Origin of the sequence: Arthrobacter sp. NicSoilB8, assembly GCF_019977355.1 — a bacterium.
Taxonomy (GTDB): Bacteria; Actinomycetota; Actinomycetes; order Actinomycetales; family Micrococcaceae; genus Arthrobacter.
The window spans coordinates 2575199-2805414 of sequence record NZ_AP024655.1 but is presented as its reverse complement, the minus strand read 5'-3'; the positions used below and the strand labels follow the sequence as shown (position 1 = coordinate 2805414).

The 230216-nt window shown below is 67.0% G+C and carries 215 protein-coding genes and 3 pseudogenes (2 of these 218 running past the window's edge); 129 read left to right on the top strand and 89 right to left on the bottom strand.

Going from position 1 to position 230216, the window contains the following annotated elements:
- A protein-coding gene (locus tag LDO15_RS12630; RefSeq protein ID WP_223979224.1) for a cation:proton antiporter crosses the window boundary here: on the top strand, positions 1 to 943 show its 3' portion. 335 nt of this gene lie to the left of the window's left edge; only the last 943 of its 1278 coding nucleotides appear in the window; the start codon falls outside the window, past its left edge; the stop codon is at positions 941 to 943.
- 178 nt (positions 944 to 1121) lie between these two features.
- Here LDO15_RS12630 and LDO15_RS12625 read toward each other — a convergent pair.
- The 7 genes and pseudogenes from LDO15_RS12625 to LDO15_RS12595 all read right to left on the bottom strand — a co-directional run.
- Positions 1122 to 1286, bottom strand: a pseudogene (locus LDO15_RS12625) (helix-turn-helix domain-containing protein); the annotation flags it as partial.
- A 250-nt stretch (positions 1287 to 1536) separates the two neighbouring features.
- Positions 1537 to 3012 carry an ATP-binding protein gene (locus LDO15_RS12620; RefSeq protein ID WP_223979223.1) on the bottom strand — a complete coding sequence of 492 codons (1476 nt, stop codon included), beginning with the start codon at positions 3010 to 3012 and terminating at the stop codon, positions 1537 to 1539.
- 154 nt (positions 3013 to 3166) lie between these two features.
- Entirely contained in the window at positions 3167 to 4054 is an 888-nt protein-coding gene (locus LDO15_RS12615) for a response regulator transcription factor (RefSeq protein ID WP_223979222.1), read from the bottom strand.
- 266 nt (positions 4055 to 4320) lie between these two features.
- Positions 4321 to 4527, bottom strand: a complete 207-nt coding sequence (locus LDO15_RS12610; RefSeq protein ID WP_223979221.1) for a hypothetical protein — start codon at positions 4525 to 4527, stop codon at positions 4321 to 4323.
- 280 nt (positions 4528 to 4807) lie between these two features.
- Complete coding sequence (locus tag LDO15_RS12605) at positions 4808 to 5110, bottom strand: hypothetical protein (protein WP_223979219.1); 303 nt, start codon at positions 5108 to 5110, stop codon at positions 4808 to 4810.
- A gap of 15 nt (positions 5111 to 5125) precedes the next feature.
- Entirely contained in the window at positions 5126 to 5848 is a 723-nt protein-coding gene (locus tag LDO15_RS12600) for a GAF and ANTAR domain-containing protein (protein ID WP_223979218.1), read from the bottom strand.
- Between the two features lie 100 nt (positions 5849 to 5948).
- Complete coding sequence (locus tag LDO15_RS12595) at positions 5949 to 7199, bottom strand: transposase family protein (protein ID WP_223979217.1); 1251 nt, start codon at positions 7197 to 7199, stop codon at positions 5949 to 5951.
- 306 nt (positions 7200 to 7505) lie between these two features.
- On the opposite strand from LDO15_RS12595, the gene LDO15_RS12590 reads away from it, so the two are divergent.
- Entirely contained in the window at positions 7506 to 8201 is a 696-nt protein-coding gene (locus LDO15_RS12590; RefSeq protein WP_223979216.1) for a GAF and ANTAR domain-containing protein, read from the top strand.
- A 149-nt stretch (positions 8202 to 8350) separates the two neighbouring features.
- Positions 8351 to 9118 (top strand): GAF and ANTAR domain-containing protein, encoded by a 768-nt coding sequence (locus LDO15_RS12585; protein ID WP_223979215.1) that lies wholly within the window; start codon positions 8351 to 8353, stop codon positions 9116 to 9118.
- Positions 9119 to 9155: 37 nt separating this feature from the next.
- Here the strand turns inward: LDO15_RS12585 and LDO15_RS12580 are convergent, their stop codons facing one another.
- The 4 genes from LDO15_RS12580 to LDO15_RS12565 all read right to left on the bottom strand — a co-directional run bounded on the left by LDO15_RS12580 (position 9156) and on the right by LDO15_RS12565 (position 11879).
- A complete protein-coding gene (locus LDO15_RS12580; protein WP_223979214.1) occupies positions 9156 to 9656 on the bottom strand; it encodes a DinB family protein in 501 nt (166 codons plus the stop codon).
- 85 nt (positions 9657 to 9741) lie between these two features.
- Positions 9742 to 10401, bottom strand: a complete 660-nt coding sequence (locus tag LDO15_RS12575) for an MBL fold metallo-hydrolase (protein ID WP_223979213.1) — start codon at positions 10399 to 10401, stop codon at positions 9742 to 9744.
- The gene (locus LDO15_RS12570; RefSeq protein ID WP_223979212.1) at positions 10398 to 11483 is read right to left on the bottom strand and encodes an S-(hydroxymethyl)mycothiol dehydrogenase; all 1086 of its coding nucleotides are present in this window, start codon (positions 11481 to 11483) and stop codon (positions 10398 to 10400) included. Before LDO15_RS12570 ends, LDO15_RS12575 begins: the two co-directional genes overlap by 4 nt.
- A gap of 138 nt (positions 11484 to 11621) precedes the next feature.
- On the bottom strand, positions 11622 to 11879 hold the full coding sequence (locus tag LDO15_RS12565; RefSeq protein WP_223987332.1) for a mycoredoxin: 258 nt from the start codon (positions 11877 to 11879) through the stop codon (positions 11622 to 11624).
- A gap of 184 nt (positions 11880 to 12063) precedes the next feature.
- Between LDO15_RS12565 and LDO15_RS12560 the strand changes: the two genes are divergently transcribed.
- Positions 12064 to 12792: an SOS response-associated peptidase gene (locus tag LDO15_RS12560; RefSeq protein WP_263428395.1), complete on the top strand. Its 729-nt coding sequence runs from the start codon at positions 12064 to 12066 to the stop codon at positions 12790 to 12792.
- A 245-nt stretch (positions 12793 to 13037) separates the two neighbouring features.
- Positions 13038 to 13745, top strand: a complete 708-nt coding sequence (locus LDO15_RS12555) for a CocE/NonD family hydrolase (protein ID WP_223979210.1) — start codon at positions 13038 to 13040, stop codon at positions 13743 to 13745.
- Here the strand turns inward: LDO15_RS12555 and LDO15_RS12550 are convergent.
- The 9 genes from LDO15_RS12550 to LDO15_RS12510 form a co-directional block, all read right to left on the bottom strand.
- Positions 13727 to 14401, bottom strand: a complete 675-nt coding sequence (locus LDO15_RS12550) for a response regulator (RefSeq protein ID WP_223979209.1) — start codon at positions 14399 to 14401, stop codon at positions 13727 to 13729. The two genes, LDO15_RS12555 and LDO15_RS12550, sit on opposite strands and share 19 nt — an antisense overlap.
- Positions 14398 to 17046 (bottom strand): DUF4118 domain-containing protein, encoded by a 2649-nt coding sequence (locus LDO15_RS12545; RefSeq protein ID WP_223979208.1) that lies wholly within the window; start codon positions 17044 to 17046, stop codon positions 14398 to 14400. Before LDO15_RS12545 ends, LDO15_RS12550 begins: the two co-directional genes overlap by 4 nt.
- Positions 17047 to 17071: 25 nt before the next feature.
- The gene (gene kdpC, locus LDO15_RS12540) at positions 17072 to 17683 is read right to left on the bottom strand and encodes a potassium-transporting ATPase subunit KdpC (RefSeq protein ID WP_223979207.1); all 612 of its coding nucleotides are present in this window, start codon (positions 17681 to 17683) and stop codon (positions 17072 to 17074) included.
- Positions 17684 to 17693: 10 nt separating this feature from the next.
- On the bottom strand, positions 17694 to 19820 hold the full coding sequence (kdpB, locus tag LDO15_RS12535) for a potassium-transporting ATPase subunit KdpB (protein ID WP_223979206.1): 2127 nt from the start codon (positions 19818 to 19820) through the stop codon (positions 17694 to 17696).
- Entirely contained in the window at positions 19817 to 21484 is a 1668-nt protein-coding gene (kdpA, locus tag LDO15_RS12530) for a potassium-transporting ATPase subunit KdpA (RefSeq protein WP_223979205.1), read from the bottom strand. The genes kdpB and kdpA overlap by 4 nt, the downstream gene beginning before the upstream one ends.
- A 7-nt stretch (positions 21485 to 21491) precedes the next feature.
- Positions 21492 to 21590 (bottom strand): potassium-transporting ATPase subunit F, encoded by a 99-nt coding sequence (locus tag LDO15_RS12525; RefSeq protein WP_223979204.1) that lies wholly within the window; start codon positions 21588 to 21590, stop codon positions 21492 to 21494.
- A 440-nt stretch (positions 21591 to 22030) separates the two neighbouring features.
- A complete protein-coding gene (locus LDO15_RS12520) occupies positions 22031 to 24007 on the bottom strand; it encodes an amino acid transporter (protein WP_223979202.1) in 1977 nt (658 codons plus the stop codon).
- A gap of 153 nt (positions 24008 to 24160) precedes the next feature.
- Positions 24161 to 24784 (bottom strand): hypothetical protein, encoded by a 624-nt coding sequence (locus tag LDO15_RS12515; RefSeq protein ID WP_223979200.1) that lies wholly within the window; start codon positions 24782 to 24784, stop codon positions 24161 to 24163.
- A gap of 474 nt (positions 24785 to 25258) precedes the next feature.
- Complete coding sequence (locus tag LDO15_RS12510; protein WP_223979198.1) at positions 25259 to 25681, bottom strand: VOC family protein; 423 nt, start codon at positions 25679 to 25681, stop codon at positions 25259 to 25261.
- A 14-nt stretch (positions 25682 to 25695) separates the two neighbouring features.
- Here LDO15_RS12510 and LDO15_RS12505 point away from each other — a divergent pair, with 14 nt between their 5' ends.
- Positions 25696 to 26022 (top strand): chorismate mutase, encoded by a 327-nt coding sequence (locus tag LDO15_RS12505; protein ID WP_223987328.1) that lies wholly within the window; start codon positions 25696 to 25698, stop codon positions 26020 to 26022.
- A gap of 18 nt (positions 26023 to 26040) precedes the next feature.
- Here LDO15_RS12505 and LDO15_RS12500 read toward each other — a convergent pair whose 3' ends face one another.
- On the bottom strand, positions 26041 to 26427 hold the full coding sequence (locus tag LDO15_RS12500; RefSeq protein ID WP_223979196.1) for a hypothetical protein: 387 nt from the start codon (positions 26425 to 26427) through the stop codon (positions 26041 to 26043).
- A gap of 232 nt (positions 26428 to 26659) precedes the next feature.
- Between LDO15_RS12500 and LDO15_RS12495 the strand changes: the two genes are divergently transcribed.
- The 6 genes from LDO15_RS12495 to pdxS all read left to right on the top strand — a co-directional run bounded on the left by LDO15_RS12495 (position 26660) and on the right by pdxS (position 35099).
- Entirely contained in the window at positions 26660 to 26995 is a 336-nt protein-coding gene (locus LDO15_RS12495; protein ID WP_223979194.1) for a DUF6504 family protein, read from the top strand.
- Complete coding sequence (gene dnaE / locus LDO15_RS12490) at positions 26992 to 30516, top strand: DNA polymerase III subunit alpha (RefSeq protein ID WP_223979192.1); 3525 nt, start codon at positions 26992 to 26994, stop codon at positions 30514 to 30516. The genes LDO15_RS12495 and dnaE overlap by 4 nt, the downstream gene beginning before the upstream one ends.
- Before the next feature lie 167 nt (positions 30517 to 30683).
- Entirely contained in the window at positions 30684 to 32693 is a 2010-nt protein-coding gene (gene thrS, locus LDO15_RS12485; RefSeq protein WP_223979190.1) for a threonine--tRNA ligase, read from the top strand.
- Positions 32694 to 32712: 19 nt separating this feature from the next.
- Positions 32713 to 33333: an HIT domain-containing protein gene (locus tag LDO15_RS12480; protein ID WP_223979188.1), complete on the top strand. Its 621-nt coding sequence runs from the start codon at positions 32713 to 32715 to the stop codon at positions 33331 to 33333.
- On the top strand, positions 33326 to 33964 hold the full coding sequence (gene pgsA, locus LDO15_RS12475) for a phosphatidylinositol phosphate synthase (protein WP_223979186.1): 639 nt from the start codon (positions 33326 to 33328) through the stop codon (positions 33962 to 33964). The genes LDO15_RS12480 and pgsA overlap by 8 nt, the downstream gene beginning before the upstream one ends.
- Positions 33965 to 34172: 208 nt before the next feature.
- Entirely contained in the window at positions 34173 to 35099 is a 927-nt protein-coding gene (gene pdxS / locus LDO15_RS12470; protein ID WP_223979184.1) for a pyridoxal 5'-phosphate synthase lyase subunit PdxS, read from the top strand.
- 186 nt (positions 35100 to 35285) lie between these two features.
- Here pdxS and LDO15_RS12465 read toward each other — a convergent pair whose 3' ends face one another.
- Positions 35286 to 37298 (bottom strand): M3 family metallopeptidase, encoded by a 2013-nt coding sequence (locus tag LDO15_RS12465; protein ID WP_223979182.1) that lies wholly within the window; start codon positions 37296 to 37298, stop codon positions 35286 to 35288.
- A 242-nt stretch (positions 37299 to 37540) separates the two neighbouring features.
- Between LDO15_RS12465 and LDO15_RS12460 the strand changes: the two genes are divergently transcribed.
- Genes LDO15_RS12460 through LDO15_RS12450 form a run of 3 tightly spaced genes read left to right on the top strand, consistent with a single transcriptional unit; the run spans position 37541 to position 39424 of the window.
- Complete coding sequence (locus LDO15_RS12460; RefSeq protein WP_223979181.1) at positions 37541 to 38392, top strand: alpha/beta fold hydrolase; 852 nt, start codon at positions 37541 to 37543, stop codon at positions 38390 to 38392.
- A 12-nt stretch (positions 38393 to 38404) separates the two neighbouring features.
- Positions 38405 to 39250, top strand: a complete 846-nt coding sequence (locus LDO15_RS12455; protein ID WP_223979179.1) for an alpha/beta fold hydrolase — start codon at positions 38405 to 38407, stop codon at positions 39248 to 39250.
- Positions 39251 to 39265: 15 nt separating this feature from the next.
- Positions 39266 to 39424, top strand: coding sequence for an ATP-binding protein (locus LDO15_RS12450; RefSeq protein WP_223979178.1), 159 nt, complete (start codon positions 39266 to 39268; stop codon positions 39422 to 39424).
- 6 nt (positions 39425 to 39430) lie between these two features.
- On the opposite strand, the gene LDO15_RS12445 is transcribed toward LDO15_RS12450, so the two are convergent.
- From LDO15_RS12445 to LDO15_RS12435, 3 genes are read right to left on the bottom strand one after another with little or no spacing between them, the layout of a single operon-like run.
- The gene (locus LDO15_RS12445) at positions 39431 to 39898 is read right to left on the bottom strand and encodes a GNAT family N-acetyltransferase (protein WP_223987325.1); all 468 of its coding nucleotides are present in this window, start codon (positions 39896 to 39898) and stop codon (positions 39431 to 39433) included.
- Positions 39899 to 39924: 26 nt separating this feature from the next.
- A complete protein-coding gene (locus tag LDO15_RS12440) occupies positions 39925 to 40722 on the bottom strand; it encodes a glutamine amidotransferase (protein WP_223979177.1) in 798 nt (265 codons plus the stop codon).
- The gene (locus LDO15_RS12435) at positions 40719 to 42008 is read right to left on the bottom strand and encodes a Mur ligase family protein (protein ID WP_223979176.1); all 1290 of its coding nucleotides are present in this window, start codon (positions 42006 to 42008) and stop codon (positions 40719 to 40721) included. The genes LDO15_RS12440 and LDO15_RS12435 overlap by 4 nt, the downstream gene beginning before the upstream one ends.
- A gap of 79 nt (positions 42009 to 42087) precedes the next feature.
- Between LDO15_RS12435 and pdxT the strand changes: the two genes are divergently transcribed.
- The 9 genes from pdxT to LDO15_RS12390 all read left to right on the top strand — a co-directional run bounded on the left by pdxT (position 42088) and on the right by LDO15_RS12390 (position 52216).
- A complete protein-coding gene (gene pdxT, locus LDO15_RS12430) occupies positions 42088 to 42798 on the top strand; it encodes a pyridoxal 5'-phosphate synthase glutaminase subunit PdxT (RefSeq protein WP_223979175.1) in 711 nt (236 codons plus the stop codon).
- Positions 42799 to 42801: 3 nt separating this feature from the next.
- Positions 42802 to 43557 (top strand): YebC/PmpR family DNA-binding transcriptional regulator, encoded by a 756-nt coding sequence (locus tag LDO15_RS12425; protein ID WP_018773179.1) that lies wholly within the window; start codon positions 42802 to 42804, stop codon positions 43555 to 43557.
- A 48-nt stretch (positions 43558 to 43605) separates the two neighbouring features.
- A complete protein-coding gene (gene ruvC, locus LDO15_RS12420; protein ID WP_223979174.1) occupies positions 43606 to 44184 on the top strand; it encodes a crossover junction endodeoxyribonuclease RuvC in 579 nt (192 codons plus the stop codon).
- Positions 44185 to 44326: 142 nt separating this feature from the next.
- A complete protein-coding gene (gene ruvA, locus LDO15_RS12415; RefSeq protein WP_223979173.1) occupies positions 44327 to 44980 on the top strand; it encodes a Holliday junction branch migration protein RuvA in 654 nt (217 codons plus the stop codon).
- A complete protein-coding gene (ruvB, locus tag LDO15_RS12410; RefSeq protein WP_223979171.1) occupies positions 44973 to 46109 on the top strand; it encodes a Holliday junction branch migration DNA helicase RuvB in 1137 nt (378 codons plus the stop codon). Before ruvA ends, ruvB begins: the two co-directional genes overlap by 8 nt.
- 261 nt (positions 46110 to 46370) lie before the next feature.
- The gene (gene yajC, locus LDO15_RS12405; protein ID WP_223987322.1) at positions 46371 to 46793 is read left to right on the top strand and encodes a preprotein translocase subunit YajC; all 423 of its coding nucleotides are present in this window, start codon (positions 46371 to 46373) and stop codon (positions 46791 to 46793) included.
- Between the two features lie 105 nt (positions 46794 to 46898).
- The gene (gene secD / locus LDO15_RS12400) at positions 46899 to 48674 is read left to right on the top strand and encodes a protein translocase subunit SecD (RefSeq protein ID WP_223979170.1); all 1776 of its coding nucleotides are present in this window, start codon (positions 46899 to 46901) and stop codon (positions 48672 to 48674) included.
- The gene (gene secF / locus LDO15_RS12395; protein ID WP_223979169.1) at positions 48675 to 49691 is read left to right on the top strand and encodes a protein translocase subunit SecF; all 1017 of its coding nucleotides are present in this window, start codon (positions 48675 to 48677) and stop codon (positions 49689 to 49691) included.
- A gap of 206 nt (positions 49692 to 49897) precedes the next feature.
- Positions 49898 to 52216 carry a bifunctional (p)ppGpp synthetase/guanosine-3',5'-bis(diphosphate) 3'-pyrophosphohydrolase gene (locus LDO15_RS12390; RefSeq protein ID WP_276572920.1) on the top strand — a complete coding sequence of 773 codons (2319 nt, stop codon included), beginning with the start codon at positions 49898 to 49900 and terminating at the stop codon, positions 52214 to 52216.
- 9 nt (positions 52217 to 52225) lie between these two features.
- Here LDO15_RS12390 and LDO15_RS12385 read toward each other — a convergent pair whose 3' ends face one another.
- The 3 genes from LDO15_RS12385 to LDO15_RS12375 form a co-directional block, all read right to left on the bottom strand.
- The gene (locus LDO15_RS12385) at positions 52226 to 52768 is read right to left on the bottom strand and encodes a type IV toxin-antitoxin system AbiEi family antitoxin (RefSeq protein ID WP_223979168.1); all 543 of its coding nucleotides are present in this window, start codon (positions 52766 to 52768) and stop codon (positions 52226 to 52228) included.
- A 231-nt stretch (positions 52769 to 52999) separates the two neighbouring features.
- Positions 53000 to 54481 (bottom strand): DUF349 domain-containing protein, encoded by a 1482-nt coding sequence (locus tag LDO15_RS12380; RefSeq protein WP_223987318.1) that lies wholly within the window; start codon positions 54479 to 54481, stop codon positions 53000 to 53002.
- Between the two features lie 403 nt (positions 54482 to 54884).
- Positions 54885 to 55691, bottom strand: coding sequence for a peptidylprolyl isomerase (locus LDO15_RS12375; RefSeq protein ID WP_223979167.1), 807 nt, complete (start codon positions 55689 to 55691; stop codon positions 54885 to 54887).
- Between the two features lie 275 nt (positions 55692 to 55966).
- Here LDO15_RS12375 and hisS point away from each other — a divergent pair, with 275 nt between their 5' ends.
- Positions 55967 to 57310: a histidine--tRNA ligase gene (gene hisS / locus LDO15_RS12370; protein WP_223979166.1), complete on the top strand. Its 1344-nt coding sequence runs from the start codon at positions 55967 to 55969 to the stop codon at positions 57308 to 57310.
- A gap of 108 nt (positions 57311 to 57418) precedes the next feature.
- Here the strand turns inward: hisS and LDO15_RS12365 are convergent, their stop codons facing one another.
- Positions 57419 to 58753: an APC family permease gene (locus LDO15_RS12365; protein ID WP_223979165.1), complete on the bottom strand. Its 1335-nt coding sequence runs from the start codon at positions 58751 to 58753 to the stop codon at positions 57419 to 57421.
- A 123-nt stretch (positions 58754 to 58876) separates the two neighbouring features.
- Here LDO15_RS12365 and aspS point away from each other — a divergent pair, with 123 nt between their 5' ends.
- A complete protein-coding gene (gene aspS, locus LDO15_RS12360) occupies positions 58877 to 60643 on the top strand; it encodes an aspartate--tRNA ligase (protein WP_223979164.1) in 1767 nt (588 codons plus the stop codon).
- A 93-nt stretch (positions 60644 to 60736) separates the two neighbouring features.
- A complete protein-coding gene (locus LDO15_RS12355; RefSeq protein ID WP_223979163.1) occupies positions 60737 to 61606 on the top strand; it encodes a GNAT family N-acetyltransferase in 870 nt (289 codons plus the stop codon).
- Between the two features lie 25 nt (positions 61607 to 61631).
- On the opposite strand, the gene LDO15_RS12350 is transcribed toward LDO15_RS12355, so the two are convergent.
- The 6 genes from LDO15_RS12350 to LDO15_RS12325 all read right to left on the bottom strand — a co-directional run bounded on the left by LDO15_RS12350 (position 61632) and on the right by LDO15_RS12325 (position 67124).
- Positions 61632 to 61937, bottom strand: coding sequence for a hypothetical protein (locus tag LDO15_RS12350; RefSeq protein WP_223979161.1), 306 nt, complete (start codon positions 61935 to 61937; stop codon positions 61632 to 61634).
- 25 nt (positions 61938 to 61962) lie between these two features.
- Positions 61963 to 63375, bottom strand: a complete 1413-nt coding sequence (locus LDO15_RS12345) for an MFS transporter (RefSeq protein WP_223979159.1) — start codon at positions 63373 to 63375, stop codon at positions 61963 to 61965.
- Between the two features lie 10 nt (positions 63376 to 63385).
- Positions 63386 to 63715, bottom strand: a complete 330-nt coding sequence (locus LDO15_RS12340) for a Dabb family protein (RefSeq protein ID WP_223979158.1) — start codon at positions 63713 to 63715, stop codon at positions 63386 to 63388.
- A 1-nt stretch (position 63716) separates the two neighbouring features.
- Positions 63717 to 65423 carry an FAD-dependent oxidoreductase gene (locus tag LDO15_RS12335; protein ID WP_223979156.1) on the bottom strand — a complete coding sequence of 569 codons (1707 nt, stop codon included), beginning with the start codon at positions 65421 to 65423 and terminating at the stop codon, positions 63717 to 63719.
- 45 nt (positions 65424 to 65468) lie between these two features.
- On the bottom strand, positions 65469 to 66230 hold the full coding sequence (locus LDO15_RS12330) for an SDR family oxidoreductase (protein ID WP_223979154.1): 762 nt from the start codon (positions 66228 to 66230) through the stop codon (positions 65469 to 65471).
- Between the two features lie 108 nt (positions 66231 to 66338).
- A complete protein-coding gene (locus tag LDO15_RS12325) occupies positions 66339 to 67124 on the bottom strand; it encodes an IclR family transcriptional regulator (protein WP_223979152.1) in 786 nt (261 codons plus the stop codon).
- A gap of 132 nt (positions 67125 to 67256) precedes the next feature.
- On the opposite strand from LDO15_RS12325, the gene LDO15_RS12320 reads away from it, so the two are divergent.
- From LDO15_RS12320 to LDO15_RS12295, 6 genes are all read left to right on the top strand, one after another.
- Entirely contained in the window at positions 67257 to 68969 is a 1713-nt protein-coding gene (locus LDO15_RS12320; protein ID WP_223979150.1) for an FAD-dependent oxidoreductase, read from the top strand.
- A 21-nt stretch (positions 68970 to 68990) separates the two neighbouring features.
- The gene (locus tag LDO15_RS12315; RefSeq protein WP_223979148.1) at positions 68991 to 69764 is read left to right on the top strand and encodes an IclR family transcriptional regulator; all 774 of its coding nucleotides are present in this window, start codon (positions 68991 to 68993) and stop codon (positions 69762 to 69764) included.
- Positions 69765 to 69945: 181 nt separating this feature from the next.
- Positions 69946 to 70191, top strand: a complete 246-nt coding sequence (locus LDO15_RS12310; RefSeq protein ID WP_223979146.1) for a hypothetical protein — start codon at positions 69946 to 69948, stop codon at positions 70189 to 70191.
- Between the two features lie 141 nt (positions 70192 to 70332).
- Positions 70333 to 71610: a cytochrome P450 gene (locus LDO15_RS12305; RefSeq protein ID WP_223979144.1), complete on the top strand. Its 1278-nt coding sequence runs from the start codon at positions 70333 to 70335 to the stop codon at positions 71608 to 71610.
- A complete protein-coding gene (locus tag LDO15_RS12300; protein ID WP_223979142.1) occupies positions 71603 to 72856 on the top strand; it encodes an FAD-dependent oxidoreductase in 1254 nt (417 codons plus the stop codon). Before LDO15_RS12305 ends, LDO15_RS12300 begins: the two co-directional genes overlap by 8 nt.
- A 50-nt stretch (positions 72857 to 72906) precedes the next feature.
- The gene (locus LDO15_RS12295; RefSeq protein ID WP_223979140.1) at positions 72907 to 73230 is read left to right on the top strand and encodes a 2Fe-2S iron-sulfur cluster-binding protein; all 324 of its coding nucleotides are present in this window, start codon (positions 72907 to 72909) and stop codon (positions 73228 to 73230) included.
- A 76-nt stretch (positions 73231 to 73306) separates the two neighbouring features.
- Here the strand turns inward: LDO15_RS12295 and LDO15_RS12290 are convergent, their stop codons facing one another.
- Positions 73307 to 73954, bottom strand: coding sequence for an acVLRF1 family peptidyl-tRNA hydrolase (locus LDO15_RS12290; protein ID WP_223979138.1), 648 nt, complete (start codon positions 73952 to 73954; stop codon positions 73307 to 73309).
- Positions 73955 to 74027: 73 nt separating this feature from the next.
- Between LDO15_RS12290 and LDO15_RS12285 the strand changes: the two genes are divergently transcribed.
- The 15 genes from LDO15_RS12285 (at position 74028) to nusB (ending at position 88919) form a co-directional block, all read left to right on the top strand.
- The gene (locus LDO15_RS12285; protein WP_223979137.1) at positions 74028 to 75587 is read left to right on the top strand and encodes a replication-associated recombination protein A; all 1560 of its coding nucleotides are present in this window, start codon (positions 74028 to 74030) and stop codon (positions 75585 to 75587) included.
- A 311-nt stretch (positions 75588 to 75898) separates the two neighbouring features.
- Positions 75899 to 76297, top strand: coding sequence for a cupin (locus tag LDO15_RS12280; protein WP_223979136.1), 399 nt, complete (start codon positions 75899 to 75901; stop codon positions 76295 to 76297).
- A gap of 212 nt (positions 76298 to 76509) precedes the next feature.
- Positions 76510 to 77136: a 30S ribosomal protein S4 gene (gene rpsD / locus LDO15_RS12275; protein ID WP_091251848.1), complete on the top strand. Its 627-nt coding sequence runs from the start codon at positions 76510 to 76512 to the stop codon at positions 77134 to 77136.
- 192 nt (positions 77137 to 77328) lie between these two features.
- Complete coding sequence (locus LDO15_RS12270) at positions 77329 to 77703, top strand: DUF948 domain-containing protein (RefSeq protein ID WP_223979135.1); 375 nt, start codon at positions 77329 to 77331, stop codon at positions 77701 to 77703.
- Positions 77704 to 77724: 21 nt separating this feature from the next.
- Positions 77725 to 77991 carry a DUF6167 family protein gene (locus LDO15_RS12265; RefSeq protein WP_223979134.1) on the top strand — a complete coding sequence of 89 codons (267 nt, stop codon included), beginning with the start codon at positions 77725 to 77727 and terminating at the stop codon, positions 77989 to 77991.
- A gap of 190 nt (positions 77992 to 78181) precedes the next feature.
- Positions 78182 to 80860 (top strand): alanine--tRNA ligase, encoded by a 2679-nt coding sequence (gene alaS / locus LDO15_RS12260; protein ID WP_223979133.1) that lies wholly within the window; start codon positions 78182 to 78184, stop codon positions 80858 to 80860.
- Positions 80861 to 80872: 12 nt separating this feature from the next.
- Positions 80873 to 81457 carry a Holliday junction resolvase RuvX gene (ruvX, locus tag LDO15_RS12255; protein ID WP_223979132.1) on the top strand — a complete coding sequence of 195 codons (585 nt, stop codon included), beginning with the start codon at positions 80873 to 80875 and terminating at the stop codon, positions 81455 to 81457.
- On the top strand, positions 81454 to 83373 hold the full coding sequence (gene mltG / locus LDO15_RS12250) for an endolytic transglycosylase MltG (protein ID WP_223979130.1): 1920 nt from the start codon (positions 81454 to 81456) through the stop codon (positions 83371 to 83373). The genes ruvX and mltG overlap by 4 nt, the downstream gene beginning before the upstream one ends.
- Positions 83370 to 84311, top strand: a complete 942-nt coding sequence (locus LDO15_RS12245) for a shikimate dehydrogenase (RefSeq protein WP_223979129.1) — start codon at positions 83370 to 83372, stop codon at positions 84309 to 84311. Before mltG ends, LDO15_RS12245 begins: the two co-directional genes overlap by 4 nt.
- A gap of 26 nt (positions 84312 to 84337) precedes the next feature.
- A complete protein-coding gene (gene aroC, locus LDO15_RS12240) occupies positions 84338 to 85537 on the top strand; it encodes a chorismate synthase (protein WP_223979128.1) in 1200 nt (399 codons plus the stop codon).
- Between the two features lie 107 nt (positions 85538 to 85644).
- Positions 85645 to 86181 (top strand): shikimate kinase, encoded by a 537-nt coding sequence (locus LDO15_RS12235; protein WP_263428135.1) that lies wholly within the window; start codon positions 85645 to 85647, stop codon positions 86179 to 86181.
- Positions 86181 to 87272 carry a 3-dehydroquinate synthase gene (gene aroB / locus LDO15_RS12230; protein ID WP_223979126.1) on the top strand — a complete coding sequence of 364 codons (1092 nt, stop codon included), beginning with the start codon at positions 86181 to 86183 and terminating at the stop codon, positions 87270 to 87272. The genes LDO15_RS12235 and aroB overlap by 1 nt, the downstream gene beginning before the upstream one ends.
- The gene (locus LDO15_RS12225) at positions 87272 to 87790 is read left to right on the top strand and encodes a tetratricopeptide repeat protein (protein ID WP_223979125.1); all 519 of its coding nucleotides are present in this window, start codon (positions 87272 to 87274) and stop codon (positions 87788 to 87790) included. The genes aroB and LDO15_RS12225 overlap by 1 nt, the downstream gene beginning before the upstream one ends.
- 155 nt (positions 87791 to 87945) lie before the next feature.
- Complete coding sequence (gene efp, locus LDO15_RS12220) at positions 87946 to 88509, top strand: elongation factor P (protein WP_018773146.1); 564 nt, start codon at positions 87946 to 87948, stop codon at positions 88507 to 88509.
- Entirely contained in the window at positions 88509 to 88919 is a 411-nt protein-coding gene (gene nusB / locus LDO15_RS12215; protein ID WP_091251831.1) for a transcription antitermination factor NusB, read from the top strand. Before efp ends, nusB begins: the two co-directional genes overlap by 1 nt.
- A gap of 69 nt (positions 88920 to 88988) precedes the next feature.
- Here nusB and LDO15_RS12210 read toward each other — a convergent pair whose 3' ends face one another.
- Positions 88989 to 90257, bottom strand: coding sequence for a PrsW family intramembrane metalloprotease (locus tag LDO15_RS12210; protein WP_223979124.1), 1269 nt, complete (start codon positions 90255 to 90257; stop codon positions 88989 to 88991).
- A 135-nt stretch (positions 90258 to 90392) separates the two neighbouring features.
- Between LDO15_RS12210 and pyrR the strand changes: the two genes are divergently transcribed.
- The 13 genes from pyrR to LDO15_RS12140 all read left to right on the top strand — a co-directional run bounded on the left by pyrR (position 90393) and on the right by LDO15_RS12140 (position 106129).
- Positions 90393 to 91016, top strand: coding sequence for a bifunctional pyr operon transcriptional regulator/uracil phosphoribosyltransferase PyrR (pyrR, locus tag LDO15_RS12205; RefSeq protein ID WP_223979123.1), 624 nt, complete (start codon positions 90393 to 90395; stop codon positions 91014 to 91016).
- The gene (locus LDO15_RS12200; protein ID WP_223979121.1) at positions 91013 to 92092 is read left to right on the top strand and encodes an aspartate carbamoyltransferase catalytic subunit; all 1080 of its coding nucleotides are present in this window, start codon (positions 91013 to 91015) and stop codon (positions 92090 to 92092) included. The genes pyrR and LDO15_RS12200 overlap by 4 nt, the downstream gene beginning before the upstream one ends.
- Positions 92092 to 93465 carry a dihydroorotase gene (locus LDO15_RS12195; RefSeq protein WP_223979119.1) on the top strand — a complete coding sequence of 458 codons (1374 nt, stop codon included), beginning with the start codon at positions 92092 to 92094 and terminating at the stop codon, positions 93463 to 93465. Before LDO15_RS12200 ends, LDO15_RS12195 begins: the two co-directional genes overlap by 1 nt.
- Positions 93465 to 93983, top strand: a complete 519-nt coding sequence (locus LDO15_RS12190; protein ID WP_223979118.1) for a hypothetical protein — start codon at positions 93465 to 93467, stop codon at positions 93981 to 93983. The genes LDO15_RS12195 and LDO15_RS12190 overlap by 1 nt, the downstream gene beginning before the upstream one ends.
- 34 nt (positions 93984 to 94017) lie before the next feature.
- Complete coding sequence (gene carA, locus LDO15_RS12185) at positions 94018 to 95289, top strand: glutamine-hydrolyzing carbamoyl-phosphate synthase small subunit (RefSeq protein WP_223987316.1); 1272 nt, start codon at positions 94018 to 94020, stop codon at positions 95287 to 95289.
- Complete coding sequence (gene carB / locus LDO15_RS12180; protein ID WP_223979117.1) at positions 95289 to 98588, top strand: carbamoyl-phosphate synthase large subunit; 3300 nt, start codon at positions 95289 to 95291, stop codon at positions 98586 to 98588. Before carA ends, carB begins: the two co-directional genes overlap by 1 nt.
- Complete coding sequence (pyrF, locus tag LDO15_RS12175) at positions 98581 to 99447, top strand: orotidine-5'-phosphate decarboxylase (RefSeq protein ID WP_223979116.1); 867 nt, start codon at positions 98581 to 98583, stop codon at positions 99445 to 99447. The genes carB and pyrF overlap by 8 nt, the downstream gene beginning before the upstream one ends.
- A gap of 203 nt (positions 99448 to 99650) precedes the next feature.
- Positions 99651 to 99968, top strand: a complete 318-nt coding sequence (gene mihF / locus LDO15_RS12170) for an integration host factor, actinobacterial type (RefSeq protein ID WP_223979115.1) — start codon at positions 99651 to 99653, stop codon at positions 99966 to 99968.
- 39 nt (positions 99969 to 100007) lie between these two features.
- Complete coding sequence (gmk, locus tag LDO15_RS12165) at positions 100008 to 100580, top strand: guanylate kinase (protein WP_223979114.1); 573 nt, start codon at positions 100008 to 100010, stop codon at positions 100578 to 100580.
- Positions 100581 to 100619: 39 nt separating this feature from the next.
- The gene (gene rpoZ, locus LDO15_RS12160) at positions 100620 to 100880 is read left to right on the top strand and encodes a DNA-directed RNA polymerase subunit omega (RefSeq protein WP_090581074.1); all 261 of its coding nucleotides are present in this window, start codon (positions 100620 to 100622) and stop codon (positions 100878 to 100880) included.
- A 52-nt stretch (positions 100881 to 100932) separates the two neighbouring features.
- Positions 100933 to 102246: a bifunctional phosphopantothenoylcysteine decarboxylase/phosphopantothenate synthase gene (locus LDO15_RS12155; protein WP_223979113.1), complete on the top strand. Its 1314-nt coding sequence runs from the start codon at positions 100933 to 100935 to the stop codon at positions 102244 to 102246.
- Positions 102247 to 102324: 78 nt separating this feature from the next.
- Positions 102325 to 103560, top strand: coding sequence for a methionine adenosyltransferase (gene metK, locus LDO15_RS12150; protein ID WP_223979111.1), 1236 nt, complete (start codon positions 102325 to 102327; stop codon positions 103558 to 103560).
- A gap of 379 nt (positions 103561 to 103939) precedes the next feature.
- Entirely contained in the window at positions 103940 to 106129 is a 2190-nt protein-coding gene (locus LDO15_RS12140) for a primosomal protein N' (protein WP_223979109.1), read from the top strand.
- Positions 106130 to 106280: 151 nt separating this feature from the next.
- On the opposite strand, the gene LDO15_RS12135 is transcribed toward LDO15_RS12140, so the two are convergent.
- From LDO15_RS12135 to LDO15_RS12120, 4 genes are all read right to left on the bottom strand, one after another.
- Positions 106281 to 107366, bottom strand: coding sequence for a glycosyltransferase family 1 protein (locus tag LDO15_RS12135; RefSeq protein WP_223979108.1), 1086 nt, complete (start codon positions 107364 to 107366; stop codon positions 106281 to 106283).
- On the bottom strand, positions 107363 to 108289 hold the full coding sequence (locus LDO15_RS12130) for an alpha/beta hydrolase (RefSeq protein WP_223979106.1): 927 nt from the start codon (positions 108287 to 108289) through the stop codon (positions 107363 to 107365). Before LDO15_RS12130 ends, LDO15_RS12135 begins: the two co-directional genes overlap by 4 nt.
- 11 nt (positions 108290 to 108300) lie before the next feature.
- Complete coding sequence (locus LDO15_RS12125) at positions 108301 to 109170, bottom strand: aldo/keto reductase (protein WP_223979104.1); 870 nt, start codon at positions 109168 to 109170, stop codon at positions 108301 to 108303.
- Positions 109171 to 109261: 91 nt separating this feature from the next.
- The gene (locus tag LDO15_RS12120) at positions 109262 to 110224 is read right to left on the bottom strand and encodes a sugar-binding domain-containing protein (RefSeq protein WP_223979102.1); all 963 of its coding nucleotides are present in this window, start codon (positions 110222 to 110224) and stop codon (positions 109262 to 109264) included.
- A gap of 84 nt (positions 110225 to 110308) precedes the next feature.
- Here LDO15_RS12120 and LDO15_RS12115 point away from each other — a divergent pair, with 84 nt between their 5' ends.
- From LDO15_RS12115 to glpK, 3 genes are all read left to right on the top strand, one after another.
- Positions 110309 to 112144, top strand: coding sequence for a glycerol-3-phosphate dehydrogenase/oxidase (locus tag LDO15_RS12115; RefSeq protein ID WP_223979100.1), 1836 nt, complete (start codon positions 110309 to 110311; stop codon positions 112142 to 112144).
- A gap of 158 nt (positions 112145 to 112302) precedes the next feature.
- Complete coding sequence (locus LDO15_RS12110; protein WP_223979099.1) at positions 112303 to 113055, top strand: MIP/aquaporin family protein; 753 nt, start codon at positions 112303 to 112305, stop codon at positions 113053 to 113055.
- A 42-nt stretch (positions 113056 to 113097) separates the two neighbouring features.
- Positions 113098 to 114612 carry a glycerol kinase GlpK gene (gene glpK / locus LDO15_RS12105; protein ID WP_223979097.1) on the top strand — a complete coding sequence of 505 codons (1515 nt, stop codon included), beginning with the start codon at positions 113098 to 113100 and terminating at the stop codon, positions 114610 to 114612.
- Positions 114613 to 114760: 148 nt separating this feature from the next.
- Here glpK and LDO15_RS12100 read toward each other — a convergent pair whose 3' ends face one another.
- The 4 genes from LDO15_RS12100 to LDO15_RS12085 are packed head-to-tail and all read right to left on the bottom strand — an operon-like array spanning position 114761 to position 122483.
- On the bottom strand, positions 114761 to 115675 hold the full coding sequence (locus LDO15_RS12100; protein ID WP_223979096.1) for a hypothetical protein: 915 nt from the start codon (positions 115673 to 115675) through the stop codon (positions 114761 to 114763).
- 31 nt (positions 115676 to 115706) lie between these two features.
- Positions 115707 to 118850: an efflux RND transporter permease subunit gene (locus LDO15_RS12095; protein ID WP_223979094.1), complete on the bottom strand. Its 3144-nt coding sequence runs from the start codon at positions 118848 to 118850 to the stop codon at positions 115707 to 115709.
- A 1-nt stretch (position 118851) separates the two neighbouring features.
- Positions 118852 to 119310 (bottom strand): hypothetical protein, encoded by a 459-nt coding sequence (locus LDO15_RS12090; protein WP_223979092.1) that lies wholly within the window; start codon positions 119308 to 119310, stop codon positions 118852 to 118854.
- Positions 119307 to 122483, bottom strand: a complete 3177-nt coding sequence (locus tag LDO15_RS12085; protein ID WP_223979090.1) for an efflux RND transporter permease subunit — start codon at positions 122481 to 122483, stop codon at positions 119307 to 119309. The genes LDO15_RS12090 and LDO15_RS12085 overlap by 4 nt, the downstream gene beginning before the upstream one ends.
- 866 nt (positions 122484 to 123349) lie before the next feature.
- Between LDO15_RS12085 and leuS the strand changes: the two genes are divergently transcribed.
- From leuS to LDO15_RS12070, 3 genes are all read left to right on the top strand, one after another.
- Complete coding sequence (gene leuS / locus LDO15_RS12080; RefSeq protein WP_223979088.1) at positions 123350 to 125881, top strand: leucine--tRNA ligase; 2532 nt, start codon at positions 123350 to 123352, stop codon at positions 125879 to 125881.
- Between the two features lie 122 nt (positions 125882 to 126003).
- The gene (locus LDO15_RS12075) at positions 126004 to 127098 is read left to right on the top strand and encodes a DegV family protein (protein ID WP_223979086.1); all 1095 of its coding nucleotides are present in this window, start codon (positions 126004 to 126006) and stop codon (positions 127096 to 127098) included.
- A 100-nt stretch (positions 127099 to 127198) separates the two neighbouring features.
- Positions 127199 to 127378 carry a hypothetical protein gene (locus tag LDO15_RS12070; protein ID WP_223987315.1) on the top strand — a complete coding sequence of 60 codons (180 nt, stop codon included), beginning with the start codon at positions 127199 to 127201 and terminating at the stop codon, positions 127376 to 127378.
- A gap of 10 nt (positions 127379 to 127388) precedes the next feature.
- On the opposite strand, the gene LDO15_RS12065 is transcribed toward LDO15_RS12070, so the two are convergent.
- A complete protein-coding gene (locus tag LDO15_RS12065) occupies positions 127389 to 127889 on the bottom strand; it encodes a hypothetical protein (RefSeq protein ID WP_223979084.1) in 501 nt (166 codons plus the stop codon).
- A 1017-nt stretch (positions 127890 to 128906) separates the two neighbouring features.
- Here LDO15_RS12065 and LDO15_RS12060 point away from each other — a divergent pair.
- The 4 genes from LDO15_RS12060 to holA are packed head-to-tail and all read left to right on the top strand — an operon-like array spanning position 128907 to position 132922.
- A complete protein-coding gene (locus LDO15_RS12060; protein WP_223979082.1) occupies positions 128907 to 129575 on the top strand; it encodes a helix-hairpin-helix domain-containing protein in 669 nt (222 codons plus the stop codon).
- Between the two features lies 1 nt (position 129576).
- Complete coding sequence (locus LDO15_RS12055) at positions 129577 to 130620, top strand: hypothetical protein (protein WP_223979080.1); 1044 nt, start codon at positions 129577 to 129579, stop codon at positions 130618 to 130620.
- A gap of 11 nt (positions 130621 to 130631) precedes the next feature.
- Complete coding sequence (locus LDO15_RS12050) at positions 130632 to 131972, top strand: ComEC/Rec2 family competence protein (protein ID WP_223979078.1); 1341 nt, start codon at positions 130632 to 130634, stop codon at positions 131970 to 131972.
- Positions 131906 to 132922, top strand: a complete 1017-nt coding sequence (gene holA, locus LDO15_RS12045) for a DNA polymerase III subunit delta (RefSeq protein ID WP_223979077.1) — start codon at positions 131906 to 131908, stop codon at positions 132920 to 132922. Before LDO15_RS12050 ends, holA begins: the two co-directional genes overlap by 67 nt.
- A gap of 278 nt (positions 132923 to 133200) precedes the next feature.
- Here the strand turns inward: holA and rpsT are convergent, their stop codons facing one another.
- Both rpsT and LDO15_RS12035 read right to left on the bottom strand, forming a co-directional pair.
- Positions 133201 to 133461, bottom strand: a complete 261-nt coding sequence (gene rpsT, locus LDO15_RS12040) for a 30S ribosomal protein S20 (RefSeq protein ID WP_120950174.1) — start codon at positions 133459 to 133461, stop codon at positions 133201 to 133203.
- 202 nt (positions 133462 to 133663) lie between these two features.
- Complete coding sequence (locus LDO15_RS12035) at positions 133664 to 134269, bottom strand: type II toxin-antitoxin system PemK/MazF family toxin (RefSeq protein WP_223979076.1); 606 nt, start codon at positions 134267 to 134269, stop codon at positions 133664 to 133666.
- A 345-nt stretch (positions 134270 to 134614) separates the two neighbouring features.
- On the opposite strand from LDO15_RS12035, the gene lepA reads away from it, so the two are divergent.
- Positions 134615 to 136468: a translation elongation factor 4 gene (gene lepA, locus LDO15_RS12030; RefSeq protein ID WP_223979075.1), complete on the top strand. Its 1854-nt coding sequence runs from the start codon at positions 134615 to 134617 to the stop codon at positions 136466 to 136468.
- Between the two features lie 45 nt (positions 136469 to 136513).
- Positions 136514 to 137752, top strand: a complete 1239-nt coding sequence (hemW, locus tag LDO15_RS12025) for a radical SAM family heme chaperone HemW (RefSeq protein ID WP_223979074.1) — start codon at positions 136514 to 136516, stop codon at positions 137750 to 137752.
- A gap of 153 nt (positions 137753 to 137905) precedes the next feature.
- Here the strand turns inward: hemW and LDO15_RS12020 are convergent, their stop codons facing one another.
- Together LDO15_RS12020 and LDO15_RS12015 are read right to left on the bottom strand one after the other, a co-directional pair.
- Positions 137906 to 138325 (bottom strand): DUF4870 domain-containing protein, encoded by a 420-nt coding sequence (locus LDO15_RS12020; protein WP_223979073.1) that lies wholly within the window; start codon positions 138323 to 138325, stop codon positions 137906 to 137908.
- Between the two features lie 143 nt (positions 138326 to 138468).
- Positions 138469 to 139320, bottom strand: coding sequence for a DUF3097 domain-containing protein (locus tag LDO15_RS12015; protein WP_223979072.1), 852 nt, complete (start codon positions 139318 to 139320; stop codon positions 138469 to 138471).
- 318 nt (positions 139321 to 139638) lie between these two features.
- Between LDO15_RS12015 and hrcA the strand changes: the two genes are divergently transcribed.
- The 3 genes from hrcA to LDO15_RS12000 all read left to right on the top strand — a co-directional run bounded on the left by hrcA (position 139639) and on the right by LDO15_RS12000 (position 142638).
- A complete protein-coding gene (hrcA, locus tag LDO15_RS12010; RefSeq protein ID WP_223979070.1) occupies positions 139639 to 140652 on the top strand; it encodes a heat-inducible transcriptional repressor HrcA in 1014 nt (337 codons plus the stop codon).
- A gap of 79 nt (positions 140653 to 140731) precedes the next feature.
- Entirely contained in the window at positions 140732 to 141862 is a 1131-nt protein-coding gene (gene dnaJ, locus LDO15_RS12005) for a molecular chaperone DnaJ (protein WP_223979069.1), read from the top strand.
- 2 nt (positions 141863 to 141864) lie between these two features.
- Positions 141865 to 142638 carry a 16S rRNA (uracil(1498)-N(3))-methyltransferase gene (locus LDO15_RS12000; RefSeq protein ID WP_223979068.1) on the top strand — a complete coding sequence of 258 codons (774 nt, stop codon included), beginning with the start codon at positions 141865 to 141867 and terminating at the stop codon, positions 142636 to 142638.
- Between the two features lie 60 nt (positions 142639 to 142698).
- On the opposite strand, the gene LDO15_RS11995 is transcribed toward LDO15_RS12000, so the two are convergent.
- The 9 genes from LDO15_RS11995 to arsB all read right to left on the bottom strand — a co-directional run bounded on the left by LDO15_RS11995 (position 142699) and on the right by arsB (position 150147).
- Complete coding sequence (locus tag LDO15_RS11995) at positions 142699 to 143622, bottom strand: Gmad2 immunoglobulin-like domain-containing protein (RefSeq protein WP_223979067.1); 924 nt, start codon at positions 143620 to 143622, stop codon at positions 142699 to 142701.
- A gap of 254 nt (positions 143623 to 143876) precedes the next feature.
- Positions 143877 to 144377, bottom strand: coding sequence for an META domain-containing protein (locus tag LDO15_RS11990; protein ID WP_223979066.1), 501 nt, complete (start codon positions 144375 to 144377; stop codon positions 143877 to 143879).
- A 23-nt stretch (positions 144378 to 144400) separates the two neighbouring features.
- A complete protein-coding gene (locus LDO15_RS11985) occupies positions 144401 to 145018 on the bottom strand; it encodes a DinB family protein (RefSeq protein WP_346655955.1) in 618 nt (205 codons plus the stop codon).
- Positions 145015 to 145341 (bottom strand): hypothetical protein, encoded by a 327-nt coding sequence (locus LDO15_RS11980; protein WP_223979065.1) that lies wholly within the window; start codon positions 145339 to 145341, stop codon positions 145015 to 145017. The genes LDO15_RS11985 and LDO15_RS11980 overlap by 4 nt, the downstream gene beginning before the upstream one ends.
- A 44-nt stretch (positions 145342 to 145385) precedes the next feature.
- Positions 145386 to 146603: an MFS transporter gene (locus LDO15_RS11975; protein ID WP_223979064.1), complete on the bottom strand. Its 1218-nt coding sequence runs from the start codon at positions 146601 to 146603 to the stop codon at positions 145386 to 145388.
- A gap of 3 nt (positions 146604 to 146606) precedes the next feature.
- Positions 146607 to 147029, bottom strand: a complete 423-nt coding sequence (locus LDO15_RS11970) for a low molecular weight phosphatase family protein (RefSeq protein ID WP_223979062.1) — start codon at positions 147027 to 147029, stop codon at positions 146607 to 146609.
- 83 nt (positions 147030 to 147112) lie between these two features.
- Entirely contained in the window at positions 147113 to 148486 is a 1374-nt protein-coding gene (locus tag LDO15_RS11965; protein ID WP_223979061.1) for an FAD-dependent oxidoreductase, read from the bottom strand.
- Positions 148487 to 148597: 111 nt separating this feature from the next.
- Positions 148598 to 149020 carry an arsenate reductase ArsC gene (locus LDO15_RS11960; protein ID WP_223979059.1) on the bottom strand — a complete coding sequence of 141 codons (423 nt, stop codon included), beginning with the start codon at positions 149018 to 149020 and terminating at the stop codon, positions 148598 to 148600.
- Positions 149021 to 149049: 29 nt separating this feature from the next.
- The gene (arsB, locus tag LDO15_RS11955; protein ID WP_276572919.1) at positions 149050 to 150147 is read right to left on the bottom strand and encodes an ACR3 family arsenite efflux transporter; all 1098 of its coding nucleotides are present in this window, start codon (positions 150145 to 150147) and stop codon (positions 149050 to 149052) included.
- Positions 150148 to 150243: 96 nt separating this feature from the next.
- On the opposite strand from arsB, the gene LDO15_RS11950 reads away from it, so the two are divergent.
- The 10 genes from LDO15_RS11950 to LDO15_RS11900 all read left to right on the top strand — a co-directional run bounded on the left by LDO15_RS11950 (position 150244) and on the right by LDO15_RS11900 (position 159347).
- Positions 150244 to 150594, top strand: coding sequence for a metalloregulator ArsR/SmtB family transcription factor (locus LDO15_RS11950; RefSeq protein ID WP_223979057.1), 351 nt, complete (start codon positions 150244 to 150246; stop codon positions 150592 to 150594).
- 29 nt (positions 150595 to 150623) lie between these two features.
- Complete coding sequence (locus tag LDO15_RS11945) at positions 150624 to 151109, top strand: GNAT family N-acetyltransferase (protein WP_223987307.1); 486 nt, start codon at positions 150624 to 150626, stop codon at positions 151107 to 151109.
- A 41-nt stretch (positions 151110 to 151150) separates the two neighbouring features.
- On the top strand, positions 151151 to 151600 hold the full coding sequence (locus LDO15_RS11940; protein ID WP_223979056.1) for a VOC family protein: 450 nt from the start codon (positions 151151 to 151153) through the stop codon (positions 151598 to 151600).
- Between the two features lie 627 nt (positions 151601 to 152227).
- The gene (locus LDO15_RS11930) at positions 152228 to 152743 is read left to right on the top strand and encodes a flavin reductase family protein (RefSeq protein ID WP_223979054.1); all 516 of its coding nucleotides are present in this window, start codon (positions 152228 to 152230) and stop codon (positions 152741 to 152743) included.
- A 274-nt stretch (positions 152744 to 153017) separates the two neighbouring features.
- Positions 153018 to 153233 (top strand): hypothetical protein, encoded by a 216-nt coding sequence (locus LDO15_RS11925; RefSeq protein ID WP_223979053.1) that lies wholly within the window; start codon positions 153018 to 153020, stop codon positions 153231 to 153233.
- 560 nt (positions 153234 to 153793) lie between these two features.
- Entirely contained in the window at positions 153794 to 154882 is a 1089-nt protein-coding gene (locus LDO15_RS11920) for a PhoH family protein (protein ID WP_223979052.1), read from the top strand.
- Positions 154879 to 155352, top strand: a complete 474-nt coding sequence (gene ybeY / locus LDO15_RS11915) for an rRNA maturation RNase YbeY (RefSeq protein ID WP_223979051.1) — start codon at positions 154879 to 154881, stop codon at positions 155350 to 155352. The genes LDO15_RS11920 and ybeY overlap by 4 nt, the downstream gene beginning before the upstream one ends.
- Positions 155349 to 156680 (top strand): hemolysin family protein, encoded by a 1332-nt coding sequence (locus LDO15_RS11910; protein ID WP_223979050.1) that lies wholly within the window; start codon positions 155349 to 155351, stop codon positions 156678 to 156680. Before ybeY ends, LDO15_RS11910 begins: the two co-directional genes overlap by 4 nt.
- Entirely contained in the window at positions 156664 to 157623 is a 960-nt protein-coding gene (gene era / locus LDO15_RS11905; protein WP_223979048.1) for a GTPase Era, read from the top strand. Before LDO15_RS11910 ends, era begins: the two co-directional genes overlap by 17 nt.
- A 155-nt stretch (positions 157624 to 157778) precedes the next feature.
- Complete coding sequence (locus tag LDO15_RS11900) at positions 157779 to 159347, top strand: LCP family protein (protein ID WP_223979046.1); 1569 nt, start codon at positions 157779 to 157781, stop codon at positions 159345 to 159347.
- On the opposite strand, the gene LDO15_RS11895 is transcribed toward LDO15_RS11900, so the two are convergent.
- From LDO15_RS11895 to LDO15_RS11885, 3 genes are all read right to left on the bottom strand, one after another.
- Positions 159344 to 160123 carry an SDR family NAD(P)-dependent oxidoreductase gene (locus LDO15_RS11895; RefSeq protein WP_346655997.1) on the bottom strand — a complete coding sequence of 260 codons (780 nt, stop codon included), beginning with the start codon at positions 160121 to 160123 and terminating at the stop codon, positions 159344 to 159346. The two genes, LDO15_RS11900 and LDO15_RS11895, sit on opposite strands and share 4 nt — an antisense overlap.
- A gap of 83 nt (positions 160124 to 160206) precedes the next feature.
- A complete protein-coding gene (locus tag LDO15_RS11890; protein ID WP_223979044.1) occupies positions 160207 to 160908 on the bottom strand; it encodes a TetR/AcrR family transcriptional regulator in 702 nt (233 codons plus the stop codon).
- Between the two features lie 166 nt (positions 160909 to 161074).
- Positions 161075 to 163027: a M13-type metalloendopeptidase gene (locus LDO15_RS11885; protein WP_276572918.1), complete on the bottom strand. Its 1953-nt coding sequence runs from the start codon at positions 163025 to 163027 to the stop codon at positions 161075 to 161077.
- Positions 163028 to 163279: 252 nt separating this feature from the next.
- Here LDO15_RS11885 and leuA point away from each other — a divergent pair, with 252 nt between their 5' ends.
- From leuA to LDO15_RS11870, 3 genes are all read left to right on the top strand, one after another.
- On the top strand, positions 163280 to 165019 hold the full coding sequence (leuA, locus tag LDO15_RS11880) for a 2-isopropylmalate synthase (protein WP_223979042.1): 1740 nt from the start codon (positions 163280 to 163282) through the stop codon (positions 165017 to 165019).
- A 196-nt stretch (positions 165020 to 165215) separates the two neighbouring features.
- Positions 165216 to 165968, top strand: coding sequence for a DNA repair protein RecO (gene recO / locus LDO15_RS11875; RefSeq protein ID WP_223979041.1), 753 nt, complete (start codon positions 165216 to 165218; stop codon positions 165966 to 165968).
- A gap of 20 nt (positions 165969 to 165988) precedes the next feature.
- Positions 165989 to 166840 carry an isoprenyl transferase gene (locus tag LDO15_RS11870; RefSeq protein ID WP_223979040.1) on the top strand — a complete coding sequence of 284 codons (852 nt, stop codon included), beginning with the start codon at positions 165989 to 165991 and terminating at the stop codon, positions 166838 to 166840.
- A gap of 74 nt (positions 166841 to 166914) precedes the next feature.
- Here LDO15_RS11870 and LDO15_RS11865 read toward each other — a convergent pair whose 3' ends face one another.
- Both LDO15_RS11865 and LDO15_RS11860 read right to left on the bottom strand, forming a co-directional pair.
- Positions 166915 to 168030 (bottom strand): alpha/beta hydrolase, encoded by a 1116-nt coding sequence (locus tag LDO15_RS11865; RefSeq protein ID WP_223979039.1) that lies wholly within the window; start codon positions 168028 to 168030, stop codon positions 166915 to 166917.
- A gap of 58 nt (positions 168031 to 168088) precedes the next feature.
- Positions 168089 to 169783 carry an FAD-binding dehydrogenase gene (locus tag LDO15_RS11860; RefSeq protein ID WP_223979038.1) on the bottom strand — a complete coding sequence of 565 codons (1695 nt, stop codon included), beginning with the start codon at positions 169781 to 169783 and terminating at the stop codon, positions 168089 to 168091.
- Between the two features lie 150 nt (positions 169784 to 169933).
- On the opposite strand from LDO15_RS11860, the gene LDO15_RS11855 reads away from it, so the two are divergent.
- The gene (locus LDO15_RS11855; protein WP_223979036.1) at positions 169934 to 171007 is read left to right on the top strand and encodes a quinone-dependent dihydroorotate dehydrogenase; all 1074 of its coding nucleotides are present in this window, start codon (positions 169934 to 169936) and stop codon (positions 171005 to 171007) included.
- Positions 171008 to 171185: 178 nt separating this feature from the next.
- Here LDO15_RS11855 and LDO15_RS11850 read toward each other — a convergent pair whose 3' ends face one another.
- Positions 171186 to 171785 (bottom strand): DUF3043 domain-containing protein, encoded by a 600-nt coding sequence (locus LDO15_RS11850; protein WP_223979035.1) that lies wholly within the window; start codon positions 171783 to 171785, stop codon positions 171186 to 171188.
- A 106-nt stretch (positions 171786 to 171891) separates the two neighbouring features.
- Between LDO15_RS11850 and LDO15_RS11845 the strand changes: the two genes are divergently transcribed.
- The 5 genes from LDO15_RS11845 to LDO15_RS11825 all read left to right on the top strand — a co-directional run bounded on the left by LDO15_RS11845 (position 171892) and on the right by LDO15_RS11825 (position 177095).
- Positions 171892 to 173322, top strand: coding sequence for a dipeptidase (locus LDO15_RS11845; protein WP_223979034.1), 1431 nt, complete (start codon positions 171892 to 171894; stop codon positions 173320 to 173322).
- 173 nt (positions 173323 to 173495) lie between these two features.
- Positions 173496 to 173885, top strand: a complete 390-nt coding sequence (locus LDO15_RS11840; RefSeq protein WP_091251656.1) for an iron-sulfur cluster assembly accessory protein — start codon at positions 173496 to 173498, stop codon at positions 173883 to 173885.
- Between the two features lie 207 nt (positions 173886 to 174092).
- The gene (coxB, locus tag LDO15_RS11835; RefSeq protein WP_223979033.1) at positions 174093 to 174965 is read left to right on the top strand and encodes a cytochrome c oxidase subunit II; all 873 of its coding nucleotides are present in this window, start codon (positions 174093 to 174095) and stop codon (positions 174963 to 174965) included.
- A gap of 10 nt (positions 174966 to 174975) precedes the next feature.
- On the top strand, positions 174976 to 176697 hold the full coding sequence (ctaD, locus tag LDO15_RS11830) for a cytochrome c oxidase subunit I (RefSeq protein ID WP_223979032.1): 1722 nt from the start codon (positions 174976 to 174978) through the stop codon (positions 176695 to 176697).
- On the top strand, positions 176694 to 177095 hold the full coding sequence (locus LDO15_RS11825) for a cytochrome c oxidase subunit 4 (protein WP_223979031.1): 402 nt from the start codon (positions 176694 to 176696) through the stop codon (positions 177093 to 177095). The genes ctaD and LDO15_RS11825 overlap by 4 nt, the downstream gene beginning before the upstream one ends.
- Before the next feature lie 141 nt (positions 177096 to 177236).
- On the opposite strand, the gene LDO15_RS11820 is transcribed toward LDO15_RS11825, so the two are convergent.
- The gene (locus LDO15_RS11820; RefSeq protein ID WP_223979030.1) at positions 177237 to 177530 is read right to left on the bottom strand and encodes an HPr family phosphocarrier protein; all 294 of its coding nucleotides are present in this window, start codon (positions 177528 to 177530) and stop codon (positions 177237 to 177239) included.
- 167 nt (positions 177531 to 177697) lie between these two features.
- On the opposite strand from LDO15_RS11820, the gene LDO15_RS11815 reads away from it, so the two are divergent.
- Positions 177698 to 178489: a GntR family transcriptional regulator gene (locus LDO15_RS11815; protein WP_223979028.1), complete on the top strand. Its 792-nt coding sequence runs from the start codon at positions 177698 to 177700 to the stop codon at positions 178487 to 178489.
- Between the two features lie 134 nt (positions 178490 to 178623).
- Here the strand turns inward: LDO15_RS11815 and LDO15_RS11810 are convergent, their stop codons facing one another.
- From LDO15_RS11810 to LDO15_RS11795, 4 genes are all read right to left on the bottom strand, one after another.
- The gene (locus tag LDO15_RS11810) at positions 178624 to 180303 is read right to left on the bottom strand and encodes a ubiquinol-cytochrome c reductase cytochrome b subunit (protein ID WP_223979026.1); all 1680 of its coding nucleotides are present in this window, start codon (positions 180301 to 180303) and stop codon (positions 178624 to 178626) included.
- Positions 180281 to 181354, bottom strand: a complete 1074-nt coding sequence (locus LDO15_RS11805) for a Rieske 2Fe-2S domain-containing protein (RefSeq protein WP_223979025.1) — start codon at positions 181352 to 181354, stop codon at positions 180281 to 180283. The genes LDO15_RS11810 and LDO15_RS11805 overlap by 23 nt, the downstream gene beginning before the upstream one ends.
- 100 nt (positions 181355 to 181454) lie before the next feature.
- Entirely contained in the window at positions 181455 to 182243 is a 789-nt protein-coding gene (locus tag LDO15_RS11800) for a c-type cytochrome (RefSeq protein ID WP_223979024.1), read from the bottom strand.
- Between the two features lie 86 nt (positions 182244 to 182329).
- A complete protein-coding gene (locus tag LDO15_RS11795; RefSeq protein WP_263428392.1) occupies positions 182330 to 182887 on the bottom strand; it encodes a heme-copper oxidase subunit III in 558 nt (185 codons plus the stop codon).
- 229 nt (positions 182888 to 183116) lie between these two features.
- Between LDO15_RS11795 and trpD the strand changes: the two genes are divergently transcribed.
- Positions 183117 to 184178 carry an anthranilate phosphoribosyltransferase gene (trpD, locus tag LDO15_RS11790; protein ID WP_223979022.1) on the top strand — a complete coding sequence of 354 codons (1062 nt, stop codon included), beginning with the start codon at positions 183117 to 183119 and terminating at the stop codon, positions 184176 to 184178.
- A gap of 131 nt (positions 184179 to 184309) precedes the next feature.
- Here the strand turns inward: trpD and LDO15_RS11785 are convergent, their stop codons facing one another.
- Positions 184310 to 184591, bottom strand: a complete 282-nt coding sequence (locus LDO15_RS11785; protein WP_223979021.1) for an Lrp/AsnC ligand binding domain-containing protein — start codon at positions 184589 to 184591, stop codon at positions 184310 to 184312.
- 88 nt (positions 184592 to 184679) lie between these two features.
- Positions 184680 to 185123 (bottom strand): DUF3054 domain-containing protein, encoded by a 444-nt coding sequence (locus LDO15_RS11780; protein ID WP_223979020.1) that lies wholly within the window; start codon positions 185121 to 185123, stop codon positions 184680 to 184682.
- Between the two features lie 150 nt (positions 185124 to 185273).
- On the opposite strand from LDO15_RS11780, the gene LDO15_RS11775 reads away from it, so the two are divergent.
- The 4 genes from LDO15_RS11775 to LDO15_RS11760 all read left to right on the top strand — a co-directional run bounded on the left by LDO15_RS11775 (position 185274) and on the right by LDO15_RS11760 (position 188197).
- Entirely contained in the window at positions 185274 to 185429 is a 156-nt protein-coding gene (locus LDO15_RS11775; RefSeq protein ID WP_223979019.1) for a hypothetical protein, read from the top strand.
- Positions 185430 to 185597: 168 nt separating this feature from the next.
- Positions 185598 to 185972, top strand: a complete 375-nt coding sequence (locus LDO15_RS11770; protein ID WP_223979017.1) for a PLDc N-terminal domain-containing protein — start codon at positions 185598 to 185600, stop codon at positions 185970 to 185972.
- A 157-nt stretch (positions 185973 to 186129) separates the two neighbouring features.
- Complete coding sequence (locus LDO15_RS11765; RefSeq protein ID WP_223979015.1) at positions 186130 to 186522, top strand: SHOCT domain-containing protein; 393 nt, start codon at positions 186130 to 186132, stop codon at positions 186520 to 186522.
- Between the two features lie 37 nt (positions 186523 to 186559).
- The gene (locus tag LDO15_RS11760; protein ID WP_223979014.1) at positions 186560 to 188197 is read left to right on the top strand and encodes an MFS transporter; all 1638 of its coding nucleotides are present in this window, start codon (positions 186560 to 186562) and stop codon (positions 188195 to 188197) included.
- 149 nt (positions 188198 to 188346) lie between these two features.
- Here LDO15_RS11760 and LDO15_RS11755 read toward each other — a convergent pair whose 3' ends face one another.
- Entirely contained in the window at positions 188347 to 188637 is a 291-nt protein-coding gene (locus LDO15_RS11755) for a hypothetical protein (protein ID WP_223979012.1), read from the bottom strand.
- Positions 188638 to 188813: 176 nt separating this feature from the next.
- On the opposite strand from LDO15_RS11755, the gene LDO15_RS11750 reads away from it, so the two are divergent.
- Together LDO15_RS11750 and LDO15_RS11745 are read left to right on the top strand one after the other, a co-directional pair.
- Positions 188814 to 190013, top strand: coding sequence for a Fic family protein (locus tag LDO15_RS11750; RefSeq protein WP_223979010.1), 1200 nt, complete (start codon positions 188814 to 188816; stop codon positions 190011 to 190013).
- An 18-nt stretch (positions 190014 to 190031) separates the two neighbouring features.
- Positions 190032 to 190793: a MerR family transcriptional regulator gene (locus tag LDO15_RS11745; protein ID WP_223987302.1), complete on the top strand. Its 762-nt coding sequence runs from the start codon at positions 190032 to 190034 to the stop codon at positions 190791 to 190793.
- 49 nt (positions 190794 to 190842) lie between these two features.
- On the opposite strand, the gene LDO15_RS11740 is transcribed toward LDO15_RS11745, so the two are convergent.
- A complete protein-coding gene (locus LDO15_RS11740) occupies positions 190843 to 191208 on the bottom strand; it encodes a metalloregulator ArsR/SmtB family transcription factor (protein WP_223979008.1) in 366 nt (121 codons plus the stop codon).
- Between the two features lie 445 nt (positions 191209 to 191653).
- On the opposite strand from LDO15_RS11740, the gene LDO15_RS11735 reads away from it, so the two are divergent.
- From LDO15_RS11735 to LDO15_RS11700, 8 genes are all read left to right on the top strand, one after another.
- Positions 191654 to 192331 carry a PAS and ANTAR domain-containing protein gene (locus tag LDO15_RS11735; RefSeq protein WP_223979006.1) on the top strand — a complete coding sequence of 226 codons (678 nt, stop codon included), beginning with the start codon at positions 191654 to 191656 and terminating at the stop codon, positions 192329 to 192331.
- Between the two features lie 135 nt (positions 192332 to 192466).
- Positions 192467 to 193084, top strand: coding sequence for a TetR/AcrR family transcriptional regulator (locus tag LDO15_RS11730; RefSeq protein ID WP_223979004.1), 618 nt, complete (start codon positions 192467 to 192469; stop codon positions 193082 to 193084).
- Positions 193085 to 193201: 117 nt separating this feature from the next.
- Complete coding sequence (locus tag LDO15_RS11725) at positions 193202 to 193399, top strand: hypothetical protein (RefSeq protein ID WP_223987700.1); 198 nt, start codon at positions 193202 to 193204, stop codon at positions 193397 to 193399.
- Between the two features lie 484 nt (positions 193400 to 193883).
- On the top strand, positions 193884 to 194093 hold the full coding sequence (locus tag LDO15_RS23530) for a hypothetical protein (protein ID WP_346655954.1): 210 nt from the start codon (positions 193884 to 193886) through the stop codon (positions 194091 to 194093).
- Positions 194094 to 194460: 367 nt separating this feature from the next.
- The gene (locus tag LDO15_RS11715) at positions 194461 to 195840 is read left to right on the top strand and encodes a chloride channel protein (RefSeq protein ID WP_223979003.1); all 1380 of its coding nucleotides are present in this window, start codon (positions 194461 to 194463) and stop codon (positions 195838 to 195840) included.
- A 49-nt stretch (positions 195841 to 195889) separates the two neighbouring features.
- Positions 195890 to 196534, top strand: a complete 645-nt coding sequence (locus tag LDO15_RS11710; protein ID WP_223979002.1) for a hypothetical protein — start codon at positions 195890 to 195892, stop codon at positions 196532 to 196534.
- 31 nt (positions 196535 to 196565) lie between these two features.
- Positions 196566 to 197945, top strand: coding sequence for a glutamate decarboxylase (locus tag LDO15_RS11705; RefSeq protein ID WP_223979001.1), 1380 nt, complete (start codon positions 196566 to 196568; stop codon positions 197943 to 197945).
- Positions 197946 to 198467: 522 nt separating this feature from the next.
- A complete protein-coding gene (locus tag LDO15_RS11700; RefSeq protein WP_223979000.1) occupies positions 198468 to 198716 on the top strand; it encodes a hypothetical protein in 249 nt (82 codons plus the stop codon).
- A gap of 33 nt (positions 198717 to 198749) precedes the next feature.
- Here LDO15_RS11700 and LDO15_RS11695 read toward each other — a convergent pair whose 3' ends face one another.
- A complete protein-coding gene (locus tag LDO15_RS11695; protein WP_223978999.1) occupies positions 198750 to 199337 on the bottom strand; it encodes an XRE family transcriptional regulator in 588 nt (195 codons plus the stop codon).
- Between the two features lie 77 nt (positions 199338 to 199414).
- On the opposite strand from LDO15_RS11695, the gene LDO15_RS11690 reads away from it, so the two are divergent.
- From LDO15_RS11690 to LDO15_RS11650, 9 genes and pseudogenes are all read left to right on the top strand, one after another.
- Positions 199415 to 200344, top strand: a complete 930-nt coding sequence (locus LDO15_RS11690) for an NAD(P)/FAD-dependent oxidoreductase (RefSeq protein WP_223978998.1) — start codon at positions 199415 to 199417, stop codon at positions 200342 to 200344.
- Between the two features lie 62 nt (positions 200345 to 200406).
- Entirely contained in the window at positions 200407 to 200667 is a 261-nt protein-coding gene (locus LDO15_RS11685; RefSeq protein ID WP_223978997.1) for a hypothetical protein, read from the top strand.
- A gap of 400 nt (positions 200668 to 201067) precedes the next feature.
- The gene (locus tag LDO15_RS11680) at positions 201068 to 202123 is read left to right on the top strand and encodes an ABC transporter substrate-binding protein (protein WP_223978996.1); all 1056 of its coding nucleotides are present in this window, start codon (positions 201068 to 201070) and stop codon (positions 202121 to 202123) included.
- Positions 202120 to 203043, top strand: coding sequence for an ABC transporter ATP-binding protein (locus tag LDO15_RS11675; RefSeq protein ID WP_223978995.1), 924 nt, complete (start codon positions 202120 to 202122; stop codon positions 203041 to 203043). The genes LDO15_RS11680 and LDO15_RS11675 overlap by 4 nt, the downstream gene beginning before the upstream one ends.
- Positions 203043 to 203948, top strand: a complete 906-nt coding sequence (locus tag LDO15_RS11670; protein WP_223978994.1) for an ABC transporter permease — start codon at positions 203043 to 203045, stop codon at positions 203946 to 203948. The genes LDO15_RS11675 and LDO15_RS11670 overlap by 1 nt, the downstream gene beginning before the upstream one ends.
- 54 nt (positions 203949 to 204002) lie before the next feature.
- The gene (locus LDO15_RS11665; RefSeq protein ID WP_223978993.1) at positions 204003 to 204950 is read left to right on the top strand and encodes a TauD/TfdA family dioxygenase; all 948 of its coding nucleotides are present in this window, start codon (positions 204003 to 204005) and stop codon (positions 204948 to 204950) included.
- Between the two features lie 35 nt (positions 204951 to 204985).
- Positions 204986 to 206338: pseudogene (locus LDO15_RS11660) on the top strand (LLM class flavin-dependent oxidoreductase).
- 261 nt (positions 206339 to 206599) lie between these two features.
- A complete protein-coding gene (locus LDO15_RS11655) occupies positions 206600 to 206902 on the top strand; it encodes a DUF4193 domain-containing protein (RefSeq protein ID WP_223987300.1) in 303 nt (100 codons plus the stop codon).
- Positions 206903 to 206996: 94 nt separating this feature from the next.
- Positions 206997 to 207749 carry a lytic transglycosylase domain-containing protein gene (locus LDO15_RS11650; RefSeq protein ID WP_223978992.1) on the top strand — a complete coding sequence of 251 codons (753 nt, stop codon included), beginning with the start codon at positions 206997 to 206999 and terminating at the stop codon, positions 207747 to 207749.
- Between the two features lie 60 nt (positions 207750 to 207809).
- On the opposite strand, the gene LDO15_RS11645 is transcribed toward LDO15_RS11650, so the two are convergent.
- From LDO15_RS11645 to LDO15_RS11630, 4 genes and pseudogenes are all read right to left on the bottom strand, one after another.
- Positions 207810 to 208304, bottom strand: coding sequence for a PRC-barrel domain-containing protein (locus tag LDO15_RS11645; RefSeq protein WP_223978990.1), 495 nt, complete (start codon positions 208302 to 208304; stop codon positions 207810 to 207812).
- A 110-nt stretch (positions 208305 to 208414) separates the two neighbouring features.
- A pseudogene (locus LDO15_RS11640) lies at positions 208415 to 208624 on the bottom strand (histidine phosphatase family protein); the annotation flags it as partial.
- 64 nt (positions 208625 to 208688) lie between these two features.
- Complete coding sequence (locus LDO15_RS11635) at positions 208689 to 208955, bottom strand: GlsB/YeaQ/YmgE family stress response membrane protein (protein ID WP_223978988.1); 267 nt, start codon at positions 208953 to 208955, stop codon at positions 208689 to 208691.
- A gap of 1238 nt (positions 208956 to 210193) precedes the next feature.
- Entirely contained in the window at positions 210194 to 210541 is a 348-nt protein-coding gene (locus LDO15_RS11630; RefSeq protein ID WP_223978986.1) for a hypothetical protein, read from the bottom strand.
- Positions 210542 to 210792: 251 nt separating this feature from the next.
- Here LDO15_RS11630 and LDO15_RS11625 point away from each other — a divergent pair, with 251 nt between their 5' ends.
- The 4 genes from LDO15_RS11625 (at position 210793) to LDO15_RS11610 (ending at position 213428) form a co-directional block, all read left to right on the top strand.
- Complete coding sequence (locus LDO15_RS11625; protein WP_223978983.1) at positions 210793 to 211386, top strand: histidine phosphatase family protein; 594 nt, start codon at positions 210793 to 210795, stop codon at positions 211384 to 211386.
- A 192-nt stretch (positions 211387 to 211578) separates the two neighbouring features.
- The gene (locus LDO15_RS11620; RefSeq protein ID WP_223978981.1) at positions 211579 to 212181 is read left to right on the top strand and encodes a hypothetical protein; all 603 of its coding nucleotides are present in this window, start codon (positions 211579 to 211581) and stop codon (positions 212179 to 212181) included.
- 120 nt (positions 212182 to 212301) lie between these two features.
- Positions 212302 to 212811: a TspO/MBR family protein gene (locus LDO15_RS11615; protein ID WP_223978979.1), complete on the top strand. Its 510-nt coding sequence runs from the start codon at positions 212302 to 212304 to the stop codon at positions 212809 to 212811.
- 209 nt (positions 212812 to 213020) lie between these two features.
- A complete protein-coding gene (locus LDO15_RS11610) occupies positions 213021 to 213428 on the top strand; it encodes a hypothetical protein (protein WP_223978977.1) in 408 nt (135 codons plus the stop codon).
- A 711-nt stretch (positions 213429 to 214139) separates the two neighbouring features.
- Here the strand turns inward: LDO15_RS11610 and LDO15_RS11605 are convergent.
- The 7 genes from LDO15_RS11605 to LDO15_RS11575 form a co-directional block, all read right to left on the bottom strand.
- Positions 214140 to 215639: a glycoside hydrolase family 32 protein gene (locus LDO15_RS11605; protein WP_223978975.1), complete on the bottom strand. Its 1500-nt coding sequence runs from the start codon at positions 215637 to 215639 to the stop codon at positions 214140 to 214142.
- 42 nt (positions 215640 to 215681) lie between these two features.
- Complete coding sequence (locus LDO15_RS11600; protein ID WP_223978973.1) at positions 215682 to 216560, bottom strand: carbohydrate ABC transporter permease; 879 nt, start codon at positions 216558 to 216560, stop codon at positions 215682 to 215684.
- 1 nt (position 216561) lies between these two features.
- The gene (locus LDO15_RS11595; protein ID WP_223978971.1) at positions 216562 to 217524 is read right to left on the bottom strand and encodes a sugar ABC transporter permease; all 963 of its coding nucleotides are present in this window, start codon (positions 217522 to 217524) and stop codon (positions 216562 to 216564) included.
- An 81-nt stretch (positions 217525 to 217605) separates the two neighbouring features.
- The gene (locus LDO15_RS11590) at positions 217606 to 218901 is read right to left on the bottom strand and encodes an extracellular solute-binding protein (protein ID WP_223978969.1); all 1296 of its coding nucleotides are present in this window, start codon (positions 218899 to 218901) and stop codon (positions 217606 to 217608) included.
- A 164-nt stretch (positions 218902 to 219065) separates the two neighbouring features.
- On the bottom strand, positions 219066 to 220088 hold the full coding sequence (locus LDO15_RS11585; protein ID WP_223978967.1) for a LacI family DNA-binding transcriptional regulator: 1023 nt from the start codon (positions 220086 to 220088) through the stop codon (positions 219066 to 219068).
- Positions 220089 to 220341: 253 nt separating this feature from the next.
- Positions 220342 to 221598: an FAD-dependent oxidoreductase gene (locus tag LDO15_RS11580; RefSeq protein ID WP_223978966.1), complete on the bottom strand. Its 1257-nt coding sequence runs from the start codon at positions 221596 to 221598 to the stop codon at positions 220342 to 220344.
- Positions 221591 to 222955, bottom strand: coding sequence for an aromatic acid/H+ symport family MFS transporter (locus LDO15_RS11575; RefSeq protein ID WP_223978965.1), 1365 nt, complete (start codon positions 222953 to 222955; stop codon positions 221591 to 221593). Before LDO15_RS11575 ends, LDO15_RS11580 begins: the two co-directional genes overlap by 8 nt.
- Positions 222956 to 223003: 48 nt before the next feature.
- On the opposite strand from LDO15_RS11575, the gene LDO15_RS11570 reads away from it, so the two are divergent.
- The 4 genes from LDO15_RS11570 (at position 223004) to LDO15_RS11555 (ending at position 226794) form a co-directional block, all read left to right on the top strand.
- Positions 223004 to 223825: an IclR family transcriptional regulator gene (locus tag LDO15_RS11570; RefSeq protein WP_223978964.1), complete on the top strand. Its 822-nt coding sequence runs from the start codon at positions 223004 to 223006 to the stop codon at positions 223823 to 223825.
- Positions 223826 to 224060: 235 nt separating this feature from the next.
- Positions 224061 to 225191: a cupin domain-containing protein gene (locus LDO15_RS11565; RefSeq protein WP_223978963.1), complete on the top strand. Its 1131-nt coding sequence runs from the start codon at positions 224061 to 224063 to the stop codon at positions 225189 to 225191.
- Entirely contained in the window at positions 225191 to 226018 is an 828-nt protein-coding gene (locus LDO15_RS11560) for a fumarylacetoacetate hydrolase family protein (RefSeq protein ID WP_223978962.1), read from the top strand. Before LDO15_RS11565 ends, LDO15_RS11560 begins: the two co-directional genes overlap by 1 nt.
- Complete coding sequence (locus LDO15_RS11555) at positions 226018 to 226794, top strand: maleylpyruvate isomerase family mycothiol-dependent enzyme (protein ID WP_223978961.1); 777 nt, start codon at positions 226018 to 226020, stop codon at positions 226792 to 226794. The genes LDO15_RS11560 and LDO15_RS11555 overlap by 1 nt, the downstream gene beginning before the upstream one ends.
- Before the next feature lie 131 nt (positions 226795 to 226925).
- On the opposite strand, the gene LDO15_RS11550 is transcribed toward LDO15_RS11555, so the two are convergent.
- Positions 226926 to 227126, bottom strand: a complete 201-nt coding sequence (locus tag LDO15_RS11550) for a hypothetical protein (RefSeq protein WP_223978960.1) — start codon at positions 227124 to 227126, stop codon at positions 226926 to 226928.
- Between LDO15_RS11550 and LDO15_RS11545 the strand changes: the two genes are divergently transcribed.
- Complete coding sequence (locus tag LDO15_RS11545) at positions 227068 to 227538, top strand: CocE/NonD family hydrolase C-terminal non-catalytic domain-containing protein (RefSeq protein WP_223987297.1); 471 nt, start codon at positions 227068 to 227070, stop codon at positions 227536 to 227538. The genes LDO15_RS11550 and LDO15_RS11545 overlap by 59 nt on opposite strands.
- Before the next feature lie 66 nt (positions 227539 to 227604).
- On the opposite strand, the gene LDO15_RS11540 is transcribed toward LDO15_RS11545, so the two are convergent.
- The gene (locus LDO15_RS11540; protein ID WP_223978959.1) at positions 227605 to 229998 is read right to left on the bottom strand and encodes an excinuclease ABC subunit UvrA; all 2394 of its coding nucleotides are present in this window, start codon (positions 229996 to 229998) and stop codon (positions 227605 to 227607) included.
- A gap of 182 nt (positions 229999 to 230180) precedes the next feature.
- Positions 230181 to 230216 carry the final stretch of a VOC family protein gene (locus LDO15_RS11535; RefSeq protein WP_223978958.1) on the bottom strand. 396 nt of this gene lie beyond the right edge of the window, so the window shows 36 of its 432 coding nt (coding positions 397-432); the start codon falls outside the window, past its right edge — the gene reads right to left on this strand; its stop codon occupies positions 230181 to 230183.

Here is a 230216-nt window from a genome sequence, read left to right as displayed (position 1 = left end):
CGGGGTGTGGCTCGCCCTTCTGGTGGGCGCCGCGCTGGCGCCCACGGACGCCGCGCTCGGCATCCCGGTCGTGACGAACCCGGTAGTACCGGCGCGCATCCGGCGTCTCATCACGGTAGAGAGCGGACTCAACGACGGCATCTCCACACCGGTGGTCATGCTCGCCATCGCCGGCGCCGCGGCCGCCGCCGGTCATGAAGGCGCCACCGGCGCCGGAGGAGCCCTGCTCGAGCTCGCCGTGGGCGTGGCAGTCGGGGCAGGCATAGGGGCATCCGGTGGCGCCCTGCTGCGCATCGCCCGGCGGGACAAGTGGGCCGCCGAGGACTTCACGGGCATCGCGGTGCTGGCCCTGGCCGTCCTCGCGTACGGCGCCTCCATAGTGGCCCACGGGAACGGCTTCGTCGCAGCATTCTGCGGAGGCCTGGCCTTCGGCGCCGCGGCCGGCCCGCGCGGGCCGGCGGAAGTCCAGTTCCTGGAGCAGGCCAGCGGTTTGATGTCCCTGCTGGTGTGGCTCGCCTTCGGCGTTATCGCCGTGCCCATCATGGTCGAGCGCATCAACCCCGCCATGATCCTCTACGCGGTCCTCAGCCTCACCATCATCCGGATGGTCCCCGTGGCCCTGGCCCTCATCGGCGCAGGCCTCGACCGGAACACCATCCTTTTCGTCGGCTGGTTCGGCCCCCGCGGGCTGGCCTCCCTGGTCTTCGCCCTGCTGGCTCTCGAAGAACTCGGCAGCGCAGCAGACGAGGCCGTCGCCGTGGTCGCCGTCACCGTGCTCCTCAGCGTTATCGCCCATGGCCTCAGCGCAACACCCCTGGCAAGCAAATACGGCCGGTCCACCGCCCCGCAAAAACACCGTGATGCGGCCCCGCACCCTGGAATAGCGCTTCGAGGACTGCCCCGCCAACGCGGTGATGCCACAGCGCCCGATCAGCTCCACTAGACCCAAGCAAGCCCGTGGGCAACGCGGCTTGATGATCAGGTTCAGACAGGGCCCTCTCGCGGTCAGACATACAGGCCAAGGAGAATTTCCCCAGCCCGGCCCGCAGGCGGCTATGCCCGATTCAGTCCCGAGGCCCCGACCCCGGATGTTGCCGGTACTGCCGCAAGTTCTCCATGACTTATCCCAACCGGAACATGAGTTTTTCGCCGTCCGGTCGCTCCTCCGTGGGCGAAACGTGCCGGTAGAGGGTCTGGCGCGTTACGCCGAGTTCGGTGCAGAGTTCGCTGACTTTGGTTCCATGCTTTCTCATCGAAGCCAGAGCAAGCCGGAGCTTGGCGGGGGTCGCCATCTGCCCGGACCATGCCGAGACATCCGTGAAGCTGCTCAGCGGCAAGGGTGTCCCGCCGGCCGAGGCACCGTGGGTGCAGATGACTGATGCTGCCCTGCTGGCGCACTTGCCGGAAATCGCCGCCGTCGCCTCCTAGGTCACGAGCGGCTGAAGGCCTGGGTGGGGCCCCGCGTCAAAGACTCATCAGTTGGTCGCGCATTGGCGAGGTTCTTGGCATGACCAGGCAGTCAGCCTGGGAGCGCTTTCAGCCCCCCGCGCCAGGCATGACGATCCATCTCCGGCGTTGACTCGTGGGGTTGGCCGGCGGCCCGGGGAACGGTGCACCACCGCCGGCGCGGTCGCCGCCGGTGCCGCTGCCGAGGAAGCTTCGGGTGAGGGCAGCGCCGTCGGCCATCAGGTCATCCACAGCCTTCGCCAAATGATTGTCGGCAACGGGCACGTCTTCCAATGCCGCAGCCACGACGGCCCGGCGGACGAGCTCGCGCGCAAACGAGGCAGTGGTGCCTTCGGTGCGGGCCGCAGCGTCGGCAATCGCGTTCGCGCTGAAGGGGATACCGCGGGCATAGAGTCTGATCAGCGAGACACGCTCCGGCTGGGCCGGGAGGGGTATTTCCACGGCCAGATCCACCCGTCCGGGACGCTGGGCAAGGGCACGTTCGAGCATGTCCACCCGGTTGGTGGTGAGGACGAACGCCACATCGGCGTCGCTGGCCATGCCGTCCATGGCGTCGAGCACCTCGAACAGCAGCGGCTGGGGTCCGTGACCGAAGCTCCGGTCCTCGGCGATGAGATCGCAGTCCTCAAGAACGACGATGGAGGGCTGGAGGGCCCTGGCCATGGTGGCGGCCTCCGAGATCCTGGCGAGCGATCCTCCCGACAGGAGGATTGCCGTCACACCGTCGCTCCGGCCCAGCAAATAGCGCACCGTGTGGGTCTTGCCGGTCCCCGGCTTGCCATGGAGCAGGATCCCCCGTTTGAGGTGCTGTCCGTGCTTGTTGAGGGAGTCCCGGTGCTCGGCGATGCCTATGGCGTGGTCCGAAACTTTCGCCAGCAGCCCAGGCGGCAGGATGACATCAGATGCGGCAAGGGCCGGCCGGGCGTGAAACGTCACACCGGTCGCGCTAGGTCCGTACTCGCCCATCGTCAGGGAAATAACCTGCCCCTTGAGCACGCTGCGGTGCTGCATCTGGCGGCGGAACCCCGAGAGGAAGCGTGCGGCGTTGTCTGTAGTGCCGGCCAAAACTTCAAGGGAAGCTGACTGCCGGCCATACCTGGGGTTGGCGTCCCGCTGCAGCACGGCGATTGGACTGCCGTCGTGGCTGAAGAGCCACAGCCCCAGTGCCACGGCCTGCCGTTGTTCGTCCGGGCCGACCGCGAGGTTGGTATAGTCCGGCTGGGACAGGGGGTATTGGGGAAACGACTGCGATTGCTGCAACATATCGCTCAGCGACTGATGGTGGCGCTGGTCCCCGCCGCCAATGCCCACGAGCCGGAACCCGGGGTCCCCGGCGGCAATCTCTGCTATGAGGATGTCAGCATCCACGAACCGGTGCGGCGGAATTTCCTCCACCACCACGGACACAGCTTCCGCCTGGACGTCCAAATGGTCGGTAAGCGTTGTCAGCAGCTGGGTTCCACGCTTCACCCGGTGTTGTCCGGACTGTGCAAGCTCCACCAGCCGCGCAAAACTGTCGATGAACTTCCCCAAATATTCATCCATGGGCAGACCCTACCAGCGCCGCCCCCCGACCAGCCGATGGAAATGTCAGGCGGCGGTTGCGCCGATCGGGATGTGGCGCCCTGGGGATCCCTGATCACGGCGCTGTGAAATCCCGGCGTGTCCATGGGCGCCATCACGATGCCACGCCCAGCCCCTAAGCGCTGCCTGGTTGAGGGTGGCTGACCGTCAGTCCGGTCCGCGTCGCGGTAAGGGCGTCGGCAAGCCGGACGGCGTCCCTGGCCCGCGCTTCGTCTGTGAGCGGCACGGTGCGGGCCTCACTGGTGCAGTTCAGCAGGGCTGCGGTGACCTCCAGGATCAGAGCCGGGAACCGGCTGAACCGGTAGCCGCCATCGGCGGGGTCTTGCGAGTGATTCAGCGCCCTGGTGATGAGTACGGCTGCCTGCGTCCTGCGCGCCATGCCCAGTTTCATCAGGATGGTCGACACCATGTTCTTCACGGTCTTTTCTGACAGAAACATCTCCTGGCTGATCTGGCGGTTGCTCATCCCTTTCGCCAGGCCGATGGCGGCATTCATTTCCTGCCTTGAGAGTCGTCGGAGTCTCTCATCCGTGCCTGCGGGCCCGGGCCGCAAGGGCGGGGCAACGAGCGCGGGATGGAAGCGGCCGCTGTGCGCGGTGTGCCCGGCCAAGGCCCGTCGGATGAGCCTGAGCTGTTCGCCGCTGTCATCCTCTTTGGACAGGCACCCCCACGCACCGGCCAGAATGGAGTCGATCAGCACGGCTTCGTCGCCGTCCCCGGTCATCAACACGCACCGGATGCCCGGGGCCGCCGCGGCAATGGCGCGGCACACGTCGGCACCGGACACGCCCGGAAAATCATCACCAATAATGACCAGTTCCGGGCGAAGGGCAGGAATCCGCCGGACCGCTTCGCCCGCGGATCCTGACTCTCCGGCAATGCTGAGACCATCGGACTCCAACAGTTGGCGCAGGCCTCGCCTCACGACTTCGTGGTCGTCCAGCAGATACACCCCCCGGCCGGCAAGAGTTGCGCTTGGGTAAATTCTCGGGTCAGCCATCATTGGAGGTCCGTTCCTTGGCCTTTGACTGGAAGGCGCTGTTAGTGGGTCCCCGGCGCCGGCCTCACGGATGTGAAAGAACCCGGATCACTGTCCGGTCCCCCTTCCGGCGTGCATTCATGTGCACAGGATCTCTACTTCTCACGCTAGACCTAATAGTCACCCAGCCCTAGTGGCTCCGGGTAACAGTCTTCCAAGCCCGGGACCGGACTATCTTCCGGTGCGCAGCGCCTATCGTGAGGGGCCGGGGATTGATAGTCTGAAATTGGTCAGGAAGGGGCCCTCCACTCCATTGCGGGGAGATTCTGCCTCATGACTACCGGATCCGATGTCACCGTCAGTGCCGCCGACTCTTTGACGGCCGACTCGTTGACGACCGTCTCGTTGACGACCGACGCGAGGCCGTTCGGATCCCTGGCGGCGCCCACTGCGGGCGCCCCGATTCCGCTGCAGCGCAGTAGTAGCTCAGAGGTCATACCCGGTTGCTCCGCCGCCGTCGGCCGCTGCCAGACACGGACCGCAGCAAACCCTCCCACACTCCGCCTGCATCCGCACCCACGCCCTCGCTCCGGCCCACTGCCCGGACACTGCGACCAGCAGCCTGATTCCGGGGTCCCTTAGACCAGCGCGGATGCGACCCTGTGAAACATCACGAGTCGGGGGTGGGCCGCATCCGCGCTCGCATTAACCGTGGGCGCTACCGTGTAAAGCATGTTCGTGCCTGCGACGTGAGGTGCCGCCCGCGAACCGATCATTTCACGGCGCCTGATCCGGTTCGGTGCCCTCGTCTACTGGACCCGAATCCGGGGTGCTGTAAGGAGCCCGGGGCGCGGGGGAGTCCAGAGCGTCCAGCCGTTCGTTGACGGCGTGGGCGAGGATGTCCCGTTGGAGGTCCGGCAGTGACATCGCGCCGTGCAAATAAGCCTCCACCTCGAATTCGCCGGCCTGCCCACCCAAGGTGAAGTACTTCAGCCACAGTTCATCGAGGCTGAGTCCGGTGTAAGGCAGTGAAGCAGCAATTCCGCGACGTTGCTCGCTTTCTTCATTGCTCAAGGCCATGGATCCGCCTTGTGATTACGTGCCGGACGACGCAGAGAAACGGATCAACGCCGCTGCGGTCTCATGCAAAGTTTCCCCCGACCGGCGTGACATGGCAATGAGGGTTCGGAAGGCGTCGTCCTCCCCGGTGTTATCCCGTGCCATCAGCAGGCCCTTGGCCACGCTGATCGTGTCGCGCTGAAACAGGGCGTCTTGGAGCTGATCGCTCAGGGCTGCGGCGGCTTCACGGGCCTGGGCATGCAGGACGAACAGCGATGCTTGTTCCGCAAACAAGGCCAGCAGCCGGACGGCGTGGTCCGCGAAATGGTCAAGATCGCGGGCGTAGACCTTGACGGCCCCGACCGCCGTGGTACCGGTCAAAAGAGGGCTGCTGGCCACGGACCCGAAACCCAGGGACGCTACCGCGGCACTCCAGGCGGGCCAGCGCTGATCGCTGGCAACATCGCTGACGAGGACGGGCTGACCGGAAGCCCACGCCGCGAGGCACGGACCTTCGCCCAGCTCAAACTGCGCTGAGTCCGCCTGTGAGACGATCGTGCCCGATGCAGCAGCCGTGAGCCGCTGTCCCGAGGGCTTCATCAGGCTGACACCGGCTCCCATCGCACCCGGAATCGCCGCGACGGCGGCGTCCGTGATCAGGTGCAGGGCGTGCGCAACGGTCTCCTCGGTAAGCAGCATTCGCGACGCACGGGCGAAGACCGCGGTAAGCTCCTCCGCCAAAGGCAGATCGGTAGTCATGTTCCACCTCGACAGGTTTCACTGTGCCGTGGCGGGGCGCTCCGGCTGCGTATTCAAGCATAACTGGCCGCGGGCCGCCGGGCACCCCTGTTGCCTCACGTCAATAGGTCCGGGAGGGTTGATTCGTTGCCTCACGTGAAAAGGTCCGGTTCAGGGGCGGGTTGAACGAGGTGTTGACTTTGTAGTTGCGGGGTGCGGCTTTGGCTTGGGCGAGGGTTTCGAGTTCACCTGTCAGTCCCAGGATCTGCCGGGACAACACCGCGGGTTTTAGGCGTTTGAACTGGGCGTTCATGGTGATGACGGGGCGTTTGCGGGTGTCCGGGTGGCGGGCGGCGCGCTGGTGCGGGGTGAGCGCGGCATCATGTTTCTTGATGACTTTCGCGCCGTGGCGTTCCTTGGACACCAGCTTCTGCTGCGGGAGCAGATAGTTCGTGAACAGCCCGTCAAGCTCCCAGATCTCGTTGAGCTTCTCCAGTTCCGCGGCGGTGTCATAGCGGTAGTAGCCGACCAGCTCCCGGACCCTGGCCCAGTTCTTTTGTTCCACGTGGGCGCCATCGTTCTTGTTCCCCGGACGGGACCGGGTAAAGGTGATCCGGTGCTCCTGGCAGTAGGCGAAGAGGTAGTCGTTGATGAATTCGGTGCCGTTGTCCGAGTCGATCCCCACGATCGGGAACGGGAACCGTGCCAGCGCGTACTTCAGGGCCGCGAACACCCATTTCTGCGCCTTGTTCGGCACGGACCGGTTCACGGTCCATCCCGTGGCGATATCCGTGACCGTCAGCGTGAAGCAGAACTGCCCGGAGGCCACCCCGCCCTCGTGCCCCACCAGGTCGATCTCCACGAACCCGGGCACCGCATCGTCCCAGTCCGCCCAGGTCCGGACCGGGATCTGGGACTTCAGCAGCGATCCGGGCTTGGTGTGGGAACGGCCCCGCAGCACCAGCTTCTTCCGTTCCGGGGCCAGTCGGCGGTCAATCGTTGCCGCGCTCATCCGCATCAGCAGCTCCGCCTCCTCATCCGAGAGCATCAGTTCCCCGTCCCGGCGCAGCAACGGCACCAGCACCGGCAGCATCGGGGCCAGACGTTTGCCGGCCGGAGCGCGCAGCACCGCCCAGCACACCACCAGAGCCTCGACGACCCGCGGACCATACACCGGCGGCCTCGGCTCCCGGGCCCGCACCGGCCGCAGCTGAAGCGCCTGCCGCAGGGCCCGGCGCGCATAGTCCCGGTTCCAGCCCGTGAGCTCCACCAGCTCATCGAGGATCCGGACCTTCTCCGGCCGGCCGGCCCGGGCATACGCCCTGGCCTTGATCACCGTGACAGCCTTCCGCTGGCTCATCGTCAGTCCCATCCCTCAAGGATGTCCACGGCCCCGTCGTTCCCGGACCTTTTCAGATGAGGCAACGTACCCGGCTCCACGGACCTTTTCCATGAGTCAACGCGGCACCTGTTCACCTCGGTGCGGCACGCGTAGTCTGAGAAGAGGAGATACCCCCGGAGAGTCCGACCGGCCGTCGTTCTTCACAGCAAGGCTGCGTACGAACTAGAGCGCGCAACCGTAAGACAGGGCTCCTGCAGAGGCGACCCAAAGGAAGAGGACGCCGTCACTTCACAACCAGGGGCTGCACCCACCGCGGAACAGCTCCAAGACCTGCTGTTGGAGAGCCCGGGCTTCACCGATTTCCTCCTCAGCCTTTCCACCTTGGCCGCCGCCGCTTTTGGCGGTCCGCACCCCCTGATGTGCGCCATCACTGTTGAACGCGACGGGAGCCCGGCCACCGTCGCCAGCAGCGGGCCCGAAGCGCAGCGGCTGGATGAAATCCAGTACAGCCTTCACGACGGTCCATGCCTGACCGCGCTGCGGACCACGCAGACGATCCTGGTGACTGATGTGGGAACGGATCCGCGCTGGGAAGTCTACGCCCGCGACATGTCCGAGGAGAATGTCCGGTCGGTACTGGCCGTGCCGATCCCCACCGATACCGGATCCGCGGCGGCCCTGAACTGCTACTCGTCCGAATCCGGAGTGTTTGAACCCGGCACTGTCGAGCGGGTGCAGGAATACGCGGCGTCCATCTCCACCATTCTTCGCCTTGCCCTCAGGGTCCATCCGGCTCCGCCGTATCCGGAACACCTGCGTTCGGCCCTGCAATCGCGTGCAGTGATCGACGCCGCCGTCGCACTGGTGATGGCCCAGAACCGGTGCAGCCATGACCAGGCACTGGCCCTGATCAGCCGTGCCGCCACAGTCCAGGGCACCCGGATGCATGACATTGCCGCCGACATCATCGCCGGTGCCGGACCGGCGGCCGGTACGACTGATCGACGCGGTACGGACCCAACGGGCAGCTAGGCCGCCACTATCGTCCGGACGCGTGGTCCTGCGGCCGCAGGACAACTGACCGGCCCTGAACCGGTGCTGATTCAGGGCACTAAGACCTGCCCCGTCCTGCCGCCCGCTATGTAATATGATTTGGGGGCGTGCGGCCGGAAGGGGTTGGGGTGAAGCTCGGGGAGCAGCGGTTGGGCGGCAGGGCCGCCGACGAACTCCAGGACCTTGTGCTGGCAAGCTCGGACCTGGAGGAGTTCCTGGGCGGACTGGCCCTGCAGGCAGCCATCTGGCTCGCCCGGGCAGACCGGCACGTGATTTGCGCCGTTGCCGTAACGAGGCCCAGGAAACCCGCCACGATCGGCGCCGGCAGCCCGGATGTCCTGGAACTGGAGCAGCTGCAGAGCCAGGGTGGAGAGGGCCCCGGCATCACCGCGATGGCCGAGAAACGCACGGTATACGTCAGGGATCTGACGCGCGAGACCCGGTGGCCGGAATTCTGTCAAACGGCCGCCAGCGGGGGCCATTTCGCCGTCCTAGACATCCCCATCGAACTGGACGGCGAACTCGACGGTGAAGGCGACGGCGAACGTCGGGCCGTCCTCAGCGCCTACGCGAGACGCCGTTCCGGATTCACGGCCGGCGATATCGTCACCGCGGAAAACGTGGCCCGGCAGGTCTCCCGGCCATTGCGTCTGGCCTTGCGGATCGGCCGTCTCCAGGGCGCCCGCGACGATCTCGCGTCCGCCATGCAGTCACGGACGGTCATCGACATGGCAATCGGCGTGGTCATGGCACAGAACCGGTGCGGCCCGGACGAGGCGTTCACGTTGCTCCGCAAAGCCTCCAATGCCCGCAACACCAAACTGCGCGATGTTGCGACGTCGATCGTCGCCTCGATCGCCGGCATAACCGATATTCAGTCACGCTTCGAACTGTAGGCCCTGCAGGCCTTTTGGGGTCGGACGGCCGGCGCCGTCAGGGGCGGGCCGCGAGGATCTGCTCGCGCAGGATGTCCGCGTGGCCGCAGTGCTGGGCGAGTTCCCTGAGCATGTGCAGGTAGACCCACCGCAGGGGCAGCGGGCCGCGCCGGTTACCCTTGACGAGGTCGTCAAGATCGAGGGAAGCGGCCCGCCGCCGTGATTCCTCGCAGGCCCGTCGGTAGGCGGCCTGCAGGTCCGCGATAGTATCGGCCGCTTCGAGGATGAACGACTCATCGGGGGTTGCCGGGATTCCGATCTGCTGCCGGCTCCTGCACGTGATGGCCTCGTCGAACCAGACCTTCTCCACGAAGGTTGCGTGCTTGACCAGACCCAGGAGTGTGGTCCGGGACGGTACCAGCGATGCCCGGGCCTCCTGCTCGCTTAGCCCGTCCAGGCAGTCGTGCAGTGCCGCCCGGTGCTCATCGAGGAACGCATCGAACTGGGTGCGCAGGTCCGCGGTGAGAGTTGCAGGATCCAGGCTGGGGAATGGGCTCATGGCCCCACATCCTATTGGGGGGGAGGTCCGGTGCGGAAACCCGGACCGGACCTCCACGGGGCCAATGGCAAGAACCGGGACGGGGTCAGTGCCCCCGCGCGATCCATTCCTCGAGGTGCGGGGCTTCCTCGCCGATCGTCGTCGGATCCCCGTGGCCGGTGCGTACCACCGTGTCCGCGGGGAGCGGCAGGACCCGGTTCCGGATGGAGTCGATGATGGTCGGGAAATCGCTGAAGGACCGGCCGGTCGCTCCCGGGCCGCCCTGGAACAGCGTGTCGCCGCTAAACACCGTGTTTTCAACCCCGGCGCCGTCCACCCCAGCGCCTTGGCGCTCAAGGACGAAGCAGACGGATCCCGGTGAGTGGCCGGGGGTGTGGAGTGCCACGAGCCTGGCCCCGGCGACGTCGAACGTGTCGCCGTCGGCAATCGCGTGGTCCGGCTCGGTGCCGGGGAAGACCCGCTCCCAAAGCATCCAGTCGTCCCGGTTCAGGTACACAGGCGCGTTCACGAGCGTCCGGACCTCGCCGACGGCGCGGATGTGGTCATCATGGCCGTGCGTGAGCAGGATCGCCGTGACCGTCCGGCCCGCGACGGCGGCGGCTACAGCAGCGGGATCGTGCGCGGGGTCGATGATCACGCATTCGGCGTCATCCCCGATGATCCACACGTTGTTCTCAACGTCCCAGGTCCCGCCGTCGAGCGAAAACGTCCCGGAGGTGACCAGACGGTCGATCCGGGTGCTCACAGCTCCACCACCGAGCGCAGCACCGAGCCGGCGTGCATCTTGCCGAAGGCCTCTTCGATCTGGTCGATCGTGATGCGCTCCGTCACGAAGGCGTCCAGGTCCAGCTTGCCCTGCCGGTAGAGGCTGATCAATGCGGGGAAGTCGCGCGAGGGCAGGCAGTCGCCATACCAGGAGGACTTGAGCGAGCCGCCGCGGCCGAACACGTCCAGCAGCGGCAGTTCCAGGGTCATTTCGGGGCTCGGCACGCCCACCAGGACAACGGTGCCGGCAAGGTCGCGGGCGTAGAAGGCCTGTTTGTACGTTTCCGGACGGCCGACGGCGTCGATCACCACGTCGGCGCCGAAACCGCCCGTCAGTTCGCGGATCGCCTCGACCGGGTCGACGGCGGAGGAGTCCACCGTGTGGGTGGCGCCGAGATCCTTGGCACGCTGGAGCTTCTTGGCGTCGATGTCGACGGCGATCACGGTGGTGGCGCCGGCGAGCGCCGCACCGGCGACGGCCGCCACGCCCACTCCGCCGCAGCCGATCACGGCGACCGAATCGCCGCGCTGGACGTTTCCGGTATTGATCGCGGCGCCGATGCCTGCCATGACGCCGCAGCCGAGCAGGCCGACGGCGGCGGGGTCGGCCTCGGGGTCGACCTTGGTGCACTGGCCGGCGGCCACGAGGGTCTTTTCGGCGAAGGCGCCGATGCCAAGCGCGGCGGTCAGTTCCGTGCCGTCCTCCAGCGTCATCTTCTGGGTGGCGTTGTGGGTGTTGAAACAGTACTGGGGCTCACCGCGCCGGCAGGCACGGCACTCGCCGCAGACGGCTCGCCAGTTCAGGACCACGCGGTCACCGGGGGCAATTTCGGTGACGCCAGGCCCCACGGCGCTGACCACACCGGTGGCCTCGTGGCCGAGCAGGAACGGGAAATCATCGTTGATGGCGCCCTGCTTGTAGTGCAGATCGGTGTGGCAGACGCCGCAGGTGAGGACGTCGACGAGGGCCTCGCCGGGGCCCGGGTCCGGCACCAGAATCGTCTCGAGAGTGACGTCGGCATTCTTGGAACGGACTACTGCGGCTTTGACTTTGTGGACCATGGAAAAGCTCCTCTGCTCTGATCACGGGGTACCCGCACAACGTACTGGCACAACGGGCGGCGGCGCGGCCCTTGGGAGGCCGCGCCGTCGTGGTTCTGCGCCGTTCGGGGACAGGTCGTCTGGGGATAAAGGGAAGGGCTAGGCGGCGAGCCTGCTCTTGACCTCTGCTGCGGAGGGGTTCGTGGCGGCGGTGCCGTCCGGGAACAGCACGGTGGGGACGGTGCGGTTGCCGCCATTGAGCTGCTCGACGAGATCGGCGGTGCCTTCGACTTCCTCGATGTTGATCTCCGTGTACCCGATGCCCTGCGCGTCCAGCTGCTTCTTCAGCCGGGTGCAGTAGCCGCACCACGTGGTTGAAAACATGGTGATGGTGCCGATTTCGGGGGTGAAGTCCACGAAGTTCTCCTCAAGCTGGTGGTTGGGGCCGGCATGCAGGGCCGGGAGCCCACGGAAGTCGTACGTCACTTTCAATAACCGTACCGCGCGGCCCGCTATTCCCGCACGTACGTTGCGGAGCCGGGGACGGATGACACGTAAATGGGTGCGGTGGCATGCTGGGGACATGTGTGGACGCTACGTGATGGCCCGGGCCGTCGGAGACCTGCTGGCCGAGTTCGACGCCCAACTCGAAGAAGAGATCGTGATCCCGCCGTCGTGGAACGTCGCCCCGACGGCGGACGTGCCCATCTTGCTCGAACGGCTGGTTGACGGAGACCCGGTGCGGCAGCTGCACATTGCACGCTGGGGGCTGGTGCCGTCCTGGGCTAAGGACCCGGGCATAGGCTCGAAGATGATCAACGCCCGCAGTGAGAGCGTGCTGGAGAAGCCCGCCTTCCGGAAGGCGACCCGGTCCCGCCGCTGTGCCGTCCCCGCGGATGGCTATTACGAGTGGAAAGGCGAGGGCCGCGGCAAGCAGCCCTACTACGTGCATCCGAGCGACGGCGGCCCGATCGTGTTCGCCGGACTGTACGAATGGTGGAAAGACCCCTCAAAGGCCGACGGCGACCCGCACCGCTGGATGCTCTCGACGTCGATCCTCACCACCGACTCGCCGCCCGAAGGCTACGCCGGCGGGATGCTCGCGGAACTCACGGCCCTGCATGACCGGGTGCCGCTGCCGATGAACCGCGAGACCATGCAGGCGTGGCTGGACCCGCACGCCGAAGACGCTGCCGCATTGGTGGACCTGGTCCGCTCGGGGGCGCACGATGTGGCCGAGGGCTGGACGATCGACGCCGTCGGCACCGCCGTCGGGAACGTCAAGAACGACTCGCCGGAACTCATCCAGCCGGTGGGAAGCCTGTTCTAGCGGCGCGGCCGGGGCTGGGGGCGTTGGTCCCCAGGCTCAGTGCGTCGCTAATCCACTGCGGTGGTTGTTTACTGCGGTGGTTGTTTACTGTGGTGGTTATCCGAAATACGTCGATCGTGACTCCTCTGGTGCCTATGCCGCAATCAACGCAATTCATGTGGGGAGCGCAAGTGCAGTCCTACTTGCAAAGGTTCTAGGAGGCTCGCACGCTAAGAAGGTTCCCCAGGACAATTCGAGGCGAGCCGATGAGTACGTCAGGCCGGCTTCTGGGCTGGCTGCTTGGTCTTCCGCCGGTTCGGTCGCCGTCCCTGCGGGGACAACGTGATTCGGCGATCCCGGAACGGGACGGGGTGGCGCTGATGGCGGACCGGTATTTTCCCGCGGCCGATCCCAAGGCGCCGGTGGGGTTGATCCGTACACCGTACGGGAGGCGGTCAGCCAACATCCTCGTGTCGCGGCTCATCGCCGAACGCGGCTATCAGGTTCTTATCCAGAGCCTGCGCGGCACCGGCGGATCCGGCGGAACATTCAATGGATTCGCAATGAACCACGACGACGGCCCGGCGACCATCAAATGGATGCGGGGGCAGGACTGGTTTCCCGGTGTGTTTGCCACGTGGGGCGCCAGCTACCTCGGGTACGCCCAATGGGACCTCGCTTCCCAGTCGATACCCGAATGGAAGGTAGCCATCATTGACGGCAGGCCCTCCCAAGAGGCTTGGACAGTAGGCGAGACCCGAGTGATCCCAACCCGTGCGCGTCCCGAAACGCGCCGCGAATCGCTGTTCGGCCTTCTGGCTTTCTCCCCGGCACTGCAAGGCCTCACCTGGGGTACGGTGACACGCCTGGTCGAATCCGATTCGACGTCAGGCCGTCACCGTCCACGGTGCAGGAGTGGTTCGCCCACCACTATTGAGTGGGACCGGCAGCCGGGTCATGGCTGGAACCTGTAGCCGATGCCTGCCTCGGTGAGGAGGTGGCGGGGGTTGCCGGGTTCGGGTTCGAGTTTGCGGCGAAGCTGTGCCATGTAGACGCGCAGGTAGTTGGCTTCCTTGGTGTAGGCGGGACCCCAGATTTCGGTGAGGAGTTGCTGCTGGGTGATGAGTTTTTCGGGATTGCGGACCAGGAGTTCCAGGATGCCCCATTCGGTGGGTGTGAGGCGCACGTCCTGACCGTTGCGGGTGACGCGTCTCATGGCCAGGTCGACGGTGAAGGAGGCTGTGGTCACGATGGGGGCTTCGTCGGCCTGGATGCTCCGGCGTTGAACGGCCCGAAGCCGGGCCAGGAGTTCGTCCAGTCCGAAGGGTTTGGTGACGTAGTCGTCGGCTCCGGCGTCAAGTGCTTTGACCTTGTCATCGGAGCCGTGCCGGGCGGAGAGAACCAGGATAGGGACGCGGCTCCATTGCCGGAGCCGGGTGATGACCGTGGTGCCGTCGATGTCGGGCAGGCCCAGGTCCAGGACGATGACGCCGAAGGGGTGCCGGGCCGCTGACCGGAGGGCGGATTCGCCGTCGGGGGCCGTCGTGACGTTGTATCCGTGAGCGTGCAGGGTGATGTTGAGGGCTTTGAGGATATGGGGGTCGTCGTCGACCACGAGCACATCGTTCACAGCGTGCCTTCCTTGCTGGACAGGGGCCGGGTGTGGTGCCGGCGCAGGAGGGCTGACTGCGCCTGAATCGGGGCCTGGGCAGCATTTTGGTCGTAGGCGGTGCCGGAGGAGAGCGGCAGCCGGATCACCATGGTCAGTCCGCCCGCTGGTGTCGCTTCCGCGGTGAGGGTTCCTCCCATGGCCTCGGTGAAGCCTTTGGCGACGGCCAGGCCGAGCCCGACGCCGGTGGCCTGCGGGACGTCGTCGAGGCGCTGGAAGGGCTGGAACATCCGGAGGACGCTCTCTGCGGGGACGCCCTGGCCGTGGTCGATGATGCGCAGTTCTCCCGCGGGGTGGCCGTGCAGAGTTGCGTGGCTGAGGCCGCCGGCTGCTCCGACGAGGACGATGTCGGAGTCGGGGGCGTATTTGACGGCGTTTTCGACGATGTTCGCGATGACGCGTTCGAGCATTCCGGCGTCGGCGTCGACTTCTGGCATGTTTCCCGGCAGCTCCACCCGTACCCTGCCGGCGGGGGTTCCGTGGAGGGCAGCCGGGATCACTTCGTACCAGCGCACCGGTTTGATGAGCGGGTTGACGGATTCGGAGGTGATCCGGGACATGTCCAGCAGGTTGCCGACCAGCGCGTCCAGCCGGTCGGAGCATTCGTCGATGGTGGCGAGCAGTTCCTGTTGTTCCTCGGGGGTGTAGTGGACGTCAGGCTGTCTGAGGCCCCCGACGGCCAGTTTGATGCCAGCCAGGGGTGTGCGGAGGTCGTGGGAGACCGCGCGGAGGATGGAGGTGCGCATGGTGTTGCTTTCGGCTAGCCGCACGACTTCGCTGCGGCTGGCCGCCAGTTGTTGGCGTTCCAGTTGTGCGGCCAGGTGCACGCCAAAGGCTCCGAGCAGCCGTCTGTCACTGGCCGGCAGCGTCCGGCCGGAGAGCACGAGCCGGGTCGTGGGGTCGATCTGTTCGATGTTTTCTGCCCCCTCCGGCGCGGCGGGGGCTACGTCGCCGGCCCGCGCAACGAGCCGCCAGCCGCTGCTCCCATTGGTTCCGGTCCCGGTGTGTCCGGTGGAGGTATAGAGGGCGGCGCCGCTGACCTGGAATACGTCCAGGGCCTGTTCCAGGAGTCCTTTCAAGTTGTCCTCGGCGCCGGCGGCCCCGCGGGTAAGGTCGCCCAACGTGGTAGCTTCCGCGCGGGCCCGGGCGGCCTCTTTGGACCGGCGGGCGGAGAGGTCAACGACGACGGCGACGGCGCCGGAGACACCGACGAAGACCAGAAGGGCGAGGAGATTCTGCGGGTCGCTGATGGTCAGAGTGCCCACCGGAGGGGTGGAGAAGAAATTGACCAGCAGGCTGCTCCAAAGGGCGGCGAGGATGGCGGGCCAGAGGCCGCCGACGAGGGCGACGGCAACGGACCCGGCGAGCTGGATAAGCGCCGCGGTGGCGACGTTTTGATCCGGGTTCAGTAATAGGAGCATCTGCAGCAGTACGGGGACCACCCCTGCCAGGATGAAGCCTGCCGCGACCCGGATACGGCCAAGGTCCCGTTGTTGCCGCGGGCCGGCGCCGCGGCCGCCCAGGGGGTGGGAGACCATATGGACGTCGATGTCTCCCGAATCCCGGACCACCCTGGTCCCGACTCCGCCGCCGAGCAGGCTTTCCAGCAGGCCCGCGAGCTTTTTGTGCCGGGAGATGCCGACGACGATCTGGGTGGCGTTGACGCTGCGGGCGAAATCCAAGAGGGCGTCGGCCGGATCCTCGCCGGTCACCACGTGGTAGCTGCCGCCCAGGTCCAGGATCAGGCGGCGCTGGGCCTCCAGCGCCTGTGGCGACTCCTCGGCGATACCGTCGGCGGCTCGGACGTGGACCGCCAGGAGGTCCCCGCCGTTGACCCGGTTGAGGATCCTGGCGCCGCGGCGGATGAGGACTTCGCCCTCCGGGCCGCCGGTCAGCCCGATAACGATGCGTTCCCGGGCCGGCCAGCTGGCTTCGATGCCCTGTTCGGCCCGGTACCTGGCCAGGCCTTCGTCCACCCGGTCTGCCAGCCACAGCAGCGCAAGTTCGCGCAGGGCGGCGAGATTTCCGAGACGGAAGTAGTTCGCCAGGGCGGCGTCGATCTTGTCCGCGGCGTAGATCTTCCCGTCGCCCAGGCGCTGGCGGAGCAGCTCCGGGGAAATGTCGACCAGATCGATCTGGTCGGCGCGGCGCACGACGTCGTCCGGCACCGTCTCGGCCTGCCGGACGTCGGTGATGGCGCTGACGACGTCGCCGAGGGACGCCAGATGCTGGATATTCACCGTGGACAGGACATTGATGCCGGCATTGAGGAGTTCATCGACGTCCTCCCAGCGTTTGGTGTGGCGGCTGCCGGGGATGTTGGAGTGGGCGTATTCGTCCACGACCGCGGTTCCCGGTGCCCGGGCCAGCACGGCGTCGAGGTCCATTTCCTCGAACTCGGTGCCCCGGTAGGGCAGGCGTCGGGGCGGGATGATCTCAAGGCCCGCCATGAGGGCCCTTGTGTCGGCCCGTCCGTGGTCCAGGGCGAACGCGACGACGACGTCCTCGCCGCGCTTGCCGAGCCGGTGCGCCTCTTCGAGCATCTCGTAGGTTTTGCCGACCCCGGGTGCGGCCCCCAGGAAGATCCGCAGCGTTCCACGTGCCATGGGGGCTATCCTCCCGCTTGGACTTTCACTTGGACGGGGCCGCGGCGGCCAGGTCAACGTTAAGGGCCGTCACGTTGACGGACGGCTGGCCCAGGAAGGCCGTCAGGCCGCTGTTGGTGTGCTTGTCGACCAGGGACATCACGGTGTCGGCGCTCAGATGCTGGGCCGCGGCGACGCGGGGAACCTGCAGCCGCGCATACGCCGGGGAGATGTCCGGGTCCAGTCCCGAACCGCTGGCCGTGACCGCCTCGGCGGGCACCTGTTCCTCGCTGATACCTTCGGCGGCGGCGACGGCGGACCGGTTCGCGGTGACGGCCTCGAGCAGTTTCGGATCGTTGGGGCCCAGGTTGGACGGCGAGGACGACGCCGGGTCCCACTTCACGGCCGAGGGCCGGGCGTGAAACCAGCGCGGGTCCTGGGCGCCGGAATCGTCGGCCGCGGCCTGGGCAATCAGGGCCGAGGCCGCCGGGGCGCCGGTGCCGTCTTTGATGATGGAACCGTTGGCCTGGTACGGGGCGATCAGCTGTCCGACGCCGAAGACGGCCAAGGGGTAGGCCGCGCCGAGGACCAGGGTGGCGAAGAACAGGAACCGGACGGCGGTGCCTGCCTGCCGGAGGTAGCCAGTGAGAGTGTTCATGGGGATGTTCCTAGCCGATTCCGGGGATGAGGGAGATCATGAGGTCGATGATTTTGATGCCGATGAAGGGGGCGATGAGGCCGCCGAGCCCGTAGATCAGCAGGTTCCGCCCCAGTGCCTGGTTGGCGGAGACGGCACGGTACTTGACCCCGCGAAGAGCGAGCGGCACCAGGGCGATGATGATCAGGGCGTTGAAGATCACCGCGGACAGGATGGCCGAGGACGGCGTGGCCAGGCCCATGATGTTCAGCAGTCCCAGCCCCGGGAAGGCAGCGGTGAAGAGGGCGGGAACGATTGCGAAGTACTTGGCGACATCGTTGGCGACGGAGAAGGTGGTCAGGGCGCCGCGGGTGATGAGCAGCTGTTTGCCGATGCCGACGATGTTGATGAGTTTGGTGGGGTCGGAGTCGAGGTCCACCATGTTGGCGGCGTCCTTGGCGGCGGGGGTGCCGGAGTTCATGGCGACGCCGACGTCTGCCGCGGCCAGAGCGGGGGCGTCGTTGGTGCCGTCCCCGGTCATGGCCACCAGCCGCCCTGCGGCCTGCTCCTTCTTGATGACCGCGAGCTTGTCCTCCGGGGTTGCCTCGGCCAGGAAGTCATCGACTCCGGCCTCGGCGGCGATTGCCTTGGCGGTGATGGGGTTGTCGCCGGTGATCATGACGGTCCGGATGCCCATTTGCCGCAGTTCGGCGAAGCGGGCGTTCATGCCGGGTTTGACGACGTCGGCGAGGTGGATGGTTCCCAGGATGTCCGCCCGGCCCTCCTTGTCGATCTGGGCGACCAAGAGGGGTGTGCCGCCCTGGGCAGAGATTTCCTGGACCCGGTGGTCAACCTCGGCCGGGGTGTGGCCGCCGTATTCGGCGACGAATGCCGTCACCGTGGAGGCGGCGCCTTTGCGGATCTGCAGCCCGTCCATGTCCAGTCCGCTCATGCGGGTGGTGGCGCTGAAGGGGACCACGGCGAAATCGCCGGAGGAGCGTTCAAGGGTGGCCAGATCGGATCCGGTCACGCCCTTGTCCGAGGCGAGGTCCACGATAGAGCGTCCCTCGGGGGTTTCGTCGGCCAGGCTGCAGACCCGGGCCGCTTCGATCAGCCGGATCCTGTCCACATGGTTGGCGGGGAAGAAATTGACGGCGCGGCGGTTGCCGTAGGTGATGGTTCCGGTCTTGTCCAGCAGCAGTGTGGTGATGTCTCCGGCGGTTTCCACGGCACGGCCTGAGGTGGCCAGCACGTTGTGCTGGACCAGCCGGTCCATGCCGGCGATGCCGATCGCCGGGACCAGCGCCCCGATGGTGGTGGGGATCAGGCAGACCAGCAGGGCGACCAGCACGATCGGGGACGGGGTGGCGCCGGCCAATGCGGCGAACGGTGCCAGCGACATGGTGACAGCCAGGAACACGATGGTGAGGGAGACCAGCAGGACGTGGAGGGCGATTTCGTTCGGGGTCTTCTGCCGCACGGCGCCCTCGACCAGCTTGATCATCCGGTCGATGAACGTCTGGCCCGGCTCGGCGGTGATACGGACAACAATCCGGTCCGAGAGCACCCTCGTGCCGCCGGTGACGGACGACCGGTCACCACCGGATTCGCGGATCACCGGGGCTGATTCGCCGGTGATGGTCGATTCGTCGACGCTGGCCAGGCCCTCGATGATTTCGCCGTCCGAGGGGATCACGTCCCCGGCCTCGCAGATCACGACGTCGTTGAGCCGCAGCTCCGTGCCGGGAATGTCCTTCGTGGTGCCGTCTGGCTGCCGGAGCCGGGCCGTCACGCCTTTGCGGCTGGCGCGGAGGCTGTCGGCCTGGGCCTTGCCCCGGCCCTCAGCGATGGACTCCGAGAGCGTGCCGAAGAGAACGGTGAGCCACAGCCAGACGGTGACGGCGATGCCGAACACCGAGGGCCGGTACAGGGAGATCGCGGTGCACAGGGCGGCACCGACCAGCACTGTGAACATGACCGGGGAATGGATCATCTGCCGCGGGGAGAGTTTCCGGACCGCGAGCGGCAGGGCGGCCGCGACGGACGAAAGCGTCAGTTTTGCCGGGGCCTTGGTGTGGTGTTTGTGCTCGCCGGGGGTGCCGAGGGGGTTGCCGTCGGCGTAGGTGGCGGCGGCGAAGTCCGTCTGGGACGGGGTCATTTCAGGAGTCCTTCTGCGAGGGGGCCCAGGGCAAGGGCCGGGAAGTAGCTGAGGGCGGTCAGGATCACTGTCACGCCGAGCAGCAGGCCGCCGAACAGGAGGCCGTGGGTGGGGACGGTGCCGGCGGAGGCGGGAACCTTGCCCTGACGGGCGAGGGACCCGGCGAGGGCGAGGACCAGGACAATCGGGAGGAAGCGGCCTAGCAGCATCGCCAGGCCCATCATGACCGACAGGTAGGGGCCCGAGGTGGTGATGCCGCCGAACGCGGAGCCGTTGTTGTTGGCCCCGGAGGTGAAGGCGTAGAGCACTTCGCTGAACTGGTGCGGACCCGTGGCGGGGGCGTTGGCCACGGCGTCCGGCAGCAGGACGGTGATGCCGGCCAGCGCCAGCACCAGGGTCGGGGTGACCAGGATGTACATGGCCGCCAGCTTCATTTCCGTCGGGCCGATCTTCTTGCCCAGATACTCCGGGGTGCGACCGACCATGAGACCGGCGATGAAGACGGAAATGATGGACAGGATCAGCAGCCCGTAGAGCCCGGACCCGGTTCCGCCGGGGGCGACTTCGCCGAGCATCATGTTCACCATGGCCACCCCGCCGGCCAGCGGCGGCAGCGAGTCGTGGGCGACGTTGACGGCGCCGGTGGAGGTCAGCGTGGTCGAGGTGGCGAAGATCGCGCTCGGCACAGGGCCGAAGCGCTGTTCGAAGCCTTCGCCCAGGCCGCCGGCGGCGGCCGTCGCGGTGCCCTGGCCGGTGGAGACGGCCCATCCCATCAGCGAAATCGAAGCCAACCACAGGGTGCCCATCACGGCGACCACCGTGTAGCCCTGTTTCTGGTCACCCACCATCCGGCCGAAGGCGTAGGGCAGGGCCGAGGGGATGAGCAGGAGCAGGAACACCTCGAAGAAGCTGATGAGGGCGTTGGGGTTCTCGAACGGGTGGGCGGAGTTGGCGTTGAAGTAGCCGCCGCCGTTGGTCCCGAGCTCCTTGATGGCTTCCTGAGACGCCACCGGGCCGCCCGGAATGCTCTGGGTGATCCCGGCCGCGTGGTTGGTGACGTCGGTGGGCCAGAAGTTCTGAACGACGCCGCCTAGGACCATGACCAGGGCCGCGACGAACGCGATTGGCAGCAGGACCCGGAAGGTCGTCCGGGTCAGGTCCACCCAGAAGTTGCCCAGGCGCTGCGTCCTGGTGCGGGCGATGCCGCGGATGAGGGCGACGACGACGACGATGCCGACGGCGGCGGAGAGGAAGTTCTGCACCGCCAGCAGGGTCATCTGCACGAAGATGCCAATTGTGGTCTCCGGTGCGTAGGTCTGCCAGTTCGTGTTGGTTACAAAGGAAATGGCGGTGTTCATGGCAATCCACGGGTCGACACCGGGCAGGGATCCGCTGCCGGGCAGGACGCCCTGCAGCCGTTGCAGGCCGAAGACGGCCAGGATCGAGACGGCCGAGAACGCCAGGACGCTGCGCAGGTAGACGGACCAGGTCTGGTCGGTGGTGGCGTCGATCCCGGCGAGCCGGTAGAAGAGGCGCTCGGGCCGGCTGGACGTGGTGCCCTCGAATACGCGGGCCAGGTAGATGCCGAAGGGCTTGTGCAGGGCGGCCAGGACAATGAGGAGCGCGGCCACCTGGACAGCGAAGGATGCAGGGTTGAAGGTCATGATCCGGTCACCATTTTTCCGGGCGGATCAGGACGGCCAGCAGGTAGCCGAAGAGGCACAGCCCGGCGATGAGCAGGACGAGCCACATGATCGCGTCGGCGCTCATTGGCCGGCCTCCGGCCGGTCATCGGCACCGCCGACCATTCCGGCCAGGACGTGGCCGATCCACATGACGAACCCCATGGCTACCATGAGGATTCCGATAACAGCCAGGTCGGCCATTGCAGGTTCCTTTCATCCGCGCCCCGTTTGCGGGGCTACTGAAAGTCAACTCCTCTCCAGAGGCAAAAAGCCGGTTCCTGATGGTTTCTTAACGCCCGGCGGACGGATCTTGACGCCGTCTTAACGTGCGCGGAAATTCCGGACCGTCCCGCATCCATGCTCCGCGTGTACGGCAGCGCACCCAGCGCCCGGCTTGTCGAAAAATCCGCAGCCGAACACGCTGCCGGCAATAGGGGGCGAGGGTGAAGGAGGGCCGGCCCGCCGGCAGCCGGTTCAGGGCAGAGGACCCTGCGCGCATCCCGGACCGCGTCCGGCCGCCGGCACTCAGCCGACGTGGACCCAGGGCCGTTTGGTCACGTCCGGTTCGGCTTCGCGGAGCACTTCGCGGGTGACGGGGGCGATTTCGCCCTCACCGAACGCGAGGAAGCGCAGCAGGTTGGTGACGGGGTTTCCCTCGGTCCAGCGGAAGTAGATGTGCGGCATCAGCCCGGTCACGTCCCGGATGTGCAGCAGCACAGAGGCGATCGTGTTGGGCACCACGGGTCCGTGAACTTCCAGGATGTGGTAGCCGTGCCGGACCACCCCGCGGACCTCCAGAGCCGTCTCAAAGTCGGAGGAATCGTCCACGATCACTTCCAGGAACAAGGCCTGGTAGTCCACCGGAAGGTGGCTGACCTCGATGGCGGAGGTCAGTTTGTCCCGGTAGGCCTCGGGGCTCAGGCGCAGGGGTTCGTGGGCGATGATCGCGATGGGGCCGTCCAGGTTGGAGGACATGAATTCCAGTGCCTGGCGGTCCATGTGGACGTGGGTGGCGTGGAGTTCGAAGGAGCGCCGGATGCGTGAGAGCAGGGAGATCACGATGATGCCCGCGATGAAGAACGAGGCGATCCGGATGCCTTCGGGGCGTTCGATGATGTTGGCGATCGTGGTGTAGATGAATACGACGGCGATGATCCCGAAGCCGATGGTGCGTTTGCGCTGTTTCCCGCGCCGGGCGGAGAGGGTTACGGCGACCGCGGCCGAGGTCATCAGGACCAGGACGCCGGTGGCGTAGGCGCCGCCCTGGGCGTCGACGTCGGCGTCGAAGAGCCAGGTGATCAGGAACCCCACGAGCGTGAACACCAGCACCAGCGGCCTGACCGCGCGGGCCCAGCCCGGAGCCATGCCGTAGCGGGGCAGGTATCGCGGCACGAGGTTCAGGAGCCCGGCCATCGCGGAGGCCCCGGCGAACCACAGGATGGCAATGGTGCTGATGTCATAGACCGTGCCGAAGCCGTTTCCCAGGTATTCGTGCGCGAGGTACGCCAGGGCGCGCCCGTTCGCCGGCCCGCCTGGCTGGAAGTCCTGCTCCGGGATCAGGACCACCGTGGTGAAGCTGGTCGTGATCAGGAAAGCGCTCATGATGACGGCGGCCGTGGTCAGCAGCCGGCGGGCCCCCTTGATCCGGCCTGCCGGCTTCTCTTCGGTGTCACCGGGGCGTCCCTGGATCTGCGGCATCACGGCGACGCCGGTTTCGAAGCCGGACAGGCCAAGGGCCAGCTTGGGGAAGACCAGCAGGGCGATCCCGACGACCATGAACGGGCTCCCGTGCTGGGTGGTCAGGGCAAGCCACCAGTCGCCCACGGCAACGGGGTGGGTAAACACTTCGAGGATGGTCGTGATCACGACCACCACGTTCAGGCCCAGGTAGATGCCGACCAGGGCGACGGCAACGCCAATGGCCTCCTTGAAACCGCGCAGGAAGACGGCACCCAACAGGGCAAGCAGGAACAGTGTGACCGGCACGTTCTGACCCTGCATCCAGCCCGGAACGAGGGGGTTCTGGATCGCGTGGGCTGTGGCGTCGGCCGCGGAGAGCGTCATGGTGATCATGAAGTCCGTCGCGGCGAACCCCAGCAGGACCAGCACAAGGAGTTTCCCGCCCCAGCGCGGCATCAGCCGCTCCAGCATGGCGATGGAGCCCTCGCCGCGGTGGCTCTCACCGGCAACCCGGCGGTAGACGGGCAGGGCGCCCAGCAGGGTGACAGCCACCAACACGATGGTCGCTAGCGGCGAGATCACGCCCGCGGCCAGGGCCGCGATGGCCGGCTGGTAGCCGAGGGTTGAGAAGTAGTCGACACCGGTCAGGCACATCACCTGCCACCACGCATGCTTCTTCAGGTGCGAGTCGCTCACCGCGCCCGGTCCCTGGTGGACCCCCTTAGCGTCCTGCAGGCCGAACAGCAGCCATCTCCTGAAGTTGTCCCCGGCTCCCGGCCGCACCGCCGAAGGATCCGCAGGCGGCCTGCTCATCGTGGTCATCTATGCCTCTCCGCGCGATGCCCGCCATCGTGTCCACTGCCGACGATAACACCGGCTCCGGGCGCCGATCCCGGACCGGCACCGATCTTGACGGATCCTTAACACCGGATCGACGCGGCCGCCATGACGGGTGTTTGGTGTGGGGTAACGGGTTCAGCGAGACGCGACCGGGGCCGGGATTTCAATGTAGAGATTGGATCCTGCACTTGCCCGCAGGTACCAGTGTCTGCGGCGCCGCAACGGCCGGTAGGTGTGTCCGAAGGGGTCTTTCACGCGGACACGCTGCTTCAGCAGGTCCTGGTGTGTGAGCAGGCGGTCGATCTCCTCCAGATTGCTTGGGTGTGATGCAACGCCGTTGATGTCAAGAAACCATGAACCCTCGGCCGTCTCTGGCCCGTGTTCCAAGGCGAGGGTTTCGAACAGGGCCGTCACCGCTTCGTCCCTGGTAACGGGGTAGAAGCGCCGGATCCGGTGTCCTTCAGGGTGTGCGTTTTGCGCGTCCGTCCAGGCGTGGCGGAGCCAATGGAATTCCACCGGTCCGATCGAGGGCCCAAGAATCAGGCGGCGGTTAGGATCCAGGGCCAGGCGGTAGGCGCTTCCGTTGCGGTCGATGATGCACGCAGCTTCCCCGACGTATTCAAAGGCCGCCAGCAGTTCCCCTTCGGACCGGTGGTAGGAAAAGTCCCCGCTGTCATCGACAGCGATGAAATCCCGGTTCGTGCCGCCTGTGACCGGAAGACTCGATGCGTCCGGTATCCGCCGGGATTTGGTGTTCATTCTGGTTTGCTCCTGCCGAGGATCTGACCGCGACCACAGTGGCCGCAGTGTCCTCGTGTCTTATGACACCACCGCCGAAACCTCAACGGAACGGGCCTTAACGCTTTCCATATGCCGGAATCCCGGATATTTGCGTGATCTTAACGCCGGCCTGTCCGGGCTCACTAACGGGGCGGAAGTCAGTAGGGGCTTGTTTCGGCGGAGACCCGGGACTGGAGAGATCAGAGAGTTGCGGCACGGCGTTCGGCGGTCAAGTTCATGCCGGAGCCGCATAATGTTCTGGTGCGCCATTGACAGTTCGGCCTGAAGAACATGCAGCCTGAGCATTGAAACCTGCTATGGAGGCCTCTGGTGCTGAGGCAGTGGACTTGAGCCAGGTCCGGACGTCGGTGTCTTTCCTGCTGGCTTTGTAGAGGGCATGGTGTGATCGACACACCCTGCGCGCGACCTCACCTTACGTGTTTACTGCCTTGTTCACAGTGTCACTTTGCCGCCGCCGTCGACCGCCCAGCCGGGGTTGAAGGCGACCTCCCAGCGGTAGCCGTCGGGATCGGCGAAGTAGCCGGTGTAACCGCCCCAGGGCTGGGTCTTCGGTGCCGCGACGATGAGGGCTCCGGCGGACTCGGCCTCGGCCATCACCCAGTCGACTTCCGCCGTGCTGGCAAGGTTGTGGCTCAGTGTGATGGACGCAATGCCGGCAGGGGGATCGGTGGCCGCTTCGGACTGCATCTGGCCCGCGTCCCAGAGCGAGAGGAGGAGGCCGTGGTTGACCTGGATGAAGAGCACCTCGCCGGGGACTTCCCGGTGGACGGGCCATCCGAGGCCATCAACGTAGAAGCGGCGTGAGGCGTCAACACTGCGGACACCCAGCGAAATTAAGTCGACTCGTGGCTGCATCTTTCGATACTGTCATGCACATGCCCACAAATCACGCAGACGACAAGACCGCCCAGGCCGACCGGGAACAGCTCGCTGCCGTGAGGGTGGCTGTTGACGAGGTGGACGAGCAGATCGTGACCCTGATCGGACGCCGCGAACGGCTGATCCGGATCGCCGGAACCCTCAAGGCGGACAGCGCTGAGGTCCGTGCACCCGGGCGCGTGGAGCGCGTCATCGAACACGTCCGCGCCACGGCGGAAAAGAAGGACATCGACGTCGAGCTCGTCGAAAAGACCTACCGGGCCATGATCGATGCCTTCATCACCCTCGAGCTGGAAGTGTACAAGTCCAGCACGTAGGAGTTGCTGGGGAGGGGCTTAGAGGGCCTCTTCGACTGGCACGTTGGCCTGGTACTCGCGGCCGTCGGCGTCGCTGAACGCCGTCATGAGGTGGCCCTTTGGCAGCCCCAGCACCGTGGTGAGGGGGAAATGGCCGGTAATGGTGTTGCCCGAATGCTCAACCCCCTTGAGATCGAAATTCTCCTCCGTGCCGTCATGGCTGAAGCAGTAGAAGGAAACGGCCTCGCCGTTCATGAACTCGATCCCCATTCTGCGCTGGTGGGAATAGTCAGGGGTTGCCGCCAGGAGCCCCACCACATAGGCGCCCTGGCCGGGAATGTTTCCGTCTATATCAAAAGTCGCCACCAAGATTGAATCCTTGGCGGCGATGCTTACGTGCTTCAGGAGTGCGTTGTGGGAGCTCATGGCTCAATCCTGCTACCTGCACCAGCGTCCGTCCACCCCTGAACTGGGTTTTGTCGCCTCCCCGACGTAGACTGTATTTATTCGAATATATGTTCGAATATGAACCTGCTTTTGGTTGAGCCCGGTTCTGGTTGGTCTTGGTTCTGGTTGGCAAGGATCAGCTAACTGAGATCCAGCAGGGGATCGCCGGCACGGACAGGGCCGGCGGCATGCGGACGGCGCGGGAGGCAATGTGGGGATGTTCAGCGAGTCCGTCGATGTTGCCTGCACGCCCTCCGGGCAGCCACTGCGCCTGGACTGGGCGGGCCGGCGCTACACGGTCTGTGCGGAACCCGTCCGCTGGTATGAACGCCGCCAGTGGTGGACGGAGGAAGCCCGGGCGCCGATAGGGAGCGGTCCGGGCCTGGTCGACCATGAGATCTGGCGGGTCCAGGTGCGCGCCGCCGGGGAAGACACCGCGGAATCCACCCTCACCCTGGACCTGAGCCGGCACATCGGCAGCGGCCGGTGGCGGCTCCTGCGGATCCACGACGCCCTGAAGCCCCTGCGGAAGCCCGAAACAGCATGAACTTCACCCACCTGCACGTCTCCACCGCCTTCAGCGCCCACTACGGCGTCTCGTGGCCGGAGGAACTGGCCGCGGCCGCGGCCGCCGACGGCGCCACCGCGCTGGCCTGCACGGACCGCGACGGCCTGTACGGAACCGTCAAGCACCTGAAGGCGTGCATGGCCGCCGGGCTGGACGCGATCGTCGGCGTGGACCTCGCGGTCTTTGACGACGACGGCGACCTCCGCACCCAGCTCGGGGGACGCGTCGTCGTGCTCGCGCACGGCCACAACAACGGCGCCGGCTACCGGGCGCTGTGCCGGCTGATCTCCGACGCCCACGCCCGCACTACGGGCAAAGCCGGGGGAGCGGTGCCGGTGGCCGTCACCCGGGCGGAGCTGGCCTCCCGCACGGTGGACCCGGAAACCCTCCAGCCGGTCCTGACGGTCCTGATCGGCCCGGACTCCGACGTCGGCCGCGCCATGAGCGGCCGGAGATACCTGCGCCCCCGCACCTTGTTCAAACGCTGGCTGGACGCCCTGCCCCCCGGGACGCTGGCAGCGGAAGTGGTATCCCAGCTGAGTCCGCCCGGGGAGCCGCTGAGCACCGCCCACGCGGTGCGCATGCTCAAACTCGCCGCGGAACACGGGGTGCCCGCCGTGCTGAGCAACGCCGTGCGGTATGTCGCCGAGGACGGCGCGGCCACCGCCGATGTGCTGGACTCGGCGCGGACGCTCAAATCCCTCCCCGAGCTCTCCGCCGCCCCGCTGCTGCAGCCCAACGGGCAGGGCTGGCTCAAATCAGCGGCCCGGATGCTGCAGCTGGGCCAGGAGATCATCCACGCCGCCGGCTACGGCACGACGGACCTCAACCGGCTCCTCGCCCAGACCGAGGCGCTCGCGGACCGCTGCCGCATGGATCCCGTAGCCGACATGGGGTGGAAGCAGCCAGTGGTTCCGGAAGCGTCCGTGATCGGGATCGCCGGCGACGCGCTCGCCGAGCTGACCCTGCGCTGTGAGGCCGGCATCGGCCGCCGCTTCCCGGGCATCTCCGGGCAACAGGAACGGCAGATGCGGGACCGCCTGAAGCACGAGCTCCGGATCATCGACTCGCTGGGCTTCGCCTCCTATTTCCTGACCGTCGCCGAGGTCTCCCGTATGATCCTGGCCCTGGGCGTCCGGGCCGCCGCCCGCGGTTCGGGCGCCTCCAGCCTGGTCAACTACCTGATCGACATCAGCCAGGTGAACCCGCTCCAGCACGACCTCATCTTCGAACGCTTCCTCTCCCGTGACCGCGCCACCCTGCCCGACATCGACATAGACGTTGAAAGCGCCGAACGGCACAACGTCTACCGGAAGATCTTTGAGCGCTTCGGCGCCGAACGGGTCACGCTGATGAGCATGCAGAACGGCTACCGCGCTCGCGGTGCCGTGCGTGACGCCGGCCTGGCCCTGGGCATGGACGAAAGCGAGGTCGGGGAAATCGCCAAGCAGCTGTGGAGGTTCTCGGCCTGCCATTTCCGCGAAGCCCTCATGGAGAAGCCCGAGCTGAAGGAATTCGCTAACCGGGTGGAGCAGCGCGGCTTCACCGAAAACCAGCAACTGGACCTGCTGGTGGACCTCACGGAACGGCTGGACCGGCTGCCCCGCCACATCTCCATGCACCCGTGCGGCGTCATCCTCGGCGATGCCACGCTGCTGGACCGCACCCCCGTTCAGCCCAGCGGCCTGGGGCTGCCCATGAGCCAGTTCGACAAACACGACATGGATCCGATGGGCATGCTCAAACTCGATGTCCTGGGCGTCCGGATGCAGAGCGCCATGGCCTTCGCGGTCCGCGAAGTCATCCGGCTCCACCCCTCCAAGGCCGAGGTGGTGGCCGCCGGCGCGCATCCGGCGGGTCCGGACGGGACGGGACCGGCTTACATTGCCGAGGACGGGCACATCGACCTCAACGCGGTCCCGCTCGACGACGAACCAACCTTTGAACTGATCCGCAGCACCCACACCCTGGGCTGTTTCCAGATCGAATCCCCGGGCCAGCGCGAACTGATCGGCAAGATGGCGCCCCGGGAATTCAACGACCTCATCATTGACATCTCGCTGTTCCGCCCGGGCCCGATGAAATCCGACATGGTCCGGCCCTTCCTGGAACACCGGCACGGATTCGCCCCCGAGATCTACCCGCACCCTGACCTCAAGCCGGTCCTCAAGGAGACCCACGGGGTCACGGTCTTCCACGAACAAATCCTCAAGACCTTCGATGTCATGACCCGGTGCGGGCTGGCGCGCGCCGACGAATTCCGCCGGGCGCTGGGCAACGAGGTGCTGGAGGGCAAAGTGGAGGAGTTCTTCCGGAAAGAAGCGCGGGCCCGGAACTACAGTCCCGAGGTGGTGGACAAGGTCTGGGGCACGCTGAAGGCCTTTGGCAGCTTCGGGTTCTGCAAGGCCCACGGTGCCGCCTTTGCCGTGCCCACTTACCAGTCGGCCTGGCTCAAGGCGCACCACCCGGAGGCCTTCCTGGCAGGGCTCTGGGAACACGACCCCGGCATGTACCCCAAACGCCTGCTCGTGGCCGAGGCCCGCCGGCTCGGCATCCCCATCCTTCCCCTCGACATCAACCGCAGCCGGGCCGAGTACCGGGTGGAGCCGGTGGAATCAGGCCCGGACCAGGGAAAGCTGGGAATCCGGCTGAGCCTGAACGGCATCTTCGGACTCTCCGGCGCCGAGCTGAAACGGATTGTGGCCGGCCAGCCCTACGATTCCCTGGCGGACCTGCGCGCCAGGTCGCGGCTGAGCAGGCCGAGCATCCAGCGGCTGGCCCAGCTCGGCGCCTTCGATTCACTGCACCGGGCCTCCGGGGGAGCGGCCAACCGGGCAGACCTGGTCCAACACCTGCAAAAGCTCCAGGCCCGGCCCCAACGGAAGGGGGTGGAGGTCATCGAGGGCCAGCTGGCGCTGCCCCTGGGTGACGTGGAACTGAGGAACCTGGAAGCGGTGCTGCCCGCCCCCAGCATGGTGGACAACGTCCGGGCTGAACTGGACCTGATGGCCGTGGACGTCAGCGAGCACCTCATGACCAGCCACCGTCCGTTGCTGGACCGGCTCGGCGTCACCACCGCGGACAGGCTCCTGGGGCTGCGCAACGGCACGGAAGTGCTTGTGGCCGGGGTGCGGGTTGCCACCCAGACCCCGCCCATGCGCGGCGGCCGGCGGGTGGTGTTCATCAGTATCGACGACGGCACGGGCTGCGTGGATTCGGTCTTCTTCCACGAGGCGCAGGAGCAGGCCGGGTCACTATTGTTCGGCACACGCCTGCTGCTGATCCGCGGGACCACCCGCAGGACCGGACCGCGGGGGATCAGCATCAGCGCCAGCATGGCCTGGGACCTCAGCCGCCCGGAGACCCTGCCGTTCCCGGAACCGGGCCCCGGCGCCGCGGGCCGGCACGAGCCCTCCCCGCCCGGCCCCCTGGCCGCCTTCCTGCCCGGCCCTCTGGACGGGATCGGCAGGAACCTCGCCATCACCGGGCTGGGCGGCTGATCGCCCTTCGGCGCCCTTCAGCGCCCTTCCCCGCGGCCGGCGCGTGGTTTGCGGCTGCGGCCGTGGCGCGTTGGTTGGCCCCTCCTAAACCGATAGCATGGACGAGGCTGGCTGTGGTCCCCGTACGCCACAAGCTACGAAGCCTTAACTTTGAATAGGAGACACCCGTGTCAGATGCCCAGCAGATCACCCTTCTCGTCGACGGCGAAGAGAACAAGGTGACTACCGGGACCACCGGCGCGGAACTCTTCTTTGAGCGCCGCGATGTTGTTGTGGCCCGCGTCAACGGCGAGTTGAAGGACCTGGACCAGCCCCTTCCCGAGGACGCCGCGGTCGAGGCTGTCACCATTGATTCCCCCGACGGGCTCAACGTCCTGCGCCACTCCACGGCCCACGTCATGGCCCAGGCCGTGCAGCAGCTGCGCCCCGACGCGAAGCTCGGCATCGGCCCCTACATCACGGACGGTTTCTACTTCGACTTCGACGTCGCGGAACCGTTTACCCCGGAAGACCTCCGCCAGCTGGAAAAGATGATGCAGAAGATCATCAACCAGAACCAGAAGTTCGTGCGCCGCGTCGTCACCGAGGACCAGGCCCGCGAGGCGATGAAGGACGAGCCCTACAAGCTCGAACTGCTGGGCAAGAAGAACGAGGCCGCCGACGCCGGCGAGGGCGTCAACGTCGAGGTGGGCGCCGGCGACATCACGATCTACGACAACGTGGACCGCAAGAGCGGGGACAGCATCTGGTGCGACCTGTGCCGCGGCCCGCACCTGCCGAACACCAAACTGATCTCCAACGCCTTCGCCCTGACCCGGTCCTCGGCCGCTTACTGGCTGGGCAACCAGAACAACCAGCAGCTGCAGCGCATCTACGGCACCGCCTGGCCCACCAAAGATGCGCTCAAGGCCTACCAGGAGCGCATCGCCGAAGCCGAGCGCCGCGACCACCGCAAGCTCGGCGCGGAGCTGGACCTGTTCTCCTTCCCGGACGAGCTCGGTTCCGGCCTGCCGGTGTTCCACCCCAAGGGCGGCATCATCCGCAAGGCCATGGAGGACTACTCCAGGCAGCGCCACGTGGATGCCGGCTACGAGTTCGTCTACACCCCGCACATCACCAAGGGCCACCTGTACGAGGTCTCCGGCCACCTGGACTGGTACCGCGAGGGCATGTTCCCGGCGATGCACATCGACGCGGAACTGAACGAGGACGGCACGGTCCGTAAGCCCGGCCAGGACTACTACCTCAAGCCGATGAACTGCCCCATGCACAACCTGATTTTCCGCTCCCGCGGACGCTCCTACCGTGAACTCCCGCTCCGGCTCTTCGAATTCGGCTCGGTCTACCGCTACGAGAAGTCCGGCGTGGTGCACGGCCTCACGCGCGTCCGGGGCATGACCCAGGACGACGCCCACATCTACTGCACCCGCGAGCAGATGAAGGACGAGCTCACCACCACGCTGAACTTTGTCCTCGGCCTGCTCAAGGACTACGGCCTGGACGACTTCTACCTCGAGCTCTCCACCAAGAACCCGGACAAGTTCGTCGGCGACGACGCCACCTGGGAGGAAGCCACCCGCACCTTGGCCGAAGTGGCCGAAGCCTCCGGGCTTGAGCTCATCCCGGATCCGGGCGGAGCCGCGTTCTACGGCCCCAAGATTTCGGTCCAGGCCAAGGACGCGCTCGGCCGCACCTGGCAGATGTCCACCATCCAGCTGGACTTCAACCTGCCCGAACGCTTCGAGCTCGAGTTCCAGGCCGCCGACGGCACCCGCCAGCGGCCCGTGATGATCCACCGTGCCCTGTTCGGCTCGGTGGAGCGCTTCATGGGCGTGCTGACCGAACACTACGCCGGTGCCTTCCCCGCCTGGCTGGCACCCGTCCAGGTGGTGGGCATCCCGGTGGCGGAGGCCTTCAACGACTACATGTTCGACGTCGTGGGCCAGCTCAAGGCGGCCGGCATCCGAGCCGAGGTGGACATCTCCTCGGACCGGTTCCCGAAGAAGATCCGCACTGCCAGCAAAGACAAAATCCCGTTCGTGCTGATCGCCGGCGGTGACGACGCCGAGGCCGGAGCGGTGTCCTTCCGTTTCCGCGACGGCAGCCAGGACAACGGCGTGCCCGTCGCCGAGGCCGTCCAGCGGATCGTCGACGCTGTCCGGAACCGGACCAGCTAGGCCTACGGAAGGGCAGCGCGTGCAGGAATCCACAGGGGCCGGGCCGGAGTATCCGGGCGACCACGCCGTGACGGACGACTTCGGCCTGGCCGGGGTCCCGGACGCTTTCCAGCGCCTGTGGACCCCGCACCGGATGGCGTACATCAAGGGGGGCCAGCACCAGTTCAAGAACCCTGACGACTGCCCGTTCTGTGTCGCGCCCGAGCGCGAGGACGAGGACTCCCTGATCGTGTACCGGGGACGGACCAGCTACGTGGTGCTGAACCTCTTCCCGTACAACCCGGGCCACCTGCTGATTTGTCCCTACCGGCACATCCCCGACTACACCGATCTCACGGTCGAGGAGACGGCCGAATTCGCCGAACTGACCCAGACGGCGATGCGGGTGCTGCGCAAGGTCGCCAACCCCACGGGCTTTAATCTGGGCATGAACCAGGGCGTCACCGGCGGGGCTGGAATCGCCGGCCACCTGCACCAGCATGTGGTTCCGCGCTGGGGCGGGGACGGGAATTTCTTCCCCATCATTGCCCAGACCAAGGCGATCACACAGACCCTCGGCGAGGTGCGCCAGCAGGTGTCCGACGCCTGGCCGCAGGAAACGCCCGCGGCGCACGAGTCGGCCGGGGAGCAGGATGCTTAACAGGCACGCGCGCGGGTTCTTCACCGCCCTGTTTTCTCCGGTGGCCCGCTGGCTGCTGAAGATCGGCGTCTCCCCGGACGCCGTGACGGTGGTGGGCACGCTCGGTGTGGTGGTCGGCGCGCTCGTGTTCTACCCGCTCGGGCAGCTCTTCTGGGGAACCCTGTTCATCACGGCCTTCATCTTCTCCGACGTCATCGACGGCATCATGGCCCGGATGCAGCACCGCGGCGGACGATGGGGCAACTTCCTGGACTCCACCCTGGACCGCGTGGCCGACGGCGCCCTGTTCGCCGGCGTCGCCGTCTGGTTCTTCACGGGCGGCGCCAATGCGCCGATCGCCATCGCCGCCGTCGTCTGCCTCGTGCTGGGCATGGTGGTCTCCTACGCGCGGGCGAAGGCCGAAGCCCTGGGCTTTCATGCCAACGTCGGCATCGCCGAGCGCGCCGAACGGCTTGTGTCGGTGCTGGTGGTCACGGGACTCACCGGACTGGGACTGCCCGCCGTGGTGCTGTTCGTGACCCTGTGCCTGCTCGCAACGGCGAGCCTCGTGACAGTGATCCAGCGCATCGTGACCGTCCACCGTCAGTCGCTGGCGGAACCGGAAGGCACCGCCTCCGAACGGGCCGCCTGACGGCTCTGCCCGCCGCCCCGGCGGACCCGCCGAATCCCCGGCACGGGGCGCCTTTGCGCTCCTGTAACCAGAATTCTGCCGCGCCGCGGCCGGGGGCTAGTATTAGCTTTACCGGCCAATGGATCCGGTAATCCGGTGTGTGCGAGACACGTCATGAACGTGCTGTCCGCGCCCCGGCGAGGTCATCTATCTACCCATAGGGGTTTTTGTGTCTACACCTGATGTAAGCAGCGAAGCCGGCGCGTCCGCGAAGAACGTCACGGGCAGCAGCCGCGTTAAGCGCGGCATGGCGGAGATGCTCAAGGGCGGCGTCATCATGGACGTCGTCAACGCCGAGCAGGCCCGCATCGCCGAAGACGCCGGTGCCGTGGCCGTGATGGCGCTGGAACGCGTTCCGGCCGATATCCGCGCCCAGGGCGGCGTGTCCCGCATGTCCGATCCCGACATGATCGAAGCGATCATCGCGGCCGTGTCCGTTCCCGTCATGGCCAAGGCCCGGATCGGCCACTTCGTCGAGGCGCAGGTCCTGCAGTCCCTCGGCGTGGACTACATCGACGAATCCGAGGTCCTGACCCCGGCCGACTACACCAACCACATCGACAAGTGGAACTTCACCGTTCCGTTCGTCTGCGGTGCCACGAACCTGGGTGAGGCCCTGCGCCGCATCAACGAGGGCGCGGCGATGATCCGCTCCAAGGGCGAGGCCGGCACCGGCGACGTCTCCAACGCCACCACGCACATGCGCCAGATCCGGGCCGAGATCAAGAAGCTCGCCGGCATGGCCGAGGACGAGCTCTACGTCGCGGCCAAGGAACTGCAGGCCCCGTACGAACTGGTCAAGGAAGTTGCCGCGACCGGCAAGCTCCCGGTGGTGCTGTTCACCGCCGGCGGCATCGCCACCCCGGCCGACGCCGCCATGATGATGCAGCTCGGCGCGGACGGCGTGTTCGTCGGCTCCGGCATCTTCAAGTCCGGCAACCCGGCCCAGCGTGCCGCCGCCGTCGTGAAGGCCACCACCTTCTACGACGACCCGGACGAGATCGCCAAGGCCTCCCGCGGCCTGGGCGAGGCCATGGTCGGCATCAACGTCGACGAGATCCCGCAGCCGCACCGCCTCGCCGAGCGCGGCTGGTAGTTCGCACTTTCGGGCGCCGGACGGATCACACCGTCCTTCGCCTTACGCTCCTGATTGGACGACGGCGGCGGGTCACCTTCTTGGTGACCCGCCGCCGTCGTCGTTTCCACCCAACTAACTGGCAGCAGGGGCCGTTTTGGGCGGTCAAAACGGCCCCTGCTGCGAGCCAGTTGGGGTGGACCGGAGTCAGTCCAGGCCGCGGCGCTTAAGCAGCGGCCCGAGCTCCGCATCGCGGCCGCGGAAGGCCCGGAACGACTCCAGCGGGTCCCTGCTGTTGCCGCGGGAAAGCAGCTCGGCCCGGAAGAAATCGCCGTTGGCTCGGCTGAGGCCGCCGTGTTCCTTGAACCATTCCACGGTGTCGGCGTCCAGGACTTCGCTCCAGATGTAGGAGTAGTAGCCGGCGGCGTACCAGCCGCCCGCAAAGATGTGCTGGAAATACCCGGTCCGGTAGCGCGGCGGGATCAGGCTGTGAGCCACCCCGGCCGCGGCCAGCGCCTTCGCCTCGAATTCGACGACGTCGTCCGGGATATCGGAGCCGCCCAGGACATGCCACGCCAGGTCCAGCAGGGCCGCGCCGAGGTATTCCGTGGTGCCGAACCCTTCGCCCCACAGCTGCGCGGCGTTGAGCTTGTCCACCGCTTCCTGGGGCAGTGTCTCGCCGGTCGCATGGTGCCGTGCGTAATTGGCGAGGACCTCGGGCCACATGATCCACATTTCGTTGACCTGCGACGGGTACTCCACGAAGTCGCGCGGCACGTTCGTGCCGGAAAACCGCGGATAAGTGACGGCCGAGAACAAGCCGTGGAGGGCGTGGCCGAACTCGTGGAACGTGGTGCGGAGTTCGTCCAGCGTCAGCAGGGTGGGCTCGCCGGCCGGCGGCTTGGAGATATTGAGGTTGTTGATCACCACCGGCCGCGTGTTCAACAGTCCGGACTGCTCCACGAGGGAGTTCATCCACGCGCCTCCGCGCTTCGTGTCCCGTGTGTAGTAGTCGCCCAGGAACAGGCCCAGCTCCGTACCGTCGGAATTCCTGGCCTCCCAGACCCGGACGTCCGGGTGGTAGCCGGCGAGGTCGGCACGTTCGTGGAAGGTGACGCCGTACAAGGCGTTGGCAGCGAAGAACACGCCGTCGTTCAGGACCCGGTCCAGTTCGAAGTACGGGCGCAGGGCCTGCTCGTCCACCGCGTACCGCTCACGCCTGACCTTGGCGGAATAGTACGCCCAGTCCCAGGCCTCGAGCGGGTGACCGGCCGCCTCGGCCAGCGCCTCGGCCTCGGCGTCGGCATTGCGGACGGCGGCAGGGGCCAGCCGGCTCATCATGTCCTGCACGGCCTGGAAATCCGGAGCGGTCTGCCGGTCCACCGTCAGCTCGGCAAAGTTTGCGAATCCCAGAAGCGCGGCCTTCTCGGCGCGGAGCCGGACCATGTCCCTGACCAGGTCCAGCACGTCGAAGCTGCCGCCGTCGCTGCCGCGGCCGATCGAGGCCTCGTAGAGCCGCCGGCGGACATCCCGGTTCGAAAGGGCAGCCATGGCGGGCTGGTTGGTTGGCTGGATCAGCGTCAGCAGGAACTTGCCCTCGTGACCGGCGGACCGGGCGGCTTCGGCGGCGCTGGCGATGTCGTCGTCGGGCAGACCAGTGAGGTCTGCGGCGTCGTCCAGCAGCAGGGCTGCAGACTTCATGCCTTCCTTCACACGCTGCCCGAACTCGGTGCCCAGCCGGGCGAGTTCGGCGTTGATCTCTTTGAGGCGCCCTTGGCCTGCGTCGTCAAGCTGGATGCCCGAGGCCCGGAACTCCTTGAGGTATTCCTCCACGAGCCGGACAGACTCCGCGTCCAGGGCGGTGGTGTCCAGCGCCGCGAAGCGTTCGTAGAGCCCCCGGTTGAGGTAGATGGCATCCTGGTGGGCGGAGAAGAGCGGGGACAGGCGGGTCTCGAGATCGCGGATGGCATCCGAGGCGTGTGCTGAAACCAGCGTGAAGAACGAGGCGGCTGCGCGTTCCAGGAGCCGCCCGGAGCGTTCCATGGCCAGGGCGGTGTTCTCGAACGTCGGGGCCGCCGGGTCGGACACGATGGCCTGGATTTCGGCGAGATGCTCAGCCAGGCCGGTCTCGACGGCCTCGGCGTAGTGCGCGTCTTCGATGTCCGCGAATGGCGGCAGGCCGTAGGGCAGGGTGCTGGGGCTCAGGAGGGGATTGGTCATGAAGCGACTCTTTCATGCAGCACGCGGGTTCTCAATGACCATCTCAGTGTGTTGTCACTGCGCCCACCGTATGATGGGCCCCTGTGGGGCTGACCCGCCGGGGCGGAAAATGCCGGGGACCGACGCCGGAGGGCGGCGGCCGTGGCGTGTCATGGGCGGTGGTCCCAGGGCGGTGGCCCCGGTGGGGTGATGCCCCGGGAACCGCTGCCGTGCAGGGACCAAAGGGAACAAAAGGGGAACATGTGGAGACGCTGAACGAACGCCGCCGGGAGGTCGCCGTGCCCGGAGCCGAGTTGGCCGTGTTTGAGTTTGGCCCGGAACCGGGCCCTGACGTGCCCACGCTGCTCCTGGTGCATGGCTACCCGGACGACCACCGGGTGTTCCTTCCGGTCATCCGCGAGCTGGCGCGGACGCACCATGTGGTGGCCTACGACACGCGGAACGCCGGCGCCTCCGCCGTCCACACCCCGGGCGGGGACTATTCGCTGAAGACCTTGGTGGACGATGCCTTCGCCGTGCTGGCGGGGGCCGGCATCCAGGCAGTCCACCTCGTGGGACACGACTGGGGGTCGATCCAGGGCTGGGCCGTCGTGCAGGACCCGAGGGCGCACGGCCGGATCGTCCGGTACACGAGCATTTCCGGCCCCGACCTGGGGCACTTCTCCCGCTGGATCCGAGGGCGCGTCCGGCACCCGCAGGCCTGGCCGGAGCTGGCCGGGCAACTGTTGCGCAGTTGGTATATCGGGGCGTTCCTCGTCCCGGTCCTGCCCGAAGCCGCCTGGCGCCTGTTCCTCACCCGCCGCTACGAAAAGACGGCCAAGCGCGACGTCGGCAGCGATCCTGTCCGCGGCCTGGCCCTGTACCGCAGCAACTTCGGCGGCCGGCGGAAGCCGGCCGCCGCGGGCCGGGTGACCGTTCCCGTGCACGTCGTGGTCCCGCTGAAGGATCCCTTCCTCGCACCGGCCCTGGTCGAGGGGCTCGAGTCGTGGGTGGACGATGTGACAATCACCAGGGTTGACAGCGGCCACTGGTGGCCGGCCACGCGGCCGGCCGAATTCGCGGCCCTGCTGCGGCATCCGGCGGCAACGCCGTAGGGCGCCGCAGCCATGGCGGAGACAGCGGAGACATCCGTGCAGGATCGGGCGCCGCGGAACGGCGTCTTCCGCAACGGGATGGAATACGTGTCCTGGGGCCGGGGCGCTAAGTCCCTGCTCTTCGTCCAGGGCGGACCGGGGAGCGTCGTGCCCCAAGGGGCGCTGCGCGGACTGTTGCGCCGGGAGCTGGACCCCTACCTGGCGGCCGGATATGCCATCTGGATTGTCACCCGCCGGCGGAACATGCCGGAGTCGCACACGAGCGCGGACATGGCGGACGACTATGCACGGCTGATCGCCGAGGAGTTCGGCGGCCGCGTTGATCTGGTGGTGGCCGAGTCATTCGGCGGGATGATCGGGCAGTACCTGGCCGCCCGCCATCCGGAATCCTTCGGGCACATCGCCATGGTCGTCACGGCAGCCGAGCTCAGCGCCTGGGGCAAGGACGTGGACCACCGGATGGCGGCCGCCGTCGCCTCCGGAGACCCGGGCGGTGCCGGGACCGTTCTGGCAGAGTATGTTCTTCCGGGTCCGCGGACCCGCTGGCTGCGGGAACTGCTGGGACCCGCCCTTGGCAGGCGCGTGCTGGGCCGCACCGGCTGCCCCGCCGCCGACGTCCTCACCGAGGCGCGGGCCGAACTGGCCTTCGACGCGCGGGCCGTGCTGCCGCTCATCCGGCGGCCCGTCCTGCTGCTCTGTGGGGGGCGTGACGCATTCTTCCCGAGGGCCGCCGCGGAGGAGACCGCGCGGCTGATTCCGGACTGCACCCTCATTGTCTACGAGCGGTGGGGCCATGTCCGGACCGTATTCAGCCGGCGGGTGCCCCGAGACGTCCTGGCGTTCGTCGGGTCCTGCTAACGACAGACTGGGCCGGTGGAAAGCAACGCGAACCCGACAGCCAAAGACCGCCCGCCCACGGTCCATCTGCCCTGCGGACCCAACGGCGCAGGCGGGACGACACGGGCCCGGGAACTTCAGGCGGGACTTCAGGCCGTGCGCTTCAGCCTGGATGAGTGGATGCTGCGCACCTGACGCCAGCTAGCCGGCGTCCAGCTCCAGGGCCATGAAGACACTGTTGGGATCGAGCTCGTAGCCGGCGAACGGCGGGCAAGGCGTGAAGCCGTGCCGCTCGTACAGCCGGCGGGCGGGAACGAAGAATTCCTGGCTGCCTGTCTCCAGGAACAGCCGCCGGTACCCGCTGGTCCGGGCCTCCGTCAGGAGGCGGCTGAGCAGCGCCGTGGCGACGCCGCGCCCGCGCGCCCGTTCCGAGGTGCGCATTGACTTGATCTCGCCAAGGCCTGGCCCGAGGTGTTTCAGCGCCGCGCAGCCCAGGAGCCGGAAGTCCTCCCGTGCGGTCCAGAAGCGGATGTCCGGTCCGGCCAGCGCGGCAGGATCAAGGGCGTGCACGCTTTCCGGCGGGGACGTCGCGTACATGTCGGCGAGGTGCCCCGCCAGGAGTTGCAGGACGTCCTCCCGCTCCGGGGTGTCCCGGCCGACCAGGATCATGCCGCGCGTTGTGCCAGCCAAGGCACTCAGCGGGGCCGGCGGGCGGCGTGCTCGCGCGCAAGCACCGCGTAGGAGTCGTCCGGGGTGCCCGGGGTGAAGCTGCCGTACTTGCGTTCGACGGCGGTCCGGATCAGGAAGTCCGCCAGGGCAGGGTTCTTGGGCAGCAGCGAGCCGTGGAGGTAGCTCGCCACGATGTTGCGGTAGCGGGCGCCTTCCTGGCCGTCAGTGCTGTTGTTGCCGGTGCCCTTGGCCGTGGTTCCGAGCGGCGCGACGCCGGGACCGAGCGTGGTCTGGCCGCTGTGGTTCTCATAGCCCAGGATGCTGCCGAACTCGGGGGAGGAGACGGTGACGTTGCCGATCAGGCGTTCGTCGGTGCCGTGCGTCTCCACGTCCAGGACTCCGATGCCCGGAATGACCGAGCCGAGCCGGGTCTTGAAGAATTTTCCGAACAGCTGGTAGAGCCCGCAGATCACGAGCATCGGCATGCCGTCCTCGGCCAGTGCCTTCAGCGTGGACTCGCGCGAGAGGAGGTCGTCCTGAATGACGAGCTGTCCGCTGTCCTGTCCGCCGCCGCCCACAATGAGGTCCACGTCCGCCGGGAACGGATCACCGACGTTGTATTCGAGCAGCTCCGGCGTGTAGCCGTGCCAGCGCAGCCGCTGCGCGAGGACCAGGGCATTGCCCCAGTCGCCGTAAATGTTCATGTCCCGCGGGTAGAGCTGCAGGACCCGGATGGTGCCCTTGCTGGGGACAGCCGGGTTTTCGGGCGGGAGCTCGTGGCCGAAGGAGGGCCCGTGCGCGGATTCCGGGGACTGGGGGGTCATGAGACCACCTCTACTGTGGTGATTTTGGACAGCTCGCGGCGGATGGCGAGCATGGCCGTGTACGTGCAGAAGATCCTTTTCGGCTTGCCTTGGGCGCCGCGGATGAACGCTGCCAGTGCCGGCGCGATCTCCGTGTCCACTGCGCCGATGGCGACGTCGTCGTACTGCAGCCGCAGCGCCATGTCGTAAGCGCGGGAGCCCGTGAGCTGGTCCACGCCGCCGTCGCGCAGGGTGTCGAATTCGACGTCCCACAGCCAGGACATGTCCCGGCCGTCAGCATAGTTGTCGTTGATGGCGATCATCGTCGCGTAGCCCGCGGCAGGGAAGGACTTCAGGCCAAGCCGGAAGCCGCTGGGGTTTTTAACCAGGACGAGTTCCAGCGGCAGGCCGTCGACCACCAGGCTTTCGCCGCGGCCGAATGCCGGCGCCACCTTGGACAGCGCCGAGACCAGGCCGGCCTGGTCGGTGCCCGTGCCGCGGGCCCCCGAGATCGCCCGTGCCAGGGTCAGCGCCGCGGCGGCGTTGAAGATGTTGTAGACGCCGCGCAGCTTCATCGCCGTGGTGACCGTGACGCCGTCGTACTCGAAATCGGCGTCATCGGCGCCCACGCGGCGCAGCACGACGTCGGCTGCCGGCCGGGCGGGGGCGGCCGGCACCGGGCTGCCCGGGGCGGCTCGCATGTCATCGTCGTTGGGGAAGGTGCTCAGCAGCGAATCGTCGAGCCCGAAGTAGAGCACCTCCGGCCCGTCCAGGGTGGCGGCGATCCGGGCGACGCGGGGGTCTTCCCGGTTGAGGACCACGGTCCCGGTGGTCTTGGAGGCGATGTGCTGGAGGAGTTCGGCGGTCTTGTCGATCTCGCCGAATCGGTCCAGCTGGTCCCGGAGGACGTTGAGCAGGAGGCTGTAGCGCGGCGGGACCTTGTTGACGAAGTGCACGGCATGCGCCTCATCCAGTTCCAGGACCGCGACGTCGGCCTCCAGCCGGCCCCGCCAGTCCACCTCGCCGAGGAGCGCGGCGGCGACCCCGCGGGTGAAGTTGCTGCCGGTGCGGTTGGTGAAGACCTTCAGCCCCTGGCTCTCCAGCAGTTCCACCACCATCTTCGTGGTGGTCGTCTTCCCGTTCGTGCCACTGACGACGGCGACCCCCAGCGGCAGCGTGGACAGTGTCCGTTGCATGAAACCGGGATCGATTTTTTCGACCACAAGCCCGGGAAGGGCCGAGCCTCCGCCCCTGAGCCGGGAGACCCGGCGGACGAGCTTGCCGAGCGGAACGCTGAAGTAAAGCATGCTCTGTAATATATCCCAGCAGAGGCATGGAACCCCGCCGGCGGCGACCGGACGGAGCGGGGAGCACTATGCTGAATGAATGACCAACCCCCCTTCCACGGACCCTTCCCGCGCGGGTGCAGGCCTGCGAATAGGTGTCCTCGCGCTTCAGGGCGACTTCCGGGAGCACCTGCGTGCAGCGGAGGCCATGGGCGCCACCGGCATCGGAGTCCGCCGCCCGGCCGAACTCGACGGACTCGACGGCCTGATCATTCCCGGCGGTGAATCCACCACCATCGACAAGCTCGCCCGCGCCTTCGAACTCGCGGATCCGTTGCGCAAACTCATCGCCGACGGCCTGCCCGTTTATGGCTCCTGCGCGGGCATGATCCTGCTCGCGGACGAGATTGCCGATCCTGCGACGGACCTTGCCGGGAACCCGCAGCAGACCTTCGGCGGCTTGGACATTACCGTGCGCCGCAATGCTTTCGGCCGGCAGCGCGAGTCCTTCGAGACCGATCTCGAATTCAAGGGACTGGGCTTCAGCGACACCGGATCCGGCGTGGCTCCCGTTCATGCGGTATTTATCCGCGGCCCATGGGTGGAGCGTGTGGGTCCGGGTGTGGACGTCCTGGCGCAGGTGGAACCCGCGGACCCGGAGCATGCATCGCATGCCGCCGTCCTGCAGGGGACGGCTAGAATTGTTGCTGTGCGTTCGGGCCAGCTGCTGGCCACCTCCTTCCACCCGGAAGTGACAGGGGAGAAACGCGTGCATGAACTGTTTATTCGAATGATCAGAGGAGAAGCGTAAAGCATGTCAGGCCACTCCAAATGGGCGACGACCAAGCACAAGAAGGCGATCCTCGATAGCCGGCGGGCCAAGTCCTTCGCCAAGCTGATCAAGAACATCGAAGTCGCCGCGCGCATGGGCGGCCCGGACCTTTCCGGCAACCCGAGCCTGGAACTCGCTGTCACCAAGGCCAAGAAGACCTCGGTGCCCGCTGACAACATCGACCGCGCCATCAAGCGCGGTGCCGGCCTCACCGGCGAGGTCGTCGACTACACCGAGATCATGTACGAATGCCGCGGCCCGCAGGGTTCCGCACTGCTGATCGAGTGCCTCACCGACAACAAGAACCGCGCCGCCTCCGAGGTCCGGCTCGCCATCTCCCGCAACGGCGGCACGATTGCCGACCCCGGTTCCGTCAGCTACCTCTTCAGCCGCAAGGGCGTCGTCTCGCTGCCGAAGAACGGACTGAGCGAGGACGACGTGCTGATGGCCGTCCTGGACGCCGGCGCCGAGGAAGTCAAGGACAACGGCGACAGCTTCGAAATCCACTCCGAGCCCACCGACCTGCAGGCCATCCGGGACGCGCTGAAGGAAGCCGGCATCGAATACGACACCGACGAGGCCGAGTTCGTGCCCTCGATGCAGGTGCCGCTGGACCTCGACGCCGCCAAGAAGTTCATGAAGCTCGTGGACGCACTCGAGGAACTCGACGACGTCCAGAACGTCTACAGCAACGCCGACCTCAGCGACGAAGTGCAGGCTGCACTGGAAGCCGAGTGACCAAGCCACCCCGCGGTGGTTCCGAGGCCCGGTCTTGACGGCCCAAACGTGACGCTGCGCGTCCTGGGCGTTGACCCGGGCCTCACCCGTTGCGGCATCGGCGTCGTGGACGTCGAAAAGAACCGCCGGGCCACCATGGTGGCCTTCGGCGTCGTGGGCACCTCACCGGAGGAGAGCCTGGACCAGCGGCTGCTCGTCATTGCCACGTCCATCGACGAATGGCTGGACCTCTACGAACCCGACGTCCTCGCCGTCGAGCGGGTCTTTTCCCAGCTCAACGTCAGCACCGTCATGGGGGTGGCCCAGGCGTCCGGCGTGGTCATTGCGGCCGCCGCGCGCCGCGGCATCCCGGTGGCCCTGCACACGCCGTCGGAAGTCAAAGCCGCTGTCACGGGAAGCGGCACCTCCAACAAGGACGCCGTCACCAAACTGGTGACCAAGATCCTCCGGCTGGATGCGCCGCCCCGCCCTGCCGACGCCGCCGACGCCCTGGCGCTGGCGATCACCCACGCGTGGCGGGCCGGGAGCGGGGCCGCGGTGGCGACGACGGGGCCGGGCAGCCAGGCACTCACCCCGGCCCAGCGGGCGTGGGCCGACGCGGAGGCAAAAGCGCGCCGGGCGCGCTGAATGTCCGGCTGTGCGGCCACAGGACTTGGTAGGCTATTCGTAGATATGTTCGGATAGGCGGCCCCGCCATCTGTATTTATCGCTGTAATTTTCGCTGTATTTGTCGCTGTGCAATTTTTGCTGTAGACCCAGGAGCCCGGCCTTGATCAGTTTTCTTCGCGGAACCGTAGCGCACGTTGGCCTGTCTTCCGCCGTGATCGACCTCAACGGCGCCGGCATGAGCGTCAACGCCACGCCGCAGACCCTCAGCAGCCTGCGGGTCGGGGATGAGGGCAAGCTGTTCACGTCCCTCATCGTGCGGGAGGACTCGCTGACCCTCTTCGGCTTCGCCAGCGATGACGAACGGGAGGTGTTCGATGTCCTGCTTAGCGTCAGCGGCGTCGGTCCGCGCCTCGCCCTGGCCGTGCTGGCCGTCCACGAACCGGAGGCCATCCGGGTGGCCGCTCACTCCGGCGACGGCAAGGCCTTCACGAAGGTCCCCGGAATCGGACCGAAGGTGGCCGGCCGGATCGTGCTGGAACTCGCCGGGAAGCTCGTACCGCACGGAACCGGCGGCGCCGCGGGCACGCCGGCCCCTTTGCCGTCCGCGGAATCCGTCTGGAAGCCCCAGGTGGTCGCCGCGATGACAAGCCTCGGCTGGTCCGAAAAGGATGCCACCGCCAGCATCGAGAAGTCCCTCGCCGATTCCCCCGACCTCGCCGCGAACGGCAACGTGGCGGAAATCCTCCGCGCGACGCTGCGCTGGCTGGGGCAGGACGGCGCCCGCGCGGGAAACCGGGTAGGCGCGCGTGGCTGAGCCGTCGATCGTCACCGGGGGGGAGGAGCCGGAGGAGCGCGCCATCGAAGCCGCCCTGCGGCCCAAGAACCTGCACGACTTCGTGGGCCAGCACCGGGTCCGGAAGCAGTTGTCCCTCGTCCTGGAAGCCTCGCGCATGCGCGGCCGCAGCGCGGACCACGTGCTGCTCTCCGGCCCGCCCGGCCTCGGCAAGACCACGCTGTCCATGATCATCGCCGCCGAAATGAATGTTCCCTTGCGGATCAGCAGCGGCCCGGCCATCCAGCACGCCGGCGACCTCGCCGCCATCTTGTCCTCACTCTCCGAGGGCGAGGTCCTGTTCCTGGACGAGATCCACCGCATGTCCCGGCCGGCCGAGGAAATGCTGTACATGGCCATGGAAGACTTCCGCGTCGACATCGTCGTCGGCAAGGGCGCCGGCGCCACCGCCATCCCGCTGGAACTGCCGCCTTTCACCCTCGTCGGCGCCACCACGCGCGCCGGCCTGCTCCCCGGGCCGCTGCGTGACCGCTTCGGGTTCACCGGCCACCTTGAGTTCTACTCCGTCGAGGAGCTCGAACTCGTCCTGCGCCGGTCCGCCGGCCTGCTGGACCTCAAGGTCAACTCGGCAGGGTTCAGCGAGATCGCCGGACGGTCCCGCGGCACGCCGCGCATCGCCAACCGGCTCCTGCGCCGGGTCCGGGACTGGGCGCTCGTGCACGGCATCGAGCAGATCGATTCCCGGGCGGCGTCCGCGGCACTGGACATGTATGAGGTGGACAAGCGCGGCCTGGACCGGCTGGACCGCGCCGTTCTCGAGGCCCTCATCACCAAGTTCGGCGGGGGACCCGTGGGCCTGTCCACCCTGGCCATCGCCGTCGGCGAAGAGACCGAAACCGTGGAAACCGTCGCCGAGCCCTACCTTGTGCGTGAGGGACTGCTGGGCCGGACGCCGCGGGGACGCATTGCCCTGGCGCCGGCCTGGACGCACCTGGGCTTCGCCGTTCCCGCCGGCGTCTTCGGCCAGGACCCGCTGGAACTGTTCCAGGCCGACGAGCTGGCCGATGACCCGAGCGACGGTCCGGACAGCGGGACGGGCGGCGAATTCGGTGAAGAAACCGGTCCGGAGCGGATCCGAAACAGCCGCTAACACCGTTCCTTCAGCTTTTCCCTTTAGACTGGTATGACGCTCGGCACGTTCGGGTTTTGTTTCCGTGGGCGGAGAGCAGGAAGCCGCCGGCGGGTGGGGGATGGTCTCGCTGCCAGCTTGCTGTGCAGACCGTTGCCCGCGCCGCCCGGAGCAAACGGACGTTGCTGAAAAACAGCTATGCAAGTACAGAACGGAACAATCCCTGTGTTCGGACTTATTTCTGCCCAGACCCAGCCGCAGGCCGGCGGCGGCATCGACATCATGACGATTCTCCTGTTCGTCATGCTCGGACTCTTCGTCTTCATGATGTTCCGCCGCAACAAGAAGACCCAGCAGCAGCAGGCCCAGCTGCAGTCCAAGTTCGAGCCCGGCGTTGAGGTCATGACCAGCTTCGGACTGTTTGGCCGGATCGTCAACATCGACGAAGCGGAGAACAAGGTCACCCTGGAACTCTCCCCGGGCAACACCGCCACCGTGCACCGCCAGGCCGTCACCAAGATCGTCGAGCCTGTCGTCGCAGCCGAGGAGCCCACCGTTGTTCCCGACGATGCGTCCTCGCTGACGACCGAAAAAGTGAACGCTGACACCACGGACAGTGCGGCCGCCGCCAACGAGGCGCCGCGCAGTGAAACTCCCGAGGAAACCCTGCGCCGCCTCAACGACGAAGGCAAGAAAGACAGCTAGTCTGCCTAACTGAGCTATCCCGCGAAGCAACGGTTGCGGGCATCCGTCGGCGGGGGCCCCGTGCCCGCGCCGGCGGATCCGCCGTAAATAATAGAAAGATCGACAATGGCACGAACTGGCCCCAAAAACTCAGCCATCAGGATGCTGGTCTGGCTTGGCGTACTCATCGCCGCCATGACGGCCGTCCTGGCGGGCGGCACCCTTGCCGGCCAGGCCAGCTGGGCTCCCAAGCTCGCCCTGGACCTTGAAGGCGGCACCCAGATGATCCTGGCGCCCAAGGTTGAGGGCGATTCGGGTATCACCGAAGAACAGCTCAACCAGGCCGTGGCGATCATTCGTCAGCGCGTGGACGGCTCGGGCGTCGCAGAAGCAGAAATCAGCACGCAGTCCGGCCGCAACGTCGTGGTCAGCCTCCCGGGAACGCCTGCCAAGGAAACCCGCGCGCTGATCCAGGCATCCGCCGACATGAACTTCCGGCCCGTGCTCCAGGCAGGCGCCGGCGCGGCGGTCCCCGAGGCTTCCCGGACCCCTGAGGCGCAGCTGCCCAAGCCGACAGCCGCACCCGCCAACAGCAGCGACCAGAACTGGATCACTCCCGAGATCTACAAGCAGTTCGAAGCACTCGACTGCGACAACCCCTCCCAGGACAAGCAGCAGCGGTCTGACCCGACCAAGCCGCTGGTGACCTGTGAGCCGGCCTCGGCAAATTCGCCGGCCATCAAGTACATCCTCGGTCCGGTGGAAGTTAAGGGCTCGAACATCAAGTCCTCCTCGTTCCAGCTGCAGCGCGGCGCCCAGGGCGCGGTGACCAATGAATGGGCCGTCAACATCCAGTTCGATGACGCGGGCACGGCGAAGTTCAAGGAAGTCACCGAGCGGCTGTACCAGTTCTACGCCGCCGGCGGCGGCCAGACCGGCTCGGATCCGCGGGCCCAGTTCGCCATTGTCCTGGACGACCAGGTCATCTCCGCCCCGCGCTCCCTCGCCGTCATCACCGACGGCCGCCCGCAGATCACCGGCGGGTTTACCGAGGAATCCGCGAAGGCGCTCTCCGACCAGCTTCGTTTCGGCGCCCTGCCGATCAGCTTCGAAATCCAGAGCGAACAGCAGATCTCGGCGACACTCGGCGGGGAGCAGCTCCGCATGGGCATGCTCGCCGGCCTGATCGGCCTGCTGCTGGTGGTGGTGTACTCGCTGTTCCAGTACCGGGCCCTCGGCTTCGTGACCGTCGCGTCCCTCGTGATCGCCGGTGTGCTGACGTTCCTGGCCATCGCCATCCTCGGCTGGACCGAAAACTACCGGCTGTCCCTCGCCGGCGTCGCCGGCCTGATCGTGGCCATCGGACAAACGGCCGACTCGTTCATCGTCTACTTCGAACGCATCCGCGACGAGCTCCGCGAAGGCCGCGGCCTGGTCTCGGCCGTGGAGAACGGCTGGAAGCGCGCCAAGCGCACCATCCTCGCATCCAAGGCCGTGAACCTCCTCGCCGCCGTCGTGCTGTTCTTCGTTGCAGTGGGCAACGTCCGCGGCTTCGCCTTCACCCTCGGCCTCACCGCGATCGCCGACCTCATTGTCGTCTTCATGTTCACCCACCCGACCCTGCAACTGCTGGCCCGGACCAAGTTCTTCGGCGAAGGCCACAGGTTCTCGGGCCTGGACCCGAAGCGCCTGGGCGCCGTCCCGCTGTACCGCGGGGCCGGCCGGATCCGTACGCCCGAGGACAAGCCGGTGGCCGTGGTCCGCGCCAAAAACACCGGCGCCGCGGCAGAGGCCGAGCGCCGGATGACGATTGCAGAACGCCGCCTGGCCGAAAAGCAGGAGCAGGCACAACAGGCACAGCTCGCCGGTTCCTCCAAGAGCGCGTCCAAGGAGGGCAAGTAAATGGTCAACTTCTCAACGTTCGGCAATGAGCTGTATACGGGCAAGCGCTCGTACGACTTTGTCGGTTACAAGAAGATCTGGTTCCTGGTTGCGGGGATCGCCGTCGCACTCTCCATCCTGATCCCGATTGCCAAGGGCGGCTTCAACCTCGGCATCGAGTTCCGTGGCGGCTCCGAGTTCACGGTCTCCAACGTCAAGACCACCGACGCGGCCCTCGGCGAGAAGGCCGTGCAGGATGTCGTGGCGGGTTCCGTGCCGCGCGTGGCCAACGTCGCCGGCACCACCATGCGCATCCAGACGGACAAGCTCACCGACGACGAGACGCTGCAGATCAAGGAAGGCCTCACCAAGGCCTACGGCGTGACGGACAACGAAGTGACGTCCACCTTCGTCGGCCCCACCTGGGGTGCGGATGTGACCAAGCAGGCCCTGCTCGGCCTGGCGATCTTTGTCGGGCTGGCCGCCGTCCTGATGGCGCTGTACTTCAGGACCTGGAAAATGTCGCTCTCGGCACTCGTCGGCATGATCGTCACGATGTTCATTACCGCCGGCGTCTACGGCCTGAGTGATTTCGAAGTAACGCCGTCGGCCATCATCGGCTTCCTGACAGTGCTCAGCTACTCGCTGTACGACACCGTGGTGGTGTTCGATAAGATCCGCGAGAACACCTCGGACATTCAGGCGTCCACCCGGCGCACTTTCGCCGAAGAGGTCAACCTCGCCATCAACCAGACCCTGGTCCGGTCCATCAACACGATGGTGGTGGCCATCCTGCCGGTCGGCGCGATCCTGTTCATCGGTGCGGGCCTGCTCGGCGCCGGAACCCTGCGGGACCTGTCCCTGGCGCTGTTCGTGGGCATCCTTGTCGGCACCGCCGCGACGATCTTCATCGCGGCCCCGCTGTACGCCTGGCTGCGGCAGGGTGAACCCGAGCTGGTCAAGCAGGCCAAGCGGGTGGAGCAGCGGCGTGCCGAGGCGGCCAAGACCGCCTCGCCGGCTGCGCCTGCCACCGCCTGAGCTGACACCAGACGGGCCGGAGAACGTCGTTTGCGGCGGCCTCCGGCCCGTCGCCGTATCCCGGCGGGTTATCGAAGTATCCTGCTGCGGGAATACACTTGAATAATTAACCGGTCGCGAGAGGTGCTCCATTGGAAGAACGTTCGACGCCGGTGCCGGAGGCACCAGCGGACAAGGGCCAAGGCCAGGGTTCTCAGACTGGCCTGGTGGCTCCCGGACGTCCCGATGTTCCCGTGCCCGTGGACAATTCCGGTGCCCGGCCGACGTTCCCCGGCCGGCGCGAACGCACCCGGTCGCGACTGGCCCGGCTGACGGGCCGCGGAGCCCCCGCGTACTCCCCGATCCTGGAGCCGTTGCTGCGCACCGTTCGCGCCAACAACCCCAAAGAGGACTTTGACCTCATCCAGCGCGCCTTCGTGGTGGCCGAGCGCTGCCACCGGGGCCAGAAGCGCAAGAGCGGGGACCCGTACATCACGCATCCGGTCGCCGTGGCGACCATCCTGGCAGAGCTCGGTCTCAGCGGAACCACGCTGGCCGCGGCCCTGCTCCACGACACGGTCGAAGACACCTCCTATACACTGGCCGACCTGAAGGCCGAGTTCGGCCCGGAAGTGGCCATGCTGGTGGACGGCGTCACCAAGCTGGACAAGGTCAGCTTCGGTGAGGCGGCCCAGTCCGAGACCGTCCGCAAGATGGTCGTGGCCATGGCCAAGGACATCCGCGTCCTGATGATCAAACTCGCCGACCGGCTCCACAACGCCCGCACGTGGCGCTTCGTCTCCGCCGAGTCCTCGGCCCGCAAGGCCCGCGAAACCCTGGAAATCTTCGCCCCACTGGCCCACCGGCTCGGCATGAACACCATCAAGTGGGAGCTGGAGGACCTCTCCTTCGCCGCCCTCTACCCCAAGGTGTACGAGGAAATCGTGCGCATGGTGGGGGACCGGACCCCGGAGCGGGAAAAGAACCTGGCCGTCATCCGCAACCAGATTACCGAGGACCTCCGCGCGGCGAAGATCAAGGCGACGATCACCGGCCGGCCCAAGCACTACTACTCGATCTACCAAAAGATGATCGTCCGCGACAAGGACTTCGACGACATCAACGACCTCATGGGCGTGCGTGTCCTGGTCGACTCAGTCCGGGACTGTTACGCGGCCCTCGGCGCGATGCACTCCCGCTGGAACCCCCTGCCCGGGCGTTTCAAGGACTACATCGCGATGCCCAAGTTCAACATGTACCAGTCGCTGCACACCACGGTGATCGGTCCCGGCGGCAAGCCCGTGGAAATCCAGATCCGGACCCACGAGATGCACCGGCGGGCCGAATACGGCGTGGCCGCGCACTGGAAGTACAAGGACCAGCCGAACCGGACGGCCGCCGGCCCCGGCAGCCCCCGCGACGGCGACATGGGCTGGCTGCGCTCCCTCGTGGACTGGCAGCAGGAAACGTCGGACCCCGGCGAGTTCCTCGACTCCCTGCGCTTTGAAATCAACGCCCGCGAAGTGTTCGTCTTCACCCCCAAGGGCGAGGTCATGGCCCTGCCGGCAGGGTCCACGCCGGTGGACTTCGCCTATGCCGTGCACACCGAGGTGGGCCACCGGACCATCGGCGCCCGCGTCAACGGCAAGCTTGTTCCGCTCAACAGCGAACTGAACCACGGCGACTGGGTGGAGATCTTCACCTCCAAGGCCGAGGGCGCCGGCCCCAGCCAGGACTGGCAGCACTTCGTCAAGAGCGCCCGGGCCCGGAACAAGATCCGGCAATGGTTCAGCAAGGAACGCCGCGAGGAAGCGATCGACCGCGGCAAGGACCTGCTGACCAAGGCGATGCGGAAGCAAAACCTTCCGCTGCAGCGGCTCATGACCCACGACGCCCTGGCCGCGATCGCGGAGGACTTCAAATACGCCGACATCTCCGGCCTCTACGCCGGCGTGGGCGACGGACACACTTCAGCGCAGTCCGTCATGGAGCGCCTGGTGGAGAGCCTCAGCGGGAACGAGCACCCGGACGATGAGCTCGCCGAGGTCTCCATCCCCACCCAGGTCAGCAAGGCCCGCTTCTCCGATTCCGGTGTTGTTGTCCGCGGCGTGGACGACGTCTGGGTAAAGCTGGCCCGCTGCTGCACGCCGGTGCCGCCGGACCCGATCCTGGGGTTCGTCACGCGCGGCTCCGGCGTCTCCGTGCACCGCACCGACTGCACCAACGTCAGCGGCCTGATGGACCAGCCGGACAGGATCGTGGAGGTCGACTGGGCACCCACGCAGTCCAGCGTGTTCCTGGTGGAGATCCAGGTCGAAGCGCTGGACCGCAAATCGCTGCTCTCCGACGTCACCCGGGTTCTGTCGGAAAACCACGTCAACATCCTCGCGGCGAGCGTGCACACGTCCACCGACCGGGTGGCGATCTCCAAGTTTGCGTTCGAAATGGGCGATCCCAAGTACCTCAGCCACGTGCTCAGCGCAGTCCGGCGGATCGACGGCGTCTTCGACGTGTACCGCACCACCGGAAACCGCCGGCGCAACTAGCCCCCGGAACTAGTTCGCCCCCGGCTCGTCTGCTGGAACGGAACCGTCGGGCTGCGGCACGGCGGCGGCCAGCTTGGCCAGCGCTGCGCGTCTGTGCGGGAGGCGCGGGCTCGCGTCGACGGCAAGCCTGAGCAGCCGGAGCCGCACACCCAGTTCGGGACGGGCCAGGAGCGCCCTCAGCGCCGGAACCGCCCGGTCCGCCTCCACGTGCAGGGCAACGTCCAAAGCCGTGCGCAGCGGGCTGGACACCATCAGCCCTCCCAGACTGACGACGTCGAACGGCCCCAACCGCACTTCATGGAAAGTGCAGCCGCGCACCGACCTCAGGCTTGAAATCCTCCGGTTCGCGTCCACGAGCAGCGCAAGCCGGTCAGGCTCCGCTGCGCAGCCGTAGATCCAGGCCGCGGTCATGCGTCCCGCCACCACCCGCTGCCGGATCGACGGCGCCACGGCCAGGGACGCGGCGCGGGCGCGCAGCTGCGGACTGGAAGGGGTGCCGGGCCGCAGGTAGCCGTGCTGACAAAGCTGCGTGAGGACGCCGTCGGCGGCCATGGCCTGCAGCTCCGGCCAAGAGAATAGCCCTCCGGGGGAGTAAAGCTGGCACTGCTCCGGCCCCGGATCGCTTTGACCTAAACCGCGCTGGCCCGGAAAAGCGGCGGGAGCGCGGGGCACGAGTACCATCCCGCCATCGTTGCCGGTTTCGGTGACATGGAACAGGCCCCGTTCCGGTCATGTGGATAAACCGAAACGGGGCCCGGACTGGCTTCCTGGCGTGCCGCGTGCTTAGGAGAGTTCGCTCGCCGAGCGCTCGAGCTGCTCCAGCCACGCCTGGCGGGCCTCGAGAGCCTCCTGGGCTGCCTTGATCTTGCGCTCGTCGCCGGCCTTTTCCGCCTTGGCCAGATCATCCTTGAGACCGGCAATGGCAGCTTCGAGCTGGGTCAGGGCGCTGTTGGTGCGCGCCTTGGTCTCCGGGTTGGAGCGCTTCCAGTTTTCGTCCTCGGCCTGGCGGACTGCATCCTCCACCTTCCGCAGGCCGGCTTCGATGCGGCCCATGTCGGCGCGCGGAACCTTGCCGGCTTCTTCCCAGCGGTCGCGGATGGACTGCAGGGCCTTCTTGGCGGCGGTGAGGTCCTTGATCGGCAGGAGCTCGTTGGCCTCGGCCAGCAGCGCCTCCTTCACGACGAGGTTTGCACCGTACTCCTGATCGATCTCGTCGTTGGCAGCCTGCCGGTTGGTGAAGAAGACATCCTGGGCGGCGCGGAAACGGGCCCACAGGGCGTCGTCGTCCTTGCGGCTGGCACGGGGCGAGGCTTTCCACTCGTCCATCAGGCGGCGGTACTCGCCGGCGGCAAAACCCCAGTCGGTGGAGGAAGAGAGTGCCTCGGCCTCGGTGATCAGCTTCTCCTTGGCGGCCTTGGCTGCCGAGTTATTGCTGTCCAGCTGGGAGAAGTAGGCGCGGCGGTGCCGGTCAAAGACCGTCCGGGCGGCGCGGAACCGCTTCCACAGCGCGTCTTCGTTGCTGCGGCCAAGCCGGACGCCGCTCTTCTGCGCGGTCTTCCAGCTCTCGAACAGTTCATTCATCCGCGCGCTGGAGGTCTTCCACTGGATCTGCGCGGGATCGTGGCCTGCGATTTCCTCGGCCTCGGCCACAATGGCCTCGCGTGCGGCAAGTTCTGCGGCGCGGACGGCTTCGTGTTCAGCCTTCTCGGCCTTCTCGAGTTCGCCGATCTGGGTCACCAGGGCATCCAGCCGGGCCTCGGCGGAGCGGATGTCGCCCACCATGTTCCGCTCGGCAAGCTGCTCGCGGAGGTGCGTGACGGTCTTCTGCATGTCCGTTGTGGGCGCCTTGGAGCTGACGCGCTGTTCAAGCAGCACAATCTGGGCCACGATGTCCTCGAACTTCCGGGCGAAGTAACCCAGGGCCTCGTCGGCGCTGACGCCCGGGTACTGGCCGACCGGATATTCCGTGCCGTCCACCGTCAGGAACACATGACCGTCACCTTCAACGCGGCCCCAGCGGGCTGCTTCGGCCAGGGAAGCGGCGGAGGAAACGGCCGCCGGGGCGGGAGCGGGTGCCGCCGCCGACGGCTTTGCCTTGGGCCGGGCAGCGAACGCTGCCGGGGTCGGTGCGGGGCGCGGTGCGGGCGAGGGAGCCGGCGACGCGACAGCAGGGGACGCGGCGTCGGCGGCGGGCTCCGCCGGCGTCTCGGCGGCCACAGGCTCGGCGGGCTCAGTCGGGGATTCCGCCGTCGCCGCGTCGGCCACAGGCTCTGCCGTCGCCGCGTCGGCCACAGGCTCTGCCGTCGCCGCGGCGGCCACGGACTCTGCGGGCGTCTCGCCGGGCACACTCTCGGCGGGCGCGGCCTCAGCAGGCTCCGCCGCCGCGTCGGCCACGGACTCTGCGGGCGTCTCGCCGGGCACACTCTCGGCGGGCGCGGCCTCAGCGGGCTCCGCCGCCGCGGCGGCATCCTCGCCTGCAGCGGCAGGCGCCGCGGCGCTGTCGGTAGCTACGGCAGCACCTGCACCCTCGGCTGGGGTTGCCTCGGCTTCGGTTTCGTTGGCAGCTGCTGTTGCCAATGTTTCGTCGGATTTCTGACTGTCTGTCACCGCTAGAAGTCTTTCGCTTGGAGGGAAATACCGGGACCGCGGCCTTCAGGGCCGCGGCTGGTTACTTCAGTGTGAACGAGTCTATCGTGACTGGTTCCACCGGTGCGCCGTCGGTGGCGTTATCGCCAGGCTTCAGCCCGGCGGCGGCAATCGTGCTCACCACATCAAGCCCCGAGGTCACCTTGCCCACCACCGTGTAGCCGCCGGCGGCATCCGCCGGGATGACGGTGTCCTTGTACACAATGAAGAACTGGGTGCCGTTGCCGTTGGCGTTGCCGCTGGTCCGGGCCACGGCGATCGTTCCGGCCGGGTATTTGTTGTCCGGCGGCGTATTTTCCAGGGGACCCCAGGTGTAGGCCGGATCGCTGCTGCCGTCGCCGGCCTTGGACCCGCACTGCAGGACACCAAAGTTCTCGGCCGTGGTCAGCCGGTGGCAGCTGACGTTGTTGTAGAAGTTCTGGTCGGCGAGGGACTTGAAGACGGCCGCGGCCTGCGGGGCTTTGGTGCCGTCCAGTTCAACGCCCAGCGTGCCGCGGTTCAGCTTGAGCTCACCGGTGAAGGTCTTGCCTGCGGCGGTTTCCGGCTTGGGGATGTTGTCGGCATTCGTGGCCGCAGCCGACGGTGTGGCGGACGCTGACGGGCTCGCCAGCCCCTCCTGCGCGGCCGCGAACTCTTCTTCGGTCGGGTTGGACGAAAAGACGGTGAGCTGCAGGACCAGGGCCAGGGCGATCGCCCCTGTGCCGACGCTGACGGCCAGGACGTTGTCGCGTTTGCGGCGCTTGTCCTGGTCCCGGCGCAGGCCGCGCCTGGCCTCCATCTGCTGGACGCGCCGCTTCGCCTCGCGTGCGTTGCGTGAACTGGCCGCCAAAGGTCCTCCTGGTTGTAAGGCCGCGACCGTAACGGAGCGTAGGCGCCGTCGCGGTAACAGCAGCAAGCTGCCGGCAGTCCCTCCCGGCCGGCCCCGTTGGAACAAGCGGGCGCGGAACGCATAAACTGACTGCCGCACACAGTTTATGCACGACTGGCCGGTCTGCCGCCTATCTTCGTTACGTTTCGACAGAGAATGCCGCGAGACGCCCGCGCCCGAAGATACTGCACAAGCACCGAGATACCGCAGTAGTAACCAGAGGAGAAAATTTCACCATGGCACGCACAGCCTCCCTGTCAGGATTCCCCGAGTGGCTTCCCGAGGAGCGGCTGGTGGAACTCCATGTGCTGGACACGCTGCGCCGGACCTTCGAGCTCCATGGTTTCTCCTCGATCGAGACCCGCGCCGTGGAAACGGTGGGGCAGCTGCTGCGCAAGGGAGAAATCGACAAGGAGGTCTACGGCCTGAGCCGGCTCCAGGACGATGAGGGCGACGCCGCTGCCAAGGCCGACCCGCACGCCCTGGCCCTGCACTTCGACCTCACGGTGCCGTTCGCCCGCTACGTCGTGGAAAACGCCGGCTACCTCGCGTTCCCGTTCCGCCGGTACCAGATCCAGAAGGTCTGGCGCGGCGAACGTCCCCAGGAGGGACGGGCCCGCGAGTTCACCCAGGCGGACATCGATGTGGTCGGCGACGGCGAGCTGCCGTTCCGCTATGACGTTGAGATCGCGCTCGTGATCGCCGAGGCGCTGAACGCGCTGCCCATCCCCGACTTTCTGCTGCGGATCAATAACCGCAAGCTCGCCGAGGGCTTTTACACCGGGATCGGGCTCACGGACACCGCCGGCGTCCTGCGCAGCATCGACAAACTCGAGAAGGTGGGGCCGGCGAAGGTGGCCGAGCTGCTCAAGGAGGAACTCGGCGCCACCGACGACCAGGCGCAGGCCGCCCTCAAGCTCGCGAGCATCCGTACCAAGGACACGTCCTTCGTGGAACAGGTCCGGGCGTTGGGCGTCAGCAACGAGCTGCTCGAGGAGGGCCTGAGCGAACTGGAGCAGGTCATCGCGGCCGCCGTCCAGCGCGCCCCCGGCCGCGTGGTCGCGGACCTCAGCATCGCCCGCGGACTCGACTACTACACGGGCACCGTGGTGGAAACCGTCCTGGTGGGGCACGAACAGCTGGGCTCGATCTGCTCCGGCGGACGCTACGACGCCCTGGCCAGCAAAGGCAACCGCAAGTTCCCCGGCGTCGGCCTCTCAATCGGGGTGACCCGGCTGGTGTCACGGATCCTGAGCCAGGACCTCGCCAAGGCCTCCCGCTCGGTTCCGACGGCCGTCCTGGTGGCGCTGAACAACGACGACAGCTGGGGCGCGGCGCAGGATGTCGCGGCGCAGCTGCGCAGCCGCGGCATCGCCACTGAGGTGGCCGCGAAGGCCGAGAAGTTCGGCAAGCAGATCAAGTTCGCCGACCGCCGCGGCATTCCGTTTGTCTGGTTCACCGACGACGACGGCAAGCACCAGGTCAAGGACATCCGCTCGGGCGAGCAGTACGACGCCGATCCGGCCACGTGGACGCCCGCCGAGGAGGACCTGCACGTGCGGGTCACTGCGGTGCACTAGTTATTCAGTGCACGCGTTGTTCAGTGCACTAGCTATTCAGCGCGCTAGTCATTGAGTGCCCAAGTTATTCGGTGCACCGCTAACACAGAGCCCTCGCCCGGCCGGGAGCTAACTTTCCCTGGACGTGCGGCGCGGCCGGGCGGTTCTGCGCAGCCGCAGGACCAGGAACCGCCCGGCTATCCCGACCGCCAGCACGGCCGCCATGACCAGCATGGAGGCCGGCGGCAGGGTCACAGCCAGGACCAGGCAGCCGAGGAACCCCAGCACGTTGAGCCAGCGCGGCGCGTGCCAGGGCCGGCCCTCCAGCGTGAAGGCCGCGGCGTTGGTCACGGCGTAGTAGATCAGCACCCCGAAACTGGAGAATCCGACCACGGTCATCACATTGGTGCTCAGCAGCAGGATGATGACGACGGCGGCGACGGCCAGTTCCGCCACAAACGGGACCGTGTGCGCACCGCCCACTCGGGCCAGCGGGGCGGGCAGGTCGCGTTCCCGGGCCATGGCCAGGGTGGTCCTGCCCACCCCGGTGATGAGGGCCAGCAGTGCGCCAAGGCACGCGGCCGCCGCCCCGGCCTGGACGAAGGGCATGCCGGCGCTAAGCCGTGAGACCGCCACCGCGTCAAGCAGGGGCGCCGTCGAACCCGCCAGCTGCGCAGGGGGCAGGTGCCACTGGAGCAGGGCGGCCAGGCCCAGGTAAACCACGAAGGCGCCGGCCAGCGCGGCCAGGATGGCCCGCGGGATGGTGCGCGTGGGGTCCTTGACCTCCTCGCCCAGCGTGGCGATCCGCGCGTAGCCTGCAAAGGCGAAGAACATCAGCCCGGCCGCGGGAAGGATGCCCCAGCCGCCGCCGGAGAGCGTCGCGGGGTAGACGGATCCCGGTGTCACTGCCGGGGCCCCTTCCGGGTGCGGCCCCAGCAGCGACGCCACGGCGACGAACACCAGGGTGGCCAGCACCACGGCGAGCAGGATCCTGGTCAGCAGCGCGGTCCGGGTGATGCCGAGCAGGTTGACGCCGGTGAGGACCACGACGCCGGCAACCGCCAGCGGCGTGGCGTAGGCCGGCGCGACGTAGTGCCCGAACGTGAGCGCCATGGCCGCGCAGGACGCCGTCTTGCCGGTCACAAAACCCCAGCCCGCAATGAAGCCTGGCCACTCGCCGAGCCGCCGGCGCCCATACACATAGGTGCCGCCGCTGGCAGGGTATTTGGCCGCCAGCTGCGCCGACGCGACGGCATTGCAGTAGGCGATGACGCCGGCCACGACCACCGCGAGGGTCAGCAGCGGCCCGGCCAGGGCAGCGGCGGGGGCGAACACCACAAACACGCCGGCGCCCAGCATGGAACCGAGCCCGATTGCCGTGGAGTCGAAGACGCCGAGCCGGCGCTGCAGCTCCTGCTGGCCGGGCCGGTCATTGCGCCGGGTTCCGTTATGCCGGGTTGCCATGGCGGGAGGGGCCTTTCCAACGGGTAAACTCGAACGGGATCGTTCCCGTAGCGATCCTATTAGAACGTCATAGTTTTAATATCGCTTTTGATTTTCCCTCTGTCTTCTTCAGAAAGGCGTGCTGTGCTGCGCACACATGACCTCGGATCTCTTCGTTCCGAGCACATTGGACAAACCGTAACCCTCGCCGGCTGGGTCGGCCGGCGTCGTGACCACGGTGGTGTCGCATTCGTCGACCTGCGCGACGCGTCCGGCGTCGCCCAGGTTGTAGTCCGCGAAGAAGAGGTCTTCCACGGCCTGCGCAACGAGTACGTGCTGCAGATTGTCGGGACCGTGTCCCAGCGCCCCGAAGGCAACGAGAACCCGGCGCTTCCCACCGGCGAGATCGAGGTCATGGCCGAGAAGGTCACCATCCTCAACACGTCCGATCCGCTGCCGTTCCAGATCGACGAGCACGTCGAAGTCGGCGAGGAAGCCCGCCTCAAGCACCGCTACCTGGACCTGCGCCGCCCCGGCCCGGCCCGCAACCTGCGGCTGCGCTCCGAGGCCAACCGCGTGGCCCGCGAGCTGCTCCACCAGGACGGCTACGTGGAGATCGAAACCCCCACGCTGACCCGTTCGACGCCGGAAGGCGCCCGCGACTTCGTGGTCCCCGCACGCCTAGCACCGGGTTCCTGGTACGCCCTGCCGCAGTCCCCGCAGCTCTTCAAGCAGCTCCTGCAGGTGGGCGGCTTCGAAAAGTACTACCAGATCGCCCGCTGCTATCGCGATGAAGACTTCCGCGCCGACCGCCAGCCGGAATTCACCCAGCTCGACATCGAAGCCAGCTTCGTCGAGCAGGACGACATCATCCGTCTCGGCGAGAACATCGTCAAGGCCCTCTGGAAGCTGATCGACGTCGAAATCCCGACGCCGATCCAGCGCATCACCTACCACGACGCCATGGCCCGCTACGGCTCGGACAAACCGGATCTGCGCTTCGGCCTGGAGCTCACCGAACTCACCGAATTCTTCAAGGACACCAACTTCGGCGTCTTCAAGGCGCCCTACGTCGGTGCCGTCGTCATGCCCGGCGGCGCCTCGCAGGCCCGCCGCGCCCTCGACGCCTGGCAGGAATGGGCCAAGCAGCGCGGTGCCAAGGGCCTGGCCTACGTCCTGTACAAGGAAGACGGCGAACTCGCCGGCCCCGTCGCCAAGAACCTCACCGACACCGAGCGTGCCGGCCTCGCCGACGCCGTCGGCGCCAAGCCCGGTGACTGCATCTTCTTCGCCGCCGGCGAGAAGACCCCGTCCCGTGCACTCCTCGGCGCCGCCCGCGTGGAGATCGGCCACCGCACCGGCCTCATCAACCCCTCTGACTGGGCCTTCTGCTGGGTCGTGGACGCGCCGATGTTCGAGCCTGCCGCTGCTGCGGTGGCGTCCGGCGACGTCGCCGTCGGCGCGGGCAAATGGACCGCCGTCCACCACGCCTTCACCTCGCCCAAGCCCGAGTTCATGGACTCCTTCGACCAGGACCCCGAGTCGGCGCTGTCCTATGCGTACGACATCGTCTGCAACGGCAACGAAATCGGCGGCGGCTCAATCCGTATCCACGAGCGCGATATGCAGGAGCGCGTCTTCGAGCTCATGGGCCTGGACAAGGCAGACGCCCAGACCAAGTTCGGCTTCCTGCTGGAGGGCTTCAAGTTCGGTGCCCCTCCGCACGGCGGCATCGCCTTCGGGTGGGACCGCGTGGTTGCCCTGCTGGCCGGCGTGGAATCCATCCGCGACGTCATTGCGTTCCCGAAGTCCGGCGGCGGCTACGACCCCCTGACCCAGGCTCCCGCTCCCATCACGGCGCAACAGCGCAAGGAAGCCGGCGTTGATTTCAAGCCGGAGGCCAAGAACTAGACTGAAAACACCAGCAGCAGGGGCTCCCCGGGCAACCGGGGAGCCCCTGCTGTCTTCCGGTTGCCCGCACCCCGTTCCGGACGGAGAACCTCGATGGACCTGAACCCGAACCCCGCATCGGCTCCCTTGCCGGTCCCCTTTTCGATACCCCCGTCCGTCCCCGGGCTGGAGACGCTGATGGATTCGGCGTGGCCCGCCGCCGAGCGGGAGGTGTCTGGCGGGTGGGTGCTGCGGGCGTCCTCCGGGGTGACGCAGCGGGCCAACTCGGTTTGGCCGCGGGATCCCGGTGCCGACCCCCACCTGCTGCTGGCCGGAGTCCGGGCGGCGCGCCTCTGGTACCGGACCCGCCGGCTTCCGCTGATCTTCCAGGTCTTTGACGGGCCGCGTTCCGCGGCCCTGAACACGGTGCTCGACGGCGAAGGGTTCACCCGGCAGTCCGAAACCCTGGTCCTGGTCCGTGGATCCGGCATCAGTGAACCCGGGGCGGAGCCCGGCGCGGACTCCGGCGATCTGGATCCGGCCGTGGAAATCTCGGATGAGCCGTCCGCCGAGTGGCTGGACCTGTGGTGGAGCGTTGATGGCCGCGGGGGAGCGGCCGAGCTCGCCGTCGCCCGCGGCATCCTGCAGGGCTGCCCGGCCGTGTATGCCCTGGTCCGGGACGGCGGCGGCGTGCCCGCCGCCGTCGCACGGCTCGCCTTGCCCCACACTGCATCCGGCGGGCCCGGCCGGGGTGGCCTGTACTGCATGGCAACGCGTCCGGAGGTGCGGCGGCGCGGCTACGGCGGCCGGATTGTCCGGGCTCTCCTGCGTGAGGGTGATGCCCGCGGGGTGGCGGGCTACTGGCTTCTGGTGATGGCCTCCAACGCCGGAGCCCGCGATCTTTACGCCGCAGCCGGTTTCCGTGAATCCTGCCGCTATCTGTACCGGCAGGAACGGCCGAAGCGGCACCTGACCGGCTGCTGAGGATTGCGGCCGCCGTTCAGGTCGCCTAACCCATGCCTTCGGGCGCGCCTTCGCTCGCGTAGTGGAGCCCGATCCAGGGCAACGCGGCGAGCCCGCCATCCCCGGCAAGGTCGGCTGCGGCGGACGACGCCTGCGCTCCTGCGGCGTCCTCCCTGGCCGCATCTTCCCCGGTCGGGGCGCCGGGGCTGTGCAACCCCGTGTGGTGAAACGGCCAGTGGTGCGGGTGAGCAGCATGTATTCCGGTGCGGCTGTGCAGGGTGCAGCTGTGGAGGGTGCAGCTGTGGAGGGTGCGTCGGTACAGGGTGATTCGGTGCGGGGTGCGTCGGTACATGGGGGTGCCCTTCGGTTGAGGTGTTTCAGTGAAGCGGGAGGGCCGGCTGTGCCGGCTCCTGCTCAGTGAGGTCCTGTTCCCTGGTGGGCCCGGCAAGCAGTTCCCGGCGGCGGGCGGTCCCGGCCAGGTACGGCGCGCCAAGGTCCCCGATCGGGGTCTTATGCGTCTCGCGGGAGAAGTACACCGAGGCGGCAGCGATCAGCATGCAGACCGTCCCGAAGACGGCCACCGGAACCCAGCCGGCGATACCCGGGGTCAGGAGCATCCCGGCAATCATCGGGGCGAAGCCGGCCAGGACCAGGCCCAGCTGGTTTCCCATCGCCATGCCCGTGTAGCGCACCGGCGAGGCAAACTGTTCGGCGAAGAACGCGGGCCAGATGCCATTGAAGCCGGAGTACAGGACCGTCATGTTCACGAACGCGGCCAGGAAGACCAGCACGAGGTTCCCCGAGGACAGTGCCAGGAAGTACAGGAAGATCGTGACGGAGCAGCCGATCGCGGCGGTCAGCAGTACCGGGCGCCGGCCGATCCGGTCCGAGAGCTTCGCGGCCAGCGGCATGGCGAACATCGACAGGCCAACGGCCACGGCGTTGACGGTCAGGATGGAGGCCCGGTCAAAGCCTGCCGTGGAGGTGGCGTAGGCCAGGCCGAAGACCGTGAAGATGGTCTGCATCACGGACATGATGGACATGCCCACCACGCGCAGGACATCGGCGCCCTGGAACTTGAGCACGTCCTTGAGCGGCATGGGAGCGACCTGCCGGTGCTCCTGGGCCTCCTCGAAGACCGGGGTCTCGTCCAGGTGAGTCCGGACCCAGTAGGCGATGCCCAGGACCACGATGGAGAGCCAGAACGGGACGCGCCAGCCCCAGCTCATCATGGCTTCCTGCGGCAGGGACGTCACGGGAATGAAGACGAGGGTAGCCAGGACCATGCCGGAGGCGTAGCCGGTCATCACGAAGCTGGTGAAGAAGCCGCGCTTGCCCTCCGGCGAGTGCTCGAGGGTGAGCGTGGACGCGCCCGCCGATTCGGCCCCCGCGGAGAAACCCTGGGCGAGCCGGCCGGCCACGAGCAGGATCGGGGCCCAGACGCCGACCTGTCCGTAGGTCGGCAGGAAACCGATGCCGAGCGAGGCCAGGCCCATGATGCCCAGGGTGAGCAGCAGGATCTTCTTACGGCCCAGCTTGTCACCGAAGTGGCCCATGACCAGCCCGCCCACCGGCCGCGCCACGTAGGCGACGCCGAAGGTGGCGAAGGCGCCGATCAGGCCGATGGCGGGGTCGGCGGAGGGGAAGAACAGGTGCGGGAACACCAGGGCGGCGGCAGTCCCGTAGATGAAGAAGTCGTAGTACTCCAGCGTGCTGCCCAGGAATGATGCCAGGGCCGCCTTCCGCGGAGTCTTGCGCGCGGCCGGGCGCGGGGCAGGTGCAGTGTCCATGGTGATCTCCTTAAGACAACGATGTCTCGGTGGACGCCGGCTGGGCATCCTCGAGGTGGAAGTCCACCGCGAGGATCTGCTGGCTATTGGGAAACGAGTACGCCTTGAGCGGCTCGTGTAGCGGATGCGTGTTGTACACCGCAATGTCCTCGACCGTTTCGAAGTCCGCCACGATGGCGTAGTCGAAGGAGCGCTCGGTGTTGAGCAGGTCCGGGCCGTGGGTCAGGCTGAGCATTCCGGGGATATTCCCGGTCATCTTGTTGAGACCGGCGATCCACGCCTGCTTGTCGGCGGGCGGGAAGTCCGGGTTGAACTTGAAGAGGACGGTGTGGCGGATCATCTCAGGCACCCACCAGTTCGGTTGCCGATTCGGTGGCTGCCTCAATGGTTCCTTCGGCGGGGGCCGCGGCACCGGAGACGAAGCCGGGTTCCTGGCCGGCGATGGTGCGGCCGGCGAGGTAGCCCATGGTCATGATGGGGCCGAGCGTCGCGCCGGCGCCCGGGTACCCTGCCGCGTAGGCGTTTTCGGTGGTGTTGCCGGCGGCATACAGGCCCTCGATGGGGCGGTTGTCGACGTCCAGGACCCGGGCCCGGCCGTCGGTGGCGACGCCGCCGTTGGTGCCGAATGCGCCGTTAACCACTTCCATCGCGTAGAACGGCCCGGTCCGCAGCGGTCCCAGGGACGGGTTCGGATAGGGGCTCTCGTCGTCGCCCCAGTATTTGTCGTACGCGCTTTCGCCGCGGCCGAAGTCGGGGTCCTCGCCCTTGACGGCGAATTCGTTGAAGCGGGCCACCGTTGCGGCCAGGTTTTCGGCGGGCACGCCGATTTTCGCCGCGAGTTCCGCCAGGGTCGGCGCCTCGATCAGATAGGCGGGGGTGGGCTGGCCGGCGCGGTGGGCCAGGATGCCGTAGCGTTCCATGTAGGCGTGGTCCACGATCACGTGCGCGGGAGTGTTCAGGGCCTGGTTCCTGGCGGAGTCCCAGGACTGCAGGCTGCGGGCGAGGTCGTTGTAGTTCTGGGATTCGTTGGCGAAGCGGCGGCCGTGTCGGTTGACCATGAGCGAGCCCGGTCCCTGGCGTTCGAAGCGGAGCAGGGTGCCGATTGGCTGCCCGTCACGGGTGTCGCCGGTAATGGACATCGGCGCCCACCAGGCTTCGCGGGTGCCGCGGGTCTGGCCGCCGATCCGCTGGGACATCCGCAGGCCGTCGCCGGTGTTCGAGGGCGGCGAGCACATCGTGTAGAGCCGCGAGGCGAGCATCGAATCCGCCAGTGCCTTGTCCCATTCGAAGCCGCCGGTGGCCAGCACCACGCCGTCGTTGGCCCGGATCACCTCGCCGGTTTCGAGTTCGACGCCGGTCACCCGCCCGCCGTCCGTGAGCAGCCGGTGGCCGCGGGCGCCGGTGACGAGGGCCGCGCCGTCGCGGACCAGGCTCGCAAGGAGCATGGAGACGAGGGCCTGGCCCTTGGCCACGAGTCCGTCGGCCTGGCGCTGGTTGAGGTCATCCCAGGGGAACTTGGTGAACGCGCCCCAGTTTTCGTATTCCTGCATCGTGAAGGGGGCGCGGCCGTCGGTGCGGACATGGGAGGTGAGCGCGCCGAGGGCTTCCTTGCTGTTGAACAGCTCGGGCTCGACCGTGCGGCCGCCCTCCATGGCGCCGGGCAGGTCCTGGCGGTAGTCGGGGAAGTTGTTGAGGAAGATGAAGCGGACACCGCATTCCTCCTCCACGAAGCGGAGCATCTGGTCCCCGTAGTCCAGGGCGGCGTCCAGGAGCTCCTTCCGGCCGCGGCCGCGGGCCACGGCGCGGACATACTCGGCGGCCGCCTCCTTCGAATCGGTGATCCCGGCTTCCCGGGCATGGTGGTTGTCGGCGACCCAGAGCATGCCGCCGGAGACGGCAGACGTGCCGCCCAGCAGGCCGCTCCTTTCCAGGACGACGACGGACTTGCCGGCCCGTGCGGCGGTGGCAGCCGCGGTGAGGGCGCCGGCGCCGGAGCCGACGACGACGACGTCGTAACTGTCCGCTGCTGTGCCATTGACGAATTTCATGGGTGTTGCCTTTCGGGGAGGGAAGAGTTGGGGGCGCTGGGGCCCTCAGACGGCGGTGTAGCCGCCGTCGATCACGAGTTCCGAGCCGGTGGTGAAACGGGATTCGTCCGAGGCCAGGTACAGGACGCCGTAGGCGATTTCGTCCGGTTCGCCCTGCCGGGGCAACGGGTTGGAGCCGACGAGCTGCCTGTAGTACTGTTCCGCGCCGATGTCCGACTGTTCGGCGGAGCGGCGGCTCATCCGGGTGTTCATGGAACCGGGGTGGATGGAGTTCACCCGGATGCCGTGGCTGCCGTAGGCTGCCGCATCGGATTTGCTCAGCAGCCGGACGGCGCCCTTCGTGGCGTGGTACAGCGGCACGTTCCGGCCGCCGGTGATGCCGTGGATGGAGGAGAAGTTCACGATGCTGCCGGCGCCCTTCTCGATCATTCCCGGGACCACGTGCTTGGTCATCAGCCAGACGCCCTTGACGTTGACGTTGAAGATGGTGTCGAAGTCGGAGACGGAGGCGGTGTGGGACGCCCCGGCCGGGCCGATAATGCCGGCGGCGTTGACCAGGATGTCCGGGGCGCCGAGGTCGCCGGTGACCCGGCGGACCGCCTCGGCGACGCTGTCCTCGCTGGTGACGTCGACGTCGTACTCGCTGATGCTGCCGTGCCGGACACCGGCCGGGATGCCGGCAACGTCAAGGCTGGCGACCTTGGCGCCGTGCCGGGCCAGCAGCGCGGCGGTGGCGCTGCCCAGATCGCCGCGGCCGCCGGTGACGATTGCGGTCTTTCCGGCCACGCGGTTCGCTGTGGGGTTCATGTGGTCTGCTCCTCGTAACTCCTGCAGCCTCTTTGCTGCGTCCCAGCCAGAGTGACAGGGGAGTTGTGACGACGACCACACGATTACCGATGAACGGCAAGGCAATGGTTAGTGGCTCTGGCGGAGGGTGCCCTTCAGCTCACCGCGCCAGCCGAGGGCCCGCGATATGCCCCGCGCGGCAGCCATCAGGACGGGGACCCTGGCGGCCGCGTTCTCCTCGTTGCGCGGCACCACCACGCTGAGGGCCGCTCGGATGGCGTTGTCCGGGCCGAAGACGGGAACCGCGATGCCGCTGGACTCGGGGACGATCACTCCGGGCATCGCAGCGAAGCCGCGCTGCCTGATCTCGGCCAGGTGGCGGCGGAGAAGGGCCGGGTCGGTCAGGGTGGTTTCGGTGTACTTCGTCAGCTGGCGGGCCAGGATGCTGTCCTGGTAGGCCGCAGGGGAGTACGCGAGCAGGACCAGCCCGGATGAGGTCGCATGGACGGGGAGGCGGCCGGCGATTTTGGTGATGTCCACGATTGTCCTGTCCGAGCCCAGCCGCTCGATGTACAGCACCTCATCAGAGTCCAGGATGGCCAGGGTGGTCGAATGCTGGACCACGGCCTGGACGTCTTCCATGAACGGCAGGGCGGCCTCCCGCAGGCCCACCATCTTGGACCCGCGCGACACGAGCTCCCACATCCGGGTCCCGATGTGGATGTCGCCACCGGGCTCGCGCTCGAGGAGCCGTTCGAGCAACAGATCGTTGACCAGCCGGTATGTCGTGGTCACCGGAAGCCCGGTGCGCCGGCCCAGTTCGGCGACGCTCATGGAGGTGTGGCCGTCGTCGAACGCGCTCACAATCTTCACGAAACGCCCGATGATCGACTCGCCGGATGGGGAATTCGCCACTGAACCTCCTCAGGATTCCCGCTCAATGGTAATCGTCCTCGCGGTGATCCGCGTCACCGGCTCTACTGGGGGTCTAGCATTCCACCCCGGCTGCCGCAGGGAAGCGCGCGGCCGACTGAACGGAGCAAAACCATGAGTAACCCCGTCCTCTGCGATGTCCTTGTCATCGGCTCCGGTGTGGCCGGCATGGCCGCAGCATTGAAGGCCGCCGCGCAGGGATTGACCGTGATCGTCGCGGAAAAGGAACGGTACTTCGGCGGCACGACGGCGATCTCCGCCGGGTGGGCCTGGGTTCCCGGCAACAAACAGGGCGTTCAGCAGGGGGACACCCGTGAGGAGGCGGAGACCTACCTGCGGAACCTGGCCCCGGAGACCTTCAACGAAGAAGGAGTGGGCGAATTCCTGGACACCGTGCCGGAAGCCATCGCCTTCTTCGAGAACGAGACAGAAGTGAAGTTCACGTACCCGGAGAAGTCGCCGGACTACCAGATGGACCTGCCGGGCGCGAAACTGTCGGGCCGGGCCATCCTGCCGCAGGACGTTGACGCGCGGATACTGGGGGACAAGCGCCTCCTGATGCAGCCGTACATGAGCTCCTACACCGTCTTTGGCTACATGCCGCAGGTGGGTCCGGATATCAACGAGTTCTTCCACGTGAACCAGTCGGTCAAGTCGTTTGTCTACGTTGCCAGGAAGCTGCTGCGCACCTGGGCCGATGCGGCCCGCTACCGGCGCCCCGTGCTGCGTTCCAACGGCAACGCCCTGATGACGCGCATGGTGAAAAGCGCCGATGACCTGGGCGTGCGCCTCTGGAATTCCTCTCCGGTCCTCTCACTTACCCGGGACGACGCCGGAACCGTCACCGGGGCCGTCCTCGGCGGAGACCACGCCGCCACCGTGGAGGCACGCCTGGGCGTCATCCTCGCCGCCGGCGGATTCTCCGGCAACAAGGAACTGCGGAAGCAGTATTTCCCGCACGACGCGGACGACCACTTCACCCCGACCGTGGGCCACGGCGGTGACGCCGCCACGCTCGCGATCAGTGCCGGCGGCCACATCGACGCGTCCGTCTTCAGCGTGGGCTCCTGGGCGCCGGTCACAGTCTTCAAGTACCTCAACGGCAAGCAGCGGCTCTTCCCGCACCTGCGCGCCATCGGCCTGCCGGGCCTGATCGCCGTCGACCGCCACGGCAAGCGCTTCGGGAACGAAGCCCTGAGCTACCACGACTTCGGCGGGACCATGATTGAGCACAACAAGGACGAGGACAAGACGTTCGGGTATGTGATCGGAGACGCGACGACAATGCACAAGTACGGGATTGGCTATGCCAAGCCTTGGCCGATGCCGCGCGGCTACTTCTACAAGACGGGCTACCTGGTCAAGGCGGACACCCTGGCGGAACTGGCCGGCAAGCTCGGCATCGACGCCGCCGGCCTGGAGACGACTGTGGCCGGCTTCAACCCGGCCGCGGAACGCGGCGAGGATCCGGCGTTCGGCCGCGGTTCCACCCTGTACAACCACTTCCGCGGTGACATGGAGCACCAGCCCAACCCCAACCTGGCCCCGGTCGGCAAGGGACCGTACTACGCGGCGAAGATCCAGATGGGCGACCTGGGCACCTTCGCCGGCATCGGCGTCAACGAACGCTCGGAGGTCACCACCGCGGAGGGAACGGCGATTCCCGGCCTGCTGGCGGTCGGCGCGGCGGCCGTCAGCGTCTTCGGCGGCGGCTACCCGGGCTATGGCTCACACATCGGCCCGGCCCTGGTGTTCGGCTACCGCGCGGGCCGCGACATCGCGAAACTCGCCGCCGACCGCGGGATCGCCCGCGTCGCCAGCATCTGACCTCGGGCTGCGGAGCGCACCGTGGCGAATTCGCCGACCGGCGAATCGGTCATCAGCCGCGTCGTGCGGCTTATGAGCGCGTTCGACCGGGACCTGCCCACTATGACGCTCTCCGGCCTTGCCCGCAGAGCCGGCCTGCCCTTGACCACCGCCCACCGGCTCGTGGACGACCTGGTGCTGCACGGCCTGATCGAGCGGTTGCCGGACGGGAACCTGCGGTCGGGGATGCGGATGTGGGAACTCGCGGCCCGTGGGTCGAGGGCGCTGAATCTCCGCGAGGTGGCGCTGCCGTATATGGACGATGTCCAGGCCGCCGTGCACCAGCACACAACCCTCGCCGTGCTGGACCACGGCACGGTGCTCTACGTCGAGCGGCTTTCCTCGCCGGATTCCAGCCTGCGGGCGGCCCACATCGCGCAGAGAATGCCGATCCATGCCTCGTCCTCCGGGCTCGTCCTGCTCGCGTACTCGGCGCCTGCCGTCCAGGCGGAAGTACTCTCCGGCCGGCTGGAACAGGTCACCCGGGAGACCATTACGGACCCTCCGCTGATCCGGAAGCATTTGGCTGAGATCAGGCAGCGCGGTTTCGTCGCCATCCCGGGAATCGGGGTGACCGAATGGACCGGCATCGCCGTTCCGGTCTTCGGCCCGGACGGCACGGTCGCGGCCGCGCTCAACGCCATTGTTCCCAGGGGCGAAGCCGCCGTGCCCCTTACGGTCCCGGCGCTGCTGACGGCCGCCCACGGGATTGCCCGTGCCCTCAAGGCCTCCGCTCCCGAGCCTCGGCGTTTCTGACCGGCAGCATCTGACTCTAACCGGCCGGCTCCGGGTCCCGCAGTCCAGCCGGTCCGGGTCTTTCAGCACTTGGGTCACCCGGTGTGGCCGGGGAATAGTCGGGAGCGAGGAGGGGCCGTTGCCCCTCCAGCGCCCGGCATGCGGGCGGGGCGTCCACTGCCAGAGTTCCTGGAGGCGTTTCATGAGAGTTGTTATTGCGGAATCCGTAGCCATGATGGCCATCGGCGACGGTGTCCTCGGAGCGTTGTTTCCGGTCCAGCACTGCACCCGGTGGGAGATCGGGCCCGAACCGTGGCGCAAGTGCATGCGCATGTTCGCCCAGCATCCCCAGGTGACGCGGACCATCAGTGTATTGCAGATCGCCGTCGGCATTGCGTGGGCTGCGAGCCTGCCTGCAACCCCGGTGAAGAGCAAGGTCGGCGCTTAGGGGGAACGGGCGCCTGACAGGAGCACCGGCAGGCGGCTTTCACAACCGATGAACGGAAGGCCTATGGGGCGGCCCGGCCCCCAGTTGGCACTGTTGGTTGAGACGTAGATCACGTCGGCGTACTCCGAAAGAAGGACAACGATGTCTGCCGCCACCACAGAACTATGCCCCGAAGAAGTCTCTCCCTCCGGGCCGGCCGAATTGCCGCCATACTCCCATGAACTCGCCTGGCCGGACGGCATGGCGCCGTTCAAGGTCGTCGACGACGGAACGCAGGGGGATCCGTATGCGCACTACGCATGGATGCGCGAGAACGCCCCGGTCCTCCGCGCCGCCTCGCCGGTCTCGGACGTCTGGTTCATCTCCCGTTACGACGACGTCCGCAAGGCCATGCGCGCCCCCAAGGTCTTCTCCTCCCAGGTCGTGGACCCGGTACCGCTGACCTTTTTGACCCTGTTCGACGCGCCCAACCACACCCGACTGCGCCAGGTGGTTGCGCAGGCCTTCACGCCAAAGGCGATCGCCCGCTTCGAGGAGCGGGTCCGCGAAAACGCCCACAAATACCTTGACCCGATGATCGCGGCGGGAGGCGGGGACGCCGTCGACGACTACGCGATCCCGTTGAGCATGTCCACCATCAGCGCCCTGCTGGACGTCCCGGCGTCGGACTTCGAAAAGATGAAGTTCTGGTCCGACGAGACCTTCAGCTACTTCGGCCGGTTGGCCCGCAACGCGCAGGGCACGGGCACCGACGAACAGAGCACGTTCGAGTTCTTCGCGTATTTGAAGGACACCATGGAACGCCTCCACGCCGAGGGAAGCGAGTCGGTGGGCGGCCACATCGCCCGGATGTGGAAGGAGGGCCTGCTCAGCGAGAAGGAAGCCAAGGAACTCTGCGCCTTCGTCTTTGTCGCCGGCCATGACACCACCACCATCCTGCTTGCCAATGCCTTCCGGGTCTTCAGCGAACAGCCTGAACTGCTGCACCGGATCCGGCAGAACCCCGCCGAGGCGAGCCTCTTCGTGGAGGAACTGGCCCGCTTCCGCGGAACGGTGCAGCGCGCCAGCCGGATCACCACCGAAGAAGTCGAAGTCGCCGGCGTGCGCCTCCCGGCCGGCGCCATCGTCCGGCTGCTGCCCGCCGCCGCGAACCGCGACAGCAACAAGTACCCCGACGGCGAGAGATTCGACATGGACCGCAACACCGACGGTCACCTCGGCTTCGGCCACGGCGTGCACAGCTGCCTCGGCGCCCCGCTGGCCAGGCTGGAAACGGTGGTGACGGTGGAACTCCTCGCCGCAAAGCTTGGCTCCCTGGCCCTCAGCCAGGACAAGCCGATCGAATACGTCCGGGGCAACAATCTGACCAACTCGGGGCCGGAGCACCTGCACGTGAAGCTGGAGAAGTTCAATGTCTAGCCGGCAGCCCACCGGGAACGGTCTGAATCCAATCGTCATCATCGGCGCCGGTCATTCCGGTGTCGCGGTGGCCGCAGGACTGCGCACCCGCGGCTGGGGCGGGGATATCCTGCTGCTCGAAGCCGAAAAGGAGACGCCCTACGAACGCCCTCCGCTGTCCAAGGAACTCCTGAAGGCGGGCGCCCCGGATGAGTCCGCCGTGCTGCGCAAGGAGAAGTTCTACGAGGACAAGCACATTGACCGGCGGGCCGGGCTCACCGTCGACGCCCTGGACCCGGCCGCGCGGACCCTCCAGCTGTCCGACGGCAGCCGCCAGGGTTACCACCGCCTCGTCATAGCCACCGGTTCGCGGGCCAGGTCCCTGACGGTCCCCGGGGCGGGCCTTCCCGGGGTGCAGGCCCTGCGGACCCGGGATGACGCCCTGGAACTCAAGCGCGCCCTCGTCCCCGGCGCCCGGGTCGCCATTATCGGCGCCGGGTACATCGGCCTGGAAGTCGCGGCCGCTGCTTCCGCCCGGGGCTGCGAGGTCACGGTGCTCGAATTCCAGGACCGTGTGATGAGCCGCGTGACCTCCGAACCGGTGTCCCGCTTCTTCGAGCAGCTTCATGAACGAAACGGCGTCCGGTTCGTCTTCGGTGCCGCGGTCACCGCTATCGAAGGGGACGAACGGGCCGAACGGGTGGTCACCGCCGACGGCAGCTCCTACCCGGCCGACGTCGTCCTCGCCGGAATCGGCGTGGTGCCCAACCAGGAACTCGCCGCCTGTGCCGGACTCGAGTGCCGGGACGGGATCCTCGTGGACGGGGATGGCCGGACCTCCGTTCCGGACATCTACGCCACCGGCGACGTCACGCGCTTCACCAGCAGCATCGACGGCGCCAGCCAGCGCCTCGAATGCATCCAGAACGCGATGGGGCAGGCCGACAGGGTGGCGGCGGACATCACCGGCCAGGACGCCGCAGAGCCGGAAATCCCGTGGTTCTGGACGGTGCAGCACGGTGTCCGGCTGCAGACGGCCGGGGTCCGCCACCCGGCTGACGAGGTGATCGTGCGCGGAGCCCCGGCGGACGGCAGGTTCTCGGTGGTCTATCTCCGGGACGGGCGCCTCGCCGCCGTCGACACCATCGCAGGCCTGACCGACTTCCGGCCGGCCAGGAAACTGATCGTCCGGAAGGCGCGGATTGACCCGTTGCTCGCCGCCGATCCCGGCACCCCGCTGGCCGACGCCGCGTTCGCGGCTGCCTGAAAACCGCAGCTGCCTGAAAACTGTGGCTGCCTGAAAACTAAGGAACAACCATGAGCAATAACAAACTCACCGTCGTCGACCGCGAGGGGTCCACCCACAGCCTCGAATGGGAGCCGGACCAGACCCTGATGGAGGCCCTCCGCGACAACGACCTCCCGGTCCTGGCATCCTGCGGCGGCACAGCCTCCTGTGCCACCTGCCACGTCTTCCTTGAGAAGGAGGTCTTCGACACCGTGGCCGAACGCAGCGAGGACGAACTCGAGGTGCTGGCCGAGGCCGAGGGCTACCAGGAATGCGGCTCCAGGCTCTCCTGCCAGCTCGACTTCAGCCGCGAACTCAACGGCGCCACCGTCACTCTGGCGCCGGAGGAGTAGCTGCGGCGCCAGGGAGCCGGGTAGCGAAGAGGCCGTCGTTCCATCTGCACCTTGGGGGATGGAACGGCGGCCGTTCCTACGGCGCCGGATCGGTCACCAGGATCCGCACCGAGCACAGCTCCGCGGCGGCCTTCTTGAGGACCGTGGCGCGCGGATCCGGGACGTCCAGGAACGCCAGCCGCGGCAGGACGGCGTAGCGCTTCAGGACCGGCTCGGCGAGGACCTGATCGGCCAAAGTCCGGTCGCCGCCCGGCGCCAGATACTCGATCCGGTGCGCCGCGAAGATTCTCCCGGCGTGCACGGCAACCGCTTCGACGAGGGCATCGGCCTGGTTGGCGCGCCGCCGGGCGAAGCGCTGCTGCGACCAGCCGCCGGCAGCGGTCCGTGACTGGACGTGACGGGTGCCGGTTTTGGACGCCAGCACGGCGCCGCTGCTGACCACCGCCACCGAATATCCGCCGCGGCGGACCAGCACGGTACCGATGCTCCGGGGCTGCCCGGCCAGGGAAGCCAGCCGTGCCACCGCGTCGCCGCCGTGCCCGGGCCGGCCGTCAACGGGCCAGGGCGCTTGCAGCAGCGCCACGGCGCCGTCCGCGGCGCGCAGCTGCAGGCCGGCGTCGAGCTCCTCCTCCAGCAGCGCGCCATGACTCGCTGCGAAGCGATCCACCCAGCCCGGAAGCCGGGCGCCGGAAACGAAGGCCACACGGGACTCGGGGCTGGGCATGGCAGGCTCTCCAGTGCGGGGTAGCGGGCAGGACGGTGTCAGTCCGGGCGGGAACTAGAAGTAGCCTATCTATGTGGATGATCTCTTTGGCGCAGGGCGGGACGCTGCCGACAGAAATGATGCCGACGCAGACGACGTCGACGGCGGAATCAGCGACCCCGGAATCAGCGTCGCCGGAATCAGCGACGGCGGCGACGAATCCGGCAGCGCCGGGTCCGGAACCCGTCCGGCTCCCCGTCCGGCTCCCCGTCAGGCTCCCCGTCCCTCGGGGGCCGGGTCGCCGCGCAGCCCGCTCGCCGTCCGGATGCGGCCGCGCACCCTGGATGACGTGGTGGGCCAGCAGCACCTGCTCGGCCAGGGCTCCCCGCTGCGCCAGCTGGCCGCCGGTTCCAACGCGACCGGACCGGCCGGACCGAGCTCGGTGATCCTTTGGGGTCCACCCGGAACCGGCAAGACCACCCTTGCCCACGTGATTGCGAAGGGCCCCGGCAGGAAATTCGTCGAACTCTCCGCCATCACCGCCGGCGTCAAGGACGTCCGCCGCGTCATGGATGAGGCCCTGACGGCGCGCGACCTCTTCAAGACCACCACGGTCCTGTTCCTCGACGAGATCCACCGCTTCAACAAGGCGCAGCAGGACGCGCTGCTGCCCGGCGTCGAGAACCGCTGGGTGGTGCTCGTGGCGGCCACCACCGAAAACCCTTCCTTCTCCGTGGTGTCCCCGCTGCTGTCCCGCTCGCTGCTGCTGACCCTCAAACCGCTCACCGACGCCGACGTCGAGGGCCTGCTCCAGCGGGCCGTCACGGATGTCCGCGGCCTCAACGGCAAAGCAAGACTCAGTGCCGACGCGCTGGCGCACCTGGTCCGGCTTTCCGGCGGCGACGCCCGCCGTGCCCTGACGGCACTCGAGGCCGCCGCCGGCGTCGCCTTCGGTGATGCGGACGACATCGACGCAGGCGTCGCCGGTGCAGCCGCCGGGGCGGCCGGGGATGCTCCGGTGAGTATTGAACTCAAGCACACAGAGCGGGCCCTGGATGTCGCCTCCGTTCGCTACGACCGGGCCGGGGACCAGCACTACGACGTCGCCAGCGCGTTCATCAAATCGATCCGTGGCTCGGACGTCGACGCCGCCCTGCACTATCTCGCCCGGATGCTCGAGGCCGGAGAGGACCCGCGGTTCGTGGCCCGCCGGATCGTGATCTCCGCGGCCGAGGACGTCGGCATGGCTGACCCGACGGCCCTGCAGACCGCCGTCGCGGCAGCCCAGGCCGTCCAGCTGATCGGCATGCCGGAAGGCCGGATCATCCTCGCCGAGGCCGTGGTGCACCTGGCCACCGCGCCGAAGTCAAACGCCGCCTATATGGGGATCAACCAGGCGATCGCCGATGTCCGGGCCGGGCTCGGGAACGGGGTCCCGGCCCATCTGCGCGACGCCCACTACCCGGGCTCCAAACAGTTGGGCCACGGCAAAGGCTACAAATACGCCCATGACGCACCGCATGCCGTGGCCACGCAGCAGTACCCGCCGGACGACCTCGTGGGCCGGAATTACTACGAACCCACTGCCAACGGGGCCGAACGCGACATTTCCACCCGGCTTGAGCGGCTCCGGAAAATCATCCGCGGCAAGTAATCTGCCCGTTTTCTGAGCCGGTTCTGCCCCTGACCTGCACCTGACCTGCCCCTGGCCGGACTCTGTTCCGTTCCTGGCCTGGCGGCTGGCCAGCTGGGGGTCCATGGCGCCGGAATCCACCGTTGACATAGGGGGTAGGAGGTCTAACGTGGAATTACGGTCAGCATGGATCTGCTGACTGTCCATGCGGCGCAGGGGACAGCGCGGCTCATTTGGCCGGCTCTGGCTACCGCACCCCGGAACGTCAGCCGGCTTCGCTCCATCCAAGGTTTCCAGCGCGAGCGTCCCGCCCAGTCCCCAGGTAGTGTCCCATGACCATGAATTTCGTTACCGCCATGGCAGTGAAGTCTTTCGACGTGCCCGACAGGAAGCGGTGCCCGGACAAGGCCGAATTCGACCTCTGCACCGTTAACGACTACTCGGTCGCCAAGTTGATTCTCGCACCGGGCTGGCGCTGGTCGGAGAGCACCAAACCCTACGAGCAGACCGACGCCTGCCTGCACCACCATCTCGGTTTTTGCATTTCCGGAGTGATGGAAGTCGAAACGGCCGAGGGGCTGCATTCGATGATCCACGCCAACGACACCTACGCCATTCCGCCGGGCCATGACGAATGGGTCGTGGGTCCGGACCCGTTCGTGGCCGTGGAATTCCTGGGTGCGGCATCGTTCGTGCGCAGGGGCGGCCGGGGCTTGCACGCCCGGATCTGACGTCGGTGCCGGCTTCGGGCAGAACTTCGGCCTGCGGCCCGCGCCATGGTAGGCTGGTTCGTTGTCTGGCAAGGCACGGACGCACAATCCATCGAAACTTAGCATTTGATGAGGGTTGCCCTGTGCCCAGTAGCAAAAGGCAGCGGTTGGCCGATGCTCTCCATCGTGGAGGCCAGTAACACTGACACACCGCAGATATTGGAAGGACACAAGTGGCTAACAACACTCGTGCTCGCCGTACCGCACGCCTTTCGCGTGCACTCGGCATCGCTCTGACCCCCAAGGCCGCCAAGTACATGGAGCGCCGCCCGTACGGCCCCGGTGAGCACGGCCGTGCCCGCAAGAAGCAGGACTCCGACTACGCCGTACGTCTGCGCGAAAAGCAGCGTCTGCGCGCCCAGTACGGCATCCGCGAAGCCCAGATGACCCGTGCCTTCGAAGAAGCACGCCGCACCAAGGGCCTGACCGGTGAAAACCTGATCGAACTGCTCGAAATGCGTCTCGACGCCCTCGTGCTGCGTGCCGGCTTTGCCCGCACGATCGCCCAGGCCCGCCAGCTGGTTGTGCACCGCCACATCCTGGTTGACGGCATCCGCGTTGACCGCCCGTCTTTCCGCGTCGGCGAGGGCCAGCTGGTCCACGTTCACAGCCGCAGCGAGACCATGCCTCCGTTCCAGGTTGCAGCAGCCGGCGCTCACCGCGACGTCCTGCCGATGGTTCCGGCCTACCTGGACGTCAAGCTTGACGCCCTCCAGGCCCGCCTGGTGCGCCGCCCCAAGCGTTCCGAGATCCCCGTGACCTGCGAAGAGCAGCTCGTCGTGGAATTCTACGCACGCTAAATAGAAGGCAACACCTCCAAAGAAGCCCGTGGCAAGCGCCGCGGGCTTCTTTGTATGTAAGGTACTTGGGGGAGTTCCCCGGGAGCCGTTTCTGCCTGCCGGCTGAAACCGTCGGATGAAACTGTCGGACGAAACCGTCGGGAACCGACGCAACGAGCAGGTATCCACTGCAGTTCAAGGAGATGAGTGTCTATGTCTGGTGGCGATATTGCCGGCCTGATCGCGGCTGGAGTGTTTGCACTGCTGGTCCTGCTGCTCGCCGTGCCGATCCTGAAGCTCGGGGGAGTGTTTGACGAAGTGCGGACCTCCATCCGCTCCATCAGCGACGGCGCCACCCCGCTCATGGACGAAGTCACCGCCACGGTGTCCACCACCAACGAGCAGCTGAAGAAGGTGGACGGCATTGCCTCCAACGTCTCGGACGCCTCCGCCAACATTTCGGCACTGTCCTCGCTCATGGCCGCCACCGTGGGCTCGCCGCTGATCAAGGTGGCAGCCTTCAGCTACGGCGTGCGCTCCGCCTTCGCCAGCCGCAAGAAGCCCGCCACCGGCCGCCGCAGCCGCTAAGCCCTCCGGGAGAACCTGATAATGAACAGAATCATCTGGATGGGAATCGGCGTCGCGATCGGCGTCATCGCCTTCCGCAAGATCACCGAAGCCCAGTCCGCCCTGGGCCCTGAGGGCCTGAACCGGGCCGTGGGACGGCTCGCGGACGGTGTCTACGACTTCGCCGACGCGGTCCGCGAAGGCATGGGCGAGCGGGAGGCCGAGCTCCGCTCCGCCCTCGGCATTGACACAACCATTGAGGCAGGTACCGGCGGCCTGGTGGGGCGCCGGGATGCAGTCCGGCGCTAGCCGGGAGAGAATTAGTAAGTACGGTGCCCGTCACGGGCGCGCCGGCACGGCTGCGGGGCCCTAGGGCCACCTGGAATGACAGGACCCGCTCCGGTGCCGGACCTCAGCTTGTCCCGCGCAGCACAGAGGCGGGCCACACAACGCAGTGCCTATTAAACGCAGTGCATATTGAAGGGTAAGAAAACAGCTCATGAAGTCGCAGGAGATCACCAAGCGCTGGATCGACTTTTTTGTCAGCAAGGGACACACCGCCGTGCCCTCCGCCTCCCTGGTCTCCAGCGACCCGTCCCTGCTGTTCACGGTCGCCGGCATGGTCCCGTTCATCCCGTACCTGACGGCCCGTGAAGAAGCGCCCTACCAGCGGGCCACCAGTGTGCAGAAGTGCATCCGGACCGGTGACATCGAGGAAGTCGGCAAAACCGCCCGCCACGGCACCTTCTTCCAGATGTGCGGCAACTTCTCCTTTGGCGACTACTTCAAGGAAGACGCCATCAAGTTCGCCTGGGAGCTCCTCACCACCAGCGTTGACGACGGCGGGTACGGACTGCCGCCCGAGCGGCTCTGGGTCACCGTCTACGAAGAGGACGACGAGGCCAAAGAGCTGTGGCTGAAGAACACCGGAGTCCCCGCCGAACGCATCCAGCGGATGGGCAAGGCAGACAACTACTGGTCCACCGGCCAGCCCGGCCCCGCCGGTCCCTGCTCGGAGATCTACTATGACCGCGGCCCCGCCTACGGCATCGAGGGCGGCCCGCTCGCCGACGAGACCCGGTACATCGAGATCTGGAACCTGGTGTTCATGCAGTACCAGATCGACAACGTCCGTTCCAAGGTGGACTTCGACATCACCGGCGAGCTTCCCAAGAAGAACATCGACACCGGCCTCGGCATGGAACGCCTCGCGATGATCCTGCAGGGCGTCGAGAACATGTACGAGACCGACCAGGTCCGGCCCGTGATCGACAAGGCCGCCGAACTCTCCGGCAGGGAATACACCTCGGCCGAGACGCCCGAGGACCCGCACCACACCGATGATGTCCGCATGCGCGTCGTGGCCGACCACATCCGCTCCGCCCTCATGCTGATCGCCGACGGCGTCACCCCGTCCAACGAGGGCCGCGGCTACGTCCTGCGCCGCCTGATCCGCCGCGCCGTGCGCTCCATGCGCCTGCTGGGCGTCGAAAAGGCATGCCTGCCGGAGCTCCTCCCGGCCTCCCGGGACGCCATGAAGGGCGTCTACCCGATCGTGGAAACCGACTTCGAGCGCATCAGCCGGATCGCCTACGCCGAAGAGAAGGCCTTCCTGCGCACCATCGCCTCCGGCACCGCCCGGCTCGAGGACGCCGTCAAGGAATCCAAGTCCGCCGGCCGGCCGCTCTCCGGCGCCGATGCCTTTGCCCTGCACGACACCTACGGCTTCCCGATCGATCTCACCCTCGAGATGGCCGAGGAAGCCGGGCTCAAGGTCGACGAGCCCGAGTTCCGCAAACTCATGCTCGAGCAGCGCCAGCGCGCCCAGGCCGACGCCAAGGGCAAGAAGGGCGCCCATGCCGACCTCAGCGCGTTCCAGGAACTCCTCGCCCAGGGCGAAACCGTCTTCACCGGCTACACCGAACTCCAGGGCGAGTCCAAGGTCCGCGGCATCCTCGCCGGCGGCCGGAAGGTCGCCCAGGCCTCCACAGGCGAGGAAATCGAACTTGTCCTGGCCGAGACGCCGTTCTACGCCGAGGCCGGCGGCCAGGCCGCCGACACCGGGCTCATCACCGGTGACGGCTTCGTCGTCGAGGTCCTGGACGTCCAGCGTCCCGTCAAGGGCCTGAGCGTGCACAAGGCGATTGTCCGCGAAGGCGAAATCGGCGCGGACGCCCTCGTCCAGGCCGCTGTCGACCGCGAACGCCGCCACGCCGCCGAACAGGCCCACACGGGCACGCACATCGTGCACGCGGCCCTGCACCAGATCCTCGGCCCGGAGGCCCTGCAGCGCGGCTCCTTCAACAAGGCCGGCTACCTGCGCTTCGACTTCGCCTGGGGCGAGGGCCTGAGTGCCGCCACCCGGTCCGAGATCGAGGAAGTCTCCAACATCGCCATCCGCAATAACTTCCGGGTGGAGACCAAGATCATGGGACTCGCCGAGGCCAAGGCCCTCGGCGCCATGGCACTGTTCGGCGAGAACTACGGCAACGAGGTCCGGGTCGTGGAGATCGACGGCGCCTGGTCACGCGAGCTCTGCGGCGGGACCCACGTCGAGAACACCTCGCTGATCGGCAGCCTGTCCCTGCTCGGCGAACAGTCCGTCGGCTCGGGAAACCGCCGCGTTGAAGCCTTCGTGGGCATGGACGCCTTCCGGCACCTCGCCGCCGAGCGCGCCCTGGTCACAGAGCTCACGGAAATGCTGAAGGTCCCCTCCGGGCTCCTCGCGGACCGGATCGCCAGCACCCTGACCAAGCTCAAGACCGCCGAAAAGGAACTTGAGCGGCTCCGCAGGGAGCAGCTCACGGCTGCCGCCGCCCAGCTGGTGGGCACCGCAAAGGATGCCGCCGGCGTGAAGGTCATTGCGCACGACGCCGGCCAGGTCAGCGGCGCGGATGACCTGCGCGGCCTGGCCCTGGACCTACGGACCCGCCTCGGTTCCGAGGCCGCCGCTGTTGCCGTCGCAGGCGTCAGCAACGACCGCCCCGTGATCCTGATCGCCACCAACGAAGCGGCCCGCGCCGCCGGCGTGAAGGCCGGTGTCCTGGTGCGCCTGGCCGCCGGTGTCCTCGGCGGCGGCGGTGGCGGCAAGGACGACGTCGCCCAGGGCGGCGGCACGGATGCCGCCAAGGTCGGGGCTGCCCTCAGCGCCGTCGTGGACGCCATCACCCGGCGATAAGCGGTTCCCTAAATGACTGAAGGTGCTGTGGCCGGCGTCTATCCCCGGGGCGTGAAGCTCGGGGTGGACGTCGGCACCGTCCGTGTGGGCGTCGCCGTCTGCGACCGCGACGGAATCCTGGCGACTCCGCTGCGCACGCTGCAGCGCAACGTGAAAAAGAACACTGACGTGCTCATCCTGGCCGCCCTGGCCGCGGAGCTGGACGCCGTGGAGATTTTCGTGGGCCTGCCGCGCACCATGAAAGGCGAGGAACACGCCTCGGCCCGGATGGCGACGGAGTACGCGGTGCTCTTGGCCCAGGCCCTGCAGGACGCCGGAACCGATGTGCCGGTGCGCCTGGTTGACGAGCGGCTCAGCACCGTGACCGCCCACCGCAACCTCCGCGAAGCTGGCATGAGCAGCAGAAATCACCGTACAGTGGTTGATCAGGTTGCGGCGGCAGGTATTCTGCAACATGCGATTGATATGCAAAAGGCCAGGGGAACGGAGGTCGGAAACCGCGTGTACGCGGAGTCTGCGCCGGGGCCGACCGGAGACGGCGCACAGACCGGCCCGGCAGTACAGACGCACTCTTCAGAACATGGAAGGCTACAGTGAGCCCGGTCAACAGTGATGACTCCTCCGGTGACGCCCTTAGCGGTGCCGGCCGACCGCTGACGCGCAAAGAGATCAGGGCCCGGGAGAAGCTCCTGGCGACGCAGGGACACAGCGTGATCCCGCCGCAGGCCTTTGAGACGGGACAGGACGACCCGACGCCGGACCCCGCACCGTCTGCCGGGACCCGGCCCGCACCCGCTGACCCGGCCGCCGAGACCCCGGCCGCCGAAACCCTTCCCGCCGAGACCCTGCCCGCCGAACCGCCGCAGGCCGCCCCGGACCTCCCCGAGTCTGCCCCGACGGTTCATGAGGAAACGGCGCACGAGCAAACGGTGCACGCTGAGACGCTGCATGAGGACACTGTGCCCGCTGAGACGCTGGACGGGGACACAGTGCGCGGGGACACCGGGCACGAAACCGGGCGCGAGGTTGCCGCTGACCATGTTCCGGACCGCGACGACTTCACCCAGCTCATCCCCGTCCGCGACATCCCCGTCCCCGACGACGCGACCCGCGCAGAGCCCGTCCACGCTGAGCCCATCCACACAGAGCCCGTCCACGAAGACGCCGTCTATGCGACGGCAGGCCAGCATGGCTACGAAGCCCGCCAGGACGCGGCTGCCCGTGGCACCGGCCCCCACCACGGCTACGCGCTGCCGCGCCACGACGTGGGACACGAATCGGGACACGAACCGGGACAAGATCTAGAACAAGGTGTGGGACAACATGACGAGGCCCACCATGTCTACGACGACTCCGTCGACCACGACGCGCAGGAGCACCCGGACGCCGAATACCACCAAGAACCAGGCCACGAGCTGATGGCCGGATCCATCCGGTATGACAAGGCCCCCGGCAAGAAGATCCGACGCCGGCGCCGCTTCCTGGCCCTGGTCCTGACGCTGACCGTGTTCGTCGTGGCCGTCGCGGTGGGCGCACAGTTCCTCAAGCCCCTCCTGGGCGGGGACACCACGGCCGACTATCCGGGCCCGGGGACCGGCGAGGTCACCATCACTGTTGAACCCGGTGCCGGACCACGATCCGTCGCCACCGAGCTGGAGTCGAAGAAGGTCGTGGCGAACGCCGACACGTTCCTCAAAGCGTTCACCGCATCCGGCGGTGCCCTGAACCCCGGCACCTTCTCGATGCGCCAGGAAATGAAGAACTCCGACGCCGTGGACGTCCTGCTCAACAAGGACAAGGGCAAGGTCATGTACTTTGCGCTCAGTGCCGGGTTGCGGATCAACGAATCGCTGCAGGCGATTTCCGAGGGCACGGGAATCTCCGTTCCTGAGTTGAAGGCGCTCAGCGATGCGCCGGCGCAGTTCGGCGTCCCGGCGAAGGCCAAGAACCTGGAAGGCTACCTGGCCCCGGGGGAGTACCGCTTCCCGCTGGGATCCTCCGCGAAGGACATTCTGCAAAAGCTCGTCGGCACCACCCTGGACGAGCTGAAGGCCCAGGGAGTCACCGATCCCGCCAAGCAGTACGACGTCGTGACGGTCGCCAGCATCGTCCAGGCCGAGGGCGGGCAGGCCGAATACGGCGACGTGGCCGGTGCCATCTACAACCGCCTCAAGCCCAATAACACCGAGACCAACGGGCTCATCCAGTCCGATGCCACGGTCACGTACGGGCTGGGCATCCGGAGCTTCCACATCGACGAGGCCCAGAAGGCGGACAAGTCGAACCCTTACAACACCTACGCCAACCAGGGCCTGCCCGCCGGACCGATCGGTTCGCCCGGCAAGACGGCCATAGACGCCGCCGCCAAGCCCAAGACCAACCAGTACCTCTACTGGGTCACCATCAACCTGGACACCAAGGAGACCAAGTTCTCCAAGACCCTGGCTGAACACAACGGATACGTGGCGCAGTACAACGCGTGGTGCGAGGCCAACCCGGGACGTTGCGTATGACGCTGCGGGCGGCCGTGCTCGGGCATCCCATCAGCCACTCAAAGTCGCCGGCACTGCACCGGGCCGCTTACGCCCACCTGGGCGTGGACATCGCCTACTCCGCCATTGACGTAACCGAAGCCGGGCTGCCGGCCTTCATGCGGCAGGTCAGGGACGAGGTGCGCGCGGACGGTTCCTGGCGGGGGCTGTCGGTCACTATGCCGCTCAAATCCGCCATGGTGGCCGAAGTGGACGAGGTCCGGGGCGTGGCCCGCGCACTGGGGGTCGTCAACACCGTCGCGTTCGAATCCAACGGCAACGGTGGTGGCCACACCCGGTTGGTCGCCTACAACACGGACGTCCCCGGCATCGTCAACGCGCTCCGGCATGCGGGAGCCGCAACGGCCCCGACGGCAGCGGTCCTCGGCGGGGGCGGGACGTCGGCAGCCGCCATCGCCGCCCTCAAGGAACTCGGCGCCGCGTCGGCAAAGGTGTTCGTCCGCGATGTCAGCCGCGCCACGGAAGCCCGCGCGGCCTCCGCCGCCGTGGGTCTGCCCGTCCAGGTGCTTCCCCTCGCCGGGGCGGCAGCCGCCGTCGCCGCGGCCGACGTCGTCATTTCGACGCTGCCGCCCCGTGCGGCCGACGCGCTGGCCGGGGAACTGGCCGAAGAGCTGGCGGCGAAGCCGGCAGGAGCGCTGCCTCCGCCCGATGGCCAGAGGCTGCCCAGTCCGGGCGTGCTCACTCCCGGGGTGCTGTTGGACGTTGCCTACGATCCGTGGCCGAGCCGGATCGCGGCAGCCTGGCAGGACGCGGGGGGAACCGTGGTCCCCGGGCTTGAAATGCTCATTTACCAGGCGGTGGAGCAGGTACGGCACTTCACCGGGCTGGGCGAGGCCATGCCGGCCGGAGTCATAGATGTGATGTGTGACGCAGTCGGGGCGCCCCGACGGGTGTTCTAAGGTCCCGACATGGCAGGATGGAAACTATGTTGCGTTGGTTGACTGCCGGAGAATCCCATGGCCCGGCACTGGTCGGAATAATTGAAGGCGTGCCCGCCGGTGTGGAGCTCACCAGCGACCACATCAGCGAGGCCCTGGCCCGCCGGCGGCTCGGCTACGGCCGTGGCGCCCGGATGAAATTCGAGCAGGATGTGGTCACGATCCTCGGCGGCGTCCGCCACGGCCTGACCCAGGGCGGCCCCGTCGCCATCCAGGTCGGCAACACCGAGTGGCCCAAGTGGGAACAGATCATGTCCTCCGATCCCGTGGCTCCGGAGATCCTGGCCGACCAGGCCCGGAATGCCCCGCTCACCCGGCCCCGGCCCGGCCACGCCGATTTTACCGGCATGCAGAAATACGGCTTCGACGAGGCCCGCCCGGTCTTGGAGCGTGCCAGCGCCCGCGAGACGGCCACGAGGGTTGCGCTCGGCACGGTCGCCGCAGCGTTCCTCAAGCAGCTCGGAATCGAGCTCGTCTCCCACACCGTGTCCATCGCCAGCGTAGCCGTGCCGGAAGGCCGGCCGCTCCCGCTCCCGGACAACGTCCTGGCCCTCGACGCCGATCCGCTGCGCTGCTTCGACCGCGAAACCTCGGACGCCATGGTGGCCGAGGTCGACGTCGCGCACAAGGAGGGCGAAACCCTCGGCGGGGTCGTCGAAGTGCTTGCCTACGGCCTGCCGCCGGGACTTGGCAGCTACGTCCACTGGGACCGGCGCCTCGACTCGCGCCTGGCCGCGGCCCTCATGGGCATCCAGGCCATCAAGGGCGTTGAGGTCGGCGACGGCTTCCTCACGGCCGCCCGCCGCGGCTCGGCCGCCCACGACGAAATCGTCAAGGACGCGAACGGCAAGATCATCCGGACCTCCAACCGGGCCGGCGGGATTGAGGGCGGCATGAGCATCGGCGACGTGCTGCGCGTCCGTGCCGCCATGAAGCCGATCGCCACCGTGCCCCGCGCCCTCAAAACCGTCGACGTCAGCACCGGGGAAGCCGCCAAGGCCCACCACCAGCGCTCCGACGTCTGTGCCGTCCCGGCCGCCGGCGTAGTGGCCGAGGCCATGGTGGCCCTGGTGCTCGCCGAAGCGGTCACCGAAAAATTCGGCGGGGACTCCGTGCAGGAGACCGCCCGCAACATCAAGGGTTACCTGGACAACATCCCGGCGTCCCTGGACTCGATCGGCCACTAGTGCCGGTCGGGAACAACGAACGGCTCTCTGCCACGGCAAAACCCCCGGCAAGACTCCCGGGAAAGCCCCCGGCAGGGCATCCCCGCCCGATCGTCCTGATCGGCCCCATGGCCGTGGGCAAATCGGCGGTCGGACAGCAGCTCGCGCAGCACCTCGGGTGGGAGTTCGTGGACACGGACGCCGTCGTGGTGGCACAGCACGGGACGATCGCGGAGATTTTCGCCAGCCGGGGCGAGCACGCCTTCCGTGAGCTGGAGGCCCGCGCCGTCGCGCAAGCCATTGAAGACGCGCGACGGAGCAACGCCGTCATTTCCCTCGGCGGCGGGGCCGTTCTCGACTCCGGTACCCAGCAGCTCCTGGGCCGCTGTACCGTGGTGTACCTCGAATGCGACGCCGAGACCGTGGCGGAACGCATCGCCCGGAATTCGGGCCGGCCGCTCCTGGCCGGCGATGCCATGGGCCGGTGGCGGACCTTGTTCGCCACCCGGCAGCCGGTCTACGAACGGCTTGCGGACCTCATCCTCGATGTCCGGCGCGGCACCGTTTCCGAACTGGCTCACCGGCTGGAAGATGCGCTGGAGGAGTATGCCGCGGCGAAGACCGCTGGCGTGCCCGCTCCGGCGGCAACAAAGGAAGTTGAATAGTGAGTACCGAATCAACCGTCATCAAAGTCACCGGACACACGCCCAGTGAGAACTACGACGTCGTAGTTGGCCGCGGCCTCCTGGCAAGCCTGCCGGGCCTCCTGGGCGAACGCGTCAAGCGCGTCCTGGTCATCCACCCCCGCGCGCTCCGGCTCACCGGCGACACCGTCCGGGAAGAACTGGCCGCCGCCGGCTTCACCGCCCTGACCGCCGAGATCCCCGACGCCGAAGAAGGCAAACACATCGAGGTGGCGTCCTTCTGCTGGCAGGTGCTGGGGCAGAACGACTTCACCCGCTCCGACGCGATCGTCGCGGTCGGCGGCGGCGCCGTGACAGACCTCGCCGGCTTTGTTGCCGCGACCTGGCTGCGCGGCGTCAAGGTCATCCACATGCCCACGAGCCTGCTGGGCATGGTGGACGCCTCGGTGGGCGGCAAGACCGGCATCAACACCGCCGAGGGCAAGAACCTGGTGGGCGCGTTCCACCCGCCCGCCGGGGTCCTGGCGGACCTTGACACGCTGGAGACGCTGCCGAAGAACGAGATCATTTCCGGCATGGCCGAGGTCATCAAGTGCGGCTTCATCGCCGACCCGGCCATCCTGGACCTGATCGAAAAGGACCCGTCCGCGGTCTCCGATCCCCGCTCGGAGGTGCTGCGGGAACTGATCGAGCGTGCCATCAGCGTCAAGGCCCGGGTGGTCTCCGAGGACCTGAAGGAAACCGGCCAGCGCGAGATCCTGAACTACGGCCACACCCTGGGCCACGCGATCGAACTCGTCGAGCGCTACTCCTGGCGGCACGGTGCGGCCGTCTCCGTGGGCATGATGTTCGCCGCCGAGCTCGCCCGCAGCGTCGGCCGGCTCAGCGACGCCGACGCCGACAGGCACCGCAGCATCCTTGAAAGCCTCGGGCTCCCGATCACCTACCGCCGGGACCGCTGGCAGGCCCTCCTCGAGGGCATGCGCCGGGACAAGAAGTCCCGCGGTGACCTGCTGCGCTTCGTGGTGCTCGACGGTGTCGGCCGGCCCGGCATTCTCGACGTCCCCGACACGTCCCTGCTCTTTGCCGCCTACCAGGAGATTGCCTCCTGATGATCATGGTCAAGGGCGGCACGAGCGAATGGCCGGACGCGGGGTTTCCCGGGATCCGGATCAACCCGCAGAGCCTCATGCCCCAGATCGTCAACGACGAGGTCATGGCCGAAGCGCTGGCTGCCTCCACCGACCCCGGGGACCTGATCTTCATCCGGCTCGTTGAAGGGCATGCCGCCGAGGCCGCCGAACTCCTGGCCGAGGCCCGGTACAAGGACCCCGACTCGCTCCGGCTGCGGATCTTCGAGGCGGACGTGCTCCGGGTCTCCAACCGGTTCGACCGCGCCGTCGAGGTGTTCCGCCAGCTCCTTGCCGAGACCCAGGGCACCCTGGAGGAGGCGGCCGTCCGCCAGCACCTGGGCCGGTCCTACTTCGCCGGGGGCAACGTGGGCGCCGCCGTCGAGTCCTTCGCGAAGGCCCTCGATCTGCGCGTGGCCGGCTCCGCCGATGCTGCCCTGATTTACGCCTCGACCGTGGCGCTGCAGCGCGCCCGGGAAGTGCTGGAACAGCAGTCCTGAGCCGCCGTCCGGCAGCTGTCCGCGGGAACCGGTAGAATAGAACTTGGATTTTTGACAAACACGCGCTGGCGGGCCGATCGGCATGCCGGCCCGGCATACGTCGTCTGGCCGATAGCACCGGCCGGATGGAACCCGATAGAAACTAAGAGGATACAGTGGCAACCACTAACGACATCAAGAACGGAACCGTCCTTAAGCTTGAGGGCCAGCTTTGGAACATCATCGAGTTCCAGCACGTCAAGCCCGGCAAGGGTGGAGCGTTCGTGCGCACCAAGATGCGCAACGTGATGTCCGGCAAGGTCGTCGACAAGACCTTCAACGCCGGACTGAAGATCGAAACCGCCACCGTGGACCGCCGCGACTACCAGTACCTGTACCAGGACGGCGCCGACTTCGTCTTCATGGACACCTCGGACTTCGACCAGCTCACCGTTTCGGCCGCCACCGTCGGCGACGCCACCAACTTCATGCTCGAAAACCAGATGGTCAACATCGCCATCCACGAGGGCAACCCGCTCTACATCGAACTGCCCCCGAGCGTCGTCCTGGAGATCACCTACACGGAGCCGGGCCTGCAGGGCGACCGCTCCTCGGCCGGCACCAAGCCCGCCACGCTCGAAACCGGCTACGAGATCCAGGTGCCGCTGTTCGTCGAGAACAACACCAAGGTCAAGGTCGACACCCGCGACGGCAGCTACCTCGGCCGGGTCAACGACTAGTGAGTGCCCGCGGTAAAGCCCGGAACCGGGCCCTCGATGTCCTCTTTGAAGCCGAGCAGCGCTCGGCCTCGGCCTTCGACGTACTGAAGTCCCGCCGCGAGCAGACAGACCAGATCGTCAACCCGTACACCCTGGAAATCGTTGAAGGCGTGGTGTCGCACCAGGCCGCCATCGACGAATTCCTGGAGACCTATTCGCAGGGCTGGACCCTGGAGCGCATGCCCTCCGTGGACCGCATCATCCTGCGGATCGGCACCTGGGAACTGCTCTACAACGACGACGTCCCGGACGGCGTGGCTGTCAGCGAGGCCGTGGCCCTGGCCAAGACGCTCTCCACAGACGAGTCGCCGTCGTTCATCAACGGCCTGCTGGGCCGGCTCCAGCAGCTGAAGCCTTCGCTGCTGGCCTAAGCCGCACGGGAATACGTCCCCGGCACCACAAAGAACCCCGTCCGGGACATCCCGGGCGGGGTTCTTTCGTCAGCCGACGACGGCGGCCCGGAGGGCGGCGATCTCGGCGAGCCGGTGCTGCTCCTCGAGTTGGTATGTTGGCACGTCCCGGCCGCTGAGGATCCGTTGCCGGGTGAAGGCTAGCCGGGTGGCGGCACGGAGCAGGGCCTTCATCTGCGCGCCCCGCCCGACCGATTTGGCCCAGCGCAGCGCATTACGGCGGCCGCCGGTCGTGGCCAGCATGTCCACTTCGGCCACGGTGAACCAGCCCGCGGCGGCGTATTCCCGGAGCCGCTGGCGGGTGAACCTGCGCTCCGCCACGCGCAGCCACGCGATGACCAGGACCGCCAGCAGGAAGATCGGCACCTGCACCAGCAGGTACTGTCCCAGGAAGTCCTGGCCCATGCTGTTCCAGCCGCTGTGCAGCACCATCGAGGGGACGACGCCGACGACGAACGCCAGCACGACCAGGCCGTCGTTGCCGCGGCGCGCGGCGAAGCCCATGATCAGGCCCGTGGTCCCCGTGAAAATGGCGTGGGCAAACGGTGACATGACCCCGCGGAGGAAGAACACCACCGCGAGGTCCGTGCCGGGGTCGCTGGATTCGGCGATGGCGCGGCCGAAGTAAAGGATGTTCTCGGTGAACGCGAAGCCTGCCGCGATCGTGAAGGCGAACACCACGCCGTCGACCGGTCCGTCGAAGTGCCGCGGCGCGAAGAGCAGCAGCGACAGCAGCCCCAGGGACTTCGCGAATTCCTCCACCACCGGCGCCTGAACCGTCACGGCGAACGTCGCATAGTCGAGCCCCGAAACAGGCCCCGCCACCAGCGAAAAATAGGGCTGGAGCAGCATCGTCACCGCAATCGACACCGCGGCTCCCCAGACAAAGGCGAACAGCAGCAGCGGCCGGGGCTCAGGCTCCCACCGGTCGATAAAAAGCACCGTCAGCAGCACGGTCCCCAGCGGAATCAGCGAGGCGATGAAGCCGACCACAAAGCCGGCGATCCCGGTCCTTTCCAGCAGGAAGGGCAGGACCAGGAAGAGACTCATGAAGGCGAGGAAGAAGCCGGCCGGCACCAGCCCGGAACCACCGGCGGAACCGCGGCCGCCGGTGACCGTCGGAGCGGCGGGAGGCAGGGCCGGCTGAAACCGGCCGCTGTTGTTGGCCGGGGCCTGCTGGTAGTACACGGGTTCGACGTGCCCCAGCCACGTCGGGTTGGCCTGCTGGGGCAGCTGCCCCTGGCCGGAAGAGGGACGGCCGTGCTGGTCCTGCCCCGGCCGCGGCTCGTTCGTCGTCATGGAACCGAGCCTATGTCCGTGTGAGGTTAAACGCATGCCGGCGGCGTCGGGCGTCAGCTGCGCTGTGGTAATTTGAAAGAGCAAATAATCCTTTTTTAATTCCGTCCCGTGAGGCGGGGAAAGGGGAGACGAGCTTTGACTTCTGTGCCATCAGCACCGGGTCCGGCGAAGGTTGTGCTCACCAGGGTTGTCCTCAACCAGGCTGACATTGACCGCGCGCTTACTCGTATCGCCCATGAAATTCTCGAGGCCAACAAAGGCTCGCAGGACCTCGTCCTGCTGGGCATCCCGCGCCGGGGCTATCCCCTCGCCGTCCGCCTCGCCGCCAAGATCGCCGCCGCCGACCCCACCGTGGACGCCGCCGCGATCGTCGGCCAGCTCGACGTCACGATGTTCCGCGACGACCTCTCGCACCAGCCCACCCGGCCGCCGTACCCCACTCAGCTGCCGCGCACCGGCATCGACAACAAAGTTGTTGTGCTGATCGACGACGTCCTCTATTCCGGCCGCACCATCCGCGCCGCTCTGGACGCCCTGATTGACCTCGGCCGGCCGAGGATCGTGCGCCTCGCCGTCCTGATTGACCGCGGCCACCGGGAACTGCCGATCCGCGCCGACCACGTGGGCAAGAACCTCCCCACCTCGTCGGCCGAGAAGGTCCGCGTCCGGCTGGAGGAAACCGACTCAGTCGGCGGGGGAGTAGACGGCGCCCCCGACGGTGTCCCCGTCAACGAAGTGGTCATCGAGGCCACCGCATGAGGCATCTGCTTTCCACCGAAGACTTGAGCCTGGCCAACGCCGTCCGCATCCTCGACACCGCCGAGGAAATGGCGGCCGTGGGGGAGCGCGAGGTCAAGAAGCTGCCGGCCCTGCGCGGCCGCACCGTGGTCAACCTCTTCTTCGAGGACTCCACCCGCACCCGCATATCCTTCGAGGCCGCCGCGAAGCGGCTCTCCGCCGACGTCATCAACTTCGCCGCAAAGGGCTCTTCCGTCTCCAAGGGCGAGTCGCTCAAGGACACGGCCCAGACGCTCGCCGCCATGGGGGCCGACGCCGTCGTGATCCGGCACTGGGCCTCCGGCGCACCGCACCGGCTCGCCGCGACGGACTGGATCGACGCCGCCGTCATCAACGCCGGCGACGGCACCCACGAACACCCCACTCAGGCCCTCCTGGACGCCTTCACCATGCGCCGGCACTGGTCCAAACTTGCCGGCACGCCGTCGGCCGGGGCGGACCTCAAAGGCATGCGCGTCGCGATCGCCGGCGACGTCCTGCACTCGCGTGTGGCCCGCTCCAACGTCTGGCTCCTGCGCACCCTGGGCGCCGAGGTCACGCTCGTCGCGCCGCCCACCCTGCTGCCCATCGGGGTCGAGAAGTGGCCCTGCGCGGTCAGCTTCGACCTCGACGAAACCCTGGCCCGCGGCGTGGACGCGATGATGATGCTCCGGGTCCAGGGCGAACGGATGAACGCATCGTTCTTTCCCACCACCCGCGAATACTCGCGGCGCTGGGGCTTCGATGACAACCGGCTCCGCGCCCTCGATACCCTTGGGCTCAAAGACACCATCATCATGCACCCGGGTCCCATGAACCGCGGCCTGGAAATTTCCGCCGCCGCGGCGGACTCGCCCCGCTCCACCGTGCTGGCACAGGTCCGCAACGGCGTCTCCATCCGCATGGCGGCACTGTACCTGCTGCTTTCCGGCGAGACCCGCGAACCGGCCGCCCCCGCAGCCACATCCCTTGCGGCCGCCCCCGCAGCCACATCCCTTGCAGCCAGTTCCAGTGCCGCCAGTCCGAACGCCACCTATTCACCCCAGGAGAGCCACTGATGGCCGAACAGCAACAGCATGCAACCAACAGCGGCGCCTACCTCATCCGCGGCGCCGCGATCCTGGGCGGAGCAGCCGAGGACCTCCTGATCCGGGACGGCATCATCGCCGCCCGCGGCCAGGACCTGTCAGCCGACGGCGACGCAACAGTCATTGACGCCAGGGGCCTCATTGCCCTGCCCGGCATGGTGGACATCCACACCCACCTGCGCGAACCCGGCCGCGAAGACGCCGAAACCGTGGAAACCGGCACCCGCGCCGCCGCCCTGGGCGGCTACACCGCCGTGCACGCGATGGCCAACAGCACCCCGGTGGCGGACACCGCCGGCGTCGTCGAACAGGTCCTCACCCTGGGCCGGACCGCCGGCTGGGTGGACGTCCGCCCGGTGGGCGCCGTCACTGTGGGCCTGGCGGGGGAGCAGCTCGCCGAACTCGGCGCCATGGCCGACTCCCGCGCCCGGGTCCGGGTCTTCTCCGACGACGGCATCTGCGTCCACGACCCGGTCCTGATGCGCCGCGCGCTCGAATACGTCAAGGCGTTCGACGGCGTCGTTGCCCAGCACGCGCAGGAGCCCCGCCTCACCGCCGGCGCCCAGATGAACGAGGGCGAGGTCTCCGCCGTCCTCGGCCTCGCCGGCTGGCCGGCCGTCGCCGAAGAGAGCATCATCGCCCGTGACGTGCTGCTGGCCCAGCACGTCGGCTCCCGCCTGCACGTCTGCCACGTGTCCACGGCCGGTTCCGTGGAAATCATCCGCTGGGCCAAGTCCCGCGGCGTCAACGTCACGGCCGAGGTCACCCCGCACCACCTCTGGCTCACCGACGAGCTCGCCCGCAGCTATGACCCCGTCTACAAGGTCAACCCGCCGCTGCGCACCGACACCGACGTCCAGGCCCTGCGCGCCGCGCTGGCCGACGGCACGATCGACGTCGTCGGCACCGACCACGCCCCGCACCCGAGCGAGCACAAGGAATGCGAATGGGCGCAGGCGGCCATGGGCATGACCGGCCTCGAAACAGCGTTGTCCGTGGTCCAGCACACCATGATCGAAACCGGCCTGATGGGCTGGGACGACTTTGCCCGCGTCACCTCCACGGCTCCCGCCGCGATCGGCCGGCTCGAGGACCAGGGCCGCCCGCTCGAGACCGGCGAACCCGCCAACGTCACACTCGTGGACCCGGCTGCGCGCTGGACCGTGGACCCTTCTAAGATGGCAACCATGGGCCGTAACTCTCCGTTTGCCGGCCGGGAACTCCCGGGCAAGGTGGTGGCCACCTTCTTCAAGGGTCATCCGACCGTCCTTGACGGCAAACTCAACACCCCGTACCGGTGGCCGGCCGACGCTGTCGACGCCGCACCGTCGGGCCGCCCCTGATGGTCAAGGACCTGTCCCTGATCTTCACGCTGGTCCTGGTTGGCGTCGCGCTGACGCTGATCTGGATCGGCTGGCGCAACCGCCTGCGCCGCCAGTCCGACGTCGAGCCCCTGCCCGACGTCCCCGCCGAACTCGGCGCACCGCTGGCCGCGGCCGACGGCCAGTACGTCGCGTCCACCACCGCCGGCGACTGGCTGGACCGGATCGCGGTCCACCATCTGGGCATCCGCACCAACGCCGAACTCAGCGTGCATCCGGAAGGGGCGCTGTTCGAACGTGCGGGAGCCGGCCCGGTGTTCATCCCGGCCGCTCAGCTGACCGGGGTGCGCCAGGAAAGCGGCATGGCCGGAAAGTTCGTGGAGAAGGACGGCCTGCTCGTGCTGAGCTGGATGCTCGGCTCCCACGAGCTGGACACCGGTTTCCGGACCCGGCGTGCCGAGGACAAAGCCCTGCTCCTCACCACCCTCCAAGATTTGATCTCCGCAGCCCCTCAGGCAGAAGCCGATAGTGGAAAGTAACGACGTGTCAGAAACAGCAGTGTCAGAAACAGCAGTGTCGGAAGACGCAGTAAAAGCAAGCGGCCCTGCACCCGCTGCAGCAGCATCCGCCCCCGCCGTCCTCGTGCTCGAAGACGGCCGGATTTTCCGCGGTACCAGCTACGGCGCCACCGGAACCGCCCTCGGCGAGGCAGTCTTCGCGACCGGCATGACCGGCTACCAGGAGACCATCACCGACCCCTCCTACGCCCGCCAGCTCGTGGTCCAGACCGCGCCGCACATCGGCAACACCGGCGTCAACACCGACGACGCCGAGTCCCGCCGCATCTGGGTGGCAGGCTACATCGTCCGTGACGCCGCCCGCCGGCCTTCCAACTGGCGCTCCGAGCGATCCCTTGACGACGAACTCGTCGAACAGGGCATTGTCGGGATCCAGGGCGTGGACACCCGCGCCATCACCCGGCACCTGCGCGAACACAAGACCATGCGCGCCGGCATCTTCTCCGGCGACGCCGCCCGCGCCACGGACAAGGAACTGACCGACGCCGTCCTGGCCAGCGCGCCGATGGAAGGCTCCCGCCTCGCCGAGGAAGTCAGCGTCGACGCCGCGTACACCGTGGAGCCCAAGGACTTCGGCTGGGACGGCGAGCCGCGGTTCAGCATCGCCGCGATCGACCTCGGCATCAAGCGCATGACCCCCGTCCGCTTCGCCGAGCGCGGCGTCCGGGTGCACGTGCTGCCCGCCACCGCAACCCTCGCCGATGTGCAGGCCGTCAACCCCGACGGCTTCTTCATGTCCAACGGCCCTGGCGACCCCGCCACCGCTGACAACCAGGTCAAGCTGCTGCGCTCGGTGCTTGATGAGAAAATCCCGTACTTCGGCATCTGCTTCGGCAACCAGATCCTCGGCCGCGCCCTCGGCTTCGGCACCTACAAGCTGCGCTACGGCCACCGCGGCCTCAACCAGCCCGTGATGGACCGCCGCACCGGAAAGGTCGAAATCACCTCGCAGAACCACGGCTTCGCCGTCGACGCCCCGCTCAACGGGGCCACCCGGGCGCCCGAAGAACGCTACGGCCGCGTCGAGGTCAGCCACGTGAGCCTCAACGACGACGTCGTCGAAGGACTCGCCTGTCTCGACATTCCGGCGTTCTCCGTGCAGTACCACCCCGAAGCGGCCGCCGGCCCGCACGACGCCGCGTACCTCTTCGACCGCTTCATCGATCTCATGGCGGAGTCCAAGACCGCCGTGTCCCCGTCGGCTGGCGCCGACACGGCCTCCGATACAAAGACTGCCACCGATTCCAAGACTGAGGACAAGAAGTAATGCCCAAGAGAACTGACCTCAAGAGCGTCATGGTCATCGGGTCCGGCCCGATCGTGATCGGCCAGGCGGCCGAATTCGACTACTCCGGCACCCAGGCGCTGCGCGTCCTCAAGGAGGAAGGCCTGCGGGTCATCCTCGTCAACTCCAACCCGGCCACCATCATGACGGACCCCGAGTTCGCCGACGCCACGTACGTGGAGCCGATCACCCCCGAAGTGGTGGAGAAGATCATCGCCAAGGAGCGCCCCGACGCGCTCCTGCCGACCCTTGGCGGCCAGACAGCCCTCAACACGGCGATCGCGCTGGACAAGAACGGCGTCCTGGAGAAGTACAACGTCGAGCTGATCGGCGCCAACATCGCCGCGATTGAGCTCGGCGAGGACCGCGAAAAGTTCAAGGGCGTCGTGGAGCGCTGCGGCGCCGAGTCGGCCCGCAGCCACATCATCCACACCATGGACGAGGCCATCGCCGCGGCCGAGGACCTCGGCTACCCGATGGTGGTCCGGCCCTCCTTCACCATGGGCGGCCTCGGCTCCGGACTGGCCTACGACGAGGACGACCTCCGCCGGATCGTCGGCCAGGGCCTGCAGTACAGCCCCACGTCCGAGGTGCTGCTCGAAGAGAGCATCCTCGGCTGGAAGGAGTACGAGCTCGAGATGATGCGCGACAAGAACGACAACGTCGTGGTGGTCTGCTCCATCGAGAACTTCGACCCGGTCGGCGTCCACACCGGCGACTCCATCACCGTGGCCCCCGCCCTGACCCTCACGGACCGCGAATACCAGCGGCTGCGCGACATCTCCATCGCCGTCATCCGCGAAGTCGGCGTCGACACCGGCGGGTGCAACATCCAGTTCGCGGTCGAACCCGACACCGGCCGCGTCGTCGTGATCGAAATGAACCCGCGCGTCTCCCGGTCCTCCGCGCTGGCCTCCAAGGCCACCGGCTTCGCGATCGCCAAGATCGCCACCAAGCTCTCGCTCGGCTACACCCTGGACGAGATCCCCAACGACATCACCCAGAAGACCCCGGCGTCCTTCGAGCCGACCCTGGACTACGTCGTCGTGAAGGTCCCGCGCTTCGCCTTCGAGAAATTCCCCGCCGCCGATCCGACCCTGACCACCACCATGAAGTCGGTGGGCGAGGCGATGGCCATGGGCCGGAACTTCACCGAGGCGCTGCAGAAGGCCCTGCGCTCCCTCGAGCAGAAGGGCTCCCAGCTGGACTTCAGCCACGTCCCGGAATGGGAAGTCGCGGAGCTGATCGAGAAGGCCAAGCGGCCCACCACCGAACGCCTGCACCAGGTCCAGCGCGCCCTGCTCGGCGGCGCCACCGTGGAGCAGCTCTTCGAGGCCACCAAGATCGATCCCTGGTACCTGGACCAGCTCCAGCTGCTCAACGAGATCTCCCAGGAGATCCGCAAGTCCAGCGCCCTGACCCACGAGATGCTCCAGCGCGCCAAGCGCCACGGCTTCTCCGACGAGCAGATCGGCGCCCTGACGCACAACTCCGAGGACGTCGTCCGCGGCGTCCGGCAGGCGCTCGGCATCCGCCCCGTCTACAAGACTGTGGACACCTGCGCCGCCGAGTTCGCCGCGTACACCCCCTACCACTACTCGTCCTACGACGAGGAGGACGAGGTGGCGCTGCACGCGAAGCCGTCCGTGATCATTCTCGGGTCCGGGCCGAACCGGATCGGCCAGGGCATCGAGTTCGACTACTCCTGCGTCCACGCCTCCATGGCGCTGCGCAAGGCCGGCTACGAGACCGTCATGGTCAACTGCAACCCCGAGACCGTCTCCACCGACTACGACGTCTCCACCCGTCTGTACTTCGAGCCGCTCACGCTCGAGGACGTCCTCGAGGTCATCGCGGCCGAGGAACGCACCGGCGGCGTCATGGGCGTCTTCGTCCAGCTCGGCGGCCAGACCCCGCTCAAGCTCGCCCAGCAGCTCGCCGACGCCGGCGTGCCGATCCTCGGCACCTCCCCGGAGGCGATCGACCTCGCCGAGCACCGCGGCGCCTTCTCCCAGGTGCTCGACAAGGCCGGGCTCATCTCCCCGAAGAACGGCACTGCCGTGTCCTTCGAGGACGCCAAGAAGATTGCGGACGAGATCGGCTACCCGGTCCTGGTGCGCCCGTCCTATGTCCTGGGCGGCCGCGGCATGGAAATCGTCTACGACGAGCCCAACCTCTCCCGCTACATCGCGAACGCCACCGAGATCACCCCGGAGCACCCGGTCCTGATCGACCGCTTCCTGGAGGACGCCGTCGAAATCGACGTCGACGCCCTGTACGACGGCACGGAGATGTACCTCGGCGGCATCATGGAACACATCGAGGAAGCCGGCATCCACTCCGGTGACTCCGCCTGTGTGCTGCCGCCCATCACGCTCGGGAACAACGTCCTGGAACGGGTCCGCACCGCCACCCTCGCCATCGCCGAGGGCGTGGGGGTCCGCGGCCTGATCAACATCCAGTTCGCCCTCGCCTCGGACGTCCTGTACGTCCTGGAAGCCAACCCGCGCGCCTCACGCACCGTGCCGTTCGTCTCCAAGGCCACCGGCGTCCAAATGGCGAAGGCCGCGGCCCTGATCGGCACCGGCGTCACCATCAACCAGCTCCGCACCGCCTACAAGATGCTGCCGGAGACCGGCGACGGCTCCACGCTGCCGCTGGAGGCACCGGTCTCGGTCAAGGAAGCCGTGCTGCCCTTCAGCCGCTTCCGCACCCCCGAGGGCAAGGTGGTGGACTCCCTGCTCGGGCCGGAAATGCGTTCCACCGGCGAGGTCATGGGCATCGACAAGCACTTCGACACCGCCTTCGCCAAGAGCCAGGCCGCGGCGAACAACGCCCTGCCCACGGAAGGCAAGATCTTCGTTTCCGTGGCTAACCGGGACAAGCGCTCGGTGATCATGGGCGTCAAGCGGCTCTCGGACCTCGGCTTCGAGATTGTCTCCACCGGCGGGACCGCGGATGTCCTGCGCCGCAACGGCATCCAGGCCACCCCGGTGCGCAAGGTCGCCGAGGGCTCCAGCGCCGAGGGCGAGGGCACCATCGCGGACCTCATCGTCGCCGGCGAGATCGACATGGTCTTCAACACGCCCTCCGGCGGCGAGGCCCGCAGCGACGGCTACGAACTGCGCGCGGCGGCAACGTCGATCGGCATCCCCTGCATCACGACGGTGGCGGAGTTCAACGCCGCCGTCCAGGCCATCGAGGCGCTGCGGACCTACGAATGGTCCGTCACGAGCCTCCAGGAGCACGCCGCGTACCTCAAGGCCCTGCAGGATGCCTGAGGCACGCACCGCTGAAGCGCCCGGCCGGGAGTCCTTCGGCTCCCGGCTGGGCCGGGCCATGGCGGCCCGCGGCCCGCTGTGCGTCGGCATCGATCCGCACCCGGCCCTCCTGCAGCGCTGGGGCCTGACGGACGACGCCGCCGGGCTGGAACGCTTCTCGCTGACCGTCGTGGAGGCCGTGGCCTCCCTCGCTGCCGCGGTGAAGCCGCAGGTGGCCCTGTACGAGCGGCACGGCTCGGCCGGAATCGCGGTGCTCGAACGCACGCTGGCCGCGGCTGCGGAGGCCTCGGTGCTGACCATCGCGGATGCCAAGCGCGGCGACATCGGTTCCACGATGGCCGCCTACGCCGACGCCTGGCTGCGGGACGGCTCCGCGCTGGCCGCGGATTCGGTCACGTTGAGCCCTTATCTGGGCTTTGAGTCGCTCCGGCCGGCCCTGGACCTGGCGGCCGAGTCCGGGCGCGGCGTGTTCGTCCTCGCGCTGACCTCGAACCCGGAAGGCGCCTCCGTCCAGCACGTCGGCGGGGCCGATTCGGTCGCACGGCGGATTACAGAGGCGGCCGCCGCGGAGAACCGCCGCTATGGCGGATCCCTCGGTTCCGTCGGACTCGTGGTGGGAGCCACGGTGGGGTCGGCCCTCACCGCCCTGGATCTTGATCTGGCGGCGGTCCGCGGTCCCATCCTGGCCCCCGGCCTGGGTGCCCAGGGGGCCACCGCCGCGGACCTGCGGCGCACGTTCGGTGCGGCGTATCCCCAGGTCCTGGCGACCTCCAGCCGCGACATCCTCGGCGCCGGACCGGGGCCGACGGCCCTCCGCGATGCCGCACTACGCACCCTCGATGAGCTCCTCGCGGCCTGATGCCAGCGGCCAGACCGTCCCGGGACCGGCGCAACCGGTTCCGGGACGTGAGGATGACCGTTCGGGGGCGCGGACTCCCGGCCCGGGACTGAGCTTTTCCCTTTCCGGGGCCGCCGCAGATTTTCATTGAATCTGCCTCCGCCAGACGGTAGGTTCAGGGCAAGGGCATGGGTGCCCTGTCCCGCCATGCAGGGAGGACTTCAGTGAGTTTGAGACCCCTCACGCCGCAGGAGCGTTCCGACGCCCTTCGCAAGGCTGCTGCCGCAAGGGCCACGAGGGCCGAGGCCAAGGAGCGCCTCAAGACCGGTGAGCTAACTATCGCCAAGGTCATCAGTTCCGCGGAGACTGACGACGCCATTGCCCGCATGAGGATCGTGGAGCTGCTCGAAGCCCTGCCCGGGATCGGCCGGGTCCGTGCGGCGGCCATCATGGAGCAGCTCGGCATCGCACAATCCCGGCGGGTCCGGGGACTGGGAATCCACCAGCGCCGGGCGCTGGTAGATTTTATTGACGACAAGTAGCTCGCTGCGTCGAGCCGCCCCCACCGCCCAAAGGAATATGTGAGCAAGAATCCGGGACTGACAGTCCTCGCCGGCCCGACGGCTGTTGGCAAAGGCACCGTGTCCACCTACATACGGGATAACTACCCCGGTGTCTGGCTGTCCGTTTCAGCCACGACGCGCCCGCCGCGCCCGGGGGAGAAGGATGGCATCCACTACTTCTTCAAATCGGCCGAGGAATTCGATTCCCTGATCGAAAACGGCGAACTGCTCGAGTGGGCGGTGGTCCATGGCCGGAACCGCTACGGCACGCTCCGTAGCACCGTGGAGGCCGCCATCGCCGAGGGCCGCTCGGTGCTGCTGGAGATCGACCTGCAGGGCGCACGGCAGGTCAAGGAAGCCGTTCCCGACGCCCAGTTCGTGTTCCTGGCGCCCCCAAGCTGGGACGAAATGGTCCGCCGGCTGGTCGGCCGCGGCACGGAAAGCGCCGAAGAACAGCAGCAGAGGCTGGAAACCGCTAAACTAGAACTTGCCGCTGAACCGGAGTTCGATCACACCGTCATCAATGATGACGTTCGTCGGGCAGCGGACGAGCTTGTTTCACTCATGGGGCTGACCCCGAACCCGCGCTAGGCGCCGGGACGTACCGGCCCGTTAGAATTTGGAGAATTCGTGTCCACGAACCTTGAAGGCATCATCAACCCGCCGATCGACGAGCTGCTGAAGGCCGCCGACTCGAAGTACGGACTGGTGATTTTCGGTGCCAAGCGCGCACGCCAGATCAACGCGTACTACGCCCAGCTGCACGAGGGCCTGTTTGAGTACGTCGGCCCGCTGGTAGACACCAAGCTGAACGAGAAGTCCCTCTCGATCGCCCTGCGCGAGATCAACGAAGGCAAGCTCGTTTCCACGCCGATCGAAGCCGCAGAGTAATTCCCTTCGCGGGACGAGGAAAATAAACAGACTGCCTGTTGACGGAGATCACGTGCGCATAGTCCTCGGAGTCGGGGGAGGGATTGCCGCCTACAAGGTGGCGTCGCTCCTCCGGCTTTTTACTGAAGCCGGCCATGACGTCACGGTCATCCCCACCGAGGCGGCCACCCGCTTCGTCGGCGTTGCCACGTGGGAGGCCCTTTCCGGACACCCGGTCAGCAACAGCGTGTTCGACGCCGTCCACACCGTCAACCATGTCCGGCTCGGCCACGAGGCCGAGCTGATCGTCGTGGCCCCGGCCACCGCCGATCTCCTGGCCCGCGCGGCCGCAGGCCAGGCCGACGACCTGCTCACCAACACCCTGCTGATGGCCGGCGACTGTCCCGTGCTCATTGCGCCGGCCATGCACACCGAAATGTGGCAGCACCCGGCCACCCAGGCCAACGTCGAAACCCTGCGCAGCCGCGGCGTCACCGTGCTGGAACCCGCAAGCGGACGGCTGACCGGTGCCGACTCCGGGCCCGGACGGCTGCCCGAGCCGGAGGCGATCTTCACGGCCGCCCTGGCCCTTGCCGGGGCGGCCGCTGCCCCGGCAGTCCCGCCGGCCGCCCCTGTCACGCCCCTGGCCCCGGCCGCGGACCCGGACCCCGCAGACGGCGGGCCGACTGCGGCCCGGCCCCTGGCCGGGCTCACCGTCACCATCAGTGCCGGCGGCACCCGCGAACCGCTGGATCCCGTGCGCTTCCTCGGCAACCGCTCCTCGGGCAAGCAGGGCGTCGCCCTGGCCGCGGCCGCCCGCGACGCCGGCGCCCGCGTCCGGCTGCTCGCCGCCCACATGGAAGTCCCGGCGCCCGGCGACGTCGAACTCATCCAGGTTGAGACCGCCCTGGAACTGCGGGAGGCTGCGCTGCACGCGGCCGCCGACTCCGACGTCGTCATCATGGCCGCCGCCGTCGCGGACTTCCGCCCGGCGGACGTCTCCGGCACGAAGATCAAGAAACGCGACGACGTCGCCGACCCCGTGATCAACCTCGTGCGCAACCCCGACATCCTGCGGGAGCTCGTCGCGGTCCGGGATGCGGCGTCCCGGAACCAGCTGATCGTCGGCTTCGCCGCCGAAACAGGCGACGCCGGCGGCGACGTCCTGGACTACGCCCGGGACAAGCTGCGCCGGAAGGCCTGTGACCTGCTGGTGGTCAACCAGGTGGGCCGGGACTTGGTCTTTGGCGAAGACACGAACTCCGTAGTCATCCTTTCCCGCGCCGGCTCCGAACCCCAAGAGGCGTCGGGTTCCAAATCCGACGTTGCGGCTGCCGTGATCGACCGGATCAGCGCCGAACTGAGCCGGGTTGTACCGCCGGCCTAAGGCCGGCGTAAGCAACGTCTCCTTAGCATGGGGACACACGCCGCCGGACGTCCGTTTTCCAACCAGTAAGGTAGTTGAGTGACTTTACCGCTGCACATCCCTGACTTCCACGGGTCTACGCCCGCCGCGCTCCGGCTCTTCACGTCCGAGTCGGTGACTGAAGGCCACCCCGACAAGATCTGTGACCAGATCAGCGATGCGATCCTCGACGCCCTGCTCGACAAGGACCCGGAGTCCCGGGTTGCCGTGGAGACGCTCGCCACCACCGGCCTGGTCCACGTGGCCGGCGAGGTCACCACCGACGCGTACGTCGAGATCCCGCAGATTGTCCGGGAAACCATCCTGGGCATCGGCTACGATTCGTCGGCCAACGGCTTTGACGGCGCCCGGTGCGGTGTCTCGGTCTCCATCGGCCAGCAGTCCAATGACATTGCAGGCGGCGTGTTCAACTCGCTCGAAGCCCGCGAAGGACGCCAGGAGGACGACTACGACCTTCAGGGCGCCGGCGACCAGGGACTCATGTTCGGCTACGCCAGCGATGAGACCCCCTCCTACATGCCCGTGCCGATCTGGCTCGCGCACCGGCTTTCCGAGCGCCTGACCGAGGTCCGCAAGAACGGCGAACTCGCCTACCTGCGTCCGGACGGCAAGACCCAGGTCACGGTGGGCTACGACGGCGACCGGCCGGTCTCGGTCGAGACGGTAGTCATCTCCAGCCAGCACGCCGAGGGTGCCAGCCTCGATCAGCTCCGGGCCGACCTCGCCGCGCACGTGGTGGATCCGGTCATGGCGCTGTCCAACCTGGACATCTCGCGGACCCGCAACATCCTGAACCCGGCGGGCGCCTTCGTGATCGGCGGCCCGGTGGGCGACGCAGGCCTCACCGGCCGCAAGATCATCGTCGACACGTACGGCGGCATGGCCCGCCACGGCGGCGGCGCGTTCTCCGGCAAGGATCCGTCGAAGGTGGACCGCTCGGCCGCTTACGCCATGCGCTGGGTCGCCAAGAATGTGGTGGCGGCCGGCCTCGCCAAGCGTGCGGAAATCCAGATCGCCTACGCAATCGGCCAGGCCCGCCCGGTAGGAACCTACGTGGAGACGTTCGGAACCGAAACCGTGGACCCGGCACGGATCAGCGCGGCGATCGCCGAGATCTTCGACCTCCGCCCGCGGGCCATCATCGACGCCCTGGACCTGAAGCGGCCAATCTACGCGAAGACCGCCGCGCACGGGCACTTCGGCCGCGAGGACCCGGACTTCACCTGGGAGCGCCTGGACCGGGTGGATGAGCTGAAGGCGTTCTTCAACGCCTAGGCCCGCTGCGCCGGCGTCCGACGCCGGACATGTCAGTGCTGATCTACCTGGTGCCGATTTACGTGGTGCCGGCTCACGTAGTACCGATTTACGTGGTGCCAGTCCACGTGGTGCCGATTTACGTGGTGCCAGTCCACGTGGTGCCGATTTACGTGGTGCCAGTCCACGTGGTGCCGTAATTGTCAGTGCCGTGTGATCTGCTGTAGCCAGGCCGCCTTCCGGTGGCCTGGCTACTTGCCATTTAGCTGCTGTTCTTGCCCCCGGGCGGGGTGTCCCGGGGCGCGGGGTGTCCGCCGCGACTGGTCCGGCGGGGCGGAGTCCGGCACGAGAGGTCTAGTGTGAGCCGTTGTCCAAGCGATCCGGAGGGGAGGTGCCAGCCGTGAGCCCCACTCCTGACGGCGGCGCGCACGGCAAACCCCAGCAGCTTTCCCTGCTCCAGGGCTTTCCCGCCTCCGCCGCGCAAGCGTCCGGGCCGGCCCTTGCCGCGGACCTGCCGGTAGCCAGGGTGCTCATCGAATCCTCGCTGCCGCACCTGGACCGGCCGTTTGACTACAGCGTGCCGGCCACCCTCGACGCCGAAGCCCAGCCGGGCGTCCGGGTCAAGGTGAAGTTCAACGGACAGGAACTGGCGGGATATCTTCTGGAACGCACGGCCGTGTCCGACGCCGGCCACCCCCTCGTGCCGCTGCACAAAGTGGTTTCACCCGTCCCGGTCCTGACCACCGCCGTGGCAGAACTCGCCGGCCGGATCGCCGCGCGCTACGCCGGGACCGTCAGCGATGTCCTGCGCGTCGCCGTGCCGCCGCGCATGGCAAAACTCGAAAAGGAATTCGCCCCGGACGGCCGGCTCGATCCTGAACTGTTCGGTACTGAAGCAGTCGGTCATGCGACCGCCGTGTCGATTCGGCCGGCCGCCGCAGGCAGCGGCTGGGCCTCGTACCGCAACGGTCCGGCATTCCTGGCCCACCTCGGTGCGGGGGAGTCTCCCCGGGCCGTGCTGACCGCGCTGCAGGGGTACGGGGCCGGCGGCTGGCCGCGGCTCGTCGCGGAGGCTGTGGCCGCGGTACGGCTGTCCGGCCGCGGCGCCGTCGTAGTGGTTCCCGACTACCGCGACCTCGACAGGGTGGAGGCCGCGCTCCTGGAAGTCCTTCCCGCCGGCGACGTCGCCCGGCTCACCGCCGACGACGGCCAGACCCCGCGCTACCGCAGTTTCCTGCGCGTGCTCAGCGGCGCCGCCGGGGTCGCTGTGGGCACGCGGTCCGCCGCCTACGCGCCCGTGCACAACCTCGGGCTCGTGGTCTGCTGGGACGACGGCGATGACCTCCACATCGAACAACGGTCCCCGTATGCGCACTCCCGGGAAGTCCTCCTGCTCCGTGCAGGCCAGGAGGGGGCTGCGTGCCTCCTCGCGGCCCACTCGCGCAGCACAGAGTCCGAGCGGCTGGTGGCCTCCGGCTGGGCGCGGGCCGTGGAAGCGGAGCGGTCCGTCATCCGGCGGACGGTCCCGCGCGTGCTGAACACGGCCGACAGCTATGAACTCGAACACGACCCGCTGGCCCGCATCGCCCGACTCCCGGGCGCGGCATGGCGGGCTGCCAAGGACGGCCTGGAACGCGGACCGGTCCTGGTCCAGGTGGCCAGGGCCGGCTATGCACCTTCTCTGGTGTGCGAAGCCTGCCGGGAACCGGCCCGCTGTACCGCCTGCAGCGGGCCCCTGGCAATCGCCGGTCCCAGCGGCAGCACCGCTGTGCCGCAATGCCGCTGGTGCTCGGCCCCGGCACCCGCGTGGCGCTGCGGCACGTGCAACGGTGTGCGGCTCAGGCGCGGCGCCACGGGAGCCCTCCGCACGGCCGAGGAGCTGGGCCGGGCGTTTCCGGGTAAACCGGTCATCACTTCCTCCGGGGACCAGGTCAAGGCCACGGTTCCGGATGCGAAGGCCCTCGTGGTGGCGACCGTCGGCGCCGAGCCGGTGGCCGCCGGCGGCTACGCCGCGGCCCTGCTCCTGGACGGCGACTCACTGCTGCGCCGGGAGAACCTCAGGGCGGGGGAGGACGCGGTACGCCGCTGGTTCAACGCCGCGGCCCTCGTGCGGCCGGCACCGGACGGCGGCCTCGTGGTCATTACCGCCGACGACGCTGCCGGGGTGGGCGCCCTGCTGCGCTGGGATCCTGCCGGGTACGCCGGCCGGGAACTGGCGCTGCGGCAGGAGCTGCAGCTGCCGCCCGCCGTGCGCGTCGCTTCCATCACCGGCGGCAGGACCGCCGTCGGGCATTTCACCGAGGCCGTACAGCAGCGCCTGGCAACGCGGGGAACCGTCCTCCGGACGGCCGGGCCGGCGCCGGTCGTGCTGCCGGCAGCCGCGGGTGCCGGACGCACAGCGCCACGGGATGCTGCGCTGAAGGACTCTGCGCCGCGGGATGCCGGCGAGGAGATGCGGACCCTGCTGTTCATCCCCTATGCCCAGGCCGCGGACGTCACCGCAGTCCTTCGGGCCGTCAAGGCCGCAGCTGCGGCCAAGCGCAGCGACGACCCGGTGCAGCTGCGCCTTGACGGAGTGGACGTCCTCTAGCCGCTGTGCCGCCCTGCCAGGCCGCCGCCTGGTTTCCCCGCCTTTGCCGGCGTCCGACGGCGTGGCCGCCCGCGACGCCGGGGCGTCCCGACGTCGCGGTGGCAAAGTTGGGGAAACTCCGCGCGCTGACCAGGGACCGGTACCGCCCGCGCTAGCCTTTTCCCCGGCTGCGGAGCGCGACGGCCTCTTCGGCGGCGGCCACGAGCCGCCGCGCGGACTCGTCCCAGCTGAAGTCGGCGGCCCGCTCCACTGACCGGCGTGAACGGGCCTTCCACAGGTCAGGGTCCTCGAGCCTGCGCACTGCCTCGGCAAACTCCGACGGCGAGTCAGGATGCACGTAGCTGACGGCATCATCGCCGACCTCACGGAAGATCGGGATGTCGCTGGCGATCACAGGCGTGCCGTGGGACATCGCCTCGACGAGGGGCAGTCCGTAGCCCTCGGCACGGGACAGGCTGATCAGGGCGGTAGTGCGCGCCAGGAGGGTCTCATACTCGGCGTCGGTCACGCCGTTGTGGAAGACAATGTTTGCGCCCTGCGGAGCCAGGACCTCGAGTTCGGCCCGCCGCTCCGGGGTGATGCGGCTCAACAGGTGGAGAGTCATCTCCGGCAGTTCCGCCATGCCGCGGATCATGGTTTCGACGTTCTTGTAGGGCATGAAGGAACCCATGTAGAGCAGCGTCTTGTCGGCACCCGCCCCGGGGTCCCGCGGTGTGTGGCCGTGCTGGGGGGCGTTACCGACGATCCTGACGGGACGCTGAGTGAGCCGGTACTTCGAGATCAGGGCGGCGGTGGTTGAACTGATGGTCGCCACGACGTCGGCCCGGTTCAGCAGGAGCCGTTGGGGCCAGAAGGCCTTGTGGTACAGGCGCCACAGGACCCGGACGGGGGCCGGCAGGAACCCGGGCGGGGTGGGGTGCTCGTAGTAGATGAGGTCGTGCAGGGTCAGCACGAGGGCGTACTTGCGGCCCCAACTGCCCATGGTCTGCATGGGGCACACCACCACGTCCGCACCCAGTTTGTTGACCCTGGCGGCCACGAAGAGCTCGGCCGGGGACAGCGGGCTGTTGATGATGGTGTACGGAACGTCCGGCAGGAGCGCGAGCTGGCGGGGGTCGCTGATCAGCATCGAGACGTCGGCGATTTTGGCGGCGGCCGCAATCAGGCTGGCGCCGTACCGGCTGATGCCGTCATGGTGGTCCAGCCGGGTGAAGCGGGCATCAATGAGAATCTTCATGCGGCGTGGTCCTTGAGGAAGCGTCGGATGTAGCGGGCAGCGGGTTCGGGGGTTTCGTAGTGGATCAGGTGCCCGACGCCGGGGATGACTTCCAGCGTCGCGTCCGGAAGCAGGGCCGCGAGTTTGTGCTGGTCCGCCAGCATGGCAATCTCGTCCTTCTCTCCGGCGATCAGGAGCACCGGGAGGGTCAGTTCGCGGGCCACCTCCGAGACATTGCTGCCGACCGAGGCCTTGAAAGCCTGAAGCAGGCTGTCGCGGTCCGCGAAGGCCGAGAAGTAGGAACTGTGCTGGGCGTGCACGAACCGGCGGAGATCCCTGTCCCCGGTCTTGGCCATAGCCACACTCATCACCCGCACGATCGCCTGGCTGCGCAGGAGGGCCAGCCCGAGGCGCCGGGGAAGGCGCGCCGCGGCCTCATAGTAGAGCACCGCAAGCTTGGTCATGAGGCCTTTGGGACCCTCGAGGGCGGGCGCCGCGATGGGATTGACCAGGATAAGTTCGGCCACGGCATCCCGGTTGGCCGCCACGAAGTGGCTGGCGATGATCGAACCGAACGAATGTCCCAGCAGGACGGTGTCCGGGCCCAGGCCCAGCGTGGCCATGAAGCCGCTCAGGAACCGGCCATAGCCGGCAACACTGTGTTCGGTATCCTCGAAGGCTGCCGAGCCGCCGAAGCCCGGCAGATCCGGCATGATCAGGCGCATGTCCGTCAGCTGGTCGGCCACCCGCAGCAGGCCGTGGTGGTCGCCGCGGAATCCGTGCACCACCAGGATGGTGCGGGTCTCCGGTGTGACCCGGACGGGCTCGTAGACCCAGTAGGCAATCGAGGTGCCGTCAACCTCTGCGGACGCGGCCCGGGTGCGGGCGGCGAGTGCGCTGCTGAACAGGGGCGTGCGTGAGGACCCGGTGTCCACTTGTTCCATGGGTTCGAATCCTATTTGACGTTGTCTGGGTGGGAGCCGGTCCGGAACCCTCGTTCGAGGGCCGCGATCTCCGTCATGTCCAGCGGCGAGAGTTCAAAGTCGAAGACATCGCGGTTTTCGTGGATCCGCGCGAACGAGCTGGCCTTCGGGATGGCAATGTTGCCCAGCTGCAGGTGCCAGCGGAGGATGACCTGCGCCGGCGTGCGGTCGTGTTCGGCGGCGAGGGCCAGGATCACCGGATCCTTCAGGACCTGGCCGCGGCCCAACGGGCTCCACGCCTCGGTGCGGATGCCCAGCAGATTGTGCTTTTCGCGCAGTTCGTCCTGCTGCAGCCAGGGATGGAGCTCAATCTGGTTGACGGCCGGCACAACCTCGGCCGTCTCCAGGAGCCGGTCCAGGTGCTGCGGCTGGAAGTTGCAGACGCCGATTGCCCGGACTTTACCTTCGCGGTACAGGGTCTCCAAGGCCCGGTATGTCTCCTGGAACAGGCCCCGCCGGGCGCACGGCCAATGGATCAGGTAGAGGTCGATGTACTCCAGGCCGAGGTTGGAGATTGAGGTGTCGAACGCCCGCATCGTGGCGTCGTAGCCGTGGTCGTCATTCCAAACCTTCGTGGTGATGAAGAGGTCCTCGCGGGACACGTACGGTGCGGTTTCCCCCGGGCCGCCGCCGGTGCCCTCAAATCCGGACAGGGCACCGATGCCCTTGCCGACGCCGGTCTCATTGCCGTACATGGCGGCAGTATCGAAGTGGCGGTAGCCGGCCTCGATGGCCATGGTCACCAGATTGGCGGCATCGGCCGGAGGGACCTTATAGAGCCCGAACCCCAGCCGGTCGATCAGTACGCCGTTGTTCAGGGTCAGCCGGGGAGAGATTCTCATGACACTGACTTTACCCACTGGCGCCCCCGAGTGGCGGACCGCGGCTGCAGCCGGCGGCCTCCGGCCACCGGCCGCCGTCCGCCGCGTCCGGTCAGGCCAGTCCGTCAAACCGGACCAGCCTGCGTGCGCTGGCTTCGTCGAGGATCAGGTCCGTGGCAAGTCCTGCCGCCAGCGCCCCCCTCAGCCCGTTGATCTTGGAGGCGCCGGACACGACACAGATGCGCCGCCGAACCTGGCGGAGCTGGGCGAGGTCCGGGCCGGTGGAGCGCTCGTTGAGCGTGATGCCGTCCGAGGACCCGTCCGCCCGGAAGAATACGGTCGCGACGTCACCCACCACATCGGAGTTCGCGAGCACGTTCAGGTCGTCCTCATCGAGGTACCCGCCGGCATAGACGTGACTGGGGTAGTCGGCGTCGACCGATCCGACACCGAAGATCGCGATGCTCATCCGCGACTGCAGATCCAGGATGCGTTGAACACTGCGCTCATTCCACATGGCGGTTTTGGTCGCGGCATGGTCGAAGAAGGCCGGCACGGGGAACTGTTCCACCCGTGCCCCGTAGGCGCTGCCGAACCGTCGCATGATGTCCGAGGCATAGGTGATGCCGGTGGTCTGCATGTTGCCGGCACCGTTGAGCTGGACGATCACGCTGTCATGGGTGATCTTTCGGGTCAGGTGTCGGCTCACGGCGCTCAGGGTCGAGCCCCAGGCGACGCCGATGATGGCGTTGGAGTCCACCAGCGGCCCGATCGTTCGGGCGGCCTGCATGGCCACGCGGTCCAGTGTTTCCGCCTCATTGAGGGTGTCCACCACCGGAACGACGTGCACATCCACCTTGTATTCGGTGCGGATCATGCTCTCAAGTTCGGGCCCGGTGTCCAGCGGGCTGCGGATCTGGATCTGCACCAGACCCGAATCACGTGCCGCCGAAAGCAGCCGCGACACTGTGGAGCGGGACGTCCGGAGCTCCCGCGCGATCGCGTCCATGGTCAGGTCCTGGAGGTAATACAGCTGGGCCGCGCGGAGGGCGTCGGACTGGCGTGGAGGCGTCATGAAATTTCCCATCTGCACGTTTGTGCATAGTGCTTGACTCCATTTTCCATTACTCCAAAGAATAGTGTTGAACGGCGCCGCGCCATGGGCGTGCCGCACAGAACCAAACCCAAGGGAGCAGTTTTGGGACAGAAGGACTCAGCCCGCACACCGGCCAACGATCGAGCCTCGGTGCAGAAGCTGCGGACGCGGCGGCACGCGCAGGTCTTGATCATCGGAGGCGGAATTAACGGGGTGGGCACCTTCCGCGACCTTGCCCTGCAGGGCGTCGACGTGGCGCTCGTGGAGCGCGGCGACTACTGCCAGGGCGCCAGCGGCGCGTCGTCCCACATGATCCACGGCGGGATCCGGTACCTCGAAAACGGCGAGTTCCGCCTCGTCCAGGAGTCTGTGGTCGAACGCAACCGGCTCCTGCGGATTGCACCGCACTACGTCAAGCCGCTCCAGACCACGATCCCGATCTTCAGCACCTTCTCCGGAGTCCTGGCGGCCCCCATGCGCTTCCTGACCCACAAGCAGGGGAAGCACACCGAGCGCGGGGCCTTCCTGATCAAGCTGGGCCTGAGTATGTACGACTTCTTCTCCCGCGACGGCGGCTCCGTGCCGCGCCACCAGTTCCGCGGACGCAAGCGGGCGCTGGCCGAGCTGCCACGCCTGCACCCGGGGATCAAGTACGCAGCCACCTACTTCGACGCCTCGGTCCACAACCCTGAGCGCCTCACGCTCGATGTGCTCCAGGACGGCGAGAAGGCCGGCGGCGCGGACAGCCACCTGGCCCGGGCCAGCAACTACGTTTCGCTCGTCTCTGTGGGCGCCGCGGACGGCGCCGGCATGTCCGGCACCGCTGCCGGAAGCCCGGCGGGCACCACCGTCCAGCTGCGCGACGAGCTGACCGGCGAGGTATTCGACTTCACCGCTGACGTCATCGTGAACACCACCGGTGCCTGGGTCGACCTGACCAACCAGGCCATGGGGGCGGCGTCGTCCTTCATGGGCGGAACCAAGGGTTCGCACATTGTGATGGACCACCCGGAACTGCTCGCGGCGTGCAACGGCCGGGAAATATTCTTCGAGCACACCGACGGCCGGATCGTGCTGATCTACCCGATGGGTGACCGCGTCCTGGTCGGCACCACCGACGTCGATGCCGACATGGCCGAGGACGCCGTCTGCACCGAGGCGGAAATCGACTACTTCTTCGACCTCATCGGCCACGTATTCCCGGACATTCCGGTGGACCGGGGACAGATCGTCTACACATTCTCCGGAGTGCGCCCGCTTCCGAAGCACGACGCGACGCAGCCCGGCTTCGTCAGCCGGGACTACCGGATCGAACGCCGTGCGGCGGCCGGCGGGGCCGTGTTGAGCCTCGTCGGCGGCAAATGGACCACGTTCCGGGCCCTCGCCGAGCACCTGAGCAACGATGTCCTGGCTGAACTCGGCCTGGAGCGGAAGGTCTCGACGGCGAAGCTCGCCATCGGCGGCGGCGCCCGCTTCCCTGACAGCGAGGACGGCGTTCAGCGCTGGATCAAGGCGCATATGTCGGCCGGCCGCGACGCAGCCAGGGTCACCGGGCTGCTGACCCGCTACGGGACGCGCGCCGAAGAAGTCATCCGCTTCCTGGACGGCGCCCCGGCCGGAGCGCCGGACAGGCTGCTGCACTCCACGCGCGAGCTCAGCACCCGTGAACTGGAGTTCATGGCGGCGCACGAGCAGATCGGGCACCTCGTGGACGTCCTCATCCGCCGCACGTCCCTGGCCTTCCGGGGCCTGGTGACCGGGGAACTGCTGAACGAAGTCGCCGACCTCCTTTCGGGCCCGCTCGGCTGGGACGCGGCTCGCCGGGCCAAGGAAATCAGCCACGCGCAGGAGGTGCTTCAGCGGTTCCACGGCGTCCGGGTCCACAGCCTGGTCGCCTGATTCGACTTGCGTGCCCGGGCAGGGAAGCCCGGGTGCAAGCACTGCGCGGTCCGCCCCGGCGGCCGGCGCAGTGGCCGGCCGGCAGCACCAACATGCTGCCGGCCCCACGGCCCCTCAAACTCGCGAGGGACCGACAACAGAAAATAGAGGAGTCAAAGATGTCTCTTGGAATAGTTTTCCTGTCCGAAGTATTCGGAACCGCAATGCTGACCCTGCTGGGTTGCGGCGTTGTGGCCAACGTTGCGCTCAAAGGCACCAAGGGCAACAACGGCGGGTTCCTGATGGTGACCTGGGGATGGGGCATTGCCGTCTTCTCCGGTGTCTATGTTGCCTCCCAGTCCGGGGCCCACCTGAACCCCGCCGTGACTTTTGGGTTTCTGCTCAACGGCAAGAAGCTGTACGCACCCGGCGTCCCGGTCGATTTCGCCTCGACGCTGACCTACTTCGGCGGTGAACTGCTCGGTGCCTTCCTGGGTGCCGTGGTGATGTGGCTGGCCTACAAGCAGCACTTCGATGCCGAGCCCGAGCCCGCCAGCCAGCTGGCTGTCTTCTCCACCGGCCCCGCGATCCGCTCCAACGTGTGGAACCTGGTCACAGAAATCATCGGCACCTTTGTCCTCGTGTTCGTCATCCTGACCTTCGGCGGGACGCCTTCCGGACTCGGCCCGCTGGCGGTCGCCCTGCTGGTTGTCGGCATCGGCGTTTCCCTCGGTGGTCCCACCGGTTACGCCATCAACCCGGCCCGTGACCTCGGCCCCCGGATCGCGCACGCGCTGCTTCCGATCAAGGGCAAGGGGTCCTCGGACTGGAGCTATTCCTGGATCCCGGTCGTCGGACCGCTGGTCGGTGGCGGCCTTGCCGGCGTCGTCGCGGCAGTCGTACCGATCATCGCCCCTGTACTCCCTCTCTAACCGCCAGATCAACTGCCACGCACAACAGACAAGGACGTCAATATGAACCAGTACGTAGTCGCCATCGACCAGGGCACCACCAGCACGCGCGCCATCGTGTTTGACCACAGCGGCAGCATTGTCTCCTCGGGCCAGATGGAGCATGAGCAGATCTTCCCCCAGGCCGGCTGGGTGGAGCACAATCCCGCCGAAATCTGGAACAACACCCGCGAAGTGATCGGCTCCGCCCTGTCCAAGGCGAACCTGACCCGTCACGACATCGCCGCCGTCGGCATTACCAACCAGCGCGAAACGGCGGTTGTGTGGGACAAGACCACCGGCGAGGCGGTGTACAACGCGATCGTGTGGCAGGACACCCGTACCCAGCCGATCGTGGACGAGCTGGCGAAGGACGGGGGACCGGAGCGCTTCAAGCAGAAGGTCGGCCTGCCGCTGGCAACCTACTTCTCGGGCACCAAGATCAAGTGGATCCTGGACAACGTCGAGGGCGCCCGGGCCAAGGCGGAAGCCGGCGACCTCGTCTTCGGCAACACTGACTGCTGGGTGCTCTGGAACCTGACCGGCGGGACCGACGGCGGCGTGCACGTCACCGACGTGACCAACGCCTCGAGGACCATGTTCATGGACCTCGAGACGCTGTCCTGGGACCAGGAGATCCTGGACGCTTTCGGCGTCCCGGCCTCCATGATGCCGGCCATCAAGTCCTCCTCCGAGGTCTACGGCACGGTGCACACCTCCCAGCTGCTGCGCGAGGTGCCGGTGGCCGGCATTCTGGGCGACCAGCAGGCGGCCACGTTCGGGCAGGCGGCCTTCGACGCCGGTGAAGCCAAGAACACGTATGGCACGGGCTGCTTCCTGATCTTCAACACCGGCGAGGAAATTGTCCACTCCAAGAACGGGCTCCTGACCACGGTCGGGTACAAGCTCGGCGATGCGGCGCCGCACTACGCGCTGGAGGGCTCCATTGCCGTCACCGGTTCGTTGATCCAGTGGCTGCGGGACAACCTCGGAATGATCGGCAGCGCCCCGGAGGTCGAGAGCCTCGCCGCCGCGGTGGAGGACAACGGCGGCGTCTACATTGTGCCCGCGTTCTCGGGCCTCTTCGCGCCGTACTGGCGCTCTGACGCCCGCGGCGCCATTGTGGGCCTGACCCGTTTTGTGAACAGGAACCACATTGCCCGCGCGGCGCTGGAAGCGACCGCCTTCCAGACCCGTGAGGTGCTGGACGCCGTGAACGCCGACTCGGGGGTCCCGCTGACGGAACTGAAGGTCGACGGCGGCATGGTCGCCAACGATGCCCTCATGCAGTTCCAGGCGGACATCCTCGGCGTGCCGGTCATCCGGCCGAAGGTGGTGGAGACGACGGCGCTGGGAGCCGCCTACGCCGCCGGCCTCGCCGTCGGATTCTGGAAGGACCTGGGCGAGTGCTCGGCTAACTGGGCCGAGGACAAGCGCTGGGAGCCGCAAATGGAACAGTCCGAGCGGGACCGCCAGATGCGCCTCTGGAAGAAGGCCGTCACCAAGTCCATGGACTGGGTTGACGAGGACGTCAAGTAGCCGGACCCCGGTCCGGCGGGCACAGTCCCGGCTGACAACGAAGAGCCCCGACCAGGTTTTCCCTGGCCGGGGCTCTTCTTTGTCCCGGGTTACTCTGTCCGCGCCACGCCGCTCTGCATCGGATTTTGCCGCGCAGGCTTGTCCCGGGTCAGGGCGTTGACACAACGGCGCGTGGCGTCTTGGCGTACACATCCTTGCTGACCGTGTAGCCCCGGCGGTCGAGCTCCAGCGCACGGGCGTTGATTCTGGACAGCACCGCGCTGGTGAGCCTCGTGACCTTGACCAGGTCCAGGGACTCCCGGTCTTCGCCGCCGACGGCGGTCACTTTGATGAGCCCGGTCCCGGCCGAGTAGTACTTGCGCTGGTGGCCCGCACTGGGTGGGTCCAGCGGGTTGAATTCATCAATGACCATGACGTCGTTGTAGCACCCCGTGGGGACGCAGACCCGCAGGTGCTTGTCTTTGACCTGACCGCAGTCCAGGAAGTCCACCCTGGGAGCGTAGGCCTGCACGTAGGCCGGCGTGTTCCGGTGCGGCTCGGCCTGCATCGCGATGCCGGCCCGGGCCCTGTCGAGGCCGCTGATGAAGGTGCTGGGCGCGCCGACAAGCTTGCCGTTCTCGTACTCCTCCGGATACTCGCCGAACAGCCAGACTGCCCCTCTCTCCGTCTGGGCGAAGAACGCGAGCTCGGATTCCACGAGCTCACCGTCTGAGTAGTCCCGGTCCCAGACCACAATCGTCTTGACTCCGTCGATGACCTTGGTCAGCCCCGTGACAGTGCTGACCACCTTCCGAACACTCGTTCCGTCCGGGGAGACGACTTTCCCCGTGGTGGTGTACTGCATGCCGGGCCTGAGCTTGAGCCATTGGTTGTCGATCACCGGCTTTGCCGGGAACGCGGAACGATTGAACCTCAATGCCGAGCCGGGGCCGCACAGTTCCTGCGAACTGGCGGCCGCCGGCGCGGCAGAAGCCGCCGTGGCTGCCGTCGCCGCCGTCAGCGATCCCACCACCAACAAGAGCACGGAGCCGTAAGCGCTGAATCTCCTACTTCTTGCAGTCATCTTTCTGGCCTCTCATTGTTGGTGCTTGTTGCTATGCGGCCGGTACGGGTTCCGGCTGCCGGGGCCCGCGTTCACGCGCAGGGCCCTTCTTGGCGAACCGCAGATAGAGCGATGGAACAATGAACAGGTTCACCAGTGTGGAGGTCACCAGGCCGCCGAGGATCACCACCGCCATGGGATGTTCAATCTCATGGCCCGGGAGGTTTCCCATGACCACCAGCGGCACAAGGGCCAGTGCAGTGGCCAGGGTGGTCATCAGAATCGGCGACAACCGTTCGGACGCCCCCCGCAGCACCAGGGCAGGTCCGAAGGCCACGCCCTCGTACTGCTCCAGATGCTGGCAGTGGTTGATGAGCAGGATGCCGTTGCGGGCGGCGATACCCATCAGCGTCAGGAAACCGACCAGGGAACCCAGCGAGAGGATCCCGCCGCTGAGGTGGGCGGCAATCACGCCACCGACCAAGGCGACCGGCAGCGTCAGGAGGGCCAGGACGGCCAGCCGCCAGCTCCGGAACGCCGCCTGGAGCAGGAGGAAGACCACGACAACCGCGCCGATCGAGTAGAGCAGCAGTCGTTGCGAGGCGGCCTGGCGTTCGGCGTATTCGCCGAGGACAACCGCTTCGTATCCGACCGGGAAATCGATCGACTCCATGTCGGACTTCAACTTCTCCACAACCTTGGCCAGATCGCCTTCCTTGACGTTGGCACTGACATCAATGCGTCGGGATCCCTCGGAACGCTCAATGACATTGGGCGTGGGTTTGACCGAGATCGTGGCGACATCAGCCAGCCGGATCCTTTGCCCGCCCGGTGTATCGAGCGGTAGATTCTCAATGCTCGTGACACTGGTACGAATCTCCGGTGCGCTCCACACCTGGACGTCGTAGGCTTTGCCGTCCCGGTAGACGTCGCCGACTTCTTCGCCGGAGACCAACGTGGCTGCGGCACGGCGTACGTCGCCCGGTTTCAGTCCGTACCGATTGGCGGCCTCCAGATTCACTTCCACGTTGATCTGCGGAATGCTGGTCTGGAGGGCGACCTTCGCACCAATGGCACCGTCAATGCCGCCCAGGATGCCCTTGATCTTGTCAGCTTCCTGGCGAAGCGTCGCGAGGTCGTCTCCATACACCCGCACGACGACGGCGTAGCCCGTGCCTGTGAGCACCTCGCGGATGCGTTCCTTGAGGTAGGTCTGGACGTCCCGGACGATTCCGGGGTAGCCATCCACCACTTCCTGGATGGATGCCAGGGTCTTCTCGTAGTTCACGGAGGGGTCGACGCTGATCCAGTTCTCACCGAAGTAGACGCCCACCACCTCGTCGGCGTTGAAAGCCTGCCCGATGTGGGACCCGCAGTTGTTCACTCCCGGGATGGTCATGAGCTCCTTGCAGGCCAGTTGGCTGACCCGGACTTCCTCGGCGTTGGACGTGCCAGGCTGTGTGAGCCAGTGCATCAGGAAGTCACGCTCCTTGAACGACGGGAGCAATGATTGGCCCAACAACGGTGCCGCCACAATGCCGATGACCCCCAGGGCGCCAAGGGCAAGGTATCCCGGCGCGGGCCTGCGGACCATGGGGCGAAGCAACTTGCCGTACCAGCGCTTCAGTACCCTGACTACCGGGGGGTCCCGGTCTTCCAGCTTGGCGTTGCGGAGGAAGATGTAGGCCATCGCAGGGGTGACGGTGAGTGCAACCAGCATGGACGCAAACACCGCGAGGGTGTAGGAGATTGCCAGCGGCCGGAAGAACGCGCCGGTCAGCCCGTCCAGGAAGAAGATCGGCACCGTGGCGGCGACGATGATCAAGGTCGCGTACACAATAGGTCCGCGGACCTCCAGTGAGGCATTGACGACCACGCGGGCGGTGCTTTCGGTCCCGCCGCTGGCGCGGTGGTGTCGGAGTCGCCTGACGATGTTCTCGACATCGATGATGGCATCGTCCACCACCACCCCGACGGCGATCACCAGCCCCGCAAGCACCATCGTATTAATAGTGCCTCCGGTCCAATAGAGCACGAGGGCCGCTGCCATCAGCGACAACGGGATCGCCGTCACGCTGATCAGCGCTGTCCGCCACTGGAACAGGAAAACGCTGAGCACCAGGACCACCAGGAAGCAGCCCAGCAGAAGCGCGAGACTCAGGTTGCCGAGCGACTCCTCGATGAATGAGGCAGGCCGGAACAAGGTGGTGTCCACGGCAATCCCGGTCAGGCCGGGCTGCAGTTCCTTGAGGGCCTCCTCCACACCACGGGTGACTTCGAGGGTGTTGCCCCACGGCAGCTTTTCGACAATCAGCATCAGGCCGGGGCCGCCATTGATCACCGCGTCACCGATCAGCTGCTGGTGGTCCTCCACGACGTTCGCCACGTCGGCGAGCCGCAGGGGAGGCTGTCCCTCGCGGTCCTCCAGCGCCACCTGGGCAAGTTCCGCCGGCGAGGTGATGGCTTGTACGTGCCGGATCCCAAGAGACTGGTTCGGCGTTTCGAGCGCCCCTCCGGTGCCGATGAGGGCGCCCGGGGAGTACTGCAGCAGGCCCGCGTCCAAGGCGTCGGAGGTTGAGCTCATCACGTTTTCCAAGGTGACGTTGTGGGCTGCCAGCCTGGCCGGATCAACCTGCACCTGGAGCATCTGGAGGCGTTCGCCCCAGATGGCCACGTTGGCGACCCCCGGAACGCGCAGCAGATGAGCCCTGATGTTCCAATAGGAAATCATGGACATCTCGATGAGCGACCGGGTGTCCGAGGACAGGCCGATCTTCATGACGCGGCTGGTCGAGGACAGAGGCTGCAGCATCAGGGGAGGGGCAGCCCAGGTGGGCAGGGTCGGGATGACCGTTGCCATGCGCTCCGACACCAGTTGCCTGGCGGTGAGCAGATCCGTGCCGTTCTCGAATTCCAGCACAATCGACGAGAGCTGGGGGACTGACTTGGATCTCATGTGGTCGAGGCCATCGATGCCGTTGAACGCCTCTTCCATGGGAACCGACACCAGTTCTTCGACCTCGGCGGCGGTGAGTCCCAGGCAAGCTGTCTGGACTTCGACTTTCGGCGGCGCGAATTCGGGGAACACGTCCACCGACGCGCTGCTGAGCTGCGCGCCGCCGACGATCATCAGCGCGGCAGCCAACGCGATGACGATCGATCTGAACCTGAGGCTGGCTGCGATTATTCGACGCATGTCATTTACCCGTGTTCAACTCGGCGCCAAATAGTTCAACGGCGCCGACAGTTACCACCGGAGTCCCCACGGCCGGGCCCTTGCTGGCCGTGACCACTCCGGCTTCGACTTTGCTGACGGTCACGGCTTGGCGCTCGAACACCCGCGGGGCGGGGTTGGTGTAGACCCAGGTCTTGCCGCTGGCGTCATACAGCAGCGAGGCGTAGGGCAGCAACACGTCGGTTCCGGCGCCCGCCTTAGCGGGTTCCGTCTTCAAATCGATGCGTGCCAGACCGTGTTCGGTCAGGGTCAGCTTGGCGATGCCGGTGGTAGCGTTCTTCTCCACCTTGACAGGGGCCGCACCAGCCACCGCTGCTGGTGTCACCGCGGTGGACTGCGCGCAAGCCGGGAGGCTGAAGAGAGTGACGGCACAGACTGCGGCCGCCACGGCCAGACGGAGTTGGGGCTTTTGGCTGGTCATTTTACTTCCACCTTTTCCTGCGTATCGGGCTGAACGGGTACCTCGGCTTCGTAGACTTCGGCCCATTCCTCAGGGGCGGATCGGGGTCCGAACCAGAGCGCGAGGAGGGGGAGTACGAAGATCCCGATGAGGGTTGTAGTGATGAGTCCGCCGATAATGATCAGGGACATCGGCCCCAGGAGGGCGCCGCCCACGGCGCCGCCGAAGAGTCCCGGCGGAATCAGGATCGCCGCCGTGACGAGGGCGGACTTCAGGATGGGCGATACCCTGTCCCTGGCTGCCAGCATGACGATCTTGTCGGGGGAGTCCTGCGGGGCTGCCCGCCACAGCTCATCCGCACGGGCCGAGAGCAGGGCCGCGTTGCGTCCGGCGACGGCCAGCACCGCGGCAAACGCAGTGAGCGCCAGCACGGTAATTGCCTCGCCGAGGATCCACGCTGCAACGGCAGCGCCGGCCAGCGCCGCCGGCAGTGCCAGGAAGATGGCGAGGGCCAGCTTCCAGCTGCGAACCGCCGCCTGGAGCAGGAGGAACACGCCGAGAAGGGCAGCAGCTGCGAGCCAGAGCAAAAGGGCATCGGCGGCCTGCGCCTGGGCGTACTTGGTCGGGATTTCGGCGTGATATTCCAGCGGGAACTGGATCTGCGCGATGGCGGCTTCAATATCGTGCTGAATGTCGGCCAGCGGCCGTCCGCTGACGTCGGCCACGACGTCGATCCTGCGCGAGGTGTCATCGTGCATGATCACGACTTCATTGGGGACGAGCCGAACATCGGCGATCTGGCCCAGCTGGACCTGGCCACCGTTCGGCGTATCGAGCAGAAGTTCGCGGATGCTGGTCAGGTCATCCCTGACGTCCACTGCTCCGCGGACCACAACCTCAAAGACCTTCTGTTCTTCGAAGAGGTTGCCGACCACGATGCCCTGCATGAGGGCAGCTGCTGCGCGCCGCGCGTCGCCGGGCTTGATCCCGATCTTTTGCGCCGCCTCGAGGTTGACCTCGACTTCGACGATGGGCGTCATAGCGCTGGCGTTGATGGTTGGGTTCTGCACGCCGTCGATTTTCTCGAGAGCCTTGCGGACCTCTTCGGCCTTCTCGCGCAGGACCGGCATCTCGGTGCCGTAGACGCGGACTGCGAATCCCGGATCCATGCTGGTGCGCTGTTCGCCAATCTTCTGCTGGGAATAGTTCACGACGTTGTTGGCGATGCCCGGGTAGCCTTGGACGATCGAGCGGACCGCCTGCTCAGTCTCGCTGAAATTGGCATCCGGTGTGATCGTGACCCAGAGTTCCGCGGAGCTGTTCCCAACAACCTGGTCGGAGGAAATGGCGCGGCCTATATGCCCGCCGACTCCCGAAACACCCGGGAGGGTTCGCAGCTCATCGGACGCCTTCGACGCCAGCCGGCGGACCTCGTCGTTGGACGTGCCGGCCATGGAGTCCCACTGCACCAGGAGCGTCCGGTCCGGAATAGTGGGAACGACCGCGCGGTTGCCGACCACCTGGGACGCGGCGGCGAGTCCGAGCAGGCCAACGACGGCGACGGCAACTATGCCCAGTGCGCGGCGTGAACGTGCGCCCTCGAGCGCCCGGTCGTAGTAGGACCTCGCCCTGATGGCAGCAGGTGAGTCTGCCCGCGGGGCAGTCTCACGGGGGAGCAGGAGATACGCGAGGACCGGTGTCACGGACAGGCCCACCAGCAGCGACACAGCAAGTGTCAGCGCCATGGACCAAAACAGTGGCTGGAAGAACGCGCCGCCGACTCCGGGAACGAACAGCGTTGGAATCAGCGCCACGGCCATGATGAGGGAAGCGTGGAACAACGGTGTGCGGACGCCGCGGACCAGTTGGACCAGGCGGAACCTGATGGTGGCATCAGTCTCGGTCTCGGTAGTCCGCAAGGGCCGGCGCCGTTGCGCCTGCATATCCTCCACGATGTCGCCCACGATCACGGCGGCAGCGAGCATGATGCCGGCGAGGATCGAAATATTCAGGGTCGATTCAAGCAAGTAGAGGACGACCCCTGCGGCCATGACGGTGGTGGTGATGGCCACGAGGGCGATCAAGGCGACACGCCAGGAGCGGAAGAGCAGCCAGAAAAGCAGGACGGCGATCAGGAGGCTCACGAGCAGTGCCACGCCAAGGCCGTCGACGGCATCTTGCAGGAACGACGCGGGCCGGAAAACGGACGTATCCATCTGGATTCCGGAAAGCCCGGGCTGCATATCGTTCAGCGCAGCCTCGATATCCTTGGTGACCTGCAGCGCGCTGGTCCCGGGGAACTTCTCCACGACGAGCAAGAGTCCTGCATCCTGGCCAACGACCGCGTCGCCGATTAGCGGCTGGTGGTCCGCCTTCACCTTGGCGATATCACCCAGGAGCATGGGCGAGCCGGCGTCCTCGACGCTGACCTTGGCCAGGTCGGCGGGTGTCCGGATGGGCAAGACGTGCTGGATGCCCAGACGCTGGCTCGGTGACTCCACGAACCCGCCCGTGCCGGGTGTCGACGCCTCCAGGAAGGTCAGCGGAGAAACCCAGACGGCGTTGCCCGCGGTCTTGATGACCTGTTCGAGGGTGATGCCCTTGTCACGCAGCTGCGTGGGAGTGACCTCGACCTGGAGCTGCTGCTCGCGCTGGCCCCAGATCGAAACGTTGGCGACACCCGGAATGCCGATCAAACGCGGCTTGATCTTCCATCGGGCCAGGACCGACATTTCGATGCCGGAGAGCTGCTTGGAGTTCATCCGGACCATAAGCACGCGGCTGGTTGACGACAGCGGCTGCATGATCAGCGGCGGCGCCGAGACGTTCGGCAGCGCGTGCGCCTGGGTCATGCGTTCGGCCACGAGCTGGCGCGCGCGCAGCAGGTCCGTGCCCGGCTCGAACACAAGCTCGATCGAGGACAGGCCGGGTACGGACTTGGATCGGATTTCATCGAGCCAGGCCACCCCGTTGAGCAGGTCGGCCTCCATCGGAGAAGTGATGAGCTGCTCGACTTCGGCAGCGGAGAGGCCGAGGGCCTCGGTCTGGATCTCGACGTGCGCGGGGGCAAACTCGGGCATGGTGTCGATGGCCACGTGGGGGACGTTCACTACTCCGAAGGCAATGAGTCCGGCGGCCATGGCCAGAACCAGGATGCGGAACTGCAAACTGAAACGGGTGATCCAGCCGAACATGGCTAGCCCAGTTCCAGGGGGCCGCGGTGGTGCCAGCGGGCAGCGGGGGTTCTTGGTGGTTGTGCAGAGGTAATGCGCAAGTGACTCATGACAGGCTCCTCAACCTGAGACCATTTGCGAATCCCCCCAAGAGATCCCAATTACTGATCTTTATCGAATAGTGTTCCCGTTCGAATCGTTTGGCAAGATCGAAATTACTAGGCCATCTACCGGTTATTCACAGTTCTCTCCCAGTTAAGGACGCTAATGTTCGGGTTTCTGCGGCAAACCTCGCAATAATCGTCGCTCGATAGCGGTTCCTACCCGAGTAATACGTGATTTTTCACCTGCGGTTCCCGGAAGGCTACCGGACTACCCATCGTGAATACCTGCCCAAGCTCTCTCACCAGAGAGAGTAGGTACTGCTATTCCCTAGGTGTTGCCTTTGTAACAATTTCGGCACAGTGGCCCGCATGGTGGCCAGCGCCTGGCGCCACCGCGCCAGGCTTCCATGCCGCCACTGTGCCGCTCCCGGGCGCGGCCGGGCTGTCGGTTCAGCGCGAAACCGTTCGAGGGGCTAAAGTGGTCCTATGCGCGCTGTGCTCCTGCTTAGTTAGCCGCCCGGCATCCCGAAGAGTCTTCGAACAGAGAGACTCGGATTGCCGAGCGGCGGCCCCTCCATGTCGAGGGGCTTTTGTGTGTCTGGGGCCTGTTTCGGGCCGGCGGGCAGCAGGACAGCAGCAGTAATACGTAAGCACAACAACGAGTCCGGGCCGGTCAACCGGCCTTGACGGTGCAGACTTGAAGGTAGACAGGCCTGGCGGCAGGCGGGCCTGAAGGTACACAGGCTTGACATAACAGGCCGCATAGAACAGAAGAGGCCAGCAGTGAGCGTTCAGCCGGAAACACAGACCGGATCACCAGCAGCCGCGGCGGAGGGGCCCGAGGAAGGCGCCTACAGCTTCGCTGCGATGGAAGCCAAATGGCCGCAGGTCTGGGAAGACCTGAAGGTCTTCACGCCGCTCGACGACGGCTCAAAGGAACGCCGTTACGTGCTGGACATGTTCCCGTACCCGTCCGGTGACCTTCACATGGGCCACGCCGAGGCATTCGCCATGGGCGACGTTGTGGCCCGGTACCTCCGCCAGCAGGGCTATGACGTGCTGCACCCGATCGGCTGGGACTCCTTCGGCCTGCCCGCGGAGAACGCCGCGATCAAACGCAACGCCCACCCCAGCGAGTGGACGTACGCCAACATCGACACCCAGGCGGCGTCGTTCAAGCGTTACGCCATCTCGGCTGACTGGTCCCGCCGGCTGCACACCTCGGACCCGGAGTACTACCGCTGGACCCAGTGGCTGTTCAAGCGCTTCTACGAGCGCGGACTGGCCTACCGCAAGGATTCGCCGGTCAACTGGTGCCCCAAGGACCAGACCGTCCTGGCCAACGAGCAAGTGGTCAACGGTGCCTGCGAGCGGTGCGGCACGCCTGTCACCAAGAAGTCCTTGAATCAGTGGTACTTCAAGATCACCGACTACGCGGACCGTCTGCTCGATGACATGGACGAACTGCGCGGGCACTGGCCCGAGCGCGTCCTGGCCATGCAGAAGAACTGGATCGGCCGCTCCGAAGGTGCCCACGTCAAGTTCGTGGTTGAAGCCGACGGCGGCAAACCCGCCAAAGAGGTCATGGTCTTCACCACGCGCCCGGACACCCTCTACGGTGCCACGTTCTTCGTCGTCGCCGCCGACGCGCCGCTCGCCGTCGAACTCGTCACCGACGAGCACGCCGCGGCCCTGGACGCCTACCGCGAACAGGTCAAGGCACTGTCCGAGATCGAGCGCCAGTCCACCGAGCGGGAGAAGACCGGCGTCTTCACGGGCCGCTACGCGACCAACCCGCTCAATGGCGAGAAGCTGCCCGTCTGGGCCGCCGACTATGTCCTGGCCGACTACGGCACGGGCGCCATCATGGCCGTCCCGGCCCACGACCAGCGCGACCTCGACTTCGCCAAGACCTTTGACCTGCCCGTCCGGGCCGTTCTGGACACCGGTGAGGAAGACCCCGCGGTGACGGGCACCGCAACCGCCGGTGAGGGCACCCTGATCAACTCCGGCGCGCTGGACGGGCTGCCGAAGGCCGAGGCCATTCCGGCGGCCATCGAAATCCTGCGTGAGCTCGGCACGGGCGAAAAGTTCGTGAACTTCCGCCTGCGCGACTGGCTGCTGAGCCGGCAGCGGTTCTGGGGCACCCCGATCCCCATCATCCACTGCCCGGCCTGCGGCGAGGTCCCGGTCCCGGACGACCAGCTGCCCGTGACCCTCCCGGCAGACCTGCGCGGAGAGGACCTGTCCCCGAAGGGCACGTCCCCGCTGGCAGCTGCCGAGGCCTGGGTCAACGTCGAATGCCCCGGCTGCCACGGCCCGGCCAAACGCGACACGGACACCATGGACACCTTCGTGGACTCGTCCTGGTACTTCCTGCGCTTCGTCTCCCCGGAGTACACCGAGGGCCCGTTTGATCCCGCTAAGATCAACGACTGGATGCCGGTGGGCCAGTACGTCGGCGGCGTCGAGCACGCGATCCTGCACCTGCTGTATGCGCGGTTCTTCACCAAGGTGATCCACGACCTCGGCATGATCGACGCCGACGAGCCCTTCCGGGCGCTGCTGAACCAGGGCCAGGTGCTTAACGGCGGTAAGGCCATGAGCAAGTCCCTGGGTAACGGCGTCGACCTCGGCGAGCAGCTGGACAAGTTCGGCGTGGACGCCGTCCGCCTGACCATGATCTTCGCCTCCCCGCCGGAAGACGACGTCGACTGGGCGGACGTATCGCCGTCGGGCTCCGCGAAGTTCCTGGCCCGCGCCTGGCGGCTTGGCCAGGACGTCACGAGCGAACCCGGCGTCGACTTCTCCACCGGTGACCGTGCCCTGCGCACCGTCACCCACCGCACGATCGCCGACGCTCAGTCCCTGCTGGACCACAACAAGTTCAATGTGGTCGTGGCCAAGTTGATGGAACTGGTCAACGCGACCCGCAAAACCATTGACTCAGCCGCCGGGGCCGGCGGCGCGGATCCCGCTGTCCGCGAAGCCGCGGAAGCCGTTGCCGTCATCCTGAGCCTGTTTGCGCCTTACACCGCCGAGGACCTGTGGAACGTCCTGGGACACCCGGCGTCAGTGGCCAATGCCGGCTGGCCCACGCACGACGACGCCCTGCTCGTGGAGGACACGGTCACGGCCGTTGTCCAGGTGCAGGGCAAGGTGCGGGACCGCCTCGAGGTTTCACCGGACATCTCCGAGGATGAACTGCGCGAACTGGCGCTGGCCTCGGACAACGTCCAGCGTGCCCTCGACGGACGCGCCCTCCGCACTGTGATCGTGCGGGCGCCTAAACTGGTCAACATCGTCCCGGCATAGCGGGACGTACCAGCCAGACGCTGGCCGCCGGCACATGCCGGCGGCCGGCGCTGACAACGTCACCGGCACGGATTGTGCGGCCGGACGTTTAGCCCACGCGTCCCGATAGCAGGAGGTCCGTCGTGCCAGACCGCGAGCCGCCAGGCTGGCCATGGCTGCGCGAGCGGCTTGTCCGCCTCCGGCAAGGCCCCCGGGCCGGTGTCCTTCCCGAGCCCGTGCCTGCCGCCGTCGTGCAGGTTGCTGTTGTCACGGACTCCGCCGCGGCGCTGCCCGCAGACTGGGTCCGCGCTTTCACCGCTGACGGCAGACTCACCGTTGTTCCCATGCCCGTCATGGTGGGCGCCGAGATCTACGGCGAGGGTGAGGACGACATCGCGGAGACGATCGCCGTCGCCCTTGCCAGCGGCAAGCCCGTCAAGACCTCCCGTCCCTCACCCGGGCAGTTTGAACACGCCTACCGGGCGGCTGGCGCACGCGGCTTCCGGTCCGTTGTCTCAATTCACATTTCCGGCGAGCTCTCCGGGACCGCCGACGCCGCGCGGCTGGCAGCCGAACGGGTCGGCATCCCCGTCGAGGTCCTCGACTCGCGGACGGTCGGAATGGCCCAGGGGATGGGCGTGCAGGGCGCCGTTGTCGCGGCGGCGGACGGCAGGACCGTGGCCGAGGTGAAGGCCTTTGCCCAGGACCGGCTGGACCGCACCAAGGTGTACTTCTATGTTCCGAGCCTGGAGCAGCTGCGCCGGGGCGGCCGGATCGGAGCGGCCGCCTCATTGTGGGGGACCGTGTTCTCCATCAAACCCATCCTTGCCGTTGACGACGGCCGGATCATCCCGCTTGAAAAGGTCCGGTCCGCGGCGAAGGCGATCGCGCGGCTGGAAGAAATCGTTGCCGCTGATGCCTCGGCCCGTCCGGCCGGGCAGGCGCGGCTGGCCGTGCACCACTTCGGCAACCAGGCGCAGGCCGAGGAGCTTGCCCGGCGGCTGGCGGCAGCGTTGCCGGCCTGCCCGCCGGCGCAGATCAGCTCCCTCCCGGCCGTCCTGGCCGCGCACGCGGGGCTCGGCGTGCTGGCGGTGATCGTGGGGGAGGGCAGCACCCCCGGAAGCTCCGGCCCTAGCGGTGCCGGCGGCGCCGCTATCGAGGACGGGAAACGGGCCGCGACGGAGCTGGACGGCGGGGAATCGGGCCGCGGCCGGACAGCTGCCCGGGCTGGCGACTAGTGCCGGAGTCTATCCGTGATGAACGAAAGGCTGGCCGGGAGCGGGCGCTGGCGGTAAAGTCACTGCACCGAACCACAGCGTACCGGAGGCCGCCATGGCAATGCAGGTGCACCACGTAGCCCAGCTCGATCGCGACGTTGCGGAAGAGGTGACCAAATGGCTGAAGTACCTCAAGGGCCAAGTGACCAGCGTCCAATTCCTGACTACCACCGTGCCGGATCCCAAAGCCCCGGACAAATGGCGGGTACAGTACGAGGCTTACATCACCTATCAGCAGTGAGCCCCGGCCGCTAGCAGTGGCTCAGGACGTCGACGCGGGCGTCTGCGACGGCGCTAGCCCGGATGTCGGCTGCGGCGTCTGCGAGGGCGTCGGTGTCGGCGTCGGTGTGGGTGTAGGCGTGGGTGTGGATGTCGCCGCGGGCGTCGGCTGGGACGTCTCTGTGGGTGTCGGTGCGGGCTCGGGGTGGAGCGTCTCGACGGGTGTCGGGGCGGGCGCGGGTTGGAGTGTCTCGACGGGTGTCGGGGCGGGCGCGGGTTGGAGTGTCTCGGCGGGAGTCGGCGCCGGTGCAATTGCCGGCGACGGCGCCGGCGTAGTTGTCGCCTTGAGCGTCTGAGAGGGAGCGGGCGCCGGCTGGAGAGCCTCCGGCGGCGAAAGCGGAGGCGTCGGGGTGGGATCCTGTGGTGGCGCGGGCTGGGGCACCTGCGAGGGAGACGGGGAGGGAGACGGCGAGGGTGCCGGCTGACTCGGACTGATGGTGTAGCTGGGCTGCTGGCCTGAGCCGTTGACCCAAAGGGCTGCGGTCACCTTGCGGGCATTCCCGGGCTCCACCCACCACAGCACCTGGACGTTGCAATGATAGACAACCGTCACGTTGGCAATCGCACCCGTCGCCGGAACGGAGTGGATGGACGTGGCAGCGTGCTTGGTGGTCCAAATAAAATTCTGGTCGGCACTCATGCCCGCCGTGCCGTCCACCGTCACGTGGGCTATTCCGTACAGGCCGTGCTGCGGACAGAAGCTTTCGTCAACCGCAAAGTTGACGATCTGGGTTGAGCTGGCCTGTGTGGTCTCCGACATCGCATCTGACACCGAACCGGCTACCGCCGGCGGAGGCAGGATCATCGCGCCGCCAAGGGCCATGGCGGCCGCCGGCCCAAACAACCACTCCATTGCACACCAGCTTTCGTCGCCTGGCGGACTCCCAGGCGATCAGGGTTGCCCCCAGCCGGCAAAGTTTTCTCGATTGGTTGCAGACGTTACCACCGGTCCATAGTGTGCACCACCGTAGGGAATACTTGCCCGAGGCCGCGAAACTACGCGAATTACGTAGGTATTTCCACATACCCGCTGGCCGGGATTTCTGGGTAGTTGCGGGTGTCCTAGTGTCGGTTCCATGTCACGCCGAAACTCGGGAGCCGCATCTGCCGTGGGCGCCCGGATTGCGCGGGAACGCCTGGCGGCAACGCTTGGCGGTGCCGGGGAAGCCGCGGATTCCGGGGACTCCGGGGACTCCGGGGACACGACGGAGGTTCGGGGCCACCCGGTTGCCGGGGACTCCGCGCATGCTTGGGATGACGCGGATGCTTGGGATGACGCGGATGCGCGGAAATCCTTGGACGCTGACAGGGAGGCGCGGCGCCCGTCAGGTCTGCTCGGGATGGAGGTGCCGGCCCCCGGTCTTCCCGGCTTGGCCCCACAGTCAAATTCGGCCGATGGTGAGCGCCGCCGCCGATCTGGCGACGCCGCACACCACTCGGCTTCACTCCCCGGGCACCGCAGGGACGGAGGGCTGGCGCTCTCCGCACGGGTGAGGGTCCGGACGGGCGCGCGGGCCGCGGCGCTGCTGGGTGTCCTCGCGGTCGTGCTGGGCGGATATTTCTGGTGGCAGGCCGGCACTGGGGGCGCCCTGGTGGTGCCGCTCAACGAGTCGGCGCCCGCCGCGGCAACGGCATCCGGTGAGGCGGCAGGCGCCAGCGGCGCGCCGTCGGGAGGCGGTGCCAGCGCGGCGCCGGAACGAATCATGGTGCATGTCGCCGGAGCCGTGGCAAGGCCGGGAGTGGTCCAGTTGCCCGCGGGCAGCCGGGTTCACGAGGCGATCACGGCGGCCGGCGGGGCCACTGACTTGGCGGAACTGGACAGGCTCAACCTTGCAGCCGTGCTGGAGGACGGCCAGAAGGTCCTGGTGCCGGTACGAGGCGAACCCGACCCGCCCGGCCAGTCCAGCGGGGGGAGCGCCGCTCAGCCGGGTTCGGGCACCGGTGGCCCGAACCCGGGCATCGGTGGGGGAAAGATCAACCTCAACACCGCCGGCGTCGAGCAACTAGGGACCCTTCCGCGTGTCGGTCCCGTCCTGGCGCAGCGCATCGTGGAGTGGCGTCAGCAGCACGGAAGATTCAAGACTGTGCAGGAGCTCGATGCAGTTGACGGCATCGGTCCGAAGTTGCTGGAAGCCCTTCTGCCGTTAGTCGGCGTCTGACATGGCACGGCATGGCGCCGGGAAGGCGCGGGCTGACACGGCACGGGCCGACGTGGCGCTGCCAGACGTGAGCGGGACCGGTGCGCCGGTTGCTGCGTCGCGCCGACGCAGCCGCTGGCAGCGGTATGTCGACGCGGCGGTCCTCGCCCGGGGGCCCGGGGAATACGGTGGCCCGGAGGCCGGCGGCCGGGATCGCGTTGCCGGCAAGGCCCTGGCGGAAGTCCGCAGTCAGCAGCTGGGCGGCTCCACGCTTCCGGGCAGCGAAGCGCACCGCCCCGCGGGGTCCGCGGCACCTCGGGATGAACCCCTCACCGGCCACCTGGCCGGGCGCCTCATTGGTCAGCCACCCGACCGCCTTGCCGGTCACCCAGCCGAACGCCTGATCGGCCACCTAGGCCGGACCCTGCGGCCCGGGCCCCCGCGGGTCGGGGCGCTTCGCCGCGACCCGACGGACCGGAAACGGCGGACGGATCTTCGTCTCGTGCCGCCCGCCCTCCTGGTCTGGGGGAGCGCCGTTGCCGGAAACTGGTGGTCGCCTGTGGAACTGGCCGTCCTCTGCGCCGGCATGGCGGCGGCCGCGGGAGTCCTGCTTTTCTTGGCCGGGCGGGCCAAAGCAGGGCCCGCCACCGCCGTTCGGGGACGTGGCCGGCGTGACGGCACCAGCCGGGACAGCACCGGCCGGGAAAGCACCGCCCGCGATAGCCCCGGCCGGAGAGGCGCCCGGCGTGACGGCGCCAGCCGGGACAGCACCCGCCGGGAAAGCACCGCCCGGGATAGCCCCGGCCGGAGAGGCGCCCGGCGTGGCCCGCGCCTGCGGCTTGCCCGGCGCAGCTTTCGCGCCACCCTGGCTGTAGCCCTGCTACTCGCCGTCGGGGCGGGCGCACATGCAGCCGTCGGGGCCGCCCGGCGGCATGACGGCGCGATCGCCGAGGCGGTAGCTGCCCGCGCGCCACTGTGGTCGCGGAACTGGAGATCGCCGGAGCCCCGCGGCGTCTCAGGACTCCCGGAGCCGGCGGGCTGGCGGACCGCTGGGCAGTCCCGGTAACGCTAAAGGTGATGACGTCCAGAGGATACGTTGTCGCCGGAGACGCCCGGCTTGTGGTCATGGGTGGAGCGGCGTGGCAGCATGCCGCCCCGGGCCAGCGCCTGCGCACCACCGGGAAGCTCCGGCCCGCGGCCCCGGGCGAGCCTGACGCCGGGATTCTTTCTGCCTCGTCCGCCCCGGCCGTGCTGAGCGGCCCCGGGCAGTGGCAGCAGGGCCCCGCCGGGCTGCGCCGGGCCTTCACTGCCGCGGCGGCACCGTTCGGGGGCGACGCCGGCGGCCTGCTTCCCGGCATGGTCACCGGCGACACCAGTGCCCTGGACGCTGATCTGGAGGCAGCCATGAAGACAGTGGGGATGACGCACCTGACCGCCGTCAGCGGTGCGAACTGCAGCCTCATCCTGGGAACGCTGCTCCTAGCGGCCCGCACGCTGCGGTTTCCGCGTGGGGCAGCCGCCGCGATCAGTCTCGCGGGGCTCGGGCTGTTTGTCCTCATGGTGGGGCCCGACCCCAGCGTGCTGCGGGCCGCACTCATGGGAGGCATCGGGCTAACATCCCTTGCGTTTGGCCGGACGGGGCGCGGGCTCAGCCTGCTGTGTCTTGCCGTCATCGGCCTGGTGTTGGCACAGCCGGTCATGGCCGCAAGCTTTGGATTCCTGCTCTCGGTCCTGGCGACGCTGGGAATTGTGGTCACGGGACGTCGCATCATGGACTGGCTTCCGGCAGCGGTACCGCGCTGGGCGGCTGCCGGCCTTGCCGTGCCCCTGTCCGCGCAGCTTTTCTGCGGTCCCGCGATCGTGTTGCTGCAGCCGCAGTTCGGCGTGTACGCCTTGCCCGCCAACGTGGCTACGGCGGCGCTCGTGGCGCCGGTTACACTGCTCGGAACCGGCGCGGCGGCACTCCTGCCCGCCCTTCCCGCCGCCGCAGAGCCCCTGATGGCGGCCGCAGCCCTCTTCGCGGGCGGGGTGGCGGGGATCGCCCGCTTCTTCGCGAGCCTCCCGGGCGCCGCTTTGCCCTGGCCTGAGGGGGTCTTTGGCGCAGCCACCATGGCCCTCTTTTCCGCGACGGTCCTGGCCGCGGTATGGCTGGCTCTGCACCCGTCAGCCGTGGTTCGGGCGGTGCTGGCGGCTCACGCGCGGATCGTTGCCGTGCTCGAAGACCGGTCCCAACCGAGTCGGCGTCATGACGGGCGGCCAGTCGCCCGGCAGGCCGTCCGGCGCAGCTTGGAGCACCGGTCCGGGCGTGGGACGCTTAGAGTCCGCAAACCAACTTCCGAGAGGAATCACGAGTGGCTGCTGCCCAGACCCAACGGCCCAGGACCTCGGCGTCGAAGAGCGCCACCTGGCGCGACGTGACACCCGCTGCCGTCGTCCTGGTGGGCGGCCCGGAAGACTACTTGGGCGCACGTGCCATGGACCGTGTCCGTGCGCAAGTCCGCGAGGCGGCGCCGGATGTCGAAATTACCCGGCTAAACGCCGGCAGCTACACGGCCGGGTCGCTGGCCATGAATGTCAGCCCGTCGCTCTTTGGCGAGCAGAAGCTCATCGAGGTCGAAGGGCTTGAGGCGATGAACGATGCGTTCCTCGCCGATGCCCTGAAATATGTGGCGCAGCCGGAACCGGACGCCGTGCTGGTGCTCCGCCATGGAGGGGGAGTCCGCGGCAAGAAGTTGCTGGACGCCATCAAGGCCGCCGGCTGGCCCGTTGTTGACTGCCAGCCGCTCAAGAAGGACGCCGAAAAGATCGCCTTCGTCACCACGGAATTCAAGGCAGCCTCCCGGCGCATCGATCCCGACGCAGTGCACGCCCTCGTCAATGCGGTTGGCGCGCACCTCGCGGAACTCGCGGCCGCCTGCAGCCAGCTGATCGCTGACGCCACCACGGGTGTGGATGCCGCCATGGTGGACAGGTACTACGGCGGCCGGGTCGAGGCCACGGCCTTCAAGGTCGCCGACGCCGCGATGGCCGGCAACGGCCCCCTTGCCCTCTCCACGCTTCGCCACGCCCTCGCCACCGGCGCAGACCCGGTGCCGATCGTGGCTGCACTGGCCTCCAAGCTCCGCTCCCTGGCCAAGGTGGCAGGCGCGCAGGGCTCGTCCTCGCAGATCGCCAAACAGCTGGGCATGCAGCCGTGGCTCGTCGAACAGGCCCAGCGCGAAGTCCGGCGCTGGACGCCCGAAGGGCTGGTCCGCTCCATCCAGGTCACGGCCGAGGCCGACGCCCAGGTCAAGGGCCTCTCCCGGGATCCTGTCTATGCCGTGGAACACGCCGTCACGGTGATTGCCACCTCAGTCCGGGGTTCCTGACCGGCGGGGTTCCAGACAAAGGTGGTTCCAGACAAACCGCGTTCCAGACTCGCGCGGTTGTTGACCTGCGGGGTTCCCGGTGCGCCCGAAAGCCCGCCGAAGGTCCCGCCGTCTCCAAGCGTCGCGGGGTCACCTAGCGCCCATGTTGGGCCCCGGAATGGGCCGAAGGTGACTCCGCGTTGCTTCAGCACTCTGTGAAGCAACCACGGTTTAACTGGATGTGGCCGGCACCCATCGGGTGCCGGCCACAATCATCAGTTCAGGTGAACTGGAAAACCTTAGAGTGCGTTGACCTTCTTGGAGATCGCGGACTTGCGGTTTGCAGCGTTGTTCTTGTGAAGAACGCCCTTGCTGACAGCCTTGTCCAGCTTACGGCTGGCAGCAAGCAGAGCAGCAGATGCAGCATCCTTGTCGGTGGACTCAACGGCGGTGTTGACGGCGCGGATGGCAGTCTTCAGCTCGGACTTGACTGCGTTGTTGCGCAGGCGAGCCTTTTCGTTGGTCAGGATGCGCTTCTTCTGGGACTTGATATTAGCCACGTGTGAACTCTCTTTTTCAATGCGGAAAATGGTCTAGAGGGCTTTCAGATTGGCCATTGACTGAGCGGCGTGGGGATACCTATGGCGACCAACCATCTGTGGCCGTCGACCTGCACGGACACACAGCTGTAAATAATAGCAGAGATGGCGCCGCAGACACGATTGCGGCGGCGATCCTCCGCCATCACCGGCGGCTGGCCGGTCAGCTCCAGCCGTTGCGCTGCCGCAGGGCCGAGGCGACGAGGTTGAAGCGGCCCGCGTCAAGGATCGCCCCTTCACGCCGGATGTCCTTCGCATTGATCTGCAGAACCCGGTCCAGCTTCGCCTCGCTGGGCCGGCCCTGGCGGTCCCAGGGGCCCGTGCCGATGTCCACGTAGTCCTCGGAACGGCGGGAATCGCCGTCGTGGTCCTTGCTTGTCAGCATCAGGCCCAGCAGATACCGGCCGGTGGTGCCCACCAGCAGTACCGGCCGGTCCTTGCCCTGGGAATGGTCCTCTTCATAGGGCACCCAGGTCCACACGATCTCGCCAGGCTCGGGCCGGCCGTTCGGTGAAGGGGCATAATGGACGGCTGCCCGTCCGCGGAAGTCGCCGGGATATTTGACGGTGAGTCCGGTGGCCGGGGCGGAACCCGCGGTGCGGGTCGGAGCGCCGGGCCGGGGCGGTGCCGGCCGCCGCTTGCCCGCCGCCTTTCCCGCCGGCTTTGCGGCCGGCCCGCGGGTAGTACCCGGTGCGGTGCCGCCGAGTTTGTCCAGGAAGCGCACCGCGTCGCGGACTGCGTTGCCGATCGAGCGTAAGTTCCAAGCCATGGGGAAACCTTACCCGGCAACCGCTGCCGAGACGGGGCGGGGTGGGGCGGGGCGGGGCGTGGGCGGCGCGGGGCGGGGTGGGGCGGGGAGGCGGCGGCAGAGCATACTGAGGCAAGTAGCAGGCGTCTGGCGGCGACAGGCCCGGGGACTGCGCCGCGCACGGGGAATCGCCCGGCGGATCCGGGGGACCGAACAGCGTCCGCAACGGAAACCGGTAATGCACTGCCACGGGCCCGGACGTGGGAGACTATAGGAACAGAATTGCGCCACGTCGCAGGATGGGAAACCAGCATCCGCGCCGATCCGTGGAACAGCCAACCGTAATGCCAACAGTAAGGACCCTGCGTGTCTCCCATGGCCCGCACCGCCCCGGTGCCCGCCGCAACAGATCCGGCCATCATCCGGAACTTCTGCATCATTGCGCACATTGACCACGGCAAATCCACACTGGCCGACCGGATGCTCCAGTACACCGGCGTTGTCCAGTCCCGTGACATGAAGGCCCAGTATCTGGACCGCATGGACATTGAGCGCGAACGCGGCATCACCATCAAGTCCCAGGCCGTCCGCATGCCGTGGGAGCTCGACGGCGTCAGCTACGCGCTGAACATGATCGACACCCCCGGGCACGTTGACTTCACCTACGAGGTCTCCCGCTCACTCGCGGCCTGCGAAGGTGCGATCCTGCTGGTGGACGCGGCCCAGGGCATCGAGGCCCAGACCCTCGCCAACCTCTACCTGGCGATGGAAAACAACCTCACGATCATCCCGGTCCTGAACAAGATCGACCTCCCGGCAGCCCAACCCGAGAAGTACGCGGCGGAACTCGCCAACCTGATCGGCGGCGACCCGGACGACGTCCTTCGTGTCTCCGGCAAGACGGGCATGGGCGTCGAGGTCCTGCTGGACAAGATCGTCCGCGACCTTCCGGCCCCCGTGGGCGATCCGAATGCCCCCGCCCGCGCCATGATTTTCGACTCGGTCTACGACACCTACCGCGGCGTGGTCACCTACGTCCGCGTGGTCGACGGCATGCTGCACCCGCGCGAACGCATCCAGATGATGTCCACCCGCGCCACGCACGAACTCCTGGAGATCGGCGTGAGCTCCCCGGAACCCACCCCCTCCAAGGGCCTCGGCGTCGGCGAAGTGGGCTACCTCATCACCGGTGTGAAGGACGTCCGCCTGTCCAAGGTGGGCGACACCGTCACCAACCTGGCCAAGCCGGCCACCGACTCCCTTCCCGGCTACGCGGACGCCAAGCCCATGGTCTTCTCCGGCCTGTACCCGCTGGACGGAACGGACTATCCGGTGCTCCGCGATGCGCTCGAGAAGCTGATGCTCAACGATGCCGCGCTGGTGTACGAGCCGGAAACCTCGGCCGCCCTGGGCTTCGGCTTCCGGGTGGGCTTCCTGGGCCTGCTGCACCTGGAAATCACCCGTGAGCGGCTCGAGCGCGAGTACAACCTGGACCTGATTTCCACCGCCCCCAACGTGGAATACGAGGTGACGCTGGAAGACAAGAAGGTCGTCCACGTCACCAACCCCAGCGAGTACCCCACCGGAAAAGTCGCCGAGGTCCGCGAGCCGATGGTGTCCGCCACCATCCTGGCGCCGAACGAGTTTGTCGGCGCCATCATGGAGCTGTGCCAGAGCCGCCGCGGCGTCATGGGCGGCATGGACTACCTCTCCGAGGACCGGGTGGAAATCCGGTACCGCCTGCCGCTGGCCGAAATCGTCTTCGATTTCTTCGACATCCTCAAGTCCAAGACCCGCGGCTACGGGTCCCTGGACTGGAAGGCCGACGGCGATCAGGTGGCCGACCTGGTCAAGGTGGACATCATGCTCCAGGGCGAGCAGGTGGACGCGTTCTCCGCGATCACACACCGCGACAAGGCCTATGCCTACGGCGTGATGATGACCAGCAAGCTGCGCGAACTTATCCCGCGGCAGCAGTTCGAGGTGCCCATCCAAGCTGCCATCGGCTCGAGGATCATCGCCCGTGAAAGCATCCGCGCCATCCGCAAGGACGTCCTCGCCAAGTGCTACGGCGGTGACATCACCCGGAAGCGCAAGCTGCTGGAAAAGCAGAAGGAAGGCAAGAAGCGCATGAAGATGGTGGGCCGCGTCGAGGTCCCGCAGGAAGCCTTCATCGCAGCCCTGACCACGGACGAGTCCAAGGACAAGGCCAAGAAGTAGCGGTGCTGGTAATGACTGCTGCCGCAGCGACGGCGGGCCGGGCCCGTGCCTAGCGTTCTTCCCCTCGGCGACCCCGCGCCGCCGGACGGGCTCCTGCCCGCCCAGGCGGGCGAGGGTGCGGATCAGCGTGCCTTCGGGCTCTATGTGCACATCCCGTTCTGTGCCGTCCGCTGCGGGTACTGCGACTTCAACACCTACACTGCCACCGAGCTCGGCGGCGGGGCGTCGCAGGACGCCTACGCAGCCACCGCGGTCTCTGAGGTGGAGTTCGCCGGACGCGTCCTGGCGGCGTCGGGCCTGCCCGAGCGGCCGCTGAGCACCGTCTTCTTTGGCGGCGGCACGCCCACGCTGCTGCCGGCGGAGGATCTGGCGCGCATCCTCACCGCCGCGATCGGAGCCTGGGGCCTGCAGCCCGGCGCCGAGGTGACCACGGAGGCCAACCCGGATTCCGTCACCCCCGAATCCCTGCAGCTGCTGGCCGACGCCGGGTTCACCCGGGTCTCTTTCGGCATGCAGTCGGCCGTTCCGCACGTCCTGAAGGTCCTGGACCGCACCCACACGCCCAGCCGGGTGCCCGAGGTGGTGCGGTGGGCCCGCGATGCGGGCCTCGCGGTCAGCCTCGACCTCATCTACGGGACGCCCGGGGAGTCGCTGGAGGACTGGCGCTACTCGCTCGAGACGGCGCTGTCCTACGCCCCCGACCACATCAGCGCATACGCGCTGATTGTCGAGGACGGCACCAAGCTTGCGGCGCAGATCCGGCGCGGCGAAGTGCCGGAAATCGACGACGACGACCACGCCGCCAAATACGAACTCGCCGACGATCTGATTTCCGCCGCCGGGCTCGCCTGGTATGAGGTCAGCAACTGGTCCCGCACCCCCGAACAGGCCTGCCGGCACAACCTCGCCTACTGGCGCGGGGACGACTGGTGGGGCATCGGGCCAGGGGCGCATTCGCACGTCGGCGGCGTGCGGTGGTGGAACGTCAAGCACCCCACCGCCTACGCCAACCGCCTCGGCGCCGGTGTTTCGCCCGCCGCCGGACGCGAAACGCTGGACACCGAAACCCGCAACGTCGAACGCGTCATGCTCGAGGCCCGCCTGAACTCCGGACTCGACATCCCGAGCCTCGGCGGCCTGGGCGACACGGGCCGGCACGCCGTCGCCGGGCTGATCGCCGACGGCCTGGTGGATCCCGCGGCCGCCTTCAAGGGGCGGCTGGTCCTCACACTCAAGGGCCGGCTGCTGGCCGACGCCGTGGTCCGCAGGATCCTGCCGGACTAATAAGCCGGGGACATTCTGCCCGGGCCCGGCACCATGCCCCGGGCCGCACCCTCCCACGACACACAAAGAGCCGGCCGCTACGCCCTGACGGGCAGCGGCCGGTTCTGCTGTTGGGAGACGTTGTGGGGGACGGGTCTTTGGATCCGGCCCGGACTACTTGATCCAGCGCAGGTTGAACTCGTAACGGTGCGGCTGGCCGCGGTTGACGTGGATGCCTGCCGCCACCGAGAAGCAGGTCACGGCGATCCAGATCACGGTGGCGAGCACGGCAAAGAGGTTGCCTACCACGGGGATGAAGACCAGCAGATTGGCGAGCACCGCGGCGATCGTCGGCGGCAGTGTGAAATTGAGGGCTTCCTTGGATTCCTGTGCCGTGAACGGGCCGCGGTCCTTGAAGATGAGGTAGATCAGCAGCGAGGGCACGCAGCCCAGGATGCCGCCGAAGTGCGCCAGCGTGGCCCACTGCCGGTCCTCGCTGGCCGTCAGCGGAAGCGCATTTGCCGGAACGCCATGGTACGGGGGCTGGTCATGGCCAGCCTTGTTGTCCGTGTGTTCGCGTGCGTTATCTGCCACGGTGTAGTCCTTTGGATTGCGGTGATGCGTTGCTGCCGGGGTTCGTGCCTGGAATAGCCGGGACTGCGCTGGGGGCGCGGCCGCCGTTTCAAGAATACTTGCTCGGGCGCCTAAATGGAGATCAGGGGCGCGCCGCCACCAGGCTACGGCACGGTGAGGAAGTCAATGACCTCTTCCACCCGGCCGAGCAGGGATGCCTCCAGATCCGCATAGCTGTGCACGGCCCCCAGGAGTTTCTGCCAGCCGAGGCCGATGTCCTCCTTCGTGGAGTGAGGCCAGCCGAACGCCGTCAGGATGCCCGTCTTCCAGTCCACGCCGCGGGGGATCACGGGCCATCGCTCGATCCCCAGGACCGCGGGACGGATGGCCTGCCACACGTCCACGTAAGGGTGGCCCACAATGAGCACGTTGCCGGCGGCGCCCGGCGAGGCCATGACGGCGTCGGCGATCCGCGACTCCTTGGAGTCGGGCACCAGGTGGTCAACGAGCACGCCGAGCCGGCGGCCCGGGCCGGGACCGAACTCCGCCACGGCCGCGGCAAGGTCGTCAATGCCGTGCAGGGGTTCGACGACGATGCCCTCCACCCGGAGGTCGTCGCCCCAGACCTTCTCGACGAGCTCGGCGTCGTGCTTGCCTTCCACCCAGATGCGGCTGGCCCTGGCCACCTGTGCGCGCTGTCCCGCCACCCGGACCGAGCCCGACGCCGTGCGGCCGGCACCGGCGGCGGGAGCGGCCTTCTTCGGGACCGGAGGCATCAGCCGGATCGGCTGCCCCTCCAAAAGGAAGCCGAAGCCGAGGCGGAAGGACCGGGACTTGCCCCGCCGGTCCTCCAACGCCACCACGTGCATGCCGCCTGACTTCTCCACCCGGGTCACGGCGCCCACCCAGCCGGACTGGACCTCCTCGAGAACCATCCCGCGTTCCACGGGAACTTCCGGCAGCTGCGTCTTGGCGGGGGCGGACAGGTTCTGGGGTCCCCAGTTCTGGTACGACATCTCTACACGCTTACTTTGCTCTTGGAATGAACGACGGACAGTGGAACTCTCCGCGAGCCGGAACCGGACCGCATGGGGCGGCCACGGCACGGGCTGCCACGGTCTCAGCGCCGACGTGACGGGAAACTCGATCCCGCGGGCCACGCCTGGAGCGAATCCAATGCTAACAACGCGGCGACTCATATTAGACTGGTTAGCACTTAGGCATGTCGAGTGCTAACCCCTGTCCAGTCGCGGACCGCCCCTGCACCACATCGTGGACGCGAACCGGACGCTGCGGGCGGTACCGACTGCGTGACCGTCGATTGGAGGTGGAGCGTGAGCGAACCGCGCAAACTCGAAGTGTTGCGGGCCATCGTGGAGGACTATGTCCATTCCCGTGAGCCCGTTGGTTCCAAAGCGCTCGTCGAACGGCACCATCTCGGAGTTTCCAGTGCCACGATCCGCAACGACATGGCGGCGCTGGAAGACGAAGGCCTCATCACGGCACCGCACACGAGTGCCGGCAGAATCCCCACGGACAAGGGCTACCGGCTGTTCGTCGACCAGATCTCGGCCGTCAAGCCGCTGTCCCCGGCCGAGCGCCGGGCCATTCAGGCCCTGCTGGAGGGCTCGGAGGACCTCGACGACGTCCTGGACCGGACCGTGCGGCTCCTCGCCCAGCTGACCAACCAGGTCGCCGTCGTACAGTATCCGCTTCTTAGCCGCGCCAGGGTGCGGCACATCGAATTCGTCCTGCTGGCGCCCCGGAAGGTGCTGATCGTGCTGATAGCGGACACCGGCAAGGTGGAGCAGCGCGTGATCGACGTCGGGCAGGACCTTCCTGACGACGCCCTCGCGGAGCTGCGCAGCCGTTTCTTGGCGAGCCTGTCCGGAACCCCGCTGAGCCTGCTGCCGCAGCTGCTGCCCGCCGTCGTCGCCGGTGGACCGCCGGCGCGCCGCGGGGCAGCCCAGGCCCTGGCCCGCGGCCTCGAGGCCCTGGCCACGAGCAGCCGCGAAGAGCGCATGGTCATGGCCGGCACCGCCAACCTGGCCCGCTCCAATGTGGACTTCCCGCTCAGCATCGGCCCGGTGCTGGAGGCGCTCGAAGAGCAGGTGGTGATGCTCCGCCTGCTCAGCGAAATGGCGGAGGACCCGCGCGGCGTCACTGTCAGCATCGGCCGGGAAAACCCCTACGACGGCCTCGCCGAGGCCTCCGTGGTGGCCACCGCCTACGGGCCGGACGCCACGGCCAAGGTCGGCGTCCTGGGGCCCACCCGGATGGACTACCCCACCACCATGGCCGCCGTCCGCGCGGTGGCCCGCTACCTTTCGAGGATCCTGGGGCCTTGACGGGCCCGGGACCGAAGATGACGTCTTGCCCTCGCAGGCAGTGCCCCACCGGCAGTACGAAAAGGAAGAGATACACACTTTGACCAGCCATTATGACGTTCTTGGAGTCTCCCGCGATGCAACGGGGGAGGAGATCAAGAAGGCCTACCGGAAACTGGCCCGGACCCTGCACCCGGACGTGAACCCGGGGGAGGATGCCTCGGACCGGTTCAAGGCCGTCACCCATGCCTACGAGGTCCTCTCCGATCCGCAAAAGCGCCGGGTCTATGACACCACCGGCAACGAGAACGGCACCGACAACGGCTTCGGCGGCGGCAGCTACTCGGGCCAGGGCTTCGCCTTCCAGGACATTTTCGAGACGTTCTTCGGCGCAGGCGGCGGCCAGGGCGGCCCGGCATCCCGGGTCCGCCGCGGCCAGGACGCGCTGATCAGTGTCCGGATCGACCTCCGCGACGCCGTGTTCGGCGTCAACAAGAAGCTAGAGGTCGACACGGCAGTCATCTGCCCCACATGTGAGGGCTCCTGCTGCCGCGAGGGCAGCCACCCGGTCCGCTGCGACATCTGTGGCGGCAGCGGCCAGGTCCAGCGCGCCGTGCGGTCCATCCTGGGCCAGGTCATGACCTCGGCACCCTGCGGATCCTGCGAGGGCTTCGGCACGGTTATCAAGGACCCCTGCAACGAGTGCAGCGGCCAGGGCCGGATCCGCAGCCGCCGCTCCCTGACCGTGAAGGTCCCGGCCGGTGTTGCCACCGGCACCCGCATCCAGCTCTCCGGCCAGGGCGAGGCCGGTCCCGCCGGCGGCCCGGCGGGCGACCTGTACGTGGAGATCCGGGTCAACAACGACCCCACCTACGTCCGCGACGGCGACGACCTGCACGCGAGCCTCAACATCCCCATGACAGCCGCTGCACTCGGCACCGAGATTTCCCTCGACACCTTCGACGGGCAGCAGGAGATCGACGTCAAGGCCGGTACCCAGTCGGGTGAGGTCATCACCCTGCGCGGCCTCGGGGTCACCCACCTCCGCGGCCACGGCCGCGGTGACCTCAAAGTGCACCTGCAGGTCGAAACGCCTGGCAAGCTGGACCACCACCAGGAGGAACTGCTCCGCCAGTTGGCCAAGCTGCGCGGCGAACACTTTACGGAGGGAAAGCTTGCGGCCAGCGGCGGGGTCTTCGCCAAACTCCGGGACCGGCTCGGTAACCTGTAGCGGTGAGTAACCCGGTCTTCTTCACCGCCCCAGGCACCCTGGACCAGCAGGCCCCCGGCTCGGCCTTTGTCCTTGAGGGCGCCGAGGCCCGCCACGCCGTCACCGTCAAACGGCTCGCCGTCGGGGAAGCGGTGGACATCGCGGACGGCGCCGGCAAGCGCCTGACCGGCACGGTGACCGCCGTCGCCCCCGGCGAGATGACCGTCGAGTGCCGGGAGCTGGCCAATGAGCCCCAGCCCGGGATCCGGCTGGTCCTGGTCCAGGCACTCGCCAAGGGTGACCGCGATGAACTTGCGGCCGAAACAGCCACCGAGCTGGGCATCGACGCCGTCATCCCCTGGCAGGCGGAGCGGTCCATTGTGCGGTGGAAGGCCGAACGGGCCGCGAAGGCACACGCCAAGTGGCAGTCGGTGGTGACGGCGGCCGCCAAGCAGGCACGCCGGGCGTGGATTCCGGAGGTCCGTGCCGCCGTCGACGGCGCCGGGCTGCAGGCGGCCGTGGCGGCTGCCGACCTCGCGGTCATCCTGCACGAAGACGCCGTCCGCCCGCTGCGGCAGGTGCTCGAATCCTGGCTGGAAAGTGCCGTGCCCGGCGATGAAGCGTCCCGGGAAGTGCTGCTGATCGTGGGTCCGGAAGGCGGCATCAGCCCGCGGGAAGTGACCCGGCTGTGCGACGCAGGAGCGGTCACCGCCCTGTTGGGACACCATGTGCTGCGCTCGTCCACCGCAGGCCCCGCCGCCACGGTGCTGGCCAGCGACATTCTCGGCCGCTGGTAGCCGGCGCGCTACTGGCAATCTGACCGCATAGTTTACCGGCTGGTAGGGCTGCGGCCCAGGTTATTTCACCGTGAAGCCGCGGGTGTCGAAGAACAGTTCCTTGGCGCTGTCCGACTTCGCGTCCACCTGGGCCACCCGGACCTCGTACCGGCCAGGGCCGAGGTTCGCGGATAAGGTGAACAACCCGGACTGGGTGGTATCGGCTGACGCCGTGGCGTTGCCGTTGAGGTAGGCGGTCTTGGCGTTGTCGCCGTCGACCTTGAGGATCTCCCAGTGCAGTTTCCCGCCCTGGACGGTGCTCCGGCCGCTGATCTTGACCGAGCCGTCAGCCACGGACGCGCCTTCCTGCGGATCAATGATCCACACGGGGGCCACCATCCCTGCGCTCCGGGACGTTGGTGCGCCCAGCCGGACGTGGTCGAAGGCCACGTAATCCGTGTGACCGTCGACCAGCACCACCACCTGCACCTGCTGGCCGGAATCGATCAGGCCCGCGCTGGCCGCGGCGGCCGTCGCCGTGTAGATCAGCTGCTGGACGGCGCGCTCGGCCATGGCCGCATCGACGTTGCTGTTGAAGGCATCGGCGGAGACATCCACGGTGATGACGTTCTTGCCGGAGATCGACGTCGCCAGCTTCTTCGGGTTCTGCCACGGCGTGAAGAAATCCGGGTCCAGCGGCTTCTGGGACATCATCACCCGCAGGGCGCGGGTCACGGGGTTCTCCTGATCAGGAACGTCACGGAACTCGCGGTACAGGAACGCGTTGTCGTTGCTGCGGCCGATCCAATACACGGGAGCCTTGTTTGCGGTCTGGGCCGTTTCCAGCGGGGCACTCGTGGTGGGGCCGCCCGACGCCGGGACAGGAATGAGCTCCGACGGGCTGCTGGAGTTGGTGATGCCGCCCTGCGGCGTTGCCACGCAACCGGACAGGACGAGGGCAGCGGGCAGCACGAGGGCCAGTGCGAGGCGGCGGACGCGTCCCACTGGTGGCTGCTGAACTTCACGCTGCCTGATGCTGCTGTCCCTTCGTGTACCGTCTCCGCGTTCCGCGGCTTTGATCCTTAAGCGGGCGGCTTGGTCCGCCGGCCGCCGGTCCTTCACCTGCCCGGGGCACCGGGCAGGCGCTCTTGGGGCGGCCAAATTCCAGCATCCCATACGGGCACGGCACGACAGCCGGGTTTGGGCCCGGTCGCCGGAACTGCAACGGGAACGATATGAGGCCGATACGAAGTTGATACCTAATTGGCCTTGAGCGTCAGCGTGTCCGGCCCGCTATTCCAGCGGAGCAGGCCGCCGACAGATGTCATCTCGATGGGGCGCTTGAGGAACTGAAGGACCCACTTCTCCTGGGCAGCAGCCTCCCCGCTGCACCCCATGGCGCCGACGGCAATGTTTCCGACGTGGAGCGTGTGTCCGCTGATCGATGCGGGACCTCCGGCCGGGTTGCACGGGGTTTTGACCGCCAGCTGGAGCGACCCGTCCACCGCGGTCAGTTGCACGGTGACGCCGCCGGAAGCCACCCACGGCAGATTCATGCCCTGGGCCGTGCCCGAGACGCTGACGTAGGGTGAGCACGAGCCTGACGGCAGGAACGTCGCGCACACCTCCACGGGAGGCGCGGACGCTCGTTGTGAATCCGGGGAGACGGCGGGAGGGACGGGGACAGCCGTTCCGGGACCACTGGTGATCCGGGCTGCGCAGGACGTCATGAAAATGCCGAAAAACAGTGCGGAAGCCACGCAACGCCAGAACATTGTGCGCTTCATCGTGCTCCAGGGCCTAGTTCTGGTTTTGGGCCTAGTTTTGGTGCTGGTTCTGCTTCCGGGCGTGGTCCGTCCGGATGACGGAGACTCAATTGTTGGGCATGGAAATCGAAGTGCAGCGTGGGATAGGCGTAGACGTCGTGGAGCGTCATGACGGGCTTGAAGAACGGGTCCCACTTTTCGGGGAACGGCATGGATCGGCCGAGGGAGGCCGGGCCCTCGCGTTCCAGGCGCCGTGACAGGGCTTGAATCGTCCTTCCGAATTTCCGGCTCATCCGGCGCCTGTTGTAGACCAGGGCGGCGGCCCGGGATCCCCAGAAGTTCACAACATCGAACGGGCGCGTAGCCGCGTTCAACGCAGCGGCGAACGCGGCGCCGGCGGGCCGCGGGAGGCGGCTGACAACCCGGACCAAGGGAAGGAGGGCACGAACAACCATGTATCCGAAGACCATGTGGAACAGCAGCTCTTCGTTGGTCCACCGTGTGCCGTCGCTTTTACGGTGAAGTTCCACTGTCGTCGCCGCGCCCAGCCAGGCGTCGAGGTCTTCGTTGGCACGGCGGTACCCGGCTGTGATCTCGTCTCGTGTCGGCTCCACGGCGGGCCCGCCGGCACTCACGGCTGCACCCGGCCCCGCGGCCCGAGACCGCGGATCGCCGTGCGGAGGGCTGCCAGGTCCGGCTGTCCCGTGAATCCTTGCCCGGTTGGATAAACCCGGCACGTGAGAGCCGGCGCCGCGTTTGACGGGAAGAGATCGGTTCCGTCCATGACGAAGGAGGGAGAGCCGTGGAATGACGCTGCTGCCGCGTCCGCGTCTGTGGTGATTTCCGTGACAGCGAGCAGCGCCGGATCGATGCCTTCCAGCTCCAGTGCGCGGGCGAACAGTTCCCGGGCCGATTCGCTGTGGGGGCAACCCGGAATTGTCTGCAGTTCGATGTGCATGGCCTCATTATGGCCCCGGAGATCAATACAGGGGGTTGAGAACCTCATCTGGCCGCGGCCCGCCGGTTTTCACGGAAGGTGAGGGCCATGGCGAGAACGGCGGCTGTGGCGGCCGCAATGGTCATGGCGAACGCCATGGCCGTGTAAGTGCCGAGCCACGCCGCCAGTAAGGGGCCTGCGGCCGGGGCGACGGCGGTGGCTGCTGTTAGCGGGGCGACGAAGATTCCGTGCAGGGTGCCGAGCTCCCGGCTTCCCCACCGGTCTCCCACGAGCGTGGCCTGCAGCAGGGTCTGGCATCCGCGGACCGCGCCGGCGAGCATTCCCGCCGCGATCAGTACCGGCATAGGGCCAGGTAGCGCCGCCAGCAAGAGGACCGCGCAGGCGCCCGTTCCGGTGATGACCGGCAGCCGGGCGCCCCCCGGGATGGTGGCGAACAGCAACCGCCCGCCAACCTGTCCGGCGCCCACGATTCCGAGGCCGAGCGCGGCCGTTGCGTAGTCGGCTCCCTTTTCCATCAGCAGGGGGATGATGTTCAGCGTCGCGGTGTACAGCCCGAGGCACAGCAGAACCATCAGCGCCTGCAGGCCGAGGAATTCCCGGCTGCGCCGGATGCCACGCAGCAGGGCGCCGCGGTCTGTCTCGGGGGTGCCGGGGGCAGCCGGTGCCCAGGTCCGGTTCAGGTAGCGGGCGTGCAGCGGCACGGTGATGAGCCCCATGACTGCGGCCAGGATGATGAAGGCGCCTCGCCAGCCGAGCCCGGAAGTCAATGCTGCGGTGGCGGGGGCGAAAATGGTGGATGCGAAACCGGCGACGAGGGTCAGGACTGTCAGGGGACGGATGCGGGCGGCTCCGTACCAGCGGCTGATCACCGTGAAGGCCGGCTGATACAGTACGGCGGCCTGAGCTGCACCGACCAGCAGCCACCCCGCAATGAACAAGGGCAGGTTCGGCGCGATCGCCACCAGGACCAGGGACAGGACCCCGGCCAGGGAACCGCCGATCATGAGTGTCCGGGGCCCGGTCCTGTCCAGGATTCTTCCGACGGCGATCCCGGCTGCCGCGGACACCAGCAGGCCCGCGGAAAAGGCTCCTGTCACCAGGGCAGGGTCCCAGCCGGTGTCCTTACAGATGGGCCTGACTGCCGCGATCAGCGCGTAGTAGAGCACGCCCCACCCGGTGGTCTGCGTGATGCACAGCGCCGCCAGCCCCCCGCGGGGTGCTCCCTCCGCGACCAACGTCCGGGACAGTGCCGGGGCGGCCATCGCTTAGCCCCCGGTGAGCTCCGCGTACAGCTTGTGGACGCGGGCCCTGATGTCGTCCCGGACCAGGCGCATGCGTTCCATGCCCTCGATGCCGCGCACAGACGGCTCGTCCGTTTCCCAGACTTCGAGGCGGGTGCCCTCGCGGTGCCCGAGTTTGGCTTCTGTGCCCAGGACGATGACGACATCGACCGCATCCAGCACCTCGTCGGTGACCGGTTTGGGGTGTTCGCCGGTGATATCGATGCCGAGCTCTGCCAGGGCGTCGACGGATTGGGGATTCAGCGACCGGCCGGGTTTGGTCCCGGCCGAATACACGGTGACGGTCCCATCGGCCAGCTGGTTCATGAGTCCGGCGGCGAGCTGGGACTTTCCGCCGTTCTTGCTGCAGACGAACAGGACGCTGGGTGTTTTCATAGCCTCGGTCATGCGTTGATTCTTCCTTGTCCGGGCCGGAACTGTTGACCAGTGAGGACGTCAGTTGACCCGGCCATGGATCTCGTCACGGATGTTCAGTTGATTTCGCCGGAGCGGCCGTGGGACAGCCCGGTGGGAAAGCCGACGAGCACCGGCCCGGGCGCGCCGCAGCACGAGGGCCCGGACACCGCGGCGGCCACCGGAACGTCGCAGCTGGTGCCGGCGTCGGAGGAGCAGACACCAGTTTCGGGCAGTTCAAGCTGGACGGTGTCGGCTGCCTCGCGGTCACCGGCCAGGGCGGCGGCGACCGAGCGGACCTGTTCGTATCCTGTGGCCAGCAGAAACGTCGGCGCCCGGCCGTAAGACTTCATGCCGACGATGTAGAAGTCCTTGTCCGGGTGGGCAAGCAGCGCTGCGCCATGCGGGCGGACGGTGCCGCAGGAGTGGAATTCAGGGTCGATCAGCGGCCCAAGCGCCACGGGTGCCTCGACGGCCGGGTCCAGGTTCAGGCGGAGTTCCCGCAGCATATCGAGGTCCGGGCGGAATCCGGTGCAGGGCACCACGACGTCGGCCGCCAGGGCGCGCCCGTCAAGGGATGCTACCGTGACGGCGTCGCCGGCTGACGCGAGGGAAGCGATGCCGAAGCCGGTGTGCAGTTCGATGGTTCCGGCGTCGACGAGACGGCGGAGCCGGGCCCCGAGCTGGCCGCGGGCAGGCAATCCGTCCAGATCCCCGCCGCCGTACACTTTCGCAGCGGAGGCCCCGCGGATGGCCCAAAGGATCTTGGTCGCCGGTTCGTCCTTCGCGAGGTCGGCGAGGTTGATGAGCGTGTTGGCGGCCGAATGGCCCGCGCCGACGACGAGGGCGCGGCGCCCGGCAAAGGATGCCCTGTCCCTCCCGGCGACATCAGGCAGGGGCGAGGAAATCCGGGAGGCCACGGCGGCTTCACCGATCGCGGGAAGCCCGGACGTGCCGAGCGGGTTGCGGGTGGACCAGGTGCCGGAGGCGTCAATGACGCCGGCCGCCGGGTAATCGCGGATGTCGCCGCCGTCGTGTTCAACGCGGACGACGAACGGTGCAGTGTCGCGGTCCCGGGTGTGGGTCTTGTCCATGCCCTGCCGGGATACCGCGATGACGCGTGCGCCGGTCTGCAGCCGCGAAGCAATCTCGGGAAGCGCTGCCAGCGGGGTCAGGTACTCGTCGATGAGCTGCCCGCCGTAGGGCAGGGCCGTGGGGCGGGGCGATGCCCAGCCGGATGCTTCGAGCAGGCGGACGGCGGCGGCGTCGAGGTTGAAGCGCCAGGGAGAGAAGAGCCGGATGTGGCGCCACTGTTCGATGGCTGCGCCGGCTGACGGGCCCGCCTCGAGGATCAGCGGTTCCAGGCCGCGTTCGAGCAGGTGGGCCGCGGCGGCCAGACCCACGGGGCCGGCGCCGATCACTGCGACTGGAAGGGTGTTGTGTGAAGCCATGGTGTCCTCTTTCTCATCAGTGAGTGGTGGTCGCCTGCCCAACTAGCTGGCACATAAGGCCGTTTTGGGGGCTCAAAACGGCCCCTGCTGCTAGCTAGTTGGGCAGGCGCGTTACTTCGCGGCCGGGGCGAGGGACGCGATCAGGGCCTCGATGCGGGTCTTGATGTCGTCGCGGATCGGGCGGACGGCTGCCACGCCCTGGCCGGCGGGATCTTCGAGTTCCCAGTCCTCGTAGCGTTTGCCCGGGAATATCGGGCAGGTGTCGCCGCAGCCCATGGTGATCACGACGTCGGATTCCTTCACGGCCTCGGTGGTGAGGACTTTGGGGATTTCGGCGGACATGTCGATGCCCAGTTCGGCCATGGCCTCGACGGCGGCAGGGTTGACCTTGTCCGCCGGCTGGGACCCGGCGGAGCGGACCTCAATGCGGCCTTCGGCGAGCGTTGTGAGGAACGCGGCGGCCATCTGGGACCGGCCGGCGTTGTGAACGCAGACGAACAGGACGGAGGGCTTTTTGGCGGCTTCGGTGCTCATGGTGATGTTCTCCTGAGAGGTGTCGGTGGTCAGAGGGAGACTGGGGCGGGTTCGAAGAACCGCCTCCGCGCCCATAACGCTGCGTAGACGAGGGCAACCAGTGCGGGCACCTCGATCAGGGGGCCGACGACGCCGGCAAGTGCTTGCCCCGAGGCGACACCGAATGTGCCGATCGCCACGGCGATGGCGAGCTCGAAGTTATTGCCTGCGGCGGTGAACGCCAGCGTGGTGGTCTTGGCGTAGCCCAGATCCAGCAACTTGCCAATCACCATGCCGGCGCCGAAGACCACGATGAAGTAGACCAGCAGGGGCAGTGCGATGCGGGCGACCTCCAGCGGGCGGGAGGTGATCGTGCCGCCCTGGAGGGCGAAGAGCAGGGTGATGGTGAAGAGCAGTCCGTAGAGCGCCCACGGACCGAGCCGGGGGAGGAAGGTGCCTTCATACCAGTCCCGGCCCCTGGCCCGTTCACCCAGCAGGCGGGTCAGGAAGCCCGCCAGCAGCGGAATCCCCAGGAACACCAGCACGGAAGCGGTGATGGCCCAGAAGGAGAAGTCCGCACTGGTGGTGGGCAGGCCGAGCACGGACGGCAGGAGCTGGAGGTAGAACCAGCCCAGGGCGCCGAACGCGACCACCTGGAAGGCGGAATTGATGGCCACCAGCACGGCTGCCGCTTCCCGGTCGCCGCAGGCGAGATCGTTCCAGATCATCACCATCGCTATGCAGCGCGCCAGGCCCACGATGATCAGTCCGGTCCGGTACTCCGGCAGATCCGGGATGAAGATCCATGCGAGGGCGAACATGAACGCCGGCGCCGCGACCCAGTTGATCACCAGCGACGTGATCAGCAGCTTCCGGTCGGCGAGGACGCGGTGTGTCTGGTCGTAGCGGACCTTGGCCAGCACCGGGTACATCATCACCAGCAGGCCGACGGCGATTGGCAGGGACACCTCGCCGATCTTCACCGCTTCCAGCGCGGTGTTCAGGCCGGGGATCATGCTGCCCAGCGCCAGGCCCAGCAGCATGGCCGCCACGATCCAGACCGGCAGGAGCCGGTCCAGGGTGGAGAGTCTGCCGATGACGGCAGCCTCCCCGGGCGCGGGTGGCGGTGGTTGGGTCTGGATGCTCACGGTGCTCCTGTGCTGTTCAGCAAGATTGATCAATATCGATATGTGAAGTATCACCACCTATATCGATCGTTGTCAATCTATGTGCATAATGGGTTCATGACTTCCCTGCAAACGCTCGAGCCCGCAGTCGACGACTCCTGCTGCTCGCCGTCGGCGAAGCCGGCGATGAGCGCTGTCGAGGCCCAACAGAGGGCTTTGGTTTTCAAAGCGCTTGCCGATCCCAACCGGCTGCGCCTGCTCTCGATCGTCAAAGGGGCCGACGGCGGCGAGGCTTGCGTTTGTGATCTCACCGAACCCCTCGATCTGGGGCAGCCCACCGTGTCACACCACCTCAAGATCCTGGTCGAGGCAGGGCTGCTGCACCGCGAAAAGCGCGGCACCTGGGCTTACTACTCCCTCGTGCCGGGGGCGATCGAGCGCGCGGCCGGCCTGCTGGCCACCCTGTGAGCGCACCACCCGCCGTGCCGATTCGTCCCATGCGCGACGACGACTGGCCGGCCGTTCAGCAGATCTACCGCGAGGGTATTGACACGGGACAGGCCACCTTCGAGGCCGAGCCGCCGGTGTGGGAATATTTCGACACCTCGCGGCTGCCGGGCCACCGGTTAGTGGCCGAATCGGAGCGGGGCCAAGTGCTGGGCTGGGCTGCCGTGTCCGCTGTTTCTTCGCGGCCCGCATATGCCGGGGTGGTTGAGCACTCGATTTACGTGTCCGGTCAGGCGCGCGGACTCGGCGTGGGGACATCACTCCTGAAGGCCCTGACCGCATCCACGGAGCGGGCAGGAATCTGGACCATCCAGGCAAGTGTCTTCCCGGAAAACCAGGCGAGCCTGAGGCTGCACCTGGCCCACGGGTTCAGGGTCGTCGGCCGCCGGGAACGCATCTCGCGAATGCCGCACGGCCCGCAGCCCGGTCAATGGCGGGACACCGTCCTGCTTGAGCGGCGTTCCCCCAAGATCTAACGGCCGGCCGCCGTCAGCTGAGCAAATGGGAAGATCGTGGTATGACAACAGCAACTCCTGCACCCGATCCGGGCTTGGTGCCGGAGCTCCTGATCACTGATCTCGACAAGAGCCTGGACTTCTGGTGCGGGCTGTGTGGCTTCTCGGTCCTCTATCACCGGATCCATGAGGGATTCGCCTATATCGCCAATGGAACAGCGCACGTCATGCTGGAACAGGCGGGAGCGGGCCGTAACTGGATCACCGGGCCTCTCGAACGTCCACTCGGGCGCGGGATTAACTTCCAGGTTTCAGTTCCGTCGATCGAGCCGCTCGTGAACGCGCTCGGTGACGGTGACTGGCCGCTCTTCCTCGCACCCGAGACCAGATGGTACAGAGCCGGCGATCACGAAGCCGGGGTCGCACAGTTTCTCGTGGCGGATCCGGACGGGTATTTGATCCGGTTCCAGGCGTCCCTGGGGCGGAGACCTGTCACTCCAGGGCAGACGTGAGTATCCACGGGGACGACGGGCGGAACGGCCATTTCTAGACGTTCCCCGGCCTCGACGCCGGCGCTACAGTGCTCACTGAGGAAAGGAAGTGCTCACTGGGGAAAAGACCAGGGAATCCCGCCACTCTCCCCGTACGAGTTTGTCCGACTTCCGGAAGCCGACCCGGACCATCCCGATCTTTTTCAGCACCCGCGCGGAGGCGGCGTTTTCCGGTCTGCAGGTGGCGGTAATGTCCCGGCGGCTGAGGGCTTCTTTGCCGAACCTCAGGAGTGATGCTGCAGCCTCTGTGGCGTACCTGAGACGCCAAGGTGTACTCGCCCGGCAGGAGACGCCCAGAGTGCAATTCCATGCCCCCATCATGTCGCAGCCGACGCAGGGGACATGCTGATGGACAGGCCAAAGAGTCCAACCACCGGGTTAATGTGCTGAGAATGTTCAAATCCCGTCTGGCCGGACACCCCCGTCGTGTGAGGGTCGCAGCGAGGTCCGGAATCACGGCCGAATTTCTTACGTCATGCAACGGGTGCGTGACGCGCTGTGTCGCTGCGCGACTGTGCGTTGCAGCCGGGGTTGGGAACCCGCATCGGGGGTGGTTGATTGGGGCTACAAGCGTCGAAAGGACTCGCCATGACGGAACATTCTGACCTCAGCCCGAAGAAACTCCGCCACATTCTCGGACACTTCGCCACCGGCCTGACCGTGATCACCGCAGCCACCAAGAACGGGCCCGCCGGATTCACGTGCCAGTCGTTCTCATCCCTGTCGCTGGAACCGGCCCTGGTCACCTTCAGCCCCGCGCGGACCTCCAGCACGTGGCCGCTGTTACGAGAGGCCGGCCGGTTCACGGTGAACATCCTGCCGGCAGAGCACCAGCACCTGGCAGCGCAGTTCGCCCGTTCGGGGGCGGACAAGTTTGCCGGCGTCGACCACTCGCCGTCGCCCCTGGGCAACCCGGTCCTGGACCAGGTCCTGGCCTGGGTGGATTGCGAACTCCACCAGGAGTACGACGGCGGGGACCACACCATCGTGGTGGGCGCCGTTCGGGCCCTCAGCGCCCGCCCCGACGCCGAGCCCCTGCTCTTCTACAAGGGCAGCTACGTGGGCGTCCGACCCCGGGCTGGCGCACTGGAGAGCGTGGCATGAGCATGCTGACGACACCATCCCGCCGCGGAGGGCGCCGCGGAATCCCGCTGCCGGACGTTAGCGACGCGTGGGTGTCTGCCGAAGACTGGAGCTCAATAAGCCTTGGATCCACTGTGGAAGTGGTCAACGCGGCTCACTACTCCTATGTGGGCCGTGTGGATGCCAAGAGGCCCGAGTCGTCCATTGTCTGGGTGGTCAGTACAACGGGCCAGTGCCGCCAGATGTATGGGCACCGCGGCGGCATTCGCCTGCGCACAGTGGCCGAGGGAATGGCATGAGCGCCGTCTGGATTGTCGCTTCATGCGCCGTCCTGTTGGGCGGCGGCGGCGTGTGGGCCGCGTGGCCCCTGATGTGGCCCCTGATTAAGTTTGCGCCTGACTTGCCGGACCGCGGGGAGGTTCCGGTGCCCGGGATCGCGGAACATCCGCGCCCGAAAACCGGCGCCCACTGGCTGGATGGCTGGGTCGTTTTCGGAAACACCTACCTCTAACGGGAGAGCGAGGCACCCTATTTCCGTGCTGCGGCGCGGCCGGGTGGTGGAAGACGGGACAGTTGAACAGATCTCCTCCCAGCCGCGGCATCCATGGCGTCGAGGTGTTCAATGCCTCTGACCACGTCATCCACGTCAACACGTTCACCAATACCCTCGGTCCCGGGCTGCGCCTCGGCCGCGCCTGCGGGACGACGCCATCAACGCGGACCTGCTCGCGGCCGATGCCAGCGCCGAGGGCGTGGAGTATCAGCAAGGCTCCTTCTTCCCCTCCGGTCCGGGCATCGACGCGCACCGCCACCTGCGGCTGGCGTATGGCCATGTCAGCGCGCCGCAGCTGGAAGAGGCGGCGGCGCGACTTGCCCGCGCGTTGAGCAAGCAGGGGGCCCGACGCCCCGAGCGCAACGCCACAGCCCGGCCGGCGTCGGGCGCGCCTCGCTGGCGTAAGATGGAAGGACCCGCTGACCCCGGCCGCGGACGGTGAGAACCGCCGTCGGCAGGGATCACGGGGACCGACCATATTCATACTGGAGGGGACCAGAGGCCCGCGGGCCAACACCATGACTGAAGCAGCGAACGGCAAGGCCCGGTTCAGCGCCGGAGAGCGCACCGCAGGGGAATTCCCCCACTCCCTACCAGGGCTGCGGACGGAGGTGGTCTTGTTCGACGATTCGGAGCAGATGGTCCAGTCGCTGGGCAGCCATGACGAAGCCTTGAGGTTCATCGAAAACCAGTTCCCCGCTGTCGATTTCCACGTCCGCGGGAACGAGCTCGCGATCAGCGGTCCGGCCGCCGACGTGCCGCGGATCATGCGCCTGCTCAACGAGGTGCGCGGGCTGGTGGCCAGGGGCACGGTGGTCACTCCGGCCGTCCTGCAGCAGCTGGTCTCCCTGCTCCGCAGCCAGTCGCTGCAGAACCCCGTGGAAGTGCTGACCACCAACATCCTCTCCACCCGCGGCAAGACCATCCGGGCCAAGACGCTGAACCAGAAGAACTATGTGGACGCGATCGACGCCAACACGGTGATCTTCGGGATCGGTCCCGCCGGCACCGGCAAGACTTACCTGGCGATGGCCAAAGCCGTCCAGGCCCTGCAGCAGAAGGAAGTCAGCCGCATCATCCTGACCCGCCCTGCCGTTGAGGCGGGGGAGCGGCTCGGCTTCCTGCCGGGCACCCTGAGCGACAAGATCGACCCTTACCTGCGGCCCCTGTACGACGCCCTGCACGACATGATGGATCCCGAGTCCATTCCGCGGCTCATGGCCGCCGGCACCATCGAGGTGGCCCCGCTGGCCTACATGCGCGGCCGCACGCTCAACGATGCCTTCATCATTCTCGACGAGGCACAGAACACCACGCCCGAACAGATGAAGATGTTCCTGACCCGTCTGGGCTTCGGCTCCAAGATGGTGGTCACCGGCGACGTCACCCAGGTGGATCTTCCGTTCGGCACCCGCTCGGGGCTGCGGATCGTCGAGGAGATCCTGCAGGGGATCGAGGACGTCAACTTCTCGGTCCTGGACGCCTCCGACGTCGTCCGGCACCGCCTGGTGGGGGACATCGTCAACGCCTACAGCATCTGGGACGAAGTCCAACGAAACCGGGTCAAGCACTCCGTCGCCCGGGACACGCGGGGAGAACGCGCATGAGCATTGAGGTCAACAACGAATCCGGCGTAGCGGTGGATGAATCCGAGCTCGTGGCCCTCTCGCGGTTCATCTTCGAACGCCTCTACATCCACCCCCAGGCGGAACTGTCCATCCTGCTGGTGGACGAGCCAGCCATGGAAAAGCTCCACATCGAGCTGATGGACGAACCCGGCTCCACCGATGTCCTGTCCGTGCCCATGGACGAGCTGACGCCCGGCACTCCGGACAAGCCCACTCCCCAGGGCATGCTCGGTGATATCGCCATCTGCCCCCAGGTGGCCGAGGTCCAGGCCCGGAACGCCGGCCACTCCACCCAGGACGAGATGCTGCTGCTGACGACGCACGGCATCCTGCACCTGCTGGGCTATGACCACGCCGAGCCGGAGGAGAAGGAAGAGATGTTCGGGCTGCAGCGCGAACTCCTCACCGCTTTCACCGGTAAAGCGGCCCCGTCAGAGACGATTCAGTGACCCCACTGATCCTTGCCGGCATGGCGCTGGTGTTTCTCAGCTTTGCCGCGGTGCTGACCGCTGCCGAGTCCGCGTTTAACTTCCTGCCCCGGCACGACGCTGAGCAGGCGGTCCTGCACAGCCGGGGAACGTCGCTCAAACGGATCCTGGCGCAGCCCGTGGGGCACATGCGCGCCCTGCGGTTCTGGCGGATCTGGTTTGAGATGGCCTCCGCCGTCGCCGTGACCGTCCTGCTGCACAGCATGCTGGACAACGTCTGGCTCGCCGGTCTGGCGGCCACCGGCATCATGGCCGTGGTCGGTTTCGTGATCGTGGGCGTGTCCCCGCGGCAGCTCGGCCGTGTGCACTCCGCCGCGCTGGTCCGGTTCAGCGCGCCGCTGGTCCGGTCCCTCTACGCCGTGCTCGGCCCGATCCCGGGCTGGCTGGTGCGGCTTGGCAGCGCCGTGGCCCCGGGCGCACCGGCGGACAGCGAGGCCTTTTTCAGCGAAGAGGAATTCCGCGAACTCGTGGACCGCGCCACCGAGTCCGACGTGATCGAGGACAACGAGGCCGAACTGATCCAGTCGGTCTTCGACTTCGGCGACACCCTGGTCCGCTCCGTCATGGTGCCGCGGACCGACATCCTCACGATCGACTCCGGATCCAGCCTGCGGCGGGCGATGTCGCTCTTCCTGCGCTCCGGCTACTCCCGGATCCCGGTCATCGGCGAAAACACCGACCAGATCCTCGGCATTGTGTACCTCAAGGACGTCGCCGCCGCGCTCCACAACCTCGGCCCGGACGACGAGCCGCCGGTGGTGGACGAACTCGCCCGCGAGGTCCGCTACGTGCCGGACTCGAAACCGGTCAGCGACCTGCTGCGCGAACTCCAGAAGGAATCCACGCACGTGGCCATCGTCATCGACGAATACGGCGGAACGGCGGGCCTGGTCACGCTCGAAGACCTCATCGAGGAGATCGTCGGGGAAATCGTCGACGAATATGACACCGAAAGCGCCGAGGCCGTGGCTCTTGGCGACGGCAGCTACCGGGTCAGCGCCCGCATGAGCATCGATGATCTCGGCGAGCTCTTCGACCTGGAGCTCGACGACGACGAAGTGGACACCGTGGGCGGCCTGCTCGCCAAAGCCCTCGGCCGGGTGCCGATCGTCGGCAGCACCGTCCAGGTCCACGGCCTGTCCCTCCGCGCCGACCGGCTGGAGGGCCGGCGGAACCGCGTCAGCCACATCATTGCGGCCGCCGTTCCAAAAGAAGAAACTGACCTTGAAGACCTTCTCGACGAGGCCGCACCAATCCAACAGGGAGTCCTACGTGAGCAAGCAGAATAAGTCCGACGGCGAAGCAGCCTACGGCGGCTACCGCGCCGGGTTCTCGGTGCTGGTGGGCCGGCCCAATGCGGGCAAGTCCACCCTCACCAACGCCCTGGTGGGCCAAAAAGTCGCGATCACCTCGGCCAAGCCGCAGACCACGCGCCACACCATCCGGGGCATCGTGCACCGGGACGACGCCCAGCTGATCCTCGTGGACACCCCGGGCCTGCACCGCCCGCGCACCCTGCTGGGGAAGCGGCTGAACGAACTCGTCGCCGACACCCTCGCCGAAGTCGACGCAATCGGCTTCTGCCTGCCGGCCAACGAGAAGATCGGCCCGGGAGACAAGTTCATCGCCGCCCAGCTCGCCGCCGTCGGCAACAAGCCGATCATCGCGATCGTGACCAAGGCCGACACCGTGGACCGCCAGGGCCTCACCGAGCAGCTGCTCGCCGTCGCCGCGCTGGGCCGCGAGGTCCTCGGCGAGGAGGGCTGGAAGGACATTGTCCCGGTCTCCGCGACCGACGGCTTCCAGGTCGATACCGTCGCCGATGTGCTGATCAGCCACATGCCGGCGTCGCCGCCGCTGTATCCGGACGGGCACCTGACAGACGAGCCGGAAGCCGTGATGATCGCCGAGCTCATCCGCGAAGCCGCCCTCGAAGGCGTCCGCGACGAGTTGCCGCACTCCCTGGCCGTCGTCGTCGACGAGATCGTTCCCCGGGAAGGCAGGCCCGAAGACCGGCCGTTCCTGGACGTCCGCGTCAACCTGTACGTGGAACGCCCCTCGCAGAAAGCCATCATCATCGGCAAGGGCGGCGCCCGCCTCCGCGAAGTCGGGACCAACGCCCGCAAGGCAATTGAGGCGCTGCTCGGCGCCCGCATCTACCTTGACCTGCACGTCAAGGTGGCCAAGGACTGGCAGCGCGATCCGAAGCAGCTCGTCAAGCTCGGCTTCTGAGCAGGCCTTTGCGAGGGCCTTTACGAGGGCTCGCACATGGGCTACTACCGGGCCGCCGGCCCGTCACGCCGCTCCCAAGAGCGCGCGCATCGGCATTTTCTCAGACTCGGCCACTAAAATGGGCAGACTCCCGTTCGTGAAGGAAGGCTCAACAAGTGGTTCGACCCCGTGACAACCGTGCCGACGGAACCGCCCCGCCGGACCGGTCAGCCGCTGCTGCCCGGCACACGGCCGACGCCGCCGTCGGACCCGCCCGCCACCTGGGCGCCGGCCGGCGGACCCCCATCTGGCTGAAAGTCGGCACGGGAGTCTTCGCCGTCCTCCTGGTCGGGGTGATCGCTTTCGGCGCTTACTGGGCGATCCGGCTCCAGGGCAACATCACCAAGGCGCCGCTGAGCGCCGGCAGCACCAAGTCCGAGTCTGCCGTGAATGATTCGACGGACCGGATGCAGATCCTGATCCTCGGCTCGGATACCCGCGACGGGAAGAACTCGCAGTACGGCACCAGCGATGACTCCACCGGTTACGGGCACTCGGACGTGATGATGCTCATGGACATCTCCGCGGACAACAAGCGTGTCAATGTCATCAGCTTCCCGCGCGATCTGCTCGTCGACATCCCCAAATGCAAGGATCCGAAGACCAACAGGGAGTACCCGGCCCAGACCGGCGTCATGATCAACTCGGCAATGTCCGAGGCAGGCATCGGTTGCGCCGTGGACACCGTTAACAAGCTCACCGGCCTTGAGATCGACCACTTCATGATGGCCGACTTCAACGCCGTCAAGGAACTCTCCAACGCCGTCGGCGGTGTCGAGGTGTGCATCAGCGACGCCGTGTACGATCCCGACTCGAAGCTGAGGCTGCCCAAGGGCACGTCCACCGTCCAGGGCGAGCAGGCACTCTCGTTCGTCCGCACGCGGCACGCGTTCGGCGACGGCGGCGACCTCGGACGCATCAAGGCCCAGCAGGGCTTCCTGTCTGCCCTGACGCGAAAGATCAAGGACGACGGCACGCTCAGCAACCCGGCGCGGATGCTCGGCATCGCGGACGCGATCACCAAGAACCTGACCATCGACGACGGCCTGGCGTCGGTGCCGACGCTGCTGACCGTGGGCAACCGGCTGAAGAACATCGACGTCGGCAAGGTGGCCTTCGTGGCCACGCCGACCGTGCCGGCCGCCGCCGACCCCAACCGGTTGGAACTGGCCCAGCCCGCGGCCTCCCAGCTCTTCGCCGCCATGCGCAAGGACATTGACCTGACAGACCCGACCGCGACGCCGAGCGCTTCTCCGTCTGCCAGTGCAAGCGCCACGCCGACGCCCAGCGCCACCGCACCGGCCTATGACAAGGCCCTGCAGCCCGTCACCGTTGCCAACGGCTCGGGCGTGCCGGCCCGGACGCAGGAGATCATCCAGGCCGTCAAGGGCGCCGGCTTCACCCAGGTGGCCCAACTGACGGCTCAGCCCGTCGCGGCGACGGCGGTCTACTACGGTCCGGAGTATGCAGACGTGGCCGCGGATGTCGCGGCCGTGCTCGGGGTGGCGCCGGGCCGGGTGCTCCCGGCCGCCGGAGTTGCCGGGGTCCAGGTCTACCTGGGCAGCGACTTCGCCAACGGGACGCCGACCGCCGATGCTGCCCCGCAGCTGCCGGCGGACATCGTCAACCAGACGGCCGGCGACACCGTTTGCCAGCAGGCCAACCCGGCGCTCATCACGCGCTAAGCCCCCGCCGCTCTTTCATTCCTCGGGAAAAGCGTGGTCCCGGTGAGTCCGGCGAGCCTGTCGGTCAGCCTGTCCTGGAAGTCCGTGTCAGTGACTTCCGGTGCCGGACTCCGCTGCCGGCGGTGGTGGAAGTACTTGCCGGAGACCAGCGCCGCGGGGTCGTCGCTGACGGCGAGCCAGCGCTGGGTGTCGTGGCCCATGGCCAGGTCGCCGGGCGCACCCGCGCCGCCCATCTTGGTGGGTACCCAGCCGGGGTCAACGGAGTTGCTGAGCACGGCGGGCCAGTGGCGCGCGACGGACGCGGCGAGGGCGGAAACGTACAGTTTACTCTCGGAGTAAGCGGCGCCGGCATTCCAGCGCCGTGCGGTCCAGTCGATGTCGCGGAGGTCGCCGCCGGCCCCGTGGTGCATGCCGCTACTGATGTAGATCAGGCGGGCGGGGCGTTCGATCAGGGCGGTGAGCAGGTAGGGCGCGAGCACGTTAACGGCCAGGGTGCGGGAGTGTCCCTCCGCGGTCGCGACGCGCCCTGGCGAGACGTAGACGCCGGCGTTGTGGATGATGGCGTCCATCCGGCCGTGCGCGTTGACCTGCCAGGCCAGGTCCCGGGTCGCGGCGGCGCTGCTCAGGTCACCGATCACGATGCCGGCCGCCTGCGGAGCGAGGCCGTCGAGGGCGGCGGCGCGTTCCCTGGAGCGGGCGTGCAGGAGAACCTCGTGGCCCTCGTTCAGGAGGGTCCGGGCGGCGGCGAGGCCGAGTCCGTCGGTCGAGCCGGTGATGAAGATGCGAGCCAGGGGTGGTCCTTTCCTTGTGTCGGGTGCACCCTGTGGTTCTGCCGCCCCCCGTAATGCTCGTGGGCCGATCAGTTGCCGTCCGGCGCGGTCGGAAGCTCCTGGGCTCCCGTGCCCGGTGTCTCCGGCGCATTGTGAGGCGGCTGGAGGGCGGAGACGGCGTCGCGGACGAGTCTGAGGTAGGAGTCGTCGGCGTAGAGGCCGTGGGTGTAAAGCTCCAGGGCCGGCAGGGCAAGGCGAAGCAGCATTTGCTGCTGGGAGGCCGGCAGCCCGAGGGTGCGTTCGATGTGCGGGGCCATGGCTATCAGGCCCAGCACGTTGGTGGCGGTCAGGACGGCCAGGGCCCGCGGGTCATCGGAGTGGCGCATCGTGCCGTCCCTCATGCCGGCTCTGATAATCGTTTCGCTCTCGTTGACCAGGACGTCGATGAAGCGGGCCGCGGCGGGGGTGTTCTCGGCCACGACGCGTCCGAGGTAGTTAATCTGTGCCTGGTAGCTGCCGGGGTCAGCCTGGTAGGAGCGCATGACCTCGCTCATGCCCTCCAGCGTGGCCTTTTCATGTGCCCACCCCACCAAGGCCTGGAGCACGTAGTCGTCGCATGCCTGGCGAAGTCCGTCCTCGTCGCCGAACAGGGCAACAATGTCATCGCCGGAGACGCCCGCGGCGCGTGAGATCTCGTCCAGCCCGGGTTTGCTGAACCCGGCAGCCGCGAAATGGGCGACAGCAGCGTCGCGGACCCGCGCCCTCACGCCGTCGTCCCGTTGACTGCCCACCGCGACCACCTTTCCTCCGCCGGTACTCAACATCCTTTGTGTCCAGTGAAGGTGCCCGCCCGGCTCAGCGACAGGGAACAAAGCCCTGATTGGTGACGGCAGCACGTGCGGAGGCTGCCGGAGAACCCGGGGCCGTGACATCAGAATCGGCCCCGTGTTCCTCCGGTCACCAGATGCTGACGCGCTCCTGCGGCGGCATCCACATGCCGTCCTGCTCGGTGACACTGAACGCCGCATGGAACGCGTCGAGGTTTTTGGCGATCTCGTTCGTGCGGAACTCGTTGGGGGAGTGCGGGTCGGTCGCGAGGCGGCGGATGGCCTCTTCATTCCGGATGACCTGCCGCCACCCTGCGGCCCAGGACGCGAAGAACCGCTGGAACCCCGTCATCCCGTCCAGCACCGGCGGTTCCTGGCCGTCGAGGCTGATCAGGTAGGCCTTGTAGGCAATCGTGAGGCCGCCGAGGTCGCCGATGTTCTCGCCCAGGGTCAGCCTGCCGTTGACGTGGTGGCCGGGGGCCGCCGTGGGGGAGAGGGCGTCGAACTGTGCCACCAGCCGGGCGGTCAGAGCCTCGAAAGCGGTGCGGTCGTCCTCGGTCCACCAGTTCCGGAGGAGCCCGCTGCCGTCGTACTGCGAGCCCTGGTCATCGAAGCCGTGGCCGATTTCGTGGCCGATCACGGCGCCGATGCCGCCGTAGTTGACGGCGTCGTCGGCGTCGGCGGTGAAGAACGGCGGCTGCAGGATGGCGGCCGGGAACACGATCTCATTGAGCAGCGGATGGTAGTAGGCGTTGACCGTCTGGGGGGTCATGAGCCACTTCTCCCGGTCCACGGGCTTGCCGACCTCATCGAGGTGGCGGTCGACGTCGGCGCTGTGGCCGCGCTCCACGTTCCCCAGCAGATCGGCGGGATCAATCTCTACGGCGGAGTAGTCGATCCACTTGTCGGGATAGCCGATCTTGGCGCGGAAGGAGTCCAGCTTCTTCAGAGCCTCAAGCTTTGTTGCCTCGCCCATCCACTCCAGCCCGGTGATCGAGTCCCGGTACGCCGCGATCAGGTTGGCAACGAGGGTCTGCATGCGCGCCTTGTTGCCTTCCGGGAAGTGCCGGGCCACGTAGATCTGGCCGACCGCCTCACCAAGGGCTGCCTCGACCACCGCGACGCCGCGCTTCCAGCGGTCCTTGATCCGCGGCGTCCCGCTCAGGGTGGTGCCGTAGAACGCGAAGTTCGCGTCGACGAACGGGGATGACAGGTACGGTGCGGCGGCGCTGAGGACGCGCATGGCGAGCCATTCCTGCCAGGCCGCCAGCGGCTCGGTGTCCAGCAGCGAGGCAGCTCCGGAGAAGAAATCGGGGGTGCTCATCACCAGTTCGGTGCGCTTCTCCGGCACGATGCCGGCGGCGTCGAACCAGTCGGCCAGCAGCGGGAACAGCTCCGCGGCCTGCTCGGCGGACTTCAGGTTGTATGTCTTTTGCGGATTCCGCAGCGTCACGTTGTCCCAGTGGTGCGAGGCCAGCGCAGTTTCCAGTGCCACCACGCGTCCGGCCGCGCCCTCGGGGTCGGCCACGTCCGCCAGGCCCAGCATGGCCGCCACGTGCGCGCGGTAGGCCTGGACCATCGGCGCGAACTTCTCTTCGCGGTAGTACGACTCATCCGGCAGTCCGAGACCGCCCTGGCCGGTGTACAGCAGGATCCGGTCGGGGTTTCCGGCGTCCGGGGCCGGGTAGATGTAGAAGAGCCCCGCCACGTCGGCGCGGAACAGCCGTCCGGCCAACGCCACAAGCCCGGCCACCGACGTTGTGGCGAACACCTCCGCGAGCCGCGCCCGCAGCGGATCCAGGCCCCTGGCTTCCACCGCAGCCTCGTCCATGAAGCTGTTGTAGAGGTCCCCGATTTTCCGCTCAATGCCGGTAGCCTCCGCGCCGCGGGCGGCCGCCTGCTCGATAATTTCCTTCACGGCGAGCTCCGAAGCATCGCGCAGCGCCGTAAACGTGCCCTCCAGCGGCCGGTCGTCCGGAATGACGGTGCTCTTGAGCCAGCTGCCGTTCACGTGCTGGTACAGGTCATCCTGCGGGCTGACGCTGGCGTCGATGGTGGACAGATCTATCCCCGAAAGTGGCACGGATGCTCCTTTGAGAGGCAGGCCGCACCGGCCCGTGGGCCGGTGGAAGGTCTGCATAGTGGACGTTGCGGTTCTCTGGCTCCTTCATCTTACGCACCCGTGTTACTGTGAAATGGTGCGCGCAGAACTGCTTCTTCTTAGCTGCCGCGGCGAGGCCTCAGACGCGATCTAGCGCAAGGCCCACCCTCGCTGCGGAGTTTGTGTTGCCCGGCCACCCTTTCATCAAGAATCACAGAAAAGGCCCCGATAGTAATGCGAAACGCACAGAAGCCCTCAGGAATGCCGGTCCACCGCTACATCCCGTTCCAGGACCAGATCACCGTTGAACTGCCCGACCGCACCTGGCCGGACAAAGTCATCACCAAGGCCCCGCGCTGGTGCGCCGTGGACCTGCGCGACGGCAACCAGGCCCTCATCGATCCCATGAGCCCGGCCCGCAAGCTGAAGATGTTCGACCTGCTGGTCCGGATGGGCTACAAGGAGATCGAGGTCGGCTTCCCCTCGGCGTCGCAGACGGACTTCGACTTCGTCCGGCAGCTGATCGAGGGCAACCACATCCCGGATGATGTCACGATCCAGGTGCTGACCCAGGCCCGCGAACACCTGATCGAGCGGACCTACGAGTCCCTGGTCGGCGCGAAGCAGGCGATCGTCCACCTCTACAACTCCACGTCCGTCCTGCAGCGCCGCGTGGTGTTCAACCAGGACGAAGACGGCATCCTGGATATCGCCCTGCAGGGCGCCCGGCTGTGCAAGAAGTACGAGGAAACCCTCGCGGACACGCACATCACCTACGAATACTCGCCCGAGTCCTTCACCGGAACCGAGCTGGAGTACGCCATCCGCGTCTGCAACGCCATCGCCGACGTCTTCGAGGCATCCGCCGACCGGCAGGTCATCATCAACCTGCCTGCCACGGTGGAAATGGCCACCCCCAACGTCTACGCCGACTCCATCGAGTGGATGAGCCGGAACCTGCACCCGCGCGAGGGCATCATCCTCTCGCTGCACCCGCACAACGACCGCGGCACCGGCGTCGCCGCGGCCGAGCTGGGCTACCTGGCCGGCGCGGACCGGATCGAGGGCTGCCTCTTCGGCAACGGCGAGCGGACCGGCAACGTGGACCTGGTGACCCTGGGCCTGAACATGTTCGTCCAGGGCATCGATCCCATGATCGACTTCTCCAACATCGACGAAGTCCGCCGCACGGTGGAGTACTGCAACCAGCTCCCGGTCGCCGAGCGCGTGCCCTACGGCGGAGACCTCGTCTTCACCGCGTTCTCCGGCTCACACCAGGACGCCATCAAGAAGGGCCTCGAAGCCCTCGAAAAGGATGCCGCCGCCGCCGGCAAGGACGTCGCCGACTACACCTGGCAGGTCCCCTACCTGCCGGTGGACCCGAAGGACCTCGGCCGCAGCTACGAGGCCGTCATCCGGGTCAACTCGCAGTCCGGCAAGGGCGGCGTCGCCTACCTGCTGAAGAACGAGCACAACCTGGACCTGCCGCGCCGGGCCCAGATCGAATTCTCCGGCGTTATCCAGAAGCAGACCGACACGGTGGGCGGCGAGGTCAGCGGCGCTCAGCTCTGGCAGGTCTTCCAGGATGAATACCTGCCCTCCGGATCCGCCGACACCCAATGGGGGCGCTACGCTCTCGGCTCGATCAGCACGGAAACGGGCGAGGACGGCGCCATGACCCTGACCGCCGCCTTGAAGATCGACGGCACCCAGGTCCGTCGCACCGGCACCGGCAACGGCCCCATCGCCGCCCTGCTGAGTATCCTGCGCGAGGACGGCGTTGACGTCCGGGTTCTGGACTACAGCGAGCACGCCCTGTCCGAGGGCGGCAGCGCCCTGGCCGCGGCCTATGTCGAATGCGCCGTGGGGGAGCGGGTGCTTTGGGGTGTGGGAATCGACGCGAACACCATCACGGCTTCGCTCAAGGCCGTCATCTCGGCCGTGAACCGGGCCATCCGGGACGCCCGCGCCTGATTCGTCCGCTGAGGCTGTTGACACGGGTCATGAAGCACGCTGCGCCGCCGGACCTCTCCGGCGGCGCAGTTTTCTTTGCCTCAGCGGTGTTTTACCTCAGCGGTGTCTTACCTCGGCGGTGTTTTACCTCGGGGGTGTTTTACCTCGGCGGTGCCGCCCGTACCGTGTTTCCGCAAAGACAGTGCGAAGATTAACTGTGGTCCAACAATCCTTCGCAGCGCGCGCCTACCGTGATGACGCCGTCGTGCTTCGCACCCACAAGCTGGGCGAGGCGGACCGCATCATCACCCTGCTGACCAAGCACCACGGCCAGGTCCGTGCGGTGGCGAAGGGCGTCCGCCGCACCAGCAGCCGTTTCGGCGCCAGGCTGGAGCCGTTCATGGTGGCGGACCTCCAGCTGATTTCCGGACGCACCCTGGACGTCGTCACGCAGGCCGTGGCCAAGGGCGCCTACGGCAGCAACATCGCCGCGGACTATGGCCGATACACTGTGGCCGCCGCCATGACCGAGACGGCGGAAAAGCTCACCGACGTCGACGGCGAAGCCGGCACCGCCCAGTACAACCTCCTGGTCGGGGCACTGGCGTCGCTAAGCCGGGGCGATCACGCCCCCGAACTCATCCTGGACTCCTACCTGCTGCGCGCCCTCGCGACCGGCGGCTGGGCGCCCAGCTTCACCGACTGCGCCCGGTGCGGCGCCCCCGGCCCGCACACCGCGTTTTCCGCGCCGCTGGGCGGCATGGTCTGCGCCGACTGCCGGCCGCCGGGGTCCCCGGCGCCGGCCGCGGAAACCGTGCTCCTGCTGGGTGCCCTGCTCACCGGCAACTGGTCGACGGCGGATGCCTCCGCATCGGTTCACCGCCGGGAAGCGGCCGGCCTGGTGGCCAGCTACCTGCAGTGGCATCTGGAGCGAGTCCTGAAATCCCTCAAACATGTGGAGCGAACGTAGAAGTGGCACTGGGAAGAAGCTTGGGAAGGAACCTGGAGAAAAGCCAGGCAAAGCAGGGCAACGGCCGGCGGCGGACCGCCCCGGTGGTGGCCCCCTATCCGCACCCGTCCGGCGCTGTTCCGCCCGCCATCCCCGCTGAATTCATTCCGCGGCACGTGGCAATCGTCATGGACGGCAACGGACGCTGGGCCAACCAGCGCGGCCTGCCCAGGATCGAGGGGCACAAGGCGGGGGAGCCGGCCCTGCTGGACGTCATGGCCGGGGCTATCGAGCTCGGGATCGAGCACGTCAGCGTGTACGCTTTCTCCACCGAGAACTGGCGGCGGTCCCCGGAAGAAGTGCGCTTCCTTATGGGGTTCAACAAGGACGTGCTGCGCCGGCAGCGGAACCAGCTCGATGACTGGGGCGTCCGCATCCGCTGGTCCGGGCGGCGCCCGAAACTGTGGGGCTCGGTGATCCGCGAACTCGAAGAGGCCGAGGACTACACCCGGGGCAACAGCACCTGCACCCTGAACATGTGTGTGAACTACGGCGGACGCGCCGAGATCGCCGACGCCGTCTCCGCGATCGCCGAGGAAGTGGCCCAGGGCCGGCTCAAGCCCGGCGCCATCACCGAGCGGACCATCCAGAAGTTCCTGGACGAGCCCGACCTGCCGGACGTTGACCTGTTCCTGCGCAGTTCCGGCGAACAGCGGCTGTCCAACTTCATGCTGTGGCAGTCGGCCTACGCAGAGTTCGTTTTCATGGACACCCTGTGGCCGGACGTGGACCGGCGCACGCTGTGGGACGCGGTGGAGATCTATGCGCAGCGGGACCGGCGGTATGGAGGAGCGGTTGATGCCGCTCCGGCCGTCGGGCGCCAGGGCACCTAGGCGGCCTGCGGCGGGGGACTGTGTCGCTGGTGCCCGGAAGCCGGCGGTCGTGGGTGCCGTCGTCGTGTTCCACGTCAGTCGAACACGTACGCCCTGATCCACCGGGACAGCCGGGCGTAGGCGTCGGCGCGGACGCGGGGTGCGGAGAGGAAGACGTCATGCAGGGCGCCGTCAATCCGCTCCAGCGTGACCGTGCGGCCCAGGCTGAGGGCCCGCAGCGCGATCGTGTTCACGTCAAGGACCGCGTCCGTGCGGCGCATCGACTCCTTCCAGAACATTCCGTTGGCGCTGGCCCCCGAAATCAGCACGAGAATGGGTACCTCGATGTTCAGGCCACGGGCCACCCTGGCCTGTCCGGAGAGGACGGCGCTGAGCCAGCCGGCGCGGACCGGAAAGGCATGCGGCGGACGGTAGGCGTCGTCCAGGGCCCATTCGCCTTCCGCGGCGCTGCTGATGCTGCGCCAGTAGAAGGCCCGTTCCGGCAGGCGGATGACCGACTCTGGCCAGAACCGCGCGAACGGCTCCACCATCGTCCGGGCCGCGCGGCGCAGGGCCGGGCTCCCATGAACTTCCAGCCACGGGCTGTCGAGGACCAGCTGGGAGGCCACCCCCGGGTGCCGGTCGGCCCACAGCGCCGCGATCAGGCCGCCGGTGGAGTGGCCCATGAGCGTCAGCTGGGGTGCCTCGCCCTCCGGCCGGAGCGAGCCGATGATGCCGATCGCGGCCGTAATCTCGGCGTCGTAGTCATCCAGGTCCGCGACGTAACCGCCGTGGGTTCCCGGCCGGAGGCTGCGGCCGTGGTTGTGCATGTCCAGGGCGAAAAAATCGAATCCCTTGCCGGTCCAGAACTCCGCGAGTTCCTCATTGAAGAAGTAGTCGCTCCAACCGTGCAGGAAGAGCACGGCCCGGCCCGGCGGCGCGGTTGACGCCGGGGTTCCTGCCTGATCTTCCGTCCCGGCTTCTACGCCGGTTTCAGCCGCGGTTTCGGCCGCCATTGCCGCCCCGGCGACGGGTTCGGCGGCGGGTTCGACCGCCCGCTCGGCGCGTGCTGCGGGTTCTGCCGGACGTTCCGCGGGGTTCAAGGGCGTATGACGGACTAGGGTGGCAGTGCGCAGCACACCGTCAGGGCCGGCGGCCTCGAAGGCGCACGACTGGAAGTCGTCGCCCAGTATGTCGGTCTGCCACTGCATCGGCTTTCCTCCTGCCCTGCTAACTATGCGGCATATTGCGTCGCTTGCTATGGGTTGGCTACGCCGCCAGCGCCGCGGCGCGCCCCGCCGAACGTCCTGAGAAGAGGCACCCGCCCAGGAACGTCCCCTCAAGCGCCCGGTAGCCGTGGATGCCGCCGCCGCCGAACCCCGCAGCCTCACCGGCGGCGAACAAGCCTGGCACGGGCCGACCGGCGGCATCCAGCACCCGCGACTGCAAATCCGTATGGAGCCCGCCGAGGCTCTTACGCGTCAGGACCGAGAGCCTGACGGCGAGCAGGGGGCCGTGGCGCGGATCTAGCAGCCGGTGCGGCGGCGCCACCCGCATGATCTTGTCGGTGGCGAATCGGCGGGCAGCCCGGATGGCGGCCAGTTGCGGATCCTTGCCCAGCCCGCTGGAAAACTGCCGGTCCCGGGCACGGATCAGGGCGTCCAGGGCCCCGGGGTCAATGAGCTGCCGGCCCGCCAGATGGTTCATCTGCCCGGCCAGCCCGGCGGGGGACCCGGCCTGCAGGAAGTCGGTGCCGTGGTCCAGGAACCGCTGCAAGGGCGTATCGCTGCCCGGCTTGAGCCTCGAGGCGAGCAGGCGGACATCCTTGCCGGTGAGGTCCGGGTTCTGCTCTGATCCGGACAGCGCGAACTCCTTCAGGGCGATCGTCCGGTTGAGGACAAACCATGAATGGGAATGTCCCGTGGCCAGGATGTGGCGCAAAGCGCCGAGCGAGTCGAAGCCGGGAAACAGGGGAGGGGGAAGCATCTGCCCCGTCGCATCCAGCCACAGGGCCGACGGTCCGGGCAGGATCCGGATGCCGTGCCGCGGCCAGACCGGGGCATGGTTGTGGATGCCCTCCGGGTAATGCCACATCCGGTCACCATTGATGAGCCTGCCGCCGGCGCGGCTCACAGCCGGCAGGAAGTCGCCGTCGACGGAAGCGGGCACGCCGCTCAACATCGTTGCCGGCGCCCCGCCACCGGGCCACTGTTCGCGGACCGCATCGTGGTTGCCGCCGATCCCGCCGCTCGTCACCACGACGGCGGCGGCCGCAACCTCGAAAGTGCCCGCCGTGCGCCGGGAAGACTGTTCACCCCGCCCCGCGCTGCTGGCCTCGAGTTGTTCGCCGCGGACGCCGCTTACCCGGCCCGCAGTTTTGATGAGCCCGGTGGCCCGGTGCCGGAAATGGAAGGATACGCGCCCGGCGGCAACGCCATCGCGGAGTTTGGCCAGGAAGGGCGCCACCAGGGCCGGTCCGGTGCCCCACGCGACGTGGAAGCGCGGGACCGTGTTGCCGTGGCCGGCAGGGCCGTAGCCGCCGCGCTCCGCCCACTGCACCAGCGGGAACAGCCTCACGCCCAGGGCGGCGAGCCAGGCCCGCTTCTCCCCGGAGGCGAAGTTCACGTACGCGGCCGCCCATTCTTTGGCCAGCGCGTCGTCCGCACGGTCAAATCCGGCGGAGGCGTGCCAGTCGGCGAGGGCCAGCTCCTCACTGTCACGCACGCCGAGCCGACGCTGTTCGGGGGAGTTGACCAGAAACAGGCCGCCAAAGGACCAGTGTGCCTGGCCGCCGACGGACGCCTCGGGTTCCTGGTCCAGGACGGCCACCCGCCGGCCGGCGGCGTAGGCCTGGGCCGCCGCCACGAGCCCGGCCAGTCCGGCGCCGACCACCACGACGTCGGCCTCGATCCGCCCGTCCGGCGCCCCGCGCCCGGCCGTTCCGACACCATCATTGCTGGTCATGGCTTCATGCTAACTCGCACCGCCCTCTTCCGCCGCCGCATCCAGGGCGCGAGGCGCCGCAGTCATAACCGCAGTCACTGCCCCAGTCACAACCGCAGTCCGCGGGCGCGCTGGTTTGGTCTGCGCGGCCCGAACCGGAAAACTAGAGGCATGCGCGTATATCCCACATTCTTCCGGCTGGCCTTTTCGTGGATGGACGCCGAACGCGCCCATAAGATCGGGTTCAAGGCCATCCGGCTGGCCCACAGTTGCGGCGCCGGGCGGGTGCTGCAGAAGTTCACCGCCCCGGCCGCTTCCCTGCAGACCCAGGCGTTCGGCCTGACCTTTCCCTCGCCGTTCGGGCTGGCGGCGGGCTTCGACAAGGAAGGCCACGGCATCGAGGCGCTCACGGAGCTCGGCTTCGGCCACGTGGAAGTCGGCACCATCACCGGCCAGGCCCAGCCCGGCAACCCGGCTCCCCGGCTGTTCCGCCTTGTGGAAGACCGGGCCGTGATCAACCGGATGGGCTTCAACAACGACGGCGCCGCGGCGGTGGCCCCGCGCTTGAAGTCCGCCCGGGCCGCCCTGCAGCGCCGGCATCCCGGCGTGCGGCCCGTGATCGGCGTGAACATCGGCAAGAGCAAGGTGGTTGGACTCGAGGACGCGGTCTCGGACTACCTCATCAGCGCGCGCAGCCTCGCCCCGGCGGCCGACTATCTTGTGGTCAACGTCAGTTCGCCCAACACGCCGGGCCTCCGGCTGCTGCAGGACGTTGAGACCCTGCGCCCGCTGCTGGCCGCCGTGGGCGAGGAGGCGGACAAGGCTGCGGGCCGCCATGTTCCCCTCCTGGTCAAGATCGCGCCCGACCTCAGCGATGAGGACATCGACGACGTCGCACGGCTGGCGCTGGACCTGAAACTGGACGGCATCATCGCCACCAACACCACGATCGCCCGCACGGGACTCGCCTCCAGCCCGGACAAGGTCGAAGCGTGCGGCGCCGGCGGTCTCTCCGGTGCGCCGCTGAAGCATCGGTCCCTGGAGGTCTTGGCCCGGCTCAAGTCCGTCACGGGCGGTGCGCTGACGCTCGTCTCGGTGGGCGGCGTCGAAACGGCGCAGGATGTCCAGGAACGCCTCGACGCGGGCGCCACGCTCGTCCAGGGGTACACAGCCTTCCTATACGAAGGACCCTTCTGGGCCGCCCGCATCAACCGGCTGCTGGCAAAGCACCCGAGCCGGCGCTGATATGTAGGCGCCGGTACACCGCAGCCGCGCAAGTCCCCCCAGCCTGCAAGTCACCGCAGCCCCGCAAGGCCGCGAGGACGTAGCCCCGCGAGGACGCCAGACCCGAATGTACAACCGCGAAGCCCCCGGCAGATGAACTGCCGGGGGCTTCGCGGTAGAAGAATCTAGGGGTGGACGATCAGGAGGGGAACTGGCCGCGGCTGACCTGCGGCTTGGGCAGGCGCAGGCGGCGGAACTGCAGGGAGCGCATGGAGCCGTACCAGACGGTGCCGCGCTCCACCTCGCCGAATTTTTCGCCGAGCCGCTTCCTGAGCTTGCGGGAGAGGATGAAGACGTCCACGAACACGGCGAGGAACATGACCCAGAAGCCGCCCAGGACGTAGATCATCTGCTGGCTGGACGCCGGCACGAGCAGCGAGATGACTACGAACAAGAGCGCGCCGAACATGAGGTACTCGCCCAGGCTGAAGCGGGCGTCGACGTAGTCACGGGCGAAACGCTTCTGCGGACCCTTGTCCCGGACCGGCAGGAACTTCTCGTCACCGCTGTCCATGGCCTGCCGCATCTTAAGCCGCTGCTCCGTGACAGCCGCGCGCTCGGCAGCCTTGGAAGCCTTGCGGTCCTCCGGCACGAGCGGCCGCTTGCGGGCCGCCTCCTGGGCGCTGCGCTTGGGCGTGGGCGCGCCCTTGCCGGTCACGGTGCCCCGGGCTGCTGCCTCGGCCGCCTGCTGGTCAACTACGTCCTGCGCCGATGGCGCTTCTTTTTTACGTCCAAACACCCCTAAAGAATACCCCGCAGACACAGCCCCGAGACCCAGCCCACACGGCCTCGGCCCGGCGATGACGCTGTTTGTCGTGATTCAGCACACGGGTAGTGTTTTGGCCATGACTTCATCAACCGCGGGGAACCCGCAGACCGCCATGAACCACGCCGGCACCATCGATGCCGATGCCCTCCGCCAGGCCGTTACCGAATCGTTCGAACAGACGATCAGCCAGCTGACGGACCTTGTAGCCATCCCGGGCATCGCCTGGCCGAGCTTTGACCCGGCTCCGCTGAACCGCAGCGCCGACGCCGTCGCCGGCCTCGTGCGGAACAGCGGCTTCGACGACGTCCGGATCTTGCGCTGCGACAAGGAGGATGGGACACCCGGCGGCCCCGCGGTAGTCGCCCGCCGCCCCGCCGCCGCGGGCAAACCTACGGTGCTGCTGTACGCCCACCACGACGTCCAGCCCACCGGCGACCTCGCGCTGTGGGAAACCGACCCCTTTACCGCCGTCGAACGCGACGGGCGGCTCTTCGGCCGCGGCGCCGCGGATGACAAAGCCGGCATCCTCGCCCACATCGCGGCGTACGCCGCGGTGACGCGCGTGCTCGGGGACGAACTGGGCCTGGGCGTGACGTTCTTCTTCGAAGGTGAGGAAGAGGCCGGGTCGCCGACGTTCCGGTCCTTCCTCGAGACCCACCGCGAACTGCTCCGCGCGGACGTGATCGTCGTGGCCGACTCCAGCAACTGGAAGGTCGGCATTCCCGCCCTCACCACGAGCCTGCGCGGCCTCGTGGACGGCACCATCGAGGTCAAGGTCCTGGACCACGCCGTGCATTCGGGCATGTTCGGCGGCCCGGTGCTCGACGCACCGACACTGCTGGCCCGCCTGATCGCGACCCTCCACGACGACGACGGCAGTGTCGCCATCGAGGGGCTGGTGAGCCGCGACGACGTCACCGTGGACCTCACCGAAGCGGAATACCGCGCCGACGCCTCGGTGCTCGACGGCGTGAAACTCGCCGGAACGGGAAGCATTGCCTCACGCATGTGGACCAAGCCCGCGCTGTCCATCATCGGCTTCGACGCCCCGGCCGTGGACGTCGCCTCAAATACGCTGCTGCCGCGGGCGCGGGCCAAGTTCAGCCTGCGCCTGGCTCCCGGGCAGGATCCGGCGGCGGCCATGGCGGCCGTCCGCAAGCACGTCGAGGCCAACGCCCCGTTCGGGGCCCACGTGGTGTTCACGCCGGGGGAGAGCGGCAGCTCCTTCCTGACCGACACCACCTCCAAGGCCGCAACGGCCGCCATGTGGGCCCTCGGGGAGGCCTGGGGCGTACCCGCCGTTGAAATGGGGATCGGCGGGTCCATTCCGTTCATCGCGGACCTGACGGAGATCTATCCGGACGTGCAGATCCTGGTGACGGGGGTCGAGGATCCCGACTCCCGCGCCCACAGCGCCAATGAATCCCTGCACCTCGACGACTTCCGGAATGCGATCATCGCCGAAGCCCTGCTGCTGGCACGCCTGAACGAGGACGGTGCCGTCTAAGCCGCCGCGCCGCCCCTCCGTTCCCGGGGAACATCCAGCCGCTTCCGACGGTTACGTCAGAAGTTAGAGCTACAAGGCTGCGCGTCGTAGCATGTAGCTATAGCCCATACCGTTTAAGTAGGGGCGGGCACCGTGCGAGCGGAGCCGCCACCACCGTTGCAAGAAGGTAGGCCATGAGCACTACAACCAATGAAAACAGCGCCGACGCCACGGCCCCCGAGGCCGGTGAGCTGGCCACGCACGAGGTCATGCTGACCGACGTCGCGGCCGGCAAGGTCCGCAGCCTCCTCGAGCAGGAAGGCCGCACCGATCTGCGCCTGCGCGTTGCCGTGCAGCCCGGCGGTTGCTCCGGCCTGATCTACCAGCTCTACTTCGACGAGCGGCTGCTCGACGGAGACGCCGTGCGAGACTACGACGGCGTGGAAGTGGTCGTCGACAAGATGAGCGTTCCGTACCTCAGCGGCGCCAGCATCGACTTCGAGGACACCATCTCGAAGCAGGGCTTCACGATCGACAATCCGAACGCCGGAGGCTCCTGCGCCTGCGGGGATTCATTCCACTAATTACTTCCACTAAGGCCGGGCATATTGCCCGGCCTTAGTGCCGCCGGATCCTCAACGAGCGGGACCTTCAAAAAGGTCCCGACGCACGGTGCGGACATGTGGGCGAAAACTCGCGGGGAGCGGTAAGCTCTACACCGAGTAGTAAAACTTTTCGTTTGTCCTGCCCGTCATTCGCGGGACAACAGCAACAAGTAGGAAGGGCCGTCTGTGAGTTCGCAGAACCGAACCGGCAGCCGACGCAAACAGATCTCTACGATCACTGGCTTGGCACTAGCCGGCGCGTTGGCTTTGACTGGATGTTCACCAGAGGTTGAGAGGGGCTGGTTGCCCACCGAGCGTGGGACCACCAGTAATACTGACCGCATCATGGACCTCTGGGTCAACTCATGGATTGCCGCGCTGGTCGTCGGCATCATCACCTGGGGCCTGATGATCTGGTGCATCGTCGCTTACCGTCGCCGCAAGGGCACGGTGGGCTTCCCCCGCCAGAGCAGCTTCAACCTTCCCCTGGAAGTCTTCTACCTGACGATCCCGCTGTTCATGGTCCTGGTGTTCTTCTACTTCACCGACCGCGACCAGCAGCAGATCGATGACCGCTCCAAGCCGGCCGACGTCGTCGTCGACGTCCGCGGCAAGCAGTGGGCGTGGGACTTCAACTACAAGAAGGGCGACGTCGTCACCGAGGACGTCCACGAAGCGGGCGTCCAGGCGCACCTGACCGGCAACAACGTGGACAAGGAAAAGCTGCCCACCCTGTACCTGCCGGTCAACAAGTCGGTTGACCTCGAGCTCAACGCCCGCGACGTCATCCACTCCTTCTGGGTGCCCGCGTTCCTGCAGAAGCGGGACATGATCCCCGGCAAGACCAACTACATCCGGTTGACTCCCACCAGGGAGGGAACCTACGACGGCAAGTGCGCCGAACTTTGTGGCGAGTACCACTCCGAAATGCTGTTCCGCGTGAAGGTTGTCTCCGAGACGGAGTTCCAGGCGCACATGAACCAGCTGCGCCAGGACGGGAACACCGGCCTGCTCGGTGAAGAGTACGACCGCAACCCGGCCCCGACCGAAACCAAGTAAGGGGAGCGACGTGGCAACTTACACTCAATCCGCCGGGGTCCTCGAGGCTCCCGTAGTACCCAAATCCAAGGGGCGCATCGTCGTCAACTGGATCACCTCGACCGACCACAAGACGATCGGGTACATGTACCTGATCGCCTCGTTCGTCTTCTTCTGCTTCGGCGGCATCATGGCGCTGCTGATCCGTGCCGAGCTCTTCGAGCCCGGCATGCAGATCCTGCAGACCAAAGAGCAGTACAACCAGCTCTTCACCATGCACGGCACCGTGATGCTCCTGATGTTCGCGACGCCGCTGTTCGCGGGCTTCACCAACGTGATCATGCCGCTGCAGATCGGTGCCCCCGACGTCGCGTTCCCGCGACTGAACGCACTGGCCTTCTGGTTCTTCCTCTTCGGCTCCACGATTGCCGTCTCCGGATTCATCACCCCGCAGGGTGCCGCGTCCTTCGGCTGGTTCGCCTACGCGCCGCTGTCCAACACGACGTTCAGCCCCGGCGTGGGCGGTGACCTCTGGGTCTTCGGCCTGGCACTCTCCGGTTTCGGCACCATCCTTGGCGCCGTCAACTTCATCACCACGATCATCTGCATGCGCGCCCCGGGCATGACCATGTGGCGGATGCCGATCTTCACCTGGAACGCCCTCGTGACGTCCATCCTCGTCCTGATGGCCTTCCCGCCGCTGGCTGCCGCGCTGTTCGCTCTCGGTGCCGACCGCCGCTTTGGCGCTCACATCTTCGACCCGGAGAACGGCGGCGCCGTCCTCTGGCAGCACCTGTTCTGGTTCTTCGGCCACCCCGAGGTGTACATCATCGCGCTGCCGTTCTTCGGCATCGTCTCCGAGATCTTCCCGGTCTTCAGCCGCAAGCCGATCTTCGGCTACAAGGGCCTGGTCTACGCGACCATCTCCATCGCCGCCCTGTCCGTGACCGTGTGGGCCCACCACATGTACGTCACCGGCTCGGTCCTGCTGCCCTTCTTCTCCTTCATGACGATGCTGATCGCCGTTCCGACCGGTGTGAAGTTCTTCAACTGGATCGGCACCATGTGGCGCGGTTCCATCACCTTCGAAACCCCCATGCTCTGGAGCATCGGCTTCCTGGCGACGTTCCTCTTCGGCGGCCTGACCGGCATCATCCTGGCCTCCCCGCCCCTGGACTTCCACGTCTCGGACTCCTACTTCGTCGTGGCGCACTTCCACTACGTGGTCTTCGGCACGGTCGTGTTCGCCATGTTCGCGGGTTTCTACTTCTGGTGGCCCAAATGGACCGGCAAGATGCTCAACGAGCGCCTCGGCAAGATCCACTTCTGGATGCTGTTCCTCGGGTTCCACGGCACCTTCCTGATCCAGCACTGGCTGGGCGTCGAGGGCATGCCCCGCCGCTACGCCGACTACATGCCGCAGGACGGGTTCACATGGATGAACCAGTTCTCCACCATCGCCTCGTTCGTCCTGGGCGCCTCGCTGATCCCGTTCTTCTGGAACGTCTACATCACCTGGCGCAGCAACGAGCGTGTTGAAGTTGATGACCCGTGGGGCTTTGGTGCCTCGCTCGAGTGGGCCACTTCCTGCCCGCCGCCGCGCCACAACTTCACATCCCTGCCCCGCATCCGCTCCGAGCGTCCCGCGCTGGACCTGCACCACCCGGAGCTCTCCCAGTCCTACACCGTCGACTCTCCTGCCCCGGCAGCAGCAGCCCTCGGTAACGCCGACCAGAAGGACACCGCCAAGTGAAAATCGAATCAAGGATCTTTGGCCTCGGCGTCTTCTTCTTCGTCCCGGTGGCGTTCATCTACGGCTACCTGACCCACTGGAGTGAATGGGTCGGCGCGCTGGCCATCCTGCTGGTCGGCGGCCTCGCCGGCATGATCGGCGCGTACCTCGGCTTCACCGGCCGACGCGTGGGCATGCGCCCCGAGGACCGCAACGACGCCGAGATCCACGAAGGCGCCGGCGAACAGGGACACTTCAGCCCCTGGAGCTGGTGGCCGCTGGTCCTGGGCATCTCTTGCGCCCTCGGGTTCCTCGGCCTGGCCGTGGGCTGGTGGATCGTCTTCATCGCCGCTGGCCTGGCGGTCGTCGCCCTGGTCGGCTGGGTCTACGAGTACAGCCGCGGTGACCACGCGCACTAGCGCCACCCGGACTATAAGTTCATAACGCACGACGGCGGGCCCCACCATTGGTGGGGCCCGCCGTCGTATGCGTGCTTAGCGCTTCGATTGCCGGGGATGGACGTGCCGGGCGTAGCCGGCGCAACTGCCGGTGCAGAGACCTCAGGCGGCGGCTGCCGACTCCAACAGGATCCGGAGTTCCTCCAGCGCATTCTCCGCCTCCGTGAGGCTGCAGCGGGCCGGAAGGGCATCCGCCGCAACAGCCAGCTCCACCTCACAGCCGCACTCGAAGTCCTCGGTCATGACCTCCAATAGGGAACGGGCGTCCACGCCGGGTCTGCCGTCCTTGCTGATGGTTACCGGGAGGCCGGTGGCCGTGACGGCCCGGACAAAAACGGCTGCCGGCCGGGCGTGGAGGCCGATGGCGGCCGTGACGATTGCCTTGCGAACTGGCAACGGGACTCCCTTGTGCTCGTGTTTTGTTCTGCTCCCTTCAAGGGTAGCCGCGGGGGAGGGGGCCGCACGACTTGCGACGGTCCGGTGGTCTAGACCTGCCGAGGCGGGGGCTTACCCTTGATATATGACTCAATTCTGCAGGCCGGAACACCACCCGAGGCTCCGCCATGGCCTCCTCTAACGCGTCCCGGATGCTCGGCGAGATTGACCGGCAGAGCGGCATTCCCATCTATGTGCAGCTGCGGGAGATCCTCAGGGCGCACATTGCTGCCGCGTGCCCGCCGGGTTCGGCCCTGCCGTCCGAGCGCGACCTCGCTGTGCGGTTCGGTCTCGCCCGGATGACCGTCCGGCAGGCCATCGACGCGCTCGTGGGCGAGGAAGTGATTGAACGCGTCGTGGGGCTGGGCACGTTCGTGCGCAAGCCCAAGCTTGACCTGCAGGTCAAGCTGACGTCCTACAGCGAGGAGATGCAGCGCCGCGGCATGGTGCCCGCAGCCAAGGTCTTGAGCTTCGAACAGATCGGCGCCAGCGCTTTCCTGGCCCGCGAGCTGCAGCTGGAGGAGGGCACGCCCCTGGTCAGGTTCCGGCGGCTCCTGCTGGCCGACAACGAGCCCATGAGCGTTGACGAGAACTTCATCCCGGCACACCGGGTGCCAGGGCTGCTCGACGGCGAGCCGCCCACATCCCTCTACAACGTGCTCAGCGAACGCTACGGACTGGTCATGGAATGGGGCGAGGACATGATCGAGGCGACGGCCGCATCGCCGTCCACCGCCCGGCTCCTGAACGTCGAGGTCGGCACTCCGCTGCTGAAGATCCAGCGCCACGCCTTCGTGGCCCGCGCCATGGTCGACTACTCCGTGTCCTACTACCGGGCCGACCGATACAAACTCTGGGTGCCGCTGCAGCGGCCCGGCGTCCGGCCCACCCGCAACTACGCCTCAGGGTACCGCCCCTAGCCACAGCAACGCGGGGTCACTTAGCGCCCATCCCGAGGGGGTTTATGGGCGCGGAGTGACCCCGCGTTGGTTTTTTGTGTGGAATGCAGGAAGGCCCGGTCCTTGGCGGACCGGGCCTTCCTGTTTGGTGCTGACTAGTGGCTCAGCGTCTTCTGCGCATCTGCTGCCTCGACGGCCTCGTGGCCGCCGTGGTGGCCGTGGGCGGCCTCCAGCTCAGCGGGAGTGACCGGTGCGACCCGGTCCTCGAAGAACCAGCGGGAGAGCTTCGCGCGGCGGTTTTCCTTGCGGTCCACGACGCCGTGCTCGTTCGGCACCGCGGGCAGCGGGGCCGGTGACTCGAAGCCGACCAGCTTGTAGCGCTTGTACTCGTCCAGCGGGGCGTGAACCTCGATGAACTCGCCGTGCGGCAGGCGCACGATGCGGCCGGTTTCGCGGCCGTGCAGAGCAATCTCGCGGTCCTTGCGCTGCAGCGCCAGGGCTACGCGCTTGGTCACGATGAAGGCGATGACCGGGCCGATGAAGAACAGTGCGCGCAACCAGTAGGTCACATCGTTCAGGGCCACGTGGAAGTGGGTCGCGATGAGGTCGGAACCTGCGGCTGCCCACATGACGCAGTACCAGACGAAGCCGGCCATGCCGATGGCCGTACGGGTCGGAGCATTGCGGGGACGGTCCAGGACGTGGTGCTCGCGGTTGTCCTTGGTGATCCAGCGTTCGATCCAGGGGTAGGTGAACATGACCGTGAACAGGATGCCCGCCGGGACAAGGGCCGGCAGGAGAACGTTGAAGGTGAAGACGTAGCCGAACCACACCTGCTCGACTTTCCAGTCACCGATCGTGCCCGGCATCAGGCGCAGGGCGCCGTCAACGAAGCCGATGTACCAGTCAGGCTGTGTGCCTGCCGACACCGGTGAGGGGTCGTACGGGCCGTAGTTCCAGATCGGGTTGATGGTGAAGAACGCGGCCATGATGGCAACGACACCGAACACGATGAAGAAGAACCCGCCGGCCTTCGCCGCGTAGACCGGTCCCAGGGGGTAGCCGACGACGTTGCCGTCGTTGCGGCCGGGGCCGGGGTACTGCGTGTGCTTGTGAACAACCACCATGAAGAGGTGCATCACGATCATCAGCAGGATGAGCGCGGGAACCAGGAGGATGTGCAGCATGTACAGGCGGCTGATGATCATGGTGCCCGGGAACTCGCCGCCGAAGAGGAAGAACGAGGTGTACGTGCCGATGACCGGGATGGACTTGATGACGCCGTCGATGATGCGCAGGCCGTTGCCGGAGAGCAGGTCATCGGGGAGCGAGTAGCCGGTGAAGCCTGCGGCCATGGAGAGGATGAGCAGGACACCGCCCACCACCCAGTTCAGTTCGCGGGGCTTGCGGAACGCGCCGGTGAAGAACACCCGGAGCATGTGCACGGAGACCGAGGCGACGAACAGCAGGGCCGACCAGTGGTGCACCTGGCGCATGAACAGACCGCCGCGGACATCAAAGGAGATGTTCAGGGACGAGCTGTACGCCACGGACATTTCAACGTTCTTCAGCGGCGTGTACGAGCCGGCGTAGTGCGTCTCCGCCATGGACGGATCGAAGAAGAACGTCAGGAACGTTCCCGAGAGGAGCAGAATGACGAAGGAATACAGCGCCACTTCACCGAACATGAACGACCAGTGGTCCGGGAAGACCTTCCGGCCGAACTCGCGGAGGATGCCGGAGCCGCCAACACGCTGGTCGACGAAGTCTGTGATGCGGCCGCCCGAAGTCTTGGCGACAAAGACGGGGGCATCAGGCGTTAGGGATGAGGACATGCTGCTCACGCTCCCAGTAGCTCGGTCCGACGGGTTCATGGAAGTCGCTCGTGGCGACCAGGTAGCCCTCGGCGTCGACTGCGATAGGCAGCTGGGGAAGAGGGCGGCTGGCCGGGCCGAAGATAACCTTGCACTGTTGAGTCAGGTCAAAGGTTGACTGGTGGCACGGGCACAGCAGGTGGTGGGTCTGCTGCTCGTACAGGGCAACAGGGCAACCAACGTGGGTACAGATCTTGGAGTACGCGACGATGCCGTTGTACGCCCAATCGGCGCGTTCCGGGGAAGGGTGGAGCTCGCTCGGGTCCAGTCGCATGAGCAGGACAACAGACTTGGCCTTCTCGTTCAGCTTGCCTTCACTCAGTTCGTTCAGCCCTTCCGGGATGACGTGGAAAGCGGAGCCGATGGTTACGTCCGCGGCCTTGATGGGAGTGCCATCGGGGTCGCGGGCAAGGCGCTTCAGCCTGCCGTCCGGAGCCGGAGCCCACAACGTGTGGGCCAGCGTGAAGTCCGGCCGGGGGCCGAGGTCACCGAAGATGGCCAATGCCGGCAGGGGCGCAAGCGCGACCGCGCCAAGCAGGGTGTTGCGGATCAGCGGCCGGCGCTTGATGCCGGTTTCCTCCACAATGTCATCAACGATGCGGACGGCAGCCTGGCGGTCTTCCTCGGTGCGGATCGCGTGGCGCTCTTCCGAGACCTCGTGGTCCGGCATCAGGGCTTTGGCCCAGTGGACGATGCCGGTGCCGATGCCCAGCATCGCGAACGCGGTGCCGATGCCCAGCAAGGCATTCTGGAGACGGATCGTGGCGATCGAGGAATCATTCCCCAGATCGATCGCGAAGTACGACACCAGGAATATCAGGGTGCCAACGACTGAGGTGCCGAACAGAATGGCTACCTGCCGTTCTGCTTTCTTTGCGGCCCTCGGGTCCGTGTCAGCCAGGCGCAAACGGTGCGGGGGAATTCCAGGATCCTGGAACTTCTCCACCTCATTCTGACCACCCTTAGCTACGGTGCCCGAGTGGTTCGGACTGCCGTCACTATGGTTGCCCATGATTCGCCTCATCCTTCTCTCGTCTCGGCAAGTGCCGAGTTAGGTTTCAATTCAAACTGCTGACGGGTCAGCAGAAAATTCTTACAGGTGCAAGGTCCGCTTAGGAGGTGCGGGAGGTTAGCCAGATGGTGAACGCGATGATGACGCCCAAGCCGGCAATCCAGACAAAGAGACCTTCGGAAACCGGTCCCAAAGCTCCAAGATCTGCGCCGCCGGGTGAACCGTTGGCTTCAATCTGCTTCAGGTAGGTGATGATGTCGCGTTTTCCCTCGGGGGAGATGTTCGCGTCACTGAAGACCGGCATGTTCTGCGGGCCGGTGACCATGGCTTCGTAGATGTGCTGGCCGGAGACACCCGCGAGGGCCGGGGCGAACTTGCCCCGGGTGAGTGCACCGCCGGCAGCGGCAGCGTTGTGGCACATGGCGCAGTTGGTGCGGAAGAGCTCTCCACCCTTGGCGGCGTCGCCCTTCTCATCGAGCACACCCGCTTCGGGGATGGCCGGGCCGGGGCCGAGCGAGGCAACGTAAGCAGCCAGCTGCTTGGTCTGTTCCTCGTTGAACTGGGCGGGCTTCTTCTGGGCCTGCGGGCCGTTCATCTGCATGGGCATGCGGCCGGTGCCGACCTGGAAGTCAACAGCAGCGGCGCCGACGCCGACAAGCGACGGTCCGGCCTGCGAGCCACTGGCACCCATGCCGTGGCAGGTGGCGCAGTTGGCGGCGAAGAGCTTGCCGCCTTCCTCTACGTCGCTGGCGCTGTAGGTGGCGGTGTCGGCCTTGGCCTGGTTGACGGTGGTGGCAACGGCGTACAGCCCACCCGTGACCAAGAGGCCCATCAGCAGCAGCGCAATTGCTGCCAGTGGGTGACGTCGCTTCTGCGAGAGTGCCTTCACGTGGTGGTTCCTTTATTCGATCCTGCGGTGGCTCCTGGAGCCGCTTCTTGAAATTCTGCCTCTTGTAGAAAAAGAGTCAAGTCTGGCTACTTGAGGACGTAGATGACCAGGAAGAGGCCAATCCAGACGACGTCCACGAAGTGCCAGTAGTACGAGGTGACAATCGCCGAGGTCGCTTCAAAGTGGCCGAACTTCTTCGCTGCGAAGGAGCGGCCGATGATGAGCAGGAAGGCAATCAGACCGCCGATGACGTGCAGGCCGTGGAAGCCCGTCGTGATGTAGAAGGCGGAGCCGTAGGCGTTGGAGGACAGCGAGACGTGCTCGGAAACGAGCATGGCGTACTCGGTTGCCTGGCCGGCCACGAAGAAGGCACCCATGAGGAACGTGAGGATGAACCATCCGTTCATCCCCCAGCGGGTGAAGCTGAAGACTCCGCCGGTGCGGCGCGGCTGGAGCCGCTCGGCGGCGAAGACGCCCATCTGGCAAGTAAAGGAACTTGCCACGAGGACGATCGTGTTAACGAGCGCAAAGGGGAAGTTGAGCTTGGCTGTCTCTTCCGCCCACATCAGTCCGGAGGTCGAACGGAGTGTGAAGTACATGGCGAAGAGACCGGCGAAGAACATCAACTCACTGGACAGCCACACAACGGTTCCTACAGAAACCATGTTGGGGCGGTTCAGCGTCGGGTGCGCCGGGGTACTGGGGGCATGGGTCGCAGATGTCACATAGACATTATGTCTATAAAAGTCCGTCCTGCCCAACGCAAACCGCGTTTTCGGAGGACTTTTTCTACAAAGACGCGAATTCGCGCGGAAAAGTTCCCGGCGGGGTTCACATTGGTCTTTGCGGGGCCGACCTCGATAGCATCGGGAGGTGACTTCTCAGGCATCTGCACAGGCGGCAGGCAACACCTGGCCGCGGCTCATCAACGCACTTATCGGCGGCGCGGACCTCACCGCCGAAAGCACCGAATGGGCCATGAACTCGATCATGTCGGGGGAGGCCACGCCGGTCCAGGTGGCCGGATTCCTGGTGGCGCTGCGTTCCAAGGGCGAGACCGTTGATGAGGTCGCTGGCCTGGTCGAGGCGATGGTGGCCAACGCCAACCCCATAGACATTGCCGGCGAGAAGCTGGACATCGTCGGCACCGGCGGCGACCAGCAGAACACGGTCAACATCTCCACGATGGCCGCGCTGATCTGTGCCGGCGCCGGCGCAAAGGTGGTCAAGCACGGCAACCGGGCGTCGTCGTCGTCATCGGGATCCGCAGACGTCCTGGAGGCGCTCGGCGTCAGGCTGGACCTTCCTATCGCCCGGGTGGCGCGCAACGCCGAGGAAGCCGGGATCACCTTCTGCTTCGCCCAGGTGTTCCACCCCTCGATGCGGCATGCCGCCGTCGCCCGGCGTGAACTAGGCGTTCCGACGGCGTTCAACTTCCTGGGTCCCATGATCAACCCGGCACACGTCCAGGCGTCGGCCGTGGGTGTCGCCAATGAGCGGATGGCGCCACTGGTGGCCGGCGTGCTGGCCAAGCGCGGGAGCCGCGGCCTCGTGTTCCGCGGCAATGACGGCCTGGACGAGCTGACCACCACCGGTCCGTCGCGGGTGTGGGAGATCCGCAACGGTGAGGTTACCGAAGAGATGTTTGATCCGCGCGGGCTCGGCATCCGGCAGGCGACGCTGGAGGAGCTGCGCGGCGGTGACGCTGCGGCCAATGCCGCCGTCGTCCGTGCAGTCCTCTCCGGCGCGCCGGGGCCTGCCCGCGATGCGGCGCTGCTCAATGCCGCAGCCGGGCTGGTGGCGTTTGATCTCGACGCCGTGGGCCCGCTGGCCGACCGGATGGCGGCCGCGCTGAAGCGGGCCGAGGAGTCCATTGAATCCGGCGCTGCTGCCGCGGTGCTGGACCGGTGGGTCGCGCTGTCGCAGGCCGCCTGAGCCTGCGCCACCCGCAGCCGCCGCAGGAAACCGGCAGCCGCGGAACGTAGACAAAACCCAGACAGGACAAAGGACGGGCCCGGCAGAAATTTGCCGGGCCCGTCCTTTGTCCTGTTACTGCCTCGTGCGGATTACTGCTCAAATCCGAGGGCAAAGGCCGCGTCGAGGTCGTGCTGTGAATACGCACGGAAAGCGATCTGCGTGGTGGTGTGGACGACGCCCGGAACCTTGGAGAGCTTGTCCGCGATGACCTCGGCCAGGTCATCGTGCTTGGCAACGCGGGCGATGGCGATCAGGTCCCATTCGCCGGTCACGGAGTAGACCTCGCTGATGCCCGGGATGGCCGAGATTTCCTCGGCCGTCTCGGGGATGCGTGAAGCGTCTGTCTTAATCAGGACGAATGCGGTGACCACGTGTGAGCCTTTCCGGATCGGTTGCGCCGTTTGCGGGCCTGCCGGCGGCTCCTGCGAGGGTGCTGCCGTTTCCAGCAAGCCTAGTGCATTAGGCCTGCTGGCGGCGGGAACGCAACCGCAGCACGCCGGCAACCGCAAGACGGTAACCGAGGAGGAAGACGCCCAGGCTCAGCAGGGCCACGATGATGAACGGCAGCACCACCGTCTGGCCGGTGACAGCCCGCAGAATCATGCCGACCCCCACTGTTCCGAGCCAGACCGCGACGCCGGCGGGCCACAGCCGCAGGGGGTCATGCCACAGCCGCAACACGAGCCAGGCGAGGGCCGCGCCCACCAGGAACGGCCACGCCGTGGCCAGGACGCCGGTGATGATTTCCCCGCGCTGGTGCGCGTCGCGGCCGATCGCCGCGAAGAGCAGAATCAGGAACGCGTCGGCGCAGGCGGCAAGGGCGGCCGTCCGTGCGGGCCGGAGGCCGGGGTTTGATGCGCCCTGGGCTGACGGGCGGGAGAGGGGAGGGGTTGGAGAAGCCATACGTCCTAGCCTAGCCTCGCCGGGATGCCGGACATCGCCGCCCTGCTGGCCTGCGGCGGCGGGTGATGTCCGGCAGTGCGGACGGCACCACCCCGACTCCGATCGGCGTGGCCCCCGGGCGACGGGATGGACCGCACCTATGATCGTGGGATGAGTAGCGACGCCGTCCCGGAGGCTGTTGTCCCGGTACAGCTGGATCCTCAGCTGGAAGGCCAGTTGAGTATTAACGACATCCTGCTCGAACTCGGCCAGGCCCCGGTGGTGCATCCGTCCCCTGATGCGGCCAGCGAAGTGCACTTCTTCTAGGTCCGCTGCCCGGCTCTTCCAGGTCCGCTGCCCGGGGCCGCCCCGGGGACTGATTGACAACCGCAACCCCCTGCGTAGGCTGGTGGCGATCCGGCAAGTAACCCGGCTGGGCCGCCACTGCTGTTCCAAAGCGCTGCCGCATCACCGGTCCCGCGAAAGGCGAAGGTCATGGGATTTTGGGATTTCATCTGGCTCATGTTTTCGTTCGTCATGTTTGTTGCCTACTTAATGGTGCTGTTCCTTGTCTTCAGGGACATCTTTTCGGACAGCCTGCGCCCCGGGTGGGTCAAGGCCCTGTGGGTCCTGGCCGTTCTCCTGTTCCCGCTCCTCGGTTGCCTGGCCTACATGCTGTTCTACGGGCAGCAAATGACCATCCGACAGTCCGCGCGGCAGGATGTTGCACGGGACGACATGGCTGACTACATCCGGCGGACCGCCAATGCCAACCCCGCGGATCAGATCGCGGCGGCGAAGAAACTCCTCGATGAAGGCACGATCACCGGCGAAGAATTCCAGATGCTCAAGGCCAGGGCGCTGGGCTGACACCGGAGCATTTGAGCCGGGGGCACGGCCCGGGGAGCGAAGGGGCATAGCGCTCCACCGTGCCAAATACAGGCCTTATGGTCCTTACAGGCAGTGGCGGGTGAGGGCTAGTTTTGGCCCCAAGGGAATGCCAGCAGGGCTTCCTCGGAACGAAAGGATGGCTCCCGTGGAGCAATTCTGGAGCGTCATTTGGCTGTTCTTTTGGGGTTTCGCGTTCGTCTCGTATCTTTTCGCATTGTTTGCAGTCATCGGTGACATCTTCCGGGACCGCGAGCTTAACGGCTGGCTCAAGGCAGTGTGGATATTGTTCCTGGTCTTCGTGCCGTTCCTGACAGTTTTGGTCTACCTGATCGCGCGCGGCCGCAGCATGGCGGAACGCCAGGCCAAGAGTGCGCAGCAGGCAGAAGCGGCCACGACCGAGTACATCCGTTCTGTCGCCTCGGCGTCGCCCACCCAGGAGATTGCGAAGGCCAAGGAACTCCTCGACGCCGGCACGCTCACCCAGGGCGAGTTTGAGGCTGTCAAGGCCAAGGCGTTGAGCGGGGCCTGACCGCCCGGCCGCTTCCTTCGAGAATGCGTGTCAGCCAATGAAGAAATGGACCGCCGGCATTATCCTCGGATGCGCGCAGTTCGTCATGGTGCTGGACAGCACCGTGATGAACGTTTCCATTTCAACAGTCGTCAAGGACCTCAATACCACTGTCGCCGCGATGCAGGCGGCCATCACGTTCTACACCCTCACCATGGCCTCCCTGATGTTGCTGGGAGCAAAACTCGGTGATGTGTGGGGACGCCGCCGCGCCTTCGTCATTGGTGCAGTGATTTACGCGTGCGGATCACTCCTGACAGCCCTCAGCCCCAACATCGCGGTGCTCTTCCTCGGGTGGTCCGTGATCGAAGGGGTCGGGGCGGTCCTGGTGATCCCGGCCATCGCGGCCCTCATCGCCAACAACTACCAGGGCCAGGACAGGGTGACGGGGTTCGCGATCATCGGGGCGACGTCGGGCGCCGCCGTGGCCCTGGGCCCGCTCATCGGCGGGTATGTCACAACGTATCTCAGCTGGAGGTATGTGTTCATCGGCGAAGTGGTGGTGATGGCGGCCGTACTCCTCTTCGCGCGGCTTGTGCCCGATGCCAGCCGCCCGCAACGCATCAGGATCGATGGCATCAGCGTCCTGTTCTCGGCGGCAGGCCTGACCCTGATCGTCTTCGCCATGCTCCAAAGCAAGACCTGGGGATGGATTCTGCCCAAGCAATCGCCCGAGATCGGCGGCGTTCCGATCAATCCGCTGGGCCTGTCCCTGGTGCCGTACCTGATACTCGCGGGCGGGTTCCTGGTGTGGGCGTTCTTCGCCCGGCAGGAGGCACTGATCCGGCGGGGGCGCCCGCCGCTGGTCCACGTCTCGATGCTGTCCATCAAACAGCTGCGCTCCGGGCTGTCCGTCCTCGCGGCCCAGTACATGATCACGGCCGGCCTGTTCTTCATGATTCCGGTGTATTTGCAGATGACCCTGGGACTGAATGCCCTCGACACCGGCATCAAGATTCTTCCGCTTTCGATTTCGCTGATCCTGTTCTCGGTTGTCGGCACCCGCCTGACGGCCGTCTGGTCTCCGCGCCGGATCGTTCGGCTTGGACAGCTCGTCCTGGTCGTGAGCAGCTTCGTCCTGCTCGGCTCAGTCTCCCTGGACCTGCGCAGCGTGCTTTTCGCGGCCGGCATGTTCTTCGCGGGAGCGGCCCTCGGGCTGCTGGCATCCCAGATCGGCAACGTCACAATGTCCAGCGTCGGCGTCGAGCGGTCCAGCGAAATCGGCGGGCTCCAGGGGATCTTCCAGAACCTTGGGTCCTCGCTGGGGACGGCCCTGATCGGATCGGTCCTGATCGCTTCGCTCTCGAGCTCCTTTTTGGGCGCTGTGGAAACGAGCGACCTTCCGGGCAACGTCAAGGATCAGGTCGCCGCCGACAGCCAGTCGGGGGTCAACATTGTGCCGGTGTCCACGGTGAACGAGATCGCGACGTCGGCGGGACTGTCGCCCGCGGACGCTGCAACGCTGACTACGCTGTATACCGACTCGCAGGTGTCCTCGCTCCGGGCATCGATGGTGGCCCTGGTGTTTATCAGCTCGCTGTCGCTCTTGTTCTCCAAGAACATTCCCACCGAACTGGTCCGCCGGAAGCCCACGGACGAACCGGAGAGCGATCCCGCACAGTCCGGCGCCGCGTGAGGGACGAAGGCCTTGAACCGGTTTCGGCGGGGCGCGCTGTCGCAGCTAACCTCAACGTCGGCAACGACCGAGCACGGCTGCTTGGCGTGGTCATCCAACTGACCAGCCTCTGCGGCCGGTCTTGGAAATAGGTGGCGTGAATCCCGGTACTACTGGCGGATGGCGGCGTCCGGGGCCCGCGGTGTGGTGATCGGGCCGGCGTGGCGGCGCACGAGTGCCCAGGCGTCGTCTTCAAGGCGGTAAATGCTCGTCGCCCGCAAATCGAAGAGCGACATTTCGGCTGCGCCGCCGACCTTGGCCTGCCAGTGTTCTATGTCCAGGACGCAGGCGAGATCGGAAGTGACGTGGCCACTGAGGGTATCAATACCAGTGACGCGGCCTCCTTTGAACCGTGCCGCCGCGGAATCGAGGGCCGGCGACACGCGATCCCAGCCCACCACTGGAGGCGGAACCGTCCCCTCAGTCCAGGGCAAGCTTCGAAACTTCACCAGATACGCCCGTCCTGGGTAACAGGACCGGTTCGGATGGAATCTTCGGGCAACAGGTCGCTCATTATTTAGATTTAGCTACTAAAGTCTTAATAGTGACGGCGTTGTTCCGACTTCCGGAGGTATCCATGACCGCTTGGCCCCCGCACGGCAGCAAGACCATGCCATGGAAGTCTTCCGGCCGGCCGCCGCGGGAGGACCGGGAATTCGCCGAGGTTGTGGTCGCGCTTCCGCCCATGATCGCGGGGCTCTGGTTCGATCCGGGCCGCGAGACCGTTGTCGCGCTTGAGGAGGCCGCTGTTGCCATTGCGTCCCTCGACGTCACGGCCGGCACCCGGATGACCGCCATCAGCGGGTTTCTCCTCCGCAGCGAGGCCGTCTCCTCCTCCAAGATCGAGCATGTCGACGCCAACCGTGACGACTACGCCCGGGCCATGATAGGCCTCAAGGCCAGCGATGAGGCCCGCTCCATGGTGGCTGCGGCAGACGCCGTGCAAGGGATGATCGACGACGCCGGGCGGACAGGCGAAATCCGGCTGGAGGCCATGCTGGCAGCCCATCGCACCCTCATGAAGGACGACCCGATGGACGGTCCGCATGCCGGCAGGCTCAGGGACGTGCAGAACTGGATCGGCGGCAGCGATCATTCGCCGCGGGGTGCCATTCACGTTCCGCCCCCTCCGGAGCTCTTGCCGGACCTGATAGAGGATCTGATGGTCTTCTGCAACCGCCGCGACCTCCCCATCATGGCGCAGGCGGCGATCGCGCACGCCCACTTCGAATCCATCCATCCGTTCACCGACGGTAACGGCCGGATCGGGCGGGCCTTAATCGGTGCGATCTCGCGGCGTCGCGGGCTCACGCGGAACACGGTCACACCGATCGCGTCGGCGATGGTCGCCGACGTCGAGAGGTATTTCAGCCTGCTCAACAACTACCGGTCCGGGGTTGCCGACCCGTTCGTGCTGTACCTGGCCCGGTCGGCGGTCCGTGCCGCGGACGCAGCCCGGGAATCAGTGGCCGCACTCGATGCCCTGCCGGCCATGTGGCTGGAGCTTGCCAGGCCCCGCAGGGGATCGGCGGATGAGAAGATCATTCCGTGGCTGCTGGAGCGGCCCGTGTTCGAGGCCCACAGCGCCGCCCACGCTGCCGGCGTCGCCGAAAGTTCCGTCTATGCCGCGCTGGAGCGGCTCACCAGCGCCGGGGTCATCACCGCGGTAACCCAGTCAAAGCGCAGCCGTGCCTGGGCGGCGACTGAAGTCCTCGACGAGGTGGACCGGCTCAACAGCCGGCTGGCGGAACAGGGCCTTGATCCTCACGCGGCGTGAGGATTTACCGTGGTTCACATGAAAGAGGCGAGCGGTGCCGCAGGTCCATGGAGTATTGGCGAACTCGCCGCGGCATGTGGCGTCACGGTCCGGACGCTCCATCATTACGACGAGATCGGATTGCTGTCAGCCAGCCGGCGGACGGCTTCCGGCCACCGCCGCTATGACGGTCGGGACGTGCGGAGGCTGTACCGGATCCGGGCGCTCCAGATGCTCGGGCTCCCGTTGGCGGAGATCGCCGCCGCGCTGGCGGCACCGGTTGATGACCTGGCTTCCCTGCGCACTCTCCTGGAAGGACAACTGCGGCACGTGCGCCGCCAAGCCGAGCAGGTCCAGTCTGTTGAGGACCGGATTCGGGACCTGCTCTCCCGCATTGACGCGGCCGCCATGCCGGACACCGAACAATTCATGTCAACGTTGGAGATGATCACCGTGCTGGAAAACCACTTCACGCCGGAACAGCGTCAGGAACTGGCCGAGCGAAGGGCCGAACTCGGCGCCGAGGGGATCGACGCCGCCAAGAACCGGTGGGCCGCATTGGTTGAGGAAGGTCTCAGGCACGCCGGGGACGGAACGCCAGTATCAGATCCCTCCGTGAGGGACTGGGCCAGGGCGTGGGACGAGCTCGGATCCATGTTCCACTCCGGCGAACAAACCAAGGCCGCCGCCCGCGCCATGTGGCAGGACAACAGCGCTGCACTCAGCGCCGATCTGCCGTGGACTGCAGAGCAGCTGGTCGGCCTCATGGCCTACCTGCAAGAGATTAGGACGCAGCGCTGACCGCTGAGTCGGGCTCCACGGTTCCAGGATCGGGAAGCGGGCGCTGCACTTAGCGGATTGCCTCTTCGCGGGGCGCCTCGCCGTCGGGGCTTAGGTTCAGGCGGGTGGTGTGGAGGAGCGCGCCGAGCAGGGACCGGGCGTCAGCGAGCAGGACGCTCACCTCGGGGCTGGCCAGTTCATAGAAAAGCCGCCCTTCGCGTCGCGAAGGGACAATGAGGCGCTGGCGGCGGAGCAAGCTCAAATGCTGGGAGAGATTCGAAGGCTCAAGGCCCGTGTAATCGCGGAGCCTGCTCACGGCAACAGGTCCGTCGGCGAGCACTTCAAGAAGTTGGATTCGTGCCGGGTGGCCCATGGATTTGAAAAGTTCGGCCTTCACATCGGCGAGGACCAGGCCTCCGGGAAGTTCATCCGTCACTGGATCTCCCTCCTTCGCGTTCAAATTTTCTGAGCCGTGCGTCTGCGCGGAACCCGCAGATGGGACTCTGCCGCGTGCGAGACAGAAAAGTCTGTCTCGCACGCGCCAAGATTCGTCCTACCGCACCTACATCGTAGCGCCGGACCGCTGTCGTGTCGCCGCCGGTGGCGGAGCCGGGGCCACCCCTTGCGCGGACGCGAAGCGTAGTTCAGACTTTCATAAATTCATCAATTCGTTCCGGGCTTCTGCGGATGACCGGCATCGTGGGGTGGATTCAGGCTGTTCCCGGTGACAACGGCGTCACCGGGAGCGGGTCCCGGCTCTTAGGAGGTTCAATGACCGGCATCTTCGAATTGTTCACCGTTTTCCATGGTTCCCGCCGATGCCGGCTGTCTGGCCCGGACGGAACGACGGCGGCCCTGGGGCCGGGCAGCTAGCGATGTCCATGACCGAATTAAGGGCGCTGCAAACGTATTCCAGTGCGCTGGTCAGCGAGGACGTCCTGGCGGGGACCTTCCGCTTCGATGTGACGTCCGGGGAGCTGCAGTGGTCCGAGGAGACCTACCAAATCCACGGCTACCGCCGGGGGGAGGTTGTGCCTACCATGGGCCTTCTGATGTCCCACATCCATGCCGATGACCGGAAGCGTTGCCGGGAAAACTTTGAGGACGCGTGCCGGGCTGGCGGGTTCTTTGCCAGCTACCACCGTCTCTTCGACGCACGCAGGCGGGAACGGCGGGTCCTAACGGCGGGGGAGGGCGTTCCCGATGCCGGTGGGAAGCCGCTGTTCATCGACGGATTCATCCTCGACCTCACCAGGACGGTTCAGCTGGAGACTGACCGGTCCGCACGTGAGGCCATCGCCGGAGCCATTGGCACGCGGGGCCTTATTGAACAGGCCAAGGGCATTCTGATGGGAATCCTTCACATCGGTTCCGACGCCGCTTTTGAGCGGCTTTCCGTCTACAGCCAGCACCACAACCTCAAGCTCGCGCACACGGCCTCCGCGATCGTCCGGCTGGCCAACAACACGCACGACGCTGCCACTCTCCGAAACCTCGTCCACGCCCTCGACACCCGATTCTCGGCACGCCGGGACGCCGACCGCGTCTTTCACCCGTAGAAACCGCCCAGGGAGTCCCCGGGGGTCCGGCGCCGGACCGGCCGGCCATGCCGGGGCATTTTTGCCCCAAAGGCGCTGTCACACTCGACGACAGACCAGTCTGTCCGCCCGTGGCGGTGTAAAATCTGAGCCACCATGACTGTCTCCGACGCCGACGGGCCCACGCTGTTGCCCGCCACGGTCATGGCCGGCCGCGAGGACCCCGTGGACCGAATCCTCGCCACCGCCTATGAGTTATTCTCCAGGCGCGGCATCCGCGACGTCGGCGTCAACGAGCTGATCAGTAGCTCGGGAGTCTCCAAGGCAACTTTCTACCGGCATTTCCCGGCCAAGGACTCCCTGGTGCTGGCCTTCCTGGAGTTGCGGGACCAGGTGTGGACCGTGGATCTCATCGTCGCCGAGGCCAGGCGGCGCGGCAACACCGCCGAGGAACAGTTGCTGGCCGTATTTGACGTGTTCGGGGACTGGTTCCAGCGCGAGGACTTCGAAGCGTGTTCGTTCATCAATGTCCTGCTGGAGATGGGGCCGGGACACCCTCTGGGGCAGGCCAGCATCGGTTACCTCAGCCGTATCAGGGGCCACATCGAAGCCCTGGCCAAGGAGGCCGGACTGGACCGCCCGGAGGAGTTTGCACGATCCTGGCACATCCTGATGAAAGGCTCCATCATCTCGGCCACGGAGGGGGACGCCCTGGCTTCCCGGCGTGCCCAGCAGATGGCACGCTGGCTCATCGAGCATCACCGGAACCTGTAGTCTCGGCAGCGGTCAATTTCTGCGGCCGTGCCCGTTGTGACAATGTGATGGGTCCCCGCCTGTCCTTCCGCATTCCAGTGCAGTTGGATAGGCTGGCGCTTTTAGGGGATGGACATCATGGAGTGGCTACTTCTCGTCGTTGGTGGACTGGTCCTTATTGCCGCGTCGATCTGGCGCGACGTTTCGAGGAAGTCGGCACGGCCCCCCGCAGCTTCTGACCAGGAGTCCGAGCGCCAGCTCCGTGATTTCCACCGCGCTCAGACTCTGGGCCACTCCCACTTTGTGGGCCTCGACAACACGGGCCACCGCCGGTAGCTCCCGGACTTTGCAGCAAGGGCAGCCACTCGGGGACACGCCCGGGATGCTTGGAACCGCACAAGGCAATGTTCAGCCCGCCCGAAGCCGACCCCCGGGACTGAACCTGAGCCGATTGAGATCGCCGGGTGGCGGTCACGGCCTTTGGCCGGCGCCGGGGGCGTGAGGACTCGTCCCGCGCCTCGTTGTGCGGGGTGCCGGGGCTCGGCGCCTCAAACGCCTGGGCCCACTCGTCAACGCTCAGCCAGCGGTCGACGTACGGCGTTTCGACCTCCACCGCCTGGGCAGGGGGCTCCTCGTAGAACCTGACGGCTGGTTTGATCGCCTTCACCATGTCGGCGGACGACTTCAAGAGGGCCACATCCGGAACTTCCTCGATGGCTGCGCTGGCCCCCTCGGGGACGAGATCCCGCAGGGTGTAGGTCTGTACTCCTTCCTCTCCGAGGCTGGGGAAGACGTCGGCAACGTAGGTCAGGTAGCGCCGGTGCGGACCAATGACCAGTACGCCGCTCTTGCCCTGGGCGCCACGGTGACCCACCCGGGGGTCGGAGTGGAGGAAGCAGGCGGAGCGGTGCAGGGCGACGGCGGTTTTCCCGGTCCCCGGTTCCCGGTTCCCGGTCCCCGGACCGCCGTCGACGTCGAGGGCACCGCGGGATGGCGCGCGGATGGCGACTGTCTGCTTGAGGCTCCCTGATGCGTTGGTCATGAGCGGCGGAGTCCGCCGGGGCTTCCAAGCTGCTGGCCTGTGTTGCTCCGCGAACAGGCGGAGCGCTTTTTGGCTCTCTTTCACCCGCATTGGGTGAAGACTGCCCCCACTGGAAGCGTTAGCTTGGAGAGCATGTGATTGACCAGCCTCTATCGCTAGTGAGACCTCACTAAAGGCTCCCGCCATCTAGCGGACGGCCAGCGGAAGGAGAAGGCATGCTCAACAATTGCCATGGGCGCAACGAACCCGTTCCCTCGGTCTCCTCGGGGTGCGGCCGGCTGGGCAAGTCGCCCCGATCTAGAAGGCGGGCATTTGCAGTGGCCCGGATCCTCACAGGCGCGGCGGGCTGACGGGAATGAGTGAGCCTGGCGCCCCGCCGCCCAGTATCGATCCGGCCGTCGTGATTCGTTCCAAGCCGTACATCGCTGCGCTCGTGCTGGCAGCGGTTCTAGGGGTTCCGATCTCGATCATTGCGTACGGTTTTCTTGCTTTGGTCGCGGCGGTCCAGCGGTTCGTCTTCGCCGGACTGCCGAATCTGGTCTTTGGGGGCCCGGCTCCTGCGTGGTGGCCGGTTCCCTGGCTGGTGCTGTGTGGGCTGTTGACGGCGTTGACCATCAGCTACCTGCCGGGAACCGGGGGGCACTCACCCGCTCTTGGATTCAAGACGGGCGGCGGTCCGCCCAGCGGCCGGGAGCTTGTAGGCATCATTCTCGCGGCGCTGACCACGCTCAGCCTGGGTGCGGTGCTCGGGCCGGAGGCGCCACTGATCGCGATCGGTGGCGGCCTCGGGGCGTTGGCGGTGCACCTGGTGAAGAAGGATGCTCCGCCGATGGCCCTGACGATCATGGCGTCGGCCGGCAGCTTCGCAGCGATCAGTACCCTCCTCGGGTCTCCCGTGCTCGGTGCATTCCTGATCATGGAGGCCGCGGGGATCGGGGGAATGACGCTGAGTCTGGTTGCCCTGCCCGGACTGATTGCCTCTGGCGTCGGGGCGCTGGTGTTCGTCGGCTTGGACGGCTGGACCGGGTTGGGCAGTTTCTCGCTGGCGCTGCCCGTGGTGCCGCCCGCCGTGCCGCCGACGGTGGCGATGTTGGGCTGGGCGGTCATCATGGGCGCGGCCGGCGCGCTGTTGGGATGGTTGATCCGCTGGGTCGCGCTGTCGCTTCGTCCGATCGTGCATCTGAACCGGGTGTTGGTGACGTCTGCGCTCGGCCTGCTGATCGGTCTTACCGCGATGGCTTACCAGTTGATCTCGGGGCGCAGCTTCTCGCAGGTGCTGTTTTCGGGGCAGGACGCCCTACCGGAACTGGTCGAACACGCCGCGGACTACTCGCTTCCAGTGCTGGTCCTGCTGATCGCTTGTAAGACCGTCGTCTACGGGCTCTCGCTGAGCGCATTTCGTGGCGGGCCGGTCTTCCCCTCGATGTTCATTGGTGCGGCCCTCGGTGTTGCTGCGAGTTGGTTGCCCGGAATGAATCTCGCGGCAGCGATCGGCATGGGCATGGGAGCCATGTGCGCCGCTATGCTGCGGCTGCCGCTGACGTCGACGCTGCTGGCCACGCTGCTGCTGGGAGTGGACGGTGTGGCCGTAACACCCCAGGTGGTGGTGGCCGTGGCGGTGGCCTTCGTGATCACCATTGTCCTCCCGGTCCCGGGCCCGAGGGCGCCCGGGGCACCTGAGGATGCCGGCAAGGTCCAGCATCGGGCACCCTCGAGGACCGACCATGCACAATAAGATCTCGATCGGGGGCCGTTCAACCGTACGGGACCGGTGGATCGCCTGTTTGTTCATCATCGGCTCGAGCCTGTTCGCCTTGGGGGCGGTGCCGTTGTACTCCGAGGCTGTGGGATTGCGCTGGTGTGCAGTCACATTCTTCGTAGGTTCACTGTTCTTCACCTGTGCGGCCTTCCTGCAGTACCGCGAAGCCGTCGATGCCCTCCCGGCCGTGGGTGCCACGCGGCGCCATTCGTTTTGGGTATGGGCGCCGCGGAATCTCGCCTGGCTCGCTGGCGGCATTCAACTTGCCGGGACCCTGTGGTTCAACTGGAGTACGGGAAACGCGGTGCGGGACAATCTCAGCGCGGCGCTGACCGACCAGCGGGTGTGGCGACCCGACGCCCTGGGTTCAATCGCCTTCCTCATTGCAAGCGGTGTGGCGTTGCGGGATGCCGGTCGCCTCGCCATTGGCGGCCGCCCCAGGCCCCGGGTGTGGAAGATCGGCGTGATCAACGTGGCCGGCTCTGTTGCGTTCGGCATCTCGGCCGTCGCGGCCTTTGTTATACCGTCGAGCGGCGATGTCTGGAACGCCGAGTTGTCCAATCTCGGCACCCTCGTGGGAGCCCTCTGCTTCCTTACCGGCGCGATTCTGATGCTCAGTCCGGAATCCACCGACACCTCGGTTCCTGCAGACCGGGAAACTCATTCGTAACCCCTTTTCAACAGTCTCCGAAGGAGAAGTGATGTCTGAAAATTCCCTGCCGGCGGATGCCGACGTGGCGCTGTTCGGCAATCGATTCATCACCCAGGAGGTTCCGAGCCGGGAGTTCCCGGAGACCGGCATTCCTGCACAGGACGCTTTGCGGCTGGTGTCGGAGGACCTGGCGCTGGAGGGTGATCCGGCCCGGAACCTTGCAACCTTCGTGACGACATGGATGGAGCCGCAGGCCCAGCAGATCATCGCCGCAAACCTGCACCGCAATTTCATCGACCACGCCGAATATCCCCGCACGGCCGAGATCGAGCAGCGTTGCATTCGGATGCTGGCCGACCTCTTCCACGCGCCCGGCGAGACGACGGGCGCCCGAACCCAGGGATCGTCCGAGGCGATCATGCTCGGCGGTCTGTCACTGAAGTGGAACTGGCGCAAGCGTCGCGAGGCCGCCGGCGCGTCGACGTCGAACCCGAACCTGGTGTTCGGCGGCGATGTGCATGTCGTGTGGGAGAAGTTCTGCCGCTACTTCGATGTCGAGCCGCGGATTGTGCCGCTGCAGCCGGGGAAGTACACGATCGGCCCGGACGACGTCAAGGCCCATGTCGATGAGAACACCATCGGTGTCGCAGCCGTACTGGGTACAACGTTCACCGGGCACAAGGACGACATCGTCGGTATCAACAACCTGCTGGTAGGGATCAAGCGCGAGCGGGGCCTCGATGTGCCGTTGCACGTGGACGGGGCCAGCGGGGGGTTCGTGTGGCCCTTCCTCTATCCGGACTCGGAGTGGGACTTCCGCCTCGAGCAGGTCCGTTCGATCAATGTCTCCGGGCACAAGTTCGGCCTGGTCTATCCCGGCATCGGCTGGCTGATCTTCCGTGAGAAGGCGGACCTCGCCAAGGATCTCGTCTTCGAGGAGAACTACCTCGGCAAGACCGACTCGACCTTCACCCTGAACTTCTCCACCGGCTCGTCGATGGTTCTCGCCCAGTACTATAACTTCGTGCGCTATGGCCGCGCCGGTTACACGTACATCATGCAGAACATGCAGACTAATGCCCGCGTCCTCGCTGAGAAGCTGGACGCCATGGGCCGCTTCGAGATCATCGGCGCCGCCGAGGAGCAACTTCCCCTGGTGGCGTTCCGGCTCGCCTCCGACCCCGGGTACGACGAGTTTGACATTGCCTGGCAACTCTCGGCCGAGCGCGGCTGGATGGTGCCGGCATATACACTGCCGCCGAACGCCCAGGACGTGACGATCATGCGCGCCCTGGTCAAGGAAACATTGAGCCGTGAGCACGTCGACACGCTCGCCCGCGACATCGAAGAGGCGTGCTCCACGCTGGCGAAGAAGGGCGGCGCGCACGAATCCGAACGAAACAAGATCATCATCGGACCCGGCCACTGACCCAGAGCACGGTCACGCACCGGACCTCGAAAGACTCGCCAAGATGCGCTGAACGCTTGAAAGCGGGTCGGTCCGCGTTCGGTGGTGCAAGGATGATCTAATGACGCCGGGCACGGATCCACTTTTGCAGGGACCCCGAGGGCGCCGTTTGTGTTTCGAGCTGGCAATGCAGCTGGATCCGGATATCAGGACTGCCGGATTCCGGCTGGCGTACGAGCTCGAAAGCGGGAAGGGGACCTCGAGGTTCCGGCGCCGCTGCCGAATAATCCGCGACAAAGACTGGCCGAGTGGGGCCGCAAGGAGCGCGCCGGGGAAGAACGGGCCGCGCGCGAATTCCCACGCGACCCTCGTGCCAACGTCTCCGGAACATGGTGGTCGATCCCGCACGGACTGGTCCACACCGTTGGGCAAGTCGCGGCCGCGCTGAGTCTCGTGGAAGATTCCCTGGGGTCGGCCTGATGTTGCCCGGGATCCCGCCAGCTCGCCGCTCGACCCGGCCGGCGCCAAGTGAACGCGCAGCCTGTGACAAGGCAGGCGCCGGCCGGCTATCGGCTTCGGGTCGCCGGGCGGCTCGACCAGCACTGGTCCGCCTGGTTCGGCGACTTCACCGTGATCCACGAAAGCGACGGCACAACAAGCCTCAGCGGCGTGGTCCCTGACCAGTCGGCGCTGCATGGGCTGCTCATGAAGGTCCGGGACCTTGGCCTTACCCTGATCTCCGTGCAGGCCATCGAGGCAGCCGGGAAGGGCGGGCGGCGGCAGGAAGGGTGAGGTGCCACCGCAGGGTTTCGGCCGGTTGCCGCCTCAGTCCTGGTGCGACTTCGCGCGGACATGCATCCGCTCGCCCTGTCCTCCGAACACACTCAGGATCTCCGCTGCCTGGTCACCGGCGCTGCCAAACCAGTGCGGGACCCGGGTGTCGAACTCTGCCACCTCCCCCGGACCGAGGACCAGATCGTGGTCCCCGAGGAGCAGGCGCAGGCGGCCCGCGAGGACATACAGCCATTCGTAGCCCTCATGGGTCTTCAGCTCCGGGACAACCTTCGCGGCAGGGATGACAATCTTCCAGGCCTGCAGGCCCCCGGGGTGCCGGGTCAGCGGCACCACCGTCCTCCCGTTGGCCCGCCGGGGTTTCAGGCGGATGCGGGGATCCCCGACCTCAGGAGCGCCCACCAGCTCATCCAGCGGCACGTGGTAGGCCTGCGCAAGCGGGAGGAGCAGCTCCAGGCTGGGGCGCCGCTGTCCCGATTCCAGCCGCGACAGCGTGCTTTTCGAGATTCCGGTTGCGTCCGCGAGGCCGGTCAGGGTCACACCGCGCTGCATCCGCAGCCGTCTCAGCCGGGCCCCGACCTGGTCAAGGGCGGCCGCGATCACCGTTGTTGCGTCATCCATACCCCCATCCAACGCCGATTTCCCAGAAACAGCAACGTTTGTTGGCAAAACAGGGACATCGGGGAAGCCTTGAAGACATGAGCAAATATGACGTAGTGGTAATCGGCGGCGGGGCGGCCGGGCTGTCAGCGGCACTGTTGTTGTCACGGGCCCGGCGCACAGTTCTCGTGGTGGACTCCGGGACACCGCGCAACGGTCCGGCCGGGCACATGCAAGGCTTCCTGTCGCGGGACGGGCTGCCCCCCGGTGAGCTGCTGGCCGCCGGACGCAGGGAGGTGAAAGGTTACGGAGGCGAGTTCCTCGATACCTCCGTCACGGACATTGTGCGATGCGGCACCGCCGGGTTCTGGGTGCTGACAGCCGACGGTCAGCGCGTCCTGGCGCGGCGGCTCCTCGTGGCCACCGGACTGCGCGATGAACTGCCCGACATCCCGGGTCTTGCGGACCGGTGGGCACGCGACGTCCTGCACTGTCCCTACTGCCACGGCTACGAGGTGCGGGACATGCAGCTCGGCGTCCTGGGCGGCGCTCCCGACACTGTCCGCTATGCACAAATCGTCCGCCAGTGGGCCAGCGACGTCGTGTTCTTCGCCCCACCCGGAATGCTGACAGCCGTTCAACGCTCGGAACTGGTCGCCCGCGCCATCGGAATCGTCGAGGGAACGGTGCAGCGGATCCTGGTCGAGGAGGACCACCTGCGCGGTGTCGAGATGGCAGACGGCCGCACCATCCGCCGCGCCGCGCTGTTCGTGCCGCCTCGTTTCGTCCCCAACAACCGCCTCCTCCTCGGTCTCGGCTGCGATGTCGACGAGGCCGGGTGGCCCGCGAAGGACAGCACGGGCCAGACCAGCGTTCGCGGCCTCTGGGTGGCCGGCAACCTGGCCAACCCGCGGGCCCAGGTGATCACCGCCGCCGGCGAGGGCTCCGCGGCCGCCATCGCCATCAATGCCGACCTCGTCGACGGCGACGTCGGGGACGCTGTCCGGGCCTTCAACCTGGGCTTCTGACCCTCACCGCGGGAGCGATTGCCGTGATCTTCAGCCATCCACCACTTACTCAAGGAATGCACATGTCCAAGGAATCCACCGCACCGCAGGCCGCCAAGGCCGCACCCCCGAACAAGCATCAGCTGGCGCTCATGATCTGGCTGGCCGTGTTCCCCACCCTCACGGTCATCAACCTTGCCTTTGGCGACTGGCTGGGGATGCTGCCCCCGCTCCTGCGCACCTTCGTGCTCGCCACCGTCGCGGTCCCGATTGTCATCTACGGCATCATGCCCCAGCTGCACCGGCTCCGCGGCCGCCTGCTGATCCGCGCCGCCCGAAGGTAGCCCCGCCGGGAACGCAACATTCGGCACCGGCGCCGGAAATGTTCTCAAGCCGGGGACGACGACGGCGGGACGGCCGCCCCGTCATGCGCCGCCGTCGGGCGTCACCGTCATGTCACAGTGACGTCTTTGACTTCACAGTGACTTCACGCCGACTTCACAGTGCGGGTCCGCCCGGGTGTGGATGCGTCCGCAGATAACCCCGTGAGTCTGCCCTGTTACGGGCTGCTTCCGGATGCGACGGCGTGCGTCGAAATTGCCGTCCGTGGCGGTTTTCGTCGCCGGGTTACGCGCGGTTTAGTTGGGTGTCGCTGGCCCTGCCGGCGCGGATTCAACTCTGTTCTGATGGTGGACACGGTCCGGCAGCCCCGGTCCGCACCCTCGAATCCAGAAAGAATCCGCTATGAAAAACCGAACCATACCCGCAGGACTTTTCTCCGCCTTGGGCATGGCTGCCGCCGTGGCGGTCTCGCTGGTGGTGTCCGGTTGCGGCGGCCCTGCGAGCGCCCAGTCCCCGGCGGGAAACACCGCTGGGACGCCCGAGGTCACAGAGCTCCGCTATGAGGGCTCAGCCAACAGCGTCACTTTGCCCGAACTCGCCGAGGACCTCGGCTACCTCGGCAGCGTGAAGCTGAACTGGGTGGGCAACACCATCAGCGGGCCGGCGAGCATCCAATCCGCCGCAACGGGGGCCACCGACTTTGGCGGCGCCTTCTCGGGCGCCGTGGTGAAGCTCATCGAAGCCGGCGCCCCGGTCACCGCCGTGATCAACTACTACGGCGAGGACGACAAGACGTTCAACGGCTTCTACGTCACCCAGGACAGCCCGATCCGTACGCCACGGGATCTGATCGGCAAGAAGATCGCCGTCAACACCCTGGGTGCCCATTCAGACGCCGTGATCAACAGCTACCTGAAGAGAAACGGACTGACCCAGGAGGACATCAAGCAGGTACAGCTCGTCGTCGTTCCCCCCAACGACACCGAGGAAGCCATCCGCCGCGGACAGGTTGACGTCGGGGCCCTCGGCGGAGTGCTACAGGATAACGCTGTCGCCAAGGGCGGCCTGCGGTCCCTGTTCAACGACTACGAACTCTTCGGAACCTTCGCCGGAGGCCAGCTGGTCCTGCGGAAGGACTTCATCGAGAAGAACCCCGAGACCACGAGGATCTTCACCACCGGGGTGGCCAAGGCCATCGAATGGGAACGCAGCACCCCGCGCGAAGAGGTGATCGCGCGGTTTACGAACATCATCAACAAGCGCCAGCGCTCCGAAAGTACCGCGACCCTGAAGTACTGGAAGAGCGTTGGGGTCCCGTCCAAGGGCGCCATCAGCGACGAGGACTTCAGCAGGTGGACCGACTGGCTCAAGGACACCGGCATCGTCACTGGCGATATCACCGCGTCCAAGTACTACACGAACGACTTCAACGGCCTCCTGAAGGGGGCGGCGTCATGACGGGCGGCACCGGTGCGACGCCGAAAATCAGCCTGCGGAACGTCGGGAAGCAGTTCACTGTCCGGCCCGGCAGGGACCAGCCCGAGGGATCAACCCTGACGGCGCTGGAGGGCATCACCCTGGACGTTGCCGCGGGTGAGTTCATCACCCTGGTCGGTCCGAGCGGGTCCGGCAAGACCACCCTCCTGGATCTTCTGGCCGGGCTGACCCGGCCGGACACCGGCCAGGTGCTCGTGGACGGCAAGGAGGTGACCGGTCCCGGCCGCGACCGCGCCGTCGTGTTCCAGCAGTACGCCCTCTTCCCGTGGCGCACCGCAGCCGCCAACGTCGCCTTCGGCCTCGAGGGACCCGGCAGCGACGGCCGCCGTCTGGGCCGCAAGGAGCGGGCGGACAAGGCCCGGGACTATCTGGACCTGGTCGGTCTGTCCGGCTTCGAGGACCGGTACCCGCATGAGCTTTCCGGCGGGATGAAGCAGCGCGTGGCGATCGCCCGGAGCCTCGCGTACGAGCCGGACATCCTGCTCATGGACGAGCCGTTCGCGGCGCTGGATGCCCAGACCCGCGAACAGCTCCAAGAGGAACTCCTGCGTATCTGGCGGTCCACCGGCAAGACCATCATCTTCATCACCCACGGCATCGATGAGGCCGTGTACCTGGGCCAGCGCGTGGCGGTCCTGAGCTCCCGCCCGGGCCGGCTCAAGCAGATCGTCGACATTGAGCTGGGGGAGCGGGGCGGTGAAGGGGATGTCCGGTCCGGCCCCGCCTTCGTCGAACACCGGCACAAGGTCTGGTCGCTGCTGCACGACGAGGTCCGGAAAGCCCAGGAAGCCGGGCACGCGAAAATCCGGCCGGACGGTTCAGCCCCGGACGAGGCAGGCCAGCTCAGCAAGGGCCAGCTCACTAAAAGAAGGGCAGCCTGATGACCACACCAACTCTGACCACAGAAGCGCCCGCACCTGCCGCCGCTGCCCCCTTTCCGGCGGACACCGGACGGGCCGTGCAGCCCTTAGCGGCCAGACCCCTGGCCTCGCTGGTCCAAACCGGCGCCCGCAAGGCAGGGCGGGGCATCTGGGCGTCGGGCGCCATCGTGCTGTTCCTGCTGTTGTGGGAATTCGGGCCCACCTACCTCGCCTCGGCCTCGACCCGGGTGTTCCTTCCGCCGCTGCACGAGGTCCTGCGGGCCCTGGGCTGGCTGATCGCCAAGGGCCAGCTGCAGAACCATCTGGCGGCCAGCCTGACCCGCTCCGCCAGCGGCTTCGGCATCGCCGTCGTGACCGCCGTCGCTCTTGGCCTGCTGGTCGCCTGGTACCGGTCCCTGGACCGGTTCCTGAACCCGCTGCTGGAGGTCTTCCGGAACACGGCCGCCCTGGCCCTGCTGCCGGTCTTCACACTCCTGCTGGGGATCGGGGAGACGTCCAAGATCAGCATCGTGGCCTACGCCGCGTTCTTCCCCGTGCTGCTGAACACCATCGCCGGCGTCAGGACCGTTGATCCGCTGCTCGTCCGTGCCGCCCGCTCGCTGGGGCTCTCGAACTTCCGGCTGTTCCAGAAGGTCATCTTGCCCTCGGCGGTGCCGACCATCTTCACGGGAATCCGGATGGCGGGAACGTCCTCGATCCTGGTGCTGATCGCCGCGGAAATGGTCGGCGCCAAGGCGGGCCTCGGATACCTGATCGTCAACGCCCAGTCCAGTTTCCTGATTCCGGACATGTACGCCGGGATCCTGACCGTCTCGCTGCTCGGCCTGCTGGTCAACTACCTGCTGGTCGCCGTCGAACGGCACTTCTCCCGGTGGCGGACCGCCGTCGGGTCCCAATCTTCCTGACGCATTTGAACTAACCCAGTTGAACCAACTCCACAGATCAAAGGACTCAAGACCATGCCGACAACTACCGAAACCCGACTCGAATTCCGTAAGCTGGGCTCGCGCATCGGCGCCGAGATCCGGGGCCTGGACCTCGGCGGGGACCTCAGCGACGCCACCGTCGCCCGGATCCGCGAGGCCCTGAATATCCATAAGGCCCTGGTTTTCCGGGACGCCAACGTCCACGACGACGACGCCCAGGTCCGCTTTGCCAGCCGTTTTGGCCCGCTCACCCAGGCGCACCCCACCGTGGCGTCCGTCGACGGCAAACCGGCCGTCCTGCCGGTGGACAGCGAAAACGGGAGCGCCAACACCTGGCACACGGACGTCACGTTCGTGGTGAACCCGCCGCAGGCCTCCACCCTGCGCAGCATCACCCTCCCGGCCTACGGCGGGGAGACCCTGATCGCCTCCTCCGCCGGCGCCTACGCCGATCTGCCAGAGGAGCTGCGGAACTTCGCGGACACGCTGTGGGCCATCCACACCAATGACTACGACTACTCGGTGCCGAAAAACCTGGAACACGCCAACGCCGAGGAGCGCCGCGCGGAGTTCACCCGGCTTAAGTTCGAAACCGCCCACCCGGTGGTCCGGGTCCATCCTCTGACCGGGGAACGGGGCCTGTTCATCGGCGGGTTCGCCCAGAGGCTGCGCATTGTGGGGCTGTCCAACACCGAATCGAAGGACATTCTGCGGCTGCTGCAGGCCTACGTCACGCGCCCGGAGAACGTGGTCCGGGTGAACTGGGAACCGGACCAGCTGGTGCTCTTCGACAACCGCATTACGCAGCACTACGCCCCGGGCAACTATGACGGCCAGCCCCGCCAGCTGAACCGGGTCACCGTCGCCGGTGATGTCCCGCGGGGCATCGACGGGCGCAGCAGCACCTCCCTCCAGGGCGACTCCTCCACGTATTCCGAGACGGTCGTTCTGCCCGAAGACGTGGCCGGAGTCCGGCTGTGAGCGGCGCGCGGCAGCTGCATCTGAACGCGTTCCTCATGAGCACCGGGCACCACGAAGCCTCGTGGCGGCTGCCTGAAAGCGACAGCTTCGCCGGTACGGACATCGCCCACTTCCAGCGGCTGGCCCGGACGGCGGAGCGCGGAACGTTGGATTCCATCTTCTTCGCGGACTCACCGGTGCTGCACGGCGACGTCGGCCAGCGCCCCTACGGCACTCTCGAGCCGACCGTCCTGCTCGCCGCGATCGCCGCTGTCACCGAACGCATCGGGTTGATCGCGACAGCCTCCACCACCTACAACGACCCCTATAACCTGGCCCGGCGGTTCGCCTCTGTGGACCACATCAGCGGCGGCCGGACCGGTTGGAACGTCGTCACTACCGCCGGGGACGCCGCCGCGCGGAACTTCTCGCTGCAGGACCAGCCGGCCCACGCCCGGAGGTACGAGCGGGCCGCGGAATTCCTCGACGTGGCGAGAAAGCTTTGGGACAGCTGGGAAGACGACGCTCCCCTCGGGGACAAGGACGCCGGCATCTGGGGAGACAGCAGCCGCGTGCACCCGGTCAACCATGCCGGCACGTACTTCAGCGTCCTGGGGCCGTTGGACGTGCCGCGCTCGGCCCAGGGTCACCCCGTGATTGTCCAGGCCGGGTCCTCGGAGGATGGCAAGGACTTCGCCGCCCGCTACGCCGAAGCGGTGTTCACCGCCCAGCAGACCCTGCCCGACGCGCAGCGCTTCTACGCCGACCTGAAGCAGAGAACCGCTGCCGCCGGCCGGGACCCGGAAACCATCAAGGTGCTCCCGGGCATTGTTCCGGTCATCGGTTCCACCGAGGCCGAAGCCCGGCGGCTGGAGAGGGAACTCGACGCGCTCATCCACCCCGAGCACGCCAAACGGCAGCTCGCCGGGGTGCTGAAGGTCGCGCCGGAATCGCTGGCCCTGGACGCAGAGCTGCCGGAGGACCTGCCCTCGGAGGACGAAATCGAAGGTGCCAAGAGCCGGTACACCTTGATCGTGGACCTCGCCCGGCGCGAACGCCTGACCGTCCGCGAGCTCATCGGCAGGCTCGGCGGCGGCCGCGGACACCGCACCTTCTCCGGCACCCCCGAGTAGGTGGCCGACGCGATCCAGGAATGGTTCGAGGCCGGGGCGGCGGACGGTTTCAACATCATGCCGCCGGTGCTCCCGTCCGGCTTGGATGCCTTCGTGGACCATGTCATTCCGATCCTGCGGGACCGCGGACTCTTCCGGCGCGAATACACCGGCCGGACCCTCCGCGAACACTACGGGCTGCCCCGGCCGGCCAACGCCTTCGGCCGGGCAGCCCGGTCCAGCCAGGCCGGCACGGTCGGTGCGCGGAGAGGGGGCCTGCTGGTCTCCGAACGATGAATTGACTGCCACCGGCCCTGCACATGACGGGAAGCCCCGGACAGCACTAGCTGTCCGGGGCTTCTACGCGCCGTTTTCCGGCAGGTGTATCGTCGCGTTCCGGGCAGAGCGGCGTCGGAAAACGTGGTCATGACAGCGGGCCGCCGCCGTTCACGGACAGCCGGCGGAGGACGCCGACCAGTGGATATGCGCCGGTACCCGCGGCAATGGTGTACGTTGGCTTCCCGTCAGAACAAATCATGAGGAATGAGAGTCACCGCAGTGGCAACCGATTACGACGAAGTCCGATCCGACGTCAAAGAGTCGCAGGACAATTCCCTGCAGGCGCTGCAATCCGCCAACGCCCCGGACGCGCACAGCGTTGTCCGTGAACTCGATGAAGCTGATGCCTTCGATGATGCGCTCGTCCCGGGCGGGGAATTTGTCGCCGAGGAACTCGTTGTACAGGTCATCCCGCAGGCGCAGGACGAATTCATCTGCTATTCCTGTTTCCTGGTCCGGCACCGCTCCCAATTGGCACGGGAAAAGAACGGCCACGCTTACTGCACCGAATGTGAAGGCTAGGACCGTGGCCTCCCGCGTGTCCGGCACCGGAGCGCCATCCCACAGCACTCGAGGTCAGCGCATCACACACGTCCCCGGCGGGTCCGACTAATCCATGCTCCGCGTGAAACGCCTTGCTGTGCTTGGCCTGTTCGCATTCTGCGTCATCACCGGATTCTTGTTTTGGGCTCTCCGGGTGGCCGGCGCCGAGACCCGCGGGGCGCTGCCCGCACCGCCGCGAGCGGAGGCGAAAATCGGCATGCTGCCCGCGAACATCACCTCCGCCGTGAACATCACGCGGAGCACCGATGCCCAGTGGCTCACCCATGCCGCAACGCAGACCGGCATCCCTGCCCGTGCGCTCCAGGCCTATGTGGCGGCGGCCGGGGCGGCCGACAGTTCCGCTCCGACGTGCGGGATCGGCTGGAACACGGTGGCAGCCATCGGCTACGTCGAGTCCGGCCACGGAACTCACGGCGGAGGGAGCCTGACCGCCGCCGGCCAGGCGAGCCGGCCGATTGTCGGCCCGAGCCTCGACGGCGACGGGTTTGCCGCCATCGCTGATACGGATGCCGGCGCCCTGGACGGCGACGCCCAATGGGACCACGCCGTCGGGCCGATGCAGTTCATTCCCTCCACGTGGCGGCTCTACGGGCGTGACGGGAACGGCGACGGGAAGGCCGACCCGTTTAATATCGACGACGCGGCGCTGACTGCCGCCTCGTACCTTTGCGCCCACGGCCGTGACCTCACGAGCTCACAAGGCTGGGCTGACGCCATCTACTCCTACAATCAGTCCGAAACGTACGTGAACCAGGTACGCGACAGGGCCACCGCCTACGCCGCGCAGTCTGGGCCGGCCGGCTGATTCCCCGGTGATGCGTCCCTGGTGACGGGGAACTCTCCGCCGGGAGGGGAGCAGGGCGCGTCAGCCGTTCTCGGCGACAGTTTCGCTGTTGGCCGGCGTGTGAGGTGGCCGGTCACCGGTGGTGGCGTACCGGCGCAGCCGTGCCGGCCCGGCGTCCCGGCTCCCGGAGTCGGCCGTCACGTCCGCACCGGAGCCGGTCCGGGCCAGGCCGCGGGATTCACTGTGAGTCTGCAGGCCGCCCTCGCGCTGGTAGTGCCGGTATAGCCGGTCCTGTTCGTCGGACTCGAGTTCGCTATCAGGTTCGATGCGCGGCGCGTCCTTGACGAGGGTCTTGCTGTACGGGATGACGAGATTCGAGCCCTCGATCCGGGCACCCTCGAGCGGGAAGAAGGACTCGTGGGTGCCGAAGAGGCCGGTGGCCACGGTCACCCAGCCGGGCCGGTCTGTGGCATCGTCCACGTAGATTTGGCCGATGCCGCCGATTGTCTCTCCGTCGACGCCGATGACGTTGCCCTTGCTCTGGATCAGGCCGTCAATGTCTTCCCTGTTGATCATGATCGTGCTTCCTTCGATGCCGGAGGGCCGGGCTTTCGTGGCTGCCGCTTTGGCCTCGTCGCCTGGAGCCGGACGGGCGGCTGAGGACTCTCCGTCCCGGATGGCATCCGGGATACCCGCCCAAGAGCGCCCCAACGCGTCGCCTGGTCGTAACCGACCGGTGACAGGTCGACGTCGGCGTCGCGGGCGGGGACGTCGGTCACTGCAGCCCCGGAGAGCCGGGCTTTCGTGGCTGCCACGTTGCCCAGACTCTCCCCGTGCCGGACCAGCACCAATTCGACCGTTCCCGGCGCGGGTGGTTTGTGCCGGTTATCGCCCATGACGGCCGCCTTGCCGTAGGACGCATTCATCGCCTTGCACTCCGCGTCTTTCGGTCGGTGGCGCCTATGCCCTGGTTCTGCGGCCTGCTACTGCGCCATAAATGAGGAGCACTATGACTGCGCCCAGGATCGAGAGGAGCCAGGTCCTCAGATCAAAGAAGTCGCCGAGGCCTCCGCCGAAGACCAACGAACCGATCCAGCCGCCGAGGATTGCTCCCACGACGCCGAGAACCAGGGTGATCACCCAGCCGCCTCCCTGTGTGCCGGGAAGAATTGCCTTGGCGATGGCTCCTGCGATGAGCCCGAGAATGAGAAAAGCGAGAATCCCCATGTCTGTACTTCCTTTCGGTGGACCGGTCGTGGAATGCGGCCGTAACCACGATTTAATCAGCAGGCTTAGTAGTATGCAATACCCGACCTTCAAAGCCGGCGAAGCCGGTGACTGCGGTTCCGGGAGCCTGGCATGCCTGCTCCTTCCGGCGAGAATGTTAGCGCGCCGCGATGAGCGCCCGCGGGGCCGCCTGTTTCATCCGGGGGCAGGGCCGGCAGCGTCGCGGGGCGGGAGGAGGTGATGGAAGTCCGGCTGAGGACGGCTTCTTGACGGACGAATGCGGAAAGTTCTAAATTCGGGATGGGCGGAGCCCGGCTTCGGACGGGTGGCCCCCGTTACGCTGTTGCAGTGCGGCGTTCGAAACGTCTCTTTGCAGGGGATTAAAATGACGACTTTGGCACTCGATGAGTTCCTTGGCGCATGCGTCCAATCCGTCCCGGAGGAGCCGGGCCTAACCATGGACGAGCTCTACGGACTGTATGTCAGCTGGTGCACCCTCACAGGCCGGCAGCCGGCGCCGGACAGGAGCTTCAGGAAAAGCCTGGCAGGTGCGGGGATTGGTCCCGCGCAGGGCACCGGCAGATGTACGGGCCTGGCGATGACCGGCCCGGCGGCGTCTGACTATCTGGTGCACTGTGAGCTTCCGCTGTTGGCGCTTGACGGGCCTCCGGACGGCGCGGAAGCCGAGCCGGCAGGTGCCGCGTGGTCTGTGCCACCCGCCGGATCGTGGAATCCGGCGGCTTGAACTTCCTCATCGGTGCCGGAGCGGAGGGGAAATCGCCATGAAGAAGAAATCAGCGGCCGGGGTGTACCTGGAGACCGCTCGTGGGCGCCTATCTGTACGCTCATCTGACGGCCGCGACGGCGGGGGAGCGCCTGTTCGAGCAGGCACGAAGTCATGGCGGGGCACCCCGTTGCCAACTGGAGCTTGAGTCGCTGATCTTAGCCGTCATCGGAAAACTCTTGCTCTGGAAGACGCTGCGGGTTTTGTCACGAGGCAGTTGGCAGCCCGCCACCAGCGGTCCATCAGGGCCAACTCTTCATCGACAGCCGGGGTGCCCGGTTGGTGATCCGAGGCGGATCCTTTCCGGCGAATTGGCGGGCCCTGATCCGGGTGCGTCATTGTTCGGTACTTCGCTTCGTCGGGACTTGTTTGCGGCATGGTCAGTGAGCCTGGCAGCACACCTTCAGCCTTCCGGGGCAACACGGGCAGCCCCTGTCATTCCGTGGCTTCCGGCCTAGTCCTTGTCGAGCTCCTTGAGGAGGGACTTCGCTGCTCTGGCGATTTCGTCGTGGTCGTTTTGAGCGGCACGGCTTTCGATGGCCAGGATCGCGCAGCGGTGCAGCCGCCGGAAATCCCCGAAGGGAAAGCTGTAGCGTCCCTTCGTCTCGGGGGTCTTCTCACTGTCTTCCCCCAGATGCCACGTGCCGTATGCCGCGTAGCCGTGCTTGTCGATGAAGGCGTTTTCCTGTTCGGTGTCCGGGGCATGCTCGCTCCAGTCGTCACGGGTATCGCGTGCAGTCCTGGAGTCCTTGATCAGCTGCCGGGCATGCCGCAGCGCCGCATCATTGATCTTGATTGTCATAGGGGTGGCCTCCGCCCTGTGGTTCCGTCAGGTCACGCAGTTCTCGGGTGCGTCCGATGACCGGCTGCCACCGCCGGCTACGAGGACTTTTCGTGGCGGCGGTCCGGCCCTGTGCCGGTCTCAGGTTGTTCTACGCTGCCCGATGGTACAACCGCCGGGGTTGCCGCACCAGCACTTTGTCGTGGCTGGTTGGGGAGAGCCGGCCGGGCCAGCAGCTGCCGGGTAAGCGCGCTGTCTGCTCTCAGGGCAGAATGGAAGGCATGACCCTCACGACGTTCGCCCTCGTCCGCCACGGCCAGACCGACTGGAACGCGCAGCGCCGGCTGCAGGGATCCACCGACATTCCGCTGAACGACGTCGGCCGCGGTCAGGCGCGTGACGCCGTCGCCCTGCTGTCTGAGGGCATGTGGGATGCGATCGTATCCTCGCCGCTGAGCCGTGCCGCGGAAACCGCCGACCTGATTGCCGCCGGTCTCGGACTCACCGTGACCCGGCGCGTGCCGGAACTCACCGAGCGTAGCTTCGGACCCGCGGAAGGCCTGCAGGCCGGTCCCGAACTGGAGGCACTGCGCATCCCCGGCGGTTTCCGCGGCGCGGAAAGCGACGATGAGGCGGCCAATCGAGGGTTGGCCGCTCTGGAAGGGCTGGCCGGGGAATTCCCCGGCGGTCGCGTCCTGGTTGTGGCCCACGGCACGCTCCTCCGCGTGAGCCTGAGCCGCGCCATCGGCCGCACCCTGGACAGTATCGAGAACGCCGCGCTCAACCTGGCCCACCACCATCCCGTTGACGGCTGGCAGCTCGAATACTTCAACGGCGAGCGGGTCCTGGCAGACGTCCAAGGCTGACGTGGCCCGCCTAACCGAGGAAAGTCGTTGAGCATTGAGACTTACGAGGCCAACCGCTCGCCTGCTTTGTGATCCGCTGCCGGGCTGGAGGTCCGCAGCGCCGGGGCGCACCAAGACGCTTCAGGGGCAAAAGACATCGACTGGTGGCCGGAGGCACGGGGCCGCTTTGCGCAGACAATAGACAACTTTCCCTTGCGCCAATACCCAGCTTCGACGTTCGTCACCGGCGTGAATGGTGGCTATGACGTCGATGTTCGGCAACTCGCTTCCGACGGCGACAAGGTGATCGGCCGAGTCGTGGGTGCAGCTGACGGGAATCTCGCTTTTACGGCTAACGCCAATCAGGTGCTTGACGAGCAGACAAGGCCTACACCGAATTCTTGTCGGCAGCGCGCCAATTCATCAGCGGCCGCCGCTTCGGGGCGACATTTCATGTCCAACGAACGGCAAGCCAGCCCGGGAGCGAAGACCTTGCTGCGGCGGCGCCCGTGCTCTAGCGTGTGGACTCAGGCCAACATGGGCCTGCGCAACTGGGGGAGGGGCGTCATGGCTGAAATCAACGCGGTGCTGGCAGGACTGACGGCGGCAGAACTCGAGGAGATCACTGCTTTGGGACCGAACGGACATCTCGGTCGGCATCTGATCGACGCTCTCGACCGCGCTGCCGGAGGGCCCGACGCCGGACGCGGGTTCTACGTGCTGGACGGCACGGTCAACGGCAATGGCGGACAGTTCCATGTTCTCCGCAATGACGTGAGCGACCGCATCTTTAAGGCCCGGGCAGCCGACGGCTAGGCTGTTTGGCTGATTGACGCCACGGCCGAGGCTGCCTGCAGCGCGTGGTCGTACAATCGGGCATACGGACGGCAGGTCGCATCTGGATACAGCGACTTCGGCAAAGTCAAAGGAGCTTCAATGAAACTGACGACATTGGCGTGGACGGCGGCGTCGACCGTTGCCACGGCGGCGGCCGGGGGAGTCGCGACCGATCCTGGCAGCAGCTGGTACCAGCGGTTGCGCAAACCAGACTGGCAGCCGCCCACCATTGCCTTTCCCGTCGTGTGGACGGCCCTCTACGCGGATCTCGCCGTGAGTTCCGCCGTAGCGCTGGACAGCGACGTTGCCCCCGACGCCCCGAGCAGCCAGGCCCGGCGTCAGGAGGTAGCCGCCTACCGGGGTGCCTTGGCGGTGAATCTCGTACTCAATGCCTCTTGGAGCTGGCTTTTCTGGCGTGCCCGGCGACCCTGGCTGGCTGCAGCGGAGTGCGCCGTGCTGACAGTGAGTAGCGCAGACCTGGTGCGGCGCACGTACAAACTGAACCGCGGCGCCGGCGTGTCTCTCGCTCCCTACGCACTGTGGTGCGGATTCGCTACCGCCTTGTCTACTGCGGTCGCAAAACTCAACCCCGGAACCGCAGCGAACTGATCTGACCGCATCCTCCGGCCCCGCACCGGCGGTGGCGAAGCGGTCCCGGCATGTGGTGAGCGGGTTATGCCGATGCCGCGTCCAGCGGAGCTCCTCGACCAGACCGACGATGATGCCCTCGGGACCGCGGACGTAACAGGACCGGGCCTCGGCTGACGATTGCTTCGGGGGAGTGGGGCCCCGAAGTCAGCTCGGCGTAGATTCAGCGCATGAGCCTCCGTGGACGTCGCCGGATGAAGTCCGCCCTGTGGGCCCTGGTCGTACTGGTATCCATCGCACTCACCCTGTGGGGGCTCTGGCTGACGCTCTTCCTTTTCGGATACCAGGACGCTCTTGACCGGGAGATGGCTGGCCATGACCTGATCCTGCTGGGAGCGGTGGCCTCGGCCGCTGCAGCTACCTGGGCGCGCTTGGGCCACCACGGGTGGCCGGTGACGCTGGCCGTTGCCGCTCCGGCGCTGCTGGTCGGCCTCACGGATCTCGCGGCGGGCGGAAGCCTGTTGCCTCACCTTGGTGGCCTCGTAGCTGTTCCCGCAGCGTTCACCGGATTGCTCGTTGGTTTGTTCGGGGCGCCCGGAGCAGAGTTTTCCGAAGCCGAAGGGAACCGCCATGTGTGAGTGACATGTAGAAAATCAGACCCTTAGAAGCATGGGTGGAGCTGCCTAAGAATGGCTGGTGGCGTTCATTGGTGGGCGGCCGGCCCTTGACCAAGACCATGCATCGCCCGCGACACTGTTCCGTAGAGGGAGTTGGCCTGGTGCCAGTGATATTGCATCAGATGCTATCGGAACACTTCTACTTGACATAATGTTGATTATCGGCGTTCTATATTCAGTCGATAGGGGTTGATTATCTGTCCGGGGGTCCCGCCGGGCGGCACATGTCGCTGAGCAGGAAAACAACTGCGACGAGCCGGCATCACGGCAACTACCTGGCGATCGGATTCATCGTGGCGACATCGCCGGCCGCGGCGCATCGCCCCGTGACGCAGCACGGCTGACGCCTGGACACGACGAATGGCCAGGCGTCAGCAACCTTAGGAACGTGCACCGAAGTTGGCGCAGACCAAAGATTCCGAGACGCACCTGCGTGTGCCCGCAGATTCTGAGGAACTTTCGCAGAGTCCGCGGGCGGAACACATGGTGACGTCTACCGGCTGAATCCGGACGTCCGCCGCTGCCGCCGGCGGGGCAGGTATTCCAGGCGAGGCCCGCGTGCCCGCAGCGTCGGGGTCCGTCACTCCCCCAAGCCGGCTGCGTCAGATGCCGCATCCCCACTGCGCGGTGACGCCGTGGGGGCAGATGGCGCAGTGCTCCAGCCGCTCACCCTCAACGAACAACGGCCAGACTGATCAACTCGGCGCCGTCACAGTCGGCAAACAGACCCAGCCGTGCACTGGATTCCGCGGCGAACACCTGGTCCGTAATGGTAGCGGCGCCGTCCTGCGCGAAGACTTCCACGGAGCAGCGGTCCAGGAAGATCCGCAGCCGCAGTCTGCCGTCCTCCAGCGGGACGGTCACGCGTTCCACCGACGCGAACGATTCGTGGAAGTCCGTGTTGCCGCATGTTGTCCGGTCCAGGCTGAGCACGCCTGTGGCGGAATCGTAGGCAAGTACCGTCTGTTCGGCGCCGCCTGCCCGGAGCAGGAGGCCCACTTCTCCGGCGGCCCCGGGCTCGAATTCGGCGTCGATCCGCAGAACATCGCCGGAAGCCTCGGCCGGGAGCCAGTGCGTTCCGGCAGCAAGGGGCCGTCTGGCCTCGCTGTAGATTGTGGCCCCGCCGTTTTCAAAGGGGTCCACGGCGGCCTGCATCAGCACGACGCGGCCGGCCCGCGTGGCCAGCCTGACCTCCCGCACCAGGGTCAGTGCACCGCGCCAGCCGCTGGTCGGGGTGACGCCGCCGTACTGCCAGTTGTTCATCCAGCCGATCATGAGCCGGCGTCCGTCCGGGGAATTGCTGAAGGAGACGGCCGCGTAGTAGTCCCGTCCCCAGTCCAGCCAGCCGTACTCGACCATACGGCTGTCATCCTGCTGGAGCCCCTCGGTGACGGTGCTCTCGGAAACGAATGTGACGCCGTCGAACGTTCCAAGGAAGTACTGGCCGGCGGAACCGCCGGCGATTCCGCCGGGGTTCAGGTTTACCACCAGGACCCACTTGGTAGTTCCGGGATCGTCGTCCACCGGAAGCTCAAACAGGTCCGGGCATTCCCACACTCCCCCGGTGGCGTTCGCCGGGCCGAACGTGCTCAGATACTCCCAGGACTTGAGGTCGGCGGACTTGTACAGGACGACTTCCCGGTCCAGCGCTTCGACGGCAACCATCACCCAGTAGTTGCCGGCGGTGCCGTCGTACCAGAAGACCTTGGGGTCGCGGAATTCGGCGGAACCGCGATCCGCCACGGGGTTCCCGGAGTACTTTGTCCAGCTGGCGCCGTCGTCGGTGCTGTAGGCGAGGGACTGCGCCTGCCGGCCACCTAAAGGGGATGCGGGCGAATAGGCGCTGGTGTAGATGGCCACGAGCGGCGGGTTGTCCGGCGTGCCGAAACCGCTCGTGTTGTTCCGGTCCAGCACGGCCGAGCCGGAAAAGATGGCTTCCTGCTCGTCGCAGACGATGGCTACGGGCTGTTCGTCCCAATGCAGCAGGTCCGCGGAGGTGGCGTGCCCCCAGGACATGTTGCCCCACTCGTTTCCAGACGGGTTGTGCTGGTAGAAGAGGTGGTAGGTGCCGTTTGCGTAAATCAGTCCGTTGGGATCGTTCAGCCAGTTGCGGTCCGCCGTGTAGTGGTGCTGCGGCCGGTACTGGCAGTGGAGCACCGTGGGGGTTGTCATGGGATTGCTGTCTGCTTTCAAGATGGGGCCGGAACGGCGGGGCTAGCCCTTGACGCCGCTGGACGCAATGCTGTTGATGAAGGAGCGCTGGAAGGCGACGAAGAGGACCACCACGGGAACCGTGATGAGGGATGCGTACGCCATCACCTCGCCCCAGGAGACGTTGAGCTGGAAGAAGTACTGGATGCCGATCATGACCGGGCGGAGCTCTTCGGACTGGACCACCATGAGCGGCCACAGGTAGGAGTTCCAGGCTGGCAGGAACGTCAGGATCGCGACCGTGGCCGTGGCCGGGCCAGCCAACGGCATGACCACCTGGCGGTAGATCCTGAACCAGCCCGCGCCGTCGATCCGGGCGGCCTCGTCCAGCTCTTTGGGAATGGATTCAAAGTACTGGTGGTACAGGTAGATGGAGAACGCATTGGCGATGAACGGAATGATCTGGACCTGGTAGGTGTCCAGCCAGCCCTTTGAGACCTCGAGGCTGAAGCCGTTGAGCTCGAAGTACGGCAGCTGGTTGACCCACCAGACCAGAGGCAGGGCCAGGGTCTGGAACGGCACGATCAGCGTGGCCAGGATGACCGTGAACACCACCCGTTTGCCGCGCACTTCCATGCGGGACAGCGCGAACGCGCAGAGGCTGTTGATAAAGATGCCCAGGACCACCGTGACGGCGGAAATGCCGATGGAGTTGACTAGGAACCGGGCGGCCGGGACCCGGTCGAACACCGCAGCATAGTTGTCAAAGGAGACGTTCCCTACCGGCAGGAACGCAGCCACGGAGGACATGTCCCCAAAGATCTGGGTGTCCGGCTTGAGCGAGGAGACCAGCATGAAGACAATCGGGAACGCGGCGACGGCGGCGAACAGGATCCGCACCAGCATGGTTGCCGCGCTGTTGAGTCGAACAGAATTCTTCATGTCAGTCCTTCTCTCGGGTGAGGTAGCGCTGCACCGCGGAAATGAGCAGCACCAGGAAGAAGAAAACCAGCGAGATCGCGGAGGCGTAGGAGGTTTCCTGCTGCTTGAAGCCGGAGCGGACGGCCTCGTAGATGATGGTGGTGGTGGAGTCCAGGGGGCCGCCCTGGGTCATGACGCTGACCTGGTCGAAGAGGCCAAGAGCCTGGATGGTGATGGTCACCAGGACAAGACTGCGGGTGTGCTTCAGGCCCGGCCAGGTGACGTACCGGAACTGGTGCCAGCGGCTCGCGCCGTCCAGTTGGGCTGCCTCGTACAGTTCACCGGAGATGCTCTGCAGGCCGGCGAGCCAGATGATCATGTGGAACCCGGCCGCCTGCCAGATCGACAGCGCGATAATGGCTGGCATGGCCGTGGCGGGGTCATTGAGCCAGTCGGCACCCTGGATGAGGCCGAAACTGAAGGTCGACAGCAGTTCGTTGATCAGACCGTCCTTGCGGTACATGAACAGCCACAGCAGGGAGACCACCACCATGGATGTGACAACGGGCAGGAAGTAGACGGTGCGGAAGAAGTTCACGCCGCGGAATTTCTTGTTGATTAGCAGAGCCATGGCCAGGGCCAGGGCCGACTGCACCGGGACCACCACCACGGCGAAATACGTGACGTTCAGCAGTGAGCGCCAGAAGGCGGGATCCGCGAACAGCCGGGCAAAGTTGTCTGTGCCGACGAACTCCACCGGGCGGGGCGAGATGAGCCGGGCGTTGGTGAACGCCAGGCCAAAGCCCAGGATGGCCGGCAGGAACACAAAGACCAGCAGCAGTACCGCTGCGGGGGCGATCATGCCCCAGCCGCTGATCTGTTCGCGCAGGAAGCCTGCCCGGCGGCGGTGCGGCGGGGCCGGCAGCGGCCGGGGCGCCGGCGCGGCGGTGGGGCGGGGACGGGTGGGAAGTGGGCTGGTTGTCATGGGATTCTCCGTTGACCTGCAGCACCGGGTGGACGACGACGGCGGAACTCCCCCGCCGTCGTCGTCCTCCGCGGAGGGCTGCTAGTTCTTGTAGCCGCCGTTGGACTTGATGTTGGCGTCGATGGCTTTGACGGCCTTGTCCAGGGCCGCCTGGGGGTCGGCGCCTGCCAGGACGTCCTGGACGACCTTGCCGTATTCGGTGGCGATGAACGGGTAGGCCGGTGTCTCGGGACGCATCACCGCGTACTGGCGGGAGAAGTCCATGAAGATCCGGTTGGTGCCGCCCTTGGCGAACGACGGGACCAGGGCCGCGGCCTCATCCGTCGCCGGGATGGTGCCCGTGGCCTTGGCAACTGCGGCCAAGTTTTCCGGCTTCAGGGAGTAGGAGAGGTAGTCCATGGCGGCGTCGGTGTTGGCGCAGCCCTGCGTGACGCCCCACTGCCAGGAGGCGCCGCCGATCTTGGGGCCGTTGCCGAGGTCCACCGTGGGCATGACCACCAGGTCGTCGCCGAGGGCCGCCCGGGCTTTGTCCGCGGCCCAGGAGCCGGTGTACAGCACACCGCTCTTGTTGTTCAGAAAGTCCTGCGTGGAGTCCTTGCCGCTCTTGGTGGCCATGAACCCCTGGTCGGCCAGTCCGCGGAACCACTTGGCCCACTCCACTGCCTTGTCCCCGTTGAGGACACCGTCCGCGCTCTGGAAGCCGTTGCGGTTGATGAGGTCGGCGCCGAAGGACTGCAGGAACGGCGAGTAACCGTAGGGCAGCCATTCGCCGCTGCCGGCGGTCCCCATGTCCAGCGGGTACTCCCACTTGCCCAGGGCCTTGAGCTTGGTCAGCGCGTCCTGGAACTCCTCCTTGGTCCACGGCTGCTCGATTGTTGCAACGCGCACACCGGCTGCCTTGAGATCCGAAGCGCGTGCAAGCATGGCCAGGGCCACGTCGTAATACCCAACCGCGTAGGTTTGGCCCTCCCACTTGGCCACGGTGCTGGGCAGGTGGGCGGAAAGGTCGGTCGTGAGCTTGAGCGGGGTCAGGTACTTGGCCCACGCCCAGTTGGGGACGTTGGGTCCGTCGATATCGACGATGCAGGGAAGTTTGCCGGCGGCGGCCGCAGAGACCACGGAATCGTTGTAGGACTCCTGCGGAAACGCCTGCACCTTGATCTTGGCCTTGGCGCCGCTGCTCTTGTTGTAGGAGTCCACGATGCCCTGGATCGAAGCCAGCTCTTCAGGGTTGCCGGCATTGTGGGTCCACATGGTGATCTCCTTGGTGCCCTCGGACGTGGCTGAGGCACTCCCCTTGCCGCACGCGCCCAGGCTGCCGATCAGAGCGGCCGCCGTTATGCTGGTGGCCAGGATTCGGGTGAATCGCTTGTTCATGAGTGAGTCTTTCTGCTTATTTTGTACGCGGATGATTAGCCCGGGTCCTTTGGGGGCGCGGCCGGTGCAACGGCTGCGCCCCTCTTTTGCGAGGCACGGGATGTGTTGTGAAGTCTTTTTAGGTGCGGGTCCAATTGCCCAAGGCTGTTGTGCCTGCGACAACCTCAGGCCGGGGGCGGACCGACGGACCCTCGCTCAATGAGCGGGCAGGAAAACATCTCCTGGACGGCTGCCGACTCGGGGCCTTCGATGTCGTCTAGGAGCCGGGTGACGGCCCACCGCCCCATCTCATAGTGCGGAAGCGCCACCGTGGTGAGTCCGGGCCAGAGTGCGGCGGCGATCAGCTCCAGGTTATCCGTGCCGACAACGGACAGGTCATCGGGAATGCGGAGCCCCAGCGTGGCAGCGCTCTGGTAGGCGCCCATGGCCACCCGGTCGCTGAAACAGAACAGTGCAGTCGGTCGGTCCGGACGCTGGAGCAACCGGAGCGCAGCTTCCCTCCCGCCCGCAGTATCAGCCACACCGGAGGTCACGAGTTCAGCATTGAACTGGAGGCCGTGCCGGGCCAGCGCGTTCCGGTAGCCCCGCAGCCGTCCGTGGGTTGCCGGGATGTCGTCAACGTTGCCAAGCATCCCGATCCTGGTATGGCCAGCTTTGACGAGGGCTTCCACTGCCGTTTCCGCCGCGGCAACTTCGTCAGGGACCACCGAAGAGATGGACGGGTCTGCGGTAACGGCGTCGAGGAGGACTGTGGGCACCGTGCCCAGTTCCTCCGGAAGGCTGACGCCCTGGTGGTACATCCTCGCGAAGACGATTCCATCAACCTGGTGCTGCTGCAACGTACGGATTTCGCGGCTTTCCAGTTCGGGGTCGAGGCCTGAGTTGACCACCATGACGACGTAGCCGCGCTCGTAGGCGGCATCCTGGGCGCCCTTGATCATGGCTCCGGCGAACGGCGTGGTGGTGATTTCGTCGCTGACGAGGCCCAGGATCTGCGAACGATGGTTGCGCAGTCCGCTGGCGAGCCGGTTGGGCGCGTAGCCAAGGTCCTTGGCAACGGCCCGGATGTGTTCCCGGGTTTCCGTTTTGACCCGGGTGCCGCCGGCGGGGTTGAGGGCGTGGGACACCGTGGTCACGGAGACCCCGGCAGCTTTCGCTACGTCCCTTATCCCGACTTTCGTCACCATTGACTCCCTTTGCAAAACGTTTTGGCATGTTGTGTGGATCACACTACCCAAAACGTTTCGGCAGTGTCAAGGGACGCAGTGTCATCGGGCAGCGCCGAAGGCGCGGCGGAACCGCCGGGGATGCAAATGTGCAGTGAGAATATGCCGCCAACAACGAGCTGCGGACCGGCTCAATGGAGAGCCGGTCCGCAGCACGGATGGGGTCAGCGCGGGGTGGGGTCAGCCAATCAGCTGGCCGGAATCCCTCGACGGGTCAGGCAGAGACCCGTTCCGCCAGCTCGGTGCGGGCTTCGCGGACTGCCGGCACGCCGTCACCCTCCTGGCCGTACAGCCAGTCGTTGTACTGGAAGTCGTTGTCCTTCCGGCTCTTGAAGAGCAGGTTGCGCAGCGTCCGGGCCAGCCCGGAGACGTGCCAGGATTCGCCCCAGATGCGGGCGGTGCGCTGGACCCGGGCGGTGCGGCCGGCGCGGATGCTGTTGAACTCCCTGATCGCGCTTTCCCATGCCTCCGGGTTCACGCCGTCCTCGGTGAAGACGGTGCCTTGGCTCGCGTCCTGCAGCACGGCGGCGTCCTCGAGCGCCTGGCATGCACCCTGGGCAAGGTACTGGAGCATCGGGTGCGCGGCGTCGCCCATCAGCACCATCCGGCCGGCCACCCAGTTTTCGATCGGGTCGCGGTCGTACATGGGCCAGCGGATGCCGGTGGCCAGGTTCTTCAGCGCCTCCTGGACGGCGGGGACGCAGTCCTTGTATGCGGCCTCGAGCTCGTCCACTCCCCCGTACTGTTCTTCGCCGCGCTCGAAGGAGGCGGACTTGAACACGGCCACCGTGTTCAGCAGCTCGCCCTTGCGCAGCGGGTACTGCACCAGGTGGCAGTCCGGCCCGAGGTAGACAATGACGTCCTCGAGGTCCGCCTTGGGCGTGTTCTCGGTGATCGGCACGGTGCCGCGGTAAGCCACGTAGGCCGAGGGAACCGGGTGATCGTTGGCCACGAGCGGGCGCAGCGTGGACTTGAGCCCGTCTGCGCCGATCACGACGTCGGCCTCGTAGTCCACGCCGGCGGCGGTGTGGGCCACGCCGCGGCCATTGACGGTTTCAACACTTTCGACCATGACGTCGTTGACGAGCTTGACGCCGGCGGCTTCACAGCCCTCGAGCAGGACACGGTGGAGGTCGCTGCGGTGGATCACGACGTACGGCGCACCGTAGCGTTCCTCGAACTCTCCGCCGAGGGTCTGGCGGGTGAGCTCCTCGCCGGTGACGGCGTCGCGGAAGACCAGGTGCTTGGGCTGGACACCGATTTCCAAGGCCTTTTCCAGCAGGCCCCAGCGCTTCAGCACGCGGGAGGCGTTGGGGGCCATCTGCAGCCCCGCACCGACCTCGCCGAATTCGGGCGCCCGCTCCACAAGGGTGACGTCGGCACCGTTTTCACGCAGCGCGAGGGCTCCGGCCAGTCCGGCCATTCCCCCTCCGATGACGAGGACATCGGTGGACGTGGCGTGCTTAGACATTGCTTGCTCCTGTTGATGAGGTTGAGATGGAGAGTTTTGATTTGAGTTTGAGCCCGACGGCGGCCAGCAGGACCGCCGCGATGGCTGCCGCACCGGCGAAGGCCAGGAAATTCGAGTTGACGCCCAGTCCGGCGGCCAGCAGGAGGCCGCCGATCTGGGGTGCGGCGACGGCGCCGATGCGGCCCGTCCCCAGTGCCCAGCCCAGCGCGGTCCCGCGCAGGTGTCCGGGATAGTGGCTCGCGACGGCGGCGATGATGAGGCACTGCGTGCCGTGGGTGCCCACGCCGGCCAGGACCAGCATGAGGTAGACAACCGTCACCGGCGGTCCCGTCACCAGCACCACGAGGGCACCGGCGGCGACGGCAGCCGCGGCGATCGCCGTCGGAATCGGACCGAAGCGGGTCCCGGCCCAGGCCGTGATGACCGAGCCGGCCACCGCACCCAGGTTGAGGGCCAGGGCGAAGGTCAGGGCGGAGCCGAGGTTGTAGCCGGCCAGCTGCATGAGGTTGGGCAGCCAGGTTCCCAGCCCGTACCAGGCGAACAGAGTGGCGATCGTCGCAAGGGCGAACAGGAAGCTGATCCCCAGGTACGGGGCACGGAGCAGGGAGGAAAAACCGGCCGGTTCCTTGAGCGTGCGGCCACTGCCCGAGGTTTTGCCGGCTGCTTTCCGCGCTGCCTTGCCTGTTGCCTCGCCGGTGACGGGGGCGAGGGTCTCCGGCAGGTATTTCAGTCCGAGCGGCACCACGATCAGCAGTGCGAGCACGGCCACCAGGAACATCGACTGCCAGCCAAAGGCCGGAATCAGCTGGATGCCGACGAGGGCGGCGATGGATCCGCCGATCGGGACACCGGACATCATGAGGGTGGCGATCGTGGACCGCCATTTCGTGGGGACCAGTTCGGCGACGAGGGCGTTGGCCGAGGGCACCAGGCCGCCGAGTCCGATGCCGGCCAGGAGCCGCAGGGCGCCGAACACCGCGGCGCTCGGCGCGAAGGCGCAGAGGATGGTGAAGAAGGAGAAGACGACGGCGCAGCCGAGGATGGTCCGGCGGCGTCCCCAGGAGTCGGCCATCCGGCCGGCGAAGATCGCCCCGATCATCATGCCGACGAAGGCCATGGAACCGATGGTTCCGGCGGTGGCCTTGGTCAGGCCCCAGCCGGTCTCGGAGATCAGGGAGGACTGGACGGTGCCGTAGACGATCAGGTCGTAGCCATCGAAGACCACCAGGAGCCAGCAGACGAGGACGGCAGCTGCCGAGCTTTTGGAAAACCGCGATGCAGGCCCATCAGCGGCGGTGGGGGCGGGAGACCCCGGCGATAACCGTTGCGGCGCTGCAACAGGTGGTGTGTGATTCATCCCACTACTGTCATGGCCGTCGCGGGTGAACCACAATACAATTCTGATGTGCAGAACACGCCAGCATCCAGATCAGCCCGGAAGCCCGTCCAGAAGCGGCCCACCTACTCCATCGAGGCAGTCGACAATGCGCTGCAGCTCCTGCAGCTGCTCCGCGACGGCGGCGCGCTCCGGCTCAAGGACGCTGCCGCGGAGCTCGGAGTGGCCCCGTCCACGGCCCACCGTCTCCTGGCGATGCTGGTCTACCGGGGGTTCGCCGTCCAGGACGAAACCCGGCGCTATGTGCCCGGGCCGGCCATGGGGGTCGGGCCGGCCGGGCTGAGCTGGACCAGGCAGCTCCGCTCACTCGCCCAGCCGCACATGGAGCTCCTCTCGGCGCAACTGAACGAGACCGTCAACCTGATGGTGCGGGTGGGCACGAAAGTGCGCTTCCTGGCCACGGTGGAAGGGAACAACGTGTTGCGTGTTGGTGACCGGCAGGGGACGGTGATGCCCGCCAACAAGACGTCCGGCGGCAAGGCCATGCTCGCCGAACTGGAACCCCAGATGATCGACCAGCTCTTTCGCAGCAACAATGCCGAGATTGGCGGGGACACCATTCCGGCCGCGGAATACCCAGCGTTCCTGCGCGAGCTCGAGTCCACCCGCAGCAACGGCTTCGCGGCCAACTTCGAAGGCACAGAGGAGGGCGTGAGCGCCCTCGGGATGGCCCTGCACAACCGGCACGGGCACGTCGTCGGAGCGCTCAGCGTCGCCACTCCCGCGACCCGTTTCCGTCGGGTGTTCGACGCCGGACTCGTCACTGCCCTGCGCGAAACCTGCCGGCAGCTGGAGATCGATATCGCGGCAAACCCGGCCGAGCCGGAGTGACCACGCGGCCCCGGGCCCGCCGCGCAGGGAGACTCGCGCCCCTCCGGCCCAACTGACTCGCAGCAGGGGCCGTTATGAGCCCTCAAAACGGCCCCTGCTGCGAGCCAGTTGGGTGGAGGGGCCGGCAGGTGCAGTCCGCCAATTCTGACTAGCAGAATATGTTGGGGGTCACACGCCGGCATCCGTAGAGTCGAACTACGCCAAGAAACTGTTCTGACCTACCGAGGAGGCCCACGTGTCCATCAGCGCCGAGAACACGACTCATGAATCAGTGGCCGCGGGGCACACTGCTCCCGAGCCGACGCCCGAAGAAGCCGCCCAGCTCAAGGAGCTGTACCGGGATTTTGACCGGGAGAACCTGATCCCGCTGTGGACCGAGATCGCGGACCTGATGCCGATGGTCCCGTCGCCGAAGGCGGTGCCGCACGTGTGGCAGTGGAGTGATCTGTATCCGCTGGCGGCCCGTGCCGGGGATCTGGTTCCGGTGGGCCGGGGCGGGGAACGCCGGGCCATCGCGCTGGCCAACCCGGGCCTGGCCGGCACGCCGTATGCGACCCCCACGCTGTGGGCGGCCATCCAGTACCTCGGTGCCCGCGAGACCGCCCCGGAGCACCGGCACTCGCAGAACGCGTTCCGCTTCGTCGTCGAGGGCGAAGGGGTCTGGACGGTGGTGAACGGGGACCCGGTGCGGATGTCCCGCGGCGATTTCCTGCTGACGCCGGGCTGGAACTTCCACGGCCACCACAACGACACCGATCAGCCGATGGCCTGGATCGACGGCCTGGACATCCCGTTCGTGCACTACGCCGATGCCGGGTTCTTCGAGTTCGGCACCGAGCGCGTCACCGACGAGGCCACCCCGGACATCTCCCGCTCCGAACGGCTCTGGGCCCACCCCGGCCTGCGGCCGCTCTCCGGGCTGGATGACACCACGAGCTCCCCCATCGCGGCGTACCGCTGGGAATACACGGACCGCGCCCTGACCGAGCAGCTGCTGCTCGAGGACGAGGGCCACCCGGCCACCGTGTCCCAGGGCCACGCCGCCGTCCGCTACACCAACCCCACCACCGGCGGGGATGTGATGACGACCATCCGGGCCGAGTTCCACCGGCTCCGCGCCGGCGCCACCACCGATACCGTCCGCGAGGTCGGCTCCAGCGTCTGGCAGGTCTTCGAAGGGACCGGTTCCGTGGTCCTGAACGGCCAAACCAGGACCCTGGCCAAGGGCGACCTCTTCGTCGTCCCGTCCTGGGCCGCCTGGTCCCTGCAGGCCGACACAAGTTTCGATCTTTTCCGCTTCAGCGACGCCCCCATTTTCGAACGGCTGAACTTCAACCGCACCTACATCGAAGGACGCACCAAGTAATGAGACTCCTCACCCTCCGCACCGGGAACGGCACCACGAAGGCTGTGCGCCAGGACGGCGACACCCTGACCGAGATCGACGGCTTCGCCGACGTCGGGGCGCTGCTCCGGTCAGAAGGCTGGGAAGCGACCGCGCAGAACGCGAACGGCGCCACGCACCCGCTCGAGGGCGCAGACCTCGACGCCGTCGTCCCCTCCCCCGGCAAGATCATCTGCGTGGGCCACAACTACCGCAACCACATCAAGGAAATGGGCCGGGAAGTCCCCGAATTCCCCACCCTGTTCGCCAAGTACCAGGAATCCCTGATCGGCCCCAACGACGACCTGGCCCTCCCGCAGGAATCCGACGCGGTCGACTGGGAGGCCGAACTCGCCGTCGTGATCGGCAAAAAGGGCCGCCGGATCAGCGAATCCGACGCCCCGGCCCACATCGCCGGCTACGCCGTCCTGAACGACGTGTCCATGCGCGACTACCAGTTCCGCACCATCCAGTGGCTGCAGGGCAAGACCTGGGAAAAGTCCACCCCGTTCGGACCGGCCCTGGTCACCAAGGACGAGTTCACCGCCGGCCCGCTGATGACCTCCGCGGTCGACGGCGACATCCAGCAGCAGACCCCCACCGGCGACCTCGTCTTCACCCCCGAATACCTGGTCTCCTACATCTCCACCATCATCACGCTCAACCCGGGCGACGTCATCGCCACCGGCACCCCCGGCGGCGTGGGCCACGCCCAGGACCCGAAGCGCTACCTGCAGGAGGGCCAGCTCCTGGTCACCACCATCGAGGGACTGGGACAGCTGAAGAACCGCGTCATCAAGGAAGCCTGATGGTTGCCCGCCACGACCAGACGAGCGACCCGGAGCTGCTCGCGGCCCTGCTGCAGGCGCGCCGGGGTACGGCGTTCTTCGCCCGCAAGCTCAACGAGCTCAGTGACGCGGAGCTCGACGGCGACTCGCTGCTGCCGGGCTGGACCCGCCGCCACATCACCGCGCACATCGGCTACAACGCCCGGGCCATCGCCCGGCTGGTTGAGTGGGCGGCCACCGGCGTCGAGACCCCGATGTATCCCTCCACCGAGGTCCGGGACCATGAGATCGGCTTCGGCGCCACGCTGAGCCCGATCGCGCTGCGGCACCTCTTTGACCACTCCGCCGTACACCTGAACGTCGAATGGCGGGACCTGCCCGAGGACGCGTGGCACCACAAAGTCCGGACCATCCAGGGCCGCGAAGTGCCGGCCACGGAGACGGTCTGGATGCGCAGCCGCGAAGTCTGGATGCACGCCATCGACCTCGACAACGGCGCCAGCTTCCGCGACATCCCGGCACCCGTCCTCGAACGGCTCCTGCGCGACATCACCGGCGCCTGGAAGACCCGCGGCACCGACAAGGGGCTCGTGCTCCGGGTAACGGACCAGGCCCTCACGGTCGGGGACACGACGTCGGACTCCCCCACGGTCGTCTCCGGACCGCTGGCGGCAGTCGTCGAATGGGCCGCCGGCCGCGGCAGCAGCGGCGTCACCGCCACCACCACCGGACCCGCAGGATCCAACGGCACTGCAACATCAAACGGCAGAGTTCCGGCCGCACCGAAGTGGATCTGAGCACGTCGGTGCCACAGTGTCAGCATTAAGCCAGGAAAGCCCCCTCATCGAGGGGGCTTTCCCGGTTTAACGACCGTGTGACCTCCGCGCCGCCCTGCCCGTGAGGGGCCGGGGCGGCACGGAGGCCGGTGTCAGACCAGGTGGACGACTGGCGCGTCGCCCTGTGTTCCGGTGAACTTCCCGCGGTCGATGGTGATGAGGGCCAGGGCAATCGGCACGATCAGAATTGCGACGCCCGCGGCCCAGAAGAAGACCAGGGAGTAGCCGGCGGAGATCGGCACCGGAGCCGCGCACATCTTCGCCGAGATCGACCAGCCGGACACCAACTTCATCCTGCGCCTCTGGGACTACGCCCCCAACGGCAGGCGCCAGCTCATCACGAGCGGCTACCTCAAGGCCTCGCACCGTGAGCTCGACGAGAGGAGCACCGAGGGCAGCCCGATACACCCGCACACCCGCTCCGTCCCGGTGGCGCCCGGCACCATCGAGGAATATGTGCTGCGTCTCTACCCGTTCGCGAACACCTTCAGGCCCGGCCACGCGCTGACCGTGGAACTGTCCAATGGCGAGCCTCTCGCCGACGAGCACAACGCGCTGCTGCCGCCGGATGCCTTCCACCTGCCCGTAGGCCGTCCCGTCACCCACAAGATCTACCGCGACGCAGCCCACCCCTCCCGGCTGGTGCTGCCGTTCACCGCGCGCACGCGGGCCGAAGGACAGGCAGCCAACAGCCAGGCGGATTGATCCCGGCGGGCCGGCCCGCTGCCTGCCGCTCCCCCGGTTTTGGTGCGGCAGCGGCCGGCGGAAGCCTCAGGCGCCGACGTAGGCCGCGAGGTGCTGTCCGGTGAGCGTGGCACGGCCGGCGACGAGGTCGGCGGGCGTGCCCTCGAAGACGAGGCGGCCGCCGTCGTGACCGGCGCCGGGGCCGAGGTCGATGATCCAGTCGGCGTGCGCCATGACCGCCTGGTGGTGCTCGATGACGATCACCGATTTGCCGGAGTCGACCAGCCGGTCCAGAAGGCCGAGCAGGTTCTCGACGTCGGCGAGGTGCAGGCCGGTGGTGGGCTCGTCAAGGACGTAGACATCGCCCTTTTCGGCCATCTGGGTGGCCAGCTTCAGCCGCTGCCGCTCGCCGCCGGACAGGGTGGTGAGCGGCTGGCCGAGGGTGAGGTAGCCGAGGCCGACGTCGGCGAGCCGGTCCAGGATCCTGTGGGCGGCCGGCGTTTTCGCTCCGCCGTCGTTGAAGAATTCCTCAGCCTCGGTCACCGGCATCTCCAGAACCTCGGCGATGTTCCGGCCGCCCAGCCTGTACTCCAGCACGGACGCCTGGAAACGCTTTCCCTCGCATTCCTCGCAGGTGGATTCGACGGTGGCCATGACGCCAAGATCCGTGTAGATGACTCCGGCGCCGTTGCACGTAGGGCAGGCGCCCTCGGAGTTGGAGCTGAAGAGCGCCGGCTTCACACCGTTGGCCTTCGCGAACGCCTTGCGGATCGGGTCCAGCAGCCCCGTGTACGTGGCGGGGTTGCTCCGCCGCGAGCCACGGATCGCGCCCTGGTCGACCACCACCACGCCGTCGCGGCCGTCAATCGAGCCGTGGATCAGCGAACTCTTCCCGGAGCCGGCGACACCCGTGACCACGCAGAGCACCCCCAGCGGAATGTCGACGTCGACGTCTTTGAGGTTGTGCATCGACGCGCCCCGGATCTCCAGGGCGCCGGAAGACGAACGCACCGCATCCTTGATGGCCGCACGGTCGTCGAGATGGCGGCCCGTGATCGTGTCACTGCCGCGCAACCCCTCCACGGTGCCCTCGAAGCAGACGGTGCCGCCCCCTGTTCCGGCGCCGGGGCCGAGGTCGACGACGCGGTCGGCGATCGCGATCATCTCCGGTTTGTGCTCCACGACGAGGACGGTGTTGCCTTTGTCCCGCAACTGGAGCAGCAGCGCGTTCATCCGCTCGATGTCGTGGGGATGCAGGCCGATCGACGGCTCGTCGAAGACGTAGGTGACGTCGGTCAGCGAGGAGCCCAGATGACGGATCATCTTGGTGCGCTGCGCCTCTCCGCCGGACAGGGTGCCGGCCGGCCGGTCGAGCGAGAGGTAGCCCAAACCGATCCCCGTGAAGGAGTCGAGGATATGCTGCAGCCCGGTTAGCAGCGGGGCCACCGACGGCTCGCTGAGACCCCGGACCCACTCGGCCAGGTCGCTGATCTGCATGGCGCAGGCCTGCGCAATATTCTTCCCGTCGATCTTCGAGGACAGGGCCTCCTGGCTCAGCCGGGTGCCGCCGCACTCGGGGCAGGTGGTAAAGGTGATCGCCCGCTCGACGAAGGCGCGGACGTGCGGCTGCAGGGCGTCGACGTCCTTGGACAACATGGACTTCTGGATCTTGGGGATCAGGCCCTCATAGGTGAGGTTGATGCCCTCGACCTTGATCTTGGTCGGCTCCTTGTAGAGCAGGTCGTCCAACTGCTTCTTAGTGAATTTATTGATCGGCTTGTCCATGTCGAAGAAGCCGGAACCGCTGAAAATGCGGCCGTACCAGCCGTCCATGCTGTAGCCGGGGATCGTGAGAGCGCCTCCGCTGAGGGACTTGGTGTCGTCATACAACGCGGCGAGGTCGAAGTCGGTGACCGAGCCCATCCCCTCGCAGCGCGGACACATGCCGCCCTGGTAGACGACGTCGCGCACCACGTTCCTTTCGACCCGGCCGCCCTTCTCCGTGCTCATCACGCCGCTCGCCTTGCGCGTCGGGACGTTGAAGGAGAACGCGGTGGACGGGCCGATGTGCGGCTGCCCGAGCCGGCTGAAGAGGATGCGGAGCATGGCGTTGGCGTCGGTGGCGGTGCCGACGGTGGAGCGGGGGTTGGCGCCCATCCGCTCCTGGTCGACGATGATCGCCGTCGTCAGGCCTTCCAGCAGGTCAACGTCCGGCCGCGCCAGCGTCGGCATGAAGCCCTGCACGAAGGCGCTGTAGGTCTCGTTGATCATGCGCTGTGATTCTGCGGCGATCGTGTCGAACACCAGCGAGCTCTTGCCCGAGCCGGAGACGCCGGTGAACACCGTCAGCCGGCGCTTCGGGATCTCGAGGCTGACGTCCTTGAGGTTGTTCTCGCGGGCGCCCTGCACCCGAATCAGGTCGTGGGTGTCGGCAGCGTGCTGCTCGGGCGACTCCGTGTCCGTCCCCGTGGCCATACTCATGGTGTCTCCATCTGTCAGTGGGGCCGCCTTCGCGGTCTCCCTCGGTGTCGCTGTGCTCTATCTAACCAGCCCGGGATCTAACCAGCCCGGGTCCTAACCAGCCCGGGTCCTAACCAGCCCGGGTCCTAACCAGTCCCGCGCCGTCAGCCCGCGCCGGGAAGGTCGGCGCGTTCGGCGCGGGCTCAGCGCGTCTGCGGGGATGGCTCTTGAATGCGGAT

Coding starts and splice junctions, on each gene's coding strand:
- LDO15_RS12570 (WP_223979212.1), bottom strand. CDS start 11,483: ATGGTCCACAAAGTCAAAGCCGCAGTAGTCCGTTCCAAGAATGCCGAC.
- LDO15_RS11980 (WP_223979065.1), bottom strand. CDS start 145,341: ATGCACATCGAACTGCAGACAATTCCGGGTTGCCCCCACAGCGAATCG.
- LDO15_RS12225 (WP_223979125.1), top strand. CDS start 87,272: ATGATCATGGTCAAGGGCGGCACGAGCGAATGGCCGGACGCGGGGTTT.
- yajC (WP_223987322.1), top strand. CDS start 46,371: ATGACGATTCTCCTGTTCGTCATGCTCGGACTCTTCGTCTTCATGATG.
- LDO15_RS12435 (WP_223979176.1), bottom strand. CDS start 42,008: ATGCTTTACTTCAGCGTTCCGCTCGGCAAGCTCGTCCGCCGGGTCTCC.
- LDO15_RS11730 (WP_223979004.1), top strand. CDS start 192,467: ATGACTGTCTCCGACGCCGACGGGCCCACGCTGTTGCCCGCCACGGTC.
- LDO15_RS11605 (WP_223978975.1), bottom strand. CDS start 215,639: ATGACAACCCCCACGGTGCTCCACTGCCAGTACCGGCCGCAGCACCAC.
- LDO15_RS12245 (WP_223979129.1), top strand. CDS start 83,370: ATGACGCTGCGGGCGGCCGTGCTCGGGCATCCCATCAGCCACTCAAAG.
- LDO15_RS11595 (WP_223978971.1), bottom strand. CDS start 217,524: ATGACAACCAGCCCACTTCCCACCCGTCCCCGCCCCACCGCCGCGCCG.
- LDO15_RS12525 (WP_223979204.1), bottom strand. CDS start 21,590: ATGAGCGCCGACGCGATCATGTGGCTCGTCCTGCTCATCGCCGGGCTG.
- ruvX (WP_223979132.1), top strand. CDS start 80,873: ATGACTGAAGGTGCTGTGGCCGGCGTCTATCCCCGGGGCGTGAAGCTC.
- secF (WP_223979169.1), top strand. CDS start 48,675: ATGGTCAACTTCTCAACGTTCGGCAATGAGCTGTATACGGGCAAGCGC.
- LDO15_RS12595 (WP_223979217.1), bottom strand. CDS start 7,199: ATGGGACTGACGATGAGCCAGCGGAAGGCTGTCACGGTGATCAAGGCC.
- LDO15_RS11650 (WP_223978992.1), top strand. CDS start 206,997: ATGCTCCGCGTGAAACGCCTTGCTGTGCTTGGCCTGTTCGCATTCTGC.
- LDO15_RS11615 (WP_223978979.1), top strand. CDS start 212,302: ATGAAACTGACGACATTGGCGTGGACGGCGGCGTCGACCGTTGCCACG.
- LDO15_RS12560 (WP_263428395.1), top strand. CDS start 12,064: ATGGCCCGGGCCGTCGGAGACCTGCTGGCCGAGTTCGACGCCCAACTC.
- LDO15_RS12340 (WP_223979158.1), bottom strand. CDS start 63,715: ATGATCCGCCACACCGTCCTCTTCAAGTTCAACCCGGACTTCCCGCCC.
- LDO15_RS12545 (WP_223979208.1), bottom strand. CDS start 17,046: ATGGCACGTGGAACGCTGCGGATCTTCCTGGGGGCCGCACCCGGGGTC.
- LDO15_RS12605 (WP_223979219.1), bottom strand. CDS start 5,110: ATGGCCTTGAGCAATGAAGAAAGCGAGCAACGTCGCGGAATTGCTGCT.
- dnaE (WP_223979192.1), top strand. CDS start 26,992: ATGAACTTCACCCACCTGCACGTCTCCACCGCCTTCAGCGCCCACTAC.
- LDO15_RS11625 (WP_223978983.1), top strand. CDS start 210,793: ATGGAAGGCATGACCCTCACGACGTTCGCCCTCGTCCGCCACGGCCAG.
- LDO15_RS12055 (WP_223979080.1), top strand. CDS start 129,577: ATGGCACGGCATGGCGCCGGGAAGGCGCGGGCTGACACGGCACGGGCC.
- kdpC (WP_223979207.1), bottom strand. CDS start 17,683: ATGAACACTCTCACTGGCTACCTCCGGCAGGCAGGCACCGCCGTCCGG.
- LDO15_RS11815 (WP_223979028.1), top strand. CDS start 177,698: ATGGCCTCCTCTAACGCGTCCCGGATGCTCGGCGAGATTGACCGGCAG.
- LDO15_RS11765 (WP_223979015.1), top strand. CDS start 186,130: ATGGCTCCCGTGGAGCAATTCTGGAGCGTCATTTGGCTGTTCTTTTGG.
- LDO15_RS11770 (WP_223979017.1), top strand. CDS start 185,598: ATGGGATTTTGGGATTTCATCTGGCTCATGTTTTCGTTCGTCATGTTT.
- LDO15_RS12455 (WP_223979179.1), top strand. CDS start 38,405: ATGGCGGAGACAGCGGAGACATCCGTGCAGGATCGGGCGCCGCGGAAC.
- LDO15_RS12195 (WP_223979119.1), top strand. CDS start 92,092: ATGGCCGAACAGCAACAGCATGCAACCAACAGCGGCGCCTACCTCATC.
- LDO15_RS11610 (WP_223978977.1), top strand. CDS start 213,021: ATGAGCCTCCGTGGACGTCGCCGGATGAAGTCCGCCCTGTGGGCCCTG.
- glpK (WP_223979097.1), top strand. CDS start 113,098: ATGAACCAGTACGTAGTCGCCATCGACCAGGGCACCACCAGCACGCGC.
- LDO15_RS12365 (WP_223979165.1), bottom strand. CDS start 58,753: ATGGCAACCCGGCATAACGGAACCCGGCGCAATGACCGGCCCGGCCAG.
- LDO15_RS12015 (WP_223979072.1), bottom strand. CDS start 139,320: ATGTCGTACCAGAACTGGGGACCCCAGAACCTGTCCGCCCCCGCCAAG.
- LDO15_RS12265 (WP_223979134.1), top strand. CDS start 77,725: ATGAACAGAATCATCTGGATGGGAATCGGCGTCGCGATCGGCGTCATC.
- alaS (WP_223979133.1), top strand. CDS start 78,182: ATGAAGTCGCAGGAGATCACCAAGCGCTGGATCGACTTTTTTGTCAGC.
- LDO15_RS11590 (WP_223978969.1), bottom strand. CDS start 218,901: ATGAACAAGCGATTCACCCGAATCCTGGCCACCAGCATAACGGCGGCC.
- LDO15_RS11805 (WP_223979025.1), bottom strand. CDS start 181,354: ATGGGCAACCATAGTGACGGCAGTCCGAACCACTCGGGCACCGTAGCT.
- LDO15_RS12310 (WP_223979146.1), top strand. CDS start 69,946: ATGAGAGTTGTTATTGCGGAATCCGTAGCCATGATGGCCATCGGCGAC.
- LDO15_RS11695 (WP_223978999.1), bottom strand. CDS start 199,337: ATGGATGACGCAACAACGGTGATCGCGGCCGCCCTTGACCAGGTCGGG.
- LDO15_RS12600 (WP_223979218.1), bottom strand. CDS start 5,848: ATGACTACCGATCTGCCTTTGGCGGAGGAGCTTACCGCGGTCTTCGCC.
- LDO15_RS11975 (WP_223979064.1), bottom strand. CDS start 146,603: ATGGCCGCCCCGGCACTGTCCCGGACGTTGGTCGCGGAGGGAGCACCC.
- LDO15_RS12510 (WP_223979198.1), bottom strand. CDS start 25,681: ATGCAGCCACGAGTCGACTTAATTTCGCTGGGTGTCCGCAGTGTTGAC.
- LDO15_RS12120 (WP_223979102.1), bottom strand. CDS start 110,224: ATGACGCCTCCACGCCAGTCCGACGCCCTCCGCGCGGCCCAGCTGTAT.
- LDO15_RS12620 (WP_223979223.1), bottom strand. CDS start 3,012: ATGGATGAATATTTGGGGAAGTTCATCGACAGTTTTGCGCGGCTGGTG.
- LDO15_RS11675 (WP_223978995.1), top strand. CDS start 202,120: ATGACGGGCGGCACCGGTGCGACGCCGAAAATCAGCCTGCGGAACGTC.
- LDO15_RS12305 (WP_223979144.1), top strand. CDS start 70,333: ATGTCTGCCGCCACCACAGAACTATGCCCCGAAGAAGTCTCTCCCTCC.
- LDO15_RS11960 (WP_223979059.1), bottom strand. CDS start 149,020: ATGAGCACCGAAGCCGCCAAAAAGCCCTCCGTCCTGTTCGTCTGCGTT.
- LDO15_RS11575 (WP_223978965.1), bottom strand. CDS start 222,955: ATGAATCACACACCACCTGTTGCAGCGCCGCAACGGTTATCGCCGGGG.
- LDO15_RS11725 (WP_223987700.1), top strand. CDS start 193,202: ATGGAGTGGCTACTTCTCGTCGTTGGTGGACTGGTCCTTATTGCCGCG.
- LDO15_RS12500 (WP_223979196.1), bottom strand. CDS start 26,427: ATGAGCTCCCACAACGCACTCCTGAAGCACGTAAGCATCGCCGCCAAG.
- LDO15_RS11840 (WP_091251656.1), top strand. CDS start 173,496: ATGAGCACTACAACCAATGAAAACAGCGCCGACGCCACGGCCCCCGAG.
- LDO15_RS11920 (WP_223979052.1), top strand. CDS start 153,794: ATGACTGAAGCAGCGAACGGCAAGGCCCGGTTCAGCGCCGGAGAGCGC.
- LDO15_RS12130 (WP_223979106.1), bottom strand. CDS start 108,289: ATGGAACAAGTGGACACCGGGTCCTCACGCACGCCCCTGTTCAGCAGC.
- LDO15_RS12345 (WP_223979159.1), bottom strand. CDS start 63,375: ATGGACACTGCACCTGCCCCGCGCCCGGCCGCGCGCAAGACTCCGCGG.
- LDO15_RS11580 (WP_223978966.1), bottom strand. CDS start 221,598: ATGTCTAAGCACGCCACGTCCACCGATGTCCTCGTCATCGGAGGGGGA.
- LDO15_RS12070 (WP_223987315.1), top strand. CDS start 127,199: ATGCAGGTGCACCACGTAGCCCAGCTCGATCGCGACGTTGCGGAAGAG.
- LDO15_RS12210 (WP_223979124.1), bottom strand. CDS start 90,257: ATGACGACGAACGAGCCGCGGCCGGGGCAGGACCAGCACGGCCGTCCC.
- LDO15_RS12515 (WP_223979200.1), bottom strand. CDS start 24,784: ATGAACACCAAATCCCGGCGGATACCGGACGCATCGAGTCTTCCGGTC.
- LDO15_RS11940 (WP_223979056.1), top strand. CDS start 151,151: ATGACAACAGCAACTCCTGCACCCGATCCGGGCTTGGTGCCGGAGCTC.
- LDO15_RS11635 (WP_223978988.1), bottom strand. CDS start 208,955: ATGGGGATTCTCGCTTTTCTCATTCTCGGGCTCATCGCAGGAGCCATC.
- hisS (WP_223979166.1), top strand. CDS start 55,967: ATGGCACGCACAGCCTCCCTGTCAGGATTCCCCGAGTGGCTTCCCGAG.
- LDO15_RS12350 (WP_223979161.1), bottom strand. CDS start 61,937: ATGTACCGACGCACCCCGCACCGAATCACCCTGTACCGACGCACCCTC.
- LDO15_RS11855 (WP_223979036.1), top strand. CDS start 169,934: ATGCGCGTATATCCCACATTCTTCCGGCTGGCCTTTTCGTGGATGGAC.
- LDO15_RS11680 (WP_223978996.1), top strand. CDS start 201,068: ATGAAAAACCGAACCATACCCGCAGGACTTTTCTCCGCCTTGGGCATG.
- LDO15_RS11750 (WP_223979010.1), top strand. CDS start 188,814: ATGACCGCTTGGCCCCCGCACGGCAGCAAGACCATGCCATGGAAGTCT.
- secD (WP_223979170.1), top strand. CDS start 46,899: ATGGCACGAACTGGCCCCAAAAACTCAGCCATCAGGATGCTGGTCTGG.
- LDO15_RS11560 (WP_223978962.1), top strand. CDS start 225,191: ATGAGACTCCTCACCCTCCGCACCGGGAACGGCACCACGAAGGCTGTG.
- LDO15_RS12300 (WP_223979142.1), top strand. CDS start 71,603: ATGTCTAGCCGGCAGCCCACCGGGAACGGTCTGAATCCAATCGTCATC.
- LDO15_RS12610 (WP_223979221.1), bottom strand. CDS start 4,527: ATGACCTCTGAGCTACTACTGCGCTGCAGCGGAATCGGGGCGCCCGCA.
- LDO15_RS12385 (WP_223979168.1), bottom strand. CDS start 52,768: ATGGCCGCCGACGGCGTCCTCACGCAGCTTTGTCAGCACGGCTACCTG.
- LDO15_RS12505 (WP_223987328.1), top strand. CDS start 25,696: ATGCACATGCCCACAAATCACGCAGACGACAAGACCGCCCAGGCCGAC.
- LDO15_RS12295 (WP_223979140.1), top strand. CDS start 72,907: ATGAGCAATAACAAACTCACCGTCGTCGACCGCGAGGGGTCCACCCAC.
- pyrF (WP_223979116.1), top strand. CDS start 98,581: ATGCCTGAGGCACGCACCGCTGAAGCGCCCGGCCGGGAGTCCTTCGGC.
- LDO15_RS11735 (WP_223979006.1), top strand. CDS start 191,654: ATGACCGAATTAAGGGCGCTGCAAACGTATTCCAGTGCGCTGGTCAGC.
- LDO15_RS12095 (WP_223979094.1), bottom strand. CDS start 118,850: ATGCGTCGAATAATCGCAGCCAGCCTCAGGTTCAGATCGATCGTCATC.
- LDO15_RS12580 (WP_223979214.1), bottom strand. CDS start 9,656: ATGAGCCCATTCCCCAGCCTGGATCCTGCAACTCTCACCGCGGACCTG.
- LDO15_RS11845 (WP_223979034.1), top strand. CDS start 171,892: ATGACTTCATCAACCGCGGGGAACCCGCAGACCGCCATGAACCACGCC.
- carB (WP_223979117.1), top strand. CDS start 95,289: ATGCCCAAGAGAACTGACCTCAAGAGCGTCATGGTCATCGGGTCCGGC.
- LDO15_RS12125 (WP_223979104.1), bottom strand. CDS start 109,170: ATGAGAATCTCTCCCCGGCTGACCCTGAACAACGGCGTACTGATCGAC.
- LDO15_RS12270 (WP_223979135.1), top strand. CDS start 77,329: ATGTCTGGTGGCGATATTGCCGGCCTGATCGCGGCTGGAGTGTTTGCA.
- LDO15_RS11745 (WP_223987302.1), top strand. CDS start 190,032: ATGAAAGAGGCGAGCGGTGCCGCAGGTCCATGGAGTATTGGCGAACTC.
- LDO15_RS12190 (WP_223979118.1), top strand. CDS start 93,465: ATGGTCAAGGACCTGTCCCTGATCTTCACGCTGGTCCTGGTTGGCGTC.
- LDO15_RS12090 (WP_223979092.1), bottom strand. CDS start 119,310: ATGACCAGCCAAAAGCCCCAACTCCGTCTGGCCGTGGCGGCCGCAGTC.
- LDO15_RS12115 (WP_223979100.1), top strand. CDS start 110,309: ATGGGCGTGCCGCACAGAACCAAACCCAAGGGAGCAGTTTTGGGACAG.
- ybeY (WP_223979051.1), top strand. CDS start 154,879: ATGAGCATTGAGGTCAACAACGAATCCGGCGTAGCGGTGGATGAATCC.
- LDO15_RS11970 (WP_223979062.1), bottom strand. CDS start 147,029: ATGACCGAGGCTATGAAAACACCCAGCGTCCTGTTCGTCTGCAGCAAG.
- LDO15_RS11670 (WP_223978994.1), top strand. CDS start 203,043: ATGACCACACCAACTCTGACCACAGAAGCGCCCGCACCTGCCGCCGCT.
- LDO15_RS12035 (WP_223979076.1), bottom strand. CDS start 134,269: ATGGCTTGGAACTTACGCTCGATCGGCAACGCAGTCCGCGACGCGGTG.
- LDO15_RS12615 (WP_223979222.1), bottom strand. CDS start 4,054: ATGATGGCTGACCCGAGAATTTACCCAAGCGCAACTCTTGCCGGCCGG.
- LDO15_RS11555 (WP_223978961.1), top strand. CDS start 226,018: ATGGTTGCCCGCCACGACCAGACGAGCGACCCGGAGCTGCTCGCGGCC.
- LDO15_RS11930 (WP_223979054.1), top strand. CDS start 152,228: ATGACGGAACATTCTGACCTCAGCCCGAAGAAACTCCGCCACATTCTC.
- LDO15_RS12555 (WP_223979210.1), top strand. CDS start 13,038: ATGAGTACGTCAGGCCGGCTTCTGGGCTGGCTGCTTGGTCTTCCGCCG.
- LDO15_RS11585 (WP_223978967.1), bottom strand. CDS start 220,088: ATGGTGACGAAAGTCGGGATAAGGGACGTAGCGAAAGCTGCCGGGGTC.
- LDO15_RS12110 (WP_223979099.1), top strand. CDS start 112,303: ATGTCTCTTGGAATAGTTTTCCTGTCCGAAGTATTCGGAACCGCAATG.
- LDO15_RS11690 (WP_223978998.1), top strand. CDS start 199,415: ATGAGCAAATATGACGTAGTGGTAATCGGCGGCGGGGCGGCCGGGCTG.
- LDO15_RS11600 (WP_223978973.1), bottom strand. CDS start 216,560: ATGAAGAATTCTGTTCGACTCAACAGCGCGGCAACCATGCTGGTGCGG.
- LDO15_RS11760 (WP_223979014.1), top strand. CDS start 186,560: ATGAAGAAATGGACCGCCGGCATTATCCTCGGATGCGCGCAGTTCGTC.
- kdpA (WP_223979205.1), bottom strand. CDS start 21,484: ATGACCTTCAACCCTGCATCCTTCGCTGTCCAGGTGGCCGCGCTCCTC.
- LDO15_RS12520 (WP_223979202.1), bottom strand. CDS start 24,007: ATGACCACGATGAGCAGGCCGCCTGCGGATCCTTCGGCGGTGCGGCCG.
- LDO15_RS12355 (WP_223979163.1), top strand. CDS start 60,737: ATGGACCTGAACCCGAACCCCGCATCGGCTCCCTTGCCGGTCCCCTTT.
- LDO15_RS12425 (WP_018773179.1), top strand. CDS start 42,802: ATGTCAGGCCACTCCAAATGGGCGACGACCAAGCACAAGAAGGCGATC.
- LDO15_RS12320 (WP_223979150.1), top strand. CDS start 67,257: ATGAGTAACCCCGTCCTCTGCGATGTCCTTGTCATCGGCTCCGGTGTG.
- LDO15_RS11630 (WP_223978986.1), bottom strand. CDS start 210,541: ATGACAATCAAGATCAATGATGCGGCGCTGCGGCATGCCCGGCAGCTG.
- aroC (WP_223979128.1), top strand. CDS start 84,338: ATGTTGCGTTGGTTGACTGCCGGAGAATCCCATGGCCCGGCACTGGTC.
- LDO15_RS11685 (WP_223978997.1), top strand. CDS start 200,407: ATGTCCAAGGAATCCACCGCACCGCAGGCCGCCAAGGCCGCACCCCCG.
- LDO15_RS12135 (WP_223979108.1), bottom strand. CDS start 107,366: ATGAAGATTCTCATTGATGCCCGCTTCACCCGGCTGGACCACCATGAC.
- LDO15_RS11645 (WP_223978990.1), bottom strand. CDS start 208,304: ATGATCAACAGGGAAGACATTGACGGCCTGATCCAGAGCAAGGGCAAC.
- LDO15_RS11715 (WP_223979003.1), top strand. CDS start 194,461: ATGAGTGAGCCTGGCGCCCCGCCGCCCAGTATCGATCCGGCCGTCGTG.
- LDO15_RS12280 (WP_223979136.1), top strand. CDS start 75,899: ATGACCATGAATTTCGTTACCGCCATGGCAGTGAAGTCTTTCGACGTG.
- leuA (WP_223979042.1), top strand. CDS start 163,280: ATGCGAAACGCACAGAAGCCCTCAGGAATGCCGGTCCACCGCTACATC.
- LDO15_RS12465 (WP_223979182.1), bottom strand. CDS start 37,298: ATGACCAATCCCCTCCTGAGCCCCAGCACCCTGCCCTACGGCCTGCCG.
- LDO15_RS11705 (WP_223979001.1), top strand. CDS start 196,566: ATGTCTGAAAATTCCCTGCCGGCGGATGCCGACGTGGCGCTGTTCGGC.
- LDO15_RS12100 (WP_223979096.1), bottom strand. CDS start 115,675: ATGACTGCAAGAAGTAGGAGATTCAGCGCTTACGGCTCCGTGCTCTTG.
- LDO15_RS11775 (WP_223979019.1), top strand. CDS start 185,274: ATGAGTAGCGACGCCGTCCCGGAGGCTGTTGTCCCGGTACAGCTGGAT.
- LDO15_RS12050 (WP_223979078.1), top strand. CDS start 130,632: ATGACGTCCAGAGGATACGTTGTCGCCGGAGACGCCCGGCTTGTGGTC.
- LDO15_RS11865 (WP_223979039.1), bottom strand. CDS start 168,030: ATGCAGTGGCAGACCGACATACTGGGCGACGACTTCCAGTCGTGCGCC.
- pgsA (WP_223979186.1), top strand. CDS start 33,326: ATGCTTAACAGGCACGCGCGCGGGTTCTTCACCGCCCTGTTTTCTCCG.
- LDO15_RS11665 (WP_223978993.1), top strand. CDS start 204,003: ATGCCGACAACTACCGAAACCCGACTCGAATTCCGTAAGCTGGGCTCG.
- pdxT (WP_223979175.1), top strand. CDS start 42,088: ATGACCAACCCCCCTTCCACGGACCCTTCCCGCGCGGGTGCAGGCCTG.
- LDO15_RS12335 (WP_223979156.1), bottom strand. CDS start 65,423: ATGAAATTCGTCAATGGCACAGCAGCGGACAGTTACGACGTCGTCGTC.
- LDO15_RS11965 (WP_223979061.1), bottom strand. CDS start 148,486: ATGGCTTCACACAACACCCTTCCAGTCGCAGTGATCGGCGCCGGCCCC.
- LDO15_RS12440 (WP_223979177.1), bottom strand. CDS start 40,722: ATGACCCCCCAGTCCCCGGAATCCGCGCACGGGCCCTCCTTCGGCCAC.
- LDO15_RS11945 (WP_223987307.1), top strand. CDS start 150,624: ATGCGCGACGACGACTGGCCGGCCGTTCAGCAGATCTACCGCGAGGGT.
- LDO15_RS12290 (WP_223979138.1), bottom strand. CDS start 73,954: ATGCCCAGCCCCGAGTCCCGTGTGGCCTTCGTTTCCGGCGCCCGGCTT.
- LDO15_RS11550 (WP_223978960.1), bottom strand. CDS start 227,126: ATGAAGTTGGTGTCCGGCTGGTCGATCTCGGCGAAGATGTGCGCGGCT.
- LDO15_RS11860 (WP_223979038.1), bottom strand. CDS start 169,783: ATGACCAGCAATGATGGTGTCGGAACGGCCGGGCGCGGGGCGCCGGAC.
- LDO15_RS12445 (WP_223987325.1), bottom strand. CDS start 39,898: ATGATCCTGGTCGGCCGGGACACCCCGGAGCGGGAGGACGTCCTGCAA.
- LDO15_RS11540 (WP_223978959.1), bottom strand. CDS start 229,998: ATGAGTATGGCCACGGGGACGGACACGGAGTCGCCCGAGCAGCACGCT.
- LDO15_RS11810 (WP_223979026.1), bottom strand. CDS start 180,303: ATGTCCTCATCCCTAACGCCTGATGCCCCCGTCTTTGTCGCCAAGACT.
- LDO15_RS12235 (WP_263428135.1), top strand. CDS start 85,645: ATGGCCGTGGGCAAATCGGCGGTCGGACAGCAGCTCGCGCAGCACCTC.
- kdpB (WP_223979206.1), bottom strand. CDS start 19,820: ATGACCCCGTCCCAGACGGACTTCGCCGCCGCCACCTACGCCGACGGC.
- LDO15_RS11925 (WP_223979053.1), top strand. CDS start 153,018: ATGAGCGCCGTCTGGATTGTCGCTTCATGCGCCGTCCTGTTGGGCGGC.
- LDO15_RS12085 (WP_223979090.1), bottom strand. CDS start 122,483: ATGTTCGGCTGGATCACCCGTTTCAGTTTGCAGTTCCGCATCCTGGTT.
- LDO15_RS12330 (WP_223979154.1), bottom strand. CDS start 66,230: ATGAACCCCACAGCGAACCGCGTGGCCGGAAAGACCGCAATCGTCACC.
- LDO15_RS11950 (WP_223979057.1), top strand. CDS start 150,244: ATGACTTCCCTGCAAACGCTCGAGCCCGCAGTCGACGACTCCTGCTGC.
- LDO15_RS12200 (WP_223979121.1), top strand. CDS start 91,013: ATGAGGCATCTGCTTTCCACCGAAGACTTGAGCCTGGCCAACGCCGTC.
- LDO15_RS11780 (WP_223979020.1), bottom strand. CDS start 185,123: ATGGCTTCTCCAACCCCTCCCCTCTCCCGCCCGTCAGCCCAGGGCGCA.